162 protein-coding genes are annotated in these 212312 nt (G+C 73.7%); 93 read left to right on the forward strand and 69 right to left on the reverse strand.

Annotated elements, in window-relative coordinates; translation table 11 throughout:
- The 4 genes from ACIPYS_RS12310 to ACIPYS_RS12325 form a co-directional block, all read right to left on the reverse strand.
- Positions 1-620 (reverse strand): hypothetical protein (locus ACIPYS_RS12310; RefSeq protein WP_400745664.1); only part of this gene is annotated, 620 nt, incomplete at its 3' end.
- A 203-nt stretch (positions 621-823) separates the two neighbouring features.
- The gene (locus tag ACIPYS_RS12315) at positions 824-1546 is read right to left on the reverse strand and encodes a hypothetical protein (protein ID WP_400745666.1); all 723 of its coding nucleotides are present in this window, start codon (positions 1544-1546) and stop codon (positions 824-826) included.
- Between the two features lie 551 nt (positions 1547-2097).
- Positions 2098-2289: a DUF397 domain-containing protein gene (locus ACIPYS_RS12320; protein WP_360010874.1), complete on the reverse strand. Its 192-nt coding sequence runs from the start codon at positions 2287-2289 to the stop codon at positions 2098-2100.
- Positions 2282-3205: a helix-turn-helix domain-containing protein gene (locus ACIPYS_RS12325; RefSeq protein WP_400745668.1), complete on the reverse strand. Its 924-nt coding sequence runs from the start codon at positions 3203-3205 to the stop codon at positions 2282-2284. Before ACIPYS_RS12325 ends, ACIPYS_RS12320 begins: the two co-directional genes overlap by 8 nt.
- Before the next feature lie 191 nt (positions 3206-3396).
- Between ACIPYS_RS12325 and ACIPYS_RS12330 the strand changes: the two genes are divergently transcribed.
- Genes ACIPYS_RS12330 through ACIPYS_RS12340 form a run of 3 tightly spaced genes read left to right on the forward strand, consistent with a single transcriptional unit; the run spans position 3397 to position 4210 of the window.
- Positions 3397-3762, forward strand: coding sequence for an ATP-binding protein (locus tag ACIPYS_RS12330; RefSeq protein WP_400745670.1), 366 nt, complete (start codon positions 3397-3399; stop codon positions 3760-3762).
- Positions 3759-3992 carry a hypothetical protein gene (locus tag ACIPYS_RS12335; protein WP_400745672.1) on the forward strand — a complete coding sequence of 78 codons (234 nt, stop codon included), beginning with the start codon at positions 3759-3761 and terminating at the stop codon, positions 3990-3992. The genes ACIPYS_RS12330 and ACIPYS_RS12335 overlap by 4 nt, the downstream gene beginning before the upstream one ends.
- The gene (locus ACIPYS_RS12340; protein WP_400745673.1) at positions 3989-4210 is read left to right on the forward strand and encodes a hypothetical protein; all 222 of its coding nucleotides are present in this window, start codon (positions 3989-3991) and stop codon (positions 4208-4210) included. The genes ACIPYS_RS12335 and ACIPYS_RS12340 overlap by 4 nt, the downstream gene beginning before the upstream one ends.
- Before the next feature lie 1314 nt (positions 4211-5524).
- Here ACIPYS_RS12340 and ACIPYS_RS12345 read toward each other — a convergent pair.
- A complete protein-coding gene (locus ACIPYS_RS12345) occupies positions 5525-8071 on the reverse strand; it encodes an FtsX-like permease family protein (protein ID WP_400745675.1) in 2547 nt (848 codons plus the stop codon).
- Positions 8065-8820 (reverse strand): ABC transporter ATP-binding protein, encoded by a 756-nt coding sequence (locus ACIPYS_RS12350; RefSeq protein WP_360010862.1) that lies wholly within the window; start codon positions 8818-8820, stop codon positions 8065-8067. Before ACIPYS_RS12350 ends, ACIPYS_RS12345 begins: the two co-directional genes overlap by 7 nt.
- Before the next feature lie 339 nt (positions 8821-9159).
- Between ACIPYS_RS12350 and ACIPYS_RS12355 the strand changes: the two genes are divergently transcribed.
- The 10 genes from ACIPYS_RS12355 (at position 9160) to ACIPYS_RS12400 (ending at position 47019) form a co-directional block, all read left to right on the forward strand.
- Positions 9160-9402: an MbtH family protein gene (locus tag ACIPYS_RS12355; RefSeq protein ID WP_400745679.1), complete on the forward strand. Its 243-nt coding sequence runs from the start codon at positions 9160-9162 to the stop codon at positions 9400-9402.
- A 92-nt stretch (positions 9403-9494) separates the two neighbouring features.
- Positions 9495-14135, forward strand: a complete 4641-nt coding sequence (locus ACIPYS_RS12360; protein WP_400745681.1) for an amino acid adenylation domain-containing protein — start codon at positions 9495-9497, stop codon at positions 14133-14135.
- Between the two features lie 99 nt (positions 14136-14234).
- Complete coding sequence (locus ACIPYS_RS12365) at positions 14235-41936, forward strand: non-ribosomal peptide synthase/polyketide synthase (protein WP_400745683.1); 27702 nt, start codon at positions 14235-14237, stop codon at positions 41934-41936.
- Positions 41937-42008: 72 nt separating this feature from the next.
- A complete protein-coding gene (locus ACIPYS_RS12370) occupies positions 42009-42905 on the forward strand; it encodes a diiron oxygenase (RefSeq protein ID WP_400745685.1) in 897 nt (298 codons plus the stop codon).
- Positions 42906-42908: 3 nt separating this feature from the next.
- A complete protein-coding gene (locus ACIPYS_RS12375; RefSeq protein ID WP_400745687.1) occupies positions 42909-43772 on the forward strand; it encodes a hypothetical protein in 864 nt (287 codons plus the stop codon).
- A 73-nt stretch (positions 43773-43845) separates the two neighbouring features.
- Positions 43846-44505: a holo-ACP synthase gene (locus ACIPYS_RS12380; protein WP_400745689.1), complete on the forward strand. Its 660-nt coding sequence runs from the start codon at positions 43846-43848 to the stop codon at positions 44503-44505.
- Positions 44505-44978, forward strand: a complete 474-nt coding sequence (locus ACIPYS_RS12385; RefSeq protein WP_400745691.1) for a MaoC family dehydratase — start codon at positions 44505-44507, stop codon at positions 44976-44978. Before ACIPYS_RS12380 ends, ACIPYS_RS12385 begins: the two co-directional genes overlap by 1 nt.
- Entirely contained in the window at positions 44975-46027 is a 1053-nt protein-coding gene (locus tag ACIPYS_RS12390; protein WP_400745693.1) for a pyridoxal-phosphate dependent enzyme, read from the forward strand. Before ACIPYS_RS12385 ends, ACIPYS_RS12390 begins: the two co-directional genes overlap by 4 nt.
- On the forward strand, positions 46008-46643 hold the full coding sequence (gene epsC, locus ACIPYS_RS12395) for a serine O-acetyltransferase EpsC (RefSeq protein WP_400745695.1): 636 nt from the start codon (positions 46008-46010) through the stop codon (positions 46641-46643). The genes ACIPYS_RS12390 and epsC overlap by 20 nt, the downstream gene beginning before the upstream one ends.
- A complete protein-coding gene (locus ACIPYS_RS12400) occupies positions 46621-47019 on the forward strand; it encodes a carboxymuconolactone decarboxylase family protein (protein WP_400745697.1) in 399 nt (132 codons plus the stop codon). The genes epsC and ACIPYS_RS12400 overlap by 23 nt, the downstream gene beginning before the upstream one ends.
- On the opposite strand, the gene ACIPYS_RS12405 is transcribed toward ACIPYS_RS12400, so the two are convergent.
- The 5 genes from ACIPYS_RS12405 to ACIPYS_RS12425 form a co-directional block, all read right to left on the reverse strand.
- Positions 47016-47555: a DUF4097 family beta strand repeat-containing protein gene (locus tag ACIPYS_RS12405; protein ID WP_400745699.1), complete on the reverse strand. Its 540-nt coding sequence runs from the start codon at positions 47553-47555 to the stop codon at positions 47016-47018. The two genes, ACIPYS_RS12400 and ACIPYS_RS12405, sit on opposite strands and share 4 nt — an antisense overlap.
- A 244-nt stretch (positions 47556-47799) precedes the next feature.
- A complete protein-coding gene (locus tag ACIPYS_RS12410) occupies positions 47800-48444 on the reverse strand; it encodes a response regulator (RefSeq protein ID WP_391389269.1) in 645 nt (214 codons plus the stop codon).
- Complete coding sequence (locus ACIPYS_RS12415; RefSeq protein WP_400745701.1) at positions 48435-49721, reverse strand: sensor domain-containing protein; 1287 nt, start codon at positions 49719-49721, stop codon at positions 48435-48437. The genes ACIPYS_RS12410 and ACIPYS_RS12415 overlap by 10 nt, the downstream gene beginning before the upstream one ends.
- Positions 49722-49882: 161 nt before the next feature.
- Entirely contained in the window at positions 49883-50095 is a 213-nt protein-coding gene (locus ACIPYS_RS12420) for a hypothetical protein (protein ID WP_400745703.1), read from the reverse strand.
- Positions 50096-50289: 194 nt separating this feature from the next.
- Positions 50290-51225: a TauD/TfdA family dioxygenase gene (locus ACIPYS_RS12425; protein ID WP_400745704.1), complete on the reverse strand. Its 936-nt coding sequence runs from the start codon at positions 51223-51225 to the stop codon at positions 50290-50292.
- Positions 51226-51391: 166 nt separating this feature from the next.
- Here ACIPYS_RS12425 and ACIPYS_RS12430 point away from each other — a divergent pair, with 166 nt between their 5' ends.
- Entirely contained in the window at positions 51392-52651 is a 1260-nt protein-coding gene (locus ACIPYS_RS12430) for an MFS transporter (RefSeq protein ID WP_400745705.1), read from the forward strand.
- A gap of 119 nt (positions 52652-52770) precedes the next feature.
- Here ACIPYS_RS12430 and ACIPYS_RS12435 read toward each other — a convergent pair whose 3' ends face one another.
- From ACIPYS_RS12435 to ACIPYS_RS12490, 12 genes are all read right to left on the reverse strand, one after another.
- Positions 52771-54615 (reverse strand): BTAD domain-containing putative transcriptional regulator, encoded by a 1845-nt coding sequence (locus tag ACIPYS_RS12435; RefSeq protein ID WP_400745706.1) that lies wholly within the window; start codon positions 54613-54615, stop codon positions 52771-52773.
- A 174-nt stretch (positions 54616-54789) separates the two neighbouring features.
- Positions 54790-55764 carry a LuxR C-terminal-related transcriptional regulator gene (locus ACIPYS_RS12440; protein WP_400745707.1) on the reverse strand — a complete coding sequence of 325 codons (975 nt, stop codon included), beginning with the start codon at positions 55762-55764 and terminating at the stop codon, positions 54790-54792.
- 337 nt (positions 55765-56101) lie between these two features.
- The gene (locus tag ACIPYS_RS12445; RefSeq protein WP_391389258.1) at positions 56102-56590 is read right to left on the reverse strand and encodes a YbaK/EbsC family protein; all 489 of its coding nucleotides are present in this window, start codon (positions 56588-56590) and stop codon (positions 56102-56104) included.
- 27 nt (positions 56591-56617) lie between these two features.
- The gene (locus ACIPYS_RS12450) at positions 56618-57709 is read right to left on the reverse strand and encodes a zinc-binding dehydrogenase (RefSeq protein ID WP_400745708.1); all 1092 of its coding nucleotides are present in this window, start codon (positions 57707-57709) and stop codon (positions 56618-56620) included.
- Positions 57710-57740: 31 nt separating this feature from the next.
- Positions 57741-58010, reverse strand: a complete 270-nt coding sequence (locus tag ACIPYS_RS12455; protein ID WP_400745710.1) for an acyl carrier protein — start codon at positions 58008-58010, stop codon at positions 57741-57743.
- Positions 58011-58077: 67 nt separating this feature from the next.
- The gene (locus ACIPYS_RS12460; protein ID WP_400745861.1) at positions 58078-59001 is read right to left on the reverse strand and encodes an alpha/beta fold hydrolase; all 924 of its coding nucleotides are present in this window, start codon (positions 58999-59001) and stop codon (positions 58078-58080) included.
- An 82-nt stretch (positions 59002-59083) separates the two neighbouring features.
- Entirely contained in the window at positions 59084-60538 is a 1455-nt protein-coding gene (locus ACIPYS_RS12465; protein ID WP_400745712.1) for a condensation domain-containing protein, read from the reverse strand.
- A 43-nt stretch (positions 60539-60581) separates the two neighbouring features.
- On the reverse strand, positions 60582-61367 hold the full coding sequence (locus ACIPYS_RS12470; RefSeq protein WP_400745714.1) for an enoyl-CoA hydratase/isomerase family protein: 786 nt from the start codon (positions 61365-61367) through the stop codon (positions 60582-60584).
- 33 nt (positions 61368-61400) lie between these two features.
- Positions 61401-63122, reverse strand: a complete 1722-nt coding sequence (locus ACIPYS_RS12475; RefSeq protein ID WP_400745716.1) for an acyl-CoA dehydrogenase — start codon at positions 63120-63122, stop codon at positions 61401-61403.
- The gene (locus tag ACIPYS_RS12480) at positions 63119-64903 is read right to left on the reverse strand and encodes an acyl-CoA dehydrogenase family protein (protein WP_400745718.1); all 1785 of its coding nucleotides are present in this window, start codon (positions 64901-64903) and stop codon (positions 63119-63121) included. The genes ACIPYS_RS12475 and ACIPYS_RS12480 overlap by 4 nt, the downstream gene beginning before the upstream one ends.
- The gene (locus ACIPYS_RS12485; protein ID WP_400745720.1) at positions 64900-66663 is read right to left on the reverse strand and encodes a fatty acyl-AMP ligase; all 1764 of its coding nucleotides are present in this window, start codon (positions 66661-66663) and stop codon (positions 64900-64902) included. The genes ACIPYS_RS12480 and ACIPYS_RS12485 overlap by 4 nt, the downstream gene beginning before the upstream one ends.
- A 77-nt stretch (positions 66664-66740) precedes the next feature.
- Positions 66741-67532: a thioesterase II family protein gene (locus ACIPYS_RS12490; RefSeq protein ID WP_400745721.1), complete on the reverse strand. Its 792-nt coding sequence runs from the start codon at positions 67530-67532 to the stop codon at positions 66741-66743.
- A 179-nt stretch (positions 67533-67711) separates the two neighbouring features.
- Here ACIPYS_RS12490 and ACIPYS_RS12495 point away from each other — a divergent pair, with 179 nt between their 5' ends.
- The 6 genes from ACIPYS_RS12495 to ACIPYS_RS12520 all read left to right on the forward strand — a co-directional run bounded on the left by ACIPYS_RS12495 (position 67712) and on the right by ACIPYS_RS12520 (position 84222).
- Positions 67712-69088, forward strand: a complete 1377-nt coding sequence (locus ACIPYS_RS12495; protein ID WP_400745723.1) for a hypothetical protein — start codon at positions 67712-67714, stop codon at positions 69086-69088.
- Between the two features lie 251 nt (positions 69089-69339).
- Positions 69340-70218, forward strand: coding sequence for a sterol desaturase family protein (locus ACIPYS_RS12500; protein WP_400745725.1), 879 nt, complete (start codon positions 69340-69342; stop codon positions 70216-70218).
- A 241-nt stretch (positions 70219-70459) separates the two neighbouring features.
- Positions 70460-80002 (forward strand): amino acid adenylation domain-containing protein, encoded by a 9543-nt coding sequence (locus ACIPYS_RS12505; RefSeq protein WP_400745727.1) that lies wholly within the window; start codon positions 70460-70462, stop codon positions 80000-80002.
- Positions 80003-80114: 112 nt separating this feature from the next.
- Positions 80115-81305 (forward strand): cytochrome P450, encoded by a 1191-nt coding sequence (locus ACIPYS_RS12510; RefSeq protein WP_400745728.1) that lies wholly within the window; start codon positions 80115-80117, stop codon positions 81303-81305.
- A 62-nt stretch (positions 81306-81367) separates the two neighbouring features.
- Positions 81368-83167: a phytoene desaturase family protein gene (locus ACIPYS_RS12515; protein WP_400745730.1), complete on the forward strand. Its 1800-nt coding sequence runs from the start codon at positions 81368-81370 to the stop codon at positions 83165-83167.
- A complete protein-coding gene (locus tag ACIPYS_RS12520; protein ID WP_400745732.1) occupies positions 83164-84222 on the forward strand; it encodes an MDR family NADP-dependent oxidoreductase in 1059 nt (352 codons plus the stop codon). Before ACIPYS_RS12515 ends, ACIPYS_RS12520 begins: the two co-directional genes overlap by 4 nt.
- Positions 84223-84288: 66 nt before the next feature.
- Here ACIPYS_RS12520 and ACIPYS_RS12525 read toward each other — a convergent pair whose 3' ends face one another.
- The 3 genes from ACIPYS_RS12525 to ACIPYS_RS12535 form a co-directional block, all read right to left on the reverse strand.
- Positions 84289-84870, reverse strand: a complete 582-nt coding sequence (locus ACIPYS_RS12525; RefSeq protein ID WP_093860926.1) for a TrmH family RNA methyltransferase — start codon at positions 84868-84870, stop codon at positions 84289-84291.
- On the reverse strand, positions 84867-85511 hold the full coding sequence (locus ACIPYS_RS12530) for a class I SAM-dependent methyltransferase (protein WP_093860925.1): 645 nt from the start codon (positions 85509-85511) through the stop codon (positions 84867-84869). The genes ACIPYS_RS12525 and ACIPYS_RS12530 overlap by 4 nt, the downstream gene beginning before the upstream one ends.
- Positions 85512-85661: 150 nt before the next feature.
- Positions 85662-86129 carry a carboxymuconolactone decarboxylase family protein gene (locus ACIPYS_RS12535; protein WP_093860924.1) on the reverse strand — a complete coding sequence of 156 codons (468 nt, stop codon included), beginning with the start codon at positions 86127-86129 and terminating at the stop codon, positions 85662-85664.
- A gap of 211 nt (positions 86130-86340) precedes the next feature.
- On the opposite strand from ACIPYS_RS12535, the gene ACIPYS_RS12540 reads away from it, so the two are divergent.
- Positions 86341-86532: a hypothetical protein gene (locus ACIPYS_RS12540; protein WP_093860923.1), complete on the forward strand. Its 192-nt coding sequence runs from the start codon at positions 86341-86343 to the stop codon at positions 86530-86532.
- A 30-nt stretch (positions 86533-86562) separates the two neighbouring features.
- Here ACIPYS_RS12540 and ACIPYS_RS12545 read toward each other — a convergent pair whose 3' ends face one another.
- Positions 86563-89208, reverse strand: a complete 2646-nt coding sequence (locus ACIPYS_RS12545; protein WP_400745734.1) for a lysylphosphatidylglycerol synthase domain-containing protein — start codon at positions 89206-89208, stop codon at positions 86563-86565.
- A 77-nt stretch (positions 89209-89285) separates the two neighbouring features.
- On the opposite strand from ACIPYS_RS12545, the gene ACIPYS_RS12550 reads away from it, so the two are divergent.
- The 3 genes from ACIPYS_RS12550 (at position 89286) to ACIPYS_RS12560 (ending at position 91077) form a co-directional block, all read left to right on the forward strand.
- Positions 89286-89552, forward strand: a complete 267-nt coding sequence (locus tag ACIPYS_RS12550) for a UBP-type zinc finger domain-containing protein (protein WP_093860921.1) — start codon at positions 89286-89288, stop codon at positions 89550-89552.
- Between the two features lie 139 nt (positions 89553-89691).
- On the forward strand, positions 89692-89955 hold the full coding sequence (locus ACIPYS_RS12555) for a hypothetical protein (protein WP_400745736.1): 264 nt from the start codon (positions 89692-89694) through the stop codon (positions 89953-89955).
- A 141-nt stretch (positions 89956-90096) separates the two neighbouring features.
- Positions 90097-91077 carry a sigma-70 family RNA polymerase sigma factor gene (locus ACIPYS_RS12560; RefSeq protein WP_093860919.1) on the forward strand — a complete coding sequence of 327 codons (981 nt, stop codon included), beginning with the start codon at positions 90097-90099 and terminating at the stop codon, positions 91075-91077.
- Here the strand turns inward: ACIPYS_RS12560 and ACIPYS_RS12565 are convergent.
- A complete protein-coding gene (locus ACIPYS_RS12565; RefSeq protein WP_400745738.1) occupies positions 90982-91317 on the reverse strand; it encodes an STAS domain-containing protein in 336 nt (111 codons plus the stop codon). The genes ACIPYS_RS12560 and ACIPYS_RS12565 overlap by 96 nt on opposite strands.
- A gap of 170 nt (positions 91318-91487) precedes the next feature.
- On the opposite strand from ACIPYS_RS12565, the gene ACIPYS_RS12570 reads away from it, so the two are divergent.
- Both ACIPYS_RS12570 and ACIPYS_RS12575 read left to right on the forward strand, forming a co-directional pair.
- Positions 91488-91925 carry an SRPBCC domain-containing protein gene (locus ACIPYS_RS12570; protein WP_400745740.1) on the forward strand — a complete coding sequence of 146 codons (438 nt, stop codon included), beginning with the start codon at positions 91488-91490 and terminating at the stop codon, positions 91923-91925.
- 64 nt (positions 91926-91989) lie between these two features.
- Entirely contained in the window at positions 91990-92481 is a 492-nt protein-coding gene (locus tag ACIPYS_RS12575) for an NUDIX hydrolase (protein ID WP_159424920.1), read from the forward strand.
- A gap of 55 nt (positions 92482-92536) precedes the next feature.
- Here the strand turns inward: ACIPYS_RS12575 and ACIPYS_RS12580 are convergent, their stop codons facing one another.
- The 4 genes from ACIPYS_RS12580 to ACIPYS_RS12595 all read right to left on the reverse strand — a co-directional run bounded on the left by ACIPYS_RS12580 (position 92537) and on the right by ACIPYS_RS12595 (position 95929).
- Positions 92537-93304, reverse strand: a complete 768-nt coding sequence (locus ACIPYS_RS12580) for a Clp protease N-terminal domain-containing protein (RefSeq protein WP_400745742.1) — start codon at positions 93302-93304, stop codon at positions 92537-92539.
- A gap of 67 nt (positions 93305-93371) precedes the next feature.
- Positions 93372-94112: a tyrosine-protein phosphatase gene (locus ACIPYS_RS12585; RefSeq protein ID WP_400745744.1), complete on the reverse strand. Its 741-nt coding sequence runs from the start codon at positions 94110-94112 to the stop codon at positions 93372-93374.
- Positions 94113-94329: 217 nt separating this feature from the next.
- Positions 94330-95025, reverse strand: a complete 696-nt coding sequence (locus ACIPYS_RS12590; protein WP_400745746.1) for a VC0807 family protein — start codon at positions 95023-95025, stop codon at positions 94330-94332.
- A gap of 211 nt (positions 95026-95236) precedes the next feature.
- A complete protein-coding gene (locus ACIPYS_RS12595) occupies positions 95237-95929 on the reverse strand; it encodes a hypothetical protein (protein ID WP_400745748.1) in 693 nt (230 codons plus the stop codon).
- A 359-nt stretch (positions 95930-96288) separates the two neighbouring features.
- Here ACIPYS_RS12595 and ACIPYS_RS12600 point away from each other — a divergent pair, with 359 nt between their 5' ends.
- The 3 genes from ACIPYS_RS12600 to ACIPYS_RS12610 all read left to right on the forward strand — a co-directional run bounded on the left by ACIPYS_RS12600 (position 96289) and on the right by ACIPYS_RS12610 (position 100486).
- Positions 96289-97140: an RNA polymerase sigma factor gene (locus ACIPYS_RS12600; protein WP_231978789.1), complete on the forward strand. Its 852-nt coding sequence runs from the start codon at positions 96289-96291 to the stop codon at positions 97138-97140.
- Positions 97137-98429, forward strand: coding sequence for a hypothetical protein (locus tag ACIPYS_RS12605; RefSeq protein ID WP_400745750.1), 1293 nt, complete (start codon positions 97137-97139; stop codon positions 98427-98429). The genes ACIPYS_RS12600 and ACIPYS_RS12605 overlap by 4 nt, the downstream gene beginning before the upstream one ends.
- 506 nt (positions 98430-98935) lie before the next feature.
- Positions 98936-100486, forward strand: a complete 1551-nt coding sequence (locus ACIPYS_RS12610) for a protein kinase (protein WP_400745752.1) — start codon at positions 98936-98938, stop codon at positions 100484-100486.
- 57 nt (positions 100487-100543) lie between these two features.
- Here the strand turns inward: ACIPYS_RS12610 and ACIPYS_RS12615 are convergent, their stop codons facing one another.
- From ACIPYS_RS12615 to ACIPYS_RS12630, 4 genes are all read right to left on the reverse strand, one after another.
- Positions 100544-101533 (reverse strand): ABC transporter substrate-binding protein, encoded by a 990-nt coding sequence (locus ACIPYS_RS12615; RefSeq protein WP_400745754.1) that lies wholly within the window; start codon positions 101531-101533, stop codon positions 100544-100546.
- An 87-nt stretch (positions 101534-101620) separates the two neighbouring features.
- Complete coding sequence (locus ACIPYS_RS12620) at positions 101621-102463, reverse strand: ABC transporter ATP-binding protein (protein WP_173862073.1); 843 nt, start codon at positions 102461-102463, stop codon at positions 101621-101623.
- A gap of 15 nt (positions 102464-102478) precedes the next feature.
- Entirely contained in the window at positions 102479-103525 is a 1047-nt protein-coding gene (locus tag ACIPYS_RS12625; RefSeq protein WP_400745757.1) for a FecCD family ABC transporter permease, read from the reverse strand.
- A complete protein-coding gene (locus ACIPYS_RS12630) occupies positions 103522-104550 on the reverse strand; it encodes an iron ABC transporter permease (RefSeq protein ID WP_093860906.1) in 1029 nt (342 codons plus the stop codon). The genes ACIPYS_RS12625 and ACIPYS_RS12630 overlap by 4 nt, the downstream gene beginning before the upstream one ends.
- 119 nt (positions 104551-104669) lie before the next feature.
- Here ACIPYS_RS12630 and ACIPYS_RS12635 point away from each other — a divergent pair, with 119 nt between their 5' ends.
- A complete protein-coding gene (locus ACIPYS_RS12635; protein WP_093860905.1) occupies positions 104670-105299 on the forward strand; it encodes an HAD family hydrolase in 630 nt (209 codons plus the stop codon).
- A gap of 31 nt (positions 105300-105330) precedes the next feature.
- On the opposite strand, the gene ACIPYS_RS12640 is transcribed toward ACIPYS_RS12635, so the two are convergent.
- Complete coding sequence (locus ACIPYS_RS12640) at positions 105331-105585, reverse strand: hypothetical protein (protein ID WP_093860904.1); 255 nt, start codon at positions 105583-105585, stop codon at positions 105331-105333.
- Positions 105586-106087: 502 nt separating this feature from the next.
- On the opposite strand from ACIPYS_RS12640, the gene ACIPYS_RS12645 reads away from it, so the two are divergent.
- A complete protein-coding gene (locus ACIPYS_RS12645) occupies positions 106088-106471 on the forward strand; it encodes a cold-shock protein (RefSeq protein WP_030393600.1) in 384 nt (127 codons plus the stop codon).
- A 39-nt stretch (positions 106472-106510) separates the two neighbouring features.
- Here the strand turns inward: ACIPYS_RS12645 and ACIPYS_RS12650 are convergent, their stop codons facing one another.
- The 4 genes from ACIPYS_RS12650 to ACIPYS_RS12665 form a co-directional block, all read right to left on the reverse strand.
- Positions 106511-107356 carry a 1,4-dihydroxy-6-naphthoate synthase gene (locus tag ACIPYS_RS12650; protein ID WP_400745761.1) on the reverse strand — a complete coding sequence of 282 codons (846 nt, stop codon included), beginning with the start codon at positions 107354-107356 and terminating at the stop codon, positions 106511-106513.
- Positions 107349-108230, reverse strand: a complete 882-nt coding sequence (locus ACIPYS_RS12655) for a futalosine hydrolase (RefSeq protein WP_400745762.1) — start codon at positions 108228-108230, stop codon at positions 107349-107351. The genes ACIPYS_RS12650 and ACIPYS_RS12655 overlap by 8 nt, the downstream gene beginning before the upstream one ends.
- A 10-nt stretch (positions 108231-108240) precedes the next feature.
- Positions 108241-108774, reverse strand: a complete 534-nt coding sequence (locus ACIPYS_RS12660) for a hypothetical protein (protein WP_093860903.1) — start codon at positions 108772-108774, stop codon at positions 108241-108243.
- Positions 108775-108875: 101 nt separating this feature from the next.
- Positions 108876-110258, reverse strand: coding sequence for an MFS transporter (locus ACIPYS_RS12665; RefSeq protein ID WP_400745864.1), 1383 nt, complete (start codon positions 110256-110258; stop codon positions 108876-108878).
- A 635-nt stretch (positions 110259-110893) separates the two neighbouring features.
- On the opposite strand from ACIPYS_RS12665, the gene ACIPYS_RS12670 reads away from it, so the two are divergent.
- Both ACIPYS_RS12670 and ACIPYS_RS12675 read left to right on the forward strand, forming a co-directional pair.
- Positions 110894-111778 carry a DUF3027 domain-containing protein gene (locus tag ACIPYS_RS12670; RefSeq protein ID WP_093860902.1) on the forward strand — a complete coding sequence of 295 codons (885 nt, stop codon included), beginning with the start codon at positions 110894-110896 and terminating at the stop codon, positions 111776-111778.
- A gap of 174 nt (positions 111779-111952) precedes the next feature.
- Positions 111953-115297, forward strand: coding sequence for a sacsin N-terminal ATP-binding-like domain-containing protein (locus tag ACIPYS_RS12675; RefSeq protein WP_231978616.1), 3345 nt, complete (start codon positions 111953-111955; stop codon positions 115295-115297).
- An 81-nt stretch (positions 115298-115378) separates the two neighbouring features.
- Here ACIPYS_RS12675 and ACIPYS_RS12680 read toward each other — a convergent pair whose 3' ends face one another.
- The 3 genes from ACIPYS_RS12680 to ACIPYS_RS12690 are packed head-to-tail and all read right to left on the reverse strand — an operon-like array spanning position 115379 to position 118641.
- The gene (locus ACIPYS_RS12680) at positions 115379-115615 is read right to left on the reverse strand and encodes a hypothetical protein (RefSeq protein ID WP_093860901.1); all 237 of its coding nucleotides are present in this window, start codon (positions 115613-115615) and stop codon (positions 115379-115381) included.
- Positions 115616-115655: 40 nt separating this feature from the next.
- Positions 115656-118241 carry an HAD-IC family P-type ATPase gene (locus tag ACIPYS_RS12685; RefSeq protein ID WP_093860900.1) on the reverse strand — a complete coding sequence of 862 codons (2586 nt, stop codon included), beginning with the start codon at positions 118239-118241 and terminating at the stop codon, positions 115656-115658.
- Between the two features lie 52 nt (positions 118242-118293).
- The gene (locus tag ACIPYS_RS12690; RefSeq protein ID WP_400745764.1) at positions 118294-118641 is read right to left on the reverse strand and encodes a DUF2530 domain-containing protein; all 348 of its coding nucleotides are present in this window, start codon (positions 118639-118641) and stop codon (positions 118294-118296) included.
- 246 nt (positions 118642-118887) lie between these two features.
- Between ACIPYS_RS12690 and ACIPYS_RS12695 the strand changes: the two genes are divergently transcribed.
- Positions 118888-120351: an NCS2 family permease gene (locus tag ACIPYS_RS12695; protein WP_400745766.1), complete on the forward strand. Its 1464-nt coding sequence runs from the start codon at positions 118888-118890 to the stop codon at positions 120349-120351.
- Between the two features lie 281 nt (positions 120352-120632).
- Here ACIPYS_RS12695 and ACIPYS_RS12700 read toward each other — a convergent pair whose 3' ends face one another.
- Entirely contained in the window at positions 120633-121076 is a 444-nt protein-coding gene (locus ACIPYS_RS12700) for a VOC family protein (protein ID WP_400745867.1), read from the reverse strand.
- Between the two features lie 124 nt (positions 121077-121200).
- On the opposite strand from ACIPYS_RS12700, the gene ACIPYS_RS12705 reads away from it, so the two are divergent.
- A complete protein-coding gene (locus ACIPYS_RS12705) occupies positions 121201-122124 on the forward strand; it encodes a DUF4231 domain-containing protein (protein ID WP_093860896.1) in 924 nt (307 codons plus the stop codon).
- A gap of 50 nt (positions 122125-122174) precedes the next feature.
- Here ACIPYS_RS12705 and ACIPYS_RS12710 read toward each other — a convergent pair whose 3' ends face one another.
- Positions 122175-122582 carry a VOC family protein gene (locus ACIPYS_RS12710; RefSeq protein ID WP_045937644.1) on the reverse strand — a complete coding sequence of 136 codons (408 nt, stop codon included), beginning with the start codon at positions 122580-122582 and terminating at the stop codon, positions 122175-122177.
- Positions 122583-122820: 238 nt separating this feature from the next.
- On the opposite strand from ACIPYS_RS12710, the gene ACIPYS_RS12715 reads away from it, so the two are divergent.
- From ACIPYS_RS12715 to ACIPYS_RS12745, 7 genes are all read left to right on the forward strand, one after another.
- Positions 122821-123537, forward strand: a complete 717-nt coding sequence (locus ACIPYS_RS12715; RefSeq protein ID WP_400745768.1) for a WXG100 family type VII secretion target — start codon at positions 122821-122823, stop codon at positions 123535-123537.
- Positions 123534-124523 (forward strand): nucleic acid/nucleotide deaminase domain-containing protein, encoded by a 990-nt coding sequence (locus ACIPYS_RS12720; RefSeq protein ID WP_360021060.1) that lies wholly within the window; start codon positions 123534-123536, stop codon positions 124521-124523. The genes ACIPYS_RS12715 and ACIPYS_RS12720 overlap by 4 nt, the downstream gene beginning before the upstream one ends.
- Positions 124524-124549: 26 nt before the next feature.
- On the forward strand, positions 124550-125116 hold the full coding sequence (locus ACIPYS_RS12725; protein WP_360021062.1) for an SUKH-4 family immunity protein: 567 nt from the start codon (positions 124550-124552) through the stop codon (positions 125114-125116).
- Between the two features lie 16 nt (positions 125117-125132).
- Positions 125133-125972, forward strand: coding sequence for a nucleic acid/nucleotide deaminase domain-containing protein (locus ACIPYS_RS12730; RefSeq protein WP_360021063.1), 840 nt, complete (start codon positions 125133-125135; stop codon positions 125970-125972).
- 72 nt (positions 125973-126044) lie between these two features.
- Positions 126045-127808, forward strand: coding sequence for a hypothetical protein (locus ACIPYS_RS12735; RefSeq protein ID WP_400745770.1), 1764 nt, complete (start codon positions 126045-126047; stop codon positions 127806-127808).
- A gap of 162 nt (positions 127809-127970) precedes the next feature.
- Positions 127971-128405 (forward strand): MarR family winged helix-turn-helix transcriptional regulator, encoded by a 435-nt coding sequence (locus ACIPYS_RS12740; RefSeq protein ID WP_093860890.1) that lies wholly within the window; start codon positions 127971-127973, stop codon positions 128403-128405.
- A 43-nt stretch (positions 128406-128448) separates the two neighbouring features.
- Positions 128449-130071, forward strand: a complete 1623-nt coding sequence (locus ACIPYS_RS12745) for an MFS transporter (RefSeq protein WP_400745870.1) — start codon at positions 128449-128451, stop codon at positions 130069-130071.
- 141 nt (positions 130072-130212) lie between these two features.
- On the opposite strand, the gene ACIPYS_RS12750 is transcribed toward ACIPYS_RS12745, so the two are convergent.
- Positions 130213-130731, reverse strand: coding sequence for a GNAT family N-acetyltransferase (locus tag ACIPYS_RS12750; protein WP_400745772.1), 519 nt, complete (start codon positions 130729-130731; stop codon positions 130213-130215).
- A 46-nt stretch (positions 130732-130777) separates the two neighbouring features.
- Here ACIPYS_RS12750 and thpR point away from each other — a divergent pair, with 46 nt between their 5' ends.
- Positions 130778-131368, forward strand: a complete 591-nt coding sequence (gene thpR / locus ACIPYS_RS12755) for an RNA 2',3'-cyclic phosphodiesterase (protein ID WP_159424917.1) — start codon at positions 130778-130780, stop codon at positions 131366-131368.
- Between the two features lie 85 nt (positions 131369-131453).
- On the opposite strand, the gene ACIPYS_RS12760 is transcribed toward thpR, so the two are convergent.
- Positions 131454-132050 carry a TetR/AcrR family transcriptional regulator gene (locus tag ACIPYS_RS12760; protein WP_093860888.1) on the reverse strand — a complete coding sequence of 199 codons (597 nt, stop codon included), beginning with the start codon at positions 132048-132050 and terminating at the stop codon, positions 131454-131456.
- Positions 132051-132161: 111 nt separating this feature from the next.
- Here ACIPYS_RS12760 and ACIPYS_RS12765 point away from each other — a divergent pair, with 111 nt between their 5' ends.
- Positions 132162-132926, forward strand: coding sequence for an SDR family NAD(P)-dependent oxidoreductase (locus ACIPYS_RS12765; protein ID WP_400745775.1), 765 nt, complete (start codon positions 132162-132164; stop codon positions 132924-132926).
- Between the two features lie 231 nt (positions 132927-133157).
- Here the strand turns inward: ACIPYS_RS12765 and serC are convergent, their stop codons facing one another.
- Together serC and ACIPYS_RS12775 are read right to left on the reverse strand one after the other, a co-directional pair.
- Positions 133158-134276, reverse strand: a complete 1119-nt coding sequence (serC, locus tag ACIPYS_RS12770; protein WP_093860886.1) for a phosphoserine transaminase — start codon at positions 134274-134276, stop codon at positions 133158-133160.
- A gap of 142 nt (positions 134277-134418) precedes the next feature.
- Positions 134419-135519, reverse strand: coding sequence for a citrate synthase 2 (locus ACIPYS_RS12775; RefSeq protein ID WP_045937634.1), 1101 nt, complete (start codon positions 135517-135519; stop codon positions 134419-134421).
- 416 nt (positions 135520-135935) lie between these two features.
- Between ACIPYS_RS12775 and pdxH the strand changes: the two genes are divergently transcribed.
- The 5 genes from pdxH to ACIPYS_RS12800 all read left to right on the forward strand — a co-directional run bounded on the left by pdxH (position 135936) and on the right by ACIPYS_RS12800 (position 145074).
- The gene (pdxH, locus tag ACIPYS_RS12780) at positions 135936-136568 is read left to right on the forward strand and encodes a pyridoxamine 5'-phosphate oxidase (protein WP_400745871.1); all 633 of its coding nucleotides are present in this window, start codon (positions 135936-135938) and stop codon (positions 136566-136568) included.
- Positions 136569-136821: 253 nt separating this feature from the next.
- On the forward strand, positions 136822-138381 hold the full coding sequence (locus ACIPYS_RS12785) for a TIR-like protein FxsC (RefSeq protein ID WP_400745778.1): 1560 nt from the start codon (positions 136822-136824) through the stop codon (positions 138379-138381).
- Positions 138378-142517: an FxSxx-COOH system tetratricopeptide repeat protein gene (gene fxsT, locus ACIPYS_RS12790; protein WP_400745780.1), complete on the forward strand. Its 4140-nt coding sequence runs from the start codon at positions 138378-138380 to the stop codon at positions 142515-142517. Before ACIPYS_RS12785 ends, fxsT begins: the two co-directional genes overlap by 4 nt.
- Positions 142518-142551: 34 nt before the next feature.
- Positions 142552-142731, forward strand: coding sequence for a hypothetical protein (locus tag ACIPYS_RS12795; protein WP_093860883.1), 180 nt, complete (start codon positions 142552-142554; stop codon positions 142729-142731).
- A 42-nt stretch (positions 142732-142773) separates the two neighbouring features.
- Positions 142774-145074, forward strand: coding sequence for an FxsB family cyclophane-forming radical SAM/SPASM peptide maturase (locus ACIPYS_RS12800; protein WP_400745782.1), 2301 nt, complete (start codon positions 142774-142776; stop codon positions 145072-145074).
- A 49-nt stretch (positions 145075-145123) separates the two neighbouring features.
- Here ACIPYS_RS12800 and ACIPYS_RS12805 read toward each other — a convergent pair whose 3' ends face one another.
- Together ACIPYS_RS12805 and ACIPYS_RS12810 are read right to left on the reverse strand one after the other, a co-directional pair.
- Positions 145124-145318, reverse strand: coding sequence for a DUF397 domain-containing protein (locus ACIPYS_RS12805; RefSeq protein WP_400745784.1), 195 nt, complete (start codon positions 145316-145318; stop codon positions 145124-145126).
- Positions 145319-145320: 2 nt separating this feature from the next.
- Entirely contained in the window at positions 145321-146190 is an 870-nt protein-coding gene (locus tag ACIPYS_RS12810; RefSeq protein WP_400745786.1) for a helix-turn-helix domain-containing protein, read from the reverse strand.
- Between the two features lie 240 nt (positions 146191-146430).
- Between ACIPYS_RS12810 and ACIPYS_RS12815 the strand changes: the two genes are divergently transcribed.
- Both ACIPYS_RS12815 and ACIPYS_RS12820 read left to right on the forward strand, forming a co-directional pair.
- Positions 146431-146808 carry an ATP-binding protein gene (locus tag ACIPYS_RS12815; RefSeq protein WP_400745788.1) on the forward strand — a complete coding sequence of 126 codons (378 nt, stop codon included), beginning with the start codon at positions 146431-146433 and terminating at the stop codon, positions 146806-146808.
- Between the two features lie 184 nt (positions 146809-146992).
- Complete coding sequence (locus ACIPYS_RS12820; protein ID WP_400745790.1) at positions 146993-147955, forward strand: 2-hydroxyacid dehydrogenase; 963 nt, start codon at positions 146993-146995, stop codon at positions 147953-147955.
- 36 nt (positions 147956-147991) lie between these two features.
- On the opposite strand, the gene ACIPYS_RS12825 is transcribed toward ACIPYS_RS12820, so the two are convergent.
- The 3 genes from ACIPYS_RS12825 to ACIPYS_RS12835 all read right to left on the reverse strand — a co-directional run bounded on the left by ACIPYS_RS12825 (position 147992) and on the right by ACIPYS_RS12835 (position 150424).
- Complete coding sequence (locus ACIPYS_RS12825; RefSeq protein WP_400745792.1) at positions 147992-148321, reverse strand: hypothetical protein; 330 nt, start codon at positions 148319-148321, stop codon at positions 147992-147994.
- Between the two features lie 74 nt (positions 148322-148395).
- Positions 148396-149343, reverse strand: coding sequence for a DUF4231 domain-containing protein (locus tag ACIPYS_RS12830; protein ID WP_400745794.1), 948 nt, complete (start codon positions 149341-149343; stop codon positions 148396-148398).
- Positions 149344-149659: 316 nt separating this feature from the next.
- Positions 149660-150424: an SIS domain-containing protein gene (locus tag ACIPYS_RS12835; RefSeq protein WP_093860876.1), complete on the reverse strand. Its 765-nt coding sequence runs from the start codon at positions 150422-150424 to the stop codon at positions 149660-149662.
- A gap of 221 nt (positions 150425-150645) precedes the next feature.
- Here ACIPYS_RS12835 and ACIPYS_RS12840 point away from each other — a divergent pair, with 221 nt between their 5' ends.
- Positions 150646-151338: a metal-dependent transcriptional regulator gene (locus ACIPYS_RS12840; RefSeq protein WP_093860875.1), complete on the forward strand. Its 693-nt coding sequence runs from the start codon at positions 150646-150648 to the stop codon at positions 151336-151338.
- Positions 151339-151923: 585 nt separating this feature from the next.
- Here the strand turns inward: ACIPYS_RS12840 and ACIPYS_RS12845 are convergent.
- A complete protein-coding gene (locus tag ACIPYS_RS12845) occupies positions 151924-152631 on the reverse strand; it encodes a bifunctional DNA primase/polymerase (RefSeq protein ID WP_093860874.1) in 708 nt (235 codons plus the stop codon).
- A 326-nt stretch (positions 152632-152957) separates the two neighbouring features.
- On the opposite strand from ACIPYS_RS12845, the gene ACIPYS_RS12850 reads away from it, so the two are divergent.
- Together ACIPYS_RS12850 and ACIPYS_RS12855 are read left to right on the forward strand one after the other, a co-directional pair.
- A complete protein-coding gene (locus ACIPYS_RS12850; RefSeq protein WP_030393555.1) occupies positions 152958-154334 on the forward strand; it encodes a hypothetical protein in 1377 nt (458 codons plus the stop codon).
- A gap of 183 nt (positions 154335-154517) precedes the next feature.
- Positions 154518-155660 (forward strand): hypothetical protein, encoded by a 1143-nt coding sequence (locus ACIPYS_RS12855; protein ID WP_093860873.1) that lies wholly within the window; start codon positions 154518-154520, stop codon positions 155658-155660.
- A gap of 131 nt (positions 155661-155791) precedes the next feature.
- Here ACIPYS_RS12855 and ACIPYS_RS12860 read toward each other — a convergent pair whose 3' ends face one another.
- Positions 155792-157087, reverse strand: coding sequence for an ABC transporter substrate-binding protein (locus ACIPYS_RS12860; protein ID WP_093860872.1), 1296 nt, complete (start codon positions 157085-157087; stop codon positions 155792-155794).
- Positions 157088-157263: 176 nt separating this feature from the next.
- On the opposite strand from ACIPYS_RS12860, the gene ACIPYS_RS12865 reads away from it, so the two are divergent.
- Together ACIPYS_RS12865 and purU are read left to right on the forward strand one after the other, a co-directional pair.
- Complete coding sequence (locus ACIPYS_RS12865) at positions 157264-157779, forward strand: hypothetical protein (RefSeq protein ID WP_093860871.1); 516 nt, start codon at positions 157264-157266, stop codon at positions 157777-157779.
- A gap of 188 nt (positions 157780-157967) precedes the next feature.
- Positions 157968-158834: a formyltetrahydrofolate deformylase gene (purU, locus tag ACIPYS_RS12870; protein ID WP_093860870.1), complete on the forward strand. Its 867-nt coding sequence runs from the start codon at positions 157968-157970 to the stop codon at positions 158832-158834.
- Positions 158835-158859: 25 nt separating this feature from the next.
- On the opposite strand, the gene ACIPYS_RS12875 is transcribed toward purU, so the two are convergent.
- The gene (locus tag ACIPYS_RS12875) at positions 158860-160095 is read right to left on the reverse strand and encodes a zf-HC2 domain-containing protein (RefSeq protein ID WP_400745799.1); all 1236 of its coding nucleotides are present in this window, start codon (positions 160093-160095) and stop codon (positions 158860-158862) included.
- Positions 160092-160754, reverse strand: coding sequence for an RNA polymerase sigma factor (locus tag ACIPYS_RS12880; RefSeq protein ID WP_400745801.1), 663 nt, complete (start codon positions 160752-160754; stop codon positions 160092-160094). Before ACIPYS_RS12880 ends, ACIPYS_RS12875 begins: the two co-directional genes overlap by 4 nt.
- A 562-nt stretch (positions 160755-161316) precedes the next feature.
- Here ACIPYS_RS12880 and ACIPYS_RS12885 point away from each other — a divergent pair.
- The 5 genes from ACIPYS_RS12885 (at position 161317) to ACIPYS_RS12905 (ending at position 166041) form a co-directional block, all read left to right on the forward strand.
- Positions 161317-161916 (forward strand): ATP-binding protein, encoded by a 600-nt coding sequence (locus ACIPYS_RS12885; RefSeq protein ID WP_107452573.1) that lies wholly within the window; start codon positions 161317-161319, stop codon positions 161914-161916.
- Between the two features lie 563 nt (positions 161917-162479).
- A complete protein-coding gene (locus tag ACIPYS_RS12890) occupies positions 162480-163877 on the forward strand; it encodes an MFS transporter (RefSeq protein ID WP_400745804.1) in 1398 nt (465 codons plus the stop codon).
- Between the two features lie 39 nt (positions 163878-163916).
- Positions 163917-164444 carry a GNAT family N-acetyltransferase gene (locus ACIPYS_RS12895; RefSeq protein WP_093860867.1) on the forward strand — a complete coding sequence of 176 codons (528 nt, stop codon included), beginning with the start codon at positions 163917-163919 and terminating at the stop codon, positions 164442-164444.
- 110 nt (positions 164445-164554) lie between these two features.
- A complete protein-coding gene (locus tag ACIPYS_RS12900; RefSeq protein ID WP_400745807.1) occupies positions 164555-164929 on the forward strand; it encodes a DUF4229 domain-containing protein in 375 nt (124 codons plus the stop codon).
- Between the two features lie 11 nt (positions 164930-164940).
- On the forward strand, positions 164941-166041 hold the full coding sequence (locus ACIPYS_RS12905) for a LacI family DNA-binding transcriptional regulator (protein ID WP_400745809.1): 1101 nt from the start codon (positions 164941-164943) through the stop codon (positions 166039-166041).
- Positions 166042-166307: 266 nt separating this feature from the next.
- Here the strand turns inward: ACIPYS_RS12905 and ACIPYS_RS12910 are convergent, their stop codons facing one another.
- Positions 166308-167540 (reverse strand): MFS transporter, encoded by a 1233-nt coding sequence (locus tag ACIPYS_RS12910; RefSeq protein WP_400745811.1) that lies wholly within the window; start codon positions 167538-167540, stop codon positions 166308-166310.
- Positions 167541-167975: 435 nt separating this feature from the next.
- Here ACIPYS_RS12910 and ACIPYS_RS12915 point away from each other — a divergent pair, with 435 nt between their 5' ends.
- Positions 167976-169340 (forward strand): dicarboxylate/amino acid:cation symporter, encoded by a 1365-nt coding sequence (locus ACIPYS_RS12915; RefSeq protein ID WP_093860863.1) that lies wholly within the window; start codon positions 167976-167978, stop codon positions 169338-169340.
- A gap of 260 nt (positions 169341-169600) precedes the next feature.
- On the opposite strand, the gene ACIPYS_RS12920 is transcribed toward ACIPYS_RS12915, so the two are convergent.
- Positions 169601-169804: a cold-shock protein gene (locus tag ACIPYS_RS12920; RefSeq protein WP_030393541.1), complete on the reverse strand. Its 204-nt coding sequence runs from the start codon at positions 169802-169804 to the stop codon at positions 169601-169603.
- Between the two features lie 356 nt (positions 169805-170160).
- Here ACIPYS_RS12920 and ACIPYS_RS12925 point away from each other — a divergent pair, with 356 nt between their 5' ends.
- The 7 genes from ACIPYS_RS12925 to ACIPYS_RS12955 all read left to right on the forward strand — a co-directional run bounded on the left by ACIPYS_RS12925 (position 170161) and on the right by ACIPYS_RS12955 (position 178704).
- Positions 170161-171108 (forward strand): menaquinone biosynthetic enzyme MqnA/MqnD family protein, encoded by a 948-nt coding sequence (locus ACIPYS_RS12925; RefSeq protein ID WP_400745814.1) that lies wholly within the window; start codon positions 170161-170163, stop codon positions 171106-171108.
- A 187-nt stretch (positions 171109-171295) separates the two neighbouring features.
- Complete coding sequence (locus tag ACIPYS_RS12930; RefSeq protein ID WP_400745816.1) at positions 171296-173185, forward strand: serine/threonine-protein kinase; 1890 nt, start codon at positions 171296-171298, stop codon at positions 173183-173185.
- 176 nt (positions 173186-173361) lie between these two features.
- A complete protein-coding gene (mqnC, locus tag ACIPYS_RS12935; RefSeq protein ID WP_093860860.1) occupies positions 173362-174585 on the forward strand; it encodes a cyclic dehypoxanthinyl futalosine synthase in 1224 nt (407 codons plus the stop codon).
- Between the two features lie 59 nt (positions 174586-174644).
- Positions 174645-175307 carry an imidazolonepropionase-like domain-containing protein gene (locus tag ACIPYS_RS12940; protein WP_093860859.1) on the forward strand — a complete coding sequence of 221 codons (663 nt, stop codon included), beginning with the start codon at positions 174645-174647 and terminating at the stop codon, positions 175305-175307.
- 389 nt (positions 175308-175696) lie between these two features.
- The gene (locus ACIPYS_RS12945) at positions 175697-176284 is read left to right on the forward strand and encodes a hypothetical protein (protein WP_159424914.1); all 588 of its coding nucleotides are present in this window, start codon (positions 175697-175699) and stop codon (positions 176282-176284) included.
- A 264-nt stretch (positions 176285-176548) separates the two neighbouring features.
- Positions 176549-177241, forward strand: a complete 693-nt coding sequence (locus tag ACIPYS_RS12950) for a demethylmenaquinone methyltransferase (RefSeq protein WP_093860857.1) — start codon at positions 176549-176551, stop codon at positions 177239-177241.
- Positions 177242-177420: 179 nt separating this feature from the next.
- Positions 177421-178704 carry a geranylgeranyl reductase family protein gene (locus ACIPYS_RS12955; protein WP_093864941.1) on the forward strand — a complete coding sequence of 428 codons (1284 nt, stop codon included), beginning with the start codon at positions 177421-177423 and terminating at the stop codon, positions 178702-178704.
- 163 nt (positions 178705-178867) lie between these two features.
- Here the strand turns inward: ACIPYS_RS12955 and ACIPYS_RS12960 are convergent, their stop codons facing one another.
- Together ACIPYS_RS12960 and ACIPYS_RS12965 are read right to left on the reverse strand one after the other, a co-directional pair.
- A complete protein-coding gene (locus ACIPYS_RS12960) occupies positions 178868-179197 on the reverse strand; it encodes a MazG-like family protein (protein WP_400745819.1) in 330 nt (109 codons plus the stop codon).
- Between the two features lie 80 nt (positions 179198-179277).
- Positions 179278-179955, reverse strand: coding sequence for a peptidylprolyl isomerase (locus ACIPYS_RS12965; protein ID WP_231978612.1), 678 nt, complete (start codon positions 179953-179955; stop codon positions 179278-179280).
- Between the two features lie 279 nt (positions 179956-180234).
- Between ACIPYS_RS12965 and ACIPYS_RS12970 the strand changes: the two genes are divergently transcribed.
- Positions 180235-181164 carry a DMT family transporter gene (locus ACIPYS_RS12970; RefSeq protein WP_400745821.1) on the forward strand — a complete coding sequence of 310 codons (930 nt, stop codon included), beginning with the start codon at positions 180235-180237 and terminating at the stop codon, positions 181162-181164.
- Between the two features lie 55 nt (positions 181165-181219).
- On the opposite strand, the gene ACIPYS_RS12975 is transcribed toward ACIPYS_RS12970, so the two are convergent.
- Positions 181220-181837 (reverse strand): hypothetical protein, encoded by a 618-nt coding sequence (locus ACIPYS_RS12975; protein WP_400745823.1) that lies wholly within the window; start codon positions 181835-181837, stop codon positions 181220-181222.
- 269 nt (positions 181838-182106) lie between these two features.
- Here ACIPYS_RS12975 and ACIPYS_RS12980 point away from each other — a divergent pair, with 269 nt between their 5' ends.
- The 20 genes from ACIPYS_RS12980 (at position 182107) to ACIPYS_RS13075 (ending at position 206099) form a co-directional block, all read left to right on the forward strand.
- On the forward strand, positions 182107-183096 hold the full coding sequence (locus ACIPYS_RS12980; protein WP_400745825.1) for a sensor histidine kinase: 990 nt from the start codon (positions 182107-182109) through the stop codon (positions 183094-183096).
- A gap of 136 nt (positions 183097-183232) precedes the next feature.
- Entirely contained in the window at positions 183233-183967 is a 735-nt protein-coding gene (locus ACIPYS_RS12985) for a response regulator (RefSeq protein WP_400745827.1), read from the forward strand.
- Between the two features lie 599 nt (positions 183968-184566).
- Positions 184567-184926, forward strand: a complete 360-nt coding sequence (locus ACIPYS_RS12990; RefSeq protein WP_014137597.1) for an NADH-quinone oxidoreductase subunit A — start codon at positions 184567-184569, stop codon at positions 184924-184926.
- 159 nt (positions 184927-185085) lie between these two features.
- Positions 185086-185640, forward strand: coding sequence for an NADH-quinone oxidoreductase subunit B family protein (locus tag ACIPYS_RS12995; RefSeq protein WP_030300882.1), 555 nt, complete (start codon positions 185086-185088; stop codon positions 185638-185640).
- Positions 185637-186350: an NADH-quinone oxidoreductase subunit C gene (locus tag ACIPYS_RS13000; RefSeq protein WP_093860852.1), complete on the forward strand. Its 714-nt coding sequence runs from the start codon at positions 185637-185639 to the stop codon at positions 186348-186350. The genes ACIPYS_RS12995 and ACIPYS_RS13000 overlap by 4 nt, the downstream gene beginning before the upstream one ends.
- The gene (locus ACIPYS_RS13005) at positions 186350-187705 is read left to right on the forward strand and encodes an NADH-quinone oxidoreductase subunit D (RefSeq protein ID WP_093860851.1); all 1356 of its coding nucleotides are present in this window, start codon (positions 186350-186352) and stop codon (positions 187703-187705) included. Before ACIPYS_RS13000 ends, ACIPYS_RS13005 begins: the two co-directional genes overlap by 1 nt.
- A 17-nt stretch (positions 187706-187722) precedes the next feature.
- On the forward strand, positions 187723-188487 hold the full coding sequence (nuoE, locus tag ACIPYS_RS13010) for an NADH-quinone oxidoreductase subunit NuoE (protein WP_093860850.1): 765 nt from the start codon (positions 187723-187725) through the stop codon (positions 188485-188487).
- On the forward strand, positions 188487-189848 hold the full coding sequence (gene nuoF, locus ACIPYS_RS13015) for an NADH-quinone oxidoreductase subunit NuoF (protein WP_400745830.1): 1362 nt from the start codon (positions 188487-188489) through the stop codon (positions 189846-189848). The genes nuoE and nuoF overlap by 1 nt, the downstream gene beginning before the upstream one ends.
- The gene (locus ACIPYS_RS13020) at positions 189845-192349 is read left to right on the forward strand and encodes an NADH-quinone oxidoreductase subunit G (protein ID WP_093860848.1); all 2505 of its coding nucleotides are present in this window, start codon (positions 189845-189847) and stop codon (positions 192347-192349) included. The genes nuoF and ACIPYS_RS13020 overlap by 4 nt, the downstream gene beginning before the upstream one ends.
- Positions 192346-193722: an NADH-quinone oxidoreductase subunit NuoH gene (gene nuoH, locus ACIPYS_RS13025; RefSeq protein WP_400745832.1), complete on the forward strand. Its 1377-nt coding sequence runs from the start codon at positions 192346-192348 to the stop codon at positions 193720-193722. The genes ACIPYS_RS13020 and nuoH overlap by 4 nt, the downstream gene beginning before the upstream one ends.
- 6 nt (positions 193723-193728) lie before the next feature.
- Positions 193729-194340, forward strand: coding sequence for an NADH-quinone oxidoreductase subunit NuoI (gene nuoI, locus ACIPYS_RS13030; RefSeq protein WP_093860846.1), 612 nt, complete (start codon positions 193729-193731; stop codon positions 194338-194340).
- Positions 194337-195266 carry an NADH-quinone oxidoreductase subunit J gene (locus ACIPYS_RS13035; RefSeq protein WP_400745834.1) on the forward strand — a complete coding sequence of 310 codons (930 nt, stop codon included), beginning with the start codon at positions 194337-194339 and terminating at the stop codon, positions 195264-195266. The genes nuoI and ACIPYS_RS13035 overlap by 4 nt, the downstream gene beginning before the upstream one ends.
- Entirely contained in the window at positions 195263-195562 is a 300-nt protein-coding gene (gene nuoK, locus ACIPYS_RS13040) for an NADH-quinone oxidoreductase subunit NuoK (RefSeq protein ID WP_093860845.1), read from the forward strand. Before ACIPYS_RS13035 ends, nuoK begins: the two co-directional genes overlap by 4 nt.
- Before the next feature lie 13 nt (positions 195563-195575).
- The gene (nuoL, locus tag ACIPYS_RS13045; protein ID WP_400745837.1) at positions 195576-197471 is read left to right on the forward strand and encodes an NADH-quinone oxidoreductase subunit L; all 1896 of its coding nucleotides are present in this window, start codon (positions 195576-195578) and stop codon (positions 197469-197471) included.
- Positions 197472-197508: 37 nt separating this feature from the next.
- Positions 197509-199158 (forward strand): NADH-quinone oxidoreductase subunit M, encoded by a 1650-nt coding sequence (locus tag ACIPYS_RS13050; RefSeq protein ID WP_093860843.1) that lies wholly within the window; start codon positions 197509-197511, stop codon positions 199156-199158.
- On the forward strand, positions 199155-200792 hold the full coding sequence (nuoN, locus tag ACIPYS_RS13055; RefSeq protein ID WP_400745839.1) for an NADH-quinone oxidoreductase subunit NuoN: 1638 nt from the start codon (positions 199155-199157) through the stop codon (positions 200790-200792). The genes ACIPYS_RS13050 and nuoN overlap by 4 nt, the downstream gene beginning before the upstream one ends.
- Before the next feature lie 257 nt (positions 200793-201049).
- Positions 201050-202060 (forward strand): polyprenyl synthetase family protein, encoded by a 1011-nt coding sequence (locus ACIPYS_RS13060; RefSeq protein WP_093864938.1) that lies wholly within the window; start codon positions 201050-201052, stop codon positions 202058-202060.
- Positions 202061-202173: 113 nt separating this feature from the next.
- Positions 202174-202836 (forward strand): response regulator transcription factor, encoded by a 663-nt coding sequence (locus ACIPYS_RS13065; RefSeq protein WP_093860841.1) that lies wholly within the window; start codon positions 202174-202176, stop codon positions 202834-202836.
- Positions 202837-203070: 234 nt separating this feature from the next.
- The gene (locus ACIPYS_RS13070; protein WP_400745842.1) at positions 203071-205050 is read left to right on the forward strand and encodes a 2-oxoacid:acceptor oxidoreductase subunit alpha; all 1980 of its coding nucleotides are present in this window, start codon (positions 203071-203073) and stop codon (positions 205048-205050) included.
- Positions 205047-206099: a 2-oxoacid:ferredoxin oxidoreductase subunit beta gene (locus ACIPYS_RS13075; RefSeq protein ID WP_093860840.1), complete on the forward strand. Its 1053-nt coding sequence runs from the start codon at positions 205047-205049 to the stop codon at positions 206097-206099. Before ACIPYS_RS13070 ends, ACIPYS_RS13075 begins: the two co-directional genes overlap by 4 nt.
- Positions 206100-206166: 67 nt before the next feature.
- On the opposite strand, the gene ACIPYS_RS13080 is transcribed toward ACIPYS_RS13075, so the two are convergent.
- On the reverse strand, positions 206167-206553 hold the full coding sequence (locus tag ACIPYS_RS13080; RefSeq protein ID WP_400745844.1) for a VOC family protein: 387 nt from the start codon (positions 206551-206553) through the stop codon (positions 206167-206169).
- A 200-nt stretch (positions 206554-206753) separates the two neighbouring features.
- A complete protein-coding gene (locus tag ACIPYS_RS13085) occupies positions 206754-206966 on the reverse strand; it encodes a DUF6011 domain-containing protein (RefSeq protein ID WP_093860838.1) in 213 nt (70 codons plus the stop codon).
- A gap of 52 nt (positions 206967-207018) precedes the next feature.
- Here ACIPYS_RS13085 and ACIPYS_RS13090 point away from each other — a divergent pair, with 52 nt between their 5' ends.
- Positions 207019-207786, forward strand: coding sequence for a TetR/AcrR family transcriptional regulator (locus ACIPYS_RS13090; RefSeq protein WP_400745848.1), 768 nt, complete (start codon positions 207019-207021; stop codon positions 207784-207786).
- Here ACIPYS_RS13090 and ACIPYS_RS13095 read toward each other — a convergent pair.
- Complete coding sequence (locus ACIPYS_RS13095) at positions 207773-208174, reverse strand: helix-turn-helix domain-containing protein (protein ID WP_173862066.1); 402 nt, start codon at positions 208172-208174, stop codon at positions 207773-207775. The genes ACIPYS_RS13090 and ACIPYS_RS13095 overlap by 14 nt on opposite strands.
- Before the next feature lie 94 nt (positions 208175-208268).
- Between ACIPYS_RS13095 and ACIPYS_RS13100 the strand changes: the two genes are divergently transcribed.
- Together ACIPYS_RS13100 and rarD are read left to right on the forward strand one after the other, a co-directional pair.
- A complete protein-coding gene (locus ACIPYS_RS13100) occupies positions 208269-209117 on the forward strand; it encodes an SDR family oxidoreductase (RefSeq protein ID WP_400745851.1) in 849 nt (282 codons plus the stop codon).
- 199 nt (positions 209118-209316) lie between these two features.
- Complete coding sequence (gene rarD / locus ACIPYS_RS13105; protein WP_093860834.1) at positions 209317-210336, forward strand: EamA family transporter RarD; 1020 nt, start codon at positions 209317-209319, stop codon at positions 210334-210336.
- Here the strand turns inward: rarD and ACIPYS_RS13110 are convergent.
- Together ACIPYS_RS13110 and ACIPYS_RS13115 are read right to left on the reverse strand one after the other, a co-directional pair.
- Complete coding sequence (locus tag ACIPYS_RS13110; RefSeq protein WP_093860833.1) at positions 210326-211222, reverse strand: ABC transporter permease; 897 nt, start codon at positions 211220-211222, stop codon at positions 210326-210328. The two genes, rarD and ACIPYS_RS13110, sit on opposite strands and share 11 nt — an antisense overlap.
- Positions 211209-212141, reverse strand: coding sequence for an ABC transporter ATP-binding protein (locus tag ACIPYS_RS13115; RefSeq protein ID WP_231978611.1), 933 nt, complete (start codon positions 212139-212141; stop codon positions 211209-211211). The genes ACIPYS_RS13110 and ACIPYS_RS13115 overlap by 14 nt, the downstream gene beginning before the upstream one ends.
- Positions 212142-212312 lie beyond the last annotated feature (171 nt).

The raw sequence follows: 212312 nt of genomic DNA on the forward strand, positions 1-212312 counted from the left end.
GTGGCGTAGCTGATTCCGGTGGTGCTGGCGATGCTGTAGGCGTAGCCGGTGCCCGGGCAGTTGCTGGTGCTGTACGAGCTGGTGACGACCCAGCCGGTGGGAATGCGGGAGAAGGAGCAGACGGTGGCGTAGCTGATTCCGGTGGTGCTGGCGATGCTGTAGGCGTAGCCGGTGCCCGGGCAGTTGCTGGTGCTGTACGAGCTGGTGACGACCCAGCCGGCGGGGATCGGGGAGAACGAGCACACCGTGGCGTAGCTGATTCCGGTGGTGCTGGCGATGCTGTAGGCGTAGCCGGTGCCCGGGCAGTTGCTGGTGCTGTACGAGCTGGTCACGACCCAGCCGGTGGGAATGGGCGAGAACGAGCACACCGTGGCGTAGCTGATCCCGGTCGTATCGGTGATGCTGTAGGCGTAGCCGGTACCCGGGCAGTTGCTGCTGCTGTACGAGCTGGTCACGACCCAGCCGGCCGGGATCGGCGAGTTGGAGCAGATGGTCGCGCTACCGGTGAGCTGCTGCGAAGCGGCCTGTGCCTGGGTGGTTGCGGCGGTCATCAGGCCCAGGAGCAGTAGTACGGCTGTCAGCAGGTGCGGGATGCGACTCCGTAAGGTCTTGATGGTCATTCTGGGATCCCCTCGGTGCTCTGTGACCACATTGATGTAGTCGCAGTGAACGATTCGCGCACTTTCTGTGCGCGGTGGTTGTGATGCTCTCAGGGCTGTTGCGGGTGCACCAGGGTGCCTGAGGGGTACGGATGCCGGGCCCGATCGGCGTGGTTGTGCCCCCGCGCTCGGGTCGAGCGCGGGGGCACGCGGGGAGAGGGGTGTCAGGCCCTGCGGATGTTGTAGCCGAGGTTGTTGCCCGCGCAGTTGCTGGTGCTGAAGGGGCTGGTGATGACCCAGCCGGCGGGGATGGGGGAGAAGGAGCACACCGTGGTGTAGCTGATGTTGGCGGTGCTGCTGATGTTGTAGATGTAGGTGTTGCCCGCACAGTTGCTGGTGGTGGAGGCGCTGTTGATCACCCAGCCGGTGGGAATGGGGGAGAACGAGCAGGCGGTGGTGTAGCTGATGTTGGCGGTGCTGCTGATGTTGTTGGCGTAGGTGGCGCCGCCGCAGTTGCTGGTGGTGGAGGCGCTGTTGATCACCCAGCCGGCGGGGACGGGGGAGAACGAGCAGACGGTGGTGTAGCTGATGTAGGCGCTGTTGGTGATGTTGTAGCTGTAGGTGGCGCCCGCGCAGTAACTGGTGGTGGAGGCGCTATTGATCACCCAGCCGGTGGGGATGGGGGAGAAGGAGCACACCGTGGTGTAGCTCACGCCGGTGGTGTCGCTGATGTTGTAGACGCGGCCGCTGCCGCAGCTGCTGCTGGTGGAGGCGCTGTTGACGACCCAGCCGGTCGGTATCGGCGAGTTGGAACACACGGTCGTGCTGCCGCCCAGCGGCTGCGGTGCGGCCTGGGCCTGGGTGCTTGCGGCGGTCATCAGCCCCAGGAGCAGAAGTACGGCGGTCAGCAGGTGCGGGATGGGGTTCCGTAAGGTCTTGATTGCCATTGCGGGATCCCCTCGGCGTTCTGCGACCACACTGATGTGGCCACTGTGAACGATTCGCGCACTTTCTGTGCGCGCCGATGGCGATGCTGGCAGGGCCGTCGCGGGGTGCGCCAGCGCGGGGCGACGGCAGCGGAAGGGGAGCGAGCGGTTCAGGCCGCACTGCAAGGTGTCCGGCCCGTAGTTCACATTCCGGCTACGGCGGCGATAAAGGCAGGCCGAAGAGCCTCGAACCGGATGTCGTCGTCGCGCGGGCGATGGAGACGTTCCGGGGCAAGGGCTGCGCCGGCACCTCGCCCACCGATCTTGCCGAGGCGACAGGGGGTGCCAGGGCCGCCTTTACCGCTCCTTTGGCTCCAAGCGTGGGGGTGTTCACCAGGGCGCTGGACCTCTGCGGCCGGTTCGGTTCGGAATTGGCCGAGGAATCCCTCTCGCGGCCGGGCACCGCAAAGGAGTGCATCCGTGCGCACTTGCTGCTGCTCGTGGAACTGGACGGTGGGTGCAGTGCGGATGCTGCTGCCCCTCGCTCGGGTGGGAGCGAGGGGCCGCAGGGGTCAGGCGTGGTGGTCGAGTTCGCCGGACTTGATGGTGCGGAGGAGGGCGGCGAAGGCGAGTGGGGAGGTGTGGATAACGGTCGCGCCCTCGTCAGACTCGCGGAGGTCAATCAGCTGGTCGCTGGTGCGGACTTCAATGCAGTCGTCGTGAGAACCACTGCGGCTGGACTTCTGCCAAGTGTCGTTATTCATGCTTATTCTTCATTTCTTTCCTCAGGGAGCGGATGAACTCTCGCGACTCATCCGCTGGAAGGGCAGCAGAGTCCATCCGGGCGATGATGGCCCGGAACCTTGCCACATGGACGGGCATATCGAGACGCCGGATTCCGAAGCCGGTGTCGCTCTGCACGGTGTCGAGGTCCGGGATCGGCCCATCGGCATAGGTGAAGTTGTCGATCGGGCTTGGTAGGCCGGTGCCATCGAAAGGTAGAACTCTGATGGTGATGCCAGGAACTCCGGCGTCCTCGATGAGGGCATCCAGCTGATCGGCGCGGACCTGCGGGCCGCCGAACTGCATGTGCAACGCAGCCTCGTGGATGAACGCCGTGTACTTTGTTTCGCCGGACCGGACGGTTTGTTGGCGTTGGATCCGGAAAGCGGTTCTGAGCTCGATCTCACGCTGAGGAATGGGTGGATATGCCTGCGAGAAGACCGCAGTCGCGTAACTTTCTGTCTGGAGCAGGCCGGGGACAAGGGTGATGGTGTAGGTCGTAATACCGCGAGCCTGGTCCTCCAGCTCGGCGATCTCTAGGAAGTTCTCGGAGAGCGTGCCTCGATATGACTCCCACCAGCCGACCTTGCCTCGTTCGGTGATGATCTCGGCGAGCGCGGTGATCAGCTCCTCGTTGACGCACATGCAGGCTGCGGCGATGGTGCGGAGGCGTTCGACGCTGATGCCGGTCTTTCCGGCCTCCATCTGCGTGATCTGGGCCGGGTTGACGCCGAGGGCGCGGGCGAGCTGACTGCCTCCGAAGCCGGCTTGCTCCCGCATTCTTCGCAACTCGGCACCCAAACGGCGTTGGCGAAGAGTGGGGTTCGGTCGAAGGGCCATGGCGTCCTCTCTGCGGGCGTGGGGCCAGTCTGCCGCGCTTGAGTCGTGCGCTGCCATCCGGGCCGTGAGCCACGTTAGAGGGAACCTTCCGCAGCTCGCCACAAATTTGTGGCGAGCTGGGCTATGGTCGATCTCACAGCGATCCGACGGATCGTCAGGAACACCTGTTTCCTGCGGCAGTAGGCGCCTGCTGCCCGCTTTCGGCGTACGTTCCTCCCTCCTTCCTGCCCTCCCTCTGGAGGTTCGCCATGCGTGCCTGCAACCCGCCCGACTGCTCAGCCGTCCGGGCCGAACTCCGCTCCCTCCTCCACGCCGCCGGGTGGCCGCCGGACAGCATCGCCGACGCCGAACTCGCCTTCCAGGAACTGTTCGTCAATGCCTGGCAGCACGGAGGCTGCCCCGCCCCGGCCGTCCTGGTCTGCCTCCGGCCGAGCACCCTGCGCGTCGCCGTCTGCGACGACTGCCCCGAGCTGCCCGAACCCCGCATCTCCGCCGACCCCTACGCCGTCTCCGGGCGCGGCCTCCACCTCGTGCGCGCCCTCGCCGACCGGCTGGGCGTCGACCCCACCAAGACCGGCAAGGTCGTCTGGTTCGAGCTGGACTTCGCCGCGTGAACGCCCCGATCGACCCCCACGACCGGATCCTGCGCACCTGCACCGAGCCCGAGGTCACCGCCCTCCTGCGCGAGCTCCACGAACGCGGCAGACCCCTCGGCCTGCGCTGGGGCTCCGCCGCCGTCTCGGAGCGCACGATCGACGGCCGCCTGCTCGTCGACTTTGGCGACGCCCCCGTCTCCACCCTCCTCAACCTCCTCACCCTGCTGCGCGAGGCGGACCGGGAATGAGCGCCTTCCTCGTCGGCGCAGCCTTCGTCGTCCTCCTGGCGCTGGCGATCGCCACGGTCGTCACCGGCGTCGTCACTGCCCTCAGGATCGGCCCGCCCCCGCCGCCCATCACCCGACACGGGCACTGGGAATCCCACACCCACGCCGACGGCACCACCGAACACACCTGGACCCCCTACCAGGCCGACCCCGACAACCCACAGCCCCAGCCCAACTGACCACCTCGAAGCTGCTCCCGGTGGCCCCTTTGCAACCAGCAAAGGGGCCACCGGAAGAGCACAGAAGGCCCATCCCGTCGACGTCCTGCGCCGACCCACGCTCGATTTCGCCCGAGCGGCACCCCAGGCTGCGGTTCTGGCCAGTCGGGCTCGGAGCGGGAAGTCGGCGGTTTCGACTTCCCGCTCCCCCGGGGCCTGGAATTCACCACAGACGGCAGCCGACACCCGGCAGGGCGGTCGGTACTGGATGCCTTGGAACAGGAAGCCGGACCGCCGACTTCCTGTTCCAAGGCGGCAGAGGGCATTGGCAAGCGGTGCGCACGCGGCCCTGCGCGAGCGGCCGGAGCGGTGGTCGGAGGTGGCGTCGGAAGTCGACCCCACCGACCTCCCCCTCGAACCGGCCACTACCACCCCCCTACCGGTGTCCCTTGCGATCAGCAAGGGGCACCGGAAGAAGACCCCACAGGACGTCGACCCGACCGACCTTCCACTCCGAGCCGATCAAAGGGGGCTGCTGCTCGTCCGAGCGAGCAGCAGCCGAAGCGAGAGCCGTCCCGGCCAGCCACCGCCGGAAGCAAGCCCACGACAGGACTCGACCCCATCGGACCGAAGAGCAGCAGAGAACCGAACGGCAACAGAAGAACAGCGGGTTGTCAGTGGCTGCCCCTCGCTCCGGCCGAGCGAGGGGCAGCCCGGAACGAAGGTGGATCGTGGTGTGGGAAGTCGACGGCTCCGACTTCCCACTTCTGGCTTCCCCAGAACGAACGGCGTCGGCAAGCGGTGGCCCCGGACGGGGCGCTGGTACGGACAGCGGTGTTCCCCACGCGGAGGAAGTCAGCCTTGTCGACTTTCCACTCCCGGCTCACCCGGCAGGAACGGCGTCGGCGAGCGGAGGTTCCGGACGGGGGCCGGTACGGACGGCAATGTTCCGGTGGCTCCTTGCCCGGCAAGGAGCCACCGGAGCTTCGGGGCGGCACGATCACGCAGGTACGGGCCGGCCGTGGGCAGGTCGGCCCCGGGGCGTCGTGAGAGGTCGGCCCGGTCGACTTCCCACTCCGCGTCGGGGCTCGGGAGGCCGCGATCGCGGCCTCCCGGTGGCTTTCACGGTGTGCCACGGGAGGTGCGGCGGGTTGTGAGTGGCTGTCACTCGTGCGGGCCGGGTGAGAGGGCAGTCGGCCGAGGTCGGGTGAGGTGGAGCGGCTCGGGTTCGGTGGCTCCCTCGCACACAACAGGGAGTCGCCTGAGAAAACGCCGGGAGTGGGAAGTCGACCGCCTCGACTTCCCACTCCCGGCCGTTGCGCGTCCTCCGCTGCCTCAGCCGGCCTCGCCCGCGACGCCCGCGAGGATGCTGCGGCCGTCGCCGCCCCGCAGGGCGAGCGCCGCCGGGACCACTGCCGCCGCGAGGCCGATGGCCGCACAGACGGCGAGGAGTTCGCCGAGGGTCGCCCACGGGATCACCGCCGGGGTCGGGCCGACCAGCTGGCGCAGGGCCGCCCAGGAGCCGCCGATGCTGATCGCCGAGGCGACCGCGCCCACCAGGGCGCCGGCGCCGACGCACAGCAGGGTCTCCGTCGCGACGGCGCGCAGGACCTGGCCCCGGGTGGCGCCCGCCAGGCGCAGCATCGCCAGTTCGCGGCGGCGGTCGCCCAGTGTCATCACCAGGGTGTTGGCGAGGGCCACCAGGGCGTAGAGCACCGACAGGCCGAGGATCATCAGCATGCCGTTCTTCGAGCTCTCCTGGTTGGCGTCCGTCGCCGCCGCCGACACCTCGTCCGGGGTGCTGATCCGGGCGCCGAGGCCGGCGACGGCGCCGTGCAGGGCACGGTTCGTGGCGTTGCGGTCGGCGCCCGGGGCGAGCTTGACGATGATGCGGGACGGGAGCACGGAGCCGGTGCCCGCGTCGGAGGCGTCCAGGTACGCCTGGGTGCTGTCGGCGCCGGCCTGGAGGACGGCCGCGACCCTGAAGCTCCGGCGCGTCCCGTCGGCGAGCCAGGCGCTGACCTCGTCGCCCGTGTGCGGGTCGCCCGGCCAGACGGAGTTGACGATGATCGAGCCCGGCCGGAGGTCGGCCGCCGAGCCGCTGAGCACGGGGAGTTCGGCGACGGTGGCCAGACCGGCCGCGTCGACCGCCGCCGCCTGGAGGGCGAGGGCGCTCGGCCCCTGCTCCTCCGCGTAGACGGTGGTCGGGGTGGAGACCACGGCGGTGACGCCGGGGACGGCCCGGACCTGGTCGACCAGGGACCGGGTGAGGCCCGGTGTCCCGGCCGGGGAGACCACCCAGTCCGCCCGGGACAGCTGCCGACCGACGGCGCTGACCTGGGCCGCGTTGATCGTCCCGATGCTGCCGAGCAGGCAGCCGGCCAGGCTGACCACGATGACCACCGGGGTGGTGGTCGCGGCGGTGCGGCGGAAGGCGGTGAGGGCGCTCTGACGGGCGGTCGACCAGACGGCGCCGCCCGCGTCCTCCGGCTCGGCGGAGCGGGAGAACCGCGCGGGGAGCCCGGTCACCAGGCGGATCACCGGCCCGGCGAGCACTCCGGCGAGGGTGACGAAGGCGCCGACGATCACCAGGACCAGGGAGGCCGAGGCGGCCGCGTTGGACCCGGCCTCCGGCTGCATGGTCGCGGTGCCGCTGACGGCCACCACGCCCGCCGCCAGCGCCAGCCCGCCGACCACCCAGCGGAAGCGGTTCGCCCCCTTGGGGCTGCGTTCGACGGCGGCCTCGCGCAGGGCCTCGCCGGGGCTGATCAGCCCGGCCCGGACGGAGGAGACGACGACGCCGACGACCGCCGTGACCAGGCCGATCGTGGCCGCCGTGGCGAGCGCCCAGCCGGTGATCGGCACGGTGAAGTCGGAGCTGACGATGCCGCGGTCGACGAGCCAGTTCCGGCACAGCGGGGCGCCGACCAGGCCGAGCCCGCAGCCCGCCGCCGAGGCGAGCACGCCCACCAGCACGGCCTCCGCGTGGATGAGCCGGCGCAGCTGGCGGCGGGTGGAGCCGATCAGCCGGAGCAGGGCGAGCTCCCGGCGCCGCTGGGCGATGGACAGGGCGAAGGTGCCGGCGACCACGAACACCGCGACGAAGCCAGCCACTCCGGCGGCGAGGCCGAGCGGGGTGTCGACGTTGTCCATCTGGCTGAGCAGGAAGGCGTGGTGCGGGTCGGCGGTGGCGCGCTCCTTGCCGGTGAGGACGGCGGCCCGCCCGGGGCCCCGGCCGGCCTCGGTGACGGCCCGGCGGACGGCGTCGGCCGGGCCGTAGGCGGCCAGCGCGTCGACGGCCGGGGAGATCAGGGCGGCCTCGGCGTCGGTGAAGAACACCGCGTGCTCGAACGGCACCGCGTCGGTGACGCCGGTGACGGTGACCTGGCGCGGGCCGTCGGCCGTCAGCAGCGGCAGGGTGCGGCCGACCAGGCCGGCCTCCCCGCCGCCGACCACGACCTGCCCGGTGTCGGCCGGGGCGGTGCCCGAGGCCAGCCGGTAGCCGCCCGCCTCGGCGGCCGACCAGCCGCGGCCGACCTGGTCGGCCGGGCCGCCGGCCAGCTGGGCGTAGAAGGTGTGGTCCTCGACCACCCGGCCGGTGCGGGCGACCGCGGCCACCAGCTCCGGGCCCAGTCCCGGCTGCCGGGCCACCGGGGTGCTCTGGACCTGCCCGTCGCTGTCGGCGAGGTCGATGCCCGCGTCCGGGACGACGACGGCGGGCGCGCCGGACCAGCGCTGCTGCGCGAGGTCGGCGACCCCGGCGGTGGCGCCGATGACCAGCATCGCCGTGGCCATCAGGCCGACGCCGAGGCAGAGCGCGACGAAGGTGCCGACGAAGGACGTCCAGCGGACCCGGAGGGTGGACAGGGCGACGCTCAGCACGCCAGGGCCTCCAGGCTCGTCATCCGGGCGGCGACGCGGTCGGCCGTCGGCTCCTCCAGGGAACCCGCGAGCCGGCCGTCGGTCAGGAAGACCACGCGGTCCGCGTAGGAGGCGGCGACCGGGTCGTGGGTGACCATGACGACGGCGCGCCCGGCGTCGTCGGCCAGGCCGCGGAGCAGGGCCAGCACCTCGCGCCCGCTCTTCGTGTCCAGCGCGCCGGTCGGCTCGTCGGCCAGGACGACGGCGGGCCGGCTGATCAGGGCGCGGGCGATGGCGACCCGCTGCTGCTGGCCGCCGGACAGCTCGCCGGGGCGGTGGCCGGCCCGCTCGGCCAGGCCGACCGAGCCCAGCGCGGCCAGCACCTCGGCCTTGCCCGGGCGGCGGCCGGCCAGCTTGGGCGGCAGCGCGACGTTCTGCGCGGCGGTGAGGGAGGGGAGCAGGTTGAAGGACTGGAAGACGAAGCCGATCCGCTCCCGGCGGAGCAGCGTCAGCTCCTTGTCCTTGAGGCCGCCCAGCTCGGTGCCGTCGACCAGCACCTGGCCGCCGTCGATGCCCTCCAGGCCGGCCGCGGCGCGCAGCAGGGTGGACTTGCCGGAGCCGGACGGGCCCATGACGGCGGTGAAGGTGCCGAACGGGAAGCCGAGGCTCACCTCGTCGAGGCCGACGACGGGCTCGGGGCCGGAGCGGTAGGTCTTGGAAACGGAGCGGAGTTCGACGGCGAATTCCGTGCCGCGGGCTGTGGCGGTCATGGCTGCAAGTACACCTTCCGGCCCAGGGGGCGGGCAATGAAGTGGAGTTCTGTTTCGGGGGTGTAGCGCACTACACCCCGGGACTGCGGCGGACGGCACTCGGAGCCCTCGGACGAGCCCTCGGAGGAGCTGTCGGAAGTGCCTCGGAGGTACCTCGGAGGAACCTCGGAAGAGCCCCCGGAGGGCCCCGACGGAACCCCGTCCGGCCGGTCCCGAGCCTGCCCCGGGGACGTATAGAGCACCTATAGCGGGCGTCCCCAGACTCACTCCGTACGAAGGGCACGTGTGCGGGCCGACCGCCTCGTGCGACACCAGCCTCAAGTGATCGGGGACCCGGCTGTGGCCGAGCTGAACGTTGACACGCAGACCTACCTCGTCGTCCTCAACGACGAGGAGCAGTACTCGATCTGGTGGGCCGACCGGGCGCTCCCGGCGGGCTGGCGCCAGGAGGGCTTCTCCGGCAGCAAGGAGGAGTGCCTGGCCCGGATCGGCGAGGTGTGGACCGACATGCGCCCGCTGAGCCTGCGGCTGCGGATGGCCGAGGCCGCCGCCGGGACCGCCGCCGGGACCGTCGCCGGCTGAGCCCGGCGCAGCAGCTGATCCGCCCCTTAGTGACCGAGCGAGGAGCTCTCGTGGCACGGCAGTCCTTTGTGCATCACCTTTTCGCGAACTCGGTGGAACGGGTTCCCGACTCGGTCGCCGTATTCGACGGCCACCACGAGGTCGGCCGTCGCGAAATCGACGGGCGGGCCGACCGGATCGCCGGATTCCTGGCCGGTGCCGGAATCGGTCCGGAATCGGTGGTCGGAATTCGCCTCACGGCCGGCGCCGACCTGGCCGCGGCCGTGCTCGGCGTGTGGCGGGCCGGTGCCGCAGTGCTGCCGCTGGACGCCGACGGGCGGGACGGCGCGGCCGGCGCTGCCGCCGATCTGGTCCTGACGGACGGCCGCGAGGGCGGCGCGGACGCCGGAAGCACCCTCGCGGACGCACTGCGCGCGGACGCGATCGCCGCCCCGGTGGACGTCGACCCGCAGGCCGCCGCCTGGATCGCCCCCGACGCGGACGGCGGCCCCGCGGCCGTCCTCGACCACGCCACCGTCGTCAACCAGGTCGACTGGCTGGCCGAGGACCACGGCCTCGACGCCACCGACCGGGTCCTCGTCACCGGCCCCGCCGGTGCGGCCACCTGGGCGCTGCTCGCCGCGCTCACCGCCGACGCGACCGCCGTCCTGCCCGCCCCGGCGCCGCGCCCGGCCCGGCTGCTGGACGCCGCGGCCGAGCAGCGGGCCACCGTGCTGGTCGCGCCCGCCGCGGACCTCACCGGGGCGGCCGACGCCGAGGTGCCGACCGCGGACCTGCGGCTGGTGCTCGCCCTCGGCGCCGCCCTGCCGCCGGCCGCCGGCCGCGCGCTGGCCGCCCGGGCCGAGGAGGTGCGCACCCTGCACGTCCTGGCGGACGGCGCGCTGATCGTCACCGCCGACGACGTGGACCCCACCGGGGAGAGCACCGCCCCCGTCCTGGGCCGCCCGGTCGACCAGGTCCGGGTGCTGGTCGTCGACGAGTACGGCGACCCCGTCCCGCCCGGCGTCCCCGGGGAGCTGTACGTGGCCGGCCTCGGTCTGCCGCGCGGCTGGACCGGTGACCCCCGGGCCACCGCCGACCGCCTGCGCCCCGCCTTCTTCGGCGCCCCCGGCAGCCGGATGCACGCCACCGGCACCCCCGTCCGCTGGCGCAACGACGGCACCCTGGAGCAGCTGGACGAGGCCGCCGCCGCGCCCGTGCCCGCCCCGGCCGCCGCCTTCGCCCGCCCCGCGTACACGGCCCCGGCCACCGCCGCCGAGCGCGCCGTCGCGGGGGTCTGGTCGGAGCTGCTGGAGGTCGCGGAGGTCGGCGCCGAGGACAACTTCTTCCAGCTCGGCGGCTACTCGCTGCTGCTCACCGAGCTGGCCCGCCGTCTGCACGCCGCCACCGGCACGACCGTCGTCCTCGCCGACCTGTTCACCGCCGTCACCGTCCGCGAGCAGGCCGCCCTGCTGGCCGTCGAGGAGAGCACGCCGACGGTCGGGGCCACCGACGCGCAGGCCGTCCCCGGCGTGGTCCCGGTGCCCCGCGACCGCCCGCTGCCGCTCTCCTCCGGCCAGCGCCGGATCTGGCTGCTCGACACCGTGGAGCCCGGCCCCGAGTGGGCCGCCCCGTTCTTCCTGCGGGTGCCCGCCGACCTGGACGCCGACACCGTCCGGCTGGTGCTCGACACCCTGGCCGACCGCCACGAGGTCCTGCGCACCCGCTACCGCACCGTCGACGGCGAGCCGGTCCAGGAGGTCGGCGAGACCCTGCCGATCGAGCTGCGCACCGCCGAGGGCAGCCGCGAGCAGATCGTGGAGCTGTTCCGCGAGCAGTTCGAGACCCCGTTCGACCTGGCCGCCGGCCGGATCTGGCGGGCCACCCTGGCCGCCACCCCGGAGACCGGGGACGAGCGGCTGCTGCTGGTGACCGTCCACCACATCGCCTGCGACGGCTGGTCGGTCGCCGTCCTGGAGGACGAGTTCCGCACCCTGTGCGCCGCCTACCGGGCCGGTACCGCGCCCCGGCTGCCCGAGCCGCCGGTCCAGTACGCCGACTACGCGTCCTGGGAGCGGGAGTGGCACAGCAAGGACCGGCTGGCCGGTGAACTCGACCACTGGCGCGGTGTCCTGGACGGCCTGGTCCCACTGGAGCTGCCCACCGACCACCCGCGCCCGGCCCGGCGCGACCCGCGCGGCGGCGTGGTGGGCTTCGGCATCCCGCCGCGGCTCATGGACGCCGTCACCCGGCTGGGGCAGAGCCGCGAGGCCACCCCGTTCATGACCCTGCTCACCGCCTTCGGCACCCTGCTCGCCCGGCACAGCGGCCAGTGGGACGTGGTCGTCGGCACGCCGGTGGCCGGCCGCACCCGGCCCGAGGTCGAGCGGACCGTCGGCTTCTTCCTCAACTCGCTGGTGCTGCGCTGCCGCCTCGACGACGGCCTGCCGTTCACCGAGGCGCTGGACCGGCTGCGGGCCACCTGCCTGGACGCCTTCGCGCACCAGGAGCTGTCGTTCGAGCACATCGTCGACGAGCTGAACCCGGAGCGCGACCTCTCCCGCACCCCGCTCTACCAGGTCGCCTTCAACCTCCACGACGGCCGGCTGATCGGCGGCATGCCCGACAAGGCCGACCTCGACTACCTGTACCCGGCCCGCCGGGTCGCCAAGACCGACCTCACCCTGTACGTCCGCAGCGAGGCCGACGGCACCTGGAGCGGCGCCTTCGAGTACGCCGCCGCGCTGTTCGAGCACGGCACCGTCGAGCGGCTGGCCGAGCAGTTCCTGCGGCTGCTGGAGACCTTCACCGCCGAGCCGGCCACTGCCCTCGGCGCCGCCGAGCTGCTCTCCGCCCCCGAGCGGGCGCTGCTGCTCGGCGAGTGGGGCACCGGCGAGCGGGCCGACTGGCCGGCCGGCACCACCCTCGACCTGATCGAGGCGCAGGCCGCCGCCGTGCCGGACGCCCCGGCCGTGGTCACCGACGGCGCCACCCTGAGCTACCGGGAGCTGGACGAGCGGGCCAACCGCCTCGCCCACCACCTGGCCGCCGCCGGCGCCGGACCGGAGACCGTCGTCGGCGTCTGCCTGGAGCGCGGACCCGATCTGGTGCCCGCCCTGCTCGCGATCTGGAAGGCCGGCGCCGCCTACCTGCCGCTCGACCCGGCGCTGCCCGCCGAACGGCTGCGCCACGTGCTCGCCGACTGCGGGGCCCCGCTGCTGGTCACCGAGACCGCGCTGACCGCCACCACCGGCGGCTTCACCGGCACCCGGATCCTGCTGGACGCCGACCGGGAGGCCGTCGCGGCCCGCCCGGCCACCGCGCCCGCCCGCGTCACCGACCCCGAGCACCCGGCGTACCTGATCTACACCTCGGGCTCCACCGGCCGCCCCAAGGGCGTCACGGTGCACCACCGCGGCCTCGCCAACCACCTGCGTTGGGCGGCCCGCGACCTGGTCCGCGGCCCCGGCGGCGCGCCGCTGTTCTCCTCGCTGGCCTTCGACCTGCCCGCCACCAACCTGTACGCGCCGCTGATCACCGGCCGCCCGGTGCACGTGCTGCCCGCCGACCTCGACCTCGGCCGCCTCGGCGAGACGCTCGCCGCCGGCGCGCCGTACAGCTTCGTCAAGCTCACCCCCGGCCACCTGGAGCTGCTCACCGACCAGCTGACCGGCGAGCGGGCGGTCGCGCTGGCGGACCTCGTGCTGGTGGCCGGCGAGGCGCTGCCCGCGCGGACCGCCAACCACTGGCTGGCGCTGCTCGGCCCCGGCCGGCTGATCAACGAGTACGGGCCCACCGAGGCCTCGATCGGCTCCACGGTCCACCCGGTCGACCGGCCGCAGGAGGGCACCGTCCCGCTCGGCGGTCCGCTGCCCAACACCACGGCGTACGTGCTGGACGGGGCCGGCCGGCCCGCCCCGGTCGGCGTCGCCGGCGAACTGCACGTCGGCGGCGCGGGCCTCGCCCGCGGCTACCACGGCCGCCCGGACCTCACCGCAGAGCGCTTCGTGCCGGACCCGTACGGACCGGCCGGCTCCCGGCTCTACCGCACCGGCGACCTGGCCCGGGTGCTCGACGGCGGCGCGATCGAGTTCCTCGGCCGCATCGACACCCAGGTCAAGCTGCGCGGCTACCGGATCGAGCTCGGCGAGATCGAGGCCGTGCTGACCGCGAACCCGGCCGTGCGCGACGCGGTCGTGCTGGTCCGGGAGAGTGCGACCGGCGAGAAGTCGCTGGCCGCGTACGTGGTCCCGGAGGGCGGGGCGTTCGCCGCCGACGCACTGCGCGCCGACCTCGCGGCGGTGCTGCCCGAGTACATGGTGCCCGCGGCCGTCGCCGCGGTGGACCGGATCCCGCTCACCGCCAACGGCAAGGTCGACCGCCGGGCCCTGCCCGCGATCGAGCAGTCCGCCGGCGACCGGGACGCGCCGGGCACGCCCACCGAGGAGCGGATCGCCGAGGTCTGGGCCGAGCTGCTGGGCCTGCACTCGGTCGGCGTCCACGACAGCTTCTTCGAGCTCGGCGGGCACTCGATCCTCGCGATCCGGATGACCTCCCGGCTCCAGGACGAGTTCGACGTCGACCTCTCCATCGCCACCGTGTTCGGCCACCCGACGGTGAGCCGGCTGGCGGAGGCGGTCGAGGAGCTGGTCCGGGCCGAGATCGAGCAGCTGGACGACGCCGCGCTGGGCGACGCCGCGCTGGGCGACGCCGAGCTGGACGACGCCGAGCTGGGCGACCCCGAACTCGTCTAGCGCCCGGGCCGGGACCCGGCCCCCACCTCGCACCGACAGCGAACGACACGCGGCAAGCGCCGACCGACAAACCGGCAAGTACACGAGGGAGCAGTAGCAATGAGCACCGGCGACAAGCGGTCGACCGAGCAGGACGTGGCACAGCGGCGCGAGGAGCTGCTGCGGCGCCGGCTGGCCGGCAAGCGAGGGGGCCGCCGGTCCGTCATCCCCCGGGCCGACCGTGAGCAGCCGCTGCCGCTGTCCTTCGGCCAGCAGCAGATGTGGTTCCTCAACCGCCTGGAGCCGGACAGCGCCGAGTACCTGGTGCCGCTGGTGCTGCGCCTCACCGGTGCCCTCGACCGCGAGGCGCTCGGCGCCGCCTGGACCGGGATCGTCGCCCGGCACGAGATCCTGCGCACCCGCTACGCGCTGGTGGGCGAGGAGCCGGTCCAGGTGGTCGAGGAGGCCCGCCCGGCGCCGCTGCCGGTCACCGACCTGACCGCCGTCCCGGCCGCCGAGCGCGAGCGTCGCGCCCGCGCGGCGGCCGAGACCGAGATCGCCGTCCCGTTCGACCTGGAGCGGGACCTCTCGGCCCGGGCCCGGCTGATCGCCCTCGCCGAGGACGAGCACCTGCTGGTGGTCACCTTCCACCACATCGCCTGCGACGCCTGGTCGGTCGGCCTGTTCGCCGAGGAACTCGGCAACCGCTACGCCGCGTCCGTGGCCGGGCGGGCCGACCTGCCGGCGCCGCTGCCGGTCCAGTACGCCGACTTCGCCGCCTGGCAGCGCCGCGAGCTCACCGGCGAGGCCCTGGAACGCCAGCTCGGCCACTGGCGCGAGCGGCTCGCCGGCGTGCCCGTGCTCGACCTGCCCACCGACCGGCCGCGCCCGGCCCGCCGCGACCCGGCCGGCGACGCCGTCCCGTTCCGCATCCCGGCCGAGACCGCGCGCCGCGCCCTCGCGCTCGCCACCGCCCACGACACCACCCGCTTCACCGTCCTGCTCACCGCCTTCCAGGGCCTGCTGGCCCGCTGGACCGGCTCCAGCGACATCCCGGTCGGCGTCACCGTCTCCGGTCGCGCCCGGCCCGAGCTCCAGCCGCTGATCGGCTACGGCATCAACGTCGTCGTGGCCCGCCTCGGCTGGACCGGCGACCCGGCCTTCGGGGACCTCCTCGACGCCGGCCGCGCCACCGTGCTGGACGCCTTCGCCCACCAGTCGGTGCCCTTCGCCCGCCTCGTCGACGAGCTGCAGCCCGAGCGCGACGCCTCCCGCACCCCGCTCTACCAGGCCGACTTCGTCCTCCGCGAGCACCGGACCCCGGCCTTCGAGCTGCCCGGCCTGAGCGTGCGCGCCGAGACCGCCGACCGCGTCGCCAAGACCGACCTCACCCTCGACATCGAGGACGCCCGGGACGGCGAGCTGCACGCCCGGCTGCGCTACGCCACCGCCCTGTTCGACCGGGAGACGGTCGAGCGGATGGCCGCCCACTACCTCCGGCTGCTGGACGCCGCCACCGCCGACCCGACCGCCCGGCTCTCCGCCCTGCCGATGCTCGGCGAGGACGAGCTCGAACTCGAGCAGGCGCAGGCGCAGACGCAGCCGCCGACCGGTGCCGAGGAGCCTTTCGACGGGAGCGCCGCCGTCACCGTGCCCGCGCTCTTCGCCGAGCAGGCCCGCCGCACCCCCGACGCGCCCGCCGTCCTGTTCCGCGACACCACCCTGACCTACCGGGAGCTGGACGAGCGGTCCGACCGCCTCGCCCGGCTGCTGACCGGCCGGGGCGTCGGCCCCGAGCAGCTGGTCGCGCTCGCCCTGCCGCGCTCCGCCGAGCTGGTCGTCGCCGTGCTCGCCGTGCTCAAGTCCGGCGCCGCCTACCTGCCGATCGACCCGGCCCACCCCGTCGACCGGATCGCCTTCCAGCTCGCCGACGCCCGCCCGGCCCTCGCCCTGACCGCCGCCGACACCGACGGCCTGCTCGAGGACCCGGCGCTCGCCCGGATCGTCCTGGACACCGACGCCACCGCCGAGGCGCTCGCCGCGCAGCCCGCCACCGCTCTGGCCGACGCCGAGCGGACCGCGCCGCTGCTGCCCGCCCACCCCGCCTACGCGATCTACACCTCCGGCTCCACCGGCCGCCCCAAGGGCGTCCTGGTCGGCCACGGCGCCCTCGCCAACCAGATGACCTGGATGGCCGCCGAGTTCCCGCTCGCCGCCGACGACCGGGTGCTGTCCCGCACCGCGCTGACCTTCGACGCCTCGGTGTGGGAGCTGTGGCTGCCCCTGCTGACCGGCGCCGCCGTGCGGGTCGCCCCCGCCGAGGTGCTGCGCGACCCCGAGCTGCTGCTCGCCCACATCGCCGAGCACGGTGTCACCGTCGCCCAGTTCGTCCCCTCGCTGCTCGCGGTGGCCGCCCGCGCCCACCGCCCGGGCACGCCGCTGCCGCTGCGCCGGGTGTTCACCGGCGGCGAGCCGATCGCCCCCGCCCTCGCCGCCGAGGTCACCGCCGCCTGGGGCGTGCGGATCCACAACCTGTACGGCCCGACCGAGACCACCGTCCAGATCACCACCCACGCCTTCGACCCGGCCGCCGACACCGCGACCGTGCCGCTCGGCGGCCCGGTCCGCAACACCCGGCTGCACGTGCTCGACGCCGCCCTGCGCCCGGTCCCGGCCGGTGCGACGGGCGAGCTGTACGTGGCCGGCCACCAGCTCGCCCGCGGCTACCTGCGCCGCCCGGAGCTGACTGCCGAGCGCTTCCTGCCGAACCCATTCGGCGCCGCCGGGGAGCGCCTCTACCGCACCGGCGACCTGGTGCGCCGCCGCCGGGACGGCCGGCTGGAGTACGCCGGCCGCGCCGACGAGCAGGTCAAGGTCCGCGGCTACCGGATCGAGCCGGGCGAGATCGAGGCCGCCGTCACCGGCTGCCCCGGCGTCCGGCAGGCCGCCGTCGTGGTCCGCGAGGACCGGCCCGGGGACCGCACGATCGTCGCCTACGCGGTGGCCGCGCCGGGCGCCCGGATCGACGCCCGCGAGGTGCGCGAGCTGGTCGCCGCCCGGCTGCCCGAGTACATGGTCCCGTCGGCGGTCGTCGCGCTGGACGCGCTGCCGCTGACCCCCAACGGCAAGCTCGACCGGCGGGCCCTGCCCGCACCGGGCGCCGAGGACCTCGCCGCCCGCCGGTACGTCGCCCCGCGGACCGCGGCCGAGGAGCGGATCGGCCGAGTGTGGGCCGAGGTGCTCGGCCTGCCGGAGGTCGGCGCCGAGGACGGCTTCTTCGACCTCGGCGGCGACTCCATCCGCGCCGTGCGGCTGGCCGGCGCGCTGCGCGAGGCCGGCTACGAGGTCGCCGTCCGCGACCTCTTCGAGCACCGGACCGTCGCCGCGCTGGCCGCCGCCGTCGCCGACCGGGACACCCCCGCCACCGCCGTCGCCGCGGTCGCGCCGTTCGCGCTGATCGACGCCGCGGACCGGGCGCTGCTGCCGGCCGACGCCGTGGACGCGTACCCGCTGTCGCAGGTGCAGACCGGCATGCTGGTCGAGATGCTGACCGGCGAGGGCGGCAACGCCTACCGCAACATCAGCTCCTACCGGATCCCCGACACCGAGCCGTTCTCCGCCGAGGCGCTGCGCGCCGCCGTCGCGCTGCTCACCGACCGCCACGAGATCCTGCGCACCTCCGTCCACCTGGAGGGCTTCGGCCGCCCGCTGCAGCTGGTGCACGCGCGGGCCGAGGTGCCGGTCGCGGTCAGCGACGTGCGCGCCCTGTCGGCCGAGCAGCAGGAGCGGCTCGCCGAGGACTTCGGCCGCCAGGAGCGGGCCGCCTGGTTCGGGCTGACCGCCGCGCCGCTGCTGCGGATCGCCGTGCACGTCGAGTCCGACGACGCCTGGCGACTCACCTTCAGCCACTCGCACGCCGTGACCGACGGCTGGACCGTCAACTCGCTGCTGGCCGAACTGCTGGACTGCTACCGCGCGCTGCGCGACGGCCGGGAGCCGGCGGCCGCCGAGCTGCCCGCCGTCCGCTACGCCGACTTCGTCGCCGCCGAGCTGGACGCGCTGGCCGACCCGGCCGAGCAGGCGTACTGGGCCGGGGTCGTGGGCAGCCACGCACCGGTGTCCGTCCCCGCCTCCTGGGCGGCGTCCGCGGCAAGGACCGCGGAGCCGCTGCACGTCCGCGTCCCGTACGGCGACCTGGCGGACGGGCTGCGCACGCTCGCGGCCGAGTCCGGCGCCTCGCTGAAGACCGTGCTGCTGGCCGCCCACCTCAAGGTGCTGGCCACGCTGTCCACCGAGGACGCCGTCCACACCGGAGTCGTGTACCACGGCCGGCTGGAGGCGGTCGGCGCCGACCGGGTGCTCGGCATGCACCTCAACACCCTGCCGTTCCCGGCCCGTCCGGGCGCCGCCCGCACCTGGCGCGAGCTGGTCGAGGCGGTGCGCCGCCAGGAGGCCGAGATCTGGTCGCACCGGCGCTACCCGCTGCCCGCGATCCAGCGCGCGGCCGGCGTCGGCGGCGAGCTGCTGCCGGTGCTCTTCGACCACCAGGACTTCCACCAGGTCGACCGCGACACCACCGAGGTCGACGGCGGACTGCGCGACGGCGGCAACGAGTTCGAGCTCACCGCGATCTCCCGCGGCGGCGGCATCGACCTCAGCACCACGACCGCCGTGGTGAGCCGGGCGAACCTGGCGCGCCTCGGTTCGATGTACCGGGCCGTGCTGGCCGCGATGGCCGCCGGCGGGGAGGGCGGCGCCCGGGGCGCGGTCCTGCCCGAGGGCGAGCGCGAGCAACTGCTGGGTGCGTGGAACGCGCCGGTGGAGCGGCCGGTGACGGAGACCGTGCACGAGCTGTTCGCGGCGGTCGCAGCCGGGACGCCGGAGGCCGTGGCCCTCACCGTCGACGGGCAGGCCGTCACCTACCGGGAGCTGGACGAGCGGGCCAACCGGATCGCCCACCACCTGGTCGCCCTGGGCGCCGGTCCGGACGTGATCGTCGGCATCTGCCTGGAGCGCGGTCCGGACCTGCTGCCGACCCTGCTCGGTGTGCTGAAGTCGGGCGCCGCCTATCTGCCGCTGGACCCGGTGAACCCGGCCGAGCGCCTGGCCTACATGCTGGCCGACGCGCAGGCGCCGATCCTGGTCACCCACTCCGCCGTCGCCGCACCGGAGTTCACCGGCACCCGGATCGTGCTGGACCGCGACGCGGAGGCGATCGCGGTCCGTCCGGCCACCGCCCCCGTGACCGAGGTGCGGCCGGACAACCTGATCTACGTCATCTACACCTCCGGCTCCACCGGCCTGCCCAAGGGCGTCTGCCTGACCCACGCCAACGTCGTCCGGCTCTTCCGCTCCACCCACGACCGCTTCGCCTTCGCGGCCGACGACGTCTGGACCCTCTTCCACTCCTACGCCTTCGACTGGTCCGTCTGGGAGATGTGGGGCGCCCTGCTGCACGGCGGCCGCCTGGTCGTCGTCCCGCCCGCGGTCGGCCGGTCCCCGCAGGACCTGCTGGACCTGCTGGTCCGCGAGCGGGTCACCGTGCTCGGCCAGACCCCGTCCGCCTTCCGCGCGCTCGCCGCCCTCGCCGCCGACGGCGACCCCCGGACCGACGAACTCGCCCTGCACACCGTCATCTTCGGCGGCGAGCGGCTCGACATGTCCGAACTCCGGCCCTGGACGGACCGCCTCGGCGCGCGCCGCCCCGCGCTGGTCAACATGTACGGGATCACCGAGACCACCGTCCACTCCACCTACCACCGGGTGACCGAGGACGACCTCGCCCGCACCGCCCACAGCCCCATCGGCTCCCCGCTCTCCGACCTCACCGTCCACCTGCTCGACGCGGACGGCCGGTTGGTGCCGATCGGCGTCCCCGGCGAGATCCACGTCGGCGGCCCGGCCGCCGCGCGCGGCTACCTGCGCCGCCCGGAGCTGACCGCCGAGCGCTTCGTCCCCGACCCGTACGGCCCGGCCGGCTCCCGCCTCTACCGCAGCGGCGACCTCGCCGTCCGCCTGGCCGACGGCACCCTGGAGTCCCTCGGCCGGATCGACAAGCAGGTCAAGGTCCGCGGCTACCGGATCGAGCTGGGCGAGATCGAGGCCTGCCTGCGCGAGCACCCGCAGGTCCGCGACGCCGTGGTCGCGGTGCGCGAGGGCGAGGCGGGGGAGAAGACCCTCGCCGCCTACCTGGTCGTCGCCCACGGCGCGACCCTGGACGCGACCGCGCTCCGCGCCCACCTCGGCGCCGCACTGCCGGAGTACATGGTCCCGGCGGCCTTCGTCGAGCTCGCCGCCGTCCCGCTGACCGCCAACGGCAAGGTCGACCTGCGCGCCCTGCCGGCGCCGGATCTGGCGGCCTTCGCGGGTGCGGCGTTCGTCGCCGCGCGTACGCCGGTGGAGGAGCGGCTCGCCGCGGTGTGGGCCGAGGTCCTGGGCCTGCCGCAGGTGGGTGTCGAGGACAGCTTCTTCGACCTCGGCGGCGACTCGATCCGGGCCGTGCGCCTGGTCGGCGCGCTGCGTGCGGCCGGTTTCGACGTCTCGATCTCGGACGTGTTCCAGCTGAAGACCATCGCCGCGCTGGCGGGCCGGGTGGCCGGCCAGGAGGGCGGCGAGTCGCTCATCCGCGTCGTGGAGCCGTTCGCGCTGATCGGCGAGCGGGACCGGGCCCAGCTCCCGGCAGGCGTCGTGGACGCCTACCCGTTGTCGCAGGTGCAGACCGGCATGCTGGTCGAGATGCTGGCTTCCGGTGACGAGCACGTCTACCAGAACATCAACTCCTTCCGGATCCCGGACGCGCAGCCGTTCTCCGCCGAGGCCCTGCGCGAGGCGCTCGCCACCGTCGTCGCCCGGCACGACATCCTGCGCACCTCGATGCACCTGGACGGCTTCAGCCAGCCGCTCCAGCTGGTGCACGCGCAGGTCGACGTCCCGCTCGCGGTGCACGACCTGCGGGGCTTGTCCGCCGAGGAGCAGTCCGGCCGGGCGACGGCGTACGTCGCCGCCGAGCGGGCGGCGGGCTTCGAGCTCACCGCCGCGCCGCTGCTGCGCGTCGCCGTGCACGTCGAGTCGGACGACGCCTGGCGGATGACGTTCAGTCACATCCACGCCATTACCGAGGGGTGGAGCTACCACACCCTGTTGATGGAGGTCCTGGCCTGCTACCGCGGCCTGGTCGAGGGTCGTGGCCTGCCCGCGTACGAGGCTCCCGCCGTCCGGTACGCCGACTTCATCGCCGCCGAGCTCGCCTCGCTGGCCGACGCCGACGACCAGGCGTTCTGGCAGGACGTGGTGACCTCCCACGCACCGACCGCGCTCCCCGCCTCCTGGGCGGAGCAGGGTGCCGGCCGGGAGAAGGTGCACGTCCGGGTGGTGTACGGGGACCTCGAGGAGGGTCTGCGGGCGCTGGCGGCCTCGGCGAGGACGTCGCTCAAGAGTGTGCTGCTGGCGGCGCACCTGAAGGTGCTGGGCATGGTGTCGGGTGAGGAGTCCTTCCACACGGGTGTGGTGTACCACGGCCGGCTGGAGGCGCCGGGTGCGGACCGGGTGCTGGGTATGCACCTGAACACGCTGCCGTTCCCGGCCCGTTCGGGCGCCGCCCGTACCTGGCGGGAGCTGGTGGAGGGGGTGTACCGGCAGGAGACCGAGATCTGGTCGCACCGCCGCTACCCGCTGCCCGCCATCCAGCGCGCGGCCGGCGGATCGGGCGACCTGCTCGGCATCCTGTTCGAGTACCTGGACTTCCACCAGGTCGACACCGACGCGATCGACGCCACTGCCACCATGGGCACCGGCGGCAACGAGTTCGGCCTCAACGTCATTGCCCGGGGCGGGAAGCTGGGCCTGAGCAGCGCGACCGACGTGGTCGCCCGGGTGAACCTGGAGCGACTGGGCGGAATGTACCGCTCGGTGCTGGAGGCCATGGCGGCCGATCCGGACGGGGACGCGAGTGCGGTGTTCCTGGCGGACGCCGAGCGAGCGCTGCTGGGCGACTGGGCGTCGGGTGGTTCGGTGGAGCGTCCGGGTGCTCTGGTGCTGGAGCTGTTCGAGGCGCAGGTTGCCGCGACGCCGGACGCTGTCGCGGTCGTCGCGGGTGCCGTCCGGCTCTCCTACCGTGAGGTGGAGGAGCGGGCGAACCAGGTGGCGCACCACCTGCTGGCGGCCGGTGCGGTCGCCGACTCGCTGGTGGGTGTGTGCCTGGAGCGCGGTCCCGAGCTGGTGCCGGTGCTGCTGGGCATCTGGAAGGCGGGCGCGGCGTACCTGCCGCTCGACCCGACCCTGCCCGCCGAGCGCCTCGCGTACATCCTCGCCGACACGGCGGCCCCGGTCCTGGTCACCAGCACCGCCCACACCGCCGCACTCTCGGCCGTCCACCAGGGCACCCTGGTCGTCCTGGACACCGACCGCCGTCTGAAGCGTCGCCCCACCACGGCTCCGGCGCGTACGACGGACCCGGCGCAGCTCGCGTACGTCATCTACACCTCGGGTTCGACGGGTCGTCCCAAGGGTGTGATGGTCCAGCACGCGGGTCTGGTGAACTACCTGGCGTGGACGGTGGACACCTATGCCTCGCACGGCACGGGTGGTGCTCCGCTGTTCTCGTCGATCTCGTTCGACCTGGGTATTCCGGACCTGTTCACGCCGCTCATCTGCGGCCAGGCGGTGACCCTGCTTCCGGACGGCCTGGACACGGCGTCGCTGGGTTCTGCCCTGGCGGAGGCGGGTCCGTTCAGCTTCGTGAAGCTCACCCCCGGCCACCTCGACCTCCTCACCCACCAGCTCACCGCCGACCAGGCCCGGGATCTTGCCGGTGTCGTCATCGCGGCTGGTGACAACTTCCCCGTCTCCCTCGCCGAGCGCTGGCGGCAGCTGGCCGGTGAGGGCGGTACGAAGGTTGCGACGGAGTACGGGCCGACCGAGATCACCATCGGCAACTCGGGTCTGATCATCGACACCCTGCCGGTGACCGAGGCGATCCCGCTCGGCGCCCCGATCCCCAACACCGGCATGTACGTCCTCACCGCCGACCTGCAGCCGACCCCGATCGGTGTCGCGGGCGAGGTGTACATCGACGGCTCCGGTCTGGCGCGCGGCTACCTCGGCCGCCCGGACCTGACCGCCGAGAAGTTCCTCCCCAACCCCCACGGCCCCGCCGGCTCCCGCCTCTACCGCACCGGCGACCTCGCCCGGTTCCTGCCGGACGGCACCCTCGAAACCCTGGGCCGTATCGACAACCAGGTCAAGATCCGCGGCTACCGCATCGAACTCGGCGAGATCGAAGCCCGCCTGCGCGAACACCCCCACGTCCGCGACGCCGTGGTCAGCGTCCGCGAGCCGCAGCCGGGCAACAAGCGCCTCACCGCCTACCTGGTCCCGGTCGAGGCCGCGACCCCCGACACCGCCGCCCTGCGCGCGTACCTCGGGGCCGCGCTGCCCGACTACATGGTCCCCGCGGCCTACCAGCTGATCGACCGCATCCCCCTCACCGGCAACGGCAAGGTCGACCACCGCGCCCTGCCCGCGCCCGACCTGGCCGCCTTCGCCACCGAGGAGTACCTCGCGCCGCGCACGCCGCTGGAGGAGCGCCTCGCCGCCGTCTGGTGCGAGGTCCTGGACCTGCCGCAGGTGGGTGTCGAGGACAGCTTCTTCGACCTCGGCGGCGACTCGATCCGCGCCGTCCGCCTGGTCGGCGCCCTCCGCGCCGCCGGGTACGACGCCTCGATCCCCGACGTCTTCCAGAACCGCACCGTCGCCGCCCTCGCCGAGCTGCTGGGCACCCGCGACCTCGGCCACTCGCTGGTCGCGGCCGTGCAGCCGTTCGCGCTCGTCACCGAGCAGGACCGGGCGCAGCTGCCGGTGGACGCGGTCGACGCGTACCCGCTGTCGCAGGTGCAGACCGGCATGCTGGTCGAGATGCTGGCCGGCGACGGCCGGAACACCTACCGGAACATCACCTCCTTCCGGATCCCCGACACCCGGTCGTTCGACGCCGGGGCCATGCGCACGGCCGTGGACACGGTCGTCGCCCGGCACGAGGTGCTGCGGACGACGATGCACCTGGACGGCTTCTCGCAGCCGCTCCAGCTGGTCCGCGCCGCCGTCGCCGTCCCCGTGCAGGTCGCCGACCTGCGGGGGCTGGCCCCGGAGGAGCAGACGCGGCAGACCCTGGCCTGGGTCGAGGAGGACCGCGCGACCGGTGTCGACCTGGCCGCCGGTCCGCTGCTGCGGCTGGCCGTGCACCTCGAGGCGGACGACGCGTGGCGGCTCACCTTCAGCCACCTGCACGCGATCACCGACGGCTGGACGGTCAACTCCCTGCTGATGGAGCTGGTCGGCGTCTACCGCGAGCTGCGCGACGGTCGGGAGCCGTCCGCGTTCGAGGCGCCCGCCGTCCGGTACGCCGACTTCGTCGCGGCCGAGCAGGCCGCTCTCGCCGACCCCGCCGAGCAGGCGTTCTGGCAGGGCGTCGTGGACACCCACAGCCCGCTCGTCCTGCCGGCCGGCTGGGCCGACGAGACCGCCGACGCCACCGAGCGGCACGGCCTGCGGGTCCCGTTCGCGGACCTCGAGGACGGCCTGCGCAAGCTCGCCGTCGAGGCGAGGACCTCGCTGAAGAGCGTGCTGCTCGCCGCGCACCTGAAGGTGCTGGGCGCGCTGACGGCCGAGGAGTCCTTCCACACGGGCGTGGTCTACCACGGCCGGCTGGAGGCCCCCGGCTCCGACCGGGTGCTCGGCATGCACCTCAACACGCTGCCGCTCCCCGCGAGCCGGGGCGCGCGGAGCTGGCACGAGCTGGTCGAGGGCGTGTACGCCCGGGAGACCGAGATCTGGTCGCACCGGCGCTACCCGCTGCCCGCGATCCAGCGTGCGGCCGGCGTCGGCGGCAGCCTGCTGTCGGTGCTGTTCGACCACCAGAACTTCCACCAGGTCGACGCCGGCTCCGTGGACGTCGAGGCGACCATGGGCGAGGGCGCGAACGAGTTCGACCTCGTGGCCATCGCCAGCGGCGGCGCGTTCAGCCTCAGCTGCGCGGCCACCGTCTTCGCGGCGGAGAACCTGGCGCGGCTCGGGGCGATGTACCGCTCGGTGCTGGAGGCGATGGCGGCGGACCCGTTCGGCGACGCCACCGGCCCGGTGCTGCCGGAGGCGGACCGCGCGCTGCTGCTGGGTGCGTGGAACGCGCCGGTGGAGCGGCCGGTGACGGAGACGGTGCACGAGCTGTTCGCGGCGGTTGCGGCCGGTTCCCCGGAGGCGGTGGCGCTGACCAGCGGCGAACTGCACCTGTCCTACCGGGAGCTGGACGAGCGGGCGAACCGGATCGCCCACCACCTGGTCGCGCTGGGTGCCGGCCCGGACGTGATCGTCGGCGTCTCGCTGGAGCGCGGCCCGGACCTGGTCCCGACCCTGCTGGGTGTGCTGAAGTCGGGTGCTGCGTACCTGCCGCTGGACCCGGTGAACCCGGCCGAGCGCCTGGCCTACATGCTGGCCGACGCGCAGGCGCCGATCCTGGTCACCCACTCCGCTCTGCCGGAGCTGGACTTCGCCGGCACCCGGGTCCTGGTCGACCTGGACGCGGAGGCGATCGCGGTCCGTCCGGCCACCGCCCCCGTGACCGAGGTGCGGCCGGACAATCTGATCTACGTCATCTACACCTCCGGCTCCACCGGCCTGCCCAAGGGCGTCTGCCTCACCCACGCCAACGTCGCCCGGCTGTTCACCGCCACGCGTGAGCAGATCGAGTTCTCGGCCGGGGACGTGTGGGCGCTGTTCCACTCCTACGCCTTCGACGTCTCGGTCTGGGAGATGTGGGGCGCCCTGCTGCACGGTGCCCGGCTGGTGGTCGTCCCGCCGACGGTGAGCCGCTCCCCGCAGGACATGCTGGACCTGCTGGTCCGCGAGCGGGTCACCGTGCTGTGCCAGACCCCGTCCGCCTTCCGCTCGCTGGCCGCCCTGGCCGGCGACGCCGCGGCGGCCGTGGACGGGCTCGCCCTGCGTGCCGTGATCTTCGCCGGCGAGCGGCTGGACATGTCCGAACTGGAGCCGTGGACCGCCCGGTTCGGCATTCGGCGCCCGGCCCTGGTCAACATGTACGGCCCGACCGAGATCACCGTCTACGCCACCCACCACCGGATCGGCGCGGACGACCTGGCCCACCCCGGCCGCAGCGTCATCGGCCGCCGCCTGTCCGACCTCACCATTCACCTCCTGGACGCGGACGGGCAGTTGGTGCCCGTCGGCGTCCCCGGCGAGATGCACATCGGCGGCCCCGGCCTCGCCCGGGGCTACCTGCGCCGGGCCGGGCTGACGGCGGAGAAGTTCGTCCCCGACCCCTTCGGTGCGGCGGGCACCCGCCTCTACCGGACCGGTGACCTGGCGCGCTTCCTGCCCGACGGCTCGATCGACTTCCTCGGCCGGATCGACAAGCAGGTCAAGGTCCGCGGCTACCGGATCGAGCTGGGCGAGATCGAGGCCCGACTGCGCGAGCACACGCTCGTCCGCGACGTCGTCGTGGCGGTGCGCGAGAGCGGGGCGGGCGAGAAGTCCCTGGTCGCGTACGTCGTCCCGGTGGACGGGGCGGCGCTCGACACCGCCGCGCTCCGGGCCCACCTGGCGCAGACCCTGCCGGAGTACATGGTCCCGGCGGCCTTCGTCGAGCTGGCCGCCGTCCCACTGAACGGCAGCGGCAAGGTGGACCACCGCGCGCTGCCGGCGCCGGACCTGGCGGCGTTCGCGGGTGCGGCGTTCGTCGCCGCGCGTACGCCGGTGGAGGAGCGGCTCGCCGCGGTGTGGGCCGAGGTGCTGGGCCTGCCGGAGGTGGGTGTCGAGGACAGCTTCTTCGACCTCGGCGGTGACTCGATCCGCGCGGTCCGGCTGGTCGGTGCGCTGCGTGCGGCCGGGTTCGACGTCTCGATCCCGGACGTGTTCCAGCTGAAGACGATCGCCGCGTTGGCGGGCCGGGTGGCCGGTCAGGAGGTGACCGGTTCCCTGGTGGAGACGGTCGAGCCGTTCGCGCTGATCAGCGACCGCGACCGCGAACGGCTCCCGGCCGACGTGGTGGACGCGTACCCGTTGTCGCAGGTGCAGACCGGCATGCTGGTCGAGATGTTGGCCTCGGCCGACGAGCACGTCTACCAGAACATCAACTCCTTCCGGATCCCCGACACGGAGCCCTTCGACGAGACCGCGATGCGCGCGGCGCTCGCCACCGTCGTGGCCCGCCACGACATCCTGCGCACCTCGATGCACCTGGACGGCTTCAGCCAGCCGCTGCAGCTCGTTCACGCGCAGGTCGAGATCCCGCTCGCCGTGCACGACGTGAGTGCGCTCCCGGCGGAGCGGCAGCAGGAACTCGCCTTCGCCTACGTCGACGAGGAGTACGCCGCCGGCTTCGACCTCACGGCGGCCCCGCTGCTGCGGATCGCCGTCCACATCGAGGGCGCCGACGCCTGGCGGATGACGTTCAGCCAGATCCACGCCATCACCGAGGGGTGGAGCTACCACACCCTGCTGATGGAGCTCGTCGCCGCCTACCGCAGCCTGCGCGACGGCCGGGAGCCGGCCCCGTACGAGGCGCCCGTCGTCCGGTACGCGGACTTCATCGCCGCCGAGCAGGCCGCCCTGACCGACACGGGCGTCCAGGAGTTCTGGCAGCAGGTCGTCGACACCCACAGCCCGGCCCGGATCCCGGCGAGCTGGGCGGCGGCGGACGAGACCGCGGCGCGCGAGACCTTCCACACCCGGGCGCCCTACGCGGACCTGGAGGAGGGCCTGCAGCGGCTCGCCGCCTCGGCGAGGACGTCACTCAAGAGCGTCTTCCTCGCCGCGCACCTGAAGGTGCTGGGCATGCTGACGGTGGAGGAGTCCTTCCACACGGGTGTGGTCTATCACGGTCGTCTGGAGGCGCCGGGGGCGGACCGGGTGCTGGGCATGCACCTCAACACCCTTCCTTTCCCGACTCGTTCGGGCGCGGCGCGTACGTGGCGGGAGCTGGTGGAGGGGGTGTACCGGCAGGAGACCGAGATCTGGTCGCACCGCCGTTACCCGCTGCCCGCGATCCAGCGGGCGGCCGGCAACTCGCGTGAGCTGCTGACCGTCCTGTTCGAGTACCTGGACTTCCACCAGGTCGACACCGACACCGTCGACGTCCAGGCCAACATGGGCAGCGACGCCAACGAGTTCGGTCTCAACGTCATCGCCCGCAGCGGCCGGATCAACCTGTACAGCACGGGTGCCGTCGTGAGCGGCGAGAACCTGGAGCGGCTGGGCGGGATGTACCGCTCGGTACTGGAGGCCATGGCGGCCGATCCGGACGGGGACGCGAGTGCGGTGTTCCTGTCGGACGCCGAACGTGCGTTGCTGGGTGAGTGGGCGACCGGCGGTTCGGTGGAGCGTTCGGGTGCTCTGGTGCTGGAGCTGTTCGAGGCGCAGGTTGCCGCGACGCCGGACGCTGTCGCGGTCGTCGCCGGGGATGTTCGGCTCTCCTACCGTGAGGTGGAGGAGCGGGCGAACCAGGTGGCGCACCACCTGCTGGCGGCTGGTGCGATCCCGGACTCGCTGGTGGGTGTGTGCCTGGAGCGCGGTCCCGAGCTGGTCCCGGTGCTGCTGGGTATCTGGAAGGCCGGTGCGGCGTACCTGCCGCTGGACCCGACTCTGCCCGCCGAGCGCCGCGCGTTCATTCTGGAGGACACCCGGGCGCAGATCCTGGTCACGGACACGGTCGGTGCTTTCGAGGGGACGACTCTGCTCGTCGGCGACCTCGTCGGCGGCGACGTCACCGCTCCGGCCCGTTCGACGGACCCGGCGCAGCTGGCGTACGTCATCTACACCTCCGGCTCCACCGGCCGCCCCAAGGGCGTGATGATCCACCACGCTGGTCTGGCCAACTACCTGACCTGGACCGTCGACACCTACGCCTCCCACGGCACGGGCGGTGCCCCGTTGTTCTCGTCGATCTCGTTCGACCTGGGTATTCCGGACCTGTTCACGCCGCTGGTCTGCGGCCAGCCGGTCACCCTGCTGCCGGACGGTATCGACACCGCGTCGCTGGGTGCGGCGCTGGCGGAGGCGGGTCCGTTCAGCTTCGTGAAGCTCACCCCCGGCCACCTCGACCTCCTCACCCACCAGCTCTCCGCCGACCAGGCCCGCGACCTCGCAGGTGTCGTCATCGCCGCCGGTGACAACTTCCCCGTCTCCCTCGCCGAGCGCTGGCGCGAGCTGGCCGGCGCGGGTGGCACGAAGGTCGCCACCGAGTACGGCCCCACCGAGATCACGATCGGCAACTCCGGTCTGATCATCGACACCCTGCCCGTGACCGAGGCGATCCCGCTCGGCGCGCCGATCCCCAACACCGGCATGTACGTCCTGACCGCCGACCTGCAGCCGACCCCGATCGGTGTCGCGGGCGAGGTGTACATCGACGGCTCCGGTCTGGCGCGCGGCTACCTCGGCCGCCCGGACCTGACCGCAGAGAAGTTCCTCCCCAACCCCCACGGCCCCGCCGGCTCCCGCCTCTACCGCACCGGCGACCTCGCCCGGTTCCTGCCGGACGGCACCCTCGAAACCCTGGGCCGCGTCGACAACCAGGTCAAGATCCGCGGCTACCGCATCGAACTCGGCGAGATCGAAGCCCGCCTGCGCGAGCACGCCCAGGTCCGCGACGCCGTCGTGGCCGTCCGCGCCCTCGGCTCCGGCGAGAAGTCCCTCGTCGCCTACCTGCTCCTGGCCGACGGTGTCGCCCTGGACGCGGCGGCCGTGCGCGAGCACCTCGGCACCGCGCTCCCCGAGTACATGGTCCCGGCGGCCTTCGTCGAGCTGGCCGAGATCCCGCTGACCGCCAACGGCAAGGTGGACCACCGCGCGCTGCCGGCGCCGGACCTGGCGGCGTTCGCGGGTGCGGCGTTCGTCGCCGCGCGTACGCCGTTGGAGGAGCGCCTCGCCGCCGTCTGGTGCGAGGTGCTGGGCCTGCCGGAGGTGGGTGTCGAGGACAGCTTCTTCGACCTCGGCGGTGACTCGATCCGTGCCGTCCGTCTGGTCGGTGCGCTGCGTGCCGCCGGTTACGACGTCTCGATCCCGGACGTGTTCCAGCTGAAGACGATCGCGGCCCTGGCCGGCCGTGTCGCCGGTCAGGAGGCTTCGGTCTCCCTCGTCGAGACCGTCGAGCCGTTCGCGCTGATCGGTGCCCCGGACCGGGCCGTTCTCCCGGCGGGTGTGGTCGACGCCTATCCGCTGTCGCAGGTGCAGACCGGCATGCTGGTCGAGATGCTGGCCTCGGGCGACGAGCACGTCTACCAGAACATCAACTCCTTCCGGATCCCGGACGCACAGCCGTTCTCCGCCGAGGCGATGCGCGAAGCCGTGGACACCGTCGTGGCACGCCACGACATCCTGCGCACCACCATGCACCTGACCGGCTACGCGCAGCCGCTCCAGCTCGTCCACGGCGAGGTCCGGATCCCGGTCGGCGTTCACGACGTCCGTGGACTGTCGGCCGAGCAGCAGACCGCGCTCGCCTTCTCCTTCGTGGACCAGGAGCGCGCCGCCGGGTTCGACATCGAGGCCGGACCGCTGCTGCGGCTCTCGGTCCACATCGAGTCGGACACGGCATGGCGAATGACGTTCAGTCACATCCACGCCATCACCGAGGGGTGGAGCTACCACACCCTGCTGATGGAGCTGCTGACCTGCTACCGCAGCCTGGTCGAGGGTCGCGGCGTCCCCGCCTACGAGGTGCCGGCCGTTCGCTTCGCCGACTTCATCGCGGCCGAGCAGGCCTCGCTGAGCAGCGAGTCCGACCAGTCCTTCTGGCTGGAGGTCGTGGACACCCACAGTCCGGCTCAACTCCCGGCCACCTGGGCCGAGTCGGGGGATCCGAACGAGCCGCTGCATCTCCGTGTCCCGTACCTGGATCTGGAGGACGACCTCCGCCGGCTTGCCGTCGATGCCAAGACCTCGCTCAAGAGTGTGCTGCTGGCGGCGCACCTGAAGGTGCTGGGCATGCTGACGGTGGAGGAGTCCTTCCACACGGGCGTGGTGTACCACGGCCGGCTGGAGGCGCCGGGTGCGGACCGGGTGCTGGGCATGCACCTCAACACGCTGCCGTTCCCGGCCCGTTCGGGCGCCGCCCGTACCTGGCGGGAGCTGGTGGAGGGGGTGTATCGGCAGGAGACCGAGATCTGGTCGCACCGCCGCTACCCGCTGCCCGCCATCCAGCGGGCGGCCGGCAACTCGCGTGAGCTGCTGACCATCCTGTTCGAGTACCTGGACTTCCACCTGGTGGACACGGCCGCCGTGGACGTCGACGCGACGATGGTCGACGGCACCAACGAGTTCGCGCTCAACGTGGTCATCTCGCGTGGCAGCTTCGGACTCACCAGCTCGACCGACGTGGTCAGCCGGGTGAACCTGGAGCGGTTGGGCGGGATGTACCGCTCGGTGCTGGAGGCCATGGCGGCCGATCCGGACGGGGACGCGAGTGCGGTGTTCCTGGCGGACGCCGAGCGAGCGCTGCTGGGCGACTGGGCTTCGGGCGGTTCGGTGGAGCGTTCGGGTGCTCTGGTGCTGGACCTGTTCGAGGCGCAGGTTGCCGCGACGCCGGACGCTGTCGCGGTCGTCGCCGGGGATGTTCGGCTCTCGTACCGTGAGGTGGAGGAGCGGACGAACCAGGTGGCGCACCATCTGCTGGCGGCCGGTGCGGTCGCGGACTCGCTGGTGGGTGTGTGCCTGGAGCGCGGTCCCGAGCTGGTGCCGGTGCTGCTGGGTATCTGGAAGGCGGGGGCGGCGTACCTGCCGCTGGACCCGACCCTCCCGGCGGAGCGGCGTGCCTTCATCCTGGAGGACACCCGCGCCCGGATCCTGGTCACGGACACTGTTGCTGCGTTCGACGGGACGACTCTGCTCGTCGGCGACCTGACCGGCGGCGACGTCACGGCCCCCGCCCGTTCGACGGACCCGGCGCAGCTCGCCTATGTCATCTACACCTCGGGTTCGACGGGTCGTCCCAAGGGTGTGATGGTCCAGCACGCGGGTCTGGTGAACTACCTGGCGTGGACGGTGGACACCTATGCCTCGCACGGCACGGGTGGTGCTCCGCTGTTCTCGTCGATCTCGTTCGACCTGGGTATTCCGGACCTGTTCACGCCGCTGATCTGCGGCCAGGCGGTGACCCTGCTTCCGGACGGCCTGGACACGGCGTCGCTGGGTTCTGCCCTGGCGGAGGCGGGTCCGTTCAGCTTCGTGAAGCTCACCCCCGGCCACCTCGACCTCCTCACCCACCAGCTCACCGCCGACCAGGCCCGCACCCTCGCGGGTGTGGTGATCGCGGCCGGTGACAACTTCCCCGTCTCCCTCGCCGAGCGCTGGCAGCAGCTCGCCGGCGAGGGCGGTACGAAGGTTGCGACGGAGTACGGGCCGACCGAGATCACCATCGGCAACTCGGGTCTGATCATCGACACCCTGCCGGTGACCGAGGCGATCCCGCTGGGTGCGCCGATCCCGAACACCGGCATGTACGTCCTGACCGAGGGCCTGCAGCCGACGCCGATCGGTGTCGCCGGAGAGGTCTACATCGACGGCGCGGGCCTGGCGCGCGGCTACCTCGGCCGCCCCGACCTGACCGCCGAGAAGTTCCTCCCCAACCCCCACGGCCCCGCCGGCTCCCGCCTCTACCGCACCGGCGACCTCGCCCGCTTCCTGCCGGACGGCACCCTCGAAACCCTGGGCCGTATCGACAACCAGGTCAAGATCCGCGGCTACCGCATCGAACTCGGCGAGATCGAAGCCCGCCTGCGCGAGCACGCCCACGTCCGCGACGCCGTCGTGGCCGTCCGCACCCTCGGCTCCGGCGAGAAGTCCCTCGTCGCCTACCTCGTCACCACCGACGACACCAGCGACGCCGCGACCCCCGACGTCCGTACCTTCCTCGCCGAGTCGCTCCCCGACTACATGGTCCCGGCCGCCGTCATGACCATCGGAAGCATCCCGCTGACCGCCAACGGCAAGGTCGACCACCGCGCCCTCCCGTCCCCCGACCTGGCCGCGTTCGCGGGTGCGGCGTTCGTCGCGCCGCGCACCCCGGCGGAGGAGCGTCTCGCCGCCGTCTGGTGCGAGGTACTGGGCCTGCCGGAGGTGGGTGTCGAGGACAGTTTCTTCGATCTCGGCGGCGACTCCATCCGCGCCGTGCGCCTGGTCGGTGCCCTGCGTGCCGCCGGGTACGACGTCTCGATCCCGGACGTCTTCCAGCTGAAGACGATCGCCGCCCTGGCGGTCGGCGCGGCCGGCCGGGAGGCGGGCGCCACGCTCGTCGGGACGGTGAAGCCGTTCGCCCTGATCGGCGACGGCGACCGGGCCGCTCTCCCGGCGGGTGTCGTGGACGCCTACCCGCTGTCGCAGGTGCAGACCGGCATGCTCATCGAGATGCTGGCCGCCGGGGACGGCAACGTCTACCGCAACATCAACTCCTTCCGGATCCCGGACACGGAGCCCTTCGACGGGGCCGCGATGAGGGCGGCCGTGGACACCGTCGTGGCCCGCCACGACATCCTGCGGACCACCATGCACCTGGACGGGTTCTCGCAGCCGCTCCAGCTCGTCCACGGGAGCACCGCGGTCCCGCTGGCCGTCCACGACCTGCGCGGTCTGTCGGCCGAGCAGCAGACCGACCGCAGCCTCGCCTTCGTCGCCGACGAGCACGCGGCGGGCTTCGACCTGGCCACCGGTCCGCTGCTGCGGCTGGCCGTGCACCTCGAGGCGGACGACGCGTGGCGGCTCACCTTCAGCCACATCCACGCGACCACGGACGGCTGGACGGTCAACTCCCTGCTGATGGAGCTGGTCGGCGTCTACCGCGAGCTGCGCGACGGCCGCGAGCCGGCCGCCTACGAGGCGCCGTCGGTCCGGTTCGCGGACTTCGTCGCCGCCGAGCAGGCCTCGCTGAGCAGTGAGTCCGACCAGTCCTTCTGGCAGGGCGTCCTGGACCGCCACGCCCCGATGGTGCTTCCCACCGCCTGGGCCGACAGCGCGGGAAGCACCGGTCAGCTCAACGAGCGCGTGCCGTTCGCCGACCTGGAGGAGGGCCTGCGCAGGCTGGCGACCGCGACCGGGACGGCTCTCAAGAGTGTGCTGCTCGCCGCGCACCTGAAGGTGCTGGGCGCGCTGACGGCCGAGGAGTCCTTCCACACGGGCGTGGTCTACCACGGCCGGCTGGAGGCGCCGGGCGCGGACCGGGTGCTCGGCATGCACCTCAACACCCTGCCGTTCCCCGCCACCCGGGGTGCCCGGACCTGGCACGAGCTGGTCGAGGGGGTGTACCGGCAGGAGACCGAGATCTGGGCCCACCGCCGCTACCCGCTGCCCGCGATCCAGCGCGCAGCCGGGACCGCCGGGGCTCAGGAGCTGCTGTCGACCGTCTTCGAGTGCCACGACTTCCACCAGGTCGACGCCGGCTCCGTGGACGTCGGCGCGACCCTCGGGGACGGTGCCAACGAGTTCGCCCTCGCGGCGATCGCGGCAGGCGGGCGGATCAACCTCGGGACGTCCGGCGCCGTGATGGGCCGGGCCGAGCTGACCCGCCTCGGGGCGATGTACCGCTCGGTGCTGGAGGCGATGGCGGCCGATCCGTTCGGTGACGCCACCGGCCCTGTTCTGCCCGAGGCGGACCGCGCGCTGCTGCTGGGCGCCTGGAACGCGCCGGTGGAGCGGCCGGTGACGGAGATCGTGCACGAGCTGTTCGCGGCCGTCGCGGCCGGTTCCCCGGACGCGGTGGCGCTGACCAGCGGCGAACTGCACCTGTCCTACCGGGAGCTGGACGAGCGGGCCAACCGGATCGCCCACCACCTGGTCGCCCTGGGCGCCGGCCCGGACGTGATCGTCGGCGTCTCCCTGGAGCGCGGTCCGGACCTGGTCCCGACCCTGCTGGGTGTGCTGAAGTCGGGTGCTGCGTACCTGCCGCTGGACCCGGTGAACCCGGCCGAGCGCCTGGCCTACATGCTGGCCGACGCCCAGGCCCCGATCCTGGTCACCCACTCCGCCCTGCCGGAGCCGGACTTCGACGGCACCCGGGTCCTCGTCGACCAGGACGCCGAGGCGATCGCGGCCCGTCCGGCCACCGCCCCCGTCACGGTCACCACGCCGGACAACCTGATCTACGTCATCTACACCTCCGGCTCCACCGGCCTGCCCAAGGGCGTCTGCCTCACCCACGCCAACGTCGCCCGCCACTTCGCCTCCACCGCCGAGCAGTTCGGCTTCTCGGCGGCCGACGTGGTCACCCAGTCGCACTCCTACGCCTTCGACGTCTCCGTCTGGGAGATGTGGAGCGCCCTGCTGCACGGCGGCCGCCTCGTGGTGGTCCCGCCGACGGTGAGCCGCTCCCCGCAGGACATGCTGGACCTGCTGGTCCGCGAACAGGTCACCGTGCTGCTGCAGACCCCGACGGCGTTCCGCGCGCTCTCCGCCCTCGCGGCGGACGGCGACCCGCGGACGGCCCGGCTGGCGCTGCGCCTCACCGGCTTCGGCGGCGAGCGGCTGGAGCCCTCGGAGCTGCGGCCGTGGGCGGCGGCGGTCGACCTGGACCGCACGGTCCCGGTCAACCTCTACGGCCCGACCGAGACCACCATGCACTGCGCCTACCACCGCCTCGGCGCCGCCGACCTGGCGCACACCGGCCGCAGCGTCGTCGGCGGTCCGCTCACCGACCTGACGGTGCACCTGCTCGACGCGGACGGCAACCTCGTGCCGGTCGGGGTGCCCGGCGAGCTGTACGTCGGCGGCCCGGCGCTGGCCCGCGGCTACCTGAACCGGCCCGGGCTGACCGCCGAGCGTTTCGTGCCGGACCCGTTCGGCCCGGCCGGCGCGCGGCTGTACCGCACCGGTGACCTCGGCCGACGGCTGGCCGACGGCGCCATCGAGTTCCTCGGCCGCGTCGACAGCCAGGTCAAGCTGCGCGGCTACCGGATCGAGCTGGGCGAGATCGAGGCGGCGCTGCGCGAGCACGCGTCGGTGCGCGACGCCGTGGTGACCGTGCACGGGACCGACGGGGGTGAGCGGCTCGCCGCCTACCTGGTCGGCGGGCCGGTCGCGGCGGAGGAGCTGCGCCGCCACCTCGGGAGCAGGCTGCCCGAGTACATGGTCCCGGCCTCGTTCACGGCGATCGAGCGGGTGCCGCTGACCGTCAACGGCAAGACCGACCTGCGCGCCCTCCCGGCGCCGGAGCCGGAGGAGTACGACCGGGACCGGTTCGTGGCCCCGCGCACGCCGGCCGAGGAGCGGCTGGCCGCGATCTGGGCCGAGGTGCTGGGCCTGGCCCGGGTCGGGGTCGAGGACAGCTTCTTCGACCTCGGCGGCGACTCGATGCGGGTGGTCGGCCTGGTCGGCGCCCTGCGCGCCGCCGGGTACGACCTGACCGTCCCGGACGTGTTCCGGCTGCGGACGGTGGCCGCGCTCGCGGCCGGGGCGGCCGGTCAGGAGGCGGGGGCCTCGCTCGTCGGGACGGTGGAGCCGTTCGCCCTGATCGGTGCCCCGGACCGGGCCGCCCTCCCGGCGGGCGTCGTGGACGCCTACCCGCTCACCCAGGTGCAGACCGGCATGCTGATCGAGCTGCTGACGGCCGGCGACGCGGGGCTGTACCACAGCATCAACTCGTTCCGGATCCCCGACGGCAGCCCGTTCGCGCCGGACGCCCTGCGGACCGCGCTGGCCGTGGTGACGGCCCGGCACGAGGTGCTGCGGACCTCCGTCCACCTGGACGGCTTCTCGCAGCCGATGCAGCTGGTGCACTCCGTCGCCGAGGTGCCGCTCACGGTGCACGACCTGCGCGGCCTGGCCGACGCGGAGCGGGCGGAGCGTGCCGCGGCGTACGTGGCGGCCGAGCGGGCGGCGGGCTTCGAGCTCACGGCCGCGCCGCTGCTGCGGATCGCCGTGCACGTCGAGGGCGAGGACGCCTGGCGGCTGACCGCCAGCCACCTGCACGCCGTCACCGACGGCTGGACGCTGAACTCGCTGCTGATGGAGCTGCTGGAGGTCTACCGGGCCGTCCGGGACGGCCGGGAGCCGGCCGCCCACGAGCCGCCGGCCGTCCGCTACGCGGACTACGTGGCGGCCGAGCTGGCCTCCCTGGCCGACCCCGCCGACCAGGACTTCTGGCAGCGGGTGGTGGACGGGCACAGCCCGCTGACGCTGCCCGCCGCCTGGGCCGGGGAGTCCGCGGACGCCGCGGAGCGGCACGGCGCCCGGGTGCCCTACGGCGACCTCGAGGAGGGCCTGCGGCGGCTGGCCGCCGGGGCCAGGACCTCGTTGAAGAGCGTGCTGCTGGCCGCGCACCTGAAGGTGCTGGGCGCGCTCACCACCGAGGAGTCCTTCCACACCGGTGTGGTGCACCACGGCCGGCTGGAGGCGCCGGGCGCGGACCGGGTGCTCGGCATGCACCTCAACACGCTGCCGTTCCCGGCCGACCGGGGTGCCCGGACCTGGCACGAGCTGGTGGAGCGGGTGTACCGGCAGGAGGCCGAGGTCTGGGCCCACCGCCGCTACCCGCTGCCCGCGATCCAGCGGGCGACGGGCGCCGCGGCCGGGTCCGGCGGTCCGGGCCGGCTGATCACGGTGCTCTTCGACCACCAGAACTTCCACCAGGTCGACACCGGGGCGGTCGACGTCGACGCCGGTCTCGGCGACGGCGCCACCGAGTTCCCGCTCACCGCGGTGGCCGGCGGCGGGTGGATCACGCTCAACACCACCACCGGGGCGCTCGGCCGGGAGGAGCTGGCCCGGGTGGCCGCGATGTACCGCTCGGTGCTGGCGGCGATGGCCGCCGACCCGTTCGGCGACGCCGTGGCGGTCCACCTGCCGGCCGGTGAGCGGGAGCGGCTGCTCGCGCTCGGCACGGCCACGGCGCACCGCCCGGTGCGCGGCACCCTGCACGAGGCGTTCGCCGCGCAGGCGACCCGGACGCCCGACGCGGTCGCGCTGACCGGCGGCGGCACGGAGCTGACCTACCGGGAGCTGAACGAGCGGGCCAACCGGCTCGCCCACCGCCTGGTCGCGCTGGGCGCAGGCCCGGACGCGGTGGTCGGTGTCTCGCTGGAGCGCGACGAGGACCTCGTGCCGGCCCTGCTGGGGGTGCTGAAGTCCGGTGCGGCGTACCTGCCGCTGGACCCGGCGAACCCGGTGGAGCGGCTCGGCTACATGCTGGCCGACGCCCGCTCGCCGATCCTGGTGAGCCGGGGCGAGCCGGCGGCCCGGCTGGCGGGTTCCTTCGGGGGCGCGCTGGTGGACCTGGACGAGGAGGCGGCCGCCCTGGCGGCGCTGCCGGTCACCGACCCGGTCACCGCGACCGTGCCGGACCACCTGAGCTGCGTGATCTACACCTCCGGCTCGACCGGTCTGCCGAAGGGCGTGACGCTGACGCACGGCAACGTGCTGCGGCTGTTCACCGCGATCCAGGACCGGATGCGCTTCACCGACGAGGACGTGAGCGCGCAGTCGCACTCCTACGCCTTCGACTTCTGCGTCCAGGAGATGTGGAGCGCCCTGCTGCACGGCGGCCGTCTGGTGATGGTGCCGCCGCTGGTGGGCCGCTCGCCGGAGGACCTGCTGGACCTGCTGGTCCGGGAGCGGGTCACGGTGCTCTGCCAGATCCCGTCGGCCTTCCGCGGCCTGGCCGGACTGGCGGGCGCGGGCGATCCGCGGATCGACGAACTCTCGCTGCGTGCCGTGGTGTTCGGCGGCGAGCGGCTGGAGGTCGCGGAGCTGCGGCCGTGGGTGGACCGGGTCGGCCTGGAGCGGACGATGCTGGTGAACCAGTACGGTCCGACCGAGATCACCGTGCACTGCACGTACCACGTGCTGCGCCCGGAGGACTTCGAGCACACCTCGCGCAGCCTGCTCGGCGCGAACCTGGACGACCTGTCGATCCACCTGCTGGACGCGGCCGGGCACCTGGTGCCCGTCGGCGTGCCGGGCGAGCTGTTCGTCGGCGGCCCGGGCGTGGCCCGCGGCTACCTGGACCGGCCCGGGCTGACCGCCGAGCGTTTCGTGCCGGACCCGTTCGGCCCGGCCGGCGCGCGGATGTACCGCACCGGCGACCTCGGGCGGCGGCTGGCGGACGGCAGCATCGAGTTCCTCAACCGGGCGGACAACCAGATCAAGATCCGCGGCTACCGGGTCGAGCTGGGCGAGATCGAGGCGGCGCTGCGTGAACGCGTCGAGCTGCTGGACGCGGTCGTCGTGGTGCGGGCCAACCCGCAGGGCGAGAAGTCGCTGATCGCCTACGTGGTCGGCGACGGCCGGGAGGCCGATCCGGTGCTGCTGCGCAAGCACCTGGCCGAGAGCCTGCCGGAGTACATGGTGCCGTCGGCCTTCGTGGTGCTGGACGCGCTGCCGCTGAACGCCAGCGGGAAGATCAACTTCAGTGCGCTGCCGCAGCCCGACCTGGCGGCCTTCGGGTCCGCCGCCTTCGTCGCCCCGCGCACCCCGGCCGAGGAGCGGCTGGCCGCGATCTGGGCCGAGGTGCTGGGCCTCGCCCGGGTCGGCGTCGAGGACAGCTTCTTCGACCTCGGCGGCGACTCGATGCGGGCGGTGCGGCTGGTCGGCGCCCTGCGGGCGGCCGGGTTCGACGTGTCGATCCCGGACGTGTTCCAGCTGCGCACGATCGCCGCGCTGGCCGGGAAGGCGGCCGCCACGGCCGGGCGGTCGCTGGTGCGGGCGGTGGCGCCGTTCGCGCTGATCGACGGGCGCGACCGGGCGAAGCTGCCAGCCGACGTGGTCGACGCGTACCCGATGTCGCAGGTGCAGACCGGCATGCTGGTGGAGATGCTGGCCGCCGGGTCGCCGCACGGGCGGAGCCTCTACCACAACCTCAACTCGTTCATGATCCGCGACGAGCGGCCGTTCGACGCGGCGGCGCTCCAGCGGGCGGTGGACACCGTGGTGGCCCGGCACGACATCCTGCGCACCTCGATGCACCTGGACGGCTTCGCCCGCCCGATGCAGCTGGTGCACGCCACCGCGCCGTACCCGGTGCGGACGGTCGACCTGCGCGGCCTGCCGGAGGCGGAGCAGCTCGCGACCAAGCGCGGATACCTGCGCCAGGAGCAGGAGTTCCGCTTCGACCTGGCCACCGCGCCGCTGATGCGGATCTCGGCCGTGGTCGAGTCGGACGCCGCCTGGCGGCTCAACTTCACCTACAACCACGCCATTTCGGAGGGCTGGAGCTACAACTCGCTGCTGATGGAGGTGCTGGAGTGCTACCGGAGCCTGCGCGACGGTGCCGAGCCGGCGCCGTACGAGGCGCCCGCCGTGCGCTACGCGGACTTCGTCGCCGCCGAGCTGGCCTCCCTGGCCGACCCGGGTGACCAGGAGTTCTGGCAGGACCTGGTGGACACCCACACCCCGGTGGCGATCCCGGAGGGCTGGGCGCGGCCCGGGGACGCGCCGCGGAGCCACGCCGTGCAGGTGCCGTTCGAGGACCTGGAGGAGGGGCTGCGCCGGCTGGCGGGCGAGGCCCGGACCTCGATGAAGAGCGTGCTGCTCGCCGTCCACCTCAAGGTGCTGGGCATGCTGTCGGCGGAGGAGTCCTTCCACACGGGTGTGGTCTACCACGGCCGGCTGGAGGCTCCGGGTGCGGACCGGGTGCTGGGCATGCACCTCAACACCCTGCCGTTCCCGGCCACCCGGGGCGGCGCGGCGACCTGGCGCGAGCTGGTGGAGCGGGTGTACGCCCGGGAGACCGAGATCTGGGCCCGCCGCCGCTACCCGCTGCCCGCGATCCAGCGGGCCGCCGGGAACAGCCGCGAGCTGCTGTCGATCCTGTTCGAGTACCTGGACTTCCACCACGTCGACACCGACACCGTGGACGTCGCCGAGGGCCTGAACGACGGCGTCAACGAGTTCACCCTGAACGTCGTCCCGAACCGGGGGAAGTTCAACCTCAGCACCTCGACCGCCGTGATCGGCGCCGAGCAGCTGGACCGGCTGGGCCGGATGTACCGGCTGGTGCTGGAGGCGATGGCCGCCGACCCGGACGGGGACGCCGCCGCCTCCTACCTGCCGGAGGAGCCGCAGGCCGCGACCGGGCCGGCCGCGGAGCCGCTCACCCCGGAGCTGTTCGCGGCCCGGGCCGGGGCGGCCCCGGAGGCGACCGCGGTGGTCGTGGACGGCGCCGCCGTCAGCTACCGCGAACTGGCCGGCCGGGCCGGCCGGATCGCCCGGCGGCTGCTCGCCGCGGGCGTCCGGCCCGGGGACGAGGTCGGCATCCGCGCCGCCGAGCCGCTGTCCGCCCTGTACGGCATCTGGCAGGCCGGGGCGGTCTACACCGACGCGCCCGCCCCCGGCGGCCCCGTGGTGACGGACGACCTCGCGGAGGGCACCGGCGGCACGGAGGACGCGCCGGGGACCGCCCCGCTGCCGCCCACCGAGCCGGACCGCGCCGCCTGGGTCGTCGAGCGGGACGGCACGCGGGTCACGGTGAGCCACCGGGAGCTGCACGCGCAACTGGAGGCCGGTCGCGGGACCGTCGGCTCCGGCGGCCGGGCGGCCTGGCTGGTGGCCGGGATCACCGGGGCGGACGCGCACCTGGCGCTCACCACCGGTGCCCGCGCGGTGCTGGCCCCGGCGGAGGACGCCGCCGCGCTGGTCGCGCTGGTCGACCGGCAGCGGATCACCCACCTGCTGGCCGCTCCGGCCGGCTGGGCCGGGCTGCTGGCGGCGGGCTTCGACCACTACGCGGTCACCGCGCTGGTCGACGGCGAGCCCTCGGAGGAGCTCGCGGAGGAGCTGCTCGACCGCGCCCAGCGGCTGATCTCCGTGCGCGGCACGGTCGTCGAGGAGATATAGGGCCCCTATAGTGCCGCTCCCGAAGATACCCGTGCATGGATTCTCCCCCAACGAAAATGGAGCTTCGCGGTCATGAAGACTGCCATCGAAGGATCCGACCGGTTCCGCGAGATTCTGGATCGTCTGGGCCGGATGTCCATCGACGACTACTACAACCCGTACCGGATGTTCGAGTGGCCGGAGGAACTCCCCTCCGACCAGCTGTGGATGAGCAAGGAACTGATCAGCCTCCACGGCACCCCGGCGTTCGACGAGCTCGACCGGGAGCAGCTGCTGCGGCTCGCCCGCTGGGAGAGCGTCAATTTCTACAGCCTCAATGTGCACGGAATCCGTGAGCTGCTGATCGAGGTCGTCAACCGGGTGCACATGCCCGGATTCGAGGCGCCCTCGGAGTTCTTCCACCACTTCATCGGTGAGGAGAACGAGCACATGTGGTTCTTCGCCGAGTTCTGCCGCCGCTACGGGAAGAAGATCTACCCGTTCCCCCGGGTCAAGACGACCGTCCCCGGCGACGAGGCGACCGAGAACTTCCTGGTCTTCGCGCGGATCCTGCTGTTCGAGGAGATCGTCGACTTCTACAACGCCTACATGGCCGACGACGCGACGCTGCCCGAGACGGTCCGCCAGGTCAACCGGATCCACCACCGCGACGAGTCCCGGCACATCGCCTTCGGGCGCGAGCTGGTCTCGCTGCTGTACGCGGAGCTGAAGCGGACCAAGAACGAGGAGGAGCTCGCCGGGGTCGAGCGCTACCTCAAGGAGTACATCCAGTTCTGCCTGCACTCCTTCTACAGCCTCAACGCCTACGAGGACGCCGGCCTGGACGACCCGCTGGCCGTGCGCGCGGCCGTCATGCGCGACCCCAACCGCCGCGCGTTCGAGCGGAAGATGGTGCGCAAGCCGGTCTCGTTCATGGTGAAGTCCGGCATCTTCAAGGACGCCGAGCTGCTCGCCCCGGCGGCGGTCTGACGGATGCGGACCGAGACCCTGCGCCCCCCGTTCAGCACGGAGGGCGGATTCGCCACCCTCGGCCCCGAGCCGACCGAGCTGGTCCGGCTGCTGGACGAGACCTTCCGCGAGTGGGCGCTGCGTGACGGCGCCCGCCCGATGACGGCCCCGGCACTGCTGCCGGTGGCCGGGCTCGCCAAGCTCGACTTCTACCAGAACTTCCCCCAACTGGCCCTGGTCGCGAGCAGGTTCGACCTCGCCGACGGCCGTCCGGCCCCGGTCGCGGCGGCCGCCGCCGGGGCCGTCCCGGGGGCGGACCTGGACCCGGCGGCGCTCGCCCTGCCCTCCACCGTCTGCTACGGCGTCTACCTGGGCCACGCCGGCACCGTGCTCGCGGAGGACACCTCGGTCACCCTGGTCGGCCAGTGCTTCCGCAACGAGGAGCACTACGACGGGCTGCGCCGGCTGATGTCCTTCCGGATGCGGGAGGTGGTGGCGCTCGGCAGCGCCGGTTTCGCCCAGCGGCACGTCGACCACTACGCGGACCTCGTCGGGCGGTTCGCCCGCGCGATCGGTCTGCCGGTGGTCAAGGAGGCCGCGACCGACCCGTTCTTCGACCGGGAGGGCCCGCGCGCCCTGATGCAGCGGCTGGTCCCGGTCAAGTACGAGTTCCTGTACGGCGGCACGGCCATCGCCTCGGTCAACACCCACCGCAACTTCTTCGGCGAGCGCTGCGACATCGGCCTCGAGGGGCAGGAGGGGCCGGCCTTCACCAGCTGCGTCGGCTTCGGCTTCGAACGCTGGGTGCACGCGCTGGCCGACCACTTCGCCGGGGACTGGGACGCGGCGCTCACCGCCGTCGCCCGTGCGCGGGCCGATGTCGGCTAGGCCGATGTCGGCTGGGCCGAGGCCGCTCCGGGGCACCGACGGGATCCCCGCGGAGGGAGCCGTCCGGGTCGGCGTGGACATCGTCCGCACCGACCGGGTCCGGGACCTCCTGCGCGACCACGGTCCCGGCATCCTGACCACCATGCTGACCGCGCGCGAACTCGCCGACAGCGCCACCGCGGTGGGCCTCGACCTGCTCACCGCGAGCGGGCGGATCGCCGCCAAGGAGGCGGTCTTCAAGCTGCTGCGCGCCCGCGACATCGTGCTCCCGTGGCTGGAGGTCGAGGTCAGCCGGCAGCCCGGCGGCGCCCCCCGGGCGACGCTCAGCGGCCGGATCGCCGCGCTCGCCGAGGAGGCGGGCGTGCACGCCATCGACATCAGCATCAGCCACGACGGGGACTACGCGGTCGCGATGGCGGTCTCCAGCCCGACCCGTACCACCAGACAGGACCGTCCGGCCCCGGACGGCACCGAGAGCGAGGAGGACACCGTGCCGACGCCCCTGCAGCGGCTGGAGCAGTGGATCCTGGACAAGAATCCGCAGTACACCGAGATCGACCCGGACCTCGACCTGATCGAGAACCGGCTGGTCGACTCGCTGGCCTTCGCCGAGTTCGTCTACCTGCTCGGCCGCCTCACCGAGGTCCCGGTCGACGTCCAGAACCTGGACATCGAGGACTTCCGCACGCTGCGCCGCGTGGCCGACAAGTACCTGCTCGCCGGCGTCGACTGATGGGGGCCGAGATGCGCTACGCGGAGGACTTCGCCCCCGGCGACACCTTCGACCTCGGCAGCGTCGAGGTCACCGCGGACGAACTGCTGGCGTTCGCCGCCGAGTTCGACCCGCAGCCGTTCCACCTCGGCGAGGAGTTCGGCGAACGGCACGGCTTCGGCGGGCTGATCGCCAGCGGCTGGCACACCGCGGCCATGTTCCAGCGGCTCTACGTCGACGGCCTGCTCAGCGGGGCCGCGGTCGCGGCCTCGCCCGGCGTCGACGAACTGCGCTGGTTCAGCCCGGTGCGACCCGGCGACGTGCTGCGCGGCACCGCGACCGTGGTCGGCGGACCGGGGCCCTCGCTCAGCCGCCCGGACTGCTCGGTGCTGCGGCACCGGTGCGAACTCACCGACACCTCGGGCCGTCCGGTGTTCCGGATGACCCTGCACGTGCTGTTCCGCAAACGGCCCCGCGAGGAGGCGAACGCATGACGCGGGTCGACGAGGCACCGGCGGCGGTGGCCGGCGGGCCGCGGATGACCGAACCGGTCACCGCGGGCGCGGCCGGACTCCCGGACGACACCCCCGTCCTGGAGCGCCACCCCGGTCTGCGCTACTTCCGGGCCCGGCTCGGCGGCACCACCCTGCTGGACGTCCCGGCGCCCGCCGGTGGCGCCCGGATCGTCGCCAAGTGCGAGTTCGAGAACCCCACCGGCTCGGTCAAGGACCGGGTGGCGTACGCGCTGCTCTGCCGCGCCGTGCTGGAGCACGAGGGCCCGGGGCCGCTGAAGCTGCTGGACTACTCCGGCGGCAGCCTGGTCCGCTCCTTCGGGCAGCTGGGCCGGATCACCGGGATCCCGATGCGGTTCGCCGTGCCGAGCACGATCCCGGACAGCTGGCTGCGGCAGATCACCGCCAGCGGGGTGCGGGTCGACCCGGTCCCGGTGGAGCTCGGCATCGCCGGGATCATCGACCGGGCCTTCGCCGCCAAGGCCGAGGACCCGTCCTGGACCCTGCTGCACCAGATGCGCAACCAGGCCAACGTGGCCGTGCACGAGTGGAGCACCGGCCAGGAGATCCTCGCGCAGCTGGACGGCCGCCGGCCCACCCACTGGGTGGCGGCGATCGGCACCGGCGGCACCCTCACCGGCGTCGCCCGGGCCCTGCGCCGGGAGTTCCCGGACCTGGTGGTCCTCGGCAACACCCCCGGCGAGATGCCGTACGGCACCGAGGGCCCGCCCAACGGGCTCACCAAGTTCGCCGGCTCCGGCGGCCTGGGTCACGGGGTGCGCCAGCCCTTCGTGGCCGGCCTGGCCGCCGACGCGGACCACCGCAGCGTCGGGTACGGCGCGGCACTGGACGCGATGGTCCGCTTCGAGGCCCGCACCGGGCTGCGGATCGGTACCTCGGCCGCCGCCAACTGGCAGGTGGCCTGGGAGACGGCGGCGGCGCTCGGCCCCGACGACCTGGTGGTGACGGTGTTCCCGGACGCCGGTGCCGCCGAGGAGTGGGAGCGGGCGTATGCCCGGGCGGCGTCCTGAGCGGTTGCCGGCACGGGCGGTCGCGACCGCCCGCGAGGACCTGGACGTGATCGTGGCCCGGGACCCGTCGGTGCGGCGGCGCCGGGAGGCGTTGCTGCACCCGGCGCTGCCCGCGCTGTGGACGTACCGGCTCGCGCACGGGCTGCACCTGCGCGGGCACCGGCTGGCCGCCCGGCTGGTCGGCAACCTGGGCCGGCTGGCGTCCGGCGGGGTGGAGATCCACCCCGGGGCCACGCTCGGCCGGCGGGTCTTCGTCGACCACGGCGCCGGCGTGGTGATCGGCGAGATGGCGGTGGTCGGCGACGACGTCACCATCTACCACCAGGTCACCCTCGGTGCCGTGGGCTGGTGGCGCGACAACGGCCGGGCCCCCGGCGCCCGGCGGCACCCCGTCGTCGGCGACCGGGTGGTGCTGGGCGCCGGTGCCACGGTGCTCGGGCCGGTCCTGATCGGCGACGACGCACTGATCGGCGCCGGGGCCCTCGTCACCGAGGACGTCCCGGCGGGCGCCCGGGTGACCGCGCCGCCCGGCCTGGTCACCGTCCGCCGCCCGGGACCGGGGGCGGAACCGGACCTCACCCTGGAGGAGAGCATTGAGTACGCCGCCGACCACTGACGACCGGCTGGCCCGGGGCCTGGCCGAAATGGCCAGGATCACCGGCGGGCACACCCCGCACCTCGACGCGGTCGACGGCATCGCGCCGGACCTCGCCCGGTACGCGGCGGAGTTCGCGTTCGGGGACATCTACGCCCGGGGCGGGCTGACCACCCCGGAACGCCAGCTGGTCACCCTCGGTGTGCTCGCCGCCCTCGGCGACGCCGAGCCGCAGCTGGCCGCCCACGTCCGGGCGGCGTTCACGGTGGGCCTGACCGTCGAGCAGGTGGTCGAGGCGGTGATGCACATCGTGCCGTTCGCCGGCTTCCCGCGCGCCCTGAACGCCATGACGGTGGTGGAACGCGTGGTCGCCGAGCAGCGGGGCACCACGCGCTAGCGGATCGTGATCGCGCCGTGGTCGGTGCGGACGGTGATCGTGCGGCTCGCGTTGCGGTCGACCGGCAGGTTGATCTGCGGCGGGGTGCCCGCGGTGCTGCGGGCGTCGATCGAGTACTCGGCCCCGCCGGGCACCGAGAGGTCGGCGCCGCCGTCGCCGGTGGTGATCTCCACACCGGTGGGCGGGGCCGCGAAGGCGGCCCGGACGGTGCCGTTCCCGGTGCTGATCCGGACGCCGGGCGAGCGGCTGTCGGTCACCGTCACGCTGCCCGAGTCGCTGCGCAGCGCCAGCGGACCGGCCGAGCCCACGACGCGGATCGTCCCGCTGCGGCTGGTCAGGTCCAGTGCGCCGCCGAGGCCGCTCGCGGCGATCTCGCCGGCGGCGGACTCGACCGAGGCGGCCAGCCCGGCCGGCACGGTGACCCGCAGTTGCAGGGAGCACTCCGCCCCGCACTCGGTCCGGACCAGCACCTCGCCACCGGCGGTGCTGACCGTGACCCCGGGCTCCGCCCCCAGGTAGCTGCCGGTGGCCGACACCCGCACCACCGAGTCGTCGCCCGGGGTCAGGGCGACCCCGGCGCTGCCGGCCTCGATCCGCAGTCGGGTGCTGTCGGCGGCGTCGGCGCGCAGGGTCCCGGCGTAGTGGCGCTCGGAGGAGAGCAGCGAGACGACTCCCCAGGAGGCGGCGGCGACGGAGAGGGCCAGGACGGCGAGCCCGGCGGTGACGATCCACCGGGCACGGGCGGGCGTCGTCCCGTTCGGGCCGGGCTCGGCAGTGATCTCAGGCTCCCAGGTAGCGCAGGACGGCCAGCACCCGGCGGTGCCCGCCGTCCACCTTCGGCAGGTCGAGCTTGGTGAAGATGCTGTTGATGTGCTTGCCGACGGCGCTCATGCTGATCGTCAGGCCCTCGGCGATGTCGGTGTTGGACGCGCCCTCGGCCATCAGCTTCAGCACGTCCAGCTCGCGGGCGCTGAGCGCGGCCAGCGGGTCGCGCCGGCCGCCGCGGGCCAGCAGCTGCTTGACCACCTCGGGGTCGAGCACGGTCTCCCCGGCACCGATCCGCTCCAGGGCCGCGACGAAGTCGTCGACGTCGTCGACCCGGTCCTTCAGCAGGTAGCCGATGCCGCTGCCGCCGCTGCCGACCAGTTCGACGGCGTACCGCTCCTCGACGTACTGGGAGAGCACGAGCACCCCGGTCCCGGGCCGTTCGGCGCGGATCGCGAGCGCGGCGCGCAGGCCCTCGTCGACGAAGGTCGGCGGCATCCGGACGTCGGTGACGACGACGTCGGGGTGGTGCTCGGCGACGGCGCGCAGCAGGGCCTCGCCGTCGGCGACGGCGGCGACGACCTCCAGGCCGGCCTCGGTGAGCAGCAGCGCGATGCCCTGCCGCAGCAGGGTGGAGTCCTCGGCGATCACTACCCGCATTGCACATCCACTTCGATCAGGGTCGGTCCGCCCGCGGGGCTGGTCACCCGCAGCCGGCCGTCCACGGCGGCGACCCGTCCGGCCAGTCCGGACAGCCCGCTGCCCCCGGCGGGGTCGGCGCCCCCGCGGCCGTCGTCGCCGATGGTAACGGTGAGCCGGTCGCCGGCCCGGCGGATCTCCACCCAGGCGCTGCCGGCCCGGGCGTGCTTGGCGACGTTGGTCAGCGCCTCGCTGACCACGAAGTAGGCGACGGCCTCGACGGCGGCGGGCGGGCGCGGTTCGGCCCGGACGTCGAGCCGGACGGGGACGGGGGAGCGGGCGGCGACGGCGGAGAGCGCGGCCTCCAGGCCCCGGTCGGTGAGCACCGGCGGGTGCAGGCCGCGGGCCAGGTCGCGCAGTTCGGCGATGGCGGCGCGGGCGTCGGTGCGGGCCTGTTCGACGATCTGCCGGGTGTCGTCGTCGCCGCTCCTCCGCAGCCGGGAGACGGCCCGGCCGAGGGTCATCGAGACGGCGACCAGGCGCTGTTGGGCGCCGTCGTGCAGATCGCGTTCGATCCGGCGGCGCTCCTCCTCCACGGCGCGCACCAGTTGGGCCCGGCTCTCGGTCAGTTCCTCGACCCGGCGGGTGAGTTGCTGGTCCCGGGGAGGGGCGAGCAGGGCGCGCGCGAGTGCGGTGTCCAGGGCGCGCAGGGCCAGGACCGCGGGCGGTGAGAGGAAGAACCCGGTGAGCGCCGCGGCGAGGGCCACGAGCAGGGCGGTCCCGGTGCTGTCCACGGTGAGCGGGCCGAGCACGGCGTGCCCGTCGGGCAGCCGGGACCAGTAGGCGGGGAGGGCGAGCAGGGTGAGCGGGACGGCCCAGGCGAGGACCGCGCCGCCGTTGGTGAGTACGGACAGCGGCAGCAGGGCGAGGAAGTAGCCGGCCTGCCGCCGGGTGCCGCGGTCGGTGGCGAGGGCGCGGGCGGAGCGCAGCGGGGCCGCGGCGGAGAGCCCGGGGAGCGGTGGGGCGGGGAGGTCGGGGCCGCCGGTGGCGGCGTGTCGGGCGCGTTCGGCCGCGGCGAGGAGGTGCAGGGCCCGGCCGGCGAGGAGGACGACCGGCAGGCCGGTCAGGGCGACCGGCAGCAGGCAGATCCCGGTCACCAGGGTGAGCAGGACGGCGAGTCCGGCGAAGGCGGCGAGGCCGTCGGTGGCGAGGTGGGCGCCGGCGCGCCACAGGTCCGGTGCCGCCGGTCCCCGGCGCGGCCGCCGGGACGGTCGTGCGGTCCCGCTCGCCGACGTCACCCGGATCCCCTCCCCGACCGCTGGCCGGGACGGTGCCCGGGTCGTGCTCCGGCCGCCTGCCGGACGGGTGCCCGGGGCGTTTCCCGGGCGGTGATCCGGGCGGTGTTCCGGGGCCGGGCGCGGTTGCCCCGGCACCCCGGACTCTACGGCCTTTGCGCAGGTCAGTCCCAGCCGTTGTTCATGGCGACGACGACGGTGCCGCCCGGGGCGGCCTCGACGCCGGCGGTGATGCCCAGGCCGTCGGCGACGGAGGCGGCGGTGGTCGGGAGGTGGGTGACCGCGGTGGCGGTGGCGGGCCCGGCGAACGCGGCGGCGGCGAGCAGGAGGCCGGCGGCCGGGGAGAGACGACGGGCGAGGAAGGCGGTGCTGGTCACGGTGGAACCCCCAGTGTCGGTGCGTCGGTGTCGTCGATGCACCAGATCCAATGTGTTTGCGGCGGTTTCGCGCGGTTCGGCGCGTTTCCTGCCGTCTGGAATCGATCCTCACACGGGGCGGAACGGGGTGTCAGCAGATCCCGGAGCCATGGTGCTGCCATGGCAGGGTGTTGCCAGGGGGGGCTCCGCGGGGGTCAGTCCGACATGGCCACCAGGACCCGTCGGGCCCCGGTGAACGGGCGCCGTCCGTGTGCGACCAGCACATTGTCGATCAGCAGGACGTCGCCCCGGCGCCAGTCGACGTCCACCGCCGCGGCGAGGCCCCGGTCGCGGACCTGGACCACGTCCTCGGCCGGGATCGGCGAGCCGTCGGCGAAGGTCACCGACTGCGGCAGTTGGTCGGCCGGCAGCAGCCGGGCCAGGGCGGCGGCGGTCTCGTCGCCGAGGGCGGCGGGGTGCCACTGGTCGGACTGGTTGAACCACACCTCGGCGCCGGTGCGCGGGTGGCGGACGGTGGCCGGCCGGTGCTGGGTGACCCGGAGGCCGCCGTCCCGGCGCCACTCGGCCTCGGCGCCCGCGGCGGCGAGGAAGGAGTCCACCCGGTCGCGCTCGTCGGTCTCGAAGGTGTCCTGCCAGCTCTTGCCGAGACCGAGGCCGCCGTGCAGGTTCTGGGTGTACCGGACGCCGCCGGCGAAGCGCTCGCGCACCGCGTCGTCCAGCGACTCCAGCCACAGCGCCGCGTCGACCACCGGGGTGGCGCCGCCGGTCTCCGCCGCGGTGACGCAGCAGAAGGCCAGCCGGCTCGGCCAACTGTGCGCGTAGGAGAGCTCGTTGTGCATCGAGATGGTGAACTCGGCCGGGTACTCGGTGGAGGTGTAGACGTTCTTGCCGACCTTGGTGCGCGGGGAGTTGCCGTGCACATAGGCGAGCCGGTTGGGCAGCAGCCGGTCCAGCACCTCGTCGACCCGCTCCTCGGTCACGCCGAAGCCGCGGAACACCAGCGCCTTCTCCCGGTCGAGCAGCGCCTGCGGGTCACCCTCGGCGGCGAGCCGGGACAGCAGCCCGTCGACGCCCGGCGCACCGGTCTCCGGGTAGATCTCGTACGGCTTCCAGCCAGTGCCCGTGCCCATCGTGGGAGCCCCTTCGTCTCGCTCGGTGCCACCCGGACCGGTGGCCGCCGGACAGGATCGCGGGGGGTTCTATACCCGGCCGATATCCGCGCCGCCGCCGCGGCCGGGCCCGGCCCGCCGTCCGGTCGTATAGGGACGGGATAGGCGGGACGGCCAGGCTCCGGACATGACCGACCTGATCGCCCCCGGGGCGACCGACGCCGACGGCCGGAACGATCCGCGACCCGACCCGCCGCTGCGCGCGAACAAGGACTTCCTCCGACTCTGGATCGGCGCGGGCGTCTCCCGCTTCGGCTCCACCGTCAGCATGGTGGCGTATCCGATGCTGGTGCTCTGGCAGACCGGCTCGGCGACCGCCACCGGCGCGGTGGGCTTCGCCGCGACCCTGCCCAATCTGCTGGTCCAGCTGCCGGCCGGGGCGCTGGTGGACCGCTGGGACCGCCGCCGGGTGATGCTCTGGTGCGACCTCGTCCGGCTGCTCGCCTTCGCCGCGGTGGCGGTGGCGGCCTGGCACGGGGCGGTGTGGCTGCCGCTGGTGCTGGCCGCCGCCTTCGTCGAGGGCACCCTGGGCATCCTGTACGGGACCGCCGAGCAGGCGGCCGTGCGCAGTGTCGTCCCGGTCGGTCAGCTGCCGGCCGCGCTGTCGCAGAACCAGGCCCGGGGCGCGGCGATCGGCCTGCTCGGGCAGCCGCTCAGCGGCCTGGTGTTCACCCTGGTCCGCTGGCTGCCGTTCGCCCTGACGGCGGCCCTCAACGCGGTCGCCCTGGTCTGCCTGGTGCTGATCCGCCGGGATCTGCGCCCGGTCAGGTCGGAGCCGCCCAAGCGGCTGCACGTGGACATCAAGGACGGTCTGGTCTGGCTCTGGCGGCGGCGCTTCCTGCGGATCATGACGGGGGTCTTCGCCGGCAGCAACCTGGTGTTCCAGGTGCTGGGCCTGACCCTGATGGTGGTGATCAAGGAGAACGGCGGCACCCCGACGACGCTGGGCGTGGTGTCGGCGGTCGGCGGGACCGGCGCCCTGCTGGGCGCGCTGGCCGCGGGCTGGTGGTCGGCGCGGTTCGGCCTGTACACCACGGCGGTGCTCGGCCATCTGATCTGGCTGGTGCTGATCCCGCTGCTGGCCGTGCAGCACGACGTGGTGGTGATCGCGGCGGTGGCGACGGTGGTGATGTTCGTCGCCAGCGTGTTCAACGTCTCCGGCAGCGTCTACATGGCGAGGACCACGCCGGAGGAGCTGCAGGGGCGGGTGATGGGCACCTCGGCCTTCCTGACCTCGGGGGCGAACGCGCTCGGCTCGCTGCTGGGCGGCTACGCGCTGGCCCACCTCGGCGCCGCCCGGACCGGGCTGGCCATCGGCGCGGTGCTGCTGGTGCTGACCCTGACGGTCGCGCTGAGCCCGACGGTCCGGGCGGAGACCCGCGGCTGAGCCCGGGGCCGGGCGGAGACCCGCGGCCGAGCCCCGGTCCGGTCCGCCCGTACGACGCGGACGCGCCCGGGCCCGGCCGCGGGGGATCCCACGGCCGGGCCCGGGCGCACCGGACCGGCTCAGCCCGTCGGGCGGAGGTTGACCACCGCGCGGGCGAGGCCGCGCCAGGGGTCCGGGTAGTCGTGCCGGGAGTCGTCGCCGAGGCCGGCGGTGAGCAGCAGCACCAGCTCGGGCAGCCGGTAGGCGGAGCCGCCGGGCCGTCCGGCGACGGGCTCCAGCAGCCGGGCGTCGACCAGCTCCTCCAGGGCACCCTCGACGGTGACCTCGGGCAGCCGGAGCAGCCGGGCGGCGGCCTCGGCGGGGAAGGCGCCGGTGCCGAAAGCGGACAGCGCGGGCAGGACCCGCCGGGTCCGCTCGTCGACGCCGTCCAGCGAGCGCAGCAGGCTCTCGCGGACCCGGAGTTCGCCGAAGCTCAGCTCGTCGAGCCGGGTGTCGGGGTCGGCCAGCCGGTCGGCCAGCCGGGCCGCGGACCACGACGGCCGGGCGGCCAGCCGGACCCCGGCGATCCGGACGGCCAGCGGCAGTCCGGCGCAGGCGGCGGCGATCTCCCGGGCGGCCCGCGGGTCGGCCCCGATCCGCTCCCCGGCGACGGCGGCGAGCAGGTCCGTCGACTCGTCCGCGGTGAACGGCGCGAGCACGGTGGTGTCGCGGGCCGAGGCACCGGTCAGGTGCCGGCGGCTGGTGACGATGACGGCCGCGTCCGGTCCGGTGGGCATCAGCGCGGTGATCCGGCCGGTGCCGGGCGCGTTGTCGAGCAGCACGAGCAGCCGGCGGCCGGCGCTGTGGGTGCGGTAGAGCCGGGTGAGTTCGTCCAGGCCGAGGTCGCGTCCGGCCGGTTCGACGCCGAGCGCGCGCAGGAAGCAGGTCAGGACCTCGGCCGGGTCCTTGGCAGCACTCTCGCCGTCGCCGAGGTCGGCGTACAGCTGGCCGTCGGGGAACCGCTCGCGCAGCAGGTGCGCGGCGTGCACGGCGAGCGCGGACTTGCCGATGCCGGCCGGGCCGGTGAGGAAGGCGCGCCGGGTGCGGGCGATCGGGTGCGGCTCCACCAGGTCGAGCAACCGGTCGAGTTCGTGCTGCCGGCCGGTGAAGTCGGGCAGGTCCGGCGGCAGCATGGCGGGGGCGGCGGGCCGCAGCGCGACCGGTTCGGACACCGGTTCGGGCGCGTGCTGCGCGAGGCTGCCGTCCAGCACGCCCATGTGGACGCCGGCCAGCTCCTCGCCGGGGTCGACGCCGAGCTCCTCGGCGAGGATCCGGCGCCCGGAGTGGAAGACGGCGAGCGCGTCGGACTGCCGGCCGCAGCGGTAGAGGGCGGTCATCAGCTGGGCCCGCATCCGCTCGCGCATCGGGTGCTCGGCGGTCAGGCCGGTCAGGTCGGGCACCAGCCGGTGGTGCCGGCCGAGTGCCAGCTCGGCCTCGAACCAGTCCTCCAGGGCCGCGAGGTGCAGCTCCTCCAGCCGCGGCCGCTCGACGTCGGCGAGGTGCTCGGTGACGTTGGTGAGGGCCGGGCCGCGCACCAGGTCCAGCGCGCTGCGCAGTTCGCGGGCCGCCTCGGCCCAGCGGCGGCCGGCCAGTGCCGTCCGGCCGGCCCCGGCGGAGCGCTCGAACTCGGTGAGGTCGAGCCCGGCCCGGTCGGCCCGCAGCAGGTAGCCGCGCGGGCGGCGGACCAGTTCGACGTCGGGGCCGAGCCGCTTGCGCAGCCGTGAGACGTAGGTGTAGATCTGCGCGCTCATCGTGGTCGGCGGGTCCCACGCCCACAGCATGCTGCTCAGCCGGTCGTCCGAGACGGTCTGCCCGTCGGCGAGGATCAGCGTGGCCAGCACGGTGTGCACCTTCGTGCCGGGCAGTTCGACCATCCTGCCGTCGTCGTCGTGGACCTCCACCGGACCCAGGACACCGAGGTGCATGTCTCCCCCTGCTGTTTGTGGACGATGAGCCGACGGGCGGAGGAATCCGGCACCGGTGTGCCGGCTTTCCGCCCAGCAGCGATTCTGTGCGCACATTTCGGCGGGGGGCAGGTGTGACGACCGTCAGGACCGTGACGTGGCAGGGTGTGGCCACGGGGGGGAACGGTCGGGGGCTCAGCCCACGAGGCCGGGGTCGACCCAGCCCTGGAGCAGCGCCATCATTCCGGCCTGGAACTTCGTCCGGGCACCCAACTGGGCTGCCAGGTCGGCGGTTTCCCGGCGGACGGTGCGCACCGACACGTCCAGTCGGCGGGCGATCATCTCGTCCGTGTGGCCCTTGGCGAGCAGGACCACGATCGCCTGGGAGCGCGGCGACAGTCCCGGTCCGGCGGTGGCGGGCGTGTCGAGGGCGGGCTGCGAGCTCTGCCAGACCCGTTCGAAGAGTTCGCAGAGCGCGCTGACCACGCCGTGGCCGCGCAGCACCAGGGCGCCCTTGCGGCTCTCCGCCGGGTCGACCGGCACGATCGCGGTGGCGCGGTCGTAGATCACCATCCGCGGCGGCAGCGTCGGCGCGACCCTGACCTGGGCGCCCTGTTCGGTGAGCCGCCGGGCGTAGGTCATGGTGTCGTTGTCGTTCTTGATGCTCTCCAGGTAGATCGAGCGCATCCGGACGCCGCGGCCCAGGACCGAGGTGTCCAGCGGGCGGCTCGCCTCGATGTTGGCGGGGGACATCGCCCCGGAGGGGACGAAGCCCATGACCTCCTCGGCGCAGCCGGAGGCGAGCGACTCGATCCGCAGCCGGACGGCGTCGATCCCGGTGAGGACCTCGCTGTCCGGATGCTGGCGGGTGTTGGTGAGGTCCGCGTAGTCGGCGACCACCTGGGCCAGCTCGCGCCGGCCGTACTCGACCTCCTCCAGGCGGCGCTGGAGCTCGGCCTCGCGGCGGTCGAGCAGGGAGCGCAGTCCGGCCTCGGGCTCCACCGGCCGCAGTTCCCCGGGTTCCTGCCAGGACGGCCGGACCAGCAGCAGCCGGGCCAGTTCGTCCATGGCGTCGCGGACCTCGGTCTCGGGGCGGCCGAGCCGTTGCGCGATGGCGGCGGTGCCGCTCGTCGGCGCCTTGAGCATTTCCTTGTACACGGCTTCGGTCAACGCATCGAGGCCGAGCGATCTGAGCATTCCCTCGTCCAAAGTCCGCGAAGTGGAGAAATGGGCGGATCGCCAGGGAATGCGCGGGCAGCATGAATTGACCTTGCGCGGAGAGTGCGCACGGCGAATCAATCCCCCGGTTGAATCCTTGCCGACCTCGCTCTGAGTCTCTGGCACCGGGCGCTGGGTAGTCAAGCGGAGCGCGATCTCTTGGTTATTTCTTGGGAATCCGCGGACCCGGCAAAGCGGGCGCGGCCGCCGCGCCGCAATGGTTAATGGGAATTGGCCGGGCGGCGCCCCCGGGGTGAAGGGGCGCCGCCCGGCCGGATCCGCCGCCGGATCAGGTGATGGTGACCACCTGCGGTGCGGCGACGCGGAGGTAGTCCGCGGCCGGGATGGCGACCGAGCGGTCCAGCCTGGCCGCGTTGAAGTACAGCTCGGGCTCCTCGAAGAGCGCCGGGTCGGCGAGCACCGCGAGCTCGGTGTGGAACGAGAAGGGGGTGATCGTTCCGCTCACCGTGCCGCCGAGCTGCTCGGCGGTGTCCTGGTCGGCGAACTGGGCCCGGCCGCCGCCGCAGGCCCGGGCCACCTGCTTGAGCTTGACCCGGCGGTCGCCGGGGACGACGGCGAGCACGTGCCGGTGCGAGGGTGTCGCGCCGGCCCTGGTCACGGTGACGACCATGCACTTCGCGGCGGCGGAGAGCTTGTGGCCCCGCAGCTCGCTGGCGTGGACGGTTCGGCCCTCCGGCGGATGGTCCATCAGCCGGTAGGGCACCCGGTCGCGGTCGAACAGGTCGAGCAGTCGCCGGTATGTGGGTTCAGTGATCACTGGTCCTCCAGAGGTGTCGGATCGCGTTCACCGAATGGCTGCACGGTCCAGCGAAGGATCCACGACGATCTTCGCGTGGCGGTCCGGCTCGCCGAGTTCGGCGATGGCTCCGGTCAGCCCGTTCAGGCCGGTGGTGCCGGTGACGACGGCACCGGCGTCGATCCGGCCTTCCGCGATCTCTCGCAGGGTCTGCCGGTACTCGGCCGGACTGCTGCCGAAGGAGCCCCTGATGTCCAGCTCCTTGTTGGCCAGCAGCCCGGGGTCGATGGGGTCGGGGCGCAGGCAGACGCCGACCAGGACGATCCTGGCGGCGGCCGGGGCGCCCTCCACGACCCGGGCGAGCATGCCGGGGGCACCGACACACTCGAAGACGGCGGCCTCGGTGGGGCGCAGGCCCCGGTACTCGGCGGCCATCCGGTCCATCATGCCGGGGATCACGCCGAGCGAGGTCCACCGGTCGTACGGGGACTCCACCGCGGGGTCGATCAGCAGGTCCGCTCCCAACTGCGCGGCGAGCGCCCGGCGCCGGGGGGAGAAGTCGACCGCGACCACCGGGCCGTGGCCGCGGGCCTTGAGCACCGCCACCACGGCCAGGCCGACCGGGCCGAGACCGATCACCATGGTGACCGTGCCGGGCGCGAGTTCGGCCCGCCGCACGGCGCGCGCCGCCACCGAGAACGGCTCGGTGAGCGCGGCCGTGCGCGGGTCGAGCCCGTTCGGGACCGGCAGGGTGAAGGCCTCGGAGAGGACCATGTACTCGCCGAAGCCGCCCGGGTAGGCCGGCGTGTAGCCGATGATCCCGTTGCCCTGCGGCCCGGCACCGATCGGCGGGCCGCAGACCACGGTGCCGACCGGCAGCGCCCCGACCGTGCCGGGGCCGTAGTCGACGATCTCCGCGGCGAACTCGTGCCCGAGCACGAGCCCGTCGCGGATGTCGTGCGCCGTTCCGCCGGAACGCCGGACGACGTCGTTGAACGCCTCGGGGTCGTCGAGCGCGTGCAGGTCGGATCCGCAGATCCCGCAGGCCAGGGTGCGCACCAGCACCTGCCCGGCCCGGGGCACCGGGTCGGGGACCTCCTCGACGACGAGCTTCCCCGCACGGGTGACGGCTGCGCGCATGTGACCGGCCTCCTGTTTCCGTCGCGCCGGGTCAGGCCGGGGTCGCCGCGGTGGCCAGGCGCTCCTGGAGCAGGCCGACCAGCGCGTCGACCGTCGGGTAGTCCCAGGCGAGGGTCGGTTCGACCTCGATCCCGTACTCGTCCTCGACGTCGCCGCACAGGGCCAGCGCGTAGACGGACTCCAGGCCGTACTCGACCAGCTTGACGTCCGGGGCGATCTGCTCGGCCGGGATCTCCAGGTAGAAGGCGACCCGGTCGGTCAGCCAGGTGGTCAGTTCGGCGGCGGGTGCGGTGGTGCTCATGGTGGACATCTCCATCGGAAGGGGTGGTGGTCGGGGTTCGTGGTCAGGGCTTGTGATCGGGGGCTGGTCAGGGGGCTGGTCGGTCGAGCGCGGAGGCGAACCCGACGAGTGCGGCCGTGACCTCGTCCGGCCGCTCCTGCTGGGTCCAGTGCCCGCAGCCGGGGAGGATCCGTGCCTCCCGCAGCCCGGGCGCCCACAGCCGGAGGTCGTCGGCGAGCCGGGCGTGGTCGAGATCCCGGACGACGAAGTCGTTGTCGCCGGCCAGGTAGAGCGCGGGCGGCTCGATCCGGGCCCGGTTGAGCGGGGCCGTGAGGTCCCAGTTGCGGTGCAGGTTGCGGTACCAGTTGAGGCCGCCGGTGAAGCCGGTGCGGGCGAACTCGCCGGCGTACACGGCGAGGTCGGCCCCGGTCAGCCAGTCGGGCCGCCGGGCGTCCGCCGGGAACAGGTCCAGGAAGCCGCCGTCCGCGGGAACGGCGGGGTCGAAGGCCGGCGCAGCCCCGGAGGTGCCGGCCAGCAGCCGGACCAGTGCGGCGGGCACGTCCCGGCCCAACTCGGCCTCGGCACGGCCGGGTTCCTGGAAGTACAGCATGTAGAAGCGCTCGCCCGCGGCGCGGCGCATCGCCGGCAGCGGCGGCAGGCCCGGCCGGGGCCGGTAGGGGATGCTCATCCCGGCCACGCCGCGGACCAGGTCCGGCCGCATCAGCGCGGTGTGCCAGGCGAGTTGCGAACCCCAGTCGTGCCCGGCCAGCACCGCCCGGCGCTCACCGAGCGCCCCGATCAGGGCGACGACGTCACCGACCAGGTGGTGGATCGTGTACTGGTCGGCCTCGGTGGGGGACTCGGTCCGGCCGTAGCCGCGCAGGTCGGGGGCGACGGCCCGGAACCCGGCCGCGGCCAGCCCGGTCAGCTGGTGCCGCCAGGAGTACCAGAGCTCGGGGAAGCCGTGCAGCAGCAGGACCAGCGGCCCTTCGCCGGCCTCCGCGACGTGCATGGCGCGCCCGGCCACCCGCAGCGTCCGGTGGGTGACCCCGGGGAGCTCCGGGAACTCGGGGAGCTCGGGGAGTTTCGACGGCTCAGCCACGGCGGGCCCTCCGTCGCGGGGCGGGCTCCGCGCCGAAGCCCATCAGCCCGGCCAGTTCGGCGTCGTCGACCAGGCGCAGCCGGGCCACCGGGGCGTCCGGGTCGGCCAGTGCCGCGTCGAGCGCCCGCAGGAAGTGGCCGGCGAAGCGTTCGACGGTGGCCGGGTCGAACAGGTCCACGTCGTAGCGGAAGTCCACCGCCAGCGAGGAGGCGCTCTGCCGGACGCTCACCGCGAGGTCCAGCTGTCCTTCCGCCTGCGGGAGTTCGAACGGCGCGACGGTGAGCCCGGCGAATTCGGCGGGCCGGCCGCCGTCGGCGTCCAGCAGCAGCCGCAGCAGCGGTTCCGGGGTGGCGGTGCCGACCAGGTTGAAGGTGATCCGGCAGAGCGAGGAGCCGGCGCCGGTGCGCGGCCGGTTGACCGTCCGGGTCAGCAGCTCGAAGGGGTAGACGGCGGCGCCGAGCCCGGCCTTCACCTGCCGGTCGGCGGCCGCGGCCGCCTCGCGGAAGGTCGTGCCGGGGTCGAAGTCGCCTCGGAAGACCAGGGTGTTGACGAAGTTGCCGACCACCTCGCGGACCACCGGGCTGGTCCGGGTGGTGGTCGGGCAGCCGATCAGGAAGCCGTTCTGCCGGGTGCGGCGGTGCAGCAGGCTCTGGAACGTCCCGAGCAGCACCGAGAACAACGAGACGCCGCTGCTGCGGGCGAGTTCGCGCAGCGCCTCGACCCTGCCGTCCGCCAGATCGAGGTGGTGGGTGGCGCCGATCCGGCTCGAACTCGTGGGCCGGGGGCGGTCGGTGGGCAGCTCGGCGGGGGCGGCGTCGGCACAGACCCGGTGCCAGTGCTGTTCCATCCGCGCGCCGCGCGGCGAGTCCAGCACCGTGCGCTCCTTGGCCACGTGGTCGGCGTAGCTGCCCTTCGGCGGCGGGGCTTCCGCCGTGGCGAGAGGCTCCGCCGCGGCGAGGCCGTCCGCGCCGTCGCCGACCAGCCGGCGGTAGCCGTGCAGCAGGTCGCGCACGATCAGCCAGTTGGAGGTGGCGTCGGTGCCGATGTGGTGCCCGGCCGTCAGCAGGACGGCGTCCGTCCCGCCCCGGCGCAGCAGGACGAAGCGGAAGGCGCCGTCCCGCTCCAGCCGGAACGGCTCGCGCAGCGCCGCCCGGGCCGCCGCGGCGAGCCCCTCGGGGTCGGTGCCGGGCAGCTCGCGGACCTCCAGGCCGAGCGGGTGGCGCTCGCCGACCAGCCGCACGGCCTGCCCGTCGACCTCCCGGAACACCGAACGGACCATGTCGTGCCGCTCGGCGAGCGCCTCGACGGCGGCGCGCAGGGCGGGCAGGTCGACGGCGGAGCGCACGGTCAGCGCGCAGCCGGTGTTGTACACCGCGGCGTCCGGGGCGAGCCGGTAGAGGAACCACAACGCCTGCTGCGCGTGGGAGAGTTGCTGTGGATCGGTCATCGTCGTCTTCTGTTCCGGGGGTCAGTGGTTCCGGGGGCCGGGGTCAGCGGCCGAGGAAGGCGGGCCGGGCGCCGTCGAGCTGGGCCCGCATGCCGATCCGCTGGTCCTCGGTGGCGAACAGGGCGGTGAACTGCCGTCGTTCCAGGTCGAGTCCGGCGCCCAGCGGCAGGTCGAGCCCGTCGTCCACGGCCCGTTTGGCGGCGGCAAGGGCCGCCGTCGGACCGGCCGCGAAGCGCCGGGCGGTGCGCAGCGCGGCCTCGTACACCTCGGGGTCGGGGACGGTCTCGTCGACCAGGCCGATCCGCAGGGCCTCGGCGGCGGTCAGCCGCCGGCCGGTGAGGATCAGCCGTTTGGCGGGGCCGGCGCCGATCAGCCGGGGCAGTCGCTGGGTGCCGCCGGTGCCGGGGATCACGCCCAGTTCGATCTCCGGCAGCCCGAGCACGGCGCTCTCGCCGGCCACCCGCAGGTCGGCGCAGAGCGCCAGCTCCAGTCCGCCGCCGAGCGCGTACCCGGTGATCGCGGCGACCACCGGCTTGCCGATCCGGGCGAGGGCGTCCAGCGCGGTGTGCAGCCGGCCGGTGTAGGCGTCCACCTCGGCCGGGCTCCGTTCGGCGAGGTCCTTGACGTCGGCGCCGGAGCCGAAGACCCGCCGTCCGCCGTACAGGACCACCGCGCGGACGGCCGGGTCGCCGTCCAGCTGCTCGGCGGCGGCGGTCAGTTCGGCCGGGACCCGGGGGTCGGTGCCGCTGATCCTGGGCCGCAGCAGCCGGACGGTCGCCACCGCCCCGTCGGTCGCGGCGTCCGGTTCGATCCGCAGAAATGTGCCCACTGTCTCTCCTCCTCCTCGGGTCCGGGGCGACGCTCAGGCGAGCTGCCGGCCGACCAGGTCGAAGCCGCGGCCGTCCTGGTGGCGTTCGACCAGCTCGGCGAACACCTCGGCGTGCGCGGCGTCGGCGCCGGGCACCGGCGGGCGGCCGAGCCGGGCGGTCAGCCGGGCGAGCGCGGCGGCGAGCCAGCCGGTGCCGCGCAGGAACGCGCCCGGGTGGTCCGGGTTGTGCAGCCAGACGCCCAGGCAGCTCGCGGCCGCCAGCAACACCCCGTAGCGCTCGGCCAGCCGGAAGCTCACCGGGCCGGCCAGCGGTGTCCGGTCGCGCGGCGCCAGCTCCAGGCAGGACCGTCGGAGGTCGCCCAGTTCGTCCAGCAACTGGGCGCAGAGCGGGCCGAGCACGGGTTCGGCGGCCAGCCGGGCGGCGGCGTCGACCAGGGTGCCGAGCAGCGGGTCCTCCCGTCCCGCGGTCACTCCGAGCCGGCCGAGGTCCAGCTCGGGCAGTTCCCCGGCCAGGTGGAACAGCTCCGCCGGGGCGGGGCCGTCGGTCAGCCAGCTCTGCCGGGCCAGCCGGGGCAGCTGGGGGATGACGGTGGCCTGGCAGACCGTGCCGCCGGCGTGCACCAGCGAGGCCACCGGCAGGTCCCGGGCGTGCTTCTGGAAGATCCCGTACGGGCCCTCGCGCAGGAACGACCGGGCGCCGAGCAGCACGCCGAGCCGGTCGACGGACTCCCGGTACAGCGTCGGCACCAGGTGCTTGACCGAGGCCGCGTACACGCTGGTGCGCTCGGGCAGTACGTGCAGGGCCCGGCAGACGGTGGTGGTGAAGCAGTCGGCGACCAGCAGGTCGAGGAAGGCCCCGGTGAGGACGGCGCGGGCGTGCGGGAGGTCGGCCACCGCGCGGTGGTAGAGCCGGCGGCCGAGCGCGAAGTCGGTGACGGTGCGCAGCTGCTGGTCCACCGCGCCGAGGGCGGCGGCGGGCAGCACGGCCCGGGTGATCTGGAAGGCGCGCAGGATGGTCTCCATCGCCTCGCCGGTGCCGCCGGCGATCGAGGTGACCGGCAGCGGGCAGTCCCGGAACTCCAGGCCGCCCAGGTACATCGAGCGCACGCCGGAGGTGCGGTAGCGGGGGAGGAAGCGCAGCCGGTCGCGCGGCGCGGCGGCCATGTCGACCAGCACCATCGAGTGGCTGCGGCTGCCCGGCTCCTCGCTGGTGCGGGCGAGCACGGTGACCGCCTCGGCCCGGGCCAGGTTGTTGATGATCTCCTTGCGGCCGTTCAGCACGAGTTCGTCGCGGCGGACCTCGGCCCGGAAGGCGGTGCGGGTCACGTCGTTGCCGGTGCCGAGGTCCGTGTAGGCGGCGGCGATCCGGCCGTTGCCGAGCAGCACCCCGGCCAGCCATTCCTGCTGCTGGGCGCTGCCCTCGGACCAGACGTTCACCGAGCCGACCAGGTTGCTGGCGCCGTGGCCGAGGGCGAGCGCGCCGTCCCGGCGGAACAGCGGACGCAGCACCCGGGCCAGCCGGTCGGCCCGGTCGAGCCGTCCGCCGAGCCGGCGCGGCACGAACTCGGCGCCGAGACCGTAGGCGTCCAGGGCGCGTTCGCCGGCCTGCAGCAGGTCGCCGCGCTCGTCGGCGGCGAGGAAGGCGTCGAAGCCGAGCGGGTTGTCCCGGTGGTCCGGGTCGCCGAACAGAGCCTCCAGCGGGTCCGGGGTGTCCAGGGCGGCGTAGAGCGCGGGGGAGGTCGTGGCGGTGCTCATGCGGCGCCCTTCACCAGGGGGTAGTGGAGCAGGGACGGGAGGGTGCCGGCGCGCAGCTGCTCGGTCAGCGGCGGCACCAGGCGGTCCAGGACGTCGTCCTGCGGGTCGGGGCGGCCGGGGGCGAGGCGTGCCAGCACCCGGGCCAGCGCGGCCTCCAGCCAGAGGCCGCCGGTCCACAGCGCGGCGGCCGGTCCGGCGTTCTCCCCGGCGTCGGCGCGGTTGCGCAGCCACAGGTGGATCGCGGCCGAGGCGGCGTAACCGGCGGTGTAGCGCTCGGCCAGGGTGAAGGCGGCGGCCGGTACCTCGACCGGGGTCGGGCGGTGGGCGGCGAGTTCGACGGCGAGACCGTCCACGGCGGCCCGGACGGCCTGTGCCCGGCGGGCCAGCGAGGCCGGGACGGTGCCGTCGGCCGCGAGCGCGGTGAGCTCCTCGACGCCGTCGGCCAGCGCCTGGAGCAGGCTGGTGCCGGTCCGGGGCAGCAGGGACAGCCGGTCCCGGTCGAAGCCGGGCAGCGGGGCGGCGAGGTCGGTGGCGGCGGCCAGGCCCTCGGCGTCCACCGTTCGACGCTTCAACTGCCGCGCCAGCAGTGGGAACTGGTTGATCAGCGCGTGCAGGTTGACCAGCGTGTTGCCGTCGAAGATGCCGACGATCCGGTGGTCGCGCTGGACCTTCTGGAAGCGGCCGTGCCGGTGGGTGCCGTCGGCGAGCAGCGAGCGGGCGCCGAGCACCGTGCCGAGCCGGGTGATCGCCTCGTCCACCACGGTGGGGACGAAGTACTTGGTGACGGCGGAGACCACCGCGAGCTCGCCGGTGAGGGCGTGGACGCTGCGGGTGGAGACCAGGGTGACGGCCTCGGCGAGCAGGACGTCGGCGTAGGACTCGCCGAGCATCCGCCGGGTCTGCGGCAGTTCGGCCAGCCGGCGGCCGTAGGCCTCCCGGTCCAGGGCGAAGCCGGCGGCCAGGTCGAGCGCGTTGTCGGCGGCGCCCAGCGACAGCGAGGCGCACAGGATCCGGGTCAGCTGCAGGCTCTTGAGCACGGTCTCGGTGCCCGAGCCCTCCGCCCCGACCAGGGCACCGGCCGGTACCTCGGCGTCGGTGAAGGCCACCCCGCTGATGTCGGCGCCCCGGATGCCGTGCAGCCGCACCGCGGGCAGCGGCCGGTAGCCGGGGCGGCCCAGCCGCTGCTTGTCGATCATCAGCAGGCTGAAGTCGCGCGCCCCGCCCTCGTCGGCGGTGCGGGCCAGCAGGCAGATCAGGTGGCCCCGGTTGGCGTTGTTGATCAGCCACTTCTCGCCGTTGACCAGGTAGCCGCCGGCGGTGCGGTCGGCCCGGACCTCGCCCGCGAGCAGGTCGCTGCCGTGCTCGCGCTCGGTCAGCCCCCAGGAGACGACCGCGCCGTCCAGCACCGCGGAGGCCAGCCGCTCGGCCTGCTCGCGGCTGCCGCCGACCCAGACCGAGACGGCGCCGAGGAAGGTCTTGCCGTGCGCGATCGCCACCGTCAGGTCGCGGCGGGCGACCGCGCGCATCAGCTGCAGCACCTGCTCGTAGCTGTCCAGGGTGCCGCCGTACGCGGCGGGCACGTAGTGCGCGGGCAGGCCGAGCAGGTCCAGTTCGCGGCAGATCTCGAGCGGGAACTCCTCGCGCTCGTCCAGCGCCGCGCAGCGGGCGTAGGAGAACAGCCGGCCGTCGTCCTCCGGGTCGCCCAGGCGGCGGTCCATCGCGGCGGCGGTGAGGCAGGCGGCGTGGGTCGCTCCGGGGTGGGCCGCTCCGGCGTGGGTCATTCCGCGCTCACCCCGGCCGCGGCGGCCGCGGGTGCGGTGGCGCGGTAGCGGGCGACGGTGGCCGGGTCGAGGTCCTCGAACAGCGGCTCCAGCTTCCCGGCGACGAACAGCTCGCGCATCAGCGTGCGCCGCACCTTGCCGCTGGTGGTCTTCCGGACCTGGCCGGGGCGCAGCAGCACCAGGTTGGGCACCCGCACCCCGAGCCGGGCCGACAGTTCGCCGCGCACCTGCCGGGCCAGCTCGGCCAGTTCCTCCGGACCGGCCTTGGGCCGCCGGACCTCCTGCATGACGACGATCTCCTCGCGGGGCGCCGGCACCGAGCAGACGCTGCCGGTCAGCCCCTGGAAGCCCTCGTGCAGGTTGAGCACCTCGCGCTCGATGTCGTGCGGGTAGAGGTTGCGGCCGTTGACGATCAGCACCTCCTTGATCCGCCCGGTGACGTAGAGGTGCCCGTCGTGCAGGGCACCGGTGTCGCCGGTGCGCAGGAAGCCGGACTCGCCCTCGGCGGTGACGGCGCGGAAGGTCTCCTCGGTCGCCTCCTCGTTGCGCCAGTAGCCGGCCGCGACGCTGCCGCCGCGCACCCAGATCTCGCCGACGCCGCCCTCGGGCAGGGTGGCCCGGGTCCGCGGGTCGACGATCCGCACGTCCAGGTCGTGCACCCGGCCGCTGCTCACCAGTGCCGGGCCCGGGCCGGGGCGCAGCTCGCCGGCGGCCAGGGCGTCGGCGTCGACGGCGGTCAGCACCGGCGGCTCGCCGGGCAGGGTGCCGGAGACGATCAGGGTGGTCTCGGCCATGCCGTAGCAGGGGCTGAAGTGGTCCTCGCGGAAGCCGGCCGGGGCGAAGCGCTCGGTGAAGCGGCGCAGGGTGTCGGCGTGCACGGGTTCGGCGCCACTGCCCGCGCTGACCAGGGTGCTGAAGTCGAGTCCGGCCAGCTGGGCGTCGGTGACCCGGCGGACGCAGAGGTCGTAGGCGAAGTTCGGGGCGACCACGGTGCGGATCCGCCTGGCGCCGATCAGCTCCAGCCACAGGTGCGGGCGGCGCAGGAAGTCCATCGGGGCGAGCTGGTACGACACCGCGCCGTGGAAGAGCGGGGTGAGCAGCATGCCGATCAGGCCCATGTCGTGGTGCTGGGGCAGCCAGGTGCAGGAGCGGCTGTCCGGGTCGACGCCGAAGGCCCGGGTCATCAGCCCGAGGTTGTGGTCGAGCGCGCCGCGGGTGACCATCACGCCCTTGGGCGCGCTGGTCGAGCCGGAGGTGTACTGGACGATCACCAGGGCGTCGGCGGGGACCTCCTCGGCCCGCCAGTGCGGCGCGTCCGGCAGGTCGAGCCGGTCGGTCGCCACACACGGGACGTCCTCGGCGCCCGCGCGGGTCAGGAAGCCGGCGGCGGTCTCCCGGTTGGCCTCGTCGGTCAGTACCAGCCGGACGTCCGCGTCCCGGACGATGCCGTCCGAACGCGAGCTGTGGCCGCGCTGGGTGCTGGGCTGCGGGGCGGGGACGGCGACCACGCCCGCGTACAGGCAGCCGGCCAGCACGGTGACGAACTCGGGGCCGGTGCCGTACAGCAGCAGCACCCGGTCGCCGACGGCGCAGCGCTCGCGCAGCCAGCGGGCCACGGCCCGGGCCCGGCGGTCCAGTTCGCCGTAGGTCAGCGGCTCCTCGACGAGCCCGCCGGCGGCGGTCCGGACGAAGACCACCGCTTCCCGGTCGGGGATCTCGCGGCCGTGCCGGACCAGCCGGCTCACCAGGTCATCGGGCATCGGGGTGGGCGTCCTCTCGAACGGGTGCGGGTGCGGGTGCTGGCGCTGGCGCGGGTGGGGGCTGGGGCTGGGGCAGGTCAGGCGGTGCGGCGGCGGGCCGCGCCCAGGACGCGGTGGAGCCGCAGGTCCGACTGGAGGTGGCCGTTCACATGGGCGAGGAGCTGCTGCTCCTGGGCCTGGAGGTAGAAGTGGTCGCCGGGCAGGATCCGCATCTCGAAGGCTCCGCCGGTGTACTCCGCCCACGCGGACAGCACCTCGGAGGGGCAGCCCGTGTCCTCGGCGCCCGCGTACGCCACCATCGGCGCGCGGTGCCGGGGCGCGTCGGGCACCGCCCGGTAGTCGGCCGAGAGCCGGTAGTCGGCCCGGATGCTCGGCAGCACCAGCTCGAGCAGCATCGGGTCCTCGATCGCGGTGAGCGAGGAGTGGCCGAGCTGCCGCAGCTCGTCGAGGAAGTCGGCGTCGCTCTCGGCCTGGGTCTCGCGGACCCGCAGGTGCGGCGGCTCCGAACCGGACACGAAGAGCCGCAACGGCTGGATCCCGTACTCGGCGTCCAGCCGCAGGGCCACCTCGTGCGCGACGACCGAGCCCATGCTGTGCCCGAACAGCGCCAGCGGCACGTCCGCCAGCTGCCGCAGCGCGTCGGCGATCTCGTCGGCCATGGTGTGCACGGAGGCCGCGAAGGGTTCGCCGATCCGGTCCTGCCGGCCCGGGTAGCAGGCCGCCAGCACCTCGATGTCGGCGGGCAGCGAGCGGGCCCAGTCCCGGTAGGCGGTCGGGGCGCCACCGGCGTGCGGGAAGCACACCAGGCGGCAGCTCGGGGCGGCGGTCGCGCGGTAGGAGCGGAACCACCGGGCTGCGGAGTCGGTCATGGGCGTCCTTCGGGACCGAGGGAGCGGGCGTCCCGACCACGGTTCCGCCCGCGCCTATATCCCCGCCATATCGGTCCGGCGCGGCGGTCGTGCCGCAGGGTGTCGCGGGGCTGTGACGTCCGTGGGGTGGCGCCCGTCGCCGTCGGGTGGCGAGACTGCCGTCGAAGGGGGGAGGTCGCATGGGGGAACGGACCGAGTGGACCGCCCGGGACGGGCGAACGGTGGAGGTCGACTACCCGGCCCCGGCCCGGACGGTGGTGCTGACCGTGACGGCGGACCGGCAGGCGGAGATCACCGTGCTCGCGGGCGGGGCGGACGGCACCGAGCTGTACCGGGGCAAGGGCGCCTGGACCGTGCTGGTCCCCCCGGAGCGGCAGCGGGAGCTGCGCCGGATCACCGTGGAGGGCGTGAAGGGGTGGCAGTTGCGGCTGCACGATCCGGCGGCTGCGGCCGAGCTGACCGGCGAGGTCACCGGCACCGGTCCCCGGGTGCTGCTCCACCCGGGCGGCACCGCGGTCGTGGACGTCACGCACTGGTCCTCGGCGCGCGACATCCGGGTGTTCCGGCTGGTGCGGCCCACGGCGGACGGCGACCGGGAGGTGCTGGCGACCAGCGAGCGGGCCGGGCACAGGTACCGGTCGGACAACTGGACCCTGCTGCTGGAGGGCCGGCAGCTGCTGGTCGTCGAGCAGGGCGAGGACTGGTCCCTGACCGTCCGCCCGGCGGACCTGCCGCCGTCGACGGAGACGGTGCGGTACGGCATCGGGGACCGCCGCGAGGTCTTCGCCTGGCCCGAGGGGACGGGGCCGGCCCTGTTGGAGGTCGACACCGCGGACGGAGTCCTGGTGGGACTGGAGGACCACGGCGGCCGGAGGCTGGACTTCGTCCATGTGATGGCGACGAACGGTGTCCAGCGGCTGCTGGTGCGGGCCGACCCGGCCCGGCGCGCGCTCGGCCCGTTCCGGTGCGAGGTGTCCCGCGGCCGGGGCGGTTGGCGGGTGGAACTGCGGCCGGTCGGGGACGTTCGGGAGCTGGTCGGGCGGGCGGACGGCACCGGCCACGACGTCCTGGCCTACACCGGGCCCCCGGCGGTGCTGCGGGCCTGGTCGCTCGCGGACGAGGACTCCTCGGTCGCGGTCGAGGTCGGCGGCCGGCGGATCGCGACCCGGTACGGCCCGGAGGAGTGGGCCGGGGCCATGCCGGTCGGCGGCCCGCCGGAGCCGGGCGAGCCGGAGCAGGTCCGGGTGGCGGGCCGGGGCCGGTGGCGGCTGGAGGTGGTCCCGCTCGCGGAAGTGCCCGCCTTCGACCGTCGCCTCGTCGGCCGGGGTGCCGAGGTGGTCCGCTGGGCCGGGCCGCCGGGGCGGCTGACCGTGCGGACCGCACGGCGGCACGGAGGGATCGTGGAGGCGACCGTGCTGGACGAGCAACTGAACCCGCTCGGGGTCACCAGCACGTCCGGTCGGCGGCGGCACGAGCCGGTGGAGCTGCCGTCCGGCCGTCTGGTGGCGGTCCGGACCTGGGGCGGCGACAGCCGTTGGCGGCTGGTCGTGCGGTGAACCCGCGGCTCCGCCGCTCCGGAGCATCGAACGTGCCGGGATGATGATGCCGTCATCGAATAATCCGCGAAAAGCCCGCCGCTGGCCGGATTTTCGCGGCTTCTGGCCGTTTATTTGTCTACAGATCATCGGACAAATCGAGAATTCCATGATTCCCCTCGAAAATACCTCGCCACGACTTCGGGGCGCCCTTAGTATCTGAACGAACACTTTTGGTTGGCGTTCGACCGCGGACAGCGAAGGGGGTCGTCATGGGCGAGCGGCTCCGAACCGTGCTGCGCCACGTCGCCTACCCGTTCCTGCTGGTCACGATGGTGGGTATAGCCGTCGCGGCCCTGCGTCTGCGCTGGGACCTCGACCGGGTGAACCAGCTGTTCCTGCTCGGCGTGATCGCTTTCATGTCCCTGCTCGAACGTTTGATTCCGTACGAACCGGAATGGTCTCCGAGTGTGCGCGAGTGGGGCTGGTACGGCGTCTACTTCCTGCTGACGATGATCGGTGGGGCACTTTCCCAGGTGCCCGTGGCCGCCCTCGTCGGCTGGTTGGCCCCGCCCCGTTCCGCGCTGCCGCCCTGGCTGGAGATCCCGGCCGCCCTGCTGCTCGGATCGCTGGCCAACTACCTGGTCCACCGCTGGTGCCACACCAGCCCGCGGCTCTGGCGGCTGCACGGCGTCCACCACGTGCCCGACAAGGTGAACGTCGGCAACAACGGGGTCAACCACCTGCTGGACGTGCTGCTCACCCAGGGCGCCGTCCAGCTCGCACTGGCCGCGGCCGGGTTCTCGGTGCCGACGGTGTTCGTGGTCGGCCTGTTCGTCGTCGCCCAGGGCTACTTCGTGCACGCCAACATCGACGTCCGGATCGGCCCGCTCAACCATGTGCTGGCCGGTCCCGAGCAGCACCGTCTGCACCACAGCACCGATCTGGCGGAGGCCGGGCACTACGGCTCCGACCTGTCGGTGTGGGACCACGTGTTCGGCAGCTTCACCTGGCGGCCCGGCCGCCGGCCGCTCGCGGTGGGGCTGGCCGACCCGGCCGGCTTCCCCGCCACCGGCCGGGTGGTCGCCAGCCACCTCCAGGCCTGGCGCCGCCCCGCCCGGGCCGAGCCGTCCCCGACCGGTACCACCTGAGCCGCGCCCGCCGTCCCGCCCGCCGTCCCGCCCCCGTCCCGCCGTCCCGCCCCCGCCTCGTCCCGCCCCCGGCCCTGTCCACCGTCCCGCCCCCACCGCTCCTCCCGACCGGCTCGCCCCTTCGGCCGACCCGGCTTCCGGCCTGCCCGGAACCGGCGCGCGGCCGCTGTCCCCCGGCGCGCGCGGCGCTCCCGCAGCCCGCCCGCGCGCGCGAACGCAGCGACCCAAGGACTCGACTCGTATGACGGATTCCCGCTTCGTCAGCTCCCCGGACCTCTCCGAACCCTCCGAACGCCCCGTCCCCGGCGGCCCGTCCACCGCCCCGGGCGCCGGGCGGGAGAAGATCGCGATCATCGGGATCGGCTGCCGCCTGCCAGGCGGGGCCAGCGACCACCGCACCTACTGGCAGAACCTCCTCGACGGCAAGGACTGCATCACCCCGACCCCGCGCAGCCGCTACGACGTCGCCACCCTCGGCAGCCGGGACAAGGCCAAGCCCGGCCGGCTGGTCGGCGGCCGGGGCGGCTACATCGACGGCTTCGACGAGTTCGACCCGGCGTTCTTCGGCATCAGCGGCCGCGAGGCCGACCACATGGACCCGCAGCAGCGGAAGCTGCTGGAGGTGGCCTGGGAGGCGCTGGAGGACGGCGGACAGAAGCCGGCCGAACTGGCGGGCCGCGAGGTCGGGGTCTACGTCGGCGCGTTCACCCTGGACTACAAGATCGTCCAGTTCTCGGACCTCTCCTTCGACACCCTCGCCGCGCACACCGCCACCGGCACCATGATGACGATGGTGTCGAACCGCATCTCGCACTGCTTCGACTTCCGCGGCCCCAGCGTCTCCATCGACACCGCCTGCTCGTCCTCCCTGGTCGCCGTCCACCTCGCGGTGCAGAGCCTGCAGCGCGGCGAGACCGACCTCGCCCTGGCCGGCGGCACCCTGCTGCACATCGCCCCGCAGTACACGATCGCGGAGACCAAGGGCGGCTTCCTCTCCCCGCAGGGCCGCTCCCGCACCTTCGACGCGGCGGCCGACGGCTACGTCCGGGCCGAGGGCGTCGCGGTGGTCGCGCTCAAACGGCTCTCCGACGCGCTGCGCGACGGGGACCCGGTCCACGCCGTCGTCATCGGCAGCGGCGTCAACCAGGACGGCCGCACCAACGGCATCACCGTGCCCAACCCGGACGCCCAGGTCACCCTGATCGAGCGGGTCTGCGCCGAGGCCGGGATCCTCCCCGGCAGCCTCCAGTACGTCGAGGCGCACGGCACCTCCACCCCGGTCGGCGACCCGATCGAGGCGGGCGCCCTGGCCCGGGCCCTCGCCGTCGGGCGCCGCCCGGGGGACAAGTGCTACGTCGGCTCGGTCAAGACCAACATCGGGCACACCGAGTCGGCCTCCGGGCTGGCCGGGCTGATCAAGTCCGCGCTCGCCCTCGAGCACCGGACGGTGCCGCCGCACATCAATCTGGAACGGCTCAACCCGGCGATCGACCAGGCCGCCCTGCCGTACGAGATCCCCACCGAGGTCACCCCCTGGCCGGCCCACGAGGGCCCGGCCCGGGCGGGGGTCAACTCCTTCGGCTTCGGCGGCACCAACGCCCACGTCCTGCTGGAGGCCGCGCCGGAGCCGGCACCGGCGCCCGTGCCCGCCCCCGCCTCCGGGACCACCGTTCGCACCGGGGACGCCGACCGCCCGCTCTGGACGGTGCTGCCGCTGACCGCCGGGGAGGCCGCCGCCCTGCCCGAACTGGCCGCCGGCGTCCAGGCCGAACTGGCCGGCGTGCGCGGCGGCAGCCCGGCCCGCCCGGCCGACCTCGGCCACACCCTCGCCCACCGCCGCCAGCACCACGACGCCCGGCTCTCGGTCGTCTACGACGCCCGCGAGCACGCCGCCCGCGCCTCGCTCGACGAGGCGCTCACCGCCCACCTGCGCGGCGAACCGCACCCCCGGGTCCTCACCGGCCACCGCCGCGAGGCCCGGCACCGCCGACTCGCCTGGGTCTTCACCGGGATGGGCCCGCAGTGGTGGGCGATGGGCCGCCGCCTCCTGGCCGCCGAACCGGTCTACCGGGAGGCCGTCGAGTCCTGCGCCGAGCACCTCGCCGAGCTGGCCGGCTGGTCGCTGATCGACGAGCTCACCGCCGACGAGGCGGACTCCCGGATGGCCGGGACCTGGCTGTCCCAGCCCGCCAACTTCGCCGTCCAGATCGGCCTGGCCGCGCTCTGGCGCAGCCGGGGCGTGCGGCCGGACGCGATCGTCGGTCACTCCACCGGCGAGGTCGCCGCCTTCTACGAGGCCGGGGTCTACGACCTCGCCGACGCGGTCAAGGTGGTGTTCCACCGCAGCCGGCTCCAGCAGCGGCTGGCCGGCACCGGCGGCATGCTCGCGGTCTCGCTCACCGAGGCCGAGGCGCTGCGCCGGATCCGCCCGTACGGGGGCGCGGTCTCGGTCGCCGCCGTGAACAGCCCCGGCGCGCTCACCCTGGCCGGGGACGCACCCGCCCTCGCCGAACTGGCCGCCGCGCTCACCGCCGAGCAGGTCTTCGCCCGCCCGCTGACGGTCGAAGTCCCCTACCACAGCGCCCGGATGGAGCTGATCAAGGACGAGCTGCTGGAGTCGCTCGCCGACATCAAGGCCCGCCCGGCGCAGACCCCGCTCTACCTCACCGGCCGCGAGGGCACCGCGCGTGGCACCGAGCTGGACGCCGGGTACTGGTGGCACAACGTCCGTGACAGCGTCCGCTTCCGGCAGGCCGTGGAGCGGCTCGCCGACGACGGCTACGGCCTGTTCCTGGAGATCGGCCCGCACCCGGTGCTGGGCCGCTCGATCCAGGAGACCCTCGAGGCCCACCCGGGTACGGCCGACCGGCCAGAGCCGCGGACCCTGCCCTCGATCCGCCGCCAGGAGGACGAACAGGCCACCTTCACCGCCTCGCTGGCCGCACTGCACAACCTCGGCGTCGAGGTCGACTGGTCGGTGCTCCAGCCCGCCGGGCGGATCGTCCCGCTGCCCCGCTACCCGTTCCGGCGCGACCGGCACTGGGTCGAGCCGAAGGCGGTCGCGGAGGTCCGGCAGGGGCGGGTCGACCACCCGCTGCTCGGCCGCCGGCTGCCCGGCGCCGAACCGGCCTGGGAGGCCCGGTCTGACGCCGAGGCGCTGCCCTACCTGGAGGACCACCGGATCCAGGGCGACGTGGTGTTCCCGGCCGCGGGCTATCTGGAGATGGCCGTCCAGGCGGTCCGCGCCCTCACCGGCGGGACGGACGCCGCCCTGGCCGACCTCGAGTTCCGCAAGGCGCTGCTGCTGCCGGACGACGTGAGCCGCGCCGTCCGGCTGACCCTCTGCGCCGAGCAGGGCACCTTCACCGTCGCCACCGGCGAGGGCCGCGAGCGCACCGTGCACGCCGTCGGCACCGTCCGCCCCGGTCAGCGCCGCCGGCCCGGCCGCCCGCTGGACGCGGAGGCGGTCCGCGGGCGGGCGCTGCGCCGGCTCGCCGGGCCGGACTGCTACACCGCACTCGCCGCGCTCGGCTACCACTACGGCCCCGCCTTCCAGGGCATCGAGGAGGTCTGGATCGGCCCCGGCGAGGCCCTCGCCCGGATCCGCCCGCCCGCCGGGCAGGGCGAGCACCACCAGGTGCACCCGGTGGTGATGGACGCCTTCTTCCAGACGCTGCTGACGCCCCAGCTGCTGACGCCCCGACCGCCGGCGGACCGGTCGGCGGACGGCCGGGGGATCCGGTTGCCGGTGGCGATCGGGGAGGTCCGGCTGGACGCGGTCGGCGACCGCCCGCTCTGGGTGCACGCCACCGTCACCCGGGACGCCGACGCCGAGCTCGTCGGCGACCTCGCGGTGTACGAGGAGCAGGGCGCCCCGCTCGGCGGGGTCACCGGCTTCCGCGCCGCCGATGTCGAGCGGGCCGCGACCGCGGTCGGCCTCGGCACCATCGACGGCTGGCTCGCCGAACCGGTCTGGACGGAGCTGCCGGCCGCCGGCGACACCCCGGACCTGCTGGCCGAGCACCCCGACCACTGGCTGCTGTTCGCCGACGGCGGCGGGGTCGCGGACGCGCTGGCCGAGCGGATCGCCGCGCGCGGCGGCAGCTGCCTGCGGGTCCGCCCAGGCACCGGCTACCGGGCCGGCGCCGACGGCCGCCCGGCCACCGTCGAGCCGGGCTCGGCCGACGACCTGGCCCGGCTGCTCGCCGACCGGCGGGCCGGGGGCGCCCCCGACCCGGCCGCCGTGGTCCACCTGTGGAACCTCGACCGCCCCGGGCTCGCCACCGCCGACCCCGCCACCGCGGCCGGCCACACCGCCCCCGGCGCCTACAGCCTGGTCACGCTCGCCGCCCTGCTGGCGGCCGAACTACCCGACTGCCGCCTCCATGTGGTCACCCGGGCCGCGCAGGCCACGGCACCCGGCGAACCGGTCGAACCCCTCGCCGCCCCGGCCTGGGGCATCACCCGGGTCCTGCGGCACCAGGAACTCCCCACCCATCAGGGCAAACTCGTCGACCTCCCGGCCACGGGCACCGCCACCGCCACCGCCACGGGCACGGACGCCGAGGCCGAGGCGCTGCTGCGCGAGTTCGCGCTGGCCGACGAGGACGAGATCGCGCTGCGCGGCGGCCGACGGCTGACCAGCAGGCTCCGGACCGCGGCGGGGCTCAGCCGCCCGCTGGCGCCGCGGCTGCGGGCGGACGGCGCCTACCTGGTGACCGGGGCGTTCGGGGCGCTCGGGCAACTGCTCTGCCGCACGCTGGTGAAGCGCGGCGCCCGCCGGCTGATCCTGGTCGGCCGCAGCACGCCGCCGCCGCGCGAGCGGTGGCGGACCCTCGACCCGGAGAGCCGGGACGGCCGGCGGGCGGCCTTCCTGCGCGAGCTGGAGGAGCTCGGGGCCGAGGTCGTCCCGGCCGCGCTGGACGTCACCGACGAGCCCGCGCTGGCCGCCTGGCTGGCCGAGTACCGCCGGCTGGACCGGCCACCGGTCCGTGGCGTCTTCCACCTCGCCGGGCAGGTCAGGGACACCCTGGTCGGCGAACTGGACCGGTCGGCCTTCGACACCGTGTACGGCCCCAAGGTGCTCGGCGCCCTCGCCCTGCACCGGCAGCTGGCCGGGGAGCCGCTCGACCACTTCGTGCTGTTCGCCTCGATCGCCTCCCTGCTGACCACCGCCGGCCAGACCAACTACGCCGCCGGGAACGCCTTCCTGGACGCCCTCGCCCATCACCGCCGCGCACTCGGCCTGCCCGCGCTGAGCCTGGACTGGGGCCCCTGGGCCACCGGGATGATCGAGGAACTCGGCCTGGTCGACCACTACCGGCACAGCCGGGGCATGAGCTCGCTCGCCCCGGAGACCGGCATGGCGGTGCTGGAGCGGGTGCTCGGCCAGGACCGGGCCCAGCTGCTGGTCGCCACCGTGGTCGACTGGCCGGTCTTCCTCTCCTGGTACCCGGCCCCGCCGCCGCTGGTGACCGAACTCGCGGCGGCCGCCCGGGAGTCCGCGCCGGCCATCGAACGGACCGGGCTGCTGGACACCCTGCGGACGGCCGGCGAGGAGGAGCGCCGCGCCCTGCTCACCGAACTGTTCGGCGCGCTGGCCGCCACCGTGCTGCGGGTGCCGGCCGAGCGGATCGACCCGGCCGCGGGCCTCGGCGGCCTCGGCCTGGACTCGCTGCTGGCGATGGAGCTGCGGGCCCGGCTGAGCGGCGAGCTCGGGGTCACCCTCCCGGTGGTGGCGCTGCTCGGGAACGCCCCGGTGGCCGAGCTGGTGGCCCGGCTGCACGAGTCGCTGACCGAGCTGCTCGACGAGGAGCCGACCGGTCCGGGCGCGGCCGGGGCGGAGCGCTACGAGGACGAGTCGGCCCACCCGCTGACCCACAACCAGAAGGCGCTCTGGTTCCTCAAGCAGCTCAACCCGGACGGCTTCGCCTACAACATCGGCGGCGCGGTCGAGGTGCGGGTGGAGCTGGAGCCCGAGCTGATGGCGAGGGCCTTCCGGGCGATGGTCGAGCGTCATCCGAGCCTGCGGGCGAACTTCGCGCTGGACGGCGGCCGGGCGGTGCAGCGGACCTCCGCCGAGGTGGAGCCGGACTTCGACGTCTTCGACGTCGAGCACCTGGCCTGGGACGACATCCACGCGATGATCGTCCGCGAGTACCGCCGACCGTACGACCTGGAGCGGGACCCGCTGGTGCGGTTCCGGCTGTTCCGGCGCGGCCCCGCCCGCTGGGTGATCATGAAGGCCGTCCACCACATCATCTCGGACGCGATCTCCACCTTCACCTTCATCGAGGAACTGCTGGCCGTCTACGAGGGGCTGCGCCGGGGCCGGGCGCCCGAGCTGCCCCCGGTCGCCGCCCGCTACCTGGACTTCCTCAACCGGCAGAACGCCTTCCTGGCCGGCCGCGAGGCGCCGAGGATGCTGGAGTACTGGCGCTCGCACCTGCCGGCCGAGGTGCCGCTGCTCAACCTGCCGACCGACAAGCCCCGTCCGGCGGTGCAGACCCACAACGGCGCCTCCGAGTTCTTCGTCCTGGACGAGGAGCTCAGCGCCCGGGTCCACGCGCTGGCCCGCGCGCACAACGTCACCGTCTTCATGGTGCTGCTCAGCGCCTACTACCTGCTGCTGCACGCCTACGCGGGCCAGGAGGACATCGTCGTCGGCAGCCCGGTGACGGGCCGCACCGACGAGGAGTTCGCCGGCGTCTACGGCTACTTCGTCAACCCGCTGCCGCTGCACGTCTCGCTGGCCGGCGGGCCGACCGTGGCCGAGCTGCTGGAACGGGTGCGGACCACCGTGCTCGGCGGGCTGGACCACCAGGAGTACCCGTTCGTGCTGCTGGTGGAGCAGCTCGGACTGCAGCACGACCCGAGCCGCTCGGCGGTCTTCCAGGCGATGTTCATCCTGCTGCACCACAAGGTGGCCACCGAGAAGTACGGCTACCACCTGGAGTACATCGAACTCCCGGAGGAGGAGGGTCAGTTCGACCTCACCCTGTCCGCCTACGAGGACGAGGCCGAGCATCGCTTCCACTGCGTCCTCAAGTACAACACCGACCTCTTCCTGCCCGCGACGACGGAGCGGATGGCCCGTCACTACGTCAACCTGCTCCGGGCACTGACCACGGCGGGGCCGGATCGGGCGGCCACCGGTCTGGAGCTGCTCGGCGAGCGGGAGCGGGCCGTGACGCTCCGCCGGTGGAGCGGCGCCGACCGGCGGGTGCCGTTCGCCGAGCCGGTGCACGAGCTGGTGCTGCGGGCGGCGGCGGCCGACCCGGCGGCGCCCGCGGTGGCGGTGCCGGCCGAGTCGGGCCCGACGGCCCGGCTGACCTACGGCGAGCTGGCCGGGCGCTCCCGGCGGGCCGCCGTCCGGCTGCGGGCGCTGGGTGCCGGACCGGGCACGGTGGTCGCGCTCTGCCTGGAGAAGTCGCCGGAACTGATCGTGGCACTGCTCGCGGTGCTCCGCACCGGCGCGGCCTACCTGCCGCTGGACCCCGGCCACCCGGTGGAGCGGCTGGCGCACCTGGTCGGCCACACCGGTGCCGTGCTGGTGGTCGGCGACGACCGCGAGCGGCTCGGCGGACTGCCGGCCCGGCTGGTCACCACCGCGGAACTCGGCGCCGACGGGTCCACCGGGGCCGACGGCCTCAGAAGGCACGACGGCTCCACCGAGCACGACGGCCTCGACGGCGACGACGGCTTCGCCGACGTGCCGGTGGGCCTCGACGATCCGGCCTACGTCATCCACACCTCCGGCTCCACCGGCCGGCCGAAGGCGGTGCGGGTCTCCCACGGCAACCTCGCCTCGGCCTACCGGGCCTGGCAGGCCGAGTACCGCTTGGACACCGACGCCCGGACCCACCTCCAGATGGCCGGCCCCGCCTTCGACGTCTTCACCGGCGACGTGGTCCGCGCGCTGTGCTCCGGCGGCACCCTGGTCCTGGTCGGCCGGGAGCTGCTGTTCAACACCGCCCGGCTGTACGAGGTGATGCGCACCGAGCGGGTGGACGCCGCGGAGTTCGTCCCGGCGGTGGTCCGCACCGTGCTGGACCACTGCGAACGCACCGGGCGGGACCTCTCGTTCATGCGGCTGCTGGTGGTCGGTTCGGACGTCTGGAAGGTCGAGGAGTACCGGCGGCTGGGCGCCCTGTGCGGCCCGCGGACCAGGCTGGTCAACTCCTACGGGCTCACCGAGACCACCATCGACAGCGCGTACTTCGAGGGATCGACGGACGGGCTGGAGCCCAGCCGGATGGTCCCGATCGGGCGGCCCTTCCCGAACAGCGCCTTCCACCTGCTCGACGCCCAGGGCCGTCCGGTCCCGCCCGGGGTGACCGGGGAGCTGTGGATCGGCGGCTCCGGCGTGGCGCTCGGCTACCTCGGCGACGAGGAGCAGACCGCGCGCCGCTTCGCCACCCTGCCGCTCGGCGGTGCCGACGGCACCCGACCGGTCCGGCTCTACCGCACCGGGGACCTCGCCCGCTGGGACGCCGACGGCGGGGTGCACCTGTTCGGCCGGGCCGATTCCCAGATCAAGGTGCGCGGCCACCGGATCGAGCTGGGCGAGATCGAGACCCGGGTGGCCGAATGGCCGGAGCTGGCCGGGGCGGTGGTCACCGTCCGGCCGGACCGCGGCGGCGAGCACGTGCTCTGCGCGTACTGCGTGCCGGCGCCGGGCCGGACCTTCGACCACCGGGCGCTGCGCCGCCACCTGGCCGGGCAGCTGCCGACCTTCATGATCCCGACCCGCTTCACCGAGCTGCCCGCGCTGCCGCTCACCGCCAACGGCAAGGTGGACCTGGCGGCGCTGCCCGAGCCCGGTGCGGAGGCCCTCGAGGCGGCCGAGCCGCCGGTCACCCTCTACGAGGTCCGGATGGCCGAGCACTGGCGCACACTGCTCGGCATCGAGGATCCCGGACTCCAGCACGACTTCTTCGAGTCGGGCGGCTCCTCGATCAGACTGATCGAGCTGATCCACGGGCTCCAGTCGGAGTTCAACATCAGCATCCCGGTCAGCCGGCTGTTCAAGGTCACCACCCTGCACGGGATGGCGAAGACCGTGGAGCACATCGTCACCGGCCGGATCGAGGGCGCCCAGCCCTACCTGGGCTTCAACCAGGAGCAGCGGCAGACGCTGTTCTGCTTCCCGCCGGCCGGCGGCCACGGGCTGGTGTACCGGCAGTTCGCGGCGCACCTGCCGGAGTACCGCACGATCGCCTTCAACTACGTCTCCGGGGACGACAAGGTCGACCAGTACGCCGACCTGGTCGAGGCGCTCCAGCCGGAGGGCCCGTGCGCGCTGCTCGGGTACTCGCTCGGGGGCAACCTCGCCTTCGAGGTCGCCAAGGAGCTGGAGCGGCGCGGCCGCGCGGTGCCCAATGTGGTGATCATGGACTCGCACCGGATCCTGGAGTCCTTCGACCTCGCCGACGAGCACCTCCAGGCCTTCGAGACCGAGCTGGCCGAGCACCTCCACCGGCACACCGGCTCCGCCGTCGTCGCCCGGGAGACCCGCGAACAGGCCCGGGACTACCTGCGGTTCTGCAGCCGCACCCCGAACCACGGTGTGGTCGCCGCCGCGCTCAGCGTGATCTCCGACGACGAGAAGGTGGCGCTGTACGAGGCCGGCCGGGACGGCGCCTGGCACGGCAGCTCGGCCACCCGGACGGCGGTCTTCAAGGGCTTCGGCACCCACGCCGAGATGCTCGACCGCGAGTTCATCGCCCACAACGCCGGGCTCGCCCGGTCGATCCTCACCGGAGCCGCCACCCATGCGTCCTGAGACGGCCACCGGGCGGGTGCCGAGCCCGCCCGCCCCCGCACGAGAGCCCGCCCCCGCAGGAGAGACGGCCCCCGCACGAGAGCCCGCCCCCGCAGGAGAGACGGATCCGACCATGCTCCGGCAGCACCCGCCGCTGACCTATCCGTTCGAGCCCAACGGTCTCGAACTCGACCCCCGCTACGCCGAGTTGCGCGAGCAGCCGCTCGCCAGGATCCGGATGCCGTACGGCGACGGCGCCTGGCTGGCCACCCGGTACGAGGACGTCCGGTCGGTGCTCGCCGACCCGAGGTTCAGCCTGGCCGCCGCGATGGGCGAGGACCAGCCCCGGATGCGCCCGGTGTCCCGCACCGGCGCGGGCCTGTTCTCCACCGAACCGCCCGAGCACACCCGGCTGCGCTCGCTGGTGGCCAAGGAGTTCAGCGCCCGCCGGGTGGAGCGGCTGCGGGTCCGGGCCGGGGAGCTGGCCGACGAACTGCTCGACGGCATCCTCGCCGCGGGCGGCCCGGCCGATCTGGTCGAGGACTTCGCGATCCCGATGCCGACCACCATCATCTGCGAGGTCCTCGGCATCCCCGCCGAGGACCACCGGATGCTCTGGCGGTGGGCGGAGACGGTGCTCTCCGCCGTCACCCCGGGCGAGGTGCTCGCGGTCGAGGGGCGGGCGTTCATCGACTACATGGCCGGGGTGCTGGAGCTGCGCGGCCGCGAGCCCGGCGAGGGCCTCCTCACCACGCTGGTCCGGGCCTGCCGCGAGCAGCGGCTGATCGGCGAGGAGGAGCTCCTCTCCATCGCCTGCGACCTGCTGATCGCCGGCTTCGTCTCCACCACCAACCAGATCGGCAACTTCTTCCACCAGCTGCTGGTCAACCCCCGCGACCTGGCCCGGCTGCGGGAGCACCCCGAGCTGATCCCGAAGGCCGTCGAGGAGCTGATGCGCTACGTGCCGCTGCTCACCGGCTTCAGCCTGCCCCGGTACGCCACCGCGGACGTCGAGCTGGGCGGGGTGGTGATCCGCGCCGGAGAGGCGGTGATGATCGCGACCGCCGCCGCCAACCGGGACCCGGAGGTGTTCGAGGAGCCGGAGCGGCTGGTCCTGGACCGGCCGGGCAACCCGCACATCGGCTTCGGCCACGGTGTGCACTACTGCGTCGGCGCACACCTCGCCCGGCTGGAGCTCCAGGTGGCGATCGAGCGGGTGCTGACCCGTCTGCCCGGACTGCGGCTGGCCGTCCCCGAGCACGAACTGCGCTGGAAGGAGGCCTCGATGGTGAACGGTCTGCAGGCGCTCCCGATCGTCTGGTGACCGCCGCCGGCGGCAGGACCAGGCAGCTCCAGTCAAGGCAAGGACCACGAGGAAGGCCAGAGATGGCACGGCAGAAAGACCCCGCACCCCGGCGGGAGTCGATGATCGTCATCGGCGGCGGTCTCGGCGGCCTGTCCACCGGGTGCTACGCCCGGATGAACGGCTACCGCACCAGGATCTTCGAGATGCACGAGATCCCCGGCGGCTCCTGCACCGGCTGGGACCGCAGTGACTTCACCTTCGACTGGTGCATCAGCTGGCTGCTCGGCAACGGCCCGGGCAACGAGATGTACCAGATCTGGCTCGAACTGGGCGCGCTCCAGGGCAAGGAGATGCGGCACTTCGACGTCTTCAACATCGTCCGGGGCCGGGACGGCCGGGAGGTGCGCTTCTACTCCGACCCGGACCGGCTGGAGGCGCACCTGCTCGGTCTCTCACCGGCCGACGCCGCCCCGATCCGGGAGTTCTGCGCCGGGATCCGGACCTTCCGCAAGGCGCTCGCCGCCTATCCGTTCCTCAAGCCGGTCGGGCTGATGGGCCGGTTCGAGCGCTGGCGGATGCTGGCCTCCTTCGCCCCCCACTTCAACACCATCCGCAAGTCGATCACGTTGCTGATGACGGACTTCTCGCAGCGGTTCCGCGACCCGCTGCTGCGCGAGGCGTTCAACTTCATCCTCTACGAGAAGCACCCGGCCTTCCCGGTGCTGCCGTTCTACTTCCAGCTCGCCTCGCACGCCAACCACGCCGCCGGGGTGCCGGAGGGCGGTTCGCTCGCGCTGGCCCGGTCGATCGAGGAGCGCTACCTCGGGCTCGGCGGCGAGATCACCTACAACGCCAAGGTCGAGGAGATCCTGGTCGAGCGGGACCGCGCCGTGGGGGTTCGGCTCAGCGACGGCCGGGAGTTCCGCGCCGACATCGTGGTGTCCGCCGCGGACGGCCACACCACCGTGATGAAGCTGCTCAAGGGCCAGTACCTCAACGACACCTACCGGCGGCTCTACACCTCACTGATCGACGAGCCGGGCCAGCTGTCGCCCGGCTACGTGTCGCTGTTCCTCGGGCTGCGCAAGCCCTTCCCCGAGGGCGACCCGTGCACCACCCACCTGCTGGGCGAGCGGGAGACGGCCGAGCTGACCGGGATCCGCTGCCCCTCGCTGAACGTGCAGTTCCGCACCCGGCACTACCCGGAACTGGCGCCGGAGAACTCCACCGTGGTGTTCGCGACGTACTTCTCCGACATCGCCCCCTGGCGGGCGCTGCACGAGGGCCCCGAGCAGTCCTCCCGGGTGCGGCGCGGCGAGGAACTGCACACCCTGCCGGTCAAGCACGGCCGGGAGTACATGGCGGCCAAGCGGCGGGTCCGCAACGGCATCGTCGGTTTCCTGGACGAGCGGTATCCGGGCTTCAAGGCCGCGGTGGCCGTCGCCGACGTGTCCACCCCGCTGACCCAGGTCCGCTACACGGGCGTCTACGACGGCACCTTCCCCGGCTGGAACCCCTTCGTGGAGGGAGCCGAGACGGTGGAGGAGGAGATCAAGAAGAGCGGTCCGGTGCTGCCCGGGCTGTCGAACTTCTACCTCTCCGGGGTCTGGGCGACCATCGGCGGGCTAATCCGGGCGGCCGCCGCCGGGCGGCACGTCATGCAGTTCGTCTGCCGGGACGACGGGGTGGAGTTCACCGCCGGGATCGACCCGGGCGCCCCGATGCCGACCCACCTGGTCATCCCGGTGGGCCGGCCCGCGGAGCCGGGCCGGCGGACGGTGCCGCCCGCCGCGAAGGCCGCCGGCGAGGCCGGCGAGGCCGCCGAGGGCGACGCGGGCAGCGAGGACAACAAGAACGTGCAGACGGGAGCCCTGGCATGAGGATCGAGAAGTGGGTGGTCCGGGAGCACCTGGACGGTGTGCCCGACGTCAACCGCGTCTACGAGAAGGTCGTGGAGGACGTCCGGATCGACCTGCGGCCGGACGAGATGCTCCTCCGGACCAGGTACGTCTCGGTGGACCCGTACCAGAACGGCCTGGCGCTGGAGACGCCGATCGGCCACCACATGGGCGCCGACTCGATCATGGAGGTGGTCGAGGCCGGTCCGGCGGCGGCGTTCGCGGTCGGCGACCTGGTGCAGGGCTTCGGCGGCTGGCGCACCCACGTCGTCCACAACGGCGCCGAGGAGCTGTGGACGACCGGCACCTTCCCGATGGTGTTCCCGGCCTACCGCCGGCTCGACCCGTCCTGGTACGACGAGCGGCTGCCGGTGTCCAGCGCGCTCGGCATCATGGGCGCGCCCGGGATGACGGCCTGGGGCACGCTCACCCGCTTCCTGGAGGTCCGGCCCGGGGACACCGTGGTGGTCAGCGGCGCCTCGGGCTCGATCGGCACCCTGGTGGGCCAGTTGGCGAAGCGGGCCGGGGCCGGCCGGCTGGTCGGCACCACCGGCTCGGCGGGCAAGGCCGAGTACCTGCGCGAGCTGGGCTTCGACGAGGTGGTGCTCTACACCCAGGGCGACGACGCGGAGAAGGCCCGGCAGGCGCTGCAACTCGCGGCGCCGGACGGCGTCGACCGGTACTTCGACAATCTGGGCGGCACGGTCACCGACGCGGTGTTCACGATGCTGAACGTGGACAGCCGGGTGGCGGTCTGCTGGCAGTGGGCGACCACGGTGAACGGTGAGCTGACCGGGCCGAGGCTGCTGCCGTACATCATGTTCCCGCGCACCACGATCCGCGGCATCTTCGCCCAGGAGTGGTTCACCGAGCCGCTGCTGGCGCTGATGCACCGGGAGCTCGGCGGGCTGGTCCGGAGCGGGGAGATCCGCTACCACCAGACCGTGCACAAGGGCTTCGACGGGATCCCGGCGGCCTACCGCAGCCTCTACCTGGACCGCGAGCACAACCGGGGCAAGGTCCTGGTCGAGGTCTGATCCCCGCCGGGCCCGACCGGGTCCGGTCCGCCGGCGGGAGGGTGCGCCCCTCCCGCCGGCGGCGGATCACTCGTCGTCGAGGTCGATGTCGAAGCCGCCGGCGTCCGAACCGTCCGGGGTGCCGCTGATCGCGTACCCCTGGCGGCGCGCCTCGTAGCAGGCCACCGTGGCGGCGGCGGAGACGTTCAGCGAGCCGACCCGGCCCAGCTGGGGCACGAACACCACCTGGTCGCAGAGGGCGAGCGCGTCCGGGGTGATCCCCCGGTCCTCGTGGCCCAGCACGAAGGCGACGGCCGGGGTCAGCTCGGCGGCGAACATCGGCACCGCCTCGTCGGCCAGTTCGAGGCCGACCACCTTGAAGCCGTCGGCCTTCGCCGCCGCCACCGCCTCGGCGACGGTGGGGAAGTGCTCCACCTTCAGGTACTTGTCGGTGCCCATCGCGGCCTTCTGCGCGCCGGACGAGCGCACCGACGGGGTGTCACCGGTGAGGTAGAGCTTCTCCGCGCCCATCGCGGCGCCGGTCCGGACCACCGAGCCGACGTTGAACGGCGACTGGAGGTTCTCCAGGATCATCGCGAGCCGGAACTCGTTGCCACGCCGCCAGGAGCGGTGCAGCCGCTTCAGTTCGGTCCCGCGGAGCTGCTTCACGACGTCGTCCCTCGTCCACTCTCGGGGCCCTCGCCCGCCGTCGGGCGGGGCCGCGCTTCCAGAATCCGGAACCCGTTGACCGAGGTCAGCCGGGTGGTCGGCCAGCCGTGCTCGTTCAGCCACTTCTGCAGCGAGTCCGAGCCGAGGTGCTTCTGCACCACCAGGAAGGCCGAGCCGTCCGGGGTGAGCCGGTCCAGCCACTGCTCCAGCAGCCGCCGCAGCGCCGTCTTGCCGATCCGGATCGGCGGGTTGGAGTAGATCGCCGCGAACCGCAGTTCGGCCGGGACCTCCTCCGGCAGCGCGGCGTGCACGTTGCCGAGCCCCAGCGACCCGGCGTTGTCCCGGACCAGGTCCAGCGCGCGGCCGTTGACGTCCACCGCCCAGACCGGGAGCCGCTTGCGGCGGCTCGCCCAGGTCAGCGCGATCGGGCCGTAGCCGCAGCCGATGTCCAGGATCGGGCCGCGCACCCGGGGCGGCGGCGCCTGCTCCAGCAGGATCCGGGTGCCCGGGTCCAGCCGGTTGCGGGAGAAGACGCCCGCGTCGGTGCTGAGTTCCAGGGTGAGGTCCGGCAGGGTGACCGTGATCGGCCGGCGCTCGCTGGCGACCTCGGGTGCACCGGAGAAGTAGTGCGAGCCGGACATGCGTTTCCCCGTCGTTCGTAAGGGCCTCGGGGCCACCGGGAGGTGTGGGTAAGCCCTGCTGGTACGGCTCCGATCGTACCCCGGTGCCCGGCCGGGACCGTGTCCCGCGCGGTGGGGGCGGGCTGTCCCGGGGGTCGGGGCGTCCCGGGGTCAGGCCGTCCCGGGGGTCTTGCGGGTGGCCACGTTGATCCGGTTCCAGGCGTTGATGGTGAAGCAGAGCGAGATCAGTCGGGCCAGCTCCGGCTCGGGGAAGAGTTCGGCGGCCCGCTCGTACACCGCGTCGGAGACGCCGTCGCCGATGCGGGTGATCTGCTCGGCGAGCGCGAGGGCGGCCCGTTCGCGCTCGCTGTAGACGCCCTCGGGGGCCTCGCGCCAGACCGGGAGCAGATAGATCCGCTCGTCGCTCTCGCCGGCCTTGCGGGCGTCCTTGACGTGCATGTCCAGGCAGTAGGCGCAGCCGTTGAGCTGGGAGGAGCGGACCTGCACCAGCTCGACCAGCGCCGGGTCGAGGCCCTCGCGGGCGGCGGCGTCCAGGGCGATCATCGCCCGGAACACCTTGGGGGCGGTGCGGGCGAAGTCGAGCCGGGCGGCGGGAAGGGGGGTGGTGGTGTTCGTCATGGGTACGAGCCTAGGAACGGGATGCACCCCGGGCGGGGTGCATTCCGGGACCGTTCCCCCGGGTCAATTCCCCGGGCGGGCAACACGCCGGGGCGCCGGTGGCGCGTCGCGTCCGACCGGTGGCGGACGGATACTGCGAGTACCCCGCCGAGCGGGACCGACGGGCCGGGGGAAGCCTCCGAGGAACCTTCGAGGAACGAGGACGGACACCATGCCGCAGAACCACGAGGACTACCTGGACGAGGTCGACGAGGCCGTGGAGCCGGAGAACGGGGCGGCGGAGGACGAGTACGACGAGCTGGCCGAGCGCCGCGCACTCGGAGCGGACCCGGCCACCGAGGTCGCGGACGTCGCCGAGCAGAGCCGGACCGTCCCGCTGGACGAGGACGAGTACCGCGAGTAGTCGGCGGACCGGCCCCGGGAACGAGGGCGGCTACAGCGCCCCGCGGCGCTGGAGCCAGGTGAACGCCGCCCAGCCGGGGAGCACCGGCAGGACGAAGGTGAGCAGCCGGAAGAGCGCGACGGCGGCCAGCGCCCCGCCGCCGTCCGTGTACACCTGCAGGAGGCTCGCCAGCGCGGTGTCCACGAAGCCCGCCCCGCCGGGGGTGGGGGCGGCGTTCCCGGCCGCGTTGCCGATCAGGAACACCACCCCGACCGAGGCGAAGGACGGTTCCCGCCCGACCGCGCGGGCGCAGCAGTACAGACAGGCGATCAGGGTCAGCGACACCAGCAGCTGCCCGGTGAAGCCGACCGCCAGCCGCCCCGGGTTGCGCAGCAGCTCGACCAGCCGGGGCAGCACCTCGGCGGTCAGCGGGCGCAGCCGGGCGGCCAGCCAGCGCCTGGCCGGCGGCACCGCGGACACCGCGGCGAGCAGGGCGCCCGCCGCCGCGAGGCCGCCGGCCACGGCCGGCAGGGCGTCCAGTTCGGAGCCGCCGGGCTCGACCCCGGTCAGGTAGACGAACGCGCCGAGCTGGAGCAGGTGCAGGACCAGGCCGAGCAGCTGGCCCACGCCGACGCTGGACAGCGCCTGCGCGGTCGGGATGCCGGCCCGCTGGAGGAAGCGGGTGTTCAGGGCCACGCCGCCGACCCCGCCGGGGGAGACCAGTTTGACGAAGGACCCGGCCAGCTGGGCGAGCACGGCGTTGCGGAAGTCCAGCCGCTCCGGGACGAAGCCGACGAAGCCCATCGCCCCCGCGACATGACCGGCGGCCGCGGCCAGGACGGCGAGGGCGAGCCAGAACGGGTCGGCGTCGGCGATGGTCGCGATCGGGTTCTGCTCGGTGGCGAACAGCTGCGGCAGCAGCAGCCATCCGGCCGCCACGCCGCCGACGACGGCGAGCAGGGTGCGGGGCCGCAGCCGCTCCAGCCGGACCGGCCGGACCGGCGCCTGCGGGCGGCCGCGGAGCACCTCGGCGCGGATCCGGTCCAGCAGGTCGGGGCCGGTGGCGGGGGCCGGGTCCGCCGCGGGCGCGGGGTCGGCGGCGGGTGCCTCCAGACCGGTGCGCTGCGGGGGCACCCGGGGCGCGGCCGTCGCGGCATCGCGCCGGGCGGCCTGCTTGAGCGCCGCCCGGGTGCCGCGGGCCAGCGCGATGGGCTGGAGCAGCGGGAGGGCGGCGGCGACCGCGTCCGGGCCGAGCACCGACACCGCCGCGCGCACCGAGCGCTCGGCCCCGGTGCGCAGCGCGAGCGTGGTGAGCAGCTGGGCGACGTCGCTGAGCAGCACCAGCTCCCCGGCCGCGATGTCCCCGTCCGCGAGGCCCACCAGGTGCACCGCCCCCGCCGGGTCGACCAGCAGCGCGGCGGGCACCAGCGCGCGGTGCGCGATGGCGCGCCGCTGGAGCAGCGCCAGCTGGCCCCAGACGTCGGCGAGCAGCGCGTCGGTGACCTCCTCGTCGGCCAGCTCGTCCAGGGTGCGGCCGGGCAGCCTCAGGTAGGCGACCAGCGCGGCGTCCCGGCCGAGTTCGGCGGTCGCGGCGACCGGGCGGGTGCGGACCCCGGCGGCGACGGCCGCGTAGGAGACCAGGGCCTCGTGCTCCAGGCCGGTGCGCAGGGAGCGCAGGGCGCGCGGGTGCGGGGCGGTGCGCAGTCGCAGCCGGCGCCAGACCCGCTGCACCAGGGCGGCGGTGACCGCCTGCCGGTCGAGCAGCTGGACGTCCAGGTCGGGGCGGTCGCCGTGCTGGCGGACCAGATAGCGGTCGGGGCCGTCCGGGGTGACGGAGACCGGGTGCAGGCCGGCCTCGCGCAGGCTGTGCAGCAGCTGTCCGCGCCGGGGCCGGGGGTCCGGGGTGCCGACGGCCCAGCGGGTGCCGTGGGCGGCCGTCCAGCCGATCAGCACGCCGAGCAGCAGCGCGGTCGGGGTGGCCGCCCCGGCGGCGATGCCGGCCAGTGCGGACAGGGTGAGGACGGTCCACGGCACCCGGCGTTCGCGGGACGCGGAGGCGGTGAGGAAGGCCAGGACGGGGGCCAGGTAGCCGTAGACCGGCTCGGTGTGGGCGAGCGGGGCGCCGGGCAGCGGCCGGGTCAGCGCGGAGACCAGGGAGAACGGCGCGGGGCCGTCGATCCACAGCGCGAGGAGGAGCGTGACGCCGTACGCCAGGACGGCGGCCAGCACGCCGTCCGCGAGCTGCTGGAGGACGTGCCGCCGGTCCGTCCCGGGGGCGAGCAGTCGGCGGGCGGCCGAGCAGCCGGGCAGGAGCAGTACGGCGGCCGTGGTGAGGCCGGTGGCGACGCCGCCCAGCGGGTGCGGGACCAGGGCGGCGGCGCCGCCGACGTCCTCGGCGAGGCCGTTGGTGGTGGCGCGGGCGTAGTCGGCGGACAGCAGCGTCAGGGCGATCGCGCAGAGGCCCGCGAGCAGCCGGATCAGCGCGGCCGGCTGCCGGAGCCGGCCGGTGGCGGCTATGCCCGGGGGGCCGGGCGGGGGCGGGGCCCCGCCGGACGGGCCGCCCGCCGCGCCGTCCGCCGTCCCGCTCACCGCGCCGTCCGCCGCGCTGCCCGACCTGCCGCCCCCCGTGCTGTCGTCCGTGCCCTCGACCGTGCCGCCGGTCCTGCCGTTCGTCGCGTTCCCCGCCACATCCGCCACGGACGGCATGCTCCCACGAGCCCCCGGCAGCGTGTCTCGGGGCGCGGGGCGGGCCCGCCGTCACTACCCTGCGTCCCATGAGCGCCTGCGAAGACCTCGCCGCCGCACCCCGGGACCTCGCGCCCCTGCCACCCGTGGACGGCTGCGCCGACTGCCTGGCGCAGGGGCGCCGGGACTGGGTGCACCTGCGGCTCTGCCTGGACTGCGGCCGCATCGGCTGCTGCGACTTCTCGCCGCAGCGGCATGCCACCGCGCACTTCCACAACAGTTCCCATCCGGTGATCCGCTCCTACGAGCAGGGGGAGGACTGGCGCTGGTGCTACGTCCACGAGCTCATGGGGTGACGGCCCGGCCGGCGTTCCGGCCGGGTTGACGTCCGGGTGCCCGTGGGTCGAGGTGTAACTCCTGGCAGATCTGGACATAACGCCCGTACGGTCCTCGGTCGGCACCTGTCCGGCCGGCGGCCGCCGAAGGGAGCCGACGATGACCAGGCAAACAGCGGGAAGCCCGCACAAGCTCCGCCGCGGCACCCAGGAGCTGCTGGAGCGCCGGGGGATGGCCACGATGCCGATCGCGCTCCCGCCCCGTCCGGCCGGCACCGCGCGGGCCGCCGCCGGAACCGCGAGCGCCGCCTTCCGGCACGGCGGCCGGGACTCCGCGTCCGCCGTCCCGCACTCCGTGCCCGCGCACCACGCCGAACTCAAGGGCCATCGCCACCGCGGGGCCGAGAAGCACAGCGCGCACTGAACCGCCGGTGCGCCCCGGCCCCCTGCCTGACGTGCGGTCAGGGCCGGCCGGGGCGCGGGGCGGCGCTGCCGGTGGCGCTGTCGGTGGCCTGCGGTACGTTCGGGGTGATCGAGGTCGGCGGGCGAGCGGGGGGCGAGGGCGATGGCCGAGCTGATGACGGAGGAGCCGGTCGAGCTCCAGCTGGAGCGGTACCGGACGGAGCTGACCGGGTACTGCTACCGCATGCTCGGCTCGGTGTTCGAGGCCGAGGACGCCGTGCAGGACACCATGGTCCGGGCCTGGCGCGGGCACCGCGGCTTCGAGGGCCGGGCCGCGTTGCGCTCCTGGCTCTACCGGATCGCCACCAACGTCTGTCTGGACGCGCTGAACGGCCGCAACGCCCGGGCCCGGCCGATGGATCTGGCCGGCCCGTCCACCGTGGCCACCGCGACCGACGCCCGACTGCCCGAGATCGCCTGGCTCGGCCCGGCGCCGGACGGCCGGGTGCTGGCCGAGACGGCCGACCCGGCGGAGGTGGCGGCGCAGCGCGAGTCGGTGCGGCTGGCCTTCGTCGCCGCGCTCCAGCGACTGGCGCCCCGGCAGCGGGCGGTGCTGATCCTGCGGGAGGTGCTCGGCTGGCGGGCCAACGAGGTCGCCGAACTGCTCGGTGTCACCGTCGCCTCGGTGAACAGCGCGCTGCAGCGGGCCCGGGCCGCGCTCGCCGCCGACCCCGCCGCGACCCGCCCGGCCCCGACCCTGGACGAGGACCACCGGGCCCTGCTGGCCCGGTACGTCGCCGCGTTCGAGGCGTACGACATGGACGGTCTGGCGGCGCTGCTGCACGAGGACGTCACGCTCAACATGCCGCCGTTCGCGCTCTGGCTGACCGGGCACGCGGACATCCGGGAGTGGATGCTCGGCCCCGGGAGCGGCTGCCGGGGCTCCCGGCTGGTGCCGGTGGTGGCCAACGGCAGCCAGGCGTTCGGGCAGTACCGGCCGAGCCCGGCGGGCGGGCACGAGCCGTGGTCGCTGATCGTGCTGGAGGTGTCAGCGGGCCGGATCACCGGGGTCACCAACTTCCTCGACACCGAGGTGCTCTTCCCGCTGTTCGGTCTGCCCCCTCGGCTGGAGGCCGGGGAGTAGCCCGGGGCCCTCGCCGTCCTCCTCGTCCGGTTCGGCGAGGAGCACGGCGGCCAGCCCGCTGAACGCGAGCAGTTCGCGCAGCGGGCCGTTGGCGTTGCGCAGGACGAGCCGCACGCCGTGCCGGGCCGCGGCGCGCCGCAGCCGGGCCAGGGCGTCGACCACGGCGAGGTCGGGGGCGGCCAGTGCGCCCAGGTCGCAGATCAACGGAGGGGCGGCGGATGTCCGGGTCTCGGTCTTCACCCAGGGGAGACCGCTCCGGCGCCCGGGGCTCATCGGCCCGCCGGAAAGTTCTCGGGAAAGTCCTCCGGAAGAACTTCGCCGGGGAGCGATGAGTTTCCGCCGGCCGCCCGGTCTACCCCTCCGAAAGCGCGGCACCGGGCCGCGCGCACCGAACAGAGGGAACCGCCACCATGACCGAGAACCTCGGCACCCTGTCCGTCGTCCGCGAGCTGCCCGCCACCCCCGCCGAGGTGTTCCGCGCGTATGTCGAGCCGGAGCAGTTCGTCCGCTTCTGGGGCCCGGTCGGCACCAGTGTCCCGCTGGAGACCGTGACCATCGAGCCGGAGGTGGGCGGGCGTTTCGACAGCACGATGGTGCTGGAGGCCACCGGCGACCGCTACCCGGTGCGCGGCCGGTTCACCGCGGTCCGCGAGGGCGAGCTGCTGGAGTTCCTGGAGGAGGGTGTCGGCCTCACCGGCCGGATCACCCTCACCGACCTCGGCGGCGGCCGGACCGAGGTGCGGATGGAGCAGGAGAACGTCCCGGCGATGTACCTGGGCCCGGAGGCGGAGGCCGGCCACAACTCCAGCTTCGACCGGCTGGTCGAGCACCTCGCGGCCCGTCGCTGAGGCCGGCCGGCCCCGGCTGGCAGAGTGGGGCGCACATCGTCCCCGAGCCCGAGGAGGGCCCGCCGTGCCGGTCGAGCCGTTGAAGTCCCGTGAAGAGTGGTTGGCCTCGTTGCCGCGGATCTACGCGGCCGCGGGGTGCGTCCTGCGCGACGCGTCCGGGCGGATCCTGCTGGTGAAGGCCGGCTACCGGGAGCACTGGCAGTTCCCGGGCGGGACGATCGACCTCGGGGAGGGGCCGGCCGAGTGCGCGGCCAGGGAACTGCTGGAGGAGACCGGCATCGTGCGCGAGGCCGGTGAACTGCTGGCCGTCTCCTGGACCCACCCCTCGGGCGAACTCGACCATCCGGCCGGGCACTTCCTGTTCGACTTCGGCAGCGTCCCGGACGGCACCCCCGTGACCGTCCCGGCCGGAGAGCTCGACGACCACCGCTGGGTCGAGGACCACGAGGCGCTCGAACTCCTCGGCCCGGCACGCTCGTTGCGGCTCCGTGCGGCGCTGGAGGCGAAGGCCGACGGCGGGGTGCGGATCGTCACCACCCACGTGTCGGGCTTCTGACCGCGACCGGTGTCCCGGGGGCGCGCCCGTCCCGCGGCCCCCGGAACGGTCCCGGTCAGCCCTGCTCGGTGCCGGTGGCGGTGCCGTCGCCGTCCGGCTGGAGGAACGCGGCGAGGATCTCGACGACGAACCGCTCGATCCCCTCCTTCCGCACACCGAGGTCGTCCAGCACTCCGGCGCCGTTCTCCAGCTCCAGCAGCGCGAGCAGGATGTGTTCGGTGCCGACGTAGTTGTGACCGAGCTTCAGCGCCTCCCGGAAGGTCAGTTCCAGCGCCTTCTTGCCCCGGGCGTCGTACGGGATCAGCGCCGGCACCTCGGCGGCCGGGGCGGGCAGCACCGCCGTCGCGGCGGTGCGCAGTGCCTCCGGGGTGACGCCCTGGTCGACGAGCGCCCGCGCGGCCAGGCCGTCGGGCTCGACCAGCAGGCCGAGCAGCAGGTGCTCGGCCCCGATCTCGGCGTTCCCGGCCCGGCGGGCCTCCTCCTGGGAGGCCATCACCACGTGCCGGGCCCGGTCGGTGAACCGGCCGAAGCCCTGGCTGGGGTCGAGGTCGTTGGGTGTGGCCGGGTCCTTGGGCACGAAGCGCTTCTGGGCGGCCTGCTTGCTGACGCCCATGCTGTGGCCGATGTCGGTCCAGGAGGCGCCGGAGCGGCGGGCCTGGTCGACGAAGTGGCCGATCAGGTGGTCCGCGAGTTCGCCGAGGTGGTCGGCCGCGATGACGGCGTCCGAGAGCTGGTCGAGCGCGTCCGGGTGGAGCTTCTTGATCGCGTCGATCAGGTCGTCGAGGCGCAGCGGAGTGCTCTTGGGAACGATCGGATTCTCCATGCCGTCAACCGTAGGTTGTCGATGCCGCATCGTCAACCATCGGTTGACGATTGGGCGAGTTGGAGTATCAGGGGGTCAGCAGCCGGCCGCGGACGGCGGCGAGGTCGGCGGCGGAGACGCCGGCGGCCGTCAGTCGGGCGACCGGGTCGAGGCCGGCGAGGGCGGCGTGCACGGCGGCTTCGGCGGTGGTGCCGGCCTCGGCGAGGACGGCGTCGATCCGCCGGTACTGGTCCGGGAGGCCGAGCATGCCGTAGAGGGGGCGGACATTGGGGGCGCTCAGCAGGTAGTCGGCGACGATCTCGGCGGGCTCGACCTCGGCGAGGGCGAGCAGCAGCAGCGCGGCGAGGCCGGTCCGGTCCCGGCCGGCGCCGCAGTGCACGACCAGTCCGCCGGGGCGGGCGCCGGCGATCGTCGCGATCAACTCGGCGGCGGCGTGCGGGCAGTGGTCCAGATAGGGGCGCAGGGCGAGCGGCGTGCCGTCGAGCCGGCCGTAGGTCTGCCACCAGTCGGGGCCGGCGAGCTCGTCCAGCGGGACCCGGACCAGTTCGACGTCCCCGGGGAGCGGGAGGAGCGGCTTGTACTCCTCGATGTTGCGCAGGTCGACGACGGTGCGCACGCCGTGGTCGAGCAGGGCGTCCCAGCCCTCGGCGGTGAGGCGGTCGAGGTTGTCGGCCCGGGCGATCGCGCGGCGGGTGGTGCGGGCGCCGCCGGTGGTGGGCAGTCCGCCCAGGTCGCGGACGTTGAGGCAGCCGTCCCAGACGAGCGTGCGGTCCTCGGTGGCGGTGGTGCGCGCTTCTGCCCGGTTCATCAGGTCCCCGTTTTCCTCGGCGAGGGGGTCCCGTTACCCCCTCGTGATGTGGACTACCGGTGGGGCGGGATGGTTCCTCGGATCGTCCGATGATCAGAGCGTGACGGTCCGACAGCGGTCAGGCAGTGGTCCGACTGTGGCCGGGCAGTGGTCCGACCGTGGACCGATCGTGGCCGGGCAGCGGTCCGACCGTGGCGGGTCGGCGTCCGGGCGCCGCTCAGGCGGCGGCGGCCTCGGTGCGGACCAGCTTCTCCATCGGCTGCGCGGCGGCCTGGCCGAGCAGCGACCCCGCGGCGATCGCGCCGACCAGCAGCACCGTGGACAGCCACGCCATGGTCGCCACCGGCAGGGTGAAGGCCCCAACCACCCGGGCCACGCACTCGGCGAGCAGCGCGGAGCCCCAGACCACGGAGAACAGCCGCTCGTAGCGCCGGAACGGCCGCGAGCCGGCGGCGAGCCGGTCCCAGGCGGCCTCCCTGGCGGTCTCGCCCTTGGTGAGGAAGGGTCGCAGCGCGGCGGACATCAGCGGTCGCGCGGTCGGCGCGGAGCCCAGGATCGCCAGGGCCGTGAAGCCGCTGAGCACGGCCTCCTTGGCGAGCATCAGCCGGGCGTCGCCGCTGACGGCGGTGAGCAGCAGGCCGACCAGGTTCACCCCGAGCATCAGGGCGGCGAAGCGGTTCAGCGTCCGGTCCTTGACCAGGCCCAGGACGGTCCGGGCGACCGGGAACACGCTGCTCCAGGCGAGGGCGGCGAACTCGCTCGCCCCGAGGCCGGAGTGGAGGAGGTAGTAGGCGGCGAGCGGGCCGGCGATGTCGACGGCGAGCGGGCGGAGGGCCTTGACGAGCGGCTGCGGAGCCTTGGCGGTACCGGTCGCGGCGGCGCCGGCGGCGCTGGTGGCGGTGATCTGGCTCATGGTGGGTCCTCCCCGGACTGGCTGCTCGGTCGGCGGGCCGTTGCCCGCTCCGTCGTGCCTCCAGTGTTCCGATCGGGGCCCGTTGCCCAGCAGTGCCGTCCGTTGCGGGATCCGCATGACAGTTGTCACGGCGCGCGCCGTGACGGTGCCGCTGTGCTGCCGACTCCTCTGTCCGGTGGCCGAGTTGACCTTGTGTCGGCCTGACGTCCAGTCAGTCGCGCTCGAACTCCCAGAGTGCCCGGCCCAGGGTGTCCGCGCAGTGCACGGCGGTGAAGCGCTCGTCCTCGGCCGACAGGAACCCCTGGGCGACGCCGCGCAGCACCGTGCGCGCGGCCGTGTCCGCCCGGGTCCAGGCACCGGTCAGCACCAGCGCCGTGCCGACCAGCTCCGCACGCTGGATCCGGGCCACCGGGACGGCCAGCAGCATCGTGTTGACCTGCTCCAGTTCGGCGGCGGACAGATAGGTCTCGCCGGTGCCGCCGTCGCGCTCCCGGTCGATCCGGCGGCGCAGCTCGGGCAGCCCGTAGTGGCGGACGGCGGCCACCGAGTCGTCCAGCGCGACCTGCCAGCGCGGCCCGGGCAGAACCTCCCACCAGACGTCCTCCCGCACCGGCAGCAGCTCGCCGATCCGGGACCGCCAGGACTCGATGCCGTAGACGGCGCGCGGGTCCGGGCGCGGTCCGGGGAGGGCCGCGGCGGACCAGTCGGCGCGGCGGACCAGGCTCAGGTCGAAGGTGTAGCGGACCCGGTCACCGGCCTGCCGTTCGACCACGCCGACCATGGCCCAGTGGGTCGGGTCGGGGAGGGCGAAGGTCCGCCGCCCGCCGGTGAGGCCCAGGAGCCGGAGCGCGGGCGCGAGGTGGTCGCGCAGGCCGCGTTCGTGGAACTCGCGGGCGGTGGTCATGACGGTTCCTGGGGGTCGGAGCAGGCAGTTCTCGGCGGCACCCGGGGCCCGGGAGGGGCGGGGCGCGGGCGGCGGCGGCCGGAACGGGTCGTTCACCTCCAACGTAGGCGGGCGGTGTCCGCGCGGCCGTGGGCGAAGGCCAGCAGGCCCCGGGACCTTCGCCCCGCGCCCGGGCCGCCCAAGGGCCCGGCGGGCGCGCGCCGCCGGGCGCGGTGCCGCCCGCACGCCGCGCCGGTGCCGCCCGCCGACCGCCCCGCGCCGTCGGCTCCCCGCCCCGGTGCCGCCCGCCGACCGGGCCGGTGCCGGAGCGGGTAACGGTCGGGTCCACCGGGCCGGGGCGTTCGCCCGGATGGCGCATGATGTGGCGGGTGCAGAGTGCAGAACGCCCCGGAGCGGGCACCGACAGCCCCGTCGGCCGGTCCGGACCGGTCACGACGTCAGGCCCGCCCCCCGGCCCGCCCGCGCGCGAGGCCCCCGCCCCCGTCGATCTGACCGAGGCCGTCCGGGCCGCCCAGCGCGGGGACGAGGAGGCCTTCCGGCTCCTCTTCCGCAGCGTGCAGCCGGGTCTGCTCCGCTACCTGCGGGTGCTGGTCGGCGGCCGGCCCGAGGACGCCCAGGACGCCGAGGACATCGCCTCCGAGGCCTGGCTCCAGATCGCCCGCGACCTGGGCACCTTCGCCGGGGACGGCGACGGCTTCCGCGGCTGGGCCGCCACGGTCGCCCGCAACCGGGCCCTGGACCACCTGCGGGCCCGGCGCCGCCGTCCGGTCGCGGACCTGCCGTTCGACCACCTCGCCGAGCTGGCCGGCGGGGACGACACGGCCGGGGCGGCGCTCGCCTCCGTCGGGACCTCGGACGCGCTGGCGCTGATCTCCCGGCTGCCCCGGGACCAGGCCGAGGCGGTGCTGCTGCGGGTGGTGATGGAGCTGGACGCGAACAGCGCCGCCCAGGTGCTCGGCAAGCGCTCCGGCAGTGTCCGGATGGCCGCGCACCGGGGGCTGAAGCGGCTCGCCGAACTGCTGGAGCAGTCCTTCCCGACGGGTGGGGGCGGTGGTGCGGCCGGTGCCGGGATCCCGGCCTCGCGGTCGGTCCCCGACAACGGTCCGGCGGGCAGCGGGACCGTGCGGCAGGGCCGTGGAAGATCCGCGAGAAAAAGTTCTCCCCAGGGTGTGACAGAACGCCGGGCCGCGACGCTGAAGGACATGAGATGAGCACCAACCGACCACGTCGGATCGACCGTGACACCGCCGAGCAGCTGCTCGCCGGTGCCGTGGGCGGCCCGCCGGCCGGGCAGGAAGCCTCGCTCACCGGCCCGGACGGCAGCACCGGGCGCACGGGGTCCCCCCGGTCCGAGGCCGGACCGGGAGACCGGGTCGCCCGTGTGCTCGCCGCCGCCGCGGCGCCGGCGACGGGGGGCGAACTGGCCGGGGAGGAGGCGGCCCTGGCCGCGTTCCGGGAGGCTCGTCTCGCGTCCGCCGCAGCAGTACCCGCCGCACCCGCACCCGTCCGGAGACGTTCGATGGCCACCGCCACGCTGACCAGGGCCTTCAGTACGAAGGCCGCTGCCGTCGTGCTCGGTGCCACGGCGCTGGGCGGGGTCGCGGTCGCGGCCGGCACGGGCAATCTGCCGGTCCCCCTGGGCGGCGGTTCGGACCAGCCGCACCGGGGCGTGGTCGCCCCGGACAGCTCCGCCGCGTCGGCGGGCCCGACGGGCAGGTCCGAGGCACCGGCCGCCCGGCCGGCGAACCCGCCGTCGACCCCCGGCCCGACCGCCGGCGCGAGCGGCGGCGCGTCGTCCGCCGGTCCGTCCCGGCCCGCCACCGCCTCGGGCGGTCCGGCCGCCGCGGATCCGACCGCGGTCGATCCGTCCGGGCCGGAGAAGCGGGCCAAGGAGCCGCCCGCCCGCACCCCGGAGGAGGGCCGGGGCTCCTCGGCCCCCGTTGCCCATGCCGCCTTGTGCAAGGCGTTCGCCGACCGGGCGGGCAAGGGCGAACGCCCGAGGCTGCTGGTCGCCGACCCGCAGTTCGGCGTGCTGGTCGCGGCGGCCGGCGGGCCGGACAAGGTGGCGGAGTACTGCGCGCGGGCGCTCCTGCGCCCGGGCGACGACGACCACCAGGACACCTCCGGCCAGGGCTCCGGCTCCGGGGCCACCCGACCGGGCTCCGGTTCCGGCTCGGGCTCGGGAAGATCCGGCGGCGGCTCCGGCCCGGGTGGTGACGGCCAGGGCGGTGACAGCCAGGGCGGCACCGGTCAGGGCGGCGACAGCCAGGGCGGCAGGAACAAGGACGGCGGCTCCGCGGCCGTGGCCGGTGGCGTCGGTCCGGGTTTCGGTCCGGGCAGCACGGGCAACACGGCCGGCGGCAACGGCGGCGGCAACGGTGACGGCGGCAACGGCCGCACACCCAGGACCGCCACCGTCCCACCCGCGGCGGACCCGCCCGGAGGGCCGGGAGCGGACCGCACGGCACGACCCGACAGCACCCCGGGCAACCGGAGGTGACCCAGAACTCCGGATGAGCGGCGGGCGAATCCCCCCGGGCCCGTCGTTCATCCGGACCGCTCCACCCCGCACCACCGCAGTGACCGCACCACCGCAGTGACCGCTCCACCGCAGTGCCCGCTCCACCGCAGTACCCGCTCCACCCGGACCCCGGGCGGACGGTCGGCCCCCCCGTGCCCACCGTCCACCCGGCCGGTCCGCCCGGACCGGCCGGCGCACCCCGGAACGCGCCCCCGGTCCGGACGGTCCGGACCCCCGCCGGCCCGCCCGCCCGCAGTCAGGGCGGGCCGGCACCCGCTCGACCTGCCGCACCGCACCGATCGTGACCCTCCACCGGGCACGACCACGAGCCGGCGGTCGGGGATCCGCTGCCCGGTTCCCCGGCCGCCACCCCTTCCCGCGGCGGGCCGTCGGCGGACCGGCCGGTCGCCCCCGGGGGCTATCGTGCACACGTGCACGAGGCGGTCCGGGACCCCGGACAGGGCCTCCGAGGGGAGCGGTGCCAGGTGATCGGACGCGCGCTGAACGGGCGCTACGAACTCGTCGAGATACTCGGCGTCGGCGGCATGGCCACCGTCTGGCGCGGGGTGGACCACGTGCTGGGCCGCCAGGTGGCCGTCAAGGTCCTCAACGGGGGGCTCGCCGACGACCCGAGGTTCGCCGAGCGTTTCGGCCGCGAGGCGCAGCACGCCGCGATGCTGGTCCACCCGAGGATCGCCATGGTCTTCGACTCCGGCCTGGACCAGGGCTCGCCGTACATCGTGATGGAGCTGGTGCAGGGCCGGTCGCTGGCCGTGCTGCTGGCGCAGCGCCCGGGGCTGCCGGTCGAGCAGGCGGTCGGGATCGCGGCGGCGGTCTGCGAGGGGCTGGCCCACGCGCACGCGGCGGGTCTGGTGCACCGGGACATCAAGCCCGGCAACATCATGATCACCCACGACGGCGGAGTGAAGGTGGTGGACTTCGGCATCGCCCGCGCGGGCTCCTCGCACAACCTCACCCAGACCGCCTCGGTGCTCGGCACCGCCGCCTATCTGTCGCCGGAACAGGCCACCGCGAGCGCGCTGGACGGCCGCACCGACCTGTACGCGGTCGGCTGCGTGCTCACCGAGATGCTCACCGGCGCACCGCCGTTCGCGGCCGAGACCCCGGTGGGCATCGCCTACAAGCACGTCGGTGAGCTGCCGCTGCCGCCCTCCGTCCGGCGGCCCGGCCTGCCGCCCGCCCTGGACGCGGCGGTGCTGCGGCTGCTCGCCAAGCAGCCGGCCGACCGCCCCGCCGACGCGGCCGCCGCGCGGGCCGAACTGCTGGCCTGCGTCCCGGGGCTGGTGCCCTCCGACCCGACCACCGAGCTGCTCGCCGCGGCCTTCCCGCAGACCGCGCCGCCGCCGGCCGACCAGCGGCACACCACCCTGCTGCCGCCGCAGCCGGCGCCGCCGGCGCCCACCTCGGTGATGGCGCCGATCCCGGCCGCCGACCCGTTCCCGCAGGCCGAGCCGGTACGGGAGAGCCGCCGCCGGCCGATCGTGTTCGGGGCCCTGGGCCTGGCCGGTGCGGCCGGGGCGGCGATGCTCGCCCTCACCGCCTTCGACGACCCGTCCACGCCCGACGCGACCGCGCCGTCCGCCAGGCCCACCGCGACCGCGCCGGTCACCCCGGCCGCCACGCCCACGCCCACGCCCACGCCGACGCAGGCTCCGGTCCCGGCCCCGACGGCCACCACCCCGTCCGCGCCGCCCCCGGCCGTGCCGACCACCCAGCCGCCGCACAACCAGGCCCCGCTGGTGCAGATCAACGCCCTTCGCCAGAGCATCGCGCAGACCCAGGTGGAGAAGGACCGGGCCCGCCAGATCGAGCTGCTGCGCACCCTCGACGAGGCCACCGCCCGGCTCAACGAGGGTCACCCCGACGACGCCGCGAACAAGCTGAAGAGCGCCCAGCGCACCGTCCGCGACCTCGCCAAGCGGCACGCGATCGAGGGCCAGACCTACCAGAACTGGAACTCCCGGCTCTCGTCCCTCATCACCTCGCTCAACGCCACCGCCGACCGGGACGACTGACCCGCGCCCGGAGGACGGCGGGCGTGCCCCGTGGGCCGGACGGGTCGGGCGGGCGGATCAGGCGCCGAGGAAGCGCTGGAGCTCGTCGAGGAGGTAGTTGGCGCCGGTGCAGCCGATGCCCTGGAACCACAGCTGGTCGTCGACGGGGAAGGCGCGGTGGGCCCGGACGGCCTCCAGGGCCTGCCAGCCGGGACTCGCGAGGGTCGCGGTGAGGCCGTTGCGCTCCGGGTCGCCGTAGCCGGCGTACAGGAGCAGGTCGCCGTCGGCCCTGGCGAGCTGGTCCGGCGGGAGTTCGAGGTCGGGCCGGTCGACGTTCTGGGAGTCGGGCCGGGGGACGCCGGCATCGGCGAGGACGGAGCCGGGGAAGGTCTGCCGGGCGTGGAGCCGGATCCCGCCGCCCTCGACGAAGCGGACCAGGCTGACCTTCCGGCCGCCCGCCCTGGCGTTCGCGAGCGCGGTGGTCACCTGGTTGACGTGCCGCTGGTACGAGGCCATGAACGCCGCCGCGGCGTCCTGCCGGCCGAGCGCCTCGGCGTGGGTCTGCAGATCGGCCTTCCAGGTGGCGCCGGTGGTGGCGGTGAGGACGGTCGGCGCGATCGCCCGCAGCTCGTCGTAGCGGCCGCCGTCCCGGGCCTGGTTGGACAGGATGAGGTCGGGCCGCAGCGCGCGGACGGCGGCGAGGTCCGGGGCGCCGATCGGCCCGACGTACGCGATCGGGGCGAGCCGGGAGGCGGGCCAGTAGTCGGGGAGTGCCGCGTCGGTCGCCGTCCGGGCCGCGCCGACCGGGGTGATGCCGAGGGTGAGCGCGGAGTCCAGTTCGGCGGTGTCCAGGACGACGACCCGCGCGGGCGCCCCGGGCACGGTGACCGGGCCGGTGACGGTGGCCACGGTGACGCTCGGCGGCGGGGTGGGGGAGGGGGTCTCGGCGACGGCCGCGAGGTCCATCGGCGGGGGTGCGGCGGACCGCTCGGTGCAGCCGCTGAGCGCGCTGCCCCCGAGCCCGCCGAGCAGCGCGGTCAGCAGGGTGCGGCGGGTGATCGGGGACATCGGCACCTCGGGCGGCTCGGACAGCGCAGACGGGCGGAAGGACACGGCAGCGCGTCGATTATGTCCGAATTGGTGCGTAAAACGTCGCTATGCGTCCACGGTGGCCGCCCATGGCGCGCCCGGCACCACCAGCGGAGTGCCGGTCACCGGGTCCGGCACCACCACCGACTCCAGCCCGAACACCTCGCGCACCAGCTCCGCCGTGACCACCTCGGCCGGCGGGCCCTGGGCGACGATCCGCCCGTCCTTCATCGCCACCAGGTGGTCGGCGTACCGGGCCGCCTGGTTGAGGTCGTGCAGCACCGCGACGACCGTCCGGCCGCGTTCCGCGTTCAGCCGGCGGACCAGGTCCAGCACCTCCACCTGGTGCGCGATGTCCAGGAAGGTGGTCGGCTCGTCCAGCAGCAGGATGTCGGTGCCCTGGGCGAGCGCCATGGCGATCCAGACCCGCTGCCGCTGCCCGCCGGACAGCTCGTCCACGCCGCGTTCGGCCAGCTCCGCGGTGGAGGTGCGCTCCAGCGCCTCGGCGACCGCGGCCTCGTCCTCCGCGGACCACTGCTGCCACCAGCTCTGGTGCGGCTGGCGGCCGCGCGACACCAGGTCGGCGACCGCGATGCCCTCGGGGGCGGACGGCGACTGCGGCAGCAGCCCGAGCCGCCGGGCGATCCGCTTGGTGGGGACGCGGGCCAGCTCCTCGCCGTCCAGCAGCACCGCGCCGCGGACCGGCTTCAGCAGGCGCCCCAGCGCGCGCAGCAGGGTGGACTTGCCGCAGGCGTTCGGGCCGACGATCACGGTCACCCGGCCGTCCGGGATCCGCAGGTCGAGCCCCTCGGCGACGGTGCGGGACTCGTAGGCGAGCGTCAGGTCCCGCGCCTCCAGGCGGTGGGAGACCCGCTTCACGGGATCGGCCGACTCGGTGTCGGGCAGCATCGGGACCTCCACGACTCAGGAACCTCCACGGCGGGAGCGGATCAGCAGCCACATCAGGTACGGCGCGCCGACCAGGCCGGTCACCACACCGACCGGCAGTTCGACGGGTGCCAGCAGCCGGCGGGCCAGCAGGTCGGCGAGCACCACGACCAGCGCGCCGGTGAGGGCCGAGCAGAACAGCGGGATCTGCGCCGACCGGGCCAGCCGCACGGCGATCTGCGGGGCCATCAGCGCGACGAAGTCCACCGGCCCGGCCGCGCCCGCCGCGCAGGAGGCGAGCACCACGCCGAGCAGGGCCATGCCGAGCCGGATCCGGTCCAGCCGCAGCCCCAGGCCGACGGCGGTGGCGTCGTCGAAGGAGATCGAGCGCTGGGCCCGCGCCGCCCACAGCGCCACCGGGGTGGTGGCCAGCAGCACCCAGGCGAGCCAGCCGGCCTGGTCGTACCCGGAGCCGTTCAGGCTGCCGGTCATCCACACCTTGGCGGCCTGCGCCTGGAAGCCGTCGCCCTTGGTCAGGAACAGCGAGGTCAGGGAGGAGAGCGCGACGGAGACGCCGATGCCGATCAGCACGAAGCGCTGGGCGTGCAGCCCGCGCCGCCAGGCCAGCAGGTACACCAGCAGACCGGCCGCCAGTCCGCCCGCGACGGCCGCGTACGGCACCTGGCCGGTGGAGCCGACCACGCCGTAGGCCAGCAGGCCGACCACGGTGGCGGTGGCGCCCCAGGAGACGCCGACCACGTCCGGGCTGGCCAGCGGATTGCGGGCGACGGTCTGGACCAGCGCCCCGGCCAGCCCGAGCGCCGTGCCGGCCAGCAGGCCGACCACCACCCGGGGCAGCCGGAACTCGCCGACCACCAGCTCGTGCGGGCTCGGCTGCCCGAACACCACCTTCAGCACCTCGCCGGGCGCCACGGTGGACTCGCCCAGGCAGAGCGAGGCGACGACGGTGGCGGCCAGCGCGAGCAGCAGGCCGAGCGTGGCGAACGCCGAGCGCCGGTGCAGCAGGAAGGAGGCCGGCCCGGCCCGCAGCACGGTGTAGCCGCGCAGGGCGACGGTGCTCATGCCGCCACCACCTTCCGCCGCCGGACCAGCGCGACCAGCACCGGGACGCCGACCAGGGCGGTCATCACCCCGGCCGGCACCTCGGAGGGCGGGAACAGCACCCGGCCGAGGGTGTCGGCGAGCAGCAGCAGCGCGGGGCCGAGCACGGCCGAGAGGGCCAGCACCCAGCGGTGGTCCGCCCCGGCCACCGCGCGTGCGGCGTGCGGCACGGCCAGGCCGACGAAGGCGACCGGCCCGGCCGCCGCGACCGCCGACCCGGTCAGCACGGTGGCTCCGAGCGCGCCGACCGCGCGGACCGGACCGGTCCGCGCGCCGAGGCCCTTGGCGGTGTCGTCGCCGAGCGCCAGCGCGTCCAGCCCGCGTGCCACGGACAGGACCAGCACCGTGCCGACGGCCAGGAACGGCAGCAGCTGCCGGGCGACGTCCGCGTCCCGTCCGGAGAGCGAGCCGACGTGCCAGAACCGGAACTGGTCCATGGCGGCCGCGTCGGTGGTGAGCACCAGGGTGTTGAGGGAGGCGATGAACGCGGAGATCGCCGCGCCGGCCAGCGCCAGCTTGACCGGTGCGGTGCCGCCCCGGCCGCGTCCGGCGAGCCCGTACACCAGCGCGGTGGCGAGCACCGCGCCGGCGAAGCCGAACCAGACGTACCCGGTGAGCGTGGAGATCCCGAACACGGAGATCGCCACCACCACGCCGGCCGCCGCGCCCTGACTGACGCCGAGGATGCCGGGGTCGGCGATCGGGTTGCGGGTGATGCCCTGCATGACGGTGCCGGCGAGGCCGAGCGCCGCGCCCACCGCGAGGCCGACGACCGTGCGCGGCAGCCGCAGCTCGCGGACCACCACGGCGTTGGTGCTGTCCCCGCCGTGCAGCAGGGCGTCGACGGTGTCGCCGAACGGGACGGTGCGGCTGCCGACCGCCAGGCTCAGCAGCACGGCGCCGGCCAGCAGGGCCAGCGCGGCGGCGAGCCACAGTATTCGGCGGCGCAGCAGCCGGGCTCTTCCGGGTGCGGTGGTGTCGGTCATGGCTCTCTCTCGCAGATAGCTCAGGCAAACCTAAGTTCCGCGTCGAAGCCTGGGCAAATCCCCCCGGCCCGCTCCCGCCCGGCACCGGCCCGACCGGGCCGGTTGGATAGCCTGGCGGCATGCCTGTGACCTCGGACGCCCCGCTGACCGTGGGTTTCGACCTCGACATGACGCTGCTCGACACCCGTCCCGGGATCCGGGCCACCTATCTGGCGCTGTCCGCCGAGACCGGTACCGCCATCGACGCCGACCTGGTGGTCACCCGGCTCGGGCCGCCGCTCCTCGACGAGCTGCGCAACTGGTTCCCGGCGGAGGAGCTGGACGCGGTCGCCCACCGCTACCGCACGCTCTACCGGGACCACGCCTTCGCGCCGACGGTCGCCCTGCCGGGCGCGCACGCCGCGCTGGAAGCGGTCCGCGCGCACGGCGGCCGGGTCGCGGTCATCACCGGCAAGTACGAACCGAACGCCCGGCTCCACCTGGAGCACGCGGGTCTGCGCGCGGACGCGCTGGTCGGCGACCTGTGGGCGGAGACCAAGGGCGTGGCGCTGCGCGAGCACGGCGCGACCGTCTACGTCGGCGACCACCTCGGCGACATCCGGGGCGCCAAGCACGCGGACGCGGTGGCGGTGGCCGTGGCGACCGGCCCGTACGGCGCGGAGGAGCTGCTGGCGGCCGGCGCGGACGCGGTACTGCCCGACCTCACCGCCTTCCCGGCCTGGCTCGACGCGCACCTGGCCGCCCGCTGAGGCAGCCGCCGACGCCCGCGGCCGCGCGCCGTCAGGCTCCGGCGCGGACCCGGCGCCGCTGGGCGCGCGCGGAGAGCAGCAGACCGGTCAGGGCGAGCAGGAAGCCGAGCGGCATCAGCATGCTCAGCCAGTAGGCGGCCGACGGCAGCGGCGTCAGGTGCAGGAACAGCGGGACGAAGGTCACCAGGGTGGCGAGCGCGCCGAGGCCGAACACGACCGTGCCGGCCTTGACGAAGGCGTCGCCTCGGTCGGCGCTCTGGCTGCTGACGCTGCTCGCGCTGCTCACGGGGCTTGCTCCTCTGCGGCGGGGTCCGGCCGCGGCGGCGGGTCCGGCGGCCGTCCCAGTCTCGCAGAGCCGGCCGGGACGCGGGTCGCCGCGGTACCGCCGGGCCGGCTCCGCAACCGCTTCGCGGGCGAGCGGTCCCGTCACGTTGCGCAGTTTTCCGGGCGCTGGGCGTTTTGATCCCTGCTGGGCGGGGGTATGCAGGCTGTGCCGAGGGGTGCGATCAGTGCGCCCCGTTCTCTCCGACCGGAGGTGTGAGCCAGTGGACTGCGTCGAGTCGCGCCCGGGTCATGCCGGTTCCGGGTCGCGTGTGGCCGCCGGGGCTCCGTACGGAACTTTCGCGGAACGCGGATGAGACAGTGACGGACCGTTAGTCTGCTCCTTACAGTGTGCTGATCGTGCGCGCCCCGCAGGGCGCGTCCCCGGGGTCGGCCCGCTCTCCCACCACCCAGTGATCCCCGGCCAGGGCCGGGATCCCTCATACCCACATCGAGGACTGTTCGAGATGCCCACCGGCCAGGTCAAGTGGTTCAACGAGACGAAGGGCTTCGGCTTCCTGTCGCGCGACGACGGCGGCGATGTCTTCGTCCACACCAAGGCGCTGCCCGCCGGAATCACGTCGCTGAAGCCGGGGCAGCGGGTCGAGTTCGGCGTGGTCGCCGGACACCGCGGCGACCAGGCGATGCAGGTCCAGCTGCTGGAGGCGCTGCCCTCGGTGGCCGCCGCCCAGCGCAAGAGCCCGGACGACATGGCGGCGCTGGTCCAGGACCTCATCACGATGATGGACGCCGTGCTGCCCGGGCTCCAGCACGGCCGCTACCCGGCCAAGCCGGCCGGGCAGAAGCTCGCCGTCCTGCTGCGCGCGGTCGCCGAGCAGTTCGACGTGTGAGCCGACCGCCCGACCGGTGACGGCCGGGCGGGCGCTCGCTCAGAAGTCCAGCGCGCCCGGGCCGAGCGGGGGGACCAGGCCCTCCGCGGCGGCCCGGGTGAGCAGGGCGCGGACGGCCGCGTGGCCCTCCTCGCTGAGCTCCGCGGTGAACTCGTTGACGTAGAGCGCGATGTGCTGGTCGGCGACGTCCGGGTCCATCTCCTGGGCGTGCTCCAGCACGTACCGGCGGCTTGCCTCCGGGGCGTCCCACGCCTGCCGGACGGAGGCGCGGATCGCCTCGGTGAGCGCGCGCAGCCGCTCCGCGCCGAGCGAGCGCCGGGCGATGATGGCGCCGAGCGGGATCGGCAGGCCGGTCTCCCGCTCCCAGGCCTCGCCCATGTCGGCCAGGCTGCGCAGACCGTAGTTCCGGTAGGTGAACCGGGCCTCGTGGATGACCAGGCCGGCGTCCACCCGGCCGTCCCGCACCGCGGGCATGATCTCGTGGAACGGCAGCACCACGATCCGGCCCAGGCCGCCCGGTACCGCCTTCGCCGCCCACAGCCGGAACAGCAGGTAGGCGGTGGACCGCTCGGAGGGGACGGCGACGGTCTTCCCGCTCAGGTCGTCCCCGCTGTCCGGGCGGGTGAGCACCAGTGGGCCGCAGCCGCGCCCGAGCGCCCCGCCGCAGGGCAGCAGGGTGTACTCGTCCAGCACCCAGGGCAGGGCGGCGTAGCTGACCTTGAGCACGTCCAGCTCGCCGCGCTCGGCCAGGCCGTTGGTGACGTCGATGTCGGCGAAGGTGACCTCGGGGGCGTCCGCGCCCGGGACCAGGCCGTGCGACCAGGCGTGGAAGACGAAGGTGTCGTTGGGGCAGGGCGAGTAGGCGATGCTCAGCCGTTCAGCCACGGCCGGCCTCCTTGGGCGTTCGGCGCGGTCCGGGCGGGTCGGCCCGGTGGGACTGCGGTCCGTCGGCGGTCCGCGGCTCCGCCGCCGGGGCCGGCCGGGCCGGGTTCGGGGCCGCCAGGGCCGCCAGGGGCAGGGCGGCGAAGGCCCGTTCCAGTGCGCCGAGGGCCTCGCCGATCCGCCAGGCGGTCCGGTCGCGCGGGCCCACCGGATTGGAGACCGTGCGCAGCTCGAACGCCGGCACCCCGTGCCGGGCGGCGGCCTCGGCGACCCCGAAGCCCTCCATCGCCTCGGCCACCGCGTCCGGGTGGCGGGCGCTCAGGGCGGCGGCGCGCCCGGCGCTGCCGGTCACGGTGGAGACGGTCAGCACGGCGCCGGTGGCCAGGGTGCGCACCCCGGCGGTCCGCAGCGCCCCGGCGACCAGTGCCGCGGTGGCCGGCACCGGGGTGTGCCGGACGGTCCCGAAACCCAGCTCGGTGACGTCGGCGAAGCCTTCCGGCGTCTCGGCACCCAGGTCGGCGGCGACGATCGCGTCGGCGACCACGGTGGTGCCGATCGGCGCCCGGGGGGCGAAGCCCCCGGCGATCCCGGCGGAGACCACCAGGCGGTACCGGTCGCCGGTGGACGCGGAGAGTGCCGTGAGCGCGGTGGCGGCGGCCGCCGCGGCGGCGCCCGGGCCGACCCCGCCGGCCAGCACGTCCACCGTCGCGCCGGAGGGGTGTGCGACCCGGTCCAGCGCGCCGCCGGGCAGCGGCACCCGCCGGGCCGTGCCGCCGAGGCCGCGCAGCACGGCCCCGGCCTCGGCCGGCACCGCGACGACGACGAGCAGCCGGGCCCGCGCGGGGCCCGACTGCTCGTCGGGAAGTCGTACCGTCACCGGTCGACCGTCAGCTGTCCTGGGTGTTCAGCTGGAAGTACCACACGCCGTAGATCGCGTCCGGCTGCTTCGGGTCGCTCTCGACGACGGTGATCAGGGTCTTGCCGGAGGCGTTGAGGGCCTTGCTGGCCGCCACCGAGCCGGAGTAGGTGGCGTCCTTGGCCGCCGTGGCCAGGATGAACCGGCCGCCCTGCGCCTGTCCGCCGCCGTTGGTGTTGGCCCACCAGCCGCGGTCGGCCACGTCGGGGCTCACACCGACGCCGATCCGGTCGCTCATGGTGACGTCGGACTTGGGGAGGGTGCCCTCGTCCAGAGCCTTGCCGGCCTTGTCCTGGCACTCCTCCTGCTGCTGCTCGGTCAGCGGCTTGCCCTCGTTGAAGCAGAAGGGGTCCTTGACCGTCGAGGAGTTCCCGACGACCAGCGTGACGCGGTGGTCGCTGATCTCGTGCTGGTCGGACGCGAAGGCGATGGACCCGCCGACCGTGCCGGCGGCGATGACGACGACGGCGCCGAGGCCGGCGATGACGCGGGTGCTGAGGCTCATGCGTCAGAGGCTACCGGGCTTTGGCGATCACGCTACGCGGGGGTCGGCAACCGCGTGTTGTGCCCGGGCACGGGCCGCCCGCCACCGGCCGGGGCGGCCGCTCACGCCACCCGGGGAGCGGCGCGCCGGTGGCGCACACCCACCCGCAGGAGCGAGCGGAGCGTCCACAGCAGCACCGCGCCGAGCACGGCGGCGGCCACCGACAGGCCCAGCGCGCCGTTCAGCGGCAACAGGATGCCGACCGCCCCGCCCGCCACCCAGGACATCTGGAGCAGGGTCTCCGAGCGGGCGAAGGCCGAGGTCCGCACCGACTCGGGCACGTCCCGCTGGATCAGCGCGTCCAGCGACAGCTTGCCCAGCGAGGCCGCCGTCCCGGCGGTCGCGGCCACCGTCACCACGGTGACGGTGCCGTACCAGAGCGCGGCGGCGGCGGTGGCGGAGCCGGCCAGCAGCAGCATCGCGGTGACCGTCATCTCCGGGCTGCGGGGGCGCAGCCAGGAACCGAGCGCCGAACCGATCGCGTTGCCCGTCCCGGCGGCCAGCGCCACCAGCGCGAGCGCCAGGGTCGGCTGCAGGCCGCCGACCGGTTCCTCGCGGAGCAGGAACGCCAGGAACATCACCAGGAAGCCGACCAGCCAGCGCATCGCCGCCATCGCCCGCAGCGCCAGGATCACCGAGGGCCCGACGGTGCGCAGCGAGGCCTTGGGCCGCTGCCCGGCGGCGGGCTCCGGCGCGGGGGCGCCGCGGCCGTGCAGGACGCCGTGGTGGCCCGGCGGGTGTTCCTCGGCGTGCAGCACGGCCCGCTGCTCGCCCTTGGCCGAGTCCACCGTGTGCGGCAGGTGGAAGGCCATCAGGGTGCCGGCCACGAAGACCAGGAAGGCGCCGCGCAGCGGCCAGCCGGGACCGATCAGATGCAGCAGCCCGCCCACCCCGGCCGCGACCATGGTGGCCAGCAGCCCGGCCAGGGTGACCCGGGAGTTCGCCTTCACCAGCGACAGCCGGCTGGGCAGCAGCCGGGGCACCACGACGCTGCGCACCACCCCGTACGCCTTGGACGCGACCAGGACGCCGAGTGCCTCCGGGTAGAGCGCCAGCCCGCCGCCGGTCACCACACCGGCCATGGTCCAGGCGAGCACCGCGCGGGCCAGCATCGACATCGCCATGGCGGCCCGGCGGCCGTGCGGCAGCCGGTCCAGCAGCGGGCCGATCACCGGGGCCAGCAGGGCGAACGGCGCCATGGTGACGAGGAGGTAGAGCGCCACCCGGCCGCGGGCCTCGCCGGTCGGCACCGAGAAGAAGATCGTGGAGGCGAGCGCCACGGTGATGAGCATGTCCCCGAACGCGTTCAGGGCGTGCAGCTCGATCAGCTTGGCCAGGCCGGACTCGCCGGCGCCCTCGGCGGCGGTGGCCCGGCGGATCCGGCGGCCGGTGCCGTGCACGACCTTGCCGGTCCGGGAGCCGGCGGCGGAGGCGGTGCGGACCAGGAAGTGCCGGCGCGGCTCCTCGCCGTCACCGTCGCCGTCGTCCTGCTCGTGGTGCCCGTCCGGCCCGTCCCGGTCGTCCGGCGGCTCCTGGCCACCGCCCGCCGCCGTGCCCACGGGTGCCGGGGCGGGGCCGTCCGGTCCGTCCGCGGGGGCACCGGCCGGGTCCGCGGCGGGCAGTGAGGAGGGGTCCACCGACCGCGGTTCCCCCGCGGCGTGGACCGGAGACTGCTGTCGCGGCACGGCGTTCGCTTCGTCGGGGCTGCCGGTCTGCGAGGCGCGCAGTGCGTGCTGCGACGGTTTCTCGTCCGCCACATGCCCATCCTGCCCCAGAATCGGGAGGACGACGCGGGATTCCGCTCCGCGCCGCGCGAGCGAGGGCCGCCGTTCCCGTCCCGGACGCCCCGGATCCACTCCGGAACGCCCCGGACTGTGCCCGGTGGCCGACCGGCGGGTAGCCTGCCCAGAGTCCGCCCGAGTGCCCACCGGCGCCGGCGGACCGGACCAGCGGCGCGGCCGGTATCCGCGGCAGGCCGCAGTCGCGCAGAATGGACGAGGGAATCCGAGCCGCGACGGAAAAGGCAACTCGCCGTGGGCGACAGAAGAAATGGGAGAGAATCGACGCCGTGAGTGCAGCGATGCGAAGCCGTACCCCTGATCGGCTCTGTGCCGAGGCCGTCGAACTCGCCCGCCAGGCCGCCGAGGACGCCGTCGGAGCCGAGACCGTCGGGGGGCACCTGGGTGTCCAGGCCGAGACCGACCGTGTCGTGACCCACACCTTCGAGTGCCTGGACGCCGCCTACCGCGGCTGGCACTGGGCGGTCACGGTGGCGCGCGCGCCGCGGGCCAAGAACGTGACGCTGGACGAGGTCGTACTGCTGCCCGGCCCCGACGCCGTCCTGGCCCCGCAGTGGGTGCCGTGGAGCGAGCGGCTGCGCCCGGGCGACATGGGCCCCGGCGACCTGCTCCCCACCGACGCCGACGACGTGCGGCTGGAGCCGGGCTGGACCGGCGAGGACGAGCCCGCGCCGAACTCCGCGGTGGCCCAGGCCGCCCAGGAGGACGTACTGGTCAGCGACGACCCGGAGGTCCAGCCGGCCCCGGTCCGGGCGCAGATCCGCGCCGTCGCCGACGAGCTGGGCATGGGCCGCAGCCGGGTGCTGTCCCGGCTCGGCCTGCACCTGGCCGCCGACCGCTGGGAGAAGGCGCACGGCGCGCAGACGCCGATGGCGCAGTCCGCCCCGGCCGGCTGTGTCACCTGCGGCTTCCTGATCCCCATCGGCGGCTCGCTGGGCCAGGCGTTCGGGGTCTGCGGCAACGAGTTCGGTCCGGCCGACGGCCAGATCGTCTCCTTCGCCTACGGCTGCGGCGGGCACTCCGAGGCGGCCGTCATCCCGGCCCCGCCGGCGCCGGCCGCGCTGATCCTGGACGAGCTGGTGGTCGAGCCGCTGACGCTGCACCCCGACCGGCTCGCCGGTTCGGTCGAGCCCGACGCCCCCGCCGAGGAGCTCGGCCACTCCTGACTCCCGGAGATCGTCACGTCCGGCGGCCCGTCCCACCCCGGTGGGGCGGGCCGTCGTCGTTCCCGCCCGCGGCACGGCCGCGCGACCGGCCCGGGGGTGTGTCCGGCGCTGTCCCCGCGGCAGGGAAGAATGCCCCCGTAGGGCACAACAGGGCGGCGGAAGGCGGCAGGTCCAGTGGAACCTCGGATTCTCGGCAGCGGCACGGACGAGCGCCTCGCGGACCCCTTCGGCAGCGCCGAACTGCGCCGCCGGGTGCTGGACGCCTGGGCCGCCTCCCCGGCCAGGTTCCGGGAGGACGCCAACGCCGAGGAGGAGCTGGCCCTCGGCGGCTACCGCGACCGGCTGGTCGTCGAGCTGGCGCAGAACGCCGCCGACGCCGCGGTCCGGGCCGGGCACGGCCCCGGCCGGCTCCGGCTCACCCTGGCCGACGGCGTGCTGGCCGCCGCGAACACCGGTGCGCCGCTGGACGCGGCGGCCGTCGAATCGCTCTCCACCCTGCGTGCCTCCTCCAAGCGCGGCGACCGGGACAGCACCGTCGGCCGGTTCGGGGTCGGCTTCGCCGCCGTGCTCGCGGTCACCGACGAGCCCGCCGTGCTCGGCGCGGCCGGCGGGGTGCGCTGGTCGCTCGGCGAGGCCAGGTCGCTGGCCGAGGCGCAGCCCGTGCTCGACGAGGAGCTGCGCCGCCGGGACGGCCATGTGCCGCTGCTGCGGCTGCCGTTCGCCGCCGAGGGCCCCGCACCCGACGGGTACGACACGGTGGTGGTGCTGCCGCTGCGCGACGCGGCCGCCGAGGACCTCACCCGCCGACTGCTGGCCGGCATCGACGACGCGCTGCTGCTCACCCTGCCCGGCCTGGCCGAGGTCGTGGTGGAGACCTCGGAGGGCACCCGCACGCTGACCCGCTCGGCCGCCGGGCCGCGTCCGGACGCGGCCCTCCCGGCGCCGGGAGGCTCGGCCGCCGGGGCGGAGATCAGCGAGGTCACCATCACCGACGACGCCGACGGGCAGCTGCGGCGCACCGTCTGGCAGACCGTCGGGGCGGCCGGACCGCTCGACGCCGGGCTGCTCGCCGACCGGCCCACCGAGGAGCGCACCCGCCCGTACTGGACCGTGACCTGGGCGGTGCCGGTCTCCGACGACGGCGACCCGCAGCGGCCGGCGATCGCCCCGGTGCTGCACGCGCCCACCCCGAGCGACGAGCCGCTCGACCTGCCCGCGCTGCTGATCGCCTCCTACCCGCTGGACTCCACCCGCCGGCACGTCGCCCCCGGCGCGCTCGCCGACTTCCTCACCGAGCGGGCCGCCGACGCCTACGCCGAACTGCTGCGCGCCCGCGGCGGCGACCTCGGCTCGCTCGGCCTGGTGCCCGGACCGCTCGGCCGGGGCGCGCTGGACAACGCGCTGCGCGCCGCCGTGCTGTCCCGGCTGCCCGGGACGCCGTTCCTGCCGCACCCGGCGCCGGTCGAGGAGGGCACCCCGGCGTTGCGGCCCCGGGACGCGACCCTGCTGGAGGGCGCGGACGGATCGGTGGTCGAGGCGCTGGCACCGATCTTCCCCGGCCTGCTGCCGGCCGGTCTGGAACGCCGCACCGAGCTGCGGGTGCTGAACGTGCGCCGGGTCCCGCTCGCCGAGGTGGTCGACCAGCTGGGCGGCCTGGACCGGGAGCCGGCCTGGTGGCGCAACCTGTACGCGGCGCTCGGCGGCGCCGACCCGGAGGCGCTCGGCGCGCTGCCGGTGCCGCTCGCCGACGGGCGGACGGTGACCGGGCCGCGCCGGGTCCTGCTGCCCTCCGACGCCGCCGACTGGGCGGCCTTCCCCGGCTACCCGGAGGCGCTGGCCGACGCGCTCGCGGTGCTCGACCTGCGGCTCGCCCACCCGGAGGCCGCCCACCCGCTGCTGGCCAAGCTGGGCGCCGGTGCGGCCACCCCCGCCGGGGTGCTGGACACGCCCGAGGTACGGGCCGCCGTCCTGCGCTCCTACGAGCTGGCCGAGGACGACCCGGACGCCGCCGCCGACCTCGCCGAGGCCGTCCTGGCGCTCGTCCGGGCGGCCGCCCCGGCCCCCGGCGAGCACCCGTGGCTGGCCCGGCTGGCCCTGCTCGACGACGAGGGCGAGCCCGCCCGGGCCGGTGAACTCCTGCTGCCCGACAGCCCGTTCGCTGCGCTGGCGCGCGAGGACGACGCCGCCTGGGTGGACGACGAACTGCTGGAGCGCTGGGGCCCCGAGGTGCTCGCCGCGGTCGGCGTGCTCGCCGGGTTCGTGCTGGTCCGGGCCGAGGACGTGGTGCTCGACCCGGACGACCTGGAGCGGCTCGACCCCACCGCGCCCGCCGACCGGGCGGCCGGCGGCCACCCCACCGGGCTGATCGACGAGGCACCGGACGGCCTGGCCGACTGGGCCGAGGACGCGCTGGAGGCCCTGCACGCCGATGACGCGGACGCGATCGGCGTGCCGCCGGTCGCCGCCGAGCTGCTCGCCGTCCGCGACCTGGACCTGGTGGACGACGACGCCTGGCCGCAGGCGCTGGCCACGCTGGCCCGCCCGCCGTACCGGGACGCCGTGGTCACCCCCGTGCGCACCCTGCTGCCGGACGGCTCGTACACCGACCTGCCGCCGTACACCGCCTGGTGGCTGCGCGACCACCCGGTGCTGGACGGCCGCGAGCCCGCCGGGCTGCGCGCGGCCGGTGCGGACCCGCTGCTGCGCGGTCTCTACGACGAGGCCCGCACCACCCTGGACGAGCAGTTCCTGCACGCGCTGGGCGTGCGCACCACGCTGACCGCGCTGCTCGCCGAGCCGCACGGTCCCGACGAGGTGCTGGACCGGCTCACCGATCCGGACGCCGAGATCGGGCACCGCCAGCTGCACGGCATCCTCAGCGCGCTGGCCCGGGTCGGCACGGACCGGATCGAGGCGCTGGACGTGGTCAGGGCGGTCCCGCCGATGGACCGCGCCACCGGGCGGAGGCCGGACCGGACCGTGGTGGTGGACGCCACCGAGGCCGTCGTCGCGGACGCCCCCGACCTGGTCGAGCTGCTGCACGACCACCCGTTGCTGCCGGTCGCCCCGGCACTGGCGGCGGACCTCGCCGAGCGGCTGCACGTCTCGCTGGCCAGCGAGGTGGCCGGCGGGCGGGTGCTCTCCGAGGGCGCGCTGCACCGGGTGCCGGCGGTGGTGCGGGAGCTGCTGCCCGGCTGCCCGGTGGCGTACGAGGAGCACGAGGAGCTGCTGGTGGTGGGGCCGGACGGGGAGGAGGCGGCCGTCGACTGGCGTTGGGACGGTGCGGCGGACACCCCGGAGGCGCCGTACGACCCGGAGTCGGCCGAGGAGGCCGACGAGGACGACGAGTTCGAGCTGCCGCCGGTGCCCGGGCTGCTGCACGCGGCGACCCCGGAGGGCCTGGCCGCGGGCCTGGCCTGGTCGGTGGGGCAGTGGCACCGCCGGTTCGAGGTGCTGGCCGCGCTGAGCGAGCCGGACCGGGCCTACGAGCTGTCCGCGGCGCGGGACTACGAGGGCTGACGGGGCGGCGGGGCCGGGCGCGGCGAGGAGCGTGCGTCCGGTCCCGGCCTCCGGTCCGTCGGCGCGTCCGGATCCCGTCGGTCAGGAGCGGGAGCCGGAGCGGGTCCGGCCGCGGGCGATCATCCGCAGGTAGAGCGCCAGGGTGCTCAGTACCCAGGTGGCGGTGAGTACCGCCGCCACCGCCTTGGTCAGCAGCGGACCGGCTTCGACGCGCGCGAGCGCACCGGCCCCCACCAGCAGCCCGGCCAGCAGCCCGGTGACCAGCAGTCCGCCCAGGAAGGCCGCGAAGGCCTCCAGTTCCCCGCCCCTGCGCCCCATCGCGGTACCCCCCGTCGTCCGAACCCCTCCGGTTCGTGGCTCAATCATCGAGCCGGCGCCGCATGATCCGCCAGACCACTTCCAGGACCAGTCCGGCGGTCACCGCGATGCCCACCCCGATCCACGGGTCCCGGGTGCCGGACAGCGAGAGCTGGAAGAAGTCGGAGAGCCACGGCACGGTCATCACCAGCGTGAAGCAGCCGCACATGGTGGCGATCAGCAGCACCCGCCACCAGTTGTACGGGCGGGCGACGATCGCCAGCACCCAGATGGCGACCAGGAACAGCGTCAGGGTGGCCACGCTGGTGTCCGACTCGAGGTCGGTGGCGTGGTCGGCCCGGGCGAGCGCGTACGCGGTGAAGGTCGCCGTACCGGCGATGATGCCGCCCGGGACCGCCAGCCGCAGCACCCGGCGCACGAAGCCGGTGCGGGCGCGCTCGTTGTTGGGCGCGAGCGCCAGGAAGAAGGCCGGGACCCCGATCGTCAGGGTGGACAGCACGGTGGAGTGCCGGGGCAGGAACGGGTACGGCGAGTGGGTGAAGATCACCAGCAGTGCCAGCAGCACCGAGTAGACCGTCTTGACCAGGAACAGCCCGGCCACCCGCTCGATGTTGCCGATCACCCGGCGGCCCTCGGCGACCACCGAGGGCATCACCGCGAAGGAGTTGTTCAGCAGCACGATCTGGGCGACCGCCTTGGTCGCGTCGCTGCCGCTGCCCATCGCCACGCCGATGTCCGCGTCCTTGAGCGCCAGCACGTCGTTGACGCCGTCGCCGGTCATCGCCACGGTGTGCCCGCGCGACTGCAGCGCGCCGACCAGTTCGCGCTTCTGCTGCGGGGTGACCCGGCCGAAGACGGTGGTGCGCTCAGCGAGGTCGGCCAGCGCCTCCGGCTCGCCGGGCAGGGTGCGGGCGTCCACCGGGTGGTCGGCGCCGGGCAGCCCGAGGTGGGCGGCGACCGCGCCGACCGAGACGGCCGCGTCACCGGAGATCACCTTCGCCTCGACCTGCTGGCTCTCGAAGTAGCGCAGGGTGTCGGCGGCGTCCTCGCGCAGCCGCTGCTGGAGCACCACCAGGGCGAGCGGGCGCAGTCCGGCGGCCGGGTCCGGGGCGTCCAGCGGGACGGGCGTGCGGCCGAGCAGCAGGACCCGCAGGCCCTGGGCGCCCAGCTCGTCGACCTCGGCCAGGGCCGGGTGGCCGGCCGGCAGCAGGACGTCCGGCGCGCCGAGCAGCCAGCTGGCCTCGCCGCCGCGCGGCTCCAGCAGCTGGACCCCGCTCCACTTGCGGGCGGAGGAGAACGGCATCGCCTCGATCACCCGCCAGCCGCCCCGGGCCCCCGGGGCGCCCCGGCCGGCCTCCGGGCCGTCGCCGTCCGGGGACCGCGGGCCGCCGACCGCGGCGTCCCGGCCGTCGCCGTAGGCGTCGATGACGGCCTGCATGGACGCGTTGGGGCGGGCGTCGGCCCCGGCCATCACCGCCAGTGCCTGTTCGACGGTCTCCTCGAGGGTGCCCCGGTCGTCCAGCCTGCCGCGCTCGTCGGTGGCCCCGGCGTCCCCGCCGTCCGCGTCGGCTCCGAGGATCCGCAGGTCCACCAGGTCCATGCCGCCCTCGGTGAGGGTGCCGGTCTTGTCCAGGCAGACGGTGCTCACCCGGGCCAGGCCCTCGATCGCGGGCAGCTCCTGGACCAGGCACTGCTTGCGGCCCAGCCGGATCACCCCGATAGCGAACGCCACCGAGGTCAGCAGCACCAGGCCCTCGGGCACCATCGGCACGATCCCGGCGATCATCCGGCGGACCGCCTCGCGCCAGTCGCGGCCCTCCACGGCCAGCTGGCTGATGATCAGACCGACCGCGGTCGGGACCAGCAGCCAGGTGATGAACCGCAGGATGCTGTCGATGCCGCTGCGCAGCTCCGACTTCACCAGCGTGAACCGGCTGGCCTCCTCGGCCAGCTGCGCCGCGTACGCCTCGCGGCCGACCTTGGTGGCGGTGAAGGTGCCCGCGCCGGCCACCACGAAGCTGCCGGACATCACCTGGTCGCCGGGCTGCTTGAGGACCGGGTCGGGCTCGCCGGTGAGCAGCGACTCGTCGATCTCCAGACCGTCCGCCTCGGTGACCTCGCCGTCGACGATCACCTTGTCGCCGATGCCCAGCAACACGGTGTCGTCCAGCACGATCTCGCCGACGGCGATCTGTTCGACGGTGCCGTCCCGGCGGACCTGGGGTCTGGCCTCGCCGATCAGCGCGAGGCTGTCCAGGGTCTTCTTGGCCCGCAGCTCCTGGATGATGCCGATCGCCGTGTTGGCGACGATGACCAGTCCGAAGAGACCGTCCTGGATCGGGCCGACGACCAGGATGATCGCGAACATCACGCCGATGATCGCGTTGAAGCGGGTGAAGACGTTGGCCCGGACGATCTCCTTGGTGGAGCGGCTGGAGCGGACCGGTACGTCGTTGACGTCGCCCCGGGCGACCCGTTCGGCCACCTCGGCGGCGGTGAGCCCGCCGCGCCGGCCGGGCAGCAGCCCGAGCGGGTGGGCGCCGTCGGGCCTCTGCCCGTCGGGCTTCTCCCCGGTGGCCGGGGCCGCGGTCGGCCGGTCCTCGGCGGGCTGCGCAGGCTGCGTCATGGCACCGACTCTACGGGTGCCTTATGTCCGATGCGTGCTACTAAAGGACTATTCAGTCCGACTGGGTGGCAGGGTCCCCGCCGTTCCCCCCGGGGGCCGTGCGCGGTGCCCGCTCGGCCGCCTCCGCGGTGCCCGTCGGGCCCGTCGCCCCGGCCTCGGCGGCCCGGCTCCGGGCGATGGCGTCCCGGCGGGCCCGGCAGTACCAGAGGCCGATCAGACCGAGGCCGCCGCCGGCCAGGCAGATCCACGGCCAGTTGCCGTGGCCGTGGTCGGAGAGGGTCCCCCAGAAGGGGAGCAGGACGACGAACGCCACGAACCAGAGCACCGTCCCGCCGCCGACGATCGCGACGTCATTGGCCTCCAGCGGAGGTGGAGCGGGGTGCGTCGGCGTCTTGGGCATGGGCCCTAGGGTACGGGTGCGGCGGGCGTTCGATCGATTTCCTGCGCGGACTGTCCGGGGACGTTCCGGTCCCCTTCTGTCTACGCGCGAAGATAGCGAACGGGCGACAGCGGAACTCATACTTGTCATTCCGGTTGTTCGGGGCACGCCCAGGACATCGTGCTTCGTGCCCGTCCGACCGGATCGCCCGGCCACAGTCGCCCGGGCGGCTCCCCCTCTCTCCTCCGCCCCCACAGAGGACGCAGCATGCCCGTGGCCCAGCCGACCACCGAGTCGCCCGAGCCCGCCCAGCCCGACGCGCCGAAGCCCCCGACCGGCGCTCTGGACCGCTACTTCCGGATCGGCGAGCGCGGCTCCACCCTGCCGCGCGAGATCCGCGGCGGCATCGCCACCTTCTTCACCATGGCCTACATCCTGGTGCTGAACCCGATCATCCTGGCCAGCGCCACCGACATGACCGGCGCCCACCTGGACAACACCCAGCTGGTCACCGCCACCGCGCTCACCGCGGGTCTGACCACGCTGCTCATGGGTGTGATCGGCAACGTCCCGATCGGCCTGGCCGCCGGTCTCGGCGTCAACACCATCGTCGCCCTCCAGCTCGCGCCCAAGATGACCTGGCCGGACGCGATGGGCATGGTGGTGCTGGCCGGCTTCGCGATCATGATCCTGGTCGCCACCGGTCTGCGCGAGCGGGTGATGAACGCCGTCCCGCTCGGGCTGCGCAAGGGCATCGCCATCGGCATCGGCCTGTTCATCAGCCTGGTCGGCCTGGTCGACGCCGGCTTCGTCACCCGGATGCCCGACGCCGCCCACACCACCGTGCCGCTCCAGCTCGGCACCGGCGGCCACCTGCTCGGCTGGCCGGTCCTGGTCTTCGTGCTCGGCCTGCTGCTGACCCTGGTCCTGATCGTCCGCAAGGTGCCCGGCGCGATCCTGGTCTCCATCGCGGTGATGACCGTCGTCGCCGTGGTCATCGACAAGCTCGCCGACCTGCCCGACAGCGCCTGGGGCCTGACCGTCCCGGCCTGGCCCGGCAGCCCGGTCGCCAAGCCCGACTTCGGCCTGGTCGGCGAGGTCAGCCTGTTCGGCGGCTTCGGGAAGGTCGGCGTCCTGACCGGCGTCCTCTTCGTCTTCACCGTCCTGATGTCCTGCTTCTTCGACGCGATGGGCACCATCCTCGGCGTGGCCGACGAGGCCCACCTGCTGGACGCGAAGGGCGACCTGTCGGGCATCAACAAGGTGCTGATGATCGACGGCATCGCCACCGCGGCGGGCGGCGCGACCTCCTCCTCCGCGAACACCTGCTTCGTCGAGTCCACCGCGGGCGTCGGCGAGGGCGCCCGGACCGGCTTCGCCTCGATCGTCACCGGCGCCCTCTTCATGGTGGCGCTGTTCTTCTCCCCGCTCGCCAAGATGGTCCCCGCCCAGGCCGCCACCCCCGCCCTGGTCGCCGTCGGCTTCCTGATCCTGGCCAACTCGATCAAGGAGATCGACTGGGCCGACTACACGATCGCGATCCCGGCGTTCCTGACCATCGTGATGATGCCGTTCACCTACAGCATCACCAACGGCATCGGCTTCGGCTTCATCGCCTTCTGCGTGCTGCGCCTCGCCGCCGGCCGGGGCCGGGAGGTGCCGGTCGCGATGTACGCGGTGTCGGCGGTCTTCGCGTTCTACTACCTGATGCCCGCCCTCGGCCTGCTCTGAGGCCGGACGCCGCTCGGTCCCGGGCCCTCCCCGCACTGCGGGGAGGGCCCTCGGCTTTCCGTCCTCCCGGCCCCCGGGCCGGCCGGGGGGGCGAAGGCACGGACGCCGGAGAACCGGCCGGGGGGGGCGACGGCGGTGCTCCCGTGCCGGAGCGGCGTGGAGCCCGCGGCCGCTTCCGGGTCCCGGGGCGGTCAGTCGGTCGGATCGGTCATGGGACGTGATTCTGCAGGTCACGCCCGCCCCTTGGTCGGGCGGGGCGGGGCGGGCGCGGTGGGCGGAGGTCAGTGGACGCAGTACTCGTTGCCCTCCGGGTCCTGCATGACCACCCAGGAGCCGCCCGGTTCGGCGACCTCGCGCAGGGTGGTGGCGCCGAGGGACTCCAGGCGGGCGACGGTCGCGGCGCGGGCGTCCGGGCCGGGGTGGAGATCGAGGTGGAGGCGGTTCTTGCCCTGCTTCGGTTCGGGGACGCGCTGGAAGAGGATGCGGCGGCCGAGCCCGGTGCCGGAGGCGGGGTCGTGCGGGTCCTCGGGGTGGCGGACGGCGGCGAGGGTGAGCCAGGCGTGGCGGCCGTCGACCTCGGTGACCTGGGCCGGGGTGACCGCGCCGGCCGACAGCAGGTTGCCGATCAGTGTGCTGTGGTCCTCGACGGTGTAGTCCAGTGCGGCGCCCCAGAAGGCGGCCTGGCGGTGCGGGTCGGCGGCATCGATGACGAGCTTCCAGTGCATGGGCATGTAACCAGTTATAGGGGTTGCCGGGCACCGGGGACAATAAGGGGCGTCAAGAGGCTCGCGGTGTAGCGGAGTTGACCGGGGGCATACTCCGGGCGAGACGGGGGAGGGGAGCGGTTCGATGGTGCGACAGGATCCGCCGACGGGGGTCGAGGCCCAGCTGCTGCCGGAGCTGTTCCGGACGGCCGACCGGGCGTCGATCGCGGGCCAGCAGGAGACGCTGCGCTGGTACCGGGGGCTCATCTCGATGCTGGTGGTCGCGGCGGTGGTCGGCTCGCTGCCCGGGCCGGACGACAAGGGGGCCGCCGACATCACGCCGCTGTTCTCGGTGGTGGCGTTCCTGGTGGCCGGGTACTTCTGGTCCCGGCTGCGCCGGGGCAATCCGCAGGCGCGGTGGTACGAGGCGCGGGCGGCGGCCGAGTCGGTGAAGACGCTGGCCTGGAAGTACTCGGTGCGGGCCCGCCCGTTCGAGGGCGAGGCGGAGTCGGCGGACGTCGACCGGGTCTACCTGCTCCAGCTGGAGGACGTGCTGCGGGCCTTCGAGGACCCGGCGATCGTGCCGCCGGACGCGGTCGCCGAGATCACCCCGGAGATGCGGCGGGTGCGGGCGGAGTCGCTGACCTCGCGCCGCACGCTCTACCTGCGCACCCGGGTGGAGGGGCAACGGACGTGGTACCGCTCGCGCGCCGAGTCCTGCGAGTCGCAGGCGGTCACCTGGGGGCTGGCCGTCGCGGCGCTGATCATCGTCGGTGCGGCGGCGGCGATCGCGCAGGCGACCGGGGCGCTGCAGGTGCACGTCTTCGGGGCCACCTCGGCGGCGGCCGCGTCGGTGATCGCCTGGACCCAGCTGAAGCAGCTCCGCCCGCTGGCGGCCGCGTACCAGCTGGCGGCGCGGGAGCTGGAGAACGTCGGCAACCAGCTCTCCGACCTCGACCTGCGCGGGCCGGACGCCGAGCGGGGCTGGGCCCGGCTGGCGGCGGAGGCGGAGGACGCGGTGTCGCGCGAGCACACCACCTGGCGGGCCAAGCGGGCCTTCCCGCGCTGATCGGGGCCTGTCGGCGCCGGGCGGGGCGGGCGGGTGGTCCGGTGTCGCGCTCAGGCGTCCAGGGGTGCTAGTCCGAACGGGTGGCCGGCCGGGTCGATCAGCACCTTGAGCGTGCGCCCGTGCTGGTAGGTGGGCTCGGTCGCGCCCAGGGCCAGCGCGCGGGCGGTGGCCTCCTCCAGGTCGTCGACGTAGAAGTCCAGGTGGAAGTGCTTGCCGCCGTCCGGCTCGACCCAGGGCTCCGGCCGGTACCCGTTGACCCGCCCGAAGCCGAGCGGGCTGCCGCCCTCCGGGTTGTCCAGGATGGCGAACTGCTCGTCCACGTGCCGGGTCTCCCACCCGAGCAGCTCGCCGTAGAAGGCGGCCAGTGCGACCGGGTCGGCACAGTCGATGGTGACCATGGCGAGGCGGGCGAAGCCGGTGTCGGCCTGCGCGGCCTGCTCGGCGGCGACGTCGGTCATGTCTGCTCGGCCCTTCTGCTGAGGGGTGGTGCGGCGCCGGGGGTCCGCGTGGACCGGGCCCCACGATCCAGCATCGCACCGGGAGTCATCGGGGGCACGGCCAGAGATGTGGGGCGAATCGGTCTGGAACGTTCCGGATCGCTACAGAATCGGCACTCCTTGGGCATCGGGCGACCAATGATTAGTTGTATAAACTTTTGATCCAATCGAGGGATTGTTGGTTACGGGGGGTTTCTCGATGGCAATCGAACTGCCCGACGAAGTCGCGACGCTGCTGAACTTCATCGGCATCCGCTGGCCTTCGGTCAACGAGGACAGGGTCCGCGAATTCGGCGAGCACATCAAGGAGTTCGCCAAGGGCCTGGAAGAGGTGCACGCGGACTCGACCGCGACGGTCCATCAGCTCGGCGGCGCCTACGAGGGCGCGTCCTACCAGGCGCTGGCCGCCAAGTGGGCCCTGATGTCCGACAAGCACTTCAACGAGGTCGTCCAGGCGGCGCACGTGGTCGCGCAGGCGATGGACATCGCCGCCGACGCGATCGTCGCGATGAAGCTGGAGGCGCTCGGCGAACTCGTCGTCCTGGCCGCCACCTTCGTCGCCGCCCAGGCCGCCGCGGTGGCGACGGCCGGGCTGGCGGAGGTCGGCGCGATCGCGGCCCAGCAGGCCGCGCGCAAGCTGATGTCCTACCTGGCGCACCAGCTGGAGGAGTACATCGTCGCCCAGGTGGTGGAGGCCGCGCTCAACCCGCTGATCGAGGTCGTCGCGGAGGCGGTGTCCGGGCTGGTCTTCGAGGCGGCCGAGGCCGCGGTCGACGGCGGCTCGGTCGGCGCCGCGTTCAAGATCGATCCGGCCGCGGTGGAGGCGCACGCCCGCGCCCTGCACGAGCAGGCGGAGAAGGTCGCCCAGCACGCCCAGGTCTTCGGCGCCCGGGTGTCGGCGGTGAACTTCGAGTGAGCGATCCCACCGTCAAGGCGCTCAAGAACGTCGCGACGAAGCTCGGCAAGACCCTGTCGGACGACATGGGCAAGGCCGCGAAGAAGATGTACAAGCAGGCGGGCGACAACCTCAACAAGACCGCCAAGCACCACAAGGACAACGACCACCACACCGCCGACGACTTCGACGGCAAGGCCAAGGACAAGGCCGCCGAACCGCCCAAGACCGGTAGCGGCGCGGGCGGTGACGGGGCGAAGCCGGCGCCCCGGAAGTACTACATCCACGACGACGGCCGGGTCCAGGAGATCAAGGACGGCAAGCTGGTCGACGTGAAGGACCCCGAGGCGTCCCTCAAGACCATGCTGGACGGGACCTCCGACAAGGTCAGGGACCCGTCCCCGGACGACCTCAAGGACAAGTACCACGCCAAGAAGTACAAGAAGACGGAGAAGGACGACCAGGGCAACCCCAAGCAGGACGAGAAGGCCACCAGTCGGAGGATCGACGGCCCGACGCCGCTCTCCCAGGCCGTGGAAGAGGCTCGTCGGGCGCAGGGCGACTACGGCGGCAAGAACTACGCCGCGATCCGCTACAAGCACCCCGACGGCAACGAGATCATCGTCGTCGGCCGCAGTGGTGATCGAAGCCATTCCGAGCGGTCCATCGGTAAACCGGTGCTCGGGGGACGGGAGCAACACGTCAGCGAGCTCTACACCGAGCGCGCCCCCTGTCAGGCCAACGAGAACTGCGAACGCTGGCTGGGGCGCCACTTCGAGCCCAAGAACCCCGATCTCGACGTGAACTACGGCGTCGAGTACGACAGCAAGGTCCCCAAGAAGGACCGCGACTGGGGGCACCGGGCCTATCTGGAACAGCTCGCGAACGACCACGGCGCGTCACAGCATGGTGGCACGATGGGCTCGAAGGACTTCGACGCCCAGGGGCAGCAGGACAAGGCGGCCCACGATGCCAAGCAGGCCGCGAAGAAGCACAAGGGCATGTAGGCGTGGAACGACAGGATGGTTGAGTAGTGCTGGTAGGGATTGACTGGCCCGTGCTCGTGGAGCGGGCCGCGCCCGGCGACCTGCTGCGGTTCCGGCCCGAGGTGGCGGCCGAGCTCTGGTCCGGGGACGCGGACGCCGTGCGCTTCGTGACCGAGATCGGGGTGCCGTTCTCCAACGGGCTGTTCCGGATCCTGGAGGAGCTCGCGGACCGGCGTCCGGACAACCCGGACTGGGCGTTCGCCCGGCCGTTGACCGACTCGCTGGTCGAGACGGAACACGGGCGGCTGCGGCAGCTGGGTGAGCTGTACGGAGGGTTCGTCTTCCTCAACCTCGACGACGGGACGATCTGGGTCTGCGACCCGGACGCCGACGAGGAGTACGAGCTGATCCACCGGGACATCTCCTCGCTGTCCTACCTGGTGTACAAGATCGAAGTGGAGAAGCCGACGCCCGAGGAGCGGCCGACGCCCTACGACTGGGTCAACGCCGAGGAATGCGTCCGGGAGGGCATGGAGCGCTGGGACGAGGTGCCGTTCGGGGACGGCACGCAGTTCTGGAACGTCTTCATGGACTCCTCGTACCACATGACATGAGAGGGCCGGTTCGAACGTGAACGCGGACAGGGACGACGAGCTGGTGGCGGCGCTGCTGGCGCACTTCGGGCCGCGCGGGCTGCGGGCCCTGCCGATCGCGCCGGCCGGGCCGTTGCGGCATCCGGGGCTTCCGGTGCAGGTCGGGCCGTACTTCCGGGCAGCGGAGGAGGACGATCCGCTGTCGGTGGGGGAGTGGGCCGGGGCGGACGCCGGGCCGGCGGCGGCGCAGCTGCGGATCGGGACGGACGGCGGGGCCGAGCTGTACTTCGCGCCGGACCGGTCGGTCCGGGCGGTACTGCCGGGGGCCGAGCCGCTGGACCTGCCGGTGAGCGGCAGCGTGGCGGCGTTCGCGGCGGGACTGCTGCTGCTCGACCGGCTGCTGCCGGCGGTCGCCGGGGTGGACCGGCCGGACCTGGCGCTGGCGGCCTACCGGGAGCTGCGGCAGGGCCTGCTGGCCGCGGACCCGACCGCCTTCGACGACCGCGAGGGCTGGTGGCCGCGGGTGCTGGACGACCTGCGGCGGCCGTTGAACATCGACTCCTCGGCGGCGTTCGAGGTGGTGGACGGGCAGGGCGCGAAGCGGATCGTCACCGAGGTGGGCGGCCCCGGTCTGCTGCACCCCGAGGAGGCGCTCTGGCACCGGCTGCGGGCCGAGGGCGTGGAGGCCGAGCAGGTCGTCCGGGTGTACTGCGAGCTGGAGCCGTGCATGATGCCCGGCCACTACTGCGCGCGCTGGCTGGCGCGGGAGTTCCCGCAGGCGGAGTTCACCCACAGCTTCGACTACGGCGACACGGCCGAGTCCCGGGAGAGCGGGATCAAGGCACTGATGATCAGCGTGGCCGAGCGGCGAGGCTGAGCCGGGCACGGAGTTCGACGGGGCCGCACGGCAGTACGGCGGCACGGCAGCACGGGGAGAGGGAAGCAGGACATGGCGGGGAGCGGGCCGCGGATGCCGCGGCTGGGGGCGGGCCGCAGGCCGGCCGGGATGGCGTTGCTGGGCTGGCTGGACGACCCGCGGGCGCCGCGGCTGTGCCGGGTCGCCGGGCCGCCCGGGTCCGGCAAGTCGCACCTGCTGGCCTGGCTGGTGCGCGGCTGCACCGGGGCCGACACTCCGGGCGGGCGGCGGATCCACGCGGTGCTGCCCGCCGCCGGTGCCACCGTGCGGACGGCCGTCTGGTCGCTGGGGCAACAGCTCGACCTGGTCGCGCACGCCCCGGGCCCGCTGGTCGCGGCGATCGCGGCCGACGGCCGGCCGACCGTGCTCTGCGTGCCCGGGCTGGACCTGGCGGAGGACCCGGCCGCCCTGGTGACCGAGCTGCTCGACCCGCTGCTGCGGCTGCCCGGGGTGCGGCTGGTGGTCGGGGCGGCGACGGACGGCCCGGCCGCCCGGTCGTTCACCGCCGTGCCCGCCCCGGCCGTGCTGGACCTCGGCGAGCCGCAGTGGACGGACGCCGCGCGGTTCGCCGCCTGGGCGGTGGAGCAGGGCGGCGACCCGGCCGCCTACCCGCTGCCCGGACCGGTCCTCGGCGAGCCCGCCGTCCCGCCCGCCCCGTTGCCGCCGCCGCCCGGGACCGAGCTCCGCTCGCTCGGCGAGGAGGCCCTGTCGGCGCTCTGGACGACGGTGGTGGCGGACCCCGGCCCGCTGGCCGCCGACCCGCTGCTCTACGCGCTCGCCCGCCCCGTCCCGGTGACGGCGGCGGTCGAGCGGCGGGACGACGCGCTGGCCAGGGCCTGGCGGGCCGCCGGGCCGGCGGTGATCGAGGAGCCGGACCCGGCGGTGCGGGCGGCGGTGCTGCGCACCCGGCTGCTGGGCGGGGACACCGCCGCCGCGGCGGCCGCGGCCGTGCTGGCGCAGCTGCCCGGGCCCTGGGCCGGGCGCTGGGCCCGCTGGGAGGGCGTCGACCGGGACTGGCCGGGACCGGCGGTGGCACTCGCGGCCGGCGCGGGGCCGTACGCGGGGCAGGTGCTGGTGGCCGGTCCGACCGGTTCGGTGCGGAGCTTCGACGCCGCCACCGGCCGTCGCGTGGGCGCGCTGGTGGTGCCCTCGCCGCGCCCGCTGCGGGGGCTGGCGGTGACGGCGGGCGGTTCCGCGGTGCTGCTCGATGCCTGGGGGCGGCCGGAGCTGGTGGTGCCGGCCGAGCCCCGGCCGGGCCTGGAACCGTACGGGCTGACGGCGGCGCTGGACGCGGTGGGCGCGGCCGCCGGGGACCTGAGCGCGGTGGCGGCGGTCGGCGGTCTGGCGGACTCCGCGCCGGCCCTCGGCGACGCGGCCGGCGCGGTGCACTGGTTCGAGGACGGCAAGGTGCTGAGCGAGCGGCTGCACCACGGGCCGGTGACGGCCCTGGCCGGTACCGCGCTGGGCGGCGGGCCGCTGTCCGATCCGGAGATCCCGCTGCTGGTGAGCGGTGGTTTCGACGGCGCGGTGCGGCTCTGGGGGCCGCGTTCGGCGCCGATGCCCGAGCCGTCCGACCGCCGGGGCTGTCCGGTGACGGCGGTGGCGGCCGGGGCGACGGCGGCCGGTCCGGTGGTGGCGGCGGCCTGGTCGGACGGCTTCGTCCGGGTGCGGGACCTGGGGACGGGCGGGGTGCTGGACCTGCGGACCGGCTCGGAGGTGTGGTCGCTGGTGCTGGCCGGCACGCTGCTGGTGCTGGGCATGCCGGACGGTCTCGCGGCGGTGGACACCCGGCGCTGACCCGCTCTCGTCCCGCGCCCGTTCCCCGCGCGCCCACCCCGCTCTCGTCCCGCGCGGGTACCCCGTCCGCAACCTCGCGCGCGTACCCCGGTCGGGAGGCCGTGATGCGGGCGAACGGAAACCAATTTTCTTTAGCGAGAGTAATGACGTAAGCTAAACACCATGCCCGAGATGTCCGAGCAGGACCTCGCAGCCATCAGTCAGCTGCGATCGTCCGCCATGCGCCTCTCCCGTCGACTGCGTCACCAGCGGGTCGAGGAGTCGCTCAGCCCCACCGAGATCGGGGTGCTGGGCACCCTCGCCCGGTGCGGGAAGGCCACACCGGGCGAGCTCGCCCGGAAGGAGCACGTGCAGCCGCCCTCGATGACCAGGATCGTCGCGATGCTGGAGGAGAAGGGCCTGGTGCGGCGCGAGCCGCACCCGGAGGACCGCCGTCAGGTGGTCGTCAGCAGTACCGAGGAGGCCGAGACGATCCTGGCGGAGTCCCGCAGCCGCCGGAACGCCTGGCTCGCCGAACTCGCCGAGGGACTCGACGAGGAGGAGTGGGCGAAGCTCCGCGAGGCCGCGCCCGTGCTCTACAAGCTCGCACACCTCTAGGCAGATCGATTCCGGTAGCCGCCGGAGGACGAAGGAGAAACGCATTACCGCAGGACCCAGGACAGACACCAGGAGCGCGACGGCCGGAGCACCGGCCGCCGCGCCGCGAGGGGAGACCACTGTGACACCGCCGGCCGCCGCCACCGCAGCCGCCACCCGTACCCGGACCGACGAGCAGACCACCGACACCGCCGCGGCGAGCGCCGCGGCCGCCGAGACCCAGGCACCCGCCCCCACGGGGCTGCCGGGCAACGGCGACGACGACCCCGACGAACGCACCGCGGCGGAGGATCCCGCCGCTCCCGGCCGCAGCCGCGCGGCCACGTCCCCGAGGACGGCGGACTCGCCGACCGGAGCCCGGTTCACCAGGCCCGGGGGGATGTTCAGCTCACTGAGCGTTCGCAACTACCGCTACTACTTCGCCGGCCAGGTGGTGTCCAACACCGGGACCTGGATGCAGCGCATCGCCCAGGACTGGCTGGTCCTGAGCCTCACCGGCAGCCCGCTCGCGGTCGGCATCACCACCGCGATGCAGTTCCTGCCGATGCTGCTGCTCGGTCTCTTCGGCGGAGTGCTCGCCGACCGGCTGCCCAAGCGCAAGCTGCTGATCGCCACCCAGGGCGCGATGGGCCTGCTGGCCGCCGGCCTCGCCGTGCTGACCGTGGCCGGCGTCGTGACGCCGTACTACGTCTACGCGTTCGCGCTGCTGCTCGGCCTGGTCACCGTGGTCGACAACCCGGCCCGGCAGGCCTTCGTCTCCGAGATGGTCGGCCCGAAGCACCTCGCCAACGCCGTCAGCCTGAACGCCGCCAACTTCCAGACCGCCCGGCTGGTCGGACCCGCCGTCGCGGGCCTGCTGATCGCCGCGGTCGGCAGCGGCTGGGCGTTCGCGGTGAACGCGCTGTCCTTCGCCGCCGTCATCGGCGGACTGCTCGCCATGCGCGGGAGCGAACTGCGCCCGACCGAGCCGATCGCCCGGGAGAAGGGCCAGCTGCGGGAGGGGCTGCGGTACGTCAAGGAACGGCCGGAGCTGTTCTGGCCGATGGTGCTGGCCGGCTTCATCGGCACCTTCGGGTTCAACTTCCCGACCCTGCTGTCCGGTTTCGCCACGGAGTTCCACGTCGGCGCCGGGCAGTACGGCCTGCTGAACACCGCGATGGCGGTCGGTTCGCTGGCCGGTGCCCTGATCGCGGCCCGCCGGGGCGCGCCCAGGCTGCGCAGGCTCGTCGCCGCCGCCCTCGGCTTCGGCGCGCTGGAGGTGCTGGCGGCGTTCGCGCCCGGTTACTGGACCTTCGCGCTGCTGCTCACCCTGATCGGGGTGTTCGGGCTGAGCTTCAACACCTCGGTCAACGCCGCTCTGCAGCTGGGCACCGAGCCGGCGATGCGCGGCCGGGTGATGGGCCTGCTGGTGCTGGTCTTCACCGGCGGCACGCCGATCGGGGCACCGATCGTGGGCTGGGTCACCGCCTCGTACGGGCCCCGGCTCGGGCTGCTGGCCTGCGGCCTGGTCTCGGCACTGGCGGCCACCGCGGTCGGCCTGGTGCTGGCCCGCAGCGCCGAGCTGCGGCTGCGGCTGGACCTGCACCCGGGGCGGGGCGGCCGCGTCGTCGCCCTGGTGCCGCGGACGCCCGTCGGCGTCAAGCCGGAGCTGGCCACCGCCTGCTGACGGCGGACCGGACCCGCTGACGGCGGGTCGGCCCCCGCTGACAGCGGATCGGCCCCGGAGTGCCAGGACGGCGCTCCGGGGCCGACGGCCGTTCCGGAGCCGGACCGGCGGCCCGTTCCGGAGCCGGACCGCCGATCCGGGTCAGAGCCGGATCGCCAGGATCTGCCCCTGCCAGAGCCCGGCCGGCTGCTCGACCTCGAAGGACTCGGTCTCGGTGAAGCCGAGCGCCCGGTACTGGCCGACCAGCTTGCGGTCGCCGCCCGCGAAGCAGTCCACCCGCAGCAGGCCGATGCCGCGCCGGCGCGCCTCGTCGAGGGCGTCGGCGATCAGCGCGGCGCCGATGCCGGAGCCCTTGCGGGACCGGTCGGTCACCAGGTTCCGGATGTACAGCTCGGGCTCGTCCACCGGGGTGGCGCACTCGGGCCGCTCCTCGGACAGCACGCAGGAGCCGACGGTGCGGCCCTCGTCGTCGACCGCGAGCCGGATCAGGAACGGCTCGCGGCCGTACTTGCCGATGTGCTCGACCCGGGCCGGGGTGCCGCTGAACGAGTGGTCGCCCCACTGGCGGGTACGGCCCTGGGCGGTCAGCCACTCCACGGCGCCGTCGAGCAGGGACAGGATGTCGGGGATGTCTTCGGGACCCCCGTTGCGGATCTTCATGGAAAACCGTTCTAGTCCAAACCGTCGCCCGGTGGAAGATGTCCCCATGAGGCTCTTCGTGGCGGTGCTGCCTCCGGTGGAGGCGTTGCAGGACCTGGTCGACGCGGTGGCGCCGGTGCGCGGGCTGCCCGGGGCGGACCGGCTGCGCTGGACGGCGGTCGAGGGCTGGCACCTGACCCTGGCGTTCCTCGGCGAGGTGCCGGAGGACCGGGTGCCGGAGCTGTCGGCCGGTCTGGCGGCGGTGGCGGCGGTGAATCCGGCGCACCCGTTGCGGCTGGCCGGGGCCGGCCGGTTCGGCGACAAGGTGCTCTGGGCCGGGGTGGAGGGGCGGGTGTGGGCACTGCGCGGGCTGGCCGAGGCGGTGGCCGGGGCCACCGCGGAGGTGGCGGGCGAGGCGGACGCGTTCAGCTTCCACCCCCATCTGACGCTGGCCAGGGCGGGGTCCTCACGGGGGCAGCGGCGCGCGGTGCAGCGGGCGGCCGCGGCGGAGCTGGACGGGCTGGCGCAGGCCCTGGAGGGGTACCGCGGGCCGGACTGGGAGGCCGCCGAGCTGCACCTGATGCAGAGCGAGCAGGGCGGCGGCTTCGCCCACTACGGCTCACTGGCCTCCTGGCCGCTGGCCCGCTGGGAGGGCTGAGCGGGTCGGCACCTCGGTCGGGCCGGTGCTGCGGTCGGGCCGGTACCTCGGCCGGGTCGGTGCTGCGGTCGCGCCGGTGCTCCGGTCAGGGCCAGATCCGCATGGCGTCCGCCGCGACCCGTTCCAGTTCGGCGCGGGTCGCGCCGTCGCGAGCGCGCTGCGACATGCCCTGGACCACGGCCGCGGTGAACTGCGCCAGGGCCGCCGGGTCCGTCCCGGCGGGCTCGTGACCGGCCGCGACGTCGGCGCGGATCAGTGATTCCAGGGCGCGGACATTGGCGTTGCGCATGTCCCGGACGGCCCCGGTCACCTCGGGCGAGGTGCAGTTGACCGTCGAGCTGATCAGCAGACAGCCCCACGGGTGGTCGGGGTCGGTCGCCATGGCGGCGGCCTCGCGCAGCATCCGGGCCACCCCGGCCCGGGCGGTGGGCTCCTCGGCGAGCGCGCGGGTCGCGTAGGCGCCGTGGCCCTCCCGGTACCGGTCGACCACCTCGCCGAAGAGGGCGCTCTTGTCGCCGAAGGCCGCGTAGAGGCTCGGCGGGCGGATGCCCATCGCGGTGGTGAGGTCGGCGACCGAGGTCGCCTCGTAGCCGCGTTCCCAGAACAGCCGCAGGGCCTGCTCCAGGGCGGCCTCGCGGTCGAAGGAGCGCGGGCGGCCGCGCTTCGCGGGGGTGGTGGCCATGCGCCGATTCTATATCGCCCACTACAGAAACCGTGCTACGGTCATTTCATTAGCGATCACTACAGAAATGGGTGCCGCCGGACCGGCGGCACCCGGAAGAAGGGGGCGGTCATGTCGAGGTTGACCGGGCGGACGGCGCTGGTGACGGGCGGCAGCCGGGGCATCGGGCGGGGCATCGCCGAGCGGCTGGCACGGGAGGGCGCGCTGGTCGCGGTGCACGGGCGGGACCCGGAGGCGGCCGGGCGGACGGCGAAGGAGATCGAGCGTGACGGCGGCCGGGCCTTCGCGGTCGCCGCCGAACTCGGTGTGCCCGGGGACGCCGAGGCGCTCTGGGCGGCCTTCGACGCCGGGCTGGCCGGGTACGACGGCGGCCACGGGCTGGACATCCTGGTGAACAACGCCGGGATCGGGCAGCCGGGGCGGATCCACGAGGTGGACGAGGCCGCCTACGACCGGGTCTTCGCCGTCAACACCCGGGCGCCGTTCTTCGTCGTCCGGCACGGCCTGGACCGGCTGCGCGACGGCGGGCGGATCGTGAACGTCTCCTCGGGCGTGACCCGGGTGGCGTTCCCGGAGACCGTCGCCTACGCGATGACCAAGGGGGCGCTGAACACCCTGACGCTGACCCTCGCCCAGGAGCTGGGGCCGCGCGGGATCACCGTCAACGCGGTGCTGCCGGGCATCGTGGCCACCGACATCAATCCCTGGCTGGCGGATCCGTCGGCGCGGGCGCGGGCGTCCTCGTACTCGGTGTTCGACCGGGTCGCCGAGCCGGGCGACGTGGCGGACGTGGTGGCCTTCCTGGCCTCGGACGACGCCCGCTGGGTCACCGGCCAGAACCTCGACGCCAGCGGCGGATCCAACCTCGGCGTCTGAGCGCGGAGCGTGCGGGGGTACGCTCGTTGACCGTGGATCCCAAGACTCGCATGCGAATCGTGACCGGCGCGCTCGTCCTGCTGCTGGTGATCGTGCTGGCCAGTTCGCTGGTCGGCCGGTAGCAGCCGGGGCCGGCGGAACGGAGAAGGGCCACCGCCCGGAGGCGGTGGCCCTTCACACGTGCGGGTGCGGTCGGCCGGGACTGCCCGGCCGCGCAGCCGGTGCGGTCGGTCAGAGCCGCTCGACCACGTAGTCGATGCAGACCGTGAGCGCCTCGACGTCGGCCGGCTCGATCGCCGGGAACATCGCGACCCGCAGCTGGTTGCGGCCGAGCTTGCGGTACGGCTCGGTGTCGACGATGCCGTTGGCACGCAGCGCCTTGGCGACGGCGGCGGCGTCCACCGAGTCGTCGAAGTCGATCGTGCCGACGACCTGGGAGCGCTCGGCCGGGTTCGCCACGAACGGGTTGGCGAACGAGGACTTCTCGGCCCAGCCGTACAGCCGGGACGAGGAATCAGCCGTACGGGCGACGGCCCAGTCGAGCCCGCCGTTGCCGTTCATCCATTCCAGCTGGTCGGCCAGCAGGAAGAGGGTGGCGATGGACGGGGTGTTGTACGTCTGGTCCTTCGACGAGTTGTCGATCGCCGTCGGCAGGTCGAAGAACGGCGGGACGTACCGGCCGGAGCCGGCGATCTCGGCGGCGCGCTCCAGGGCGGCCGGGGAGAACGACGCCAGCCACAGCCCGCCCTCGGAGGCGAAGGACTTCTGCGGGGCGAAGTAGTAGACGTCGGTCTCGGTGATGTCCACCGGCAGGCCGCCGGCGCCCGAGGTGGCGTCGACCAGCACCAGCGAACCCTGGTCGGCACCGGCCGGGCGGGCGATCGGCATCGCGACGCCGGTGGAGGTCTCGTTGTGGGTGAGTCCGTAGACGTCCACCCCGGCCTCGGCGACCGGCAGCGGGTGGGTGCCCGGGGCGGTCTTGATCACGCTCGGCTCGGCGAGCCAGGGCGCGGCCTTCACGGAGGAGGCGAACTTGGAGGAGAACTCGCCGAAGTCGAGGTGCTGGGACTTCTCGCGTACCAGGCCGAAGGCCGCGATGTCCCAGAAGGCGGTGGACCCGCCGTTGCCGAGTACCACCTGGTATCCCTCGGGGAGGGAGAACAGGCTGCTCACGCCCTCGCGCACGCGCTTGACCAGGTTCTTCACCGGGGCCTGGCGGTGGGAGGTGCCGAGCAGGGAGGTCTCGGTGGCGGCGAGGGCACTCAGGGCCTCGGGGCGCACCTTGGAGGGGCCACAGCCGAAACGGCCGTCGGCGGGCTTGATGTCAGCGGGGATCTGGATCTGAGCCACGCGCCGCAGCCTACCGGCCGGGGCGCCCGCGGTTCGACGCCCGTCCGCCCGCTGAGATGCCCCGCACCCGCCCGCGAGCTGCGGAAACAGCGGGTCCGGTTCGGTATCCGGACCCGCTGTCGGGGGAGTGGCGACGGCGGTGTCAGCCGGCGATGGCCTCGAAGCCCTCGATGTCGCGGGGGCTGCGCGGGCCGGGGCCGATGTAGCGCGCGGCGGGGCGCACGAGGCGGCCGGTGCGCTTCTGCTCCAGGATGTGCGCCGACCAGCCGGCGGTCCGGGCGCAGGTGAACATCGAGGTGAACATGTGCGCCGGGACCTCGGCGAAGTCCAGCATGATGGCGGCCCAGAACTCGACGTTGGTGGCCAGCACGCGGTCGGGGCGGCGGTTGTGCAGCTCCTCCAGCGCGGCCTTCTCCAGCGCCTCGGCGACCTCGAAGCGCGGCGCGCCGAGCTCCTTGGCGGTGCGGCGCAGCACGCGGGCGCGCGGGTCCTCGGCGCGGTAGACGCGGTGGCCGAAGCCCATCAGGCGCTCGCCCTTGTCCAGGGCGTTCTTGACCCAGGCGGTCGCGTCGCCGGTGCGCTCGATCTCCTCGATCATGCCGAGCACGCGGGACGGGGCGCCGCCGTGCAGCGGGCCGGACATCGCGCCGACGGCGCCGGACAGGGCGGCCGCGACGTCGGCACCGGTGGAGGCGATGACGCGGGCGGTGAACGTGGAGGCGTTCATGCCGTGCTCGGCGGCGGAGGTCCAGTAGGCGTCGATGGCCTTGACGTGCTTCGGGTCCGGCTCGCCGCGCCAGCGGATCATGAACCGCTCGACCACGGTCTCGGCCTTGTCGATCTCGCTCTGCGGGACCATCGGCAGGCCCTGGCCGCGGGCGGACTGGGCGACGTAGGACAGCGCCATCACGGCGGCGCGGGCGAGGTCGTCGCGGGCCTGCTCGGCGTCGATGTCCAGGAGCGGCTTGAGGCCCCAGACCGGGGCGAGCATGGCGAGGGCGGACTGCACGTCGACCCGGATGTCGCCGGAGTGGACGGGGATCGGGAACGGCTCGGCGGCCGGCAGGCCGGGGTTGAACTTGCCGTCGACCAGCAGGCCCCAGACGTGACCGAAGGAGACATTGCCAACCAGGTCGTCGATGTCGACGCCTCGGTACCGCAGGGCGCCGCCTTCACGGTCGGGTTCGGCGATCTCGCTCTCGAAAGCGACGACGCCTTCGAGCCCGGGTACGAAGTCGGACATGCACGGCTCCTTCAGTTCTGCGATCGGCGGGCCTCCGTGGTGGGGAGGCACACCAGTGACCGAATGGTGGTTGGCACTCGGTGCCAGGGTGACAGGCACGGGGTGCATTGCGCCATACACCACCATGGTGATGTTTCCCGAGGGCCCGCTTGACTTTTCGCCCGAGGGCCGGTCGTGCCCGGGAAATCTCCGGAACCAAGGGTGCGGTTCAGGACAAATCACCGTACGACGGGCGGCCAAGCGGTGGCGAGTCACCTTATCTCCCACCGGGGTTTGTCCGGAGGTAGCGGTGCCGGTTGCTTGTCGTACGGGATGATGTTGACGTGCAGACCCCGGACCGCGCCCAGTCGACGCCCCTGCCCCCCGCCACCCGGATCCCGGCCGACGAGGCCCGACCCGGGCCGGACCTCGCCGTGATGCGCAAGCACTACACGCACGAGGGACTGGCCGAGGAGGACCTCGCCGCCGAGCCGGTGGGCCAGTTCACGCGGTGGTTCCACGACGCGGACGAGGCCGGGGTGGTGGAGCCCAACGCGATGGTGCTCTCCACCGCCGACGCCCAGGGGCGGCCCAGCTCGCGCACCGTGCTGCTCAAGGGGTTCGACGCCCGCGGCTTTGTCTTCTTCACCAACTACGGCTCCCGCAAGGGCACCGAGCTCACGGCCAACCCGTACGCGGCGCTGCTCTTCCCGTGGGTCGCGCTGGCCCGCCAGGTGATCGTCCAGGGCCCGGTGGAGAAGGTCGGCCGGGACGAGACCGCCGCCTACTTCCGCACCCGCCCGCACGGCTCCCAACTCGGCGCCTGGGCCAGCGAGCAGTCCAGCCCGGTCGCCTCGCGGGAGGTGCTGGAGCAGCGCTACGCGGACCTCGAGCGGCGCTACCCGGAGGGCGAGGGCGTGCCGGTGCCGCCGTTCTGGGGCGGCTACCGGGTGGTGCCGGAGAGCGTGGAGTTCTGGCAGGGGCGGGAGAACCGGCTGCACGACCGGCTGCGCTACCTCGCCGACCCGGCTGCCCCGGAGGGCTGGCGGGTGGAGCGGCTCTGCCCGTGAGTCCGGCCGGGCGGTGCCCCCGAGTCCGGTCGACCCTGCCCGGGGAGCGGGCCGGGCCGTGCCCGCGGGGCCGGTCCGGCCGCGTCCGCGCCGTCGCTCCCGGGCCGCACCCGCACGCCTCCGACCAGGCCCGTAGCCCCGCGGGGTCGCACTTGTGACGACACCACTACACCTTCCTCCGCCCACCGGCTGACCTTGTGTCAGCCCGCCAGTAAGGTGGGGTCGTTCACCGGCAAGGTGGGGGGTTTTCTGGGTGCGGCCGTACTTCTTCTTCAGCTACGCGCGGCGGGACCACCTGGCCGGGGGTGCCTTCGTCGACCAGTTCTTCACCGACCTGCGGGACGAACTGGCCCGGATCGAGCCCGAGGCCGGACCGGGCGAACTCGCCTACCGGGACACCGAACGGCTGCGGATCGGCGACGACTGGGAGCGGCAGCTCTCCCGGATGCTCGGCGCCAGCCGCACCATGGTCGCCCTCTACTCGCCCGCCTACTTCGCCAGCCCCTACTGCGGCAAGGAGTGGACGGCCTTCGACGGCCGGACGCGGCGCCACGAGGAGCAGACCGGGGAGAGCGTCCCGGCCCTCATCCCCGTCCTGTGGGAGCCGCCGCCCGAGGACCTGCCCGCCGAGGTCCGGCGGATCCAGTACATGCAGCACGACTTCGGCGCCGAGTACGCCACCGGCGGGCTGCGCCACCTGCTGCGGACCGACCCGCAGGGCACCGCGTACCGCAAGGTGGTGCGGGTGATCGCCGAGCGGATCCGGGAGGCCGCCTCCTGGCGGGTCGCCGAGCTGCGCGACCTCGACCTCGGGCAGGTGGAGGGCTGCTTCCCGGTGGAGGAGGCCGCCCCGGTCGCCGCCCGCAGCAGCCTGGTCCGGCTCTTCGTCGCCGCCCGGCGGGCCGGCGACCCGCCCGCGGTCGTGGGCGGGGCCGGCGCGGTCAACGGCGACCGGTTCCCGGCGCAGCGCTCCGAGGCGGACAGCGCGCGGACCGACCGGGCCGCCGCGGGCGGCGACCTCGCCAACGGCCGTCCCGGCGGCCCGGACGGGCCCTACCAGGGCGGCTGGTACGGCGCGCACCCCCGCGACTGGGCGCCCTACCACCCGCCCCGGCTGCCCTCGTTGGCGGTCCAGGCCCAGCAGGTGATCACCCGGGCCGGGCACAGCACCAGCCTGGAGACCGTCGGCCCGGACCTCGCCGACGCGCTCGACCGGGCCCGGGAGAACAACGAGGTCAGCGTCCTGCTGGTGGACCCGTGGGCGGCCGGCGCCGAGCCCTTCCGGCAGGCGCTGCGCGACTTCGACCGGCAGAACCACCCGGTCACCGCCGTGCTGCTGCCCGACAGCACCGACGACCCGCCGGCCGGTCCGGCGCGCGCCCGGCTCTGGGAGGGGGTGCGCGAGGTGTTCGCGCGCACCTGGTTGCACCGGTCCGGTCCCGAGCCGCTCTTTCGCATCCACATCCGGCGGGAACGATTCGAGCGTGAGCTGCTCTCGACCGTGACCGTCGCCCAGAACCGCCTGCTCGACCAGCTGGACGACGACCCGGTCGCCGCCCGGGCCCAGTTCGGGCTCGGTCCGGACCCGCGACCGATGCCCGGCCTCACCATCCCGGCCTGGCCGCCCGTACCGCCGGAACCGCCCGCTTCCCCGGGCCCGCCCCTCCCGCGCCCGGGCAACGCCCCCGGAACGGGGAACACTCCCGGGGCGGGCGCCGGGGCCGGAGGCGCGCCGGGGCCGAGGGGCGCCCTGCGCGAGGAGACCGTGCCCCTGACCAACCGGGCGCCCAGTGAAGGAGAAGCGGACCGATGAGCGTTGAGCACGCCGCCCTCGCGGACCACGGGTCCGCGGCCCTCGCGACCCCCGGCACCGGCACGGTCGTCACCTTCTACTCCTTCAAGGGCGGCACCGGCCGCACCATGGCGCTCGCCAACCTGGGCTGGATCCTGGCCAGCCAGGGACTCCGCGTGCTGGTGGTGGACTGGGACCTCGAAGCCCCCGGCCTGCACCGCTACTACCACCCGCTGCTGGTCGACCCCGAACTCCACGGCACCGACGGGCTGATCGACATGCTCCGGGCCTACGTCGACGAGGCGCTGCCCGGACCGGACCGCCGCGGCCCGGGCCCCGACCCCCGGGAATGGCTGTCCGCGCCCGGCCGGCTCGAGCAGTACCTGTGCGGCCTGGCCCTCGACCTCCCCGACGGCGGCAAGCTCGACCTGATGCCCGCCGGCCGGCAGAACGCCGCCTACTCGGCCGCCGTCACCAGCTTCAACTGGCGCAGCTTCTACACCCGCGCCGACATCCGCGGCGCCGAGTTCCTGTACGCGCTGCGCGAGCAGTGGACCGGCAACTACGACTACGTGCTGATCGACAGCCGGACCGGGGTCAGCGACACCTCGGGCATCTGCACCGTGCTGATGCCCGATACCGTCGTCGACTGCTTCACCCTCGGCGCCCAGAGCATCCGCGGCGGCGTCGACGCGGCCCGCGCCATCGTCGACGCCGACGAGCGCGAGATCCGCGTGCTGCCCGTCCCGATGCGGGTCGAGGACGCCGAACGGGCCGGACTCGCCGCCGGGCGCGACCTCGCCCACGACGCCTTCGACCCCTACCTCGAGCGCTGGCTGAGCCCCGAACGGCGGGCGGGGTACTGGCGCGACGTCGAGGTGCCGTACAAGCCGTTCTACGCCTACGAGGAGGTGCCGGCCACCATCGTCGACCGGCCGCAGCAGGGCCGCAGCCTGCTCGCCGCCTTCGAACGGCTGGCCGCCTGGCTCACCGACGGCCGGGTCAGCGCCCTGCGCCCGCTGCCCGACCTGGCCCGGCGCCGCCTCTACGCCGCCTACCTGCGCACCGGCCGCACCCGCTCCCGCCAGGTGCACGTGAGCTACGCCCCCAAGGACCGGGTCTGGGCCGAGTGGATCTCCGAGACCCTGCGCGGCTTCGGCTACCTGGTCAGCCTGCACAGCGCCGCCGTCCCGCTCGACCCGGGACCGGTGCACGCCGCCGCGCTGCCCGAGACCGCCGGACCGCTGGACGGCGACGGCCGGCTGCTCGCCCTGCTCACCCCCGAGTACACCGCCCTGCCGCGCGCCCGGGAGATCTGGCGCCGGCTCACCGGCCAGGCGCCGGTCGGCGACTCCGGCGGCCTGCTCGCGGTGCGGATCGGCGGGGCGGAGGGCATGGAGCCGCCGCAGTTCGCCGGACACCGGGCGCTGGACCTCGCGCTCGGCTCGGCGGAGCAGGCCGAGGCCCAGCTGTTCGAGCTGATCGGACCCGCACCCGGCGCCGGACGCTGGATGGAGACCGCCGGGACCGGCGAGACCACCGTGCCGCACCCGGCCCGGTTCCCGGACGGCCGCCCCCCGGTCCAGGAACTGCCGCCCCGGCTGCCGACCTTCACCGGCCGGATGCGCCTGCTGGAGGCCGTCCGCGACGGCTTCACCGCGGACAGCGACGCCGCGCCCGTCCAGGTGCTCTACGGCATCGGCGGGGTCGGCAAGTCCCAGGCCGCGATCGAGTACGCGCACCGCTTCGCGGCCGGCTACGACGTGCTGTGGTGGGTCCCGGCCCAGCAGCCCGCGGTGATCCCGCAGAAGCTCGCCGAACTCGCCCCCGGCCTCGGCCTGGAGACCGACGGCGACGTCACCAGGACGGCCCGCGCCGTCCTCGACGCGCTCGCCAGCGGCCGGCCGTACCACCGCTGGCTGCTGCTCTTCGACAACGCCGAGGACCCGGAACTGCTGGACCCCTGGCTGCCCGCCGCCGGCCCGGGCGGCCACGTCCTGGTCACCTCCCGGGACCGGCGCTGGGCCCGCCGCCCGGGCCGCACCGAGGTCGAGGTGTTCGACCGGGCCGAGAGCGTCGAACTCGTCCGGCACTTCAACAGCGGGGTGGAGCGGGCCGACGCCGAACGGATCGCCGAACTGCTCGGCGACCTGCCGCTCGCCGTCGGCCAGGCCGCCGCCTGGCTGCAGGAGACGCCGATGCCGGCCGCGACGTACGCGGACCTGCTGGACGAGACGCTGACCGACATCCTCGACCGCTCGGTGCGGGGGACGCCGGTGGCGGTGGCGGCGGAGGAGGAGGCCGACGACGGGGGCGGCCGGGGGGAGGCCGTCCCGGCGGGACGCGGTGCTGCCGCGGAGGGCCTCAATGCCACCGCCACGGCAGCCACCTGGCGAATCGCCGGGTCCGACCTGCGGAGGATCAACGCTCCCGCCGCCCGTCTGCTCGAAGTCTGCGGCTTCCTCGGCCCCGAGGCCATCCCGATCCCCATCCTGTACAGCCCACCGGTGATCGAGGCGATCGGGCTCCCTCCGGGCACCTCCGACCACCGGCTCGAGGTCGGCGAGATCCTGCGCACCTGCAACCAGTTCAACCTGGCCCGCTACGACCACACGGCCGGGACGCTGGTGGTGCACCGGATCGTCCAGGCCCTGCTGCGCGAGCAGGTCGGCGAGGCCGACCGCGCACGGGTCCGCGGCGCCGCCCACCGCGCCCTCGCCCTCGCCGACCCCGGCGATCCGGACACCCCGCACCAGTGGCCCCGGTACGCCGAACTCCTGCCCCATCTGTGGCCCTCGGGAGCAGCCGATTCCACCGACCCGGCGGTCCGGCAGTGGATCGTCAACTCGGTCCGCTACCTGTGGCGGCGCAGCCTCCACGACGCCGGGCGCGAGCTGGCAGAAGGCGTGCTCGCCCGGTGGCAGGAGGCCGGACCGCAGGGCACCGAGGCGGACGTCAAGGTCCAGCTGCTGCGCGTCCAGCTCGGCAACATCCAGCGCAGCCTGGGCCTGGTCCGGGAGGCGTACGAGACGGACCGGGACGCCTTCGACCGGCTGACGGAGCTGGTCGGGCGGGACCACCCGGACACCTTTCCGGCGGCCACCAGCCTCGGCGGGGACCTCCGGCACCTGGGTCGCTACCAGGAGGCCCGGGAACTCGACGAAGTCACCTTGGCCGCCGCCCGTCGGGTGCTCGGATCCGACCACCGTCGCACCCTGATGGTCGAGAACAACCTCGCGGTCTCCATCATGCTGGTCGGGGACCTCGGCGAGGCGCTGGCGAGGCACGAGGTGCTCTACCACCGGAAGCTGGAGCTGTTCGGCAGGCGCAGCCCGTTCACGGTCCTCGACGGGCTCCTCCGCGGGCACCTGCTCCGCGAGGTGGGGCGGCCCGCCGAGGCCCTGTCGCGACTGGACAAGACGGTGCGCCGGAGCCGGGACGTGTTCGGCGAGCACCACGACGAGACCCTGCTCGCCCGGCGCTACCGCAGCGCCACCCTGCGTCGGCTGGGCAGGCTCCCGGAGGCCCTGGTCGAGGCGGAGGACGTCCACCGGCAGTTGTACGGGCGCTACGGGCTCGATCATCCCGGCACCGCCGGTGTGGCCGGGACCCTCGCGGCGGTCCTCGGTGCGCTCGGGGACGGCGGCCAGGCCGTCGTGCTCGCCGACGAGTCGTACCGGTACCACCGCGACCACCTCGGCGAGGGCCACCCCATGGAGCGTCTGGCGGCAGGCAACCTGGCCGTGGCGCTCCGGCGGGCCGGCCGGTCGGAGGAAGCCCGGTCGATGGCCGGCGAGGTGGCGGACGACCTGCTCAGACTGCTCGGCGACCGCCACCCGTGGGTTGCGGTCGCCCGGTTCAACCGGGCGAACGACTCGGCTCGTGAGGGGGCGTACGGCGAAGCGGTGACGCTCACCACGGCGGCCGTGCGCACCCTGGGCGGGCGACTCGGTCAGGACCACCCCGACACCCTGGCCGCCTCCGCGAACCTCGCCCTGGCGCTCACCGCGCTCGGCGACCCCGAAGGGGCGGTGCTGGGCGCGCGGACCCTCTCCCGGGCCCGCGCCGTGCCGTACCTCGGCGAGAACCACCCGCTCACCGAGTCGATCCGGGTGAAGGAGTGGCTGGACACGTCGATCGAACTGCCGCCGGCGTAGCCGCGGGCGGACGCCTGCCGAAAGGGAACTGACGATGGAGCCGACCGCAGAGACGTACACGGTGACCGAGCGGACCGAGGAACGCCTCGCCGGGCCGCGTCCCGGCCTCGCCGAACTGGCGGGGCTGGACGCCGGCGTGCTGGCGAGCCATCTCGAACTCGCGCTGCTCGGTGTCGGGGCCCGTCCGGTCTCACCGTTCGACTCTGCGATCTGAGCACCAGGATTAGCCCGGGTCGGCGGTTGGAAACGTGCCGTCATGACGTTTCCTCCGCCGCCGATCACGCAGTTCGTCCTCAAGGTCCACAGCCGGTGCGACCTCGCCTGCGACCACTGCTACGTGTACGAGCACGCCGACACCGGCTGGCGGTCCAGACCGCGTGCCGTCCCGGAGGCCGTGCTGGTGCGGGTCGCGGAGCGGATCGGGGAGCACGCGGCCGGGCACGGGCTGACCGCCGTTCGGGTCGTCCTGCACGGCGGTGAGCCGCTGCTGGCCGGGCCGGAGGTGTTCCGCCGGGCGGCCGGGCTGCTGCGGGCGGCGCTGCCCGAGGTGTGCGAACTCGACCTGAGGGTGCACACCAACGGCGTCCGGCTGGACGCGGTCTACTGCGAGCTGTTCGACGAACTCGGCATCCGGGTCGGCATCTCGCTGGACGGGGACCGGGCCGCCAACGACCGGCACCGCCGGTTCGCGGACGGCAGGTCGAGCCATCCGCAGGTGCTGCGGGCGGTCGGGCTGCTGCGCGAACGGCGGTTCCGGCACCTGTACTCGGGGCTGCTCTGCACCGTCGACGTGGCGAACGACCCGGTGGCCGTGTACCGGGCGCTGGCCGGACTGGAGCCCCCGGCCGTCGACTTCCTGCTCCCGCACGCCACCTGGGACCGGCCGCCGGAACGCCCGGACGGGCTCGGCCCGACGCCGTACGCGGACTGGCTGCTGACCGTGCACGGGCACTGGGAGGCGGACGGCCGTCCGTTCGCGGTCCGGACCTTCGACTCGGTGCACCGGACGCTGTCGGGGCTGCCCGGTCTGAGCGAGGCGCTCGGGCTGGAGCCGGTGGACCTGGTGGTGCTGGAGACGGACGGTACGTACGAGCAGGCGGACAGCCTGAAGACCGCGTACGACGGCGCGCCCGCGACCGGGATGGACGTGTTCCGGCATGCGGTGGACGAGGTCGCCGGGCATTCGGGCATGGCGGCGCGGCAGTCGGGCCTGGAGGGGTTGAGTGCTACCTGCCAGGTCTGTCCGGTGGTGCGCTCCTGCGGGGGCGGGCTGTACGCGCACCGGTACCGGGAGGGCTCGTTCGACCATCCGTCGGTGTACTGCGCGGATCTGCGGGCGCTGGTCGACGGCCTGGCGGCCCGGGCGGGTACCGTGCGGCGGCCCGCCGCGCCGACGGCCGACCTGACCGGCCCGGGGCTCACGGACGAGCAGATCGACGAACTCTCGCTTGGATTGGGCGGTCCGGAGACGGTCGGCGCGCTGGCCCGGTCCCAACTCGCCGTCACCCGCACAATGCTGGCGGCGGTGCACGGCTCCTCGGGGGTGGCGCGCTCGGAGGCGTGGGAGCTGCTGGCCGACCTCGATTCCTCCGAACCGGCCGCCGTGGACGCGGTGTTCTCCCACCCGTACGTCCGGGCCTGGGCGGCGCGGCGGTTGAGCGGTGACCCGGCGGCGGGGCTCGGCACCCTGGCCGAGCTGGCGGCGGCCGCGGCGGTGCGGGCGGGGCGGGGGGACACGGTGGCGGTGCCGGTCCGGGACGGGGTGCTGCACCTGCCGACGCTGGGGCGGCTGGTGCTGGGCGGGGGCGTGCGGGAGGCGCTGGTGACCGGCGGGCGGGCCGGCTGGACGGCGCGCACCGACGGTGGTGCGGTCGCCGGTCCGGGTGACGCGCGCTGGCAGCCGCTGCGGAGGCTCGGGAGGGGGATAGCGCTGGAGGACGTGGACCCGCAGCGGGGGGTGCACCGGTGGCCGGTGGAGGAGCGGTTGGCCGGTGCCGAGTACCGGCGTTGGGCCGGGGACTTCCGGGAGGCGGCGGACCTGCTGGACCGCGATCTGCCCGAGTACGCGGTCGGTTTGTGGGAGGGACTGACCACCGTCACGCCGTTGCAGCGGAGATCGGACGGCCACGACGTCAGCTCGGCCGCCCGCCAGGCCTTCGGCGCGGTCGCGATCGCGCGGCCGAGCAGTGCGGACACGCTGGGGCTGTTGCTGGTGCACGAGTTCCAGCACGTGAAGCTCGGCGCGGTGCTGGACCGGGAGGAGTTGTACGACCGGGGCGACACCCGGTTGTTCGAGGCGTTCGGGCTGACGCCGAGACCGATCGGCTCCCTCTTCCAGGCCGTCTACGCCCACCTGGCCGTCACGGCGTTCTGGGGCACCCGCGCCCGCGGGGGGCGCGGGGAGCAGGCCCGGTCGAAGTTCCGGCACTGGCGCACCCTGACCGACGAAGCCGTTGACCTGCTGGCCGACAGCGGAGCGCTCACCCCTCTGGGGAAGCGCTTCGCCGACGGCGCGAGGGCATCGGTGGATCTCTGGCTGCGGTCCATCGAGGGCTGATGCCGCCCGGCCGCTCCCGCGCATCGCGGGAGCGGCTGGGGTGGGGTGTTCAGTGGGTGAGGTGGTCGAACTCGCCGGTCTTGGCGGCTTGGAGCCAGGTGGCGAGCTTGGCCTTGGTGGTGGTGACGGCTATGGCGGGTTCGTCGGATTCGCGGATGTGGATGCTGTCGCCATCGGACGCGATCTCGACGCAGTCGGCGGCGTCCCCGCTGTAACTCGACTTCTGCCAGTTGAGCTTCTCCACGGCTACCTCCCCAGGAGTTTGTACCGGACGTGCTGGATCATGCCCCACGAGTCGCGAAAGGCGGGAGACGGTCCGGGGGCAGACGCATCCAAGGCCGGTAGTGCCATGCCCTTGAGCCGGTCGAACTTTCGTCGGAACGTGGCTACTCCTTCAGGATCGCCCAGGAAAGTCGGACCGTGGGGATTCTCAAGGAGGACGGTGTCCAGCCGGGGGTGGGGTCCGTGCATCAGGACGAAGGCAGTATCGGTCGATGCGTAGATCGCGCAGTCGAACGGGAGGATCTGGATTGTCACGTGAGGCAGACGGGCCACCTCGATCAGATGGCTCAACTGTTCGCGCATGACAGCCGGCCCGCCGTACATCATGTGCAGGGCAGCCTCGTGGATCACGGCGTGGAACGGCGTGGCCTTGTCCGATGTGATCAACGAATGGCGTCGGCGCCTGAACTCAACCTTTTTCTCGGCGTATTCGAGGATGACTTCGCTGTATGCCTTGGTCTGCAGCAGGCCAGGGATCAGGTGCGTTTGGTAGCTCCCGATGGAGGCTGACGATGCCTCGAACTCTGCCAGGTCGAGGGCCTCCGATACGACATGAGGCCGGTACTCGCTCCACCAGCCCTTGCCGTTGCTCTGACACATGGCGATGAGGCCCTCCCGGTACTCGGCGTCGTTGACACCGCACGTGTCGAGCCAGAGCGCGAGCCGCTCAAGGTTGAGGCCGAGCCTGCCGGCTTCGGTGTGGCTGACTGCCGGACCCTTCATCCCGAGAACCTCGCCGATCTCGGCGGCGGACAGTCCTGCGGCGTTTCGGAGACGTCTGAGCTCATCGCCGAATCGGCGCTGCCGTTCGCTGATGTCGGTCCTGAATCCCACGTGCGTGCCTTTCTGCGCGGACGAGCGACCTCGAACCCGAAGCCTACGGAAAGTGTAGGGCTGATCGCAGAGCGTGTTGCACAGTTGAGGTGTTCTGGCCTACAGTTGCTAACGATCTCGCCGGAAGGTCTGTCAGTAGGTCTCATCTTCAAGGCAGTTGCTGTCGAGCTGCCCCGGAGCCGAAGAATTCACGGCGACAGACCCCAGGTGTGTCCGACCTACACCGCAGGGAGCATTCCCGTGTGTAACCCCAACCTCAACTCCCCCTCCCTCGCTCTCGCCCGGCAGTCGTTGCGCGACACGATGGTGCGCGCCGGGTGGGACGACCACCGCATCTTCGACGCCGAGCTCGCGCTCGCCGAACTGATCGTCAACGCCTGGCGGCACGGCCGGACCGCCGCTCCCGTCGTCCTCATCGCCACCCTCGGCCGCACCCTCCGGGTCTCCGTCGGGGACGAGAGCCACACCCTCCCCGAGCAGCACCTTTCCTCCGCACTCGGCGAACTCGCCGAGTGCGGACGGGGCCTCCAGCTCGTCGAGGGGCTCACCCACCGCTGGGGCGCCGACCCCCAGAAGAGAGGCAAGCTCGTCTGGTTCGAGCTGGACTCCGCCGCGTGACCGTGGCCCTCGCCCTGCTCCTCCTCGCCTCGGCGCTGGTCGGGGCGGTCGGCGAGGTGCTGACGCGAGCGCTGCGGGACCGGGTCGAGCGGGCGGGCAGCACGGTCGACTCGTAGGTGCCATCTATGGCACCAAGCCCTCGCCCGGAGCCCGGGCGAGGGCGCACCACGTAAACTCCGGCCCTGTGAACGAGCAGCCTCCGGTCCTGGTCACCCGTCGTCTCGCGCCCGGCGTCGTCGAGCGTCTCTCCGCGCAGCTCCCGGCCGCCCTGCACGACTCCGAACTGCCGATGAGCCGCGAGAACCTGCTCGAAGCCGTGCGCGGACGCCGCGCGCTGATCACCACCCTGGACGAGCGGGTGGACGCCGAACTCCTCGACGCGGCCGGTCCCGGCCTCGAAATCGTCGCCAACCACGCCGTGGGCTACCACAACGTCGACGTGGCGGCCTGCGCCGAGCGCGGCATCACCGTCACCAACACCCCCGGCGTGCTGACCGCCGCCACCGCCGACATGGCCTGGGCCCTGCTCCTGGCCGCCACCCGCCGGCTCGGCGAGGGCGAGCGACTGCTCCGCTCCGGCGAACCGTGGGCCTGGGCGCCGACCTTCATGCTCGGCATGGAGCTGACCGGCACCCAGCTGGGCGTGCTCGGCATGGGCCGGATCGGGCAGGCGGTGGCCCGCCGGGCCAAGGGCTTCGACATGTCCGTCCGCTACCACAACCGGAACCCGCTGCCGCCCGAGCAGGAGGACGGCGCCGAGTGGCTGCCGCTGGAGCAATTGCTCTCCACCTCCACCGTCCTGGTGGTCACCTGCCCGCTGAGCGAGGCCACCCGGCACCTGCTGGACGCCCCCCGGCTCGCCCTGCTGCCGCCCGGTGCGGTGGTGGTGTCGATGACCGCCGGGGTGGTCGACGAGGTGGCGCTCGCCGCAGCCCTGGAGTCCGGCGCGCTGTTCGCGGCCGCCGTCGACAACTTCGAGCGCGAGCCCGCCGTCCCCGCCGCCCTGCTCGCCCAGGACCGCGCCGTGCTCGCCCCGCACCTGGGCAGCGCCACCGTCCGCACCCGCCAGGCGATGGGCAACCTGGCCGTCGACAACGTCCTCGCCGTCCTCGCCGGAAAGGACCCGCTCACCCCGGTGGCCCGGTAGCGGTCGCCCGGTTCGGGCCCGCCTCGCCGACCGGGGTCAGTCGCCGATGAATTCCAGGTAGCTGCCCGGCGTCGCCGCACATTGCGCGAGGAGTGCGTCGAGGTCGAGGAGGGCCGCCCGCTGCCGCTCGTCGGAGCATGCGCGGACGAGGGTGGCGACCTCCGCACGGGTGGCTCCGGCTTCCTGCTCGTTGAAGAGCGTGTCGCCGTACGGGTCCACCCGGCCCAACCTGCCCGACCTGTCGAGGTCGAGCGTGCTCAGCGTCTGAGCGAGCGCCTCGCCGTGCCGGTACGACCCGCGCAGCAGCGTGGCCCGGGACGAGCCCTTGCCCGGCCTCCCGGAGTGCAGTTCCAGCTCGATGCCCACGAATCTCCCACCGTCTCGGCTGATACCGGCTGATATCAGCCGTCAAGCATCGCAGAGACCGCGTCCGGACCCGTTCAGTACTCCCGGTCGCCCGCGCCGTTCACGTCGCGGCGGGCCTGCCAGGTGGTGTGCTCGCGGGAGACGGCGTCCTCGGCGTCGCGGGAGAACCGGGCCCAGAGCTCCTCGGCCTCGGGCGAGCCGACGTCGAGGCTCGCCAGCTGCGCCCGGATCAGGGCCAGTTCGTCGGCGGCCAGCCCGTACGCGGCGGCGAGCGGGCGGTACTGGCGCAGCTGGGCCCAGGCGGTGACGGAGGCGGCCACGGCGGAGACCGCGCCGAGGGCGTCGAAGGAGAACATCCCCAGCGCCCGCAGCACCGCGAGCACCAGCCCGAGCAGCGGCAGCACCACGCCCGCCACCCCGGTCCAGAAGCCGGCCCGGGCGCAGTAGCGGGACTTGGAGCGGTACCAGTCCTGCTGCACCTCGATCCGCTCGCGCAGGTAGACGTCCCGGCGCAGCGCGAGCGGCTGCTCGCGCAGGGCGCGCATCGCGGGGGTGATCTGGCTCCCGGCGGGCCGGCCGGCCAGGCCGGGGCCGATCGCGCGGCTGCCGCGGAAGGCGTGCAGCACCCGGCCGAGCTGGAGGCCGTAGAGGCCCTCGGCGTCCGGCAGCGGCCGGGGCGGCGGCTGGACGGCGTCGGCCCGGACGGCGAACTTCCAGGCGAGGGTCTTCACCGATTCGGCGGCGGCCCGGCCCTCGTACCAGAGGCCCTGCGGGTTCTGCCGGCTGGTGACGGCGGAGAGGCCGATCGCGCCGAGGTAGGCGACGGCGGCGAGCCAGGCCCACGGCCGGCCGTCGGCGGAGCCGGCCGTGGCGGCCGCGACCAGCAGCAGCAGCTCGGTGGCGGAGAGCCGGACAGCCCGGTGCTGCCCCTGCTGGGAGGCTGAGTCGGCCGCCCAGAACAACTCCGGCAGCAGCTCGCGCTCCCGCACCGAACGGCCCGCCCCACCCGTGCCCGACGTCATTCCGTCCCCCCGCCCGCAGCTCCACCACCCGCCCCGGCGGTTCTGCCCCGGCGGACGGCCCGGTACGCCTGGGCGGGCAGCCGGTTGCGCCCGGGTGGACAGGCCGGGACGGGAGGGTCGGGGCAGCCCGGCGCGGACGGGCCGGGGCGGGCCGGGGGTGGGCGGGGCACCGGGGCGGCGCGGCCGTCCAGGACGGTCGGCGCAACGGTCGGCCGGTCGGCGTAGCGGTCCCGGTACCGCCCGCCGCCTGCTCGTACGTCGATCGGACCGGCCGGGGCGGAGAAGCCCGGAAAGCAGTGGAAGGCCCCGGAAGGTCTCAGAACGTGTAGAAGATCCGGTCGGCGTTGTCGGCCATCTGCTTGGCGTTCCACTCGGTGCCGCCGGGCACGTTGCCGGAGCGGAACAGCGGCGGGGCGGCGCCCTCGCCGGCGAGGGCCGCGTCGGCCAGCCGCTCCACTGCCGAGGCGACCACGGCCTGCATCAGCGCGCTGGTGACGATGGTCGAGACCGGGCCGAAGGTGGTCTCGGCACCGGGGTGGGTCAGCTCGCCGTCGCCGACCGCGATCTTGTTGTCCAGGACGACGTCGCAGTGGTCCTTGAGGTAGGTGCCGGAGGAGTGCCCCGAGGGAACGGCCCCGGGGTAGGCCAGCGAGGTCAGCCCGACCACCTTGAGGCCCCGGGTCCGGGCGTACTGGGCCAGCTCCACGGGCATGGTCTGGCGGCCCGAGAGCGAGATCAGGAACAGCAGGTCGCCGCTGGTGGCGGGGGTGAGGTCGAGGGTGGTGGTGGCCAGTCCGGAGACCCGCTCCAGGGCGCTCGACAGCGGCGCCGGCATCACCGTGACCCCGGCCATGCCGGGGACCTCCAGCAGATTGATCGGCACCAGCCCGCCGGCCCGGTAGACCACGTCCTGGGCCGCCAGCGAGGAGTGCCCGGCGCCGAAGGCGAAGACCCGGCGGTTCCCGGCGATCGCCTCGGCGAGCAGCTCGGCGGCGGCCTCGATGTTCGCCGCCTCCTCGGTCCGCACCCGCTGGAGGTGGGCGATCGCGGCCTCGAAGTACCGGCCGACCAGCTCGCTCATCTGCTGCCTTCGCTCTCTGCCGGTGGGGGCCCCGGCCGGGTGGGGCGGCCGTGATGGTCCGGACCGCTGGTGGAGAAAGCTACGGCGAGCACCGTGCTGCCTCACCGGTGCCGCTGTCAACAGCCACGAAATGCCGCCCCCCGCAGCCCGGGGCGGGCCCGGTTGTCGTCGCGGTACGTCAGAATTGGCGGTGAGGACCCCGAGGAACGGAGCCAGCGGCGATGTCTGGGCTGATCGACACCACTGAGATGTACCTTCGCACCATCCTGGAGCTGGAGGAGGAGGGCATCACCCCGATGCGCGCCCGGATCGCCGAGCGCCTGGAGCAGAGCGGTCCCACGGTCAGCCAGACGGTCGGCCGGATGGAACGCGACGGGCTGCTCCGGGTAGCGGGCGACCGCCACCTGGAGCTGACCGAGGAGGGCCGCCGGCTCGCGGTGCGGGTGATGCGCAAGCACCGCATCGCCGAGTGCCTGCTGGTCGACGTGATCGGGCTGGAGTGGGAGCAGGTGCACGAGGAGGCCTGCCGCTGGGAGCACGTGATGAGCGAGACGGTCGAGCGCAAGGTGCTCGCGATGCTCGGCCACCCGACCCAGTCCCCGTACGGCAACCCGATCCCGGGGCTGGACGAGCTGGGCGACGCCAAGGCCGAGGGCGAGGGCTTCGACGCCGGGCTCGTCGCACTGGACACGGTGCTGCCGGGCGAGGACGGCGCCGACGTGGTGGTCCGCCGGATCGGCGAGCCGATCCAGACCGACGGCGACCTGATGCGCACGCTGCGCCGGGCCGGGGTCCGTCCCGGCTCCACGGTGCGGGTGACCGCCGGGGTCGGCGGGCTCATGGTGGGCTCCGGCGACAACGCGGCCGAGCTCGGCAAGGACATCGCCGCGCACGTCTTCGTCGCACAGGGCTGAGGGCGGCCGCCCGGGGGCCGAGGACGGACGCCCGGGCGGGGGACGGCCCGCGCCCCGCGCTGGACGAGAACGGCCGGAAGGGCCCGGTGCTCCCCGTGCACCGGGCCCTTCCGCCCTCCCCGTTCCCTCCCGCTCCCGCGGCACCGGCCTCCCCGAACCCGGCCGGTACCGCGGCCCCCGCCCTTCCCCCCCGTCCCCTCCGGTTCCCCTCCGTCCCTCCCGTCCGCCCCGCCCGGCTTCCCCGACCGAGCGCCCCTTCCGGCGGCCCCTCACAGGGGAATTCCTGCCACTCGGCCGATCATGGCAATCCTTGAGCGTTGTCACTCGTACGAGGGGCTTTCGCCGTTGACCAGCGGGTACACCGAACCCTTATCCGCACATGCGTATGACGGGCCCGGTCTCCGGTGGGAGACCGGGCCCGTCACTCGCGCGCGGGGTGTCGCGCGTGGCACGCCCCTCACCCGATCGGCGTAGGGCGGCAGTCCTCGGAAGGGTCGGCCGTTCGTCGGTTTCCCGGTTCGGCCGTTCAGCGGGTCGGCGGTTCGGCCGTTCGGCGGGTCGCCGGCGGGGCGGCCCGGGCGGCGGTCAGCGCACCGCCGCGGGCTGGGCCGGCTGCGCCGCGGCGGCCGGCGCCTCGCGCCCGCAGGCGTAGGCCAGCGGATTGATCAGCTCGGCGGCGTCCGGCAGCCAGCGGTTGAGCGCGGAGGGCGAGCGGGCCCACTGGGCGAAACCGGTCGGGCCGACCCGGGACGGCGGGGCCACCGTCCAGTCGCCCTCGCCCCGGGCCACCAGGTCCAGCCGGGCCGGCGGCCAGCCCAGCTTGCGGAGCATCTCCGGCAGCTTGGCCGACACCCCGGGCAGCACCAGGAAGTGCAGCCGCCGCCCCGCCCGGCCCTGCGCGGCGGGAACGACCGCCACCGGGCCGAGCTGCAGGCCCATCCGCTCCATCCGGGCCAGCGCCAGGCAGCCCGCCACCTCCGGCACGTCCAGGACGTCGAAGGACCTGCCGGTCGGCAGCAGGATCGACGCCTCCGGCCGCTCCGTCCACCAGCGCCGTACCGCGCCCGGCCCCGCGCTCGCCTTGCGCGCCCAGTCCGAGTCGATCGGGTGGGCACCGGGCAGCGCGCAGCGCGGCTCGCCGCACGAGCAGCGGGCGGGGCCGTCGCCGTCGATCAGCCAGGCGCCCGGGGCGACCTCCCAGTGACGGGTCTCGGCGTAGCTGACGGCTTCGACGAGCAGCGGGGGCAGTCCTGCGTCGGAGCCCTGGTCGGGGGAGTCGGGGGTGTCTTCCACGGGCTGCTCAACTACCGTGCGTGAGGCGGGTTACGGTCGGGTCCCGGCCGTTCCGCCACGCGGTGGCAATTCACCCGAACCGGTGAGGCGGACCGTGCGGGAGCGCGCCGGGGGGAGGCAGGGTGGGCGCAATGGGGGCGCACGGGAGCATTTTGCCGGGCGCGTGGGGGGTGGGGATCGTCACCGTGGGTATCCCGCTGGCGTTGCTGATCGCTAACCTGGTGTCAGTTTCCTTGAACGGTCGGACAGTCGGCAACTCGGCAACAGAGATCAGCAGAAAGCGTCGCCCGCCGGCCGGGACCGGAGGGTGTGGGGAGGCGAAGCCCATGGCCGCGAGACCACTTGTCGCACGACAGCCCAACGAGCGCCTGCAGCAGCTGATCCAGGAGGCCAGCTGCTCCAACGCCGGTCTGGCACGGAGAGTGAACCTCTGCGGTGCCGAGCACGGTCTTGACCTGCGCTACGACAAGACCTCCGTCGCACGCTGGCTCCGCGGCCAGCAACCGCGCGGACAGGCACCGGCGGTGATCGCCGAGGCGCTCGGACGCAAACTCGGGCGCAGTGTGTCGGTCGAGGAGATCGGCATGGCGGACGGCAAGAACCTCAGCTCCGGCATCGGGCTGCAGTTCGCGCCGACACTGGGCGCCGCACTCGAGCAGGTCTGCGAACTCTGGCGCAGCGACGTCGGGCGCCGGGACTTCCTGACCGGGGCGACCGTGGCGGCCTCCGCCCTGGTCGAGCCCAGCCGGGACTGGCTGATCACCCCGCCGGACCCGGTGGTGGCCCGCAGCGGCGGCACCCGGGTCGGCCCGACCGATGTCGCCGCGATCAAGGCGACCACCGCGATGCTGGTCGACCTGGACCACCGGTTCGGCAGCGGCCACGTCCGCCCGGTCGTGGTGCACTACCTCAACAGCGTGGTCTCCGGCCTGCTCGGCGGCTCCTACCGGGAGGAGACGGGCCGCCAGCTCTTCGCGGCCGTCGCCCGCCTGACCGAGCTGGCGGGCTACATGGCGGTGGACACCGGACAGCCCGGCCTCGCCCAGCGGTACTACATCCAGGCGCTGCGGCTGGCCCAGGCCGCCGACGACCGGGGCTACGGCGGGTACGTGCTGGCGGCCTCGATGAGCCACCTGGCAGCGACCCTGGGCAACCCGAGGGAGATCGCCCAGCTCGCCCGGGCCGCCCAGGAGGGGGCCAGGACGGTCGCCACCCCGACCGCGATGGCGATGTTCTACGCGGCCGAGGCGCGCGGCCACGCCCTGCTCGGCGACGCCCGGGCGTGCGAGGCGGTGGCCGCCAAGGCGCTGGAGATGATGGAGAAGCGCCGCCCGGAGGACGACCCGGACTGGATCGTCCACTTCGACGACGCCTACCTGGCCGACGAACTGGCCCACTGCCACCGGGACCTCGAACAGGCGGGCCAGGCCGAGCACTACGCCCGCCGGGCGCTCGACCTGCACCCGCCGACCCGGGTGCGGCGCCGGGCGGTGGACCTCGTCCTGCTGGCGACGGCTCAGCTCCAGCAGCGGGACGTGGAACGGGCCTGCGAGACGGGCGCGCAGGCGGTCCGGCTGCTGAGCGGTCTGCGTTCCAACCGGGGCGTGGAGTACCTGGACGAGTTCCGCCGGCGGCTGGAGCCGTACCGGGAGCAGCGGGTGGTCCGCGAGTTCCAGGCCAGGGCGGAGGCGGAGGCGGCCTGATCGGCCCTGGTGGCGCGGTGGCGGGGAGCGTGCGGGGACGGTGGAGGACGGACCGCCCACGTGGTCGGCCGGTTCGGTGAACCGGTAGCGTGGGCGCGACGTCCAAGGAACTGTGATGCTCCCAAGAACCGACGAGATGTGGTCCGCCGTCAGCGCGCGGTCGTGCACAGGTGAGGAATCGCGTTGAGCCAGCGCCGCTCGTACCCCAACTCCGGTGACTTCAATCTGGACGACCTGTTCCGTCCGGAGCCGGGACAGCAACCGGCCCAGCAGCCACCTCAGCAACCGGGGCAGCAGCCGCCTCAGCAACCGGTCCAGCAGCCCGGGCCGCCGTACGGTCAGCAGCCGGCCGCGCCGCCGTACCCGGGCCCGCCGCCCGGCCCGCAGCCCGGCCCCTACCCGGGCCAGGCCTCCGGGCAGCCCGAGTACTTCGGCGACAGCGTGCTGCCCACCCAGGCCATGCCGGTCCAGCAGCAGGGGATGCCCGCGCCCGGCTGGGGCGGCGCGGCGCACCCCGGTCACCCGGCCGACCACAGCCAGGCCACCCAGTACCTGCCGCAGTACCCGGCGGCCGACCCGCAGGGCGCAGGCGGTTATCCCCCGGCCCGGCCGGGGTACGCCGACGGCCCCGCGCCGGACTACCCGGACCGGTCCGGCGCGGCCCCGGCCGGGCGCGGCGGCGGCCGCTCCTCCGGCAAGCTGGTGATCGGCGGCGTGGTGATCGGGGGCATCGCCGCGGCCGCCCTGGTCGCGGTGCTGATGAGCGGCGACGACAAGGGCGGGTCGAAGCCGCAGGCCGCCCCGGCGACCACCGGCGGTTCCACCACCGCCACCACCGCGCAGCAGGGCCCGGGCCCGACCACCGCCTCCGTCAACCCGGAGGTCAAGGCGCAGGCCCAGGCGCTCTCCGACCTGCTCGGCACCGCCAGCGACAGCCGGCAGGCGGTGATCGGCGCGGTCGCCTCGGTGCAGAAGTGCGAGAAGCTCCCCGAGTCGCAGCAGGCGCTGACCGCCGCGGCCGGCCAGCGGCGGGAGCTGCAGACCAAGCTCGCCGCACTGAAGACGGACAAGCTGGCCGGCGGTCCGCAGCTGGTCGAGCAGCTGAACGCGGCGTGGGCGGCCTCGGCGTCCGCCGACGACGAGTACGCGGCCTGGGCCGGGGACGCGCAGAGCGGCTGCGACCCCAAGAAGAACGACAACCAGCACTACAAGAACGCCGTCGCCGCGAGCGGCACCGCCACCACCGCCAAGAAGCAGGCGTCCGGCCTCTGGAACACCGTCGCGGGCCAGACCGCCCTGCCCACCCGTACCGACGGCGACCTCTGAGTCCTCCCCGCCGGGGCTCGGCGGGGAACAACGGCGGAGGGCCCGACCACAGACCGTGGTCGGGCCCTCCGCCGTTCCCGGGGTGCGTGGGCGCGTGGGCGCGTGGACGCGTTCGCGGGGAGCGGGTCGGCTCAGGCGGGCGGCTTGCCGCCGGTGAGCACCCAGCGCACATCGACGAAGCCGGGCCGCTGCAGGGTCATCTGGCCGCCCTTGACCACCTGGAAGGTGACCCAGGTGTTCACCAGCCGGGGCGACTCGGTGCTCGGCAGCATGTTGGTGGTGGCCCAGTTCAGCGGCGGGGTGAGCCCGACGTCGATCGGCTCGCCGCCGTCCAGCAGGGTGGTCACGGCCTTGCTGGTGATCGTCTGCCCGGCCGCGGCCAGACGCTCGGAGATCTGCTTGAACACCTCGTAGGCGACCCAGGTGGTCTGCACCCCCGGGTCGGCGGCGTCGATGTGCCGGTCGGAGTCGGCGCGGATCACCGTGCGCAGGCCGTCCCAGATCTTGGCCGACTCCGGCGGGTACCAGCCGGTCACGAACGCGCCGGAGAGCGGGCCGCTGTCGCCGCCGGTGGAGTCCACCACCGACTGCTGCACGCTGCCGATCACCGAGGCGATCCTGGTGTTCTTCGCACCGGTCCGGCGGAAGGCGTCGAGCAGGTTGCCGGTCGGCTCGGCGCCGAGCGCGCTGGTGACGCAGTTGCCGGCCTGGTCGGTGCCGATCGCCTTGCGGACCACCGGGCTGTAGTCGTTGGACTTCTCCGGTGCCTTGACGTCCAGCAGCTTGATCCCGGCCGGCTTGAGCGCGTTGCCGAGGTAGCCGAGCAGGTTGTCGCCGGCCGGGGTGTCCGGGCGGATCAGCGAGACGGCCTTGCAGCCGGCCTCCACCAGCTGGCGGCCGCTGCCGCCGATCAGGGCGGGCATGCCGCCGCCCACCGGGTAGGACAGCGGGCTGCTGAACTCCGGCTGGGACAGGCCGTAGCCACCGATCAGCGGGATGCCGGCGCGCTCCAGGACCGGCATGAAGTCGTCGCCGAACTGGCTGTAGGAGCCCAGCACCGCGACCGCCTTGGCGTCCACCGCCTGCTGGGCGCAGGTCCGGGCGCCGTCGGAGGTGTTGTGCTCGTTGCAGGTGATGACGTTGAGCCGACGGCCGTTGAGGCCGCCCTTGACGTTGAGGTCCTTGCCGATGGCCTCGGCCAGGGCGGTCATGCCGGGACGGTCGGCCGAGCCGGTGCCGGACGGTGCCCAGGTCATGACGGTGAGGTCGCCGCTACCGGTGGCGGCGTCGGCCGGTCCGCCGCACGCGGAGGCCGAGAAGAGGGTGGGAAGCAGCGCCGCGGCGGTCGCGACGGCCGCGATCGGGCGCCGGTTGCGCCGTCCTGCGATCGGGTTCATGGCCTGGGACGAGCCCCTTCGGCTGGTCATGGGTCTATCCCTCCCGGGGCGCTCTCTGCTGCGCACCTGGTCCAGCCAATCCCCGGTGCCGCAAGCCGAGAGGGCCGTAAAGCCAACAAACGACCAACGGCGGAGGAACTCCGGGCGTGAACGCGTGTAGATCGGGAGTGGAGCACGAACGGTGGGGGAACGTACGATCCATCTCCATGTCCGCCAGCACAGAATCTTCGTATCGGTCTGCCCGAAACCCTTCTCGTCCGGGCCACCGCTCCAGCACGATGGGCGGCATGCCGCTCAACGACCTGCCCTGGTGGCGCTGGCGGGCCCGACTCCGCTCGGCCCTGCACATGCTCTCCGACCCCGGGTTCCAGCGGGAGGCCTGGCTGGCCGGCCGCGAGGGGTACGGCGATGTGACCGATGCCGTCTACCGCCTGGTCGAGGACACCTGGCTGGACCGCTGGTCCGCCGAGAAGTACATCGGCACGATCTTCCGGGACCCGGCCGAGGCCACGCTGGTGGACCTCGCGGTGCTGCGGGTCGTGCAGATCCTGCACGAGGTCGGTGCGGACGCGCCGGCCGCCGCCTACCTCGGGCACCAGGACTGGCCGGAGGCGGTCCGGGCGGCCCGGGAGGCGCACGTCCTGCTGGCGGCCAACGACGGCGAGGACCCGGACGCGCCGCCGCGCTCGCTGGACATCCTGCGGATCCTGACCCAGGTCTGACCGGTCCGGCGGGCGGCCGACCTGCTGCTGGGCCCCGGGCCGACCGGCGGCCGGCCGGTCGGCCCGGGGCCGGTGCCCCGGTGCGGGCCGGTCCGTCCCGGAGTGCGGGCAGTCCGGCTGGGGGTGTCCCGGAGTGTGAAACGCTGGAGCATTCACACCAGCACGAGCTCAGGACGGGATACCCCCACGTGGAACAGCAGCCGGCCAGCGCCCAGTACGTCCTCACGCTGTCCTGCCCCGACAAGCAGGGCATCGTCCACGCGGTCTCCAGCTACCTCTTCATGACCGGGTGCAACATCATCGACAGCCAGCAGTTCGGTGACGGGGACAGCGGGCTGTTCTTCATGCGGGTGCACTTCTCGGCGGTCGAGCCGGTGACCGTCGACAAGCTGCGGGCCAGCTTCGCCGCGATCGGCGCCTCGTTCGGGATGGACTGGCAGATCCACCCGAGCGAGCAGAAGCTGCGGATCGTCCTGATGGTCAGCAAGTTCGGCCACTGCCTCAACGACCTGCTGTTCCGCACCCGGATCGGCGCGCTGCCGGTGGAGATCGCCGCGGTGGTCTCCAACCACACCGACTTCCGCGACCTCACCGAGGGCTACGGCATCCCGTTCCACCACATCCCGGTGACCAGGGAGAACAAGGCCGAGGCCGAGCAGCAGCTGCTGGACCTGGTCGCCAAGGAGAACGTCGAGCTGGTCGTGCTGGCCCGCTACATGCAGGTGCTGTCGGACAACCTCTGCACCGCGCTGTCCGGCAAGGTGATCAACATCCACCACTCCTTCCTGCCGAGTTTCAAGGGCGCCAAGCCGTACCACCAGGCGCACACCCGGGGCGTGAAGCTGATCGGCGCCACCGCGCACTACGTCACGGCCGACCTGGACGAGGGCCCGATCATCGAGCAGGAGGTGGCCCGGGTGACCCACGACATCACCCCGGACCAGCTGGTCGCGCTCGGGCGGGACGTCGAGTGCCAGGCGCTGGCGCGCGCGGTGAAGTGGCACAGCGAGCACCGGGTGCTGCTGAACGGCAGCCGGACGGTGGTCTTCGCCTGAGCCGTCCGTAACGGCCGGGCCTCCGTTACGGCCGGGACAGCAGGGGCGTCGCGCGCAGCACCTCGCGGATCGCGGCCCGGTCGCCGTGCTCGCCGACCGGCACCCGGTCCGGGTCGCGGTGCGCGGCGGCCAGCTGGCAGAACTCCAGCCCGTCCAGCACCATCGCGGCCACCGGCTCGCCGCCGGGCGGACCGGCGGACGGGCCGTCCAGCGGTATCAGCCACTCGCCGGCCGCCGGACCGTCGATCACCAGCCGGATCCGGCGGCCGGTCCTGCGCCCGGCTCCGGCACCGGTCCCGGTCCCTGAGCCGTCCGGCCGCGCGTCGGTGCCGCCGAGCGCCGCACCGGCCGGTTCGGGGCGCGCCGCCCGCTGTCCGGCCAGGGCCAGCGGCAGCATCCGCACCGCCAGGTCGATCATCTGCCGCAGGTGCTGCGGGGCGGGCGGGTCGTACGGGTAGGCGACCGCCCGGGCGATGTCCTCGCCGTGCACGTAGCACTCGAAGGCCCGGTCGACGAAGGCGTCCCGCAACGGGACGGTCGCGAAGCCGAAGTCCACCGGGGTGTTGCCCTGCGGGGCGAGCGCGGCCGAGCGGACCAGTTCGTGGCAGTGCCGGCGCCACCGGGCGCGGATCCGCTGGGGCGGCTGGCCGGCCTGCTCGGCGGTGAGCCGGGCGGTGCGTTCGGCGATCCGGGCCCAGGGCGGGCCCGCCTGCGGCGGCACCCGGGGCACCGCGCCGGTGACGGCCTCCTGCGGCGGGACCCGGCGCGCGGTGGCCTGCCCGCCGTCGGCGACCGGGCCGCCCGGCACCGGGTCGGGCAGGCCGAGGGCGACGGCCAGATAGCCGTCCACGGCGGCCAGATGGCACAGGACCTCGGCCGGACGCAGGTACTCGGTGCCGCCGTGCCAGGGGAGTTCGGCCACCTCCTGCCACTCCTCGGGGCCGAGGTCGCGCAGCAGGGCGTCGAGCTTGGCGGTCTCGGCCGTGTACGGCATGCCCCAGGTGGGAACCGGGAGTTCGGCGGGGCGGCGGGTCAGGCACCAGTCGAGCACCTGCTGACGCAGGGCGCCGGGCTGGTCCAGCGGCTCCTCGACGGAGAGCCAGCCGGCCGCCTCGCGGAGCCGTCCGGCCTCCTCCGCGCACTGCGGGCAGCCGGTCAGGTGGAGTTCGAGCTCGGCGGCCTCGGCGGCGGGGACGGCTCCGAGGGCCCAGGCGCCGAGCAGTGAGCGCAGCGCCTCGTGCCGCTCGTCGGTGGTCGTCACGTCCCTCCGCCCTCCGTCCGTCGCCCGGCCTCCCCGGCCCCCGGTCCGTCCGCGCTCCCGGCGCCCGGGGCCGGGAGCCCGTCGCGCGGACCGCCGGCCGGCGGCGCGGCGGACCGGTGCCGCGCGTGCTCCTGCTCCAGTTCGGTGGCCAGCAGTGCCAGCCCCAGTCGCATCCGCTGTTTGGCGGCCTGTTCGCTGATTCCGAGCCGACGGGCCGTCTCCTGGTAGGTCCGGCCGTCGTAGTAGGACTCCGTGATCGTCTCACGCAGCGGTTCCGGCAGGGCGGAGACCACGTACTGGACCCGGGCGGCCGTGGCCACCGTACGGATCTCGTCCTCCTCGGCGGGCCCGGCGTAACCCGCCGCCTCGGCGCGGCGGGCGCGCAGCCGGTCCACCGCGCGACGGTGGGTCAGCGCGCCGAGCCAGGAGCGGAGCGAGCCGCGGGACGGGTCGAAGGTCTCGGGGTGTTCCCAGACGTGGGCGAAGATCTCCCGGGTGAGTTGGGCCGCGGCGGTCTGGTCGGCCAGTATCCGGCCCGCCAATCCGTGCACCATCGGCGCGAGTTGGTCGTACAGCTCGCCGAGGGCGGTCTCCTCGCCCCGGGCCAGGCGCCGTTGCAGCTGCTCGTCCCGGCGCGGGGCGTCGTCGGTGGTGGCCACCGGTCACCACCCCTCCTGCCGGACCGACCGCTGACGCGTCCACGGTATCCCGGGCCGTTCGGGCGGCGGAGCGATTCGGGGAAGAACGGAGTCCGGTGCTTCGGATGGTCCGATCGTGGGATCTGCCGTCGATCCCGCTGTTGCGCTGTTCGAAGGTGGTTGGACATATGTCGCACGGGTGGTTCGCGAGTGGCGGGCGCGGCACGAGGGGCGGACGGCGGTAGGTTCGCCTCTGCGTCCGGGGCCGGTCGGAGCGGCCGGGCGATCGCCGGTCCGAGGCTCGCCAGAGTGAGCGGGACAGTATGCCCTGCGCCGTCCCCCGATCGCTGGAATATGCCCGAAGCGCTTGCTGCGGTCCGCCGGCCGACTCATCCTGAGGCGTATTCGCGTCGTGGTCGACGAGCGACGGACGAGCCGGTGCGGGCGCACCGCGCCGGGTGTGACGTGCGGTGGCCCGGCGGACAGCGGCCCGGAGGACGGCGGCCCGGTGCGTACCCGGGCCGGCCGGGCGACCAGGGCCCGGTCGAGACGGTGCCGAACTGCGAGTGCGGGTGGTGGAGCGGTGCAGGTTCTTCAGGTACAGCTGGCGGTGCAGGCGGACCCCGCCGAGGTCGGCCGGGCCCGCCGGTGGGTCCGCTCGCGGCTGCTCAACCACGGGGTGGACCCGGACGCGCCGATCGCCGAGACGGTGGTGCTGGTGGTCTCCGAGCTGGTCACCAACGCCGTGGTGCACACCGGCTGTCCGGCCGTGCTGCGGCTCTGCTTCCCGCTGGGCGACTTCCCGGGCGTGCCGCCGGACGGCTCCGCGTCGGACCCGTCGGCGTTCACCTCGGCGGCGGCCGGCCCGTCGGGGGCCGGTGCGAGCGGCTCCCCGTCCTCGGGTGCGCTCCCGGCCGCGGGTGGTGAGGTGCGCGAGGCGGCGACGGTCGGCCCGCTGCGGGTCGAGGTCGCCGACGCCAGCCAGGTCGCCCCCGCGCCCCGGCACGCGGGCGCGGACGTCGACGCCACCAACGGGCGCGGGCTGGAGCTGGTCGAACTGCTCTGCGACCGCTGGGGCTGGTACCCGGACGGCTCGGGCAAGCGGGTCTGGTGCGAGATCAGCCCCGACGCCCGGCCGGTGGACCCGCTGAGCACCGTCGACTGGGCGGCGCTCGCGCAGTAGGGGCGGGCCTCGGACGGGCCTCGGACCGGCCTCGAACCGGGTCCCGGACCGGCCGCGGGCAGTTCCGGGCGGCTCCGGGCGGGGCGTCGGCGGGTGTGGTGATCACCGGGCCGAAAGCTGACGCAACCATTCCGAATTTCCGACAACCCATTGACGTGACGTATCCGACTGATCACGCTTGGGTGCAGCTCTCCGTCGCGAGGGGACGCCGAGGGACACCGAACGCCGCCGCGGTGCTGCTGTCCAGGGGGATCACGTCAGCAGGGGGGCCGCAGGCAGGGCCGATCGGATGACCGTTCCTCGGCGAGTGCGGAGGGCGTCGCACGGGTTCAGGGCCCGTGCACCGGGGTTGGATGGCGGTCGGCCGTGCCGTGCTCGGGGTGCGTGCGGCCCGCCGCCATCCGATCCGCCCGCCGCGGGCGAGCCTTTTCGGCCACCGGCCCCGTTCACCGGGCGCCCGGACCTCCGTCGGCCGGTTCCCGCTCCCCGGTTGGCCCGATTCCGACGAAAGCTGGCAGCCCCGCCCCTCGTCGTGCCGAGGCCCCTTCGGGAGACTCGGCCGCGTGAACGAAGCGAACGCCCCCACCGGCACGGCGGCTCCGGCCGGAACCGCCGACCCTGTCGGATCTGCCGACCCTGCCGCAGCTGCCGCCCCTGCCGACCGTTCCGGACTTGCCGATCCCGCCGGGCCGGCCCGCGCCCCCCGGGTCCACTACGCCTGGGTGGTGGCCGGGGTCGCCCTGCTGGTGCTGCTCGGCTCGGCCGGATTCCGCTCCACGCCCAGTCTGATGATGGACGCGCTGCACACCGAGTTCGGATGGTCGATGGGCACGATATCCAGCGCCACCTCGGTGAACCTCGCCCTCTACGGCCTCACGGCGCCGTTCGCCGCCGCGCTGATGGACCGGTTCGGCGTCCGGTTGGTGGTGGTCTGCGCGCTGCTGACCATCTCGGTCGGCTCCGGCCTCACCATGCTGATGCGCGAGCCCTGGCAACTGGTGCTGTGCTGGGGCGTACTGGTCGGTCTCGGCAGCGGCTCGATGGCCGGGGCGTTCGCGACCACCGTCACCGGCCGCTGGTTCCGGGCCCGGCAGGGCCTGGTGACCGGGGTGCTGACGGCCGCCGGGGCGGCGGGCAACCTGGTCTTCCTCCCGCTCGGCGCCTGGCTGGTCGAGCAGCACGGCTGGCGCTCGGCGGTCGTGGTGGTCTCGCTGGCGGCCAGCGCGGTGGCCGTCCCGGTGCTGCTGCTGATGCGCGAGCGGCCCGCCGACCTCGGCCTGTTCCCGTACGGCGCGACCGAGCCGCCGCCCGCCCCGGCGGCCGGGGGCCGTGCGCTGGCCCGTTCGCTGCGGGTGCTCAGGGACGCCGCCCGCACCCGGGCGTTCTGGCTGCTGGCCGCGTCCTTCGCGATCTGCGGAGCGACCACCGCCGGGCTGGTCGGCACCCACTTCATCCCGGCCGCCCACGACCACGGCCTGCCGGTCACCACCGCGGCGAGCCTGCTCGCACTGATCGGTGTCTTCGACGTGATCGGCACCGTCGCCAGCGGCTGGTTCACCGACCGCTTCGACGCCGGACGGCTGCTCGTCGTCTACTACGCGCTCCGCGGACTCTCGCTGCTCCTGCTGCCGCAGTTGTTCGCCGGCTCGCTGGAACCGCCGATCCTGGCGTTCGTGATCTTCTACGGCCTCGACTGGGTGGCCACCGTCCCGCCGACCGTCGCGCTCTGCCGGCGGTACTTCGGGGAGGACGCGCCGATCGTCTTCGGCTGGGTGCTGGCCTGCCACCAGATCGGTGCCGCGGTGGTGGCCGGTCTGGCCGGGGTCGCCCGGGACGCGCTCGGTGACTACGACCTCGCCTGGTACGTGGCGGGCGGGCTCTGCGCCGTCGCGGTGCTGCTCTGCCTGGCCCTGCGGACCCCCGGGCGGCGGAGGGGGCGCGCGGTCCCGGTCCCTGGCTGAGCACCGGAGTGTCGTGAGGGGTGGCTAGGCTCCGGAGCCATGACGCTGAGTTTCACCCTGGACCCCGGGTTCGGCCCCGAACTGCGCGCCGAGGTCACCGGCCTGTGGACGGCCGCCAGCAACGCCGGTGGGGCCGTCGGCTTCGTCCACCGGGTGACCGAGGAGGAGGTCGGGGCCGCCGGGGCGGCACTGTTCGCCGGGCTGGCCCCGGCCGGACCGCACCGGCTGCTGATCGCCCGGGAGACCGGGACCGGGCGGCTGGCCGGGCTGCTGTTCCTGGAGTCGATGCGGTTCGGGCCGATGGACCACTGGCGGCTGGTCACCAAGGTCATGGTCCACCCCGCGCTGCAGGGGCGCGGGTACGGTGCGGCGCTGCTGGCCGAGGCCGAGCGGATCGGCCGGGAATGGGGGCTGGCCGGGTTGAAGCTCCAGGTGCGGGGCGGCCTCGGCCTGGAGGCCTTCTACCTCCGCAGCGGCTATGTCGAGGTCGGCCGGGTGCCCGGTGCCATCCGGGTCGCCCCCGGTGACGACCGGGACGATGTCGTCATGTGGCGCGACCTGCGCTGATCATGCCCGCGCCGGGGCGGTCCGGGGCGGGACCCGTTCCCCGCCGGGCCCGTCGGGCATGCTTCACTGGGAGACCGGCCGGTCCCAGCGCAGTGAAGGATGTGTCCCCGGTGAGCAGCAAGGTGAGCAAGAAGTCGCACGCCACACTCCGCTACACCTCGATGCGGGTCTCCGTCTTCCTGGCCTGTCTGCTGGTCGCGCTGATCCTCGGCCACTTCCAGGTGATCCCGGTCTCCGGCGAGGCCGGGGTGATCTTCCTCTTCCTGCTGGCCGCCGTCGTCTCGGCGCCGCTCAGCTATGTGCTGCTCAGCCGGCAGCGTGACGAGATGTCGGTCGAGATCTCCGGCCGGGTGGACGGCATCCGCACCCGGACGGCCTCCCGGATCGCCGCGCAGAACGCCGAGGAGGACGCGGTGGACGACGCGCTGCGTGCCGCGACCACCAAGGCGCCCGCCGGCCCCGCCGCCTCGGCCCCGCAGAACTGACCCGCGCCACCGTGCCGGAGAAGGCCGCACCGGAGGACGCGGAGCCGGGGGACGGCGTTCCGCCGGGCCGCCCCGAACCGGCCGCCGGGACCTGGCCGGCCCCGGTCCGCCGCCCGACCGGTCGGGACGTCGCCCGCCTGGCCGGGGTCTCGCAGGCCACCGTCTCGCTGGTGTTCTCGGGCTCCGAGGCGGGCCGCCGGGTCTCCGACGCGACCCGCGAGCGGGTCCGCGAGGCCGCCCGGGGCCTCGGCTACCGGCCGCAGGCCGCCGGACGCCAACTCCGGCTGGGCCGCAGCGGCATGATCCTGCTGGCCGTGCCGAACATCCTCGGCCCGTTCTTCGGCCGGGTGCTGGAGGGCGTCCACGAGGAGGCCGGCAAGCACGGTCTGGCCGTCGTGGTCAGCTCGGGCTGGGGGAGTGCCACCCTCGCCGAGGCCGCCACCACCAGCCGCTTCGACGGCCTGCTGATCTGCTCCCCGGACGACAGCCAGCTCGGCGAACTGCCCGCCGACACCCCCGTCGTCTTCCTGGACGCCGACCCCGACCCCGGTGGCGGTCTGGCCCGTCCGACGGTCGAACTGGACGTGGGCGGCGGGATGCGCGCCGCCGTCGCCCATCTCGCCGCCCTCGGCCACCGCCGGATCGCCAGGCTGCGGTCCACCCACGCCGCGTACACCTTCCGGGTCCGCCAGGCGGCCTTCGAGGAGACGGTGCTGGAGCTGGGTCTGGACGCGGTCGAACTCGGGGTCAGCCTGAACGAGGGCCAGGCCGCCGCACGCGAGGTCGCCCACCGGCTGCTGGACCTGCCGGACCGGCCGCACGCGGTGATCTGCGACGACGACGTGGTCGCCGCCGGCGTCTACCAGGCCGCCGCCGAGCGGGGTCTGCGGGTGCCCGCCGACCTCTCCGTGGTCGGGATCGACAACGTCCCGGTGGCCGCGCTGCTCACTCCGCCGCTCACCACGGTCGACCTGCCCGGCGAGGAGCTGGGCCGGGCCGGGGTGGCGGCGCTCGCCGGACTGCTCCGGGGCGAGGCGGTCGCACCCGTGCCGCCGCTCGCCACCTCGCTGGTGCTGCGCTCCTCCACCGCCCCGGTGTCCCCGGAGCACTGACAGGTCTTCCCGGAGCACCGACGGGTCTTCTCGGAGCACCGACGGGTCTCCCTCGAGCACCGACACCGACACCGGCGGCCGCCGGGCTCCCGGCCCGTGGTCGCCGCTTCCCTGGTTCGTGCCGGACGGGCGCACGGGCGCACGGGCGGGGCGGACGGGCGCGCGGTTCCGGCGCGGTCCGGGGCGGGGACGACGAAGTGGCTGCGCCCGTCAGCCAGACCACCGGCCCGACGGGCGCAGCCACGTCCATGGGGATGCGGCGGGCGTCAGCCCACCGGCACCGGCTCGGCGGCGGGCAGCGGGTGCGCCCCGGCCGAGGTCCCGCCGACCGGGTGGAACCAGCGGCGGGCGCCGAACAGCAGCAGCCCGCCCAGACCGATCCCGCCGGCCGCGCAGAGCGCCACCGAACGCAGCGATCCCTCCGCGAGGTGGCCGGAGACCGCGTAGCCCAGCGAGTTCCCGGTCGCGAAGAGCGTGACCAGCCAGGCGAAGGCCTCCGTCACGGTGCCCTGCGGGGCCAGTTCGGCGACCAGCACGAAGGCCGCCGCCAGCAGCGGAGCCAGCGCGATCCCGGAGACGAAGGCGAGAGCGGCCATCGCGGCCGGTCCCGGGACCAGCACCAGCGGCAGGTAGCTGACGGCCATGCCGAGCGCCATCAGCCAGGTCCGGGTGGCCGTCGAGCTGCGCCACCGCACCGCGCCGTAGGCGAGCGCGCCGAGCAGACCGCCGAGCGCCGCGAGGGCCAGCAGGCTCCCGGCGCCACCGGGCAGGCCCTTCCCGTGCTGGGCCTCGGCGTAGGCGATGAACAGCACGTTCTGCGCGCCGACCGCCCAGCCGGCACCTGCCAGGCCGATCAGTAGCAGGACCAGGCCGGGGGAGCGGAGCGGCCCGAGCAGGCCGGCCGAGTGCGCGCGCGGCGGCGCCTGCCAGGCGCGGGCCGGTGCGGTGGTGGCGACCACCAGTGCCCCGGCCAGGCCGAGTCCGGCCGCCACCCAGAGCGCCGTGACCGGGCCCGCCGTGCCCGCGATGCCGGCCACCGCGAGCGGCCCGGCGACGTAGAGGATCTGCTGCGAGGCGGAGTCGAAGGCGTAGGCGGTGTCGAGCTGCTTCTCCTCGACGACGTCCGGCCAGAGCGAGCGCAGGCAGGGTTCGAGCGGGGGCATCGCCAGTCCGGCGACCGCCGCGCCGACGGTGGCGGCGAGCGCGGACGCCGGGGCCAGCGCCAGCAGGGCGTACCCGCCACCGGCGATCACCGCCGAGACGAGCAGGACCCGCGGCTGGCCGGTGCGGTCCACGATCCGGCCGAGCACCGGCCCGCCGATGGCCGCCGCGATCGCGTACGCGGCGGTGGCCAGCCCGATCCGGCTGTACGGCGCGCCGGCGTCGCGCAGCGCGAGGGCGATCACCAGGGCGGTCATGCCGGCCGGGAGGCGGCCGAGCAGGGTGCCGAAGAGCAGTCGGCCGACGTGCGGGGCGCGGAGCAGGGCGAGGTAGCCCATGGGCGGGATTCTCCGGTCTGGGCAGGGGGCGGGCGGGGATGCTCACCAAGTTATACGTATAACTGCTGAGCGGTCAATCGGGTCCGCCCGGAGCGTCCGCCGGGGGCCGTCGAGGCCCGTGGGTGTCGCGCCGGGATCCTTCGCGCCCGGAACTCAAACAACTACTTTGAACATCTCAAACCTTTACTGCTAACGTGTCGCCCATGACCACCTCAGACGCACGTTCGGCGCACGGCCTGGGCTCGCAGCCCGGTGCCGCCCGCGGGCGTCTGTCCGGTGCTGTGGACAGCCCGCGCCGTTGTCGCGCCATGAGCTGTATTCAGGCGGCACGCCCCTGATCGGGGCCGGTTCCCTTCCCGTCCGGCTCCCGCCCCGTGCCGCCTTTCCCGCCCCCCGACACACCGTCAGTCACGCCTCCCCCGGAGCCGCACCGTCATGTCCACAGCGCCCGAGGCGACCTCGTCGCCGTCCGTGCTCGCCAGTCTGCGTAATTCCAAGCTGGGCAAGACGCCCTTCTGGGCCCAGATCGTCGCCGGCCTCGTGCTCGGCGTCGCCCTCGGTTACCTGGCCCGCGCGGCCGACATCTCCTGGCTGGCCACCACCCTGGAGACCATCGGCCGGATCTTCGTCCAGCTGCTGAAGCTCGCCGTCCCGCCGCTGGTCTTCACCGCGATCCTGGTCAGCGTCGCCAACCTGCGGAACGTCACCAACGCCGCCCGGCTGGCCGTCCGCACCCTGCTCTGGTTCGCGATCACCTCGCTGATCGCGGTGGCCATCGGCCTCGGCCTCGGCCTGCTCACCAGCCCGGGCGAGGGCACCGACCTCAAGACCGAGGGCCTCAAGGCGCCGAAGTCCACCGGCAGCTGGATCGACTTCCTCACCGGGATCTTCCCGACCAACATCGTCACCGCCTTCACCGAGGTCGAGGTCCTGCAGATCGTCTTCCTGGCGATCGTCGCCGGTGCCGCGATCATCAAGCTCGGCGCCAAGGCCGAGCCGGTGCTCAAGCTCAGCGAGTCGGTGCTCGAGCTGATCCAGACCGCCCTCTGGTGGGTCATCCGGCTCTCGCCGATCGGCACCCTCGGTCTGATCGGCAAGTCCGTCGCCAAGTACGGCTGGGACCTGCTGGAGCCGTTCGCGACCCTGACCGTCGACGTCTACGTCGGTTGCGCGCTGGTGCTGTTCGGCGTGTACTCGCTGCTGCTGAAGTTCGCCGCCGGCCTCAACCCGGTCAACTTCTTCAAGGGCGCCTGGCCCGCCATCCAGCTGGCCTTCGTCTCCCGCTCCTCGGTCGGCACCCTGCCGGTCACCCGCCGGGTCACCGAGCGGCTCGGCGTCCCGGGCGAGTACGCCTCCTTCGCCGTCCCGTTCGGTGCCACCACCAAGATGGACGGCTGCGCCGCGATCTACCCCTCGCTGGCCGCGATCTTCGTCGCCCAGGTGTACGGCATCGACCTCGGCATCAAGGACTACCTGCTGATCGCCTTCGTCTCGGTGATCGGCTCGGCCGCCACCGCCGGTCTGACCGGTGCGATCGTGATGCTGACGCTGACCCTCTCCACCCTGGGCCTGCCGCTGGAGGGCGTCGGTCTGCTGCTGGCCATCGACCCGATCCTCGACATGATCCGCACCGCGACCAACGTCGCGGGCCAGGCCCTGGTGCCGGTCGTGGTCGCGGCCCGCGAGAAGACGCTCGACCTGGTCGCGTACAACAACCCGGCCGGTGACCTCTACGACGACGCCCCGGCCAAGGCCGCCGTTCCGGCCCAGGCCGGTGGCCAGGCTCCCGCGACGGTCTGACGTCCGCCCGCACGACGCGGCCCCCTCTCCCGTTCCACCGGGGAGAGGGGGCCGTTCGTCGTGCGCGCCCCGGGCGGCCTGCGGGGCTGCGGGCCTTCGGGGCCGCGGCGCGGCGTCCCGGGCCGGGCCGGGAAAAGGCAGGGGGCCCGCCGAAAGGCGGGCCCCCTTGGGTACTGCTGCTCTTGTGCTCACCGGGACGGCCTCGCGGCCGCCGGCGGACCCGACGGGTCCCGAGCGATCAGATCCTCATCGAGGATGATTCAGACAAGGGTGACGTTCTCCGCCTGCGGGCCCTTCGGACCCTGGGTGACGTCGAAGCTGACCGCCTGGTTCTCCTCCAGCGAGCGGAAACCGCTCGCGTTGATGGCGGAGTAGTGGACGAAGACGTCGGGGCCGCCGCCATCCTGGGCGATGAAGCCGAAGCCCTTCTCAGCGTTGAACCACTTGACGGTTCCCTGAGCCATGCCGTTCTCCTTGCGAGGGACGTGTCGGGGGCCACACCGTGTGGCGCCCGGTCCGCTGCGCTGATCGCCCTGCCTCCGGACGGGTCCGGAGTTTTCGATATTGCTGAAAAACTACAAAAAGCCTGCGGTTACATGCTCCGCAGGCTTCAAGTACTGCAAGGGGAATCAAACTGCAACTGAGGGCAACGCTAGCATGCGGCTGCTGTGACGACCAGGGGTGACTTGCGTGCTGGACACCGCGTGTCGTAAGGCGGTTGCGGTGATCGGCGCGGTGCGTCGCGGAAGGGTGGTGCGGGGCTTCCCGACCAGCAGGCATACCCTGCGGGGAGGCGCACGAACAGCAAGGGAGCGGCGCGGTGGCAGTACCGGACGAGGAAACACGGGAGGCCCGGGAGAACACCCCGGTCCGGCCCCGCGTGGGGCATATTCAGTTCCTGAACTGCGTACCCCTCTACTGGGGGCTGGCCAGGACCGGCAATCTGCTCGACCTGGACCTCACCAAGGACACCCCGGAGAAGCTCAGCGACCAGCTGGTCGCGGGGTCGCTGGACATCGGTCCGATCACCTGCGTGGAGTACCTGCGCCACGCGGACGAACTGCTCGTGCTCCCCGACATCGCGGTGGGCAGCGACGGCCCGGTGATGTCCTGCGTGATCGTCAGCAAGGTGCCGCTCGCCGAGCTGGACGGCCGGAAGGTCGCCCTCGGCTCCACCAGCCGGACCTCCGTCCGGCTCGCCCGCCTGCTGCTGGAGGAGCGGGAGGGCGTGCGGCCGGAGTACTACAGCTGCCCGCCGGACCTCGAGGCGATGCTCGCCGAGGCCGACGCCGCCGTGCTGATCGGTGACCCGGCGCTGCGCGCCTACCTGGGTCAGGCCGCCGACCGCGGCCTGACCGTGCACGACCTGGGCGAGATGTGGAAGGAGTGGACCGGGCTGCCGTTCGTCTTCGCCGTCTGGGCCGCCCGCCGCGACTTCGCCGAGCGCCGGCCCGAACTGACCGCGGCCGTCCACCGGGCCTTCCTGGAGTCCCGGGACCTCTCGCTGGTCGAGGCCCGCGAGGTGGCGACGCACGCGGCCCGCTGGGAGGCCTTCGACGCGGACGTGCTGGAGCGGTACTTCAGCGAGGCCCTGGACTTCTCGCTCGGCGAGCGGCAGTTGGCCGGGGTGGCCGAGTTCGCCCGGCGGGTCGCGCACGACAGCGGCTTCGCACCCGATGTGGCCGTCCGGCTGCTGGAGCCGGTGCCGCTGGAGCCGCTTCCGCCGCTGGATCCGGCGCTGCTGGAGCCCGCGCCGCTGGTGGTCTGAATCCGTTCCGGTCGCCCCTCCGCTTCCCCCCGGCGTCCTCCCGGCTTCCCCGCTCGCCTTCTGCCGGGACGGCGTTCCGCTCCGGGAGGAAGCGGGTTGCGGCGCGGCGTCCGCCCGCCGCCCGATAGCGTCTGCACGCGAGCGGGCCCCGGCGGCGGGCCGGGCGGGTGACGGGAGCGTGCGGGGGATGCAGGCACTGGGATCGGACGACCCGCGCCAGGTGGGCGCGTACCGGTTGCTGCGACGGCTCGGCGCGGGCGGTATGGGCCGGGTCTACCTCGGCCGGACGGCGGGCGGACGCACCGTGGCGGTCAAGGTGGTCCGCGGCGAGCTCGCCGAGGACGCCGAGTTCCGCGCCCGGTTCCGGCAGGAGGTGGCCGCCGCCCGCCGGGTCGGCGGGACGTGGACGGCTCCCGTCCTGGACGCCGACACCGAGGGCGCCCACCCCTGGGTGGCCACCGGCTACGTGGCCGGCCCCGCACTGGGCGGCGCCGTCCGGGAGTACGGGCCGCTGACCGACCCCGCCGTCCGGACCCTGGGCGCCGTCCTGGCCCAGGCGCTGGAGCACGTGCACGGGCTCGGCCTGGTGCACCGGGACGTCAAGCCGTCCAATGTGCTGCTCACCCTGGACGGCCCGCGGCTGATCGACTTCGGCATCGCCCGCGCCCTCGACGCGGCCACCGGGCTCACCCAGTCGGGATTCGTGGTCGGATCACCCGGCTTCATGTCCCCGGAGCAGGCGAACGGCCGCCCGGTCGGGCCGCCCGGTGACGTCTTCTCGCTCGGCGCGGTGCTCGCGTACGCGGCCACCGGGGTGCACCCGTTCGGCGAGGGGGTGAGCGCGGCCGTCCTGCTCTACCGCGTGGTGCACGAGGAGCCGGACCTGACCGGGCTGGCCCCCGGTCCGCTGCGCTCGATCGTGCTCGACTGCCTGGCCAAGGACCCGGCGGTCCGGCCGACGCCGCGGCGGCTGCGGGAACTGCTGGACCCCGACGGCTCGGCGGTCGGCCGGCTGGGGCAGGGCGGCGGCTGGCTCCCGCCGGCGTTGGCGGCCGCGGTCGGGCGCAGTGCGGTGCAGCTGCTGGACCTGGAGGGGGAGGAGGACGGCTCCGTCGGCGGGGCCGGGGCGGGAGCGGGGGCTGCCGCCGGGGGCTGGGGCGTGGCGGAACGGACGCCGACCTCGGTGACGGGTGGCGGCGGGGCGTCGGGCGGGACGTCGGGCGGGGCGTCCGGCGTGACGTCCGGCGGGGCGTCGGGCGGGGCGTCCGGCGTGACGTCCGGCGTGACGTCCGGCGGGGCGTCGGGATCTGGCGAGGCAGCGGGGTCTGTCGGGGCTTCCGGGGCTGCGGGGCCGCGGGTACTGCCGTCGGTGCCGCCGGTGCCGCCTCGACCCGGGGCCGAGGACGGCGCGCGGCGAGGGCGGGGCGTGGCGGTGCTGGTGGCCGCCGCGGTGCTGGTGGTGCTCGCGGGCGGGGGGTACGGGGCGTACCGGGCATGGGGACCGCAGGAGCCGGGCCCGACGGCACCGACGACAGCGACGGCGGCGGCGTCAGGCGGGAGCACGACGGGGGCGCAGACCGCGACGCCGGGTGCGACACCGTCCGGGGGAGGCGCCACGAGTGCGGCCACGGGCGGGGCCACGGGCGGGGCCACCCAGGCGCCGCCCTCGCCGGCGACGGCGGCGCCGTCGGGGTCGTCAGCGCCGTCGGGGCCGAACGTCGTGCCCGAGGCGTTCCTCGGTACCTGGCGCGGGGACATGACCACCCAGAAGGGGGTGCCCGCCGGTACCACCACCCTGGTCATCGGCCGGGCCGCGATCGGGCAGGAGGCCACCACCAGCCGCAACGAGCTGACCGGCCTGCTCTCGATCACCTGCGAGGGCGCCTGGACGCTCACCGCGGCCGAGCCGGAGAAGCTGGTCTTCACCTCCCGCCTCGTCCGCTCCTCGCTGCCCGGGGCGTGCACCGGCGGTTCCTACTCCGAGACGCTCACCCTGCAGAAGGACGGCACCGTCCGCTTCGGCTCCGCCGACTCCAGCGCCGGGAACCCGAGCGGGACGCTGCGGCGGACGGGCTGACGCAGGGCGTCGAGGGCCCTGGCGTAGGCTGATCCGGATGCGACCCGGTGCCGCGGCACGGAGTCGCCGCACGTCGTAGTACCCGGAGCGGTCGGCACCGCCGAACGGCCCGGAGCACGCGAACTACCGGTAGTACCGGATGTACCGGATGTACCCGAGAGAGAGAAGGCGGCAAGGTGTCCGAGCTCGCAGCGACCACCCTCGATGCGCCCAGCACCGACCTGCAGGCCGTCCTCGACCGGGCCGCCGGCGGTGGCCGGATCAGCCCGGAGGAGGCGCTGGAGCTCTACCGCTCGGCCCCTCTGCACGCGCTGGGCTCGGCGGCCGACACCGTGCGCCGCCGCCGCTACGCCGGTACCGAGCACATCGCGACGTACATCATCGAGCGCAACATCAACTACACCAACGTCTGCGTGACGGCGTGCAAGTTCTGCGCCTTCTACGTGCCGCCGAAGAGCGACAAGGGCTGGTCCCGCGACCTCGAGGAGATCCTGCGCCGCTGCGCGGAGACCGTCGAGCTGGGTGGCACCCAGATCATGTTCCAGGGCGGCCACCACCCGGACTACGGCGTCGAGTACTACGAGCGCGCCTTCTCGGCGATCAAGGCGGACTTCCCGCAGCTGGTGATCCACTCGCTGGGCGCCTCCGAGGTCGACCACATGGCCCGTATCTCCGGCGTCTCCATCGAGGAGGCCATCACCCGGATCCACCGGGCGGGCCTGGACTCCTTCGCCGGTGCCGGGGCCGAGCTGCTGCCCGAGCGCCCGCGCAAGGCGATCGCGCCGCTCAAGGAGTCGGGCGAGCGCTGGCTGGAGATCATGGAGGCCGCCCACAAGCTGGGTGTCGAGTCCACCTCCACCATGCTGATGGGCACCGGCGAGACCAACGCCGAGCGGATCGAGCACCTGCGGATGATCCGCGACGTGCAGGACCGCACCGGCGGCTTCCGCGCCTTCATCCCGTACACCTACCAGCCGCAGAACAACAAGCTCCAGGGGTCGACCCAGGCGACCGTCTTCGAGTACCTGCGGATGATCGCCATCGCCCGCCTGTTCCTCGACAACGTCGCCCACATCCAGGGGTCCTGGCTGACCACCGGCAAGGAGGCCGGCCAGCTGTCGCTGCACTACGGCGCGGACGACCTCGGCTCGGTCATGCTGGAGGAGAACGTGGTCTCGGCGGCCGGCGCCAAGCACCGCTCCAACCTCACCGAGCTGATCCACCTGATCCGGGCCGCCGACCGCGTCCCGGCCCAGCGCTCGACCACCTACCAGCACCTGCGGGTGCTGGACGACCCGGCCAACGACCCGGTCGACCCGCGGGTCGCCTCGCACATCGCCTCCACCGCGATCGAGGGCGGCACGGCCCACCCCGAGCTGAAGATCCTCGACAACCGCTGACCGCTGACCGCTGACCGCCGACTGCCACCGCTGACTGCTGCTGAGGCTCCCGCACCGCCGTGCTGACCCTGCACCGGGCCGCTCTCGTGCTGCCCGACCCGGCCGATCCCACCGCCCCGTCCCACGTCGACGGGGCGGTGCTGGTGCGCGACGGGCAGGTCGAGGCGGTCGGCCCGTACGCGGAACTGGCGGCGGCACTGCCGACGGCCCGGGTCCGTGACTGGGGCGACGCGCTGATCGCCCCCGGGCTTCGGCACCCGGACGGGCACCGGCTGCTGGAGCGGGCGTACCACCCGGACCCGCGTGAGGAGATCGGGGAGGCGCCGGTGCCGGACGGCCTGGCGGGGGAGGCGGACGAGGCGCGGTGCGGGGCGAGCGCGCGACGCGGGCTGCAGCGCATGCTCGGCTTCGGGGTGACGGCGGTGGCCGGGCCGTTCGAGCGTGCCTCGGTGCGGACGGCGGTGGCCCGTTCGGGGCTCGTCGTGCTGCCGGGGGCGGGTTCTGCGGGCGCGGTTGGGGCGGTGGGGGCGGCGGGCGCGGTGGGGGCGGCATGGTCGCTGGATCCGCTGGTGGGGCTGCCGTTCGCCGAGGCCGTGCACGGGCGGCTGACGGTGGGCGGGCGGGCGGACTTCGCGGTGTTCGCCGCGGGGGCGGACGGTCCGCGAGCCGGCGGGTGCCGCGCGGCGGTGCTCGGCGGGCGGCTGGTGTTCCGGCGGCGCTGAGCGCTGCCGACGTTCCGTCCACGTCCGCCGCACGTCCTCTTCGCGGCCTCTTCGCGGCTCCTCCGCGGCCTCTGCGCGGCTCCTCCGCGTCCTTGCTCCCGCCCCGGTCCACGGCCGGGCGCTCTCGTGGTGCGGGCCGGCTACTCGTCGGTAGGCGTTCGATTTACTTCGGTCGGACCGTACTCCCGTGCGGCACAGGGGACTTGCTTCGTATGCCGCCGAACTTGCGCTCCGTCCTGGTGGCCTGATTCCCCCTTCGCCGTGACCTGAGGGCCTGCCAGCGGATAGCATCCGGCTCAGCTCAGTCCGTACCCTCACCACACTTCGCCCGTTCTCCGCGGGCGGCGGGGCCCCGTCCCAGGCCCCGAACGCACGCCAGGACAGGAACCATGCGATCCGCGACCGTCCCCCCGCAGCGATCCCCGCGGTTGGGCCGTGGCTGGTACATCACCGCCGTGCTCAGCGCCGTGCTGGCCCTCGGGATGTGCCTGCTGGGGTGGCGTCAGGCCGAGCAGGCCGACCGGATCGGAGCCCACCCGGTGCGGGTCGAGGGTCTGGTGACCCAGCTTCCGGGCGGCGGCGGCTCCTACAGCACCGTCAGCTACCAGGCCGCGGGCCAGCACCACACCGCCACCGCGCTGCCGCTGGCCGACGGCGCCAAGGTCGGTGACGGGGTCTGCCTGGAACACGCGGCCGACGACCCGGGCGCGGTGCGGATCTGCGGCGACACCTATCCGCAGCCGGTCGGCGTCGGCCTGGCCCGGTTCAGCGTGCCGGTGGCCGTGCTGCTGTTCGTCGTCTGCATGCTGCGGATCCGTCGGCACCGGCGGGCAGTGGCCGTGCGGAGCGGGCAGAACCGGTTCGCCACCACGGTCGCCCTGGCGACCGGTGCGCTGGCCGACGGGATGCCCGCGATAACCCAGGGCAAGCGCTCGCGCCGTCGGCGACGCTCGGGCGGACGACGCGCTCTGCACTGAGGGTGCGCGGGTCGGCCGGTTCCGGAGGAGCCGGCTTGCGGAGGGGGGGTCGGGTTCCCGGGCAGGTCGGGTTCCGGTGCGTGTCGGGTTCCGAAGGGGGAGTCCGGTGCGGGCGCGGTCGGGATTCCGGGGGCGTGAGGGCGGATCCTGCGCGCCCTCCGAGCGCTTCGAGAGCGGGGCCACGGCGGGCCGATGGCGATCCCGGACCGTCCGTAAGGCGCCCCCTTGCCCGGATCGCCGGAGCCAGGGTGAACAATGGGGTGCGTGACCCGAGCCTCCCTGGACAAGCAGCCGCACGAAGTCGCCGCGATGTTCGACGACGTCGCGGCCAAGTACGACCGCACCAACGACGTGCTCTCGCTCGGCCAGGCCCGCGCCTGGCGCCGCGCGGTGGCCGAGGCGGTGGACGCCGGGCCGGGGGACGTCGTGCTCGACCTCGGGGCCGGCACCGGCACCTCCTCGCTCCCCTTCGCGGAGGCCGGGGCCAAGGTCGTCCCGTGCGACTTCTCGGTCGGCATGCTCGCCGAAGGCAAGCGCCGCCACCCCGAGCTGGCGCTGACGGCCGGGGACGCCACCCGGCTGCCGTTCGCCGACGACACCTTCGACTCGGTGACGATCTCGTTCGCGCTGCGCAACGTCCACGACACCGGGGCCGCGCTCAGCGAGATGCACCGGGTCACCAAGCCCGGCGGCAAGCTGGTCATCTGCGAGTTCTCCACGCCGACCTGGACGCCGTTCCGGACCGTCTACACCGAGTACCTGATGCGCGCGCTGCCCCCGGTCGCCACCGCGGTGAGCAGCAACCCGGACGCCTACGTCTACCTCGCCGAGTCGATCCGGGAGTGGCCCGACCAGCCCGCGCTGGCCGCCCGGCTCCAGGAGGCCGGCTGGTCCAAGGTGGCCTGGCGCAACCTGACCGGCGGGATCGTCGCTCTGCACCGGGCCCACAAGGTCTGATCGGTCGCCGGTCGCTGCTCCCCGGTTTCCGGTCGGCCGGGCCCGCCGGCACCGCCGCCCGGACCGGTCGAAGCGCCGTCCGCAGCTCATAGACTCGTCCAAGCCCAGCCGCGCCGGCCCCCGCCGGCCGGTCGACCCCCAGCAGGAGTGTGCCCACCGTGTCCGAGACCGCCGTTGACCTGAGCGCAGGCGTTGTGGAGAGCACCGCGGACGTCATCGTGGTCGGCGCGGGCCCGGCCGGCGCCACCACCGCGTACTACCTCGCGCAGGCCGGTCTGGACGTGCTGCTGCTGGAGAAGACCAGCTTCCCCCGGGAGAAGGTCTGCGGCGACGGCCTGACCCCGCGGGCCACCAAGCAGCTGGTGGACATGGGCATCGACGTGTCGACCGAGAACGGCTGGCTGCACAACAAGGGGCTCCGGATCATCGGCGGCGGGATCCGGCTGGAGCTGGACTGGCCCGAGCTGTCGGCCTTCCCGGACTACGGTCTGGTCCGCAAGCGCGCCGACTTCGACGAGCTGCTCGCCCGTCAGGCGGAGAAGGCCGGAGCCAGGCTCTACGAGCGCTGCAACGTCAGCGGCCCGGTGCTGGACGAGCGGACCGGCCGGATCGTCGGTGTCGCCGCCAAGCTCGGCGACGAGAAGCGGCCGGTGACCTTCCGGGCCCCGCTGGTCGTGGCGGCCGACGGCAACTCCACCCGGCTCTCGCTCGCCATGGGTCTGCACCGCCGTGAGGACCGCCCGATGGGTGTCGCCTACCGCACCTACTTCACCTCGCCGCGCCACGACGACGACTACCTCGAGTCCTGGCTGGAGCTGTGGGACACCCGGGCCGGGGAGCGGAAGCTGCTGCCCGGTTACGGCTGGGTCTTCGGCATGGGCGACGGCACCTCCAACGTCGGTCTCGGCATTCTCAACTCCTCGCCCGCCTTCGGTGAGCTCGACTGGCGCGAGGTCCTCAAGGCCTGGTGCGCGAGCATGCCGGAGGAGTGGGGCTACACCCCCGAGAACATGACCGACCCGATCCGGGGTGCGGCGCTGCCGATGGCCTTCAACCGGCAGCCGCACTACACCCGCGGCCTGCTGCTGGTCGGCGACGCCGGCGGCATGGTCAACCCGTTCAACGGCGAGGGCATCGCCTACGCGATGGAATCCGGTCAGATCGCCGCCGGGGTGATCGTCCAGGCCCATGCCCGGGTGACCGAGTCCGGCCGGGAGCGCGCGCTCCAGGCCTACCCGCGGATCCTCAAGGACGTCTACGGCGGCTACTACACGCTGGGTCGCGCCTTCGTGAAGCTCATCGGCAACCCGAAGGTCATGCAGCTCGCGACCCAGCGCGGGCTGACCCACCCGATGCTGATGAAGTTCGTCCTCAAGCTCCTTGCCAACCTCACCGACCCGCAGGGCGGCGACGCGATGGACCGCGTCATCAACGGCCTGGCCAAGGTCGCGCCCAACGCCTGACCGGCACGGCCCGGGCCCTTCCGGGTCCGTCCCGGGTCCGTCCTCGTCCGTCCTGGGCGCGCCCCGGGCCTGCCCGGGGCGTGGCCCCAGGCTGTCCGGCGGCCGGCGGGCAGCTTCCGGGCGGCTTATGGGCGGCGGTGGGAGGTCTGGTCCGTCCTGGGGCCTACGGCCCGCGGCGGCTGGCCGCGGAACGGTTCTCGACGTACGCGAGACGGTCGGCGAAGACCTGGGAGGCGTCGGGGGTGAGCGTGCGGAGGGCGACCAGCGCGGAGAAGACCACGTCGCAGAGCTCGTGCTGGACGTCCTCCCAGGTGTGGGTCACGCCCTTGCGCGGATTCTGACCGGTCGCACCGATCACGGCGGCGCTGACCTCGCCCACCTCTTCGGAGAGCTTGAGGATCCGCGCCAGCCGCTCCTCCTGCGGGGGGAGCGGGCTCTCCTCGTCCAGCCAGGCGACCATGTGGTCGACGCTTTCCCAGATCCTGCTGTCCATCGGCACCATCGGCACGGCTCCCGTACGGCTCGCGGTCGTGCTGACCACCGTACGGGAGCCCGAAGGACCCCGAGGGTGGCTCAGCGGGTGGAGATCTTCACATTGCGGATGTTCACGGGCAGGGTCGGGAAACCGTCGCCGGGGTTGTTCTGGTCGTCCTCCCCGCCGGCGGCGATCTTCTGCAGGACGTCCAGGCCCGCGGTGATCCGGCCGAAGGGCGTGTAGGCGGGGGAGAGCTTGGTGTCCTTCCAGACGAAGAAGAACTGGCTGCCGTTGGTGTTGGGGCCCGCGTTCGCCATCGCGACCGTGCCGGCGGGGTAGGTCGCGCCCTCCAGGTTCTCGTCCGGGAAGGAGTAGCCGGGGCCGCCGCTGCCGGTGCCCGTTGGGTCGCCGCACTGCAGGACGAAGATCCGCTGGGTGGTCAGCCGGTGGCAGTGACTGCGGTCGAAGTAGTCGCGCTCGGCGAGGAAGCGGAAGGAGAAGGTCGTGCAGGGCGCCTTGTCGGTGAGGGCCTGGAAGGTGATCGCCCCCTGCGAGGTCTTCAGGGTCGCGCTGTAGGGCTTGGCGGCCTTCCTGGCGTCGAAGACCGGGATGCCCTTGAAGTTGTCGGCGGGAACCGCCGGGCTGTAGGTGCAGGTGGTGCCGGCCGCGCCGGTCCCGGCCCCGGTCGACGGGGTGTCCGCGACGGCGGTGCCGGTGCTCACCACGATCGGCAGAACGGTGGCTGCGGCGATCAACGCCCAGTGCTTCCGGGTCACTTGGCTGGCCTTCCGGTCCGTGGGGGGCAACTGCATTGTCATGGCGACATCATCCATGCCGGGGTGGAGATCCGGTAGGGGTCGGTGGGAAGGGTTCGGTGGGCGGGGTTCGACAGACAGGCTGCGGCGGGAGCGACGTGACGGGTGCGGGGCGAAAACCGTTGATCGGGAACGCTTCGGTGCGCGAGGATGACGCTCGCCTGCTCAACTCCGGGATCCGTCCGACGACGTGCGCGACTCTCGCTTGTCGCTTCCGTTCGTCCTGAGAGGGTCCCGCCCATGCGCGCATCGTCGTCCGTCCTTCTGCGTGATCTTCCGGTACTTCTGGTCGCGGTGGTGTGGGGGTCGAGCTTCCTGGCCGTGCAGCGCGTGGCCGAGCCCGACACGGTGGTGGCGATGCTGGCCCTGCGGTTCGGTCTGGTCCTGCCCGTGCTCGGGCTGTTCGCCTGGCGGGCGCTGCGGCGGCTGAGTCGTGCCGAGTGGCTGGGCGGGGCCGCCCTTGGGCTGGTGCTCGGTGCGATCTTCCTCCTGGAGACCTTCGGTGCGGTGCACACATCGGCGACCAATGCGGGTCTGATCATCAGCCTGACGATCGTGTTCACCCCGCTCGCGGAGAGCGCACTCGCCCGGACGCCGTTGCCGCGCCCCTTCCTCGCGGCAGCCGGTCTGGCGGTGGTGGGCATCGCGCTGCTGACCGGCGACGGTGGGCTGCGGGCCCCGTCGGCCGGGGACCTGCTGGTGCTGGGTGCCGCCGTTGTGCGGACGGTCAATGTGCTGGCCACCGCCCGCGTCCGGGCGATCCGGGAGACCGACACGCTGGCCGTCACCTGGGTCCAACTGGCCACCGCGACGCTGGTGTTCGCCGCTGTCGCACCGTTTGTCGGTCCGCTGCCCTGGACGGTCGCGGCCACCTACGGGGCGGCGCAGTGGGGCTGGCTGCTCCATCTGACGCTGCTCTGCACGCTGTTCGCGTTCTTCGTGCAGATGTGGGCCGTCCGCACCACCTCGCCCTCCCGGGTCAGCCTGCTGCTGGGCACCGAACCGCTGTGGGCGGCGGTGTTCGGCATCACCCTGGCGGGTAACCACCTCGGACCGCTCGCCCTGCTGGGCGGTGCCCTCGTCCTGGTCGGCACCGAGTGGGGCCGCCGGACCGCCTCGGCACCGCGCCGGGAGGCCGATCCGGTGGAGCCGGTGTCCGTCCCGGTGTGACCGCGGGCCGGGCCTCCGGTACGGGCGGTCCTGATTCCGGCCGCCGTCGGCCCGGTCACCGCCGCCGCCCCAGGGTGCGGCGGGCGTAGGCGAAGGTGACCGCGGCGACCAGCGGACCCCAGGCGACCATGGGCAGGTAGCAGAGGGTCATGATCACTGCGGCGAGGCCCTGGGGCGCCTCGGGATCGCTCAACTGCTCGGCCCAGCCGCCGAACAGCGCGCCCGTCCCGAGGCAGGTCAGTACGGTCGAGCCGATCGCGGCGGGAACGATCGCGGCGAGCGGCCGGACGGTCCGGCCGCCGATCAGCGGGATCCAGGACGGGACCACCTCGCCCCAGGGCCGGACCAGTCCCAGGGTGAGGAAGGCCACGAACTCGGCCAGTCCGCTCAGCGCGACGAGGTACGCGGTGCCCCAGCCGGGGGTGTTGTTCTGGAACACCGCGGCCAGCTCGCCGCTGAAGCCGACCGGGACGCCGACGCCGAGGGCGAGCCGCCAGAGCCCGGACGGCACGGTGGTCCAGACGGTGGCCCTGGCGGCCAGCTCGGCCCAGCGGGGGGTGCCGTCCGGACGGTCGGCGCGCTTCCGGGCGGCCCGGGGGCCGGCGGCGGTGGCCGGACCGACCTCAACGCCTGTGACGGGTGCGGCGGGTGCGACGGACGCGGTGCTGGACATGGTGGCCGACTCCTTCCCGGCCGGCCCTCGTGGCCGGTCCGACGGGATCAAGACTGGCCGTCCGACCGGGCCCGCGGTCAGTGCCGATCGGGCTGTTCTGGCTGCTCGAATCAGGTGCGGATATGTGCCGATCGGCAGAGGCGGGGACCTCCGACGATCCGTAGGCTGCTCGCAGGAAGGAGGCGATGATGAGTCAGATGCTGGCGTTGGCAGCCCCGGCTGCGGTTCTCTGCGGGTGGTTCCTTCGTTCCCGGTTCGGGATCGCGACGGTGTGCCTGGCAGCCGCCGTGGTGTCGATCGGGGCCACGTTCGGTGCCTGGGCGGCCGGCCGCTGGGCCGAGTCCGAGCGCTGGACGGGTCTGGTCGGCATGCTCGAACTCGCCTCCCTGCTGGCACTGGTGGTCCTGACGCTGCGAGCCGATGGCGGTCGGCGCGGAGCCGTCGCGGTCTGGACGATCGGCGGCGCGGTCGCGCTCTGGCCGTCCCGTTTCCAGGACGCGGCCGGCGCGGTGGGTGCGCTGACCCTCTTCGGCTTCGGCTCGGCCCTCACGCTGCCGCCCGTCCTGATCGGGCTCTACCTGCGCGGGCTGGACGAGGGGCGACGGCGCTCGGTGGCCGCGGCCAGGCGTGCCCAGCGACTCGAACTCGCGCACGATCTGCACGACTTCGTCGCTCACGACGTCAGCGGCATGGTCGCCCAGGCGCAGGCGGGCACAGTACTGGCGGCCTTCGACCCGGTTCGGGCAGCGGCTCTGTTCGAGCGGATAGAGCAGGCCGGGTTGCAGGCCCTGGCCTCGCTCGACCGGACGGTCCACCTGCTCCGCAGTGAGGACGGGGACGGTCCGGAGCGTGCCCCGCAGCCCGGCCTGGCCGAACTGGCCGAGCTCACCGCGCGGTTCACCGGCTCGGGTGATGTGGTGGCGCGACTGGACGCTCCGGCCGAGGAGCCGACGGTCCCCCGGGAGGTGGCGGCCACCGCGTACCGGATCGTGGTCGAGGCCCTGACCAATGTGCGGCGGCATGCTCCCGCCGCCCGCGTGGTCGACGTACGGGTGCGGAGCGAGGGGCGGCGGTTGACAGTACGGGTCCGGGACGACGGTGGTGGGGCCGTATCGCCGTCCGGGTCGAGGCGGGGCGGGGGCGGCAGTGGACTGGCAGGTCTGTCCGCCCGGGTGGAGGCGCTGGGGGGCACGCTGAGCGCCGGCCGCGAGGGCAACGGTTGGCAGGTGGTGGTCACCATGCCCTTGAAGATCGGTTAGCGGCTCCGGGGTTAAGGGAGACCCGCACCGCTTCGAGGCGGGAGCGGGACCACCGCGACGGCGGAATCGACAGGCGGAACGGGAGCGGCAGGCGCGGCACAGACGCCCTGCCGGGGAACGGAAGGAGGATCGGCCGATGAGCATCCGGGTGCTCCTTGCCGACGACGACGAGGCGATCCGCAGCGCGTACCGGATCATTCTCGACGCGCAGCCCGACATCGAGGTGGTCGACGCGGCCGCGGACGGCGAAGTGGCCGTCGCCCTGGCCGAGCGGCTGCGTCCGGACGTGATCCTCGCCGATATCCGGATGCCGAGGCTGGACGGCCTGGAGCTGACCCGGCGGCTGGGCGGGAAGTTCCGGGTGGTCGTGGTGACCACCTTCGATCTGGACGAGTACGTGCACGAGGCGCTTCGCGCCGGGGCGGCGGGCTTTCTGCTCAAGCGATCGGGGCCCGCGCTGCTCGCGGAGGCGGTCCGGTCCGCCGTGGCGGGGGACGCGTTGATCAGCCCGCAGATCACCGTCCGCCTGCTCCGCCAACTCTCCGGCGGCGGTAGCGGGCACGGATTCGGAGGAAGCACCGGAGGACTCACCGGAGGCAGCGCCACCGGCGGTGCCGCCGGTCAGGGGCAGCGGCGACCCCTGGGCGGGCGGATCGCGGAGAGCGAGCGGATCGGCCCGGTCGAGGAACTCACCGCACGTGAGAAGGAGATCGCGCGGCTCGTCGCGGACGGTGCCACCAATGGCGAGATCGCGGAGCAACTGTTCATCAGCGCCGGCACGGTGAAGAACCACCTGGCCTCGGTCCAACGGAAGCTCGGCGCGCGCAATCGGGTCGGCATCGCCGCATGGGCCTGGGAGAGCGGAGCCTGAGCCGCTCCGACCCGGCGGGGTACTGCCCGGACGTACCCCGCCCCACCCCTGGCAGTCGACCCTACCCACGGCCGGACCGAGGCACCGTGGCCCACCGCCGGGGCGTACCCCCGACTCACCGCCGAGAGGCGCCCCGGCCAGCTGCCGGGAGACGCTCCGGCCTGCGCTCGGCGTGCTTGTGAACGAAGGGTCAAGCGGGCGTTCGCGGTACCGCCACCCCTGAGGGTGAGCCGCTATAACACGTCAACATGACGCCCGGAAATTTGCCTTCCGCTAGACGAAGTTGATATAGGACTACACCCCTGACCAGCCGCTTCGCAGATAAATGCGACTGCTTGTGACCATTTGACTTCTTTGCGTTGACAACTCTCGTCATGCTCACCTTCATCACGATTCACAAGGTGGCGGAGATCACAAAGATCGTCTTGAACTGCGTGTCGCAGATCACAAGCCGACGGGCATAGGATGCGCTCGTTCCAGGCTTTGTGAACTGCCTCACATGGGGTGGATCCCGGGAACTGGAACGCCGGGTTCACCGCAGTGTGACCCGACGGTTCCGATCTGCAGTCAAGGACGACTGGACGGAGGGAGCGGGGGCTATGAATGCCTACGCGCCGATCCTCGTACTCGGTGCCATCGCGGCGGCGTTCGCGGTCGGCTCCGTCGTGATGGCCTCACTGACCGGGCCCAAGCGGTACAACCGGGCCAAGTTGGAGGCGTACGAGTGCGGCATCGAGCCGACCCCGCAGCCCGTGGGCGGCGGTCGGTTCCCGATCAAGTACTACCTGACGGCGATGCTCTTCATCGTCTTCGACATCGAGATCGTCTTTCTCTATCCGTGGGCGGTGAGTTTCGACGCCCTGGGGATCTTCGGACTGGTCGAGATGCTCCTGTTCATCGCCACTGTCTTCGTCGCGTACGCCTACGTCTGGCGTCGCGGCGGCCTGGAGTGGGACTGAGTCGGGGGAGGGGCCGGAGACCGGGCCTCCGTCGGACCTTGTGAACGGGCGGACAAGCCCGAGCGGGCGCAGGCCCGGGCGGACGGACAGGCCCGAACGAGCGGACAGGCCCGAACGGGTGGGCGAACCACAGGACTTGAGGGCATTGAGAGGGATCTGATGGGAATCGAGGAGAAGCTGCCGAGCGGCTTTCTGCTCACGACCGTGGAGACAGCGGCCGGCTGGGTACGCAAGGCGTCGCTCTTCCCGGCCACCTTCGGGCTGGCCTGCTGCGCGATCGAGATGATGACCACCGGTGCGGGCCGCTACGACCTGGCGCGCTTCGGCATGGAGGTGTTCCGGGGCTCGCCCCGGCAGGCCGATCTGATGATCGTGGCGGGCCGGGTGAGCCAGAAGATGGCCCCGGTGCTGCGCCAGGTCTACGACCAGATGGCCAACCCGAAGTGGGTCATCTCGATGGGCGTCTGCGCCTCCTCGGGCGGGATGTTCAACAACTACGCGATCGTGCAGGGCGTCGACCACATCGTCCCGGTGGACATCTACCTGCCCGGCTGCCCGCCGCGTCCGGAGATGCTGATGGACGCGATCCTGAAGCTGCACGACAAGATCCAGCACGAGCCGCTCGGCGTGAACAAGCGCCGTGCCGAGGAGCTGGGCGAGGCGCTCGCGCTGCAGGCCACCCCGGTGAGCGAGATGCGGGGGCTGCTGCGATGAACGACCAGGTACCCGAGACCCGCCGCGAGCAGCCGCACCGCGAGATCCCGGTCGAGGTGGTCGGCCGTCGGCAGGGCATGTTCGGTGCCCAGGGCAGCGGCGACACCTCCGGCTTCGGCGGCCTGGTCGCCCCGGTCGTCCTGCCGGGAGCCACCGAGCGCCCGTACGGCGGCTGGTTCGACGAGGTCGCCGACGAGTTGGAGGGCGCCCTGGAGGAACAGGGCCTCGACCCGGCCGAGGTGATCGAGAAGACCGTCGTCGACCGCGCCGAGCTCACCTTCCGGATCGCCCGCGAGCACCTCCTCCGCACCGCGCGCACCCTGCGCGACGATCCGGCACTGCGGTTCGAGCTCTGCCTCGGCGTGAGCGGCGTGCACTACCCGGGCGACAAGGGCCGGGAACTGCACGCGGTCTACCACCTGCGCTCGATCACCCACGGCCGGCTGATCCGGCTGGAGGTCACCGCGCCGGACGCGGATCCGCGCATCCCGTCCGTGGTGAGCGTCTATCCCACCAACGACTGGCACGAGCGCGAGGCCTACGACTTCTTCGGCCTGGTCTTCGAGGGGCACCCGGCCCTCACCCGGATCATGATGCCGGACGACTGGCTGGGACACCCGCAGCGCAAGGACTACCCGCTCGGCGGCATCCCCGTCGAGTACAAGGGCGCCCAGATCCCGGCGCCCGACCAGCGGAGGTCGTACAGCTGATGAGCACCCAGCACTACGAGGAGACGAACCAGGGCGGCGCGGCCGAGGCGGGCGCTCGGGAAACCACTGAGGGCCGGGTCTTCACGGTCACCGGCGGCGACTGGGGCGAGGTGGTCGACGCCGTCGCCCGGGCCGACGACGAGCGCATCATCGTCAACATGGGCCCCCAGCACCCCTCCACCCACGGGGTGCTCCGGCTGATCCTGGAGATCGACGGCGAGACGGTGACCGAGGCCCGCTGCGGCATCGGCTACCTCCACACCGGCATCGAGAAGAACATGGAGTTCCGCAGCTGGGTCCAGGGCACCACCTTCGTGACCCGCATGGACTACCTGACCCCGCTGTTCAACGAGACCGCCTACTGCCTGGCGGTCGAGAAGCTGCTCGGCATCACCGACGACATCCCGGAACGGGCCGATGTCATCCGGGTGCTGATGATGGAGCTCAACCGGATCTCGTCCCACCTGGTCTGCCTGGCCACCGGCGGTATGGAGATCGGCTCCACCACCCTGATGATCTACGGCTTCCGCGACCGCGAGCTGATCCTGGACGTCTTCGAGCTGGTCACCGGCCTGCGGATGAACCACGCCTACGTCCGCCCGGGCGGCCTCGCCCAGGACCTCCCGCCCGGCGCGGTCGACCAGATCCGCGAGGCCGTGAAGACCATCCGCTCCCGGATGCACGAGTACGACAAACTCGCGACCGGCAACCCGGTGTTCAAGGCCCGCCTGGTCGACGTGGGCTTCCTCGACCTGCCCGGCTGCCTCGCCCTCGGTGCCACCGGTCCGATCCTGCGTGCCACCGGCCTGCCGCACGACCTGCGCAAGACCGACCCGTACTGCGGCTACGAGAACTACGACTTCGAGGTCGCGGTCGCGGACGGCGCCGACTCCTACGGCCGCTTCCTGATCCGGCTGGAGGAGATGAAGCAGTCGCTGCGGATCGTCGAGCAGTGCCTGGACCGGCTGCGCCCCGGTCCGGTCATGGTGGCGGACAAGAAGATCGCCTGGCCGGCCCAACTCGCGGTCGGCCCGGACGGCATGGGCAACTCCCTGGACCACATCCGGAAGATCATGGGCACCTCGATGGAGGCCCTGATCCACCACTTCAAGCTGGTCACGGAGGGCTTCCGGGTCCCGGTCGGCCAGGCCTACGCGGCGGTCGAGTCGCCCAAGGGCGAGCTGGGCGTGCACGTGGTCAGCGACGGCGGGACCCGCCCTTACCGGGTCCACTTCCGGGACCCGTCGTTCACCAATCTGCAGACGATGGCGGCGATGTGCGAGGGCGGCCAGGTGGCCGACGTCATCGTCTCGGTGGCCGGGATCGACCCGGTGATGGGAGGCGTGGACCGGTGACAGACGTCCAACTGGGGATGCCGGCGCTGCCGGCCAGGCCGTACCCCGAGGAGGTGCACGCCCGGCTGGCCGCCGACGCCGCCGAGCTGATCGGCCGCTACCCGGTGGCCCGGTCCGCGCTGCTGCCGCTGCTGCACCTGGTGCAGGCCGAGGAGGGCTTCGTCAGCCCGACCGGCATCCGGTTCTGCGCGGAGCAACTGGAGCTCACCACCGCCGAGGTCACCGCCGTCGCCACGTTCTACACCATGTACCGGCGCCGGCCCGCGGGCGAATACCACGTCGGGGTCTGCACCAACACCCTGTGCGCGGTGCTCGGCGGCGACCAGATCTTCGCCGAGCTCCAGGAGCACCTCGGGATCGCGAACAACGAGACCACCGAGGACGGCCGGATCTCGATCGAGCACATCGAGTGCAACGCCGCCTGCGACTACGCGCCGGTGGTGATGGTCAACTGGGAGTTCTTCGACAACCAGACGCCGGAGAGCGCCAAGCTGCTGGTCGACGACCTGCGCGCGGGCCGCGAGGCCGTCCCCACCCGGGGCGCCCGGCTCTGCTCCTTCAAGGACTCCGCGCGGATCCTGGCCGGCTTCCCCGACGAGCGCCCCGGCGCCGTCGACGAGTCGGGCGCCGGCGGCGCTGCCTCGCTGGCCGGTCTGCGGCTGGCCCGCGGCGAGGCACTGCCCGGCACCGGCGGCACCCGCGTCGTCTCCCCCCGCCACGAGGGCGCGCGCCACGAGGGCGGGTCCGCCGAGGGCACCGGCCAGGAAGGGACGGAAGCGTGATGACCTCCGCCGAGCCGGCCGAGAAGCTGCTCACTCCCGTGCTGTCGGCGTTCTGGGACGACAACCGCCCCTGGACGCTCGCCACCTACCGCCGCCACGCCGGCTACGAGGGCCTCGAGGCCGCCCTCGCGATGCCCCCGGACGACGTGATCGCCCTGGTCAAGGACTCCGGTCTGCGCGGTCGCGGCGGCGCCGGCTTCCCCACCGGTCTGAAGTGGCAGTTCATCCCGCAGAACGACGGCAAGCCGCACTACCTGGTGGTCAACGCGGACGAGTCCGAGCCGGGTACCTGCAAGGACATCCCGCTGCTGTTCGCCAACCCGCACTCGCTGATCGAGGGCATGATCATCGCGTCCTACGCGATCCGCTGCGACCACGCCTTCATCTACCTGCGCGGCGAGGTCGTCCCGGTGCTGCGCCGGCTCCAGGCCGCCGTCGCCGAGGCCTACCAGGCCGGGCTGCTCGGCCGGAACATCCTCGGTTCCGGACTCGACCTCGACATCACCGTCCATGCCGGCGCCGGCGCCTACATCTGCGGCGAGGAGACGGCGCTGCTGGACTCGCTGGAGGGACGCCGGGGCCAGCCCAGGCTGCGCCCGCCGTTCCCGGCCATCGCGGGCCTCTACGCCTGCCCGACCGTGGTGAACAACGTCGAGTCGATCGCCTCGGTGCCGCCGATCCTGGCCCGCGGCAAGGAGTGGTTCAAGGGCCTGGGCACCGAGAAGTCCCCCGGCTTCACGCTCTACTCGCTCTCCGGCCACGTCACCAACCCCGGCCAGTACGAGGCCCCGCTCGGCATCACCCTGCGCCAGCTGCTCGACATCAGCGGCGGCATCCGGGCCGGCCACCAGCTCAAGTTCTGGACCCCGGGCGGCTCATCCACCCCGATGTTCACCGCCGAGCACCTCGATGTCCCGCTGGACTACGAGGGCGTCGGCGCGGCCGGCTCGATGCTCGGCACCAAGGCCCTGCAGATCTTCGACGAGACGACCTGCGTGGTCCGCGCCGTCACCCGCTGGACCGAGTTCTACGCCCACGAGTCCTGCGGCAAGTGCACCCCCTGCCGCGAGGGCACCTACTGGCTGGTCCAGCTGCTCAAGCGGATCGAGGCCGGCCAGGGCGTCGAGGGCGACCTGGAGAAGCTCCTCGACATCGCCGACAACATCAACGGCAAGTCCTTCTGCGCCCTGGGCGACGGCGCGGCCAGCCCGATCGTCTCCTCGCTCCAGTACTTCCGGGCCGAGTACGAGCAGCACCTCTCCGAGCGTCGCTGCCCGTTCGACCCGGCCGCCTCCACCGTCTGGGCCGACGGCCCCCGCCCCGGCCACCAGTCCGCCACCGAAAGGGAGGTGCACGCGTGACGATCACAGAGCCATCCACCTCCACGGGCGACAAGGCCGCGGTAGAGCTGGTCACGCTCACCATCGACGGCGTCGAAGTGCAGGTCCCCAAGGGGACCCTGGTGATCAGGGCCGCCGAGCAGATCGGCACCCAGATCCCGCGCTTCTGCGACCACCCGCTGCTCGACCCGGCCGGCGCCTGCCGGCAGTGCATCGTCGAGATCGAGGGCCAGCGCAAGCCGGTCGCCTCCTGCACCATTCCGGTCGCCGAGGGCATGGTGGTGCGCACCCACCTCAGCTCGCCGGTCGCCGAGAAGGCCCAGCGCGGTGTGATGGAGCTGCTGCTGATCAACCACCCGCTGGACTGCCCGGTCTGCGACAAGGGCGGCGAGTGCCCGCTGCAGAACCAGGCGATGTCCACCGGTGACACCGACTCCCGCTTCGAGGGCATGAAGCGCACCTACGAGAAGCCGGTGCCGATCAGCAGCCAGGTGCTGCTGGACCGCGAGCGCTGCGTGCTCTGCGCCCGCTGCACCCGGTTCTCCCAGCAGATCGCCGGAGACCCGTTCATCGACCTGGTCGAGCGCGGGGCCCTCCAGCAGGTCGGCACCGGGGAGGGCGACGACTTCGAGTCGTACTTCTCCGGCAACACCATCCAGATCTGCCCGGTCGGCGCCCTCACCTCGGCGGCTTATCGTTTCCGCTCCCGCCCGTTCGACCTGACCTCCTCACCGAGCGTCTGCGAGCACTGCTCCGCCGGCTGCGCCCAGCGCACCGACCACCGCCGTGGCAAGGTGCTGCGCCGGCTGGCCGGCGAGGACCCGGCGGTCAACGAGGAGTGGAACTGCGACAAGGGCCGGTTCGCCTTCCGCTACGCCCAGCAGCGGGACCGGATCACCACCCCGCTGGTCCGGCGGGACGGCGAACTCGTCGCCGCGTCCTGGCCGGAGGCGCTGGCCCGGGCGGCCGAGGGGCTGCGCGAGGCCCGCACCGGCGTGCTCACCGGCGGCCGGGTCACGGTCGAGGACGCCTACGCGTACGCCAAGTTCGCCCGGGTCGTGCTCGACACCAACGACGTGGACTTCCGGGCCCGCCCGCACAGCGGCGAGGAGGCGGAGTTCCTGGCCGCCGAGGTCGCGGGGCAGGGCGTGGACATCGGCGGCAGCGCCCCCCTCGACTACGAGGCACTGGAGGCCGCCCCGGCGGTCCTGCTGGTGGCGCTGGAGCCCGAGGAGGAATCGCCGATCGTCTTCCTGCGGCTGCGCAAGGCCAACCGCAGCAGCGGTCTCGCGGTCTTCTCGATCGCCGCGCACGCCTCCCGGGGCCTGGCCAAGCTGCACGGGTCGCTGCTGCCGGCCGCCCCGGGCACCGAGGCCGAGTGGCTGGCCGCGCTCGCCGACGGCGAGCCGCTCACCGACGACGCCGGCCGCGCCGCCGAGCTGCTCCGCACCCCCGGAGCGGTGATCCTGGTCGGCGAGCGGGCGGCCACCGCCCCCGGCGCCCTGTCGGCCGTGCTGCGGCTGGCCCACGCCACCGGTGCCCGGCCGGCCTGGATCCCCCGGAGGGCCGGCGAGCGCGGAGCGGTCGAGGCGGGCGTCCTGCCCGGCCTGCTGCCCGGCGGCCGTCCGGTCAACATCCCGGCCGCCCGGGCCGAGGCCGCCGCGGCCTGGGGCGTGGCCGAACTCCCGGCCCGGCCCGGCCGGGACACCGAGGACATCCTTTCCGCGGCCCTCGGCGGTGAACTCGGCGCGCTCCTGATCGGCGGCGTCGACCCGGAGGACCTGCCGGACCCGGCGCTGGCCGAGGCGGCGCTGGCCGCCGTCCCGTTCGTGCTCTCGCTGGAGCTGCGCCCGTCCGCGGTCACGGCCCACGCCGACGTGGTGCTGCCGGTGGCCGCGGTCGCCGAGAAGGCCGGTACCTTCCTGGACTGGGAGGGCCGGGTGCGGATGTTCGAGGCCGCGCTCAAGCCGGACCAGCAGATGGGCCGTCACCTGCACCCGGACCTGCGGGTGCTGAACATGCTCGCGGACGCCCTGGGCCACCGGCTGGGTCTGCCCGACGTCCGCGCCGCCCGGCAGGAGCTGGACCGGTTCCTGCCCTGGACGGGTGACCGTCCGGCCGCGCCGGCCGCCCACCCCGGTCTGCTGCCCCGCCCGGCCACCGGCCAGGCGGTCCTGGCCGGCTGGCGGCTGCTGCTCGACCGGGGCTCGCTCCAGCAGGGTGACCCGCACCTGGCCGGCACCCGGCACCCCGCGGTCGCCCGGATCTCGCCGACGACCGCGGCGGAGATCGGTGCCGCGACCGCGCCGGCGCTGCGGCTGACCGGCCCGGCCGGCTCGCTCACGCTGCCGCTGGAGATCAGCAAGGAGATGCCGGACCGTACGGTCTGGATCCCGCTCAACTCCACCCCGGGCGGCGCCCACCGGACGCTCGGCACCACCGTCGGCCACCTGGTCACCATCGCCGCCGCCGAGGCCACCGCGCCGGCCGGGACGGCCGGGCCCGAGGAGGAGGAGAAGTGACTCCGAACCCGCACCCGCTCGCCGGACACGGCCCGGCCGCGCTGGCCGAGCTCGCCGCGAACGAGACGCTCGGCTTCTTCGGCCGGGATCCGTGGTGGCTGGTCCTGCTGAAGGCGGTGTTCTGCTTCGGCTTCCTGGTCGGCACGGTCCTCGTGGCGATCGTCTGGGAGCGCAAGGTGGTGGCCTGGATGCAGCTGCGCATCGGGCCCAACCGGCACGGCCCGTGGGGACTGCTGCAGTCGCTCGCCGACGGCGTGAAGCTGGCGCTCAAGGAAGACCTGGTGGTCAAGGGCGCCGACAAGGCGGTCTACATCCTGGCCCCGATCGTCTGCGCCATCCCGGCGTTCATGGCCTTCGCGGTGATCCCCTTCGGCCCGGCCGGCGACGAGATCTCGATCTTCGGCACCCGGACGCCGATGCAGCTGACCGACTTCCCGGTGGCGCTGCTCTACATCCTGGCCACCGCCTCGGTCGGCATCTACGGCATCGTGCTGGCGGGCTGGTCCTCCGGCTCGACCTACCCGCTGCTCGGCGGGATCCGCTCCTCGGCCCAGATGATCAGCTACGAGATCGCGATGGGCCTGTCCTTCGCGGCGGTCTTCATCTACTCCGGCTCGATGTCCACCTCGGAGATCGTCTCCTCGCAGCAGCCGACCTGGTTCGCGGTGCTGCTGCCGGTGTCGTTCATCGTCTACATCGTCGCGATGGTCGGTGAGACCAACCGCGCGCCGTTCGACCTCCCGGAGGCCGAGGGCGAGCTCGTCGGCGGCTTCAACACCGAGTACTCCTCGCTGAAGTTCGCGATGTTCATGCTGGCCGAGTACGTCAACATGGTCACCGTCTCGGCGGTCGCCTCCACCCTGTTCCTGGGCGGGTGGCGGGCCCCGTGGCCGGTCTCCACGTTCTGGGAGGGCGCCAACCACGGCTGGTGGCCGCTGCTCTGGATCACGCTCAAGATCCAGCTGCTGCTGTTCTTCTTCATCTGGCTGCGCGGCACCCTTCCCCGGTTCCGCTACGACCAGTTCATGAAGCTCGGCTGGAAGGTGCTGATCCCGGTCTCGCTGGCCTGGCTGGTCATGGTGGCGAGCGTCCGGGCCCTGCGCAACGAGGGCTACGGCTTCGGCGAGGTGGTGCTGTACGTCGGCGCCCCGGTCGGCGCGCTGCTGCTGCTTGGTCTGCTGCGGGACGTCCTGAAGCGCAAGCCGGAGCCCGGGTCCGAGGCACCGCACGGGGAGTTCGCCCCGATGGCCGGTGGCTACCCGGTGCCCCCGCTGCCCGGCCAGCAGCTCCCGCCGGTCCCGCGCCGGCGCAGCCGCGCCCCGAAGCAACTGCAGGACGCCCTCAACGGGGCCGACCATTCCGAAGGGAGCTGAACCGAGATGTCGTCCGACCAGAACGCCCGGAACGACCGGCCCGAGCGGGCCGACAAGCCGTCCATCCTCGGACCGGCCGCCGGCTTCGGCGTGACCTTCAAGGCCATGTTCAAGAAGCGGCTCACCGAGCAGTACCCGGAGCAGAAGAAGCCCACCGCTCCGCGTTTCCACGGCCGCCACCAGCTGAACCGGCACCCGGACGGCCTGGAGAAGTGCGTCGGCTGCGAGCTGTGCGCCTGGGCCTGCCCGGCCGACGCGATCTACGTCGAGGGCGCGGACAACCGTGACGACGAGCGCTACTCGCCCGGTGAGCGGTACGGGGCGGTCTACCAGATCAACTACGCCCGCTGCATCCTGTGCGGGCTCTGCATCGAGGCCTGTCCGACCCGCGCGCTCACCATGACCAACGAGTACGAGCTCGCGGACTCCTCCCGCCAGGACCTCATCTTCACCAAGGAGCAGCTGCTGGTCGGCCTCTCCGAGGGCATGGTCGACAGCCCGCACTCGATCTTCCCCGGCGCCGACGAGGGCGCCTACTACCGGGGCGAGATCACCGCGGCGGCGCCGGGCACGGTCCGTCAGGAGTCCACCGAGCGGGAGAAGGAGGCCCGGTCGTGAGCGCCGCCACCTCGCTGAACCTCGCGGCCGTCACGGGCGCGACCTCCACCGGTGAGGCCGTCCAGTTCTGGGTGCTCGCGGTGATCGCCGTCGGCGGCGCGCTCGGGACGCTGCTGATGCGCAAGGCGGTGCACAGCGCGCTCTGCCTGGCCGCCACCATGCTCGCCCTGGCGGTCTGTTACATGGCCCAGGGTGCAGTGTTCCTGGGCGTGGTGCAGATCGTGGTCTACACCGGCGCGATCATGATGCTCTTCCTGTTCGTGGTGATGCTGGTCGGTGTGACCAGCGCGGACTCGCTGAAGGAGCAGCTGAAGGGCCAGCGGTTCGCCGCCGCGCTCTGCGGGCTGGGCTTCGGTGTGCTGATGGTCGCCGGGATCGCCAACGCCAAGCTGGACACCTTCGCCGGTCTCGGCGAGGCCAACGCCGAGGGCAATGTCCAGGGTCTGGCCCGGCTGATCTTCACCAAGTACGTGTGGGCCTTCGAGGTCACCGGGGCGCTGCTGATCACGGCCGCGATCGGGGCCATGGTGCTGACCCACCGCGAGCACGTGAAGGCACCGAAGACCCAGCGCGAGCTGGCCGCCCAGCGGGTCGCCGACAACATCCAGGTCCCGCCGCTGCCCGCGCCCGGCATCTACGCCCGGCACAACGCGGTGGACATCCCGGCGCTGCTGCCGGACGGCTCGATCGCCGAGGACTCGGTGATGGCGACCCTGCGCGAGCGCGGCCAGATCCGGGACGTCAGCCAGGAGATGCTGGCCAGGATGGCCGAGCTGGAGTCCACCACCGCCGACTGGCTGGGCCGCCCGCCGTCCGAGCGCCCGCCGGTGACCGGCCCGCGCAAGGCCCTGGAGCCGGTGGCCGCCAACCACCCGGCGCCGGCGAACCGCCCGGCGTCCGACCACGACGAGGAGGGGGCGGAGTGAATCCGGTCAACTACCTCTATCTCTCCGCCCTGTTGTTCACCATCGGCGCCTCCGGTGTGCTGATCCGGCGGAACGCGATCGTCCTGTTCATGTGCGTCGAGCTGATGCTGAACGCCTCCAACCTGGCGCTGGTCACCTTCGCCCGGATGCACGGGAACCTGGACGGCCAGATCATCGCGTTCTTCACCATGGTGGTGGCGGCGGCCGAGGTCGTGGTGGGCCTCGCGATCATCGTCTCGATCTTCCGGACCAGGCATTCCGCTTCGGTCGACGACAGCAACCTGATGAAGCTGTAGGCGGAGGACCTCGGTGAACTCTCTCATTCCCCTGCTGGTCGCGGCCCCGCTGGCCGGCGCCGCCCTGCTGCTGCTCGGCGGCCGGGCCTTCGACCGCCTGGGCCACTGGCTGGCCACCGCGCTCGCCGCGCTCTCCTTCGGCTTCGGCCTCGCGCTGTTCTCGGACATGCTGGGCCGGGACGCGGAGGACCGCGCACTGACCCAGCACCTGTTCAGCTGGATCCCGGTGAACGGCTTCCAGGCCGACATCTCCTTCCGGCTCGACCAGCTCTCGATGACCTTCGTCCTGCTGATCACCGGCGTCGGCACCCTGATCCACCTCTACTCGGTGGGCTACATGGCGCACGACGAGCGCCGGCGCCGCTTCTTCGCCTATCTGAACCTCTTCCTGGCGGCCATGCTGCTGCTGGTGGTGGCCGACAACTACCTGCTGCTGTACTTCGGCTGGGAGGGCGTGGGTCTCGCCTCCTACCTGCTGATCGGCTTCTGGCAGCACAAGCCGAGCGCCGCCACCGCGGCGAAGAAGGCGTTCATCGTCAACCGGGTCGGCGACATGGGCCTGTCCATCGCGATCATGCTGATGTTCGTCGAGTTCGGCTCCTTCGCCTTCGAGCCGGTGTTCGGCGCGGCCGGCAGCGCGAGCGAGGGCAAGCTGACCGCGATCGGCCTGATGCTGCTGCTCGCCGCCTGCGGCAAGTCCGCGCAGGTGCCGCTGCAGTCCTGGCTCGGGGACGCGATGGAGGGCCCGACCCCGGTCTCCGCGCTGATCCACGCGGCCACCATGGTCACCGCCGGCGTCTACCTGATCACCCGCTCCGGGGCGATCTTCAACCTGGCGCCGGACGCCCAGACCGCGGTGGTGGTGGTCGGCGCGGTCACCCTGCTCTTCGGTGCGATCGTCGGTTGCGCCAAGGACGACATCAAGAAGGCGCTGGCCGGCTCGACCATGTCGCAGATCGGCTACATGATCCTCGCGGCGGGCCTCGGCCCGATCGGCTACGCCTTCGCCATCATGCACCTGGTGACCCACGGCTTCTTCAAGGCCGGGCTCTTCCTCGGTGCCGGGTCGGTCATGCACGGCATGAACGACGAGGTGAACATGCGTCACTACGGCGGCCTGCGGAAGTACATGCCGGTCACCTTCGTCACCTTCGGCCTCGGTTACCTGGCCATCATCGGCTTCCCCGGGCTGTCCGGCTTCTTCTCCAAGGACAAGATCATCGAGGCGGCCTTCGCCAAGGGCGGCACCGAGGGCTGGATCCTCGGCCTGTGCACCCTGGTCGGCGCCGCCGTCACCGCGTTCTACATGACCCGGGTGATGATCCTGACCTTCTTCGGCGAGAAGCGCTGGCAGCCGGACGCCGAGGGCCACGACCCGCACCCGCACGAGTCGCCGAAGACCATGACCGTTCCGATGATCGTGCTGGCCTTCGGCTCGGTCTTCGCCGGCGGGCTGTTCGCCTTCCACGAGTCCTTCCTCACCTGGCTGGAGCCGGTCACCGGGCACGAGGAGGGCAACTCCCCGCTCACCCCGCTGGTGGTCACCCTGCTCACCACCGCCTGCATGCTGGCCGGCGTCGCCATCTCGTACCTGATGTACGGCCGCTCCGCCGTCCCGGTGGTGCCGCCGTACGGCTCCCCGCTCACCCGGGCCGCCCGCCGGGACCTCCTCCAGGACGACTTCAACCACGCCGTCCTGGTCCGGCCCGGTTCGGCGCTGGCCGCGGCGCTGGTCTACTTCGACAGCCGCGGCCTGGACGGTTTCGTCAACGGCCTGGCGGCCACCATCGGCGGCGTCTCCAGCCGGCTGCGGCGGATCCAGAACGGCTACGTCCGCACGTACGCGCTCTCCATGTTCGGCGGCACGCTGGTGCTGGTCGCCACGACTCTCCTGATGAGGTCCGTCTGATGCACCCGGATTACACACATCGTGGGGAGGCCGAGGCATGAGCGTCCTCCTCACCGCCACCTGCGCCGTCCCGGCGGTCGGCGCGGTGGTCACCGCCGCCCTGCCCGCCGGGTCCACCGAGGCGCGGCGGCGGAACACCAAGATCGTGGCGATGGTCTTCTCCGCCGCCACCCTGGCCCTGGCCGGCGCGGTGGCCGCGCGCTTCGACCCGGACGGCGCCCGCTACCAGCTGACCGAGTCCTACAGCTGGATCCGTTCCTTCGGCATCACCTTCGCGCTCGGGGTGGACGGCATCGGCGCCGTCCTCGCCCTGCTCACCGCTGTCCTGGTCCCGGTCGTGCTGCTCGCGTCCTGGCACGACGCGGACCCGGCCGCCGCGCCCCCGGAGGGGTCGTTCGAGAACAGGCGGCGCACCCAGGCGTTCTTCGCCCTGGTGCTGGCGGTGGAGGCGATGGTGATCGTCTCCTTCTACGCCACCGACGTCTTCCTCTTCTACGTCTTCTTCGAAGCCATGCTGATCCCGATGTACTTCCTCATCGGCGGCTTCGGCGACCGGGCGGGCGGCCCCGAGTCCGCCCGCCAGCGCTCCTACGCGGCGGTCAAGTTCCTGCTCTACAACCTGCTCGGCGGCCTGGTCATGCTGGCCGCCGTGATCGGCCTCTACGTCATCGCGCAGGATCAGGGCCTCGGCACCTTCGACCTGCAGACGCTCACCGCGGCGGTCGCCGACGGCCGGCTGCAGATCGGCGGCACCGCGGAGAAGGCGCTGTTCCTCGGCTTCTTCTTCGCCTTCGCGGTCAAGGCCCCGCTCTGGCCGCTGCACACCTGGCTGCCGAACGCGATGGGCGAGGCCACCGCCGGCACCGCGGTGCTGATCACCGCCGTGGTGGACAAGGTCGGCACCTTCGCGATGCTCCGCTTCTGCCTCGGGCTGTTCCCGGACGCCTCGAAGACCTTCGCCCCGGCGATCCTGGTGCTCTCCCTGGTCGGGATCGTCTACGGCGCGCTGCTGGCCATCGGCCAGAAGGACATCAAGCGGCTGGTGGCCTACGCCTCGATCTCGCACTTCGGCTTCATCATCATGGGCATCTTCGCGATGACCAGCCAGGGCCAGAGCGGTGCCACCCTCTACATGGTCAACCACGGCATCTCCACCGCCGCGTGGATGCTGGTGGCCGGCTTCCTGATCTCCCGCCGCGGCTCCCGGCTGATCGCCGACTACGGCGGTGTGCAGAAGGTCGCCCCGGTGCTCGCCGGGACCTTCCTGATCGGCGGGCTGGCGACGCTCTCGCTGCCGGGTCTGGCGCCGTTCGTCAGCGAGTTCCTGGTCCTGGTCGGCACCTTCAGCCGCTACCCCGCGGTCGGCATCGTCGCCACCTTCGGCATCGTGCTCGCCGCGCTGTACGCCCTGCTGCTCTACCAGCGCACCATGACCGGCCCGGTCAAGGAGGAGGTCCGCGGCATGCCGGACCTCAAGGTCCGCGAACTCGCCGTGGTCGCCCCGCTGGTGGCACTGACCGTACTGCTCGGTGTCTACCCGAAGCCGCTCACCGACCTCGTCAACCCGTCGGTGAACGCGACCCTCTCGCAGGTGCACCAGACCGACCCGGCGCCGGCACATCCGGTGTCCGCCGACCACGGGACCGCCCAGGACGGGACCGCCCGCTCAGGAGGTGAGCACAAGTGAGCAGCACCGGATGGCTCGCCGCCGCCGGCGGCAGCACCCAGAGCATCCCCGCGCCGCACATCGAGTACGGCCAGCTGTCGCCGATGCTGGTGGTGTTCGGCGCCGCGGTGGTCGGCATCCTGCTGGAGGCCTTCCTGCCCCGGCGGCTGCGGCACTGGGCCCAGGTGGTCACGGCACTGGTCGGCCTGGCCGGGGCCTTCGTCGCCGTCCTGGTGCTCGCCGCGCAGGGCTACGGCACCACCAAGGTCGAGGCGGTCGCGATGGGCGCGGTCGCCCTGGACGGCCCGACGCTGTTCCTGCAGGGCGTGATCCTGCTGGTCGCGGTGGTCGCGGTGCTGACCTACGCCGAGCGCCGGCTGGAGCCCAAGGCCGGCGGCGAGCCGGCCGATGCCTTCGCCGCCCAGGCCGCCGCCACCCCCGGCGGCGAGCAGGAGCGCAGCGCGATCCGGGCCGGCTTCACCACCAGTGAGGTCTTCCCGCTCACCATGTTCGCGGTCGGCGGCATGCTGCTGTTCCCCGCGGCCAACGACCTGCTGACCATGTTCGTGGCGCTGGAGGTCTTCTCCCTCCCGCTCTACCTGCTCTGCGCGCTGGCCCGGCGCCGCCGGCTGCTCTCCCAGGAGGCGGCGGTCAAGTACTTCCTGCTCGGTGCCTTCGCCTCGGCGTTCTTCCTGTTCGGCACCGCGCTGCTGTACGGCTACGCGGGCACGGTGCGGCTCGGCGAGGTCGCCGAGGTCATCTCCGGGAACGCGCTGCTCACCCCGGCGCTGGTCTCCTCGACCCAGAACGACGCCCTGCTGCTGGTGGGCCTGGCGATGCTGACGGTCGGTCTGCTGTTCAAGGTCGGCGCGGTGCCGTTCCACTCCTGGACCCCGGACGTCTACCAGGGCGCGCCGACCCCGGTCACCGGCTTCATGGCGGCGGCGACCAAGGTGGCCGCGTTCGGCGCGGTGCTGCGGCTGTTCTACGTGGCCTTCCCGGCGCTGCGGCTGGACTGGCGGCCGGTGCTCTGGGGTGTGGCGATCCTCACCATGGTGGTCGGCGCGGTGCTGGCCGTCACCCAGCAGGACGTGAAGCGGCTGCTCGCCTACTCCTCGATCGCGCACGCCGGGTTCATCCTCACCGGTGTGATCGCCAGCAACCGGCAGGGCGTCGGCTCGGTGCTGTTCTACCTGCTGGCCTACTCCTTCGTGACGCTCGGTGCCTTCGCCGTGGTCACCCTGGTGCGGGACTCCAAGGGCGAGGCCACCCACCTGTCCAGCTGGGCCGGCCTCGGCCGGCGCTCCCCGCTGGTCGCGGCGGTGTTCGCGCTCTTCCTGCTGGCCTTCGCGGGCATCCCGCTGACCTCGGGTTTCACCGGCAAGTTCGCGGTCTTCCAGGCCGCGGCAGCAGGCGGCGCCACCCCGCTGGTCATCGTGGGTGTGCTCAGCTCGGCGGTGGCGGCGTTCTTCTACATCAGGGTCATCGTGCTGATGTTCTTCTCCGACCCGCAGCCGGGCGGCCCGACCGTCGCCGTCCCGAGCGCCTTCACGGCGACCGCGATCGGTATCGGCGTGCTGGTCACGATCGGGCTCGGACTGCTGCCGCAGTACTTCCTCGATCTCGCCTCGAAGGCAGTGTTCTTCGTCGGCTGACCGTCCGCCGACGGCCCGGCCGAACGCCCCGGCGGCGGCCCGGTCCGACCGCTCCGACGACCGTCCGGGTCGCGCCCCGCGCGCGGCCCGGACGCTTCGTTCGGGCATCCCCGCTGGCCAGCGGGGACGCCCCGCGCATGACAGAGCCGCACGCCCGTGCAGTGATCCACTCGTGACCGGATACCCTGCCTGTATGGCCAGCGGCGGCACTCAGGGACCGGGCCGCTAGATCGACCAGGGACAGAGGAGTGGTCTTCGTGACCGTCGTGGGACCCTTTGGGCTCAGCGTGCAGGACCGCGATCTGACCCGTGACGTCCAGGCCGGGATGGACGCGGTGGAGATCGCGCTCGCCGAGGCCGTCAAGAGCGACGTCCCCTTCATCACCGTCACCGCCAGCCATCTGATGGCCGCGGGCGGGAAGCGCTTCCGTCCGCTGCTGGTCCTGCTGTCCGCCCAGTTCGGCGACGCCGGGGCGACCGGCGTGATCCCGGCCGCCGTCGTGGTCGAGCTCACCCACCTCGCCACGCTGTACCACGACGACGTCATGGACGAGGCCCCGGTGAGACGCGGCGCCCCCAGTGCCAACTCGCGCTGGGACAACTCGGTCGCCATCCTGACCGGCGACTTCCTCTTCTCCCGTGCCTCCCAGGTGCTGGCCGACCTCGGCCCGGAGGCCGTCCGGCTGCAGGCCGACGCGTTCGAGCGGCTGGTCACCGGCCAGATCCTGGAGACCGCCGGACCGGGCCCGGACGACGACCCGCTCGACCACTACCTGGGTGTACTGGCCGGCAAGACCGGTTCGCTGATCGCCGTCTCCTGCCGGATAGGAGCACTGGCCGCCGGCGCCGAGCCGTGGGTGATCGACATCCTCAGCTCCTTCGGCGAGCGGATCGGCATCGCGTTCCAGCTGGCCGACGACGTGCTCGACATCGCCAGCGACGGGCACGAGTCCGGCAAGACCCCCGGCACCGATCTGCGCGAGGGCATCGAGACCCTGCCGACCCTGCTGCTGCGGCAGATGCCGGCCGATCCGTCCGACCCCTCGGACACCCGGCTGCGGGAGCTGCTCCGCCAGGACCTCGCCGACGACGAGCTGCACGCCGAGGCGCTGCGGCTGCTGCGCCGCCACCCGGCCCTGGAGCACGCCCGCCGGGAGACCCTGCGCCACGCCGAGGAGGCCCGCGCGATGCTGGACCCGCTCCCGGAGGGGCCGGCCAAGGACGCGCTCCAGGCGCTCTGCGACTCGGTGGCCATCCGCACCATGTGACGCCCACGGGCGGGCGGCGCGAATCGCCGACCGGCGTCCCGGCGGCCACCCGGATGGGGGAGACTGACACCCGTCAGCACCGTGTCCGCGCTCCGCCCACCCGGAAGGCCGCCATGCTTCGCGTCGTCATCGCCGAGGACTCCGTACTGCTGCGGGAGGGCCTGACCCGGCTGCTCACCGACCGGGGCCTGGAGGTCGTGGCGGGCGTCGCGGACGGTGACGCGCTGATCAAGACCATCCACGACCTGGCCGCCGCCGACGCGCTGCCCGACGTGGTGGTGTCGGACGTGCGGATGCCCCCCACCCACACCGACGAGGGCCTCCGGGCCTGTGTCACGCTCCGTGGCCGCTATCCGCAGCTCGGTGTGCTGGTGCTTTCCCAGTTCGTCGAGGAGCGCTACGCCTCCGAACTGCTGGCCGGATCCACCCGTGGTGTCGGTTACCTGCTGAAGGACCGGGTCGCCGAGGTGCGCGAGTTCGTGGACGCGGTGGTCCGGGTCGCCGAGGGCGGTACCGCGCTGGACCCGGAGGTCGTCCAGCAGCTGCTCAGCCGCAGCCGCAAGGGCGATGTGCTGGCCGGGCTGACCCCGCGCGAGCGCGAGGTGCTGGGGCTGATGGCGGAGGGCCGGACCAACACCGCGGTGGCCAAGCAGCTGGTGGTCTCGGAGGGCGCGGTGGAGAAGCACGTCAGCAACATCTTCCTCAAGCTCGGCCTGGAACAGAGCCGCGGCGACCACCGACGGGTCCTTGCCGTGCTCACTTATCTGAATTCCTGACCGGCTCGCCGACGGGCTGCTCGCAGCCTGTATTCGTATTCGAACCAAGCTTCCCCGGCCGGGTACGGTTCCGGTCGTCCACGGCGTTGTTTATGGGTGCGGCGGTGATTTTCCGCCGCATCGGGGAGTTCCGTCCAAGGCAATCCTTACCCGCATAGGATGCGAGAGGTGCACCAGGCGGACGGGGCACACGGCTCACGCCCGCGGCTGGTGCCCACGAGGAGGTCCGCGGCAGTGACCAGTCAGGTCGATCAGTCAGAAGCAGTGGACGGCTCGGACGGCGACGAGGGCGGGTCCGGGCCCGGCGGGGGCCGCTCCGGCCCTGCCGCGCCGGTCGGTCCGCAGCACCGTGGCGCCAAACCGATCCGCAGGCTGGACCGGGTGATCATCAGATTCGCCGGTGACTCCGGCGACGGCATGCAGCTCACCGGTGACCGCTTCACCTCGGAGACGGCGTCCTTCGGCAACGACCTCTCCACCCTGCCCAACTTCCCGGCCGAGATCCGCGCTCCCGCCGGAACGCTGCCGGGTGTCTCGTCCTTCCAGCTCCACTTCGCCGACCACGACATCCTGACCCCGGGGGACGCGCCCAACGTCCTGGTGGCGATGAACCCCGCGGCACTCAAGGCCAATCTGCCCGACCTCCCGCGCGGCGCGGAGATCATCGTCAACACCGACGAGTTCACCAAGCGCGCGCTGGCCAAGGTCGGCTACGGCGCGGACCCGCTGGGGGACGGCTCCCTGGAGGGCTACCACCTGCACAAGGTGCCGCTCACCACGCTGACCCTGGAGGCCCTCAAGGAGAGCGGCCTCGCCCGCAAGGACGCCGAGCGGGCGAAGAACATGTTCGCGTTGGGCCTGCTCTCCTGGATGTACCACCGCCCGACCCACGGCACCGAGACGTTCCTGCGCACCAAGTTCGCCAAGAAGCCGCAGATCGCCGAGGCCAACATCAGCGCCTTCCGGGCGGGCTGGAACTTCGGCGAGACCACCGAGACCTTCGCGGTCTCCTACGAGGTGCCGCCGGCCAAGCTGCCGCCGGGCCGCTACCGCAACATCTCCGGCAACCTGGCACTGTCCTACGGCCTGATCGCCGCCTCCCGCCGCTCGGGGCTGCCGCTCTACCTGGGCTCCTACCCGATCACCCCGGCCTCCGACATCCTGCACGAGCTGAGCCGGCACAAGAACTTCGGCGTGCGCACCTTCCAGGCCGAGGACGAGATCGCGGGCATCGGCGCGGCCCTGGGCGCGGCCTTCGGCGGCGCGCTCGGCGTGACCACCACCTCCGGCCCGGGCGTGGCCCTGAAGAGCGAGACGATCGGGCTCGCCGTCTCGCTCGAACTCCCGCTGCTGGTGGTGGACATCCAGCGCGGCGGTCCGTCCACCGGCCTGCCGACCAAGACCGAGCAGGCCGACCTGCTGCAGGCCATGTTCGGGCGCAACGGCGAGGCCCCGGTGCCGATCGTGGCCCCGGCCACCCCGGCCGAGTGCTTCGACGCGGCACTGGAGGCGGCCCGGATCGCGGTCACCTACCGCACCCCGGTCTTCCTGCTCTCGGACGGCTACCTGGCCAACGGCTCGGAGCCCTGGCGGATCCCGAAGGTGGACGAACTGCCGGCCATCGAGCCGGACTTCGCCACCGAGCCGAACCGCGAGGACGGCGCCTTCTGGCCGTACCTGCGCGATCCGCAGACGCTCGCCCGCCCGTGGGCGGTGCCCGGCGTACCCGGTCTGGAGCACCGGATCGGCGGCATCGAGAAGCAGGACGGCACCGGCAACATCTCCTACGACCCGGCCAACCACGACTTCATGGTGCGCACCCGGCAGGCCAAGGTGGACGGCATCGAGGTGCCGGACCTGGAGGTCGACGACCCCTCGGGCGAGGCCCGGGTCCTGGTGCTCGGCTGGGGTTCGACCTACGGCCCGATCACCGCGGCGGTCCGCCGGGTCCGGGCGGACGGCGGCGAGGTCGCCCAGACGCACCTGCGCAACCTCAACCCCTTCCCGGCCAACCTCGGCACGGTGCTGCGGGGTTACGACAAGGTCATCGTCCCCGAGATGAACCTCGGCCAGCTGGCGCTGCTGCTGCGGGCCAGGTACCTGGTGGACGCGCAGTCCTACAACCAGGTGCGCGGCCTGCCGTTCAAGGCGGCGCAGCTGGCGGACGTGCTGTGGGCGGCGATCGGCAACCTGGACGAGGAGGACAACCGATGAGCGAGCAGTTCCCCTCGTTGAAGCTGGTCCCGAAGGCCGACGCGCCGCAGAGCGCCAAGGAGTTCAAGACCGACCAGGAGGTCCGCTGGTGCCCGGGCTGCGGTGACTACGCGATCCTCGCTGCGGTACAGGCCTTCATGCCGGAGCTGGGGATCAGACGGGAGAACACCGTCTTCGTCTCCGGTATCGGCTGCTCCTCCCGTTTCCCGTACTACATGAACACCTATGGAGTGCACTCGATCCACGGCCGGGCCCCGGCGATCGCCACCGGGCTGGCGTCCTCCCGGCGGGACCTCAGCGTCTGGGTGGTGACCGGCGACGGCGACGCGCTGTCGATCGGCGGAAACCATCTGATCCACGCGCTGCGCCGGAATGTGAATCTGAAGATCCTGCTGTTCAACAACCGTATCTACGGGCTGACCAAGGGGCAGTACTCGCCGACGAGCGAGATCGGCAAGATCACCAAGTCCACCCCGATGGGTTCACTGGACGCCCCGTTCAACCCGCTCTCGCTGGCCATCGGCGCGGAGGCCACCTTCGTCGCCCGGACCATCGACTCCGACCGGCAGCACCTCCAGTCGGTGCTGCGGGCGGCGGCCGAGCACGAGGGCACGGCGCTGGTCGAGATCTACCAGAACTGCAACATCTTCAACGACGGTGCCTTCGAGGTGCTCAAGGAGCCCGGCACCCGGGACGAGGCGCTGATCCGGCTGGAGCACGGCGCGCCGATCCGGTTCGGGACCGACCTGGCCCGGGGCGTCTTCCGCGGCGCCGACGGCGAACTGACCGTCGGTGAGGTCACCGCCGACAACGAGTCGGCGGTCCTGGTCCACGACGCGCACGCGGCCGGCCCGGCGACGGCGTTCGCGCTCTCGCGGATCGCCGACGCGGACACCCTGCACCACACCCCGATCGGGGTGCTGCGCGCGGTCCGGCGGCCGGTCTACGACGAACTGATGGCCGACCAGCTGGACACCGCCGTCGCCGACCGGGGCGAGGGGGACCTGGCGGCGCTGCTCGCGGGCGGTGACACCTGGGCGGTCGACTGATCCCGACCGCCCGAAAGGCGGCGCCCCCGGCCGGGAACGGCCGGGGGCGCCGCCTTTCGCGGTGCCGTCAGTGCTGCTGCTCCGCCCATTCCACGAGCTGGACCACGACCCCGTTCGGGTCGGTGACCTGGAACAGCCGCTCCCCCCACGGCTCCTCGCGCAGCGGCATGGTGATCTCCACCCCGGAGGCCCGCAGCCGGGCCTCCTCGGCGGCCACGTCGCCGACCACGAAGGCGAGGATCAGCCCGTCGGCGACCCGGTCGCGGAACCCCTCGGGCAGGACCTCGGTCCCGCGCCGCAGGAAGACCACGTTCACCCCGGCGCTCTCGTGCCCGAGTGACGCGAACCCGTCCGCCGCCATCTGCTCGGCGAACCCGAAGTGCTCCCGCAGGAACGAGGCGGACGCCTCGACGTCCTCGACGGTGAGTGAAACGGCGGAGGAAGTGATCTGCATGTCCGATGGCCCTCTCGTCGACCTTTATCCCGTACGCAGTACACTATACATAGTACGGAGAATGAGGCCACGGTGATGCCCGTCACAGTGGCGGTCGCACTCGAAGCGGGGCGCATCGGAGCGCCCGAAGCGCCCGAAGCACCGGGAGCGTCGGGGGCGCCGAAGCGTCGGAAGGGTCGAGGCGCCGGAGGCGTCCGGAGCTAGGGCGCGCCCCGGTCCAGCCCGGGCAGGGCGTCCTGCTCGACCTCGTGCCGGGCGACCCGCTCGGCCGGGTCCCGGCACTCGGGGCCGAGGCGCAGGATGCGCGACTCCGGGTCGTGCAGCGGTCGGTGGCAGCGGCGGCAGGTGACCCGGGGGCGGACGACCTCGCGGGTGTCGGTGCCCGGCAGCGGGTCGGGGTCGGCGGTGGTCATGGCTCCGACCGTACCGGCGGGCGGCGCGGCTCCGGCGTGAAAGGATCGGTCCATGGCCAGTGACCGCAGCAGTGCCGGGGACCCGGCGCGCACGCTCGCGCTGCTCTGGGGCGTGTCGGCGGAGGAGAAGCCCGGCCGGCGCGGGCCCCGGCAGGCGAAGTCCCCGGCGGAGATCGCCGCCGCCGCGATCGGGATCGCCGACGCCGAGGGGATGGACGCCGTGACCATGCGGCGGGTCGCCCAGGAGCTCGGCGTCTCGGCGATGGCGCTCTACACCTACGTGCCCGGCAAGGCCGAACTCGTCGACCTGATGCTGGACACCGCCTACGCGGACATGCCCCGCACCGTGCCGGCCGGGGACGGCTGGCGGGCCCGGGTCGCCGCCGTCGCCGAGGACAACCGCGCGCTCCACCGGGCTCACCCGTGGACCGCCGTCGTCGCCACCGGCCGCCCGCCGCTGGGGCCGGGCCTGATGGCCAAGTACGAGTACGAGCTGCGCGCCTTCGAGGACTCGGGCCTGTCCGACCTCGATCTGGACGCCGCGCTCACCCATCTGCTCGGCTTCGTCCAGACCTGCGCCCGGGCGGCCGCCGACCAGCGCGCCGCGCGGCAGGAAAGCGCGATGACCGACGCGCAGTGGTGGGAGGCCAACGGCGAGCTGCTCGCCCGGGTCCTCGATCCCGAGCGCTACCCGGTCGCGGCCCGGGTCGGCACCGCCGCCGGCGAGGCGCACGGCGCCGCCCACGACCCCGACCACGCCTACACCTTCGGGCTGGCCCGGGTGCTGGACGGCCTGGCGGCGCTGATCACGAACGGCTAGGGCGCGCGTCGTACTCCTCGCGGGCGCCCTGGACGGCGCACATCCGGTTCTCCACCCAGTGCGCGAGCGCCGACACGAACGTGGCCGCCTCCTCGCCGAGCGGCGTGAGGCTGTAGTCGACCCGGGGCGGGATCACCGGGTGCGCCTCGCGGAGCACGAAGCCGTCCCGTTCCAGGGTCTGCAGGGTCTGCGCGAGCATCTTCTCGCTGACGCCCGCGACCCGGCGGCGCAGCTCGCTGAAGCGGTAGCCGCGCTCCTGCAGGGCGGCCAGCACCAGCACGCCCCAGCGGCTGGTGACGTGCTCCAGCACACCCCGGGAGGGGCACATCCGGTCGTAGACGTCGGGCATCCGGTCGAGCAGCGGCGAGTCCTGAGTCATTACCTCCATGTCAGTACCCTACTTCAAAGTGCGTACTTTCCAGAAGTTAGTGCCGTTCCTAGAGTGAGTGTCGAAGCAACCGCGACATCACGAGGAGCAGGACATGTACGTCGTCACCGGAGCCACCGGACAGCTCGGCCGCCTGGTCGTGGAGGGGCTGCTGGCAGCCGTTCCGGCGAACGAGATCGCGGTGCTGGTGCGGTCCGCCGCCAAGGCCGAGGAGTGGGCGAAGCAGGGCGTGCGCGTCCACGAGGCCGACTACAACCGCCCCGAGACGCTCGCCGGGGTCTTCGCCGCCGGTGACCGGGTGCTGCTCATCTCCGGGAACGAGTTCGGTCGCCGGACGGCCCAGCACGGTGCGGTGATCGACGCGGCGAAGGCCGCCGGGGTCGCGCTGCTCGCGTACACCAGCATTCTGGGCACGGCCACCTTCGGGCTGGCCGACGAGCACCGGGCGACGGAGGAGGTGCTGGTCGGCTCCGGCCTGCCGCACGCCCTGCTGCGCAACGGCTGGTACACCGAGAACTACCTCGGTGACGCCGCCGGCACGGTCGAGCGCGGCGCGGTGGTCGGCAGCGCCGGCGCCGGCCGGGTGGCCACCGCCCCCCGCCGCGACTACGCCGACGCCGCGGTCGCCGTCCTGGTCGGCGAGGGCCACGAGAACAAGGTCTACGAGCTGAGCGGCGACGTCGCCTGGAGCCTGACCGAGCTGGCCGCCGAGCTGGCCCAGGCCTCGGGCCGTCCGGTCGAGCACCGGAACGTCACCCCGGCCGAGCACCGGGAGGTGCTGATCGGCGCGGGCATGCCGGAGGGCTACGCCGATGTGTTCGTGGACGTGGACGCCGGTATCGCGCGCGGCGAGCTGGCCACCGCTCCCGGTGACCTGGCCCGGCTGATCGGCCGCCCGACCGTGCCGCTGGCCACGACCGTCCGGGCCGTCCTGGGCGCCTGATCCCCGGACGCCCGGTCCCGGAGTGACCGGTCCCCGGACGCCCGGTCCCGGCTCCCCGCCACTCCCGGCCCCGCCCGCGACGGTCCGTCGCGGGCGGGGCCGGGGGCATGTCATGACCAAAAACCGCGTACGGAGATGACAGGCGCGCCCGCGCCCGCTACCGTCGGCTCGACACTCGCGTGCGGAGGGCAGACGGTCCATGCCAGACACAACCCAGCAGGAGGCCGGTCGCGGCCTCTGGTGCGGATTCGCCGCCTACGGCATATGGGGGCTCTTCCCGCTGTTCTGGCCGTTGCTGGAGCCCGGCGCCGCCGACGACATCCTGGCCAACCGGATGGTCTGGTCCCTGGTCGCGGTGGTCCTGCTGCTGGTCGCCCAGCGGCACTGGGGCTGGATCCGCCCGCTGCTCCGCCAGCCCCGCCGGCTCGCCATGCTGGGCGCCGCCGCGACGGTGATATCGATCAACTGGGGCGTCTACATCTGGGGCGTCAACACCGGGCACGTGGTGGAGACCAGCCTCGGCTACTTCATCAACCCGCTGGTCACCATCGCCTTCGGCGTGCTGGTGCTCAAGGAGCGGCTGCGCCGGGCCCAGTGGGCGGCGGTCGGCATCGGCGCGCTCGCGGTGGCGGTGCTGGCCGTCGGCTACGGACGGCCGCCGTGGATCGCGCTGACCCTGGCGTTCTCCTTCGCCACCTACGGGCTGCTGAAGAAGAAGGTCGGGCTGAGCGGGCTGGAGAGCCTGGCCGCCGAGAGCGCCTTCATGTTCCCGTTCGCCCTCGGTTACCTGGTGTACCTGGAGGCCGCCGGCCGCGGCACCTTCGGGCACACCGCGGCCGGGGAGTACGGCTGGGGCCACAGCGGACTGCTCATGCTCAGCGGGGTGATCACCGCCGTCCCGCTGCTGCTCTTCGGCACGGCGGCCGTCCGGGTGCCGTTGAGCGTGCTCGGGCTGCTCCAGTACCTGGCGCCGGTGTTCCAGTTCCTGATCGGCATCGCGGTCTTCCACGAGTCGATGCCACCCGCCCGCTGGGCCGGGTTCGCCCTGGTGTGGGCCGCGCTCGTGGTGCTCACCTGGGACGCCCTGCGGCGGGTCCGGGCCGACCGGGCCCGGACCGCCGCCACTGCCGCCGCCGCCACTGCCGCCACCCCTGCCGCCGGAGCGAGCGGGGCCGCCGCGGTGGCCGGGACGGCCGACGCCGTGCCGGTCAGGCCGTGATGTCCCGCGCGGTGAACCGGGACCAGGCCGCCGAGCCGAACACCGCCACATAGGCGGCCTGCAGCCCGAGGTTCTTCAGCACCCCGTCCCACTCCATCGGCGCCCGCAGCAGATCGCCGAAGGTGAGCCAGTGGTGGGTGAAGAGGAACGGCTGGATCGCGTGCAGCTGCGGGAAGCTGTCCAGGATCTGCACCGTGATCACCAGGCCGACCGTCGCCGCCATCGCCGCGATGCCGCTGCCGGTGAGGGTGGAGACGAACAGCCCGATCGCGACCAGCCCGGCCAGCGAAGCCGCCACCACCCCTGCCACCAGGACCGCCCGCAGCAGCGCCGACCCCAGGCCGATGGTCTCACCGGAGATCAGGGTGACATCGCCGACCGGGAACAGCGCCGCCCCGGCGATCACCGCCGCCGTGGCGACGGTGACCGTCGCCGCCAGGCAGAACACCAGCCCGGCGGTGAACTTGGCGGCCAGCAGCCTGGTCCGTCCGGCCGGTGCCACCAGCAGGTAGCGCAGGGTGCCGGTGGCCGCCTCGCCCGCCACCGAGTCCCCGGCGACCACGCCGACCGTCATCGGCAGGAACACCGGCAGCGCCACCGCGAGGGCCGTGAACACCAGGAACAGGCCGTTCTGGGTGACCTGGGCGATGAACGCCGGCCCCTCGCCGCCGCGCGGCCCGTCCGTCTCGATCCGGACCACCACGCCGATCAGGATCGGCAGCAGGGCCAGGATCCCCAGCAGCACCATGGTCCGCAGCCGGCGGAAGGTCAGCACCAGCTCGTTGCGGAACAGCGCCAGGAACCCGGCCGCCGTCTGCGGGCGCCGTCCGGTCGCCGCCGCGACCGCCGGCACCGCCCCGGTCGCCGCCGCCTCAGCCCGCGACATCGAAGCCCTCCCCGGTCAGCGCCACGAAGGCGTCCTCCAATGTGCCCCGCTCCACGCCGAAGCCGTGGACCCGGACCTCTGCCGCGACCAGCGCCGCGCACAGCCCGGGCAGCGCGTCCTCGGCGAGCGCGCCCAGCTCGCCGTCCACCCGGTTCTCGGCGATCCGGAGCTCGGTGACCTTGTGCGCGAGCAGCACCTCGCCCGCCCGGTGGGTGTCGGGCGTCCGCACCACCAGCCGGCCCCGGGCCCGGGCGGCCAGCTCGGCGACGGTGCCCTGCACCAGCAGCCGGCCGCGCGACATCACGGCGGCATGGGTGCACACCTGCTCGATCTCGTCCAGCAGGTGCGAGGAGAGGAAGACCGTGGTGCCCTCGGCCGCGACCTCGCGGATCAGGGCCCGGATCTCCCGCATGCCCTGCGGGTCCAGGCCGTTGGTGGGCTCGTCCAGGACGAGCAGCTCGCGCGGCTGGAGCAGTGCCGAGGCCAGGCCGAGCCGCTGCTTCATGCCCAGCGAGTAGGCGCGGGCCTTCTTGCCGGCCGCGGCGGTCAGACCCACCCGGTCCAGGGCCTCGGCGACCCGCCGCTGCCGGGTCCGCGGGTCGGCGGTCGGGTCGGCGGCGTCGAACCGGGCCAGGTTGTCCCGGCCGGGGAGGAAGCCGTACAGCGCGGGCCCCTCGATCAGCGCGCCGACCCGGGGCAGCACCGAGGACACCGACTGCGGCATCGGCTCGCCGAGCACCGAGGCGACCCCGGAGGTCGGGGCGATGAGCCCCATCAGCATCCGGATCGTGGTGGTCTTGCCGGAGCCGTTCGGCCCGAGGAAGCCGAAGACCGAGCCCCGGGGCACGCTCAGGTCCAGCCCGTCCACGGCGAGCTGGCCGCCGCGGAACCGCTTGGTCAGGCCCCGGGTGCTGATCACGTCGTCGGACCGGTGGGAGGTCGAAGCGGCACGGGGGGGGGGGGGGGGGGCCCCCCCCCGCCCCCCCCCCCCCGCCCGGGCCGGCCCCCCCCCCCCCGGCCCCCGCCCCCCCCCGCCCCCCCCCCCCCCGGCCCCCCCCCCCCGGGGCCCCCCCCCCCGCCCCCCCCCCCC

The sequence above is a fragment of the Kitasatospora sp. NPDC089913 genome, assembly GCF_044748625.1.
Classification (GTDB): Bacteria; Actinomycetota; Actinomycetes; order Streptomycetales; family Streptomycetaceae; genus Kitasatospora.

What these genes read in the sequence shown, in the direction of transcription:
- ACIPYS_RS12315 (WP_400745666.1), bottom strand. Translation starts at nt 1,546, where the DNA reads ATGGCAATCAAGACCTTACGGAACCCCATCCCGCACCTGCTGACCGCC.
- ACIPYS_RS12320 (WP_360010874.1), bottom strand. Translation starts at nt 2,289, where the DNA reads ATGAATAACGACACTTGGCAGAAGTCCAGCCGCAGTGGTTCTCACGAC.
- ACIPYS_RS12325 (WP_400745668.1), bottom strand. Translation starts at nt 3,205, where the DNA reads ATGGCAGCGCACGACTCAAGCGCGGCAGACTGGCCCCACGCCCGCAGA.
- ACIPYS_RS12330 (WP_400745670.1), top strand. Translation starts at nt 3,397, where the DNA reads ATGCGTGCCTGCAACCCGCCCGACTGCTCAGCCGTCCGGGCCGAACTC.
- ACIPYS_RS12340 (WP_400745673.1), top strand. Translation starts at nt 3,989, where the DNA reads ATGAGCGCCTTCCTCGTCGGCGCAGCCTTCGTCGTCCTCCTGGCGCTG.
- ACIPYS_RS12350 (WP_360010862.1), bottom strand. Translation starts at nt 8,820, where the DNA reads ATGACCGCCACAGCCCGCGGCACGGAATTCGCCGTCGAACTCCGCTCC.
- ACIPYS_RS12365 (WP_400745683.1), top strand. Translation starts at nt 14,235, where the DNA reads ATGAGCACCGGCGACAAGCGGTCGACCGAGCAGGACGTGGCACAGCGG.
- ACIPYS_RS12370 (WP_400745685.1), top strand. Translation starts at nt 42,009, where the DNA reads ATGAAGACTGCCATCGAAGGATCCGACCGGTTCCGCGAGATTCTGGAT.
- ACIPYS_RS12375 (WP_400745687.1), top strand. Translation starts at nt 42,909, where the DNA reads ATGCGGACCGAGACCCTGCGCCCCCCGTTCAGCACGGAGGGCGGATTC.
- ACIPYS_RS12385 (WP_400745691.1), top strand. Translation starts at nt 44,505, where the DNA reads ATGGGGGCCGAGATGCGCTACGCGGAGGACTTCGCCCCCGGCGACACC.
- ACIPYS_RS12390 (WP_400745693.1), top strand. Translation starts at nt 44,975, where the DNA reads ATGACGCGGGTCGACGAGGCACCGGCGGCGGTGGCCGGCGGGCCGCGG.
- epsC (WP_400745695.1), top strand. Translation starts at nt 46,008, where the DNA reads ATGCCCGGGCGGCGTCCTGAGCGGTTGCCGGCACGGGCGGTCGCGACC.
- ACIPYS_RS12410 (WP_391389269.1), bottom strand. Translation starts at nt 48,444, where the DNA reads ATGCGGGTAGTGATCGCCGAGGACTCCACCCTGCTGCGGCAGGGCATC.
- ACIPYS_RS12425 (WP_400745704.1), bottom strand. Translation starts at nt 51,225, where the DNA reads ATGGGCACGGGCACTGGCTGGAAGCCGTACGAGATCTACCCGGAGACC.
- ACIPYS_RS12430 (WP_400745705.1), top strand. Translation starts at nt 51,392, where the DNA reads ATGACCGACCTGATCGCCCCCGGGGCGACCGACGCCGACGGCCGGAAC.
- ACIPYS_RS12435 (WP_400745706.1), bottom strand. Translation starts at nt 54,615, where the DNA reads ATGCACCTCGGTGTCCTGGGTCCGGTGGAGGTCCACGACGACGACGGC.
- ACIPYS_RS12450 (WP_400745708.1), bottom strand. Translation starts at nt 57,709, where the DNA reads ATGCGCGCAGCCGTCACCCGTGCGGGGAAGCTCGTCGTCGAGGAGGTC.
- ACIPYS_RS12455 (WP_400745710.1), bottom strand. Translation starts at nt 58,010, where the DNA reads ATGAGCACCACCGCACCCGCCGCCGAACTGACCACCTGGCTGACCGAC.
- ACIPYS_RS12460 (WP_400745861.1), bottom strand. Translation starts at nt 59,001, where the DNA reads ATGCACGTCGCGGAGGCCGGCGAAGGGCCGCTGGTCCTGCTGCTGCAC.
- ACIPYS_RS12465 (WP_400745712.1), bottom strand. Translation starts at nt 60,538, where the DNA reads ATGACCGATCCACAGCAACTCTCCCACGCGCAGCAGGCGTTGTGGTTC.
- ACIPYS_RS12475 (WP_400745716.1), bottom strand. Translation starts at nt 63,122, where the DNA reads ATGAGCACCGCCACGACCTCCCCCGCGCTCTACGCCGCCCTGGACACC.
- ACIPYS_RS12480 (WP_400745718.1), bottom strand. Translation starts at nt 64,903, where the DNA reads ATGACCCACGCCGGAGCGGCCCACCCCGGAGCGACCCACGCCGCCTGC.
- ACIPYS_RS12485 (WP_400745720.1), bottom strand. Translation starts at nt 66,663, where the DNA reads ATGCCCGATGACCTGGTGAGCCGGCTGGTCCGGCACGGCCGCGAGATC.
- ACIPYS_RS12490 (WP_400745721.1), bottom strand. Translation starts at nt 67,532, where the DNA reads ATGACCGACTCCGCAGCCCGGTGGTTCCGCTCCTACCGCGCGACCGCC.
- ACIPYS_RS12495 (WP_400745723.1), top strand. Translation starts at nt 67,712, where the DNA reads ATGGGGGAACGGACCGAGTGGACCGCCCGGGACGGGCGAACGGTGGAG.
- ACIPYS_RS12500 (WP_400745725.1), top strand. Translation starts at nt 69,340, where the DNA reads ATGGGCGAGCGGCTCCGAACCGTGCTGCGCCACGTCGCCTACCCGTTC.
- ACIPYS_RS12505 (WP_400745727.1), top strand. Translation starts at nt 70,460, where the DNA reads ATGACGGATTCCCGCTTCGTCAGCTCCCCGGACCTCTCCGAACCCTCC.
- ACIPYS_RS12510 (WP_400745728.1), top strand. Translation starts at nt 80,115, where the DNA reads ATGCTCCGGCAGCACCCGCCGCTGACCTATCCGTTCGAGCCCAACGGT.
- ACIPYS_RS12515 (WP_400745730.1), top strand. Translation starts at nt 81,368, where the DNA reads ATGGCACGGCAGAAAGACCCCGCACCCCGGCGGGAGTCGATGATCGTC.
- ACIPYS_RS12520 (WP_400745732.1), top strand. Translation starts at nt 83,164, where the DNA reads ATGAGGATCGAGAAGTGGGTGGTCCGGGAGCACCTGGACGGTGTGCCC.
- ACIPYS_RS12530 (WP_093860925.1), bottom strand. Translation starts at nt 85,511, where the DNA reads ATGTCCGGCTCGCACTACTTCTCCGGTGCACCCGAGGTCGCCAGCGAG.
- ACIPYS_RS12535 (WP_093860924.1), bottom strand. Translation starts at nt 86,129, where the DNA reads ATGACGAACACCACCACCCCCCTTCCCGCCGCCCGGCTCGACTTCGCC.
- ACIPYS_RS12540 (WP_093860923.1), top strand. Translation starts at nt 86,341, where the DNA reads ATGCCGCAGAACCACGAGGACTACCTGGACGAGGTCGACGAGGCCGTG.
- ACIPYS_RS12550 (WP_093860921.1), top strand. Translation starts at nt 89,286, where the DNA reads ATGAGCGCCTGCGAAGACCTCGCCGCCGCACCCCGGGACCTCGCGCCC.
- ACIPYS_RS12555 (WP_400745736.1), top strand. Translation starts at nt 89,692, where the DNA reads ATGACCAGGCAAACAGCGGGAAGCCCGCACAAGCTCCGCCGCGGCACC.
- ACIPYS_RS12560 (WP_093860919.1), top strand. Translation starts at nt 90,097, where the DNA reads ATGGCCGAGCTGATGACGGAGGAGCCGGTCGAGCTCCAGCTGGAGCGG.
- ACIPYS_RS12570 (WP_400745740.1), top strand. Translation starts at nt 91,488, where the DNA reads ATGACCGAGAACCTCGGCACCCTGTCCGTCGTCCGCGAGCTGCCCGCC.
- ACIPYS_RS12580 (WP_400745742.1), bottom strand. Translation starts at nt 93,304, where the DNA reads ATGGAGAATCCGATCGTTCCCAAGAGCACTCCGCTGCGCCTCGACGAC.
- ACIPYS_RS12585 (WP_400745744.1), bottom strand. Translation starts at nt 94,112, where the DNA reads ATGAACCGGGCAGAAGCGCGCACCACCGCCACCGAGGACCGCACGCTC.
- ACIPYS_RS12590 (WP_400745746.1), bottom strand. Translation starts at nt 95,025, where the DNA reads ATGAGCCAGATCACCGCCACCAGCGCCGCCGGCGCCGCCGCGACCGGT.
- ACIPYS_RS12595 (WP_400745748.1), bottom strand. Translation starts at nt 95,929, where the DNA reads ATGACCACCGCCCGCGAGTTCCACGAACGCGGCCTGCGCGACCACCTC.
- ACIPYS_RS12600 (WP_231978789.1), top strand. Translation starts at nt 96,289, where the DNA reads ATGTGGCGGGTGCAGAGTGCAGAACGCCCCGGAGCGGGCACCGACAGC.
- ACIPYS_RS12605 (WP_400745750.1), top strand. Translation starts at nt 97,137, where the DNA reads ATGAGCACCAACCGACCACGTCGGATCGACCGTGACACCGCCGAGCAG.
- ACIPYS_RS12615 (WP_400745754.1), bottom strand. Translation starts at nt 101,533, where the DNA reads ATGTCCCCGATCACCCGCCGCACCCTGCTGACCGCGCTGCTCGGCGGG.
- ACIPYS_RS12620 (WP_173862073.1), bottom strand. Translation starts at nt 102,463, where the DNA reads ATGCTGCCCGACACCGAGTCGGCCGATCCCGTGAAGCGGGTCTCCCAC.
- ACIPYS_RS12625 (WP_400745757.1), bottom strand. Translation starts at nt 103,525, where the DNA reads ATGAGCACCGTCGCCCTGCGCGGCTACACCGTGCTGCGGGCCGGGCCG.
- ACIPYS_RS12630 (WP_093860906.1), bottom strand. Translation starts at nt 104,550, where the DNA reads ATGACCGACACCACCGCACCCGGAAGAGCCCGGCTGCTGCGCCGCCGA.
- ACIPYS_RS12635 (WP_093860905.1), top strand. Translation starts at nt 104,670, where the DNA reads ATGCCTGTGACCTCGGACGCCCCGCTGACCGTGGGTTTCGACCTCGAC.
- ACIPYS_RS12645 (WP_030393600.1), top strand. Translation starts at nt 106,088, where the DNA reads ATGCCCACCGGCCAGGTCAAGTGGTTCAACGAGACGAAGGGCTTCGGC.
- ACIPYS_RS12660 (WP_093860903.1), bottom strand. Translation starts at nt 108,774, where the DNA reads ATGAGCCTCAGCACCCGCGTCATCGCCGGCCTCGGCGCCGTCGTCGTC.
- ACIPYS_RS12670 (WP_093860902.1), top strand. Translation starts at nt 110,894, where the DNA reads ATGCGAAGCCGTACCCCTGATCGGCTCTGTGCCGAGGCCGTCGAACTC.
- ACIPYS_RS12680 (WP_093860901.1), bottom strand. Translation starts at nt 115,615, where the DNA reads ATGGGGCGCAGGGGCGGGGAACTGGAGGCCTTCGCGGCCTTCCTGGGC.
- ACIPYS_RS12685 (WP_093860900.1), bottom strand. Translation starts at nt 118,241, where the DNA reads ATGACGCAGCCTGCGCAGCCCGCCGAGGACCGGCCGACCGCGGCCCCG.
- ACIPYS_RS12690 (WP_400745764.1), bottom strand. Translation starts at nt 118,641, where the DNA reads ATGCCCAAGACGCCGACGCACCCCGCTCCACCTCCGCTGGAGGCCAAT.
- ACIPYS_RS12695 (WP_400745766.1), top strand. Translation starts at nt 118,888, where the DNA reads ATGCCCGTGGCCCAGCCGACCACCGAGTCGCCCGAGCCCGCCCAGCCC.
- ACIPYS_RS12700 (WP_400745867.1), bottom strand. Translation starts at nt 121,076, where the DNA reads ATGCACTGGAAGCTCGTCATCGATGCCGCCGACCCGCACCGCCAGGCC.
- ACIPYS_RS12705 (WP_093860896.1), top strand. Translation starts at nt 121,201, where the DNA reads ATGGTGCGACAGGATCCGCCGACGGGGGTCGAGGCCCAGCTGCTGCCG.
- ACIPYS_RS12710 (WP_045937644.1), bottom strand. Translation starts at nt 122,582, where the DNA reads ATGACCGACGTCGCCGCCGAGCAGGCCGCGCAGGCCGACACCGGCTTC.
- ACIPYS_RS12715 (WP_400745768.1), top strand. Translation starts at nt 122,821, where the DNA reads ATGGCAATCGAACTGCCCGACGAAGTCGCGACGCTGCTGAACTTCATC.
- ACIPYS_RS12735 (WP_400745770.1), top strand. Translation starts at nt 126,045, where the DNA reads ATGGCGGGGAGCGGGCCGCGGATGCCGCGGCTGGGGGCGGGCCGCAGG.
- ACIPYS_RS12740 (WP_093860890.1), top strand. Translation starts at nt 127,971, where the DNA reads ATGCCCGAGATGTCCGAGCAGGACCTCGCAGCCATCAGTCAGCTGCGA.
- ACIPYS_RS12750 (WP_400745772.1), bottom strand. Translation starts at nt 130,731, where the DNA reads ATGAAGATCCGCAACGGGGGTCCCGAAGACATCCCCGACATCCTGTCC.
- thpR (WP_159424917.1), top strand. Translation starts at nt 130,778, where the DNA reads ATGAGGCTCTTCGTGGCGGTGCTGCCTCCGGTGGAGGCGTTGCAGGAC.
- ACIPYS_RS12760 (WP_093860888.1), bottom strand. Translation starts at nt 132,050, where the DNA reads ATGGCCACCACCCCCGCGAAGCGCGGCCGCCCGCGCTCCTTCGACCGC.
- ACIPYS_RS12765 (WP_400745775.1), top strand. Translation starts at nt 132,162, where the DNA reads ATGTCGAGGTTGACCGGGCGGACGGCGCTGGTGACGGGCGGCAGCCGG.
- ACIPYS_RS12775 (WP_045937634.1), bottom strand. Translation starts at nt 135,519, where the DNA reads ATGTCCGACTTCGTACCCGGGCTCGAAGGCGTCGTCGCTTTCGAGAGC.
- pdxH (WP_400745871.1), top strand. Translation starts at nt 135,936, where the DNA reads ATGCGCAAGCACTACACGCACGAGGGACTGGCCGAGGAGGACCTCGCC.
- fxsT (WP_400745780.1), top strand. Translation starts at nt 138,378, where the DNA reads ATGAGCGTTGAGCACGCCGCCCTCGCGGACCACGGGTCCGCGGCCCTC.
- ACIPYS_RS12795 (WP_093860883.1), top strand. Translation starts at nt 142,552, where the DNA reads ATGGAGCCGACCGCAGAGACGTACACGGTGACCGAGCGGACCGAGGAA.
- ACIPYS_RS12800 (WP_400745782.1), top strand. Translation starts at nt 142,774, where the DNA reads ATGACGTTTCCTCCGCCGCCGATCACGCAGTTCGTCCTCAAGGTCCAC.
- ACIPYS_RS12830 (WP_400745794.1), bottom strand. Translation starts at nt 149,343, where the DNA reads ATGACGTCGGGCACGGGTGGGGCGGGCCGTTCGGTGCGGGAGCGCGAG.
- ACIPYS_RS12835 (WP_093860876.1), bottom strand. Translation starts at nt 150,424, where the DNA reads ATGAGCGAGCTGGTCGGCCGGTACTTCGAGGCCGCGATCGCCCACCTC.
- ACIPYS_RS12840 (WP_093860875.1), top strand. Translation starts at nt 150,646, where the DNA reads ATGTCTGGGCTGATCGACACCACTGAGATGTACCTTCGCACCATCCTG.
- ACIPYS_RS12850 (WP_030393555.1), top strand. Translation starts at nt 152,958, where the DNA reads ATGGCCGCGAGACCACTTGTCGCACGACAGCCCAACGAGCGCCTGCAG.
- ACIPYS_RS12860 (WP_093860872.1), bottom strand. Translation starts at nt 157,087, where the DNA reads ATGACCAGCCGAAGGGGCTCGTCCCAGGCCATGAACCCGATCGCAGGA.
- ACIPYS_RS12865 (WP_093860871.1), top strand. Translation starts at nt 157,264, where the DNA reads ATGTCCGCCAGCACAGAATCTTCGTATCGGTCTGCCCGAAACCCTTCT.
- ACIPYS_RS12895 (WP_093860867.1), top strand. Translation starts at nt 163,917, where the DNA reads ATGACGCTGAGTTTCACCCTGGACCCCGGGTTCGGCCCCGAACTGCGC.
- ACIPYS_RS12910 (WP_400745811.1), bottom strand. Translation starts at nt 167,540, where the DNA reads ATGGGCTACCTCGCCCTGCTCCGCGCCCCGCACGTCGGCCGACTGCTC.
- ACIPYS_RS12915 (WP_093860863.1), top strand. Translation starts at nt 167,976, where the DNA reads ATGTCCACAGCGCCCGAGGCGACCTCGTCGCCGTCCGTGCTCGCCAGT.
- ACIPYS_RS12920 (WP_030393541.1), bottom strand. Translation starts at nt 169,804, where the DNA reads ATGGCTCAGGGAACCGTCAAGTGGTTCAACGCTGAGAAGGGCTTCGGC.
- ACIPYS_RS12930 (WP_400745816.1), top strand. Translation starts at nt 171,296, where the DNA reads ATGCAGGCACTGGGATCGGACGACCCGCGCCAGGTGGGCGCGTACCGG.
- ACIPYS_RS12945 (WP_159424914.1), top strand. Translation starts at nt 175,697, where the DNA reads ATGCGATCCGCGACCGTCCCCCCGCAGCGATCCCCGCGGTTGGGCCGT.
- ACIPYS_RS12960 (WP_400745819.1), bottom strand. Translation starts at nt 179,197, where the DNA reads ATGGACAGCAGGATCTGGGAAAGCGTCGACCACATGGTCGCCTGGCTG.
- ACIPYS_RS12970 (WP_400745821.1), top strand. Translation starts at nt 180,235, where the DNA reads ATGCGCGCATCGTCGTCCGTCCTTCTGCGTGATCTTCCGGTACTTCTG.
- ACIPYS_RS12975 (WP_400745823.1), bottom strand. Translation starts at nt 181,837, where the DNA reads ATGTCCAGCACCGCGTCCGTCGCACCCGCCGCACCCGTCACAGGCGTT.
- ACIPYS_RS12985 (WP_400745827.1), top strand. Translation starts at nt 183,233, where the DNA reads ATGAGCATCCGGGTGCTCCTTGCCGACGACGACGAGGCGATCCGCAGC.
- ACIPYS_RS12990 (WP_014137597.1), top strand. Translation starts at nt 184,567, where the DNA reads ATGAATGCCTACGCGCCGATCCTCGTACTCGGTGCCATCGCGGCGGCG.
- ACIPYS_RS12995 (WP_030300882.1), top strand. Translation starts at nt 185,086, where the DNA reads ATGGGAATCGAGGAGAAGCTGCCGAGCGGCTTTCTGCTCACGACCGTG.
- ACIPYS_RS13000 (WP_093860852.1), top strand. Translation starts at nt 185,637, where the DNA reads ATGAACGACCAGGTACCCGAGACCCGCCGCGAGCAGCCGCACCGCGAG.
- ACIPYS_RS13005 (WP_093860851.1), top strand. Translation starts at nt 186,350, where the DNA reads ATGAGCACCCAGCACTACGAGGAGACGAACCAGGGCGGCGCGGCCGAG.
- nuoE (WP_093860850.1), top strand. Translation starts at nt 187,723, where the DNA reads ATGCCGGCGCTGCCGGCCAGGCCGTACCCCGAGGAGGTGCACGCCCGG.
- nuoF (WP_400745830.1), top strand. Translation starts at nt 188,487, where the DNA reads ATGACCTCCGCCGAGCCGGCCGAGAAGCTGCTCACTCCCGTGCTGTCG.
- nuoI (WP_093860846.1), top strand. Translation starts at nt 193,729, where the DNA reads ATGTCGTCCGACCAGAACGCCCGGAACGACCGGCCCGAGCGGGCCGAC.
- ACIPYS_RS13050 (WP_093860843.1), top strand. Translation starts at nt 197,509, where the DNA reads ATGAGCGTCCTCCTCACCGCCACCTGCGCCGTCCCGGCGGTCGGCGCG.
- ACIPYS_RS13065 (WP_093860841.1), top strand. Translation starts at nt 202,174, where the DNA reads ATGCTTCGCGTCGTCATCGCCGAGGACTCCGTACTGCTGCGGGAGGGC.
- ACIPYS_RS13075 (WP_093860840.1), top strand. Translation starts at nt 205,047, where the DNA reads ATGAGCGAGCAGTTCCCCTCGTTGAAGCTGGTCCCGAAGGCCGACGCG.
- ACIPYS_RS13080 (WP_400745844.1), bottom strand. Translation starts at nt 206,553, where the DNA reads ATGCAGATCACTTCCTCCGCCGTTTCACTCACCGTCGAGGACGTCGAG.
- ACIPYS_RS13085 (WP_093860838.1), bottom strand. Translation starts at nt 206,966, where the DNA reads ATGACCACCGCCGACCCCGACCCGCTGCCGGGCACCGACACCCGCGAG.
- ACIPYS_RS13090 (WP_400745848.1), top strand. Translation starts at nt 207,019, where the DNA reads ATGGCCAGTGACCGCAGCAGTGCCGGGGACCCGGCGCGCACGCTCGCG.
- ACIPYS_RS13095 (WP_173862066.1), bottom strand. Translation starts at nt 208,174, where the DNA reads ATGGAGGTAATGACTCAGGACTCGCCGCTGCTCGACCGGATGCCCGAC.
- ACIPYS_RS13100 (WP_400745851.1), top strand. Translation starts at nt 208,269, where the DNA reads ATGTACGTCGTCACCGGAGCCACCGGACAGCTCGGCCGCCTGGTCGTG.
- rarD (WP_093860834.1), top strand. Translation starts at nt 209,317, where the DNA reads ATGCCAGACACAACCCAGCAGGAGGCCGGTCGCGGCCTCTGGTGCGGA.
- ACIPYS_RS13110 (WP_093860833.1), bottom strand. Translation starts at nt 211,222, where the DNA reads ATGTCGCGGGCTGAGGCGGCGGCGACCGGGGCGGTGCCGGCGGTCGCG.